General features: G+C 36.2%; 193 protein-coding genes, 8 tRNA genes, 1 other RNA gene and 52 pseudogenes (2 of these 254 running past the window's edge). 124 read left to right on the top strand and 130 right to left on the bottom strand.

What is annotated here, in order from left to right:
* The 3 genes from ABWU71_RS07685 to mnmE form a co-directional block, all read right to left on the bottom strand.
* On the bottom strand, nt 1–636 hold the 5' portion of the coding sequence (locus tag ABWU71_RS07685; protein WP_353284438.1) for an NAD(P)/FAD-dependent oxidoreductase. The gene continues 381 nt to the left of window position 1, outside the view; 636 of the gene's 1,017 nt are visible here — the first part of the coding sequence; its start codon is at nt 634–636; its stop codon lies off the left edge, out of view.
* A 168-nt stretch (nt 637–804) separates the two neighbouring features.
* Nucleotides 805–892 (bottom strand) — tRNA-Ser (locus tag ABWU71_RS07680).
* A gap of 47 nt (nt 893–939) precedes the next feature.
* Entirely contained in the window at nt 940–2,268 is a 1,329-nt protein-coding gene (mnmE, locus tag ABWU71_RS07675) for a tRNA uridine-5-carboxymethylaminomethyl(34) synthesis GTPase MnmE (protein WP_353284437.1), read from the bottom strand.
* 131 nt (nt 2,269–2,399) lie between these two features.
* Here mnmE and nuoI point away from each other — a divergent pair, with 131 nt between their 5' ends.
* The 3 genes from nuoI (at nt 2,400) to infC (ending at nt 5,710) form a co-directional block, all read left to right on the top strand.
* Complete coding sequence (gene nuoI / locus ABWU71_RS07670) at nt 2,400–2,882, top strand: NADH-quinone oxidoreductase subunit NuoI (RefSeq protein WP_353284936.1); 483 nt, start codon at nt 2,400–2,402, stop codon at nt 2,880–2,882.
* Nucleotides 2,883–3,277: 395 nt separating this feature from the next.
* Complete coding sequence (gene thrS, locus ABWU71_RS07665; RefSeq protein ID WP_353284436.1) at nt 3,278–5,179, top strand: threonine--tRNA ligase; 1,902 nt, start codon at nt 3,278–3,280, stop codon at nt 5,177–5,179.
* A 12-nt stretch (nt 5,180–5,191) separates the two neighbouring features.
* Nucleotides 5,192–5,710 carry a translation initiation factor IF-3 gene (gene infC, locus ABWU71_RS07660; RefSeq protein WP_015589305.1) on the top strand — a complete coding sequence of 173 codons (519 nt, stop codon included), beginning with the start codon at nt 5,192–5,194 and terminating at the stop codon, nt 5,708–5,710.
* A gap of 28 nt (nt 5,711–5,738) precedes the next feature.
* On the opposite strand, the gene nuoF is transcribed toward infC, so the two are convergent.
* From nuoF to ABWU71_RS07645, 3 genes are all read right to left on the bottom strand, one after another.
* Entirely contained in the window at nt 5,739–6,992 is a 1,254-nt protein-coding gene (nuoF, locus tag ABWU71_RS07655) for an NADH-quinone oxidoreductase subunit NuoF (protein WP_353284935.1), read from the bottom strand.
* Between the two features lie 19 nt (nt 6,993–7,011).
* Nucleotides 7,012–7,084: transfer RNA gene (locus ABWU71_RS07650), tRNA-Lys, on the bottom strand.
* A gap of 197 nt (nt 7,085–7,281) precedes the next feature.
* Nucleotides 7,282–8,141 (bottom strand): IS630 family transposase gene (locus tag ABWU71_RS07645; RefSeq protein WP_353284435.1). Its coding sequence is split into 2 segments (ribosomal slippage): nt 7,282–7,817 and nt 7,817–8,141, totalling 861 coding nucleotides; the frame shifts between segments, so codons are not numbered across the junction.
* 49 nt (nt 8,142–8,190) lie between these two features.
* Between ABWU71_RS07645 and ABWU71_RS07640 the strand changes: the two genes are divergently transcribed.
* From ABWU71_RS07640 to ABWU71_RS07605, 7 genes and pseudogenes are all read left to right on the top strand, one after another.
* The gene (locus ABWU71_RS07640) at nt 8,191–8,322 is read left to right on the top strand and encodes a hypothetical protein (protein ID WP_353284434.1); all 132 of its coding nucleotides are present in this window, start codon (nt 8,191–8,193) and stop codon (nt 8,320–8,322) included.
* A gap of 53 nt (nt 8,323–8,375) precedes the next feature.
* Nucleotides 8,376–8,451 (top strand) — tRNA-Ala (locus ABWU71_RS07635).
* Nucleotides 8,452–8,833: 382 nt separating this feature from the next.
* Nucleotides 8,834–9,693, top strand: a protein-coding gene (locus ABWU71_RS07630; protein ID WP_353284433.1) for an IS630 family transposase whose coding sequence is annotated in 2 segments (ribosomal slippage) — nt 8,834–9,158 and nt 9,158–9,693 — 861 coding nt in all. Because the reading frame shifts where the segments join, the coding sequence is not laid out codon by codon here.
* Nucleotides 9,690–10,008 (top strand): annotated as a pseudogene (locus ABWU71_RS07625) (transposase). The gene ABWU71_RS07630 and the pseudogene ABWU71_RS07625 overlap by 4 nt, the downstream one beginning before the upstream one ends.
* 436 nt (nt 10,009–10,444) lie before the next feature.
* A complete protein-coding gene (locus tag ABWU71_RS07615; protein WP_353284431.1) occupies nt 10,445–11,551 on the top strand; it encodes a D-alanyl-D-alanine carboxypeptidase family protein in 1,107 nt (368 codons plus the stop codon).
* Between the two features lie 99 nt (nt 11,552–11,650).
* A complete protein-coding gene (locus ABWU71_RS07610; RefSeq protein ID WP_353284430.1) occupies nt 11,651–11,965 on the top strand; it encodes a DMT family transporter in 315 nt (104 codons plus the stop codon).
* 16 nt (nt 11,966–11,981) lie between these two features.
* Nucleotides 11,982–12,326 carry a DMT family transporter gene (locus ABWU71_RS07605; protein WP_265036179.1) on the top strand — a complete coding sequence of 115 codons (345 nt, stop codon included), beginning with the start codon at nt 11,982–11,984 and terminating at the stop codon, nt 12,324–12,326.
* Between the two features lie 66 nt (nt 12,327–12,392).
* Here the strand turns inward: ABWU71_RS07605 and ABWU71_RS07600 are convergent, their stop codons facing one another.
* From ABWU71_RS07600 to ABWU71_RS07585, 4 genes and pseudogenes are all read right to left on the bottom strand, one after another.
* Entirely contained in the window at nt 12,393–12,560 is a 168-nt protein-coding gene (locus ABWU71_RS07600; protein ID WP_353284421.1) for a hypothetical protein, read from the bottom strand.
* A 6-nt stretch (nt 12,561–12,566) separates the two neighbouring features.
* Nucleotides 12,567–12,665, bottom strand: a pseudogene (locus ABWU71_RS07595) (IS110 family transposase); the annotation flags it as partial.
* A gap of 90 nt (nt 12,666–12,755) precedes the next feature.
* Nucleotides 12,756–13,241 (bottom strand): annotated as a pseudogene (locus ABWU71_RS07590) (IS630 family transposase); the annotation flags it as partial.
* 5 nt (nt 13,242–13,246) lie between these two features.
* Nucleotides 13,247–13,570: pseudogene (locus tag ABWU71_RS07585) on the bottom strand (transposase); the annotation flags it as partial.
* Between the two features lie 61 nt (nt 13,571–13,631).
* On the opposite strand from ABWU71_RS07585, the gene ABWU71_RS07580 reads away from it, so the two are divergent.
* Nucleotides 13,632–14,491 (top strand): IS630 family transposase gene (locus ABWU71_RS07580; RefSeq protein WP_410530491.1). Its coding sequence is split into 2 segments (ribosomal slippage): nt 13,632–13,971 and nt 13,971–14,491, totalling 861 coding nucleotides; the frame shifts between segments, so codons are not numbered across the junction.
* A 28-nt stretch (nt 14,492–14,519) separates the two neighbouring features.
* Here ABWU71_RS07580 and ABWU71_RS07575 read toward each other — a convergent pair.
* The 6 genes and pseudogenes from ABWU71_RS07575 to ABWU71_RS07550 form a co-directional block, all read right to left on the bottom strand.
* Nucleotides 14,520–14,991, bottom strand: a pseudogene (locus ABWU71_RS07575) (IS5 family transposase); the annotation flags it as partial.
* Nucleotides 14,992–15,052: 61 nt separating this feature from the next.
* The gene (gene lon / locus ABWU71_RS07570) at nt 15,053–17,506 is read right to left on the bottom strand and encodes an endopeptidase La (protein ID WP_353284429.1); all 2,454 of its coding nucleotides are present in this window, start codon (nt 17,504–17,506) and stop codon (nt 15,053–15,055) included.
* A gap of 15 nt (nt 17,507–17,521) precedes the next feature.
* A complete protein-coding gene (clpX, locus tag ABWU71_RS07565) occupies nt 17,522–18,799 on the bottom strand; it encodes an ATP-dependent Clp protease ATP-binding subunit ClpX (protein ID WP_353284428.1) in 1,278 nt (425 codons plus the stop codon).
* The gene (clpP, locus tag ABWU71_RS07560) at nt 18,799–19,425 is read right to left on the bottom strand and encodes an ATP-dependent Clp endopeptidase proteolytic subunit ClpP (protein ID WP_353284427.1); all 627 of its coding nucleotides are present in this window, start codon (nt 19,423–19,425) and stop codon (nt 18,799–18,801) included. Before clpP ends, clpX begins: the two co-directional genes overlap by 1 nt.
* Before the next feature lie 11 nt (nt 19,426–19,436).
* Entirely contained in the window at nt 19,437–20,771 is a 1,335-nt protein-coding gene (tig, locus tag ABWU71_RS07555) for a trigger factor (protein ID WP_353284934.1), read from the bottom strand.
* A 158-nt stretch (nt 20,772–20,929) separates the two neighbouring features.
* Nucleotides 20,930–21,011: transfer RNA gene (locus tag ABWU71_RS07550), tRNA-Leu, on the bottom strand.
* 140 nt (nt 21,012–21,151) lie between these two features.
* On the opposite strand from ABWU71_RS07550, the gene ABWU71_RS07545 reads away from it, so the two are divergent.
* Together ABWU71_RS07545 and gshB are read left to right on the top strand one after the other, a co-directional pair.
* Nucleotides 21,152–21,736, top strand: coding sequence for a BON domain-containing protein (locus ABWU71_RS07545; RefSeq protein WP_353284426.1), 585 nt, complete (start codon nt 21,152–21,154; stop codon nt 21,734–21,736).
* Between the two features lie 60 nt (nt 21,737–21,796).
* The gene (gshB, locus tag ABWU71_RS07540) at nt 21,797–22,726 is read left to right on the top strand and encodes a glutathione synthase (protein ID WP_353284425.1); all 930 of its coding nucleotides are present in this window, start codon (nt 21,797–21,799) and stop codon (nt 22,724–22,726) included.
* On the opposite strand, the gene murG is transcribed toward gshB, so the two are convergent.
* The gene (murG, locus tag ABWU71_RS07535) at nt 22,711–23,742 is read right to left on the bottom strand and encodes an undecaprenyldiphospho-muramoylpentapeptide beta-N-acetylglucosaminyltransferase (protein ID WP_353284424.1); all 1,032 of its coding nucleotides are present in this window, start codon (nt 23,740–23,742) and stop codon (nt 22,711–22,713) included. The genes gshB and murG overlap by 16 nt on opposite strands.
* A 69-nt stretch (nt 23,743–23,811) precedes the next feature.
* On the opposite strand from murG, the gene ABWU71_RS07530 reads away from it, so the two are divergent.
* Together ABWU71_RS07530 and ABWU71_RS07525 are read left to right on the top strand one after the other, a co-directional pair.
* Nucleotides 23,812–24,204 (top strand): hypothetical protein, encoded by a 393-nt coding sequence (locus ABWU71_RS07530; protein WP_353284423.1) that lies wholly within the window; start codon nt 23,812–23,814, stop codon nt 24,202–24,204.
* A gap of 61 nt (nt 24,205–24,265) precedes the next feature.
* Nucleotides 24,266–25,058, top strand: a protein-coding gene (locus ABWU71_RS07525) for an IS5 family transposase (RefSeq protein ID WP_265023453.1) whose coding sequence is annotated in 2 segments (ribosomal slippage) — nt 24,266–24,529 and nt 24,531–25,058 — 792 coding nt in all. Because the reading frame shifts where the segments join, the coding sequence is not laid out codon by codon here.
* A 17-nt stretch (nt 25,059–25,075) separates the two neighbouring features.
* Here the strand turns inward: ABWU71_RS07525 and lpdA (ABWU71_RS07520) are convergent.
* The 5 genes and pseudogenes from lpdA (ABWU71_RS07520) to ABWU71_RS07500 form a co-directional block, all read right to left on the bottom strand.
* The gene (gene lpdA, locus ABWU71_RS07520; RefSeq protein ID WP_353284422.1) at nt 25,076–26,449 is read right to left on the bottom strand and encodes a dihydrolipoyl dehydrogenase; all 1,374 of its coding nucleotides are present in this window, start codon (nt 26,447–26,449) and stop codon (nt 25,076–25,078) included.
* Between the two features lie 75 nt (nt 26,450–26,524).
* The gene (locus tag ABWU71_RS07515) at nt 26,525–26,692 is read right to left on the bottom strand and encodes a hypothetical protein (RefSeq protein WP_353284421.1); all 168 of its coding nucleotides are present in this window, start codon (nt 26,690–26,692) and stop codon (nt 26,525–26,527) included.
* 6 nt (nt 26,693–26,698) lie between these two features.
* Nucleotides 26,699–26,797: pseudogene (locus ABWU71_RS07510) on the bottom strand (hypothetical protein); the annotation flags it as partial.
* Between the two features lie 998 nt (nt 26,798–27,795).
* Nucleotides 27,796–28,101, bottom strand: a pseudogene (locus ABWU71_RS07505) (transposase); the annotation flags it as partial.
* A 27-nt stretch (nt 28,102–28,128) separates the two neighbouring features.
* Nucleotides 28,129–28,988, bottom strand: a protein-coding gene (locus ABWU71_RS07500) for an IS630 family transposase (RefSeq protein WP_353284076.1) whose coding sequence is annotated in 2 segments (ribosomal slippage) — nt 28,129–28,664 and nt 28,664–28,988 — 861 coding nt in all. Because the reading frame shifts where the segments join, the coding sequence is not laid out codon by codon here.
* A 61-nt stretch (nt 28,989–29,049) separates the two neighbouring features.
* Here ABWU71_RS07500 and ABWU71_RS07495 point away from each other — a divergent pair.
* Nucleotides 29,050–29,373 (top strand): annotated as a pseudogene (locus ABWU71_RS07495) (transposase); the annotation flags it as partial.
* Nucleotides 29,374–30,283: 910 nt separating this feature from the next.
* Here the strand turns inward: ABWU71_RS07495 and ABWU71_RS07485 are convergent.
* Both ABWU71_RS07485 and ABWU71_RS07480 read right to left on the bottom strand, forming a co-directional pair.
* Nucleotides 30,284–31,156 (bottom strand): hypothetical protein, encoded by an 873-nt coding sequence (locus ABWU71_RS07485; RefSeq protein WP_353284420.1) that lies wholly within the window; start codon nt 31,154–31,156, stop codon nt 30,284–30,286.
* Between the two features lie 115 nt (nt 31,157–31,271).
* Nucleotides 31,272–31,628: a glutaredoxin gene (locus ABWU71_RS07480; RefSeq protein ID WP_353284419.1), complete on the bottom strand. Its 357-nt coding sequence runs from the start codon at nt 31,626–31,628 to the stop codon at nt 31,272–31,274.
* Between the two features lie 68 nt (nt 31,629–31,696).
* Between ABWU71_RS07480 and ribF the strand changes: the two genes are divergently transcribed.
* From ribF to ABWU71_RS07460, 4 genes are read left to right on the top strand one after another with little or no spacing between them, the layout of a single operon-like run.
* A complete protein-coding gene (gene ribF, locus ABWU71_RS07475; protein WP_353284418.1) occupies nt 31,697–32,629 on the top strand; it encodes a riboflavin biosynthesis protein RibF in 933 nt (310 codons plus the stop codon).
* Nucleotides 32,626–33,102, top strand: coding sequence for a signal peptidase II (gene lspA / locus ABWU71_RS07470; protein WP_353284417.1), 477 nt, complete (start codon nt 32,626–32,628; stop codon nt 33,100–33,102). The genes ribF and lspA overlap by 4 nt, the downstream gene beginning before the upstream one ends.
* Before the next feature lie 29 nt (nt 33,103–33,131).
* Nucleotides 33,132–34,472 carry a M16 family metallopeptidase gene (locus tag ABWU71_RS07465; RefSeq protein WP_353284416.1) on the top strand — a complete coding sequence of 447 codons (1,341 nt, stop codon included), beginning with the start codon at nt 33,132–33,134 and terminating at the stop codon, nt 34,470–34,472.
* Nucleotides 34,459–35,778, top strand: a complete 1,320-nt coding sequence (locus ABWU71_RS07460) for a M16 family metallopeptidase (RefSeq protein WP_353284415.1) — start codon at nt 34,459–34,461, stop codon at nt 35,776–35,778. The genes ABWU71_RS07465 and ABWU71_RS07460 overlap by 14 nt, the downstream gene beginning before the upstream one ends.
* Here the strand turns inward: ABWU71_RS07460 and purN are convergent.
* Both purN and ABWU71_RS07450 read right to left on the bottom strand, forming a co-directional pair.
* Nucleotides 35,772–36,347, bottom strand: coding sequence for a phosphoribosylglycinamide formyltransferase (purN, locus tag ABWU71_RS07455; RefSeq protein WP_353284414.1), 576 nt, complete (start codon nt 36,345–36,347; stop codon nt 35,772–35,774). The genes ABWU71_RS07460 and purN overlap by 7 nt on opposite strands.
* Before the next feature lie 122 nt (nt 36,348–36,469).
* Nucleotides 36,470–37,329 (bottom strand): IS630 family transposase gene (locus ABWU71_RS07450; protein WP_353284076.1). Its coding sequence is split into 2 segments (ribosomal slippage): nt 36,470–37,005 and nt 37,005–37,329, totalling 861 coding nucleotides; the frame shifts between segments, so codons are not numbered across the junction.
* Nucleotides 37,330–37,597: 268 nt separating this feature from the next.
* Between ABWU71_RS07450 and ABWU71_RS07445 the strand changes: the two genes are divergently transcribed.
* Entirely contained in the window at nt 37,598–38,014 is a 417-nt protein-coding gene (locus tag ABWU71_RS07445; RefSeq protein WP_353284413.1) for a hypothetical protein, read from the top strand.
* Here ABWU71_RS07445 and ABWU71_RS07440 read toward each other — a convergent pair.
* Nucleotides 38,007–38,537: a Na+/H+ antiporter subunit E gene (locus ABWU71_RS07440; RefSeq protein ID WP_353284412.1), complete on the bottom strand. Its 531-nt coding sequence runs from the start codon at nt 38,535–38,537 to the stop codon at nt 38,007–38,009. The genes ABWU71_RS07445 and ABWU71_RS07440 overlap by 8 nt on opposite strands.
* Before the next feature lie 68 nt (nt 38,538–38,605).
* Between ABWU71_RS07440 and ABWU71_RS07435 the strand changes: the two genes are divergently transcribed.
* From ABWU71_RS07435 to dapA, 13 genes are all read left to right on the top strand, one after another.
* On the top strand, nt 38,606–39,337 hold the full coding sequence (locus ABWU71_RS07435; RefSeq protein ID WP_353284933.1) for an ankyrin repeat domain-containing protein: 732 nt from the start codon (nt 38,606–38,608) through the stop codon (nt 39,335–39,337).
* A 326-nt stretch (nt 39,338–39,663) separates the two neighbouring features.
* Nucleotides 39,664–40,523, top strand: a protein-coding gene (locus ABWU71_RS07430) for an IS630 family transposase (RefSeq protein WP_353284076.1) whose coding sequence is annotated in 2 segments (ribosomal slippage) — nt 39,664–39,988 and nt 39,988–40,523 — 861 coding nt in all. Because the reading frame shifts where the segments join, the coding sequence is not laid out codon by codon here.
* Between the two features lie 15 nt (nt 40,524–40,538).
* On the top strand, nt 40,539–40,742 hold the full coding sequence (locus tag ABWU71_RS07425; RefSeq protein WP_353284411.1) for a hypothetical protein: 204 nt from the start codon (nt 40,539–40,541) through the stop codon (nt 40,740–40,742).
* A 120-nt stretch (nt 40,743–40,862) separates the two neighbouring features.
* Entirely contained in the window at nt 40,863–41,312 is a 450-nt protein-coding gene (smpB, locus tag ABWU71_RS07420) for an SsrA-binding protein SmpB (RefSeq protein ID WP_353284410.1), read from the top strand.
* A gap of 6 nt (nt 41,313–41,318) precedes the next feature.
* The gene (gene lgt / locus ABWU71_RS07415) at nt 41,319–42,110 is read left to right on the top strand and encodes a prolipoprotein diacylglyceryl transferase (protein WP_353284409.1); all 792 of its coding nucleotides are present in this window, start codon (nt 41,319–41,321) and stop codon (nt 42,108–42,110) included.
* A gap of 658 nt (nt 42,111–42,768) precedes the next feature.
* Complete coding sequence (locus tag ABWU71_RS07410; protein ID WP_353284932.1) at nt 42,769–43,083, top strand: GIY-YIG nuclease family protein; 315 nt, start codon at nt 42,769–42,771, stop codon at nt 43,081–43,083.
* A 283-nt stretch (nt 43,084–43,366) separates the two neighbouring features.
* Entirely contained in the window at nt 43,367–45,112 is a 1,746-nt protein-coding gene (locus ABWU71_RS07405) for a type I secretion system permease/ATPase (RefSeq protein WP_353284408.1), read from the top strand.
* A gap of 361 nt (nt 45,113–45,473) precedes the next feature.
* The gene (locus tag ABWU71_RS07400; RefSeq protein ID WP_353284407.1) at nt 45,474–46,913 is read left to right on the top strand and encodes a hypothetical protein; all 1,440 of its coding nucleotides are present in this window, start codon (nt 45,474–45,476) and stop codon (nt 46,911–46,913) included.
* 4 nt (nt 46,914–46,917) lie between these two features.
* Nucleotides 46,918–47,526 (top strand): hypothetical protein, encoded by a 609-nt coding sequence (locus tag ABWU71_RS07395; RefSeq protein ID WP_010082450.1) that lies wholly within the window; start codon nt 46,918–46,920, stop codon nt 47,524–47,526.
* Nucleotides 47,527–47,530: 4 nt separating this feature from the next.
* Entirely contained in the window at nt 47,531–48,346 is an 816-nt protein-coding gene (locus ABWU71_RS07390) for a hypothetical protein (RefSeq protein WP_353284931.1), read from the top strand.
* A gap of 140 nt (nt 48,347–48,486) precedes the next feature.
* Nucleotides 48,487–48,560: transfer RNA gene (locus tag ABWU71_RS07385), tRNA-Arg, on the top strand.
* A 67-nt stretch (nt 48,561–48,627) separates the two neighbouring features.
* The gene (gene ssb / locus ABWU71_RS07380) at nt 48,628–49,110 is read left to right on the top strand and encodes a single-stranded DNA-binding protein (protein ID WP_353284406.1); all 483 of its coding nucleotides are present in this window, start codon (nt 48,628–48,630) and stop codon (nt 49,108–49,110) included.
* Between the two features lie 9 nt (nt 49,111–49,119).
* Entirely contained in the window at nt 49,120–50,073 is a 954-nt protein-coding gene (gene dapA / locus ABWU71_RS07375) for a 4-hydroxy-tetrahydrodipicolinate synthase (RefSeq protein ID WP_353284405.1), read from the top strand.
* Here dapA and ABWU71_RS07370 read toward each other — a convergent pair.
* The 3 genes from ABWU71_RS07370 to lysS all read right to left on the bottom strand — a co-directional run bounded on the left by ABWU71_RS07370 (nt 50,066) and on the right by lysS (nt 53,369).
* A complete protein-coding gene (locus tag ABWU71_RS07370; RefSeq protein WP_353284404.1) occupies nt 50,066–50,344 on the bottom strand; it encodes a hypothetical protein in 279 nt (92 codons plus the stop codon). The genes dapA and ABWU71_RS07370 overlap by 8 nt on opposite strands.
* A protein-coding gene (locus ABWU71_RS07365; protein WP_353284147.1) for an IS630 family transposase occupies nt 50,341–51,200 on the bottom strand; the annotation gives its coding sequence in 2 pieces (ribosomal slippage) (nt 50,341–50,876 and nt 50,876–51,200; 861 coding nt in all). The genes ABWU71_RS07370 and ABWU71_RS07365 overlap by 4 nt, the downstream gene beginning before the upstream one ends.
* Nucleotides 51,201–51,695: 495 nt before the next feature.
* The gene (lysS, locus tag ABWU71_RS07360) at nt 51,696–53,369 is read right to left on the bottom strand and encodes a lysine--tRNA ligase (RefSeq protein ID WP_353284403.1); all 1,674 of its coding nucleotides are present in this window, start codon (nt 53,367–53,369) and stop codon (nt 51,696–51,698) included.
* Nucleotides 53,370–53,469: 100 nt separating this feature from the next.
* On the opposite strand from lysS, the gene ABWU71_RS07355 reads away from it, so the two are divergent.
* The 8 genes from ABWU71_RS07355 to rsmD all read left to right on the top strand — a co-directional run bounded on the left by ABWU71_RS07355 (nt 53,470) and on the right by rsmD (nt 69,057).
* Nucleotides 53,470–53,766 carry a type IV secretion system protein VirB3 gene (locus ABWU71_RS07355; RefSeq protein ID WP_007548615.1) on the top strand — a complete coding sequence of 99 codons (297 nt, stop codon included), beginning with the start codon at nt 53,470–53,472 and terminating at the stop codon, nt 53,764–53,766.
* A gap of 9 nt (nt 53,767–53,775) precedes the next feature.
* Entirely contained in the window at nt 53,776–56,181 is a 2,406-nt protein-coding gene (locus ABWU71_RS07350) for a VirB4 family type IV secretion/conjugal transfer ATPase (protein WP_353284402.1), read from the top strand.
* The gene (locus ABWU71_RS07345) at nt 56,174–58,639 is read left to right on the top strand and encodes a type IV secretion system protein (RefSeq protein ID WP_353284401.1); all 2,466 of its coding nucleotides are present in this window, start codon (nt 56,174–56,176) and stop codon (nt 58,637–58,639) included. Before ABWU71_RS07350 ends, ABWU71_RS07345 begins: the two co-directional genes overlap by 8 nt.
* Nucleotides 58,640–58,672: 33 nt before the next feature.
* Nucleotides 58,673–61,087, top strand: a complete 2,415-nt coding sequence (locus ABWU71_RS07340) for a type IV secretion system protein (RefSeq protein ID WP_353284400.1) — start codon at nt 58,673–58,675, stop codon at nt 61,085–61,087.
* A complete protein-coding gene (locus tag ABWU71_RS07335) occupies nt 61,084–64,161 on the top strand; it encodes a type IV secretion system protein (protein ID WP_353284399.1) in 3,078 nt (1,025 codons plus the stop codon). Before ABWU71_RS07340 ends, ABWU71_RS07335 begins: the two co-directional genes overlap by 4 nt.
* Nucleotides 64,162–64,251: 90 nt before the next feature.
* Nucleotides 64,252–67,767, top strand: coding sequence for a type IV secretion system protein (locus tag ABWU71_RS07330; protein ID WP_353284398.1), 3,516 nt, complete (start codon nt 64,252–64,254; stop codon nt 67,765–67,767).
* Nucleotides 67,757–68,389: a hypothetical protein gene (locus tag ABWU71_RS07325; protein WP_353284397.1), complete on the top strand. Its 633-nt coding sequence runs from the start codon at nt 67,757–67,759 to the stop codon at nt 68,387–68,389. Before ABWU71_RS07330 ends, ABWU71_RS07325 begins: the two co-directional genes overlap by 11 nt.
* 119 nt (nt 68,390–68,508) lie before the next feature.
* The gene (rsmD, locus tag ABWU71_RS07320) at nt 68,509–69,057 is read left to right on the top strand and encodes a 16S rRNA (guanine(966)-N(2))-methyltransferase RsmD (protein WP_353284396.1); all 549 of its coding nucleotides are present in this window, start codon (nt 68,509–68,511) and stop codon (nt 69,055–69,057) included.
* Nucleotides 69,058–69,148: 91 nt separating this feature from the next.
* On the opposite strand, the gene ABWU71_RS07315 is transcribed toward rsmD, so the two are convergent.
* A protein-coding gene (locus ABWU71_RS07315) for an IS630 family transposase (RefSeq protein ID WP_353284395.1) occupies nt 69,149–70,008 on the bottom strand; the annotation gives its coding sequence in 2 pieces (ribosomal slippage) (nt 69,149–69,684 and nt 69,684–70,008; 861 coding nt in all).
* A gap of 49 nt (nt 70,009–70,057) precedes the next feature.
* On the opposite strand from ABWU71_RS07315, the gene ABWU71_RS08115 reads away from it, so the two are divergent.
* Entirely contained in the window at nt 70,058–70,228 is a 171-nt protein-coding gene (locus ABWU71_RS08115; protein WP_410530628.1) for a hypothetical protein, read from the top strand.
* 40 nt (nt 70,229–70,268) lie between these two features.
* Here the strand turns inward: ABWU71_RS08115 and ABWU71_RS07305 are convergent.
* Nucleotides 70,269–71,128 (bottom strand): IS630 family transposase gene (locus ABWU71_RS07305; RefSeq protein ID WP_353284179.1). Its coding sequence is split into 2 segments (ribosomal slippage): nt 70,269–70,804 and nt 70,804–71,128, totalling 861 coding nucleotides; the frame shifts between segments, so codons are not numbered across the junction.
* Nucleotides 71,129–71,613: 485 nt separating this feature from the next.
* On the opposite strand from ABWU71_RS07305, the gene ABWU71_RS07300 reads away from it, so the two are divergent.
* Entirely contained in the window at nt 71,614–72,639 is a 1,026-nt protein-coding gene (locus ABWU71_RS07300) for an extracellular solute-binding protein (protein ID WP_353284394.1), read from the top strand.
* A 33-nt stretch (nt 72,640–72,672) separates the two neighbouring features.
* On the opposite strand, the gene ABWU71_RS07295 is transcribed toward ABWU71_RS07300, so the two are convergent.
* The gene (locus tag ABWU71_RS07295) at nt 72,673–73,356 is read right to left on the bottom strand and encodes a hypothetical protein (RefSeq protein WP_353284393.1); all 684 of its coding nucleotides are present in this window, start codon (nt 73,354–73,356) and stop codon (nt 72,673–72,675) included.
* Between the two features lie 91 nt (nt 73,357–73,447).
* A protein-coding gene (locus ABWU71_RS07290; protein WP_353284392.1) for an IS630 family transposase occupies nt 73,448–74,307 on the bottom strand; the annotation gives its coding sequence in 2 pieces (ribosomal slippage) (nt 73,448–73,983 and nt 73,983–74,307; 861 coding nt in all).
* Nucleotides 74,308–74,476: 169 nt separating this feature from the next.
* Between ABWU71_RS07290 and ABWU71_RS07285 the strand changes: the two genes are divergently transcribed.
* Both ABWU71_RS07285 and lepB read left to right on the top strand, forming a co-directional pair.
* Complete coding sequence (locus tag ABWU71_RS07285; protein ID WP_353284391.1) at nt 74,477–75,361, top strand: aspartate carbamoyltransferase catalytic subunit; 885 nt, start codon at nt 74,477–74,479, stop codon at nt 75,359–75,361.
* A gap of 920 nt (nt 75,362–76,281) precedes the next feature.
* Nucleotides 76,282–77,028 (top strand): signal peptidase I, encoded by a 747-nt coding sequence (lepB, locus tag ABWU71_RS07280; RefSeq protein ID WP_353284390.1) that lies wholly within the window; start codon nt 76,282–76,284, stop codon nt 77,026–77,028.
* A 7-nt stretch (nt 77,029–77,035) separates the two neighbouring features.
* Here lepB and ABWU71_RS07275 read toward each other — a convergent pair whose 3' ends face one another.
* From ABWU71_RS07275 to iscU, 4 genes are read right to left on the bottom strand one after another with little or no spacing between them, the layout of a single operon-like run.
* Nucleotides 77,036–79,000: an Hsp70 family protein gene (locus ABWU71_RS07275; protein WP_353284389.1), complete on the bottom strand. Its 1,965-nt coding sequence runs from the start codon at nt 78,998–79,000 to the stop codon at nt 77,036–77,038.
* Nucleotides 78,978–79,436 carry an iron-sulfur cluster co-chaperone HscB C-terminal domain-containing protein gene (locus ABWU71_RS07270; RefSeq protein WP_353284930.1) on the bottom strand — a complete coding sequence of 153 codons (459 nt, stop codon included), beginning with the start codon at nt 79,434–79,436 and terminating at the stop codon, nt 78,978–78,980. Before ABWU71_RS07270 ends, ABWU71_RS07275 begins: the two co-directional genes overlap by 23 nt.
* Nucleotides 79,429–79,842, bottom strand: coding sequence for a HesB/IscA family protein (locus ABWU71_RS07265; RefSeq protein WP_353284388.1), 414 nt, complete (start codon nt 79,840–79,842; stop codon nt 79,429–79,431). The genes ABWU71_RS07270 and ABWU71_RS07265 overlap by 8 nt, the downstream gene beginning before the upstream one ends.
* Nucleotides 79,843–79,852: 10 nt before the next feature.
* Entirely contained in the window at nt 79,853–80,245 is a 393-nt protein-coding gene (iscU, locus tag ABWU71_RS07260; RefSeq protein WP_353284387.1) for a Fe-S cluster assembly scaffold IscU, read from the bottom strand.
* 203 nt (nt 80,246–80,448) lie between these two features.
* Between iscU and ftsY the strand changes: the two genes are divergently transcribed.
* Nucleotides 80,449–81,360: a signal recognition particle-docking protein FtsY gene (gene ftsY / locus ABWU71_RS07255; RefSeq protein ID WP_353284386.1), complete on the top strand. Its 912-nt coding sequence runs from the start codon at nt 80,449–80,451 to the stop codon at nt 81,358–81,360.
* On the opposite strand, the pseudogene ABWU71_RS07250 reads toward ftsY, so the two are convergent.
* A pseudogene (locus ABWU71_RS07250) lies at nt 81,347–81,691 on the bottom strand (magnesium chelatase domain-containing protein); the annotation flags it as partial. The gene ftsY and the pseudogene ABWU71_RS07250 overlap by 14 nt on opposite strands.
* Nucleotides 81,692–81,752: 61 nt before the next feature.
* Here ABWU71_RS07250 and ABWU71_RS07245 point away from each other — a divergent pair.
* The 3 genes and pseudogenes from ABWU71_RS07245 to ABWU71_RS07235 all read left to right on the top strand — a co-directional run.
* Nucleotides 81,753–82,309: pseudogene (locus ABWU71_RS07245) on the top strand (IS630 transposase-related protein); the annotation flags it as partial.
* 62 nt (nt 82,310–82,371) lie between these two features.
* Nucleotides 82,372–83,231, top strand: a protein-coding gene (locus ABWU71_RS07240; RefSeq protein ID WP_353284076.1) for an IS630 family transposase whose coding sequence is annotated in 2 segments (ribosomal slippage) — nt 82,372–82,696 and nt 82,696–83,231 — 861 coding nt in all. Because the reading frame shifts where the segments join, the coding sequence is not laid out codon by codon here.
* 27 nt (nt 83,232–83,258) lie between these two features.
* Nucleotides 83,259–83,564: pseudogene (locus ABWU71_RS07235) on the top strand (transposase); the annotation flags it as partial.
* 28 nt (nt 83,565–83,592) lie between these two features.
* Here ABWU71_RS07235 and ABWU71_RS07230 read toward each other — a convergent pair.
* A pseudogene (locus tag ABWU71_RS07230) lies at nt 83,593–84,108 on the bottom strand (DNA repair protein RadA); the annotation flags it as partial.
* Nucleotides 84,109–84,170: 62 nt separating this feature from the next.
* Between ABWU71_RS07230 and ABWU71_RS07225 the strand changes: the two are divergent.
* Together ABWU71_RS07225 and ABWU71_RS07220 are read left to right on the top strand one after the other, a co-directional pair.
* Nucleotides 84,171–84,918, top strand: a protein-coding gene (locus ABWU71_RS07225) for an IS5 family transposase (RefSeq protein ID WP_353284216.1) whose coding sequence is annotated in 2 segments (ribosomal slippage) — nt 84,171–84,434 and nt 84,436–84,918 — 747 coding nt in all. Because the reading frame shifts where the segments join, the coding sequence is not laid out codon by codon here.
* A 46-nt stretch (nt 84,919–84,964) separates the two neighbouring features.
* A pseudogene (locus ABWU71_RS07220) lies at nt 84,965–85,530 on the top strand (IS630 family transposase); the annotation flags it as partial.
* A gap of 894 nt (nt 85,531–86,424) precedes the next feature.
* Here ABWU71_RS07220 and ABWU71_RS07215 read toward each other — a convergent pair.
* The 9 genes from ABWU71_RS07215 to ABWU71_RS07175 all read right to left on the bottom strand — a co-directional run bounded on the left by ABWU71_RS07215 (nt 86,425) and on the right by ABWU71_RS07175 (nt 92,334).
* A protein-coding gene (locus ABWU71_RS07215; RefSeq protein WP_353284385.1) for an IS630 family transposase occupies nt 86,425–87,284 on the bottom strand; the annotation gives its coding sequence in 2 pieces (ribosomal slippage) (nt 86,425–86,960 and nt 86,960–87,284; 861 coding nt in all).
* Between the two features lie 195 nt (nt 87,285–87,479).
* A complete protein-coding gene (locus tag ABWU71_RS07210; protein WP_353284384.1) occupies nt 87,480–88,208 on the bottom strand; it encodes a putative folate metabolism gamma-glutamate ligase in 729 nt (242 codons plus the stop codon).
* A 1-nt stretch (nt 88,209) separates the two neighbouring features.
* Nucleotides 88,210–88,689: a dihydrofolate reductase gene (locus ABWU71_RS07205; protein WP_353284383.1), complete on the bottom strand. Its 480-nt coding sequence runs from the start codon at nt 88,687–88,689 to the stop codon at nt 88,210–88,212.
* On the bottom strand, nt 88,686–89,966 hold the full coding sequence (gene folP / locus ABWU71_RS07200) for a dihydropteroate synthase (RefSeq protein ID WP_353284382.1): 1,281 nt from the start codon (nt 89,964–89,966) through the stop codon (nt 88,686–88,688). Before folP ends, ABWU71_RS07205 begins: the two co-directional genes overlap by 4 nt.
* A complete protein-coding gene (locus ABWU71_RS07195; protein WP_064125106.1) occupies nt 89,966–90,364 on the bottom strand; it encodes a dihydroneopterin aldolase in 399 nt (132 codons plus the stop codon). Before ABWU71_RS07195 ends, folP begins: the two co-directional genes overlap by 1 nt.
* 47 nt (nt 90,365–90,411) lie before the next feature.
* On the bottom strand, nt 90,412–91,068 hold the full coding sequence (locus ABWU71_RS07190) for a CADD family putative folate metabolism protein (protein WP_353284929.1): 657 nt from the start codon (nt 91,066–91,068) through the stop codon (nt 90,412–90,414).
* 78 nt (nt 91,069–91,146) lie between these two features.
* Nucleotides 91,147–91,223, bottom strand: a tRNA-Ile gene (locus ABWU71_RS07185).
* Between the two features lie 42 nt (nt 91,224–91,265).
* Nucleotides 91,266–91,589, bottom strand: coding sequence for a thioredoxin (trxA, locus tag ABWU71_RS07180; RefSeq protein ID WP_353284381.1), 324 nt, complete (start codon nt 91,587–91,589; stop codon nt 91,266–91,268).
* 124 nt (nt 91,590–91,713) lie between these two features.
* Nucleotides 91,714–92,334: a ribonuclease D gene (locus ABWU71_RS07175; RefSeq protein WP_353284380.1), complete on the bottom strand. Its 621-nt coding sequence runs from the start codon at nt 92,332–92,334 to the stop codon at nt 91,714–91,716.
* Between the two features lie 172 nt (nt 92,335–92,506).
* Here ABWU71_RS07175 and ABWU71_RS07170 point away from each other — a divergent pair.
* A tRNA-Gly gene (locus ABWU71_RS07170) sits at nt 92,507–92,579 on the top strand.
* A 915-nt stretch (nt 92,580–93,494) separates the two neighbouring features.
* On the opposite strand, the gene ABWU71_RS07160 is transcribed toward ABWU71_RS07170, so the two are convergent.
* On the bottom strand, nt 93,495–96,464 hold the full coding sequence (locus ABWU71_RS07160) for a WPE palindromic element domain-containing protein (RefSeq protein WP_353284927.1): 2,970 nt from the start codon (nt 96,462–96,464) through the stop codon (nt 93,495–93,497).
* 99 nt (nt 96,465–96,563) lie between these two features.
* On the opposite strand from ABWU71_RS07160, the gene ABWU71_RS07155 reads away from it, so the two are divergent.
* The 3 genes from ABWU71_RS07155 to ABWU71_RS07145 all read left to right on the top strand — a co-directional run bounded on the left by ABWU71_RS07155 (nt 96,564) and on the right by ABWU71_RS07145 (nt 104,448).
* On the top strand, nt 96,564–99,590 hold the full coding sequence (locus ABWU71_RS07155) for a phosphoribosylformylglycinamidine synthase subunit PurL (RefSeq protein WP_353284379.1): 3,027 nt from the start codon (nt 96,564–96,566) through the stop codon (nt 99,588–99,590).
* A gap of 1,064 nt (nt 99,591–100,654) precedes the next feature.
* Nucleotides 100,655–103,450 carry an excinuclease ABC subunit UvrA gene (uvrA, locus tag ABWU71_RS07150; RefSeq protein ID WP_353284378.1) on the top strand — a complete coding sequence of 932 codons (2,796 nt, stop codon included), beginning with the start codon at nt 100,655–100,657 and terminating at the stop codon, nt 103,448–103,450.
* A gap of 138 nt (nt 103,451–103,588) precedes the next feature.
* Nucleotides 103,589–104,448, top strand: a protein-coding gene (locus tag ABWU71_RS07145; protein ID WP_353284076.1) for an IS630 family transposase whose coding sequence is annotated in 2 segments (ribosomal slippage) — nt 103,589–103,913 and nt 103,913–104,448 — 861 coding nt in all. Because the reading frame shifts where the segments join, the coding sequence is not laid out codon by codon here.
* 180 nt (nt 104,449–104,628) lie between these two features.
* Here the strand turns inward: ABWU71_RS07145 and ABWU71_RS07140 are convergent.
* From ABWU71_RS07140 to ABWU71_RS07120, 5 genes and pseudogenes are all read right to left on the bottom strand, one after another.
* Nucleotides 104,629–106,185 (bottom strand): UDP-N-acetylmuramoyl-L-alanyl-D-glutamate--2,6-diaminopimelate ligase, encoded by a 1,557-nt coding sequence (locus ABWU71_RS07140; protein ID WP_353284377.1) that lies wholly within the window; start codon nt 106,183–106,185, stop codon nt 104,629–104,631.
* Nucleotides 106,160–107,393, bottom strand: a pseudogene (gene metC / locus ABWU71_RS07135) (cystathionine beta-lyase). Before metC ends, ABWU71_RS07140 begins: the two are co-directional and overlap by 26 nt.
* 7 nt (nt 107,394–107,400) lie before the next feature.
* Nucleotides 107,401–107,685 (bottom strand): BolA family protein, encoded by a 285-nt coding sequence (locus tag ABWU71_RS07130; protein ID WP_010962929.1) that lies wholly within the window; start codon nt 107,683–107,685, stop codon nt 107,401–107,403.
* A gap of 70 nt (nt 107,686–107,755) precedes the next feature.
* On the bottom strand, nt 107,756–109,678 hold the full coding sequence (gene dnaK / locus ABWU71_RS07125) for a molecular chaperone DnaK (protein WP_353284376.1): 1,923 nt from the start codon (nt 109,676–109,678) through the stop codon (nt 107,756–107,758).
* Nucleotides 109,679–109,764: 86 nt separating this feature from the next.
* Nucleotides 109,765–111,537 (bottom strand): ribonuclease E/G, encoded by a 1,773-nt coding sequence (locus tag ABWU71_RS07120; protein WP_353284375.1) that lies wholly within the window; start codon nt 111,535–111,537, stop codon nt 109,765–109,767.
* A gap of 149 nt (nt 111,538–111,686) precedes the next feature.
* On the opposite strand from ABWU71_RS07120, the gene rpmG reads away from it, so the two are divergent.
* Both rpmG and ABWU71_RS07110 read left to right on the top strand, forming a co-directional pair.
* Nucleotides 111,687–111,887, top strand: a complete 201-nt coding sequence (gene rpmG, locus ABWU71_RS07115; protein ID WP_015589280.1) for a 50S ribosomal protein L33 — start codon at nt 111,687–111,689, stop codon at nt 111,885–111,887.
* 25 nt (nt 111,888–111,912) lie between these two features.
* Nucleotides 111,913–112,188, top strand: coding sequence for a helix-turn-helix domain-containing protein (locus ABWU71_RS07110; protein WP_353284374.1), 276 nt, complete (start codon nt 111,913–111,915; stop codon nt 112,186–112,188).
* Nucleotides 112,189–112,244: 56 nt separating this feature from the next.
* On the opposite strand, the gene ABWU71_RS07105 is transcribed toward ABWU71_RS07110, so the two are convergent.
* A complete protein-coding gene (locus ABWU71_RS07105) occupies nt 112,245–113,126 on the bottom strand; it encodes a zinc ABC transporter substrate-binding protein (protein WP_353284373.1) in 882 nt (293 codons plus the stop codon).
* Here ABWU71_RS07105 and ABWU71_RS07100 point away from each other — a divergent pair.
* Nucleotides 113,118–113,858: a metal ABC transporter ATP-binding protein gene (locus ABWU71_RS07100; protein WP_265015585.1), complete on the top strand. Its 741-nt coding sequence runs from the start codon at nt 113,118–113,120 to the stop codon at nt 113,856–113,858. The genes ABWU71_RS07105 and ABWU71_RS07100 overlap by 9 nt on opposite strands.
* Nucleotides 113,855–115,285 (top strand): 2-polyprenylphenol 6-hydroxylase, encoded by a 1,431-nt coding sequence (gene ubiB / locus ABWU71_RS07095; RefSeq protein ID WP_353284372.1) that lies wholly within the window; start codon nt 113,855–113,857, stop codon nt 115,283–115,285. The genes ABWU71_RS07100 and ubiB overlap by 4 nt, the downstream gene beginning before the upstream one ends.
* A gap of 416 nt (nt 115,286–115,701) precedes the next feature.
* Here the strand turns inward: ubiB and ABWU71_RS07090 are convergent, their stop codons facing one another.
* Nucleotides 115,702–115,854, bottom strand: coding sequence for a transposase (locus ABWU71_RS07090; RefSeq protein ID WP_353284371.1), 153 nt, complete (start codon nt 115,852–115,854; stop codon nt 115,702–115,704).
* 113 nt (nt 115,855–115,967) lie between these two features.
* On the opposite strand from ABWU71_RS07090, the pseudogene ABWU71_RS07085 reads away from it, so the two are divergent.
* The 3 pseudogenes from ABWU71_RS07085 to ABWU71_RS07075 form a co-directional block, all read left to right on the top strand.
* A pseudogene (locus ABWU71_RS07085) lies at nt 115,968–117,203 on the top strand (IS4 family transposase); the annotation flags it as partial.
* Between the two features lie 51 nt (nt 117,204–117,254).
* Nucleotides 117,255–117,726: pseudogene (locus tag ABWU71_RS07080) on the top strand (IS5 family transposase); the annotation flags it as partial.
* Between the two features lie 62 nt (nt 117,727–117,788).
* Nucleotides 117,789–118,648: pseudogene (locus ABWU71_RS07075) on the top strand (IS630 family transposase).
* A 367-nt stretch (nt 118,649–119,015) separates the two neighbouring features.
* On the opposite strand, the gene ABWU71_RS07070 reads toward ABWU71_RS07075, so the two are convergent.
* The 3 genes and pseudogenes from ABWU71_RS07070 to ABWU71_RS07060 all read right to left on the bottom strand — a co-directional run.
* Nucleotides 119,016–120,311, bottom strand: a complete 1,296-nt coding sequence (locus ABWU71_RS07070; protein ID WP_353284370.1) for a Na+/H+ antiporter NhaC family protein — start codon at nt 120,309–120,311, stop codon at nt 119,016–119,018.
* Nucleotides 120,312–120,709: 398 nt separating this feature from the next.
* Nucleotides 120,710–121,502 (bottom strand): IS5 family transposase gene (locus tag ABWU71_RS07065; protein ID WP_265023453.1). Its coding sequence is split into 2 segments (ribosomal slippage): nt 120,710–121,237 and nt 121,239–121,502, totalling 792 coding nucleotides; the frame shifts between segments, so codons are not numbered across the junction.
* 576 nt (nt 121,503–122,078) lie between these two features.
* Nucleotides 122,079–122,165: pseudogene (locus tag ABWU71_RS07060) on the bottom strand (heme ABC transporter ATP-binding protein CcmA); the annotation flags it as partial.
* 61 nt (nt 122,166–122,226) lie between these two features.
* Between ABWU71_RS07060 and ABWU71_RS07055 the strand changes: the two are divergent.
* Nucleotides 122,227–123,086, top strand: a protein-coding gene (locus ABWU71_RS07055) for an IS630 family transposase (RefSeq protein ID WP_353284076.1) whose coding sequence is annotated in 2 segments (ribosomal slippage) — nt 122,227–122,551 and nt 122,551–123,086 — 861 coding nt in all. Because the reading frame shifts where the segments join, the coding sequence is not laid out codon by codon here.
* Nucleotides 123,087–123,114: 28 nt separating this feature from the next.
* Here the strand turns inward: ABWU71_RS07055 and ccmA are convergent.
* Both ccmA and ABWU71_RS07040 read right to left on the bottom strand, forming a co-directional pair.
* Nucleotides 123,115–123,654: pseudogene (ccmA, locus tag ABWU71_RS07050) on the bottom strand (heme ABC exporter ATP-binding protein CcmA); the annotation flags it as partial.
* A 338-nt stretch (nt 123,655–123,992) separates the two neighbouring features.
* Nucleotides 123,993–124,424 carry a hypothetical protein gene (locus ABWU71_RS07040; RefSeq protein WP_353284369.1) on the bottom strand — a complete coding sequence of 144 codons (432 nt, stop codon included), beginning with the start codon at nt 124,422–124,424 and terminating at the stop codon, nt 123,993–123,995.
* 196 nt (nt 124,425–124,620) lie between these two features.
* On the opposite strand from ABWU71_RS07040, the gene aspS reads away from it, so the two are divergent.
* Together aspS and ABWU71_RS07030 are read left to right on the top strand one after the other, a co-directional pair.
* Nucleotides 124,621–126,417: an aspartate--tRNA ligase gene (gene aspS, locus ABWU71_RS07035; RefSeq protein WP_353284925.1), complete on the top strand. Its 1,797-nt coding sequence runs from the start codon at nt 124,621–124,623 to the stop codon at nt 126,415–126,417.
* Between the two features lie 39 nt (nt 126,418–126,456).
* The gene (locus tag ABWU71_RS07030) at nt 126,457–127,719 is read left to right on the top strand and encodes an MFS transporter (protein WP_353284368.1); all 1,263 of its coding nucleotides are present in this window, start codon (nt 126,457–126,459) and stop codon (nt 127,717–127,719) included.
* Nucleotides 127,720–127,726: 7 nt separating this feature from the next.
* Here ABWU71_RS07030 and ABWU71_RS07025 read toward each other — a convergent pair.
* Nucleotides 127,727–127,936, bottom strand: a pseudogene (locus ABWU71_RS07025) (RluA family pseudouridine synthase); the annotation flags it as partial.
* A gap of 61 nt (nt 127,937–127,997) precedes the next feature.
* Here ABWU71_RS07025 and ABWU71_RS07020 point away from each other — a divergent pair.
* A protein-coding gene (locus ABWU71_RS07020) for an IS630 family transposase (protein WP_353284367.1) occupies nt 127,998–128,857 on the top strand; the annotation gives its coding sequence in 2 pieces (ribosomal slippage) (nt 127,998–128,322 and nt 128,322–128,857; 861 coding nt in all).
* Nucleotides 128,858–128,885: 28 nt separating this feature from the next.
* Here ABWU71_RS07020 and ABWU71_RS07015 read toward each other — a convergent pair.
* Both ABWU71_RS07015 and pdhA read right to left on the bottom strand, forming a co-directional pair.
* Nucleotides 128,886–129,602 (bottom strand): annotated as a pseudogene (locus ABWU71_RS07015) (RluA family pseudouridine synthase); the annotation flags it as partial.
* 396 nt (nt 129,603–129,998) lie between these two features.
* The gene (gene pdhA, locus ABWU71_RS07010; protein WP_353284366.1) at nt 129,999–130,979 is read right to left on the bottom strand and encodes a pyruvate dehydrogenase (acetyl-transferring) E1 component subunit alpha; all 981 of its coding nucleotides are present in this window, start codon (nt 130,977–130,979) and stop codon (nt 129,999–130,001) included.
* A 65-nt stretch (nt 130,980–131,044) separates the two neighbouring features.
* Between pdhA and hemJ the strand changes: the two genes are divergently transcribed.
* Nucleotides 131,045–131,473: a protoporphyrinogen oxidase HemJ gene (hemJ, locus tag ABWU71_RS07005; protein WP_353284365.1), complete on the top strand. Its 429-nt coding sequence runs from the start codon at nt 131,045–131,047 to the stop codon at nt 131,471–131,473.
* A 235-nt stretch (nt 131,474–131,708) separates the two neighbouring features.
* Here the strand turns inward: hemJ and ABWU71_RS07000 are convergent.
* Nucleotides 131,709–132,568, bottom strand: a protein-coding gene (locus tag ABWU71_RS07000; RefSeq protein WP_353284076.1) for an IS630 family transposase whose coding sequence is annotated in 2 segments (ribosomal slippage) — nt 131,709–132,244 and nt 132,244–132,568 — 861 coding nt in all. Because the reading frame shifts where the segments join, the coding sequence is not laid out codon by codon here.
* A 379-nt stretch (nt 132,569–132,947) separates the two neighbouring features.
* Here ABWU71_RS07000 and miaB point away from each other — a divergent pair.
* The 4 genes and pseudogenes from miaB to ABWU71_RS06980 form a co-directional block, all read left to right on the top strand.
* The gene (gene miaB, locus ABWU71_RS06995) at nt 132,948–134,267 is read left to right on the top strand and encodes a tRNA (N6-isopentenyl adenosine(37)-C2)-methylthiotransferase MiaB (protein ID WP_353284364.1); all 1,320 of its coding nucleotides are present in this window, start codon (nt 132,948–132,950) and stop codon (nt 134,265–134,267) included.
* A 146-nt stretch (nt 134,268–134,413) separates the two neighbouring features.
* Nucleotides 134,414–134,970, top strand: a pseudogene (locus ABWU71_RS06990) (IS630 transposase-related protein); the annotation flags it as partial.
* A gap of 62 nt (nt 134,971–135,032) precedes the next feature.
* A protein-coding gene (locus tag ABWU71_RS06985; RefSeq protein WP_353284363.1) for an IS630 family transposase occupies nt 135,033–135,892 on the top strand; the annotation gives its coding sequence in 2 pieces (ribosomal slippage) (nt 135,033–135,357 and nt 135,357–135,892; 861 coding nt in all).
* A gap of 27 nt (nt 135,893–135,919) precedes the next feature.
* Nucleotides 135,920–136,225, top strand: a pseudogene (locus tag ABWU71_RS06980) (transposase); the annotation flags it as partial.
* A 295-nt stretch (nt 136,226–136,520) separates the two neighbouring features.
* Here ABWU71_RS06980 and ABWU71_RS06975 read toward each other — a convergent pair.
* The 3 genes and pseudogenes from ABWU71_RS06975 to ABWU71_RS06965 all read right to left on the bottom strand — a co-directional run.
* Nucleotides 136,521–136,733, bottom strand: coding sequence for an EndoU domain-containing protein (locus tag ABWU71_RS06975; RefSeq protein ID WP_353284362.1), 213 nt, complete (start codon nt 136,731–136,733; stop codon nt 136,521–136,523).
* A 334-nt stretch (nt 136,734–137,067) separates the two neighbouring features.
* Nucleotides 137,068–138,255, bottom strand: coding sequence for a phosphoglycerate kinase (locus ABWU71_RS06970; protein ID WP_353284361.1), 1,188 nt, complete (start codon nt 138,253–138,255; stop codon nt 137,068–137,070).
* Between the two features lie 164 nt (nt 138,256–138,419).
* Nucleotides 138,420–138,743, bottom strand: a pseudogene (locus ABWU71_RS06965) (transposase); the annotation flags it as partial.
* Between the two features lie 61 nt (nt 138,744–138,804).
* On the opposite strand from ABWU71_RS06965, the gene ABWU71_RS06960 reads away from it, so the two are divergent.
* Nucleotides 138,805–139,664 (top strand): IS630 family transposase gene (locus ABWU71_RS06960; protein WP_353284076.1). Its coding sequence is split into 2 segments (ribosomal slippage): nt 138,805–139,129 and nt 139,129–139,664, totalling 861 coding nucleotides; the frame shifts between segments, so codons are not numbered across the junction.
* Between the two features lie 28 nt (nt 139,665–139,692).
* On the opposite strand, the pseudogene ABWU71_RS06955 reads toward ABWU71_RS06960, so the two are convergent.
* The 3 genes and pseudogenes from ABWU71_RS06955 to ABWU71_RS06945 all read right to left on the bottom strand — a co-directional run.
* Nucleotides 139,693–140,164 (bottom strand): annotated as a pseudogene (locus ABWU71_RS06955) (IS5 family transposase); the annotation flags it as partial.
* 73 nt (nt 140,165–140,237) lie between these two features.
* Nucleotides 140,238–141,030 (bottom strand): IS5 family transposase gene (locus tag ABWU71_RS06950; RefSeq protein ID WP_265023453.1). Its coding sequence is split into 2 segments (ribosomal slippage): nt 140,238–140,765 and nt 140,767–141,030, totalling 792 coding nucleotides; the frame shifts between segments, so codons are not numbered across the junction.
* A 60-nt stretch (nt 141,031–141,090) separates the two neighbouring features.
* Nucleotides 141,091–141,396, bottom strand: a pseudogene (locus tag ABWU71_RS06945) (IS630 transposase-related protein); the annotation flags it as partial.
* A 186-nt stretch (nt 141,397–141,582) separates the two neighbouring features.
* On the opposite strand from ABWU71_RS06945, the gene ABWU71_RS06940 reads away from it, so the two are divergent.
* The 4 genes from ABWU71_RS06940 (at nt 141,583) to ABWU71_RS06925 (ending at nt 144,866) form a co-directional block, all read left to right on the top strand.
* Complete coding sequence (locus ABWU71_RS06940) at nt 141,583–142,182, top strand: peroxiredoxin (RefSeq protein ID WP_353284360.1); 600 nt, start codon at nt 141,583–141,585, stop codon at nt 142,180–142,182.
* Entirely contained in the window at nt 142,169–143,113 is a 945-nt protein-coding gene (gene trxB / locus ABWU71_RS06935) for a thioredoxin-disulfide reductase (protein ID WP_353284359.1), read from the top strand. Before ABWU71_RS06940 ends, trxB (ABWU71_RS06935) begins: the two co-directional genes overlap by 14 nt.
* Before the next feature lie 67 nt (nt 143,114–143,180).
* On the top strand, nt 143,181–143,708 hold the full coding sequence (locus tag ABWU71_RS06930; RefSeq protein WP_353284358.1) for a hypothetical protein: 528 nt from the start codon (nt 143,181–143,183) through the stop codon (nt 143,706–143,708).
* 24 nt (nt 143,709–143,732) lie between these two features.
* Nucleotides 143,733–144,866, top strand: coding sequence for an ankyrin repeat domain-containing protein (locus ABWU71_RS06925; RefSeq protein ID WP_353284357.1), 1,134 nt, complete (start codon nt 143,733–143,735; stop codon nt 144,864–144,866).
* Here the strand turns inward: ABWU71_RS06925 and ABWU71_RS06920 are convergent.
* Nucleotides 144,863–145,267, bottom strand: a pseudogene (locus ABWU71_RS06920) (tyrosine-type recombinase/integrase); the annotation flags it as partial. The gene ABWU71_RS06925 and the pseudogene ABWU71_RS06920 sit on opposite strands and share 4 nt — an antisense overlap.
* Nucleotides 145,268–145,328: 61 nt before the next feature.
* Between ABWU71_RS06920 and ABWU71_RS06915 the strand changes: the two are divergent.
* Nucleotides 145,329–146,188, top strand: a protein-coding gene (locus ABWU71_RS06915; RefSeq protein ID WP_353284076.1) for an IS630 family transposase whose coding sequence is annotated in 2 segments (ribosomal slippage) — nt 145,329–145,653 and nt 145,653–146,188 — 861 coding nt in all. Because the reading frame shifts where the segments join, the coding sequence is not laid out codon by codon here.
* Nucleotides 146,189–146,216: 28 nt separating this feature from the next.
* On the opposite strand, the pseudogene ABWU71_RS08110 reads toward ABWU71_RS06915, so the two are convergent.
* The 6 genes and pseudogenes from ABWU71_RS08110 to ABWU71_RS06890 form a co-directional block, all read right to left on the bottom strand.
* Nucleotides 146,217–146,384, bottom strand: a pseudogene (locus ABWU71_RS08110) (tyrosine recombinase XerC); the annotation flags it as partial.
* A 144-nt stretch (nt 146,385–146,528) separates the two neighbouring features.
* A pseudogene (locus ABWU71_RS08105) lies at nt 146,529–146,888 on the bottom strand (site-specific integrase); the annotation flags it as partial.
* 2 nt (nt 146,889–146,890) lie between these two features.
* A complete protein-coding gene (lpdA, locus tag ABWU71_RS06905) occupies nt 146,891–148,279 on the bottom strand; it encodes a dihydrolipoyl dehydrogenase (protein WP_353284356.1) in 1,389 nt (462 codons plus the stop codon).
* Nucleotides 148,272–149,381 carry a PQQ-binding-like beta-propeller repeat protein gene (locus ABWU71_RS06900; RefSeq protein WP_353284355.1) on the bottom strand — a complete coding sequence of 370 codons (1,110 nt, stop codon included), beginning with the start codon at nt 149,379–149,381 and terminating at the stop codon, nt 148,272–148,274. The genes lpdA (ABWU71_RS06905) and ABWU71_RS06900 overlap by 8 nt, the downstream gene beginning before the upstream one ends.
* Nucleotides 149,382–149,524: 143 nt before the next feature.
* Nucleotides 149,525–150,317 (bottom strand): IS5 family transposase gene (locus ABWU71_RS06895; protein WP_265023453.1). Its coding sequence is split into 2 segments (ribosomal slippage): nt 149,525–150,052 and nt 150,054–150,317, totalling 792 coding nucleotides; the frame shifts between segments, so codons are not numbered across the junction.
* Between the two features lie 60 nt (nt 150,318–150,377).
* Nucleotides 150,378–150,683: pseudogene (locus tag ABWU71_RS06890) on the bottom strand (IS630 transposase-related protein); the annotation flags it as partial.
* Between the two features lie 186 nt (nt 150,684–150,869).
* Here ABWU71_RS06890 and ABWU71_RS06885 point away from each other — a divergent pair.
* The 4 genes from ABWU71_RS06885 to ABWU71_RS06870 all read left to right on the top strand — a co-directional run bounded on the left by ABWU71_RS06885 (nt 150,870) and on the right by ABWU71_RS06870 (nt 154,153).
* Nucleotides 150,870–151,469: a peroxiredoxin gene (locus ABWU71_RS06885; protein WP_353284360.1), complete on the top strand. Its 600-nt coding sequence runs from the start codon at nt 150,870–150,872 to the stop codon at nt 151,467–151,469.
* Entirely contained in the window at nt 151,456–152,400 is a 945-nt protein-coding gene (trxB, locus tag ABWU71_RS06880) for a thioredoxin-disulfide reductase (RefSeq protein ID WP_353284359.1), read from the top strand. Before ABWU71_RS06885 ends, trxB (ABWU71_RS06880) begins: the two co-directional genes overlap by 14 nt.
* 67 nt (nt 152,401–152,467) lie before the next feature.
* Complete coding sequence (locus ABWU71_RS06875; RefSeq protein WP_353284358.1) at nt 152,468–152,995, top strand: hypothetical protein; 528 nt, start codon at nt 152,468–152,470, stop codon at nt 152,993–152,995.
* Between the two features lie 24 nt (nt 152,996–153,019).
* Nucleotides 153,020–154,153 (top strand): ankyrin repeat domain-containing protein, encoded by a 1,134-nt coding sequence (locus ABWU71_RS06870; protein WP_353284357.1) that lies wholly within the window; start codon nt 153,020–153,022, stop codon nt 154,151–154,153.
* Here ABWU71_RS06870 and ABWU71_RS06865 read toward each other — a convergent pair.
* Nucleotides 154,150–154,554: pseudogene (locus ABWU71_RS06865) on the bottom strand (tyrosine-type recombinase/integrase); the annotation flags it as partial. The gene ABWU71_RS06870 and the pseudogene ABWU71_RS06865 overlap by 4 nt on opposite strands.
* A gap of 61 nt (nt 154,555–154,615) precedes the next feature.
* Here ABWU71_RS06865 and ABWU71_RS06860 point away from each other — a divergent pair.
* Nucleotides 154,616–155,475, top strand: a protein-coding gene (locus ABWU71_RS06860) for an IS630 family transposase (RefSeq protein ID WP_353284076.1) whose coding sequence is annotated in 2 segments (ribosomal slippage) — nt 154,616–154,940 and nt 154,940–155,475 — 861 coding nt in all. Because the reading frame shifts where the segments join, the coding sequence is not laid out codon by codon here.
* A gap of 28 nt (nt 155,476–155,503) precedes the next feature.
* Here ABWU71_RS06860 and ABWU71_RS08100 read toward each other — a convergent pair.
* The 11 genes and pseudogenes from ABWU71_RS08100 to ABWU71_RS08090 form a co-directional block, all read right to left on the bottom strand.
* Nucleotides 155,504–155,671: pseudogene (locus tag ABWU71_RS08100) on the bottom strand (tyrosine recombinase XerC); the annotation flags it as partial.
* 144 nt (nt 155,672–155,815) lie between these two features.
* Nucleotides 155,816–156,175: pseudogene (locus ABWU71_RS08095) on the bottom strand (site-specific integrase); the annotation flags it as partial.
* A gap of 2 nt (nt 156,176–156,177) precedes the next feature.
* Nucleotides 156,178–157,566, bottom strand: a complete 1,389-nt coding sequence (lpdA, locus tag ABWU71_RS06850; protein ID WP_353284356.1) for a dihydrolipoyl dehydrogenase — start codon at nt 157,564–157,566, stop codon at nt 156,178–156,180.
* Nucleotides 157,559–158,668, bottom strand: coding sequence for a PQQ-binding-like beta-propeller repeat protein (locus ABWU71_RS06845; RefSeq protein ID WP_353284355.1), 1,110 nt, complete (start codon nt 158,666–158,668; stop codon nt 157,559–157,561). The genes lpdA (ABWU71_RS06850) and ABWU71_RS06845 overlap by 8 nt, the downstream gene beginning before the upstream one ends.
* A gap of 143 nt (nt 158,669–158,811) precedes the next feature.
* A protein-coding gene (locus ABWU71_RS06840; protein WP_265023453.1) for an IS5 family transposase occupies nt 158,812–159,604 on the bottom strand; the annotation gives its coding sequence in 2 pieces (ribosomal slippage) (nt 158,812–159,339 and nt 159,341–159,604; 792 coding nt in all).
* Nucleotides 159,605–159,907: 303 nt separating this feature from the next.
* Nucleotides 159,908–159,994 (bottom strand) — tRNA-Ser (locus ABWU71_RS06835).
* 31 nt (nt 159,995–160,025) lie between these two features.
* A pseudogene (locus ABWU71_RS06830) lies at nt 160,026–160,313 on the bottom strand (phage BR0599 family protein); the annotation flags it as partial.
* A gap of 27 nt (nt 160,314–160,340) precedes the next feature.
* Nucleotides 160,341–160,826, bottom strand: a pseudogene (locus ABWU71_RS06825) (IS630 family transposase); the annotation flags it as partial.
* Nucleotides 160,827–160,831: 5 nt separating this feature from the next.
* A protein-coding gene (locus tag ABWU71_RS06820) for an IS5 family transposase (RefSeq protein ID WP_353284354.1) occupies nt 160,832–161,624 on the bottom strand; the annotation gives its coding sequence in 2 pieces (ribosomal slippage) (nt 160,832–161,359 and nt 161,361–161,624; 792 coding nt in all).
* Between the two features lie 73 nt (nt 161,625–161,697).
* Nucleotides 161,698–162,490, bottom strand: a protein-coding gene (locus tag ABWU71_RS06815) for an IS5 family transposase (RefSeq protein ID WP_265023453.1) whose coding sequence is annotated in 2 segments (ribosomal slippage) — nt 161,698–162,225 and nt 162,227–162,490 — 792 coding nt in all. Because the reading frame shifts where the segments join, the coding sequence is not laid out codon by codon here.
* A 59-nt stretch (nt 162,491–162,549) separates the two neighbouring features.
* Nucleotides 162,550–162,638: pseudogene (locus tag ABWU71_RS08090) on the bottom strand (IS630 family transposase); the annotation flags it as partial.
* 55 nt (nt 162,639–162,693) lie between these two features.
* On the opposite strand from ABWU71_RS08090, the pseudogene ABWU71_RS06810 reads away from it, so the two are divergent.
* From ABWU71_RS06810 to ABWU71_RS06790, 5 genes and pseudogenes are all read left to right on the top strand, one after another.
* A pseudogene (locus ABWU71_RS06810) lies at nt 162,694–162,822 on the top strand (IS5/IS1182 family transposase); the annotation flags it as partial.
* A 62-nt stretch (nt 162,823–162,884) separates the two neighbouring features.
* Nucleotides 162,885–163,677, top strand: a protein-coding gene (locus ABWU71_RS06805) for an IS5 family transposase (RefSeq protein ID WP_353284353.1) whose coding sequence is annotated in 2 segments (ribosomal slippage) — nt 162,885–163,148 and nt 163,150–163,677 — 792 coding nt in all. Because the reading frame shifts where the segments join, the coding sequence is not laid out codon by codon here.
* A gap of 5 nt (nt 163,678–163,682) precedes the next feature.
* Nucleotides 163,683–164,010: pseudogene (locus ABWU71_RS06800) on the top strand (transposase); the annotation flags it as partial.
* 347 nt (nt 164,011–164,357) lie between these two features.
* Nucleotides 164,358–165,038: a polysaccharide deacetylase family protein gene (locus ABWU71_RS06795; protein ID WP_353284352.1), complete on the top strand. Its 681-nt coding sequence runs from the start codon at nt 164,358–164,360 to the stop codon at nt 165,036–165,038.
* The gene (locus ABWU71_RS06790; RefSeq protein WP_353284351.1) at nt 165,013–166,590 is read left to right on the top strand and encodes a penicillin-binding transpeptidase domain-containing protein; all 1,578 of its coding nucleotides are present in this window, start codon (nt 165,013–165,015) and stop codon (nt 166,588–166,590) included. Before ABWU71_RS06795 ends, ABWU71_RS06790 begins: the two co-directional genes overlap by 26 nt.
* A 661-nt stretch (nt 166,591–167,251) precedes the next feature.
* Here ABWU71_RS06790 and ABWU71_RS06785 read toward each other — a convergent pair.
* From ABWU71_RS06785 to ABWU71_RS06775, 3 genes are all read right to left on the bottom strand, one after another.
* Nucleotides 167,252–168,111, bottom strand: a protein-coding gene (locus tag ABWU71_RS06785; RefSeq protein WP_353284076.1) for an IS630 family transposase whose coding sequence is annotated in 2 segments (ribosomal slippage) — nt 167,252–167,787 and nt 167,787–168,111 — 861 coding nt in all. Because the reading frame shifts where the segments join, the coding sequence is not laid out codon by codon here.
* A 162-nt stretch (nt 168,112–168,273) separates the two neighbouring features.
* Nucleotides 168,274–169,066, bottom strand: a protein-coding gene (locus tag ABWU71_RS06780) for an IS5 family transposase (RefSeq protein ID WP_353284116.1) whose coding sequence is annotated in 2 segments (ribosomal slippage) — nt 168,274–168,801 and nt 168,803–169,066 — 792 coding nt in all. Because the reading frame shifts where the segments join, the coding sequence is not laid out codon by codon here.
* A 73-nt stretch (nt 169,067–169,139) separates the two neighbouring features.
* A protein-coding gene (locus ABWU71_RS06775) for an IS5 family transposase (protein ID WP_265023453.1) occupies nt 169,140–169,932 on the bottom strand; the annotation gives its coding sequence in 2 pieces (ribosomal slippage) (nt 169,140–169,667 and nt 169,669–169,932; 792 coding nt in all).
* A gap of 1,446 nt (nt 169,933–171,378) precedes the next feature.
* Here ABWU71_RS06775 and ABWU71_RS06770 point away from each other — a divergent pair.
* Together ABWU71_RS06770 and ABWU71_RS06765 are read left to right on the top strand one after the other, a co-directional pair.
* Nucleotides 171,379–171,999, top strand: coding sequence for a superoxide dismutase (locus tag ABWU71_RS06770; RefSeq protein WP_353284350.1), 621 nt, complete (start codon nt 171,379–171,381; stop codon nt 171,997–171,999).
* The gene (locus ABWU71_RS06765) at nt 171,996–173,267 is read left to right on the top strand and encodes a M16 family metallopeptidase (protein WP_353284349.1); all 1,272 of its coding nucleotides are present in this window, start codon (nt 171,996–171,998) and stop codon (nt 173,265–173,267) included. Before ABWU71_RS06770 ends, ABWU71_RS06765 begins: the two co-directional genes overlap by 4 nt.
* 6 nt (nt 173,268–173,273) lie before the next feature.
* Here the strand turns inward: ABWU71_RS06765 and ABWU71_RS06760 are convergent, their stop codons facing one another.
* The 5 genes and pseudogenes from ABWU71_RS06760 to ABWU71_RS06740 form a co-directional block, all read right to left on the bottom strand.
* Nucleotides 173,274–173,591, bottom strand: coding sequence for a hypothetical protein (locus ABWU71_RS06760; RefSeq protein ID WP_353284348.1), 318 nt, complete (start codon nt 173,589–173,591; stop codon nt 173,274–173,276).
* A gap of 186 nt (nt 173,592–173,777) precedes the next feature.
* Nucleotides 173,778–174,992 (bottom strand): tRNA guanosine(34) transglycosylase Tgt, encoded by a 1,215-nt coding sequence (gene tgt / locus ABWU71_RS06755; RefSeq protein WP_353284347.1) that lies wholly within the window; start codon nt 174,990–174,992, stop codon nt 173,778–173,780.
* Nucleotides 174,993–175,493 carry an NADH-quinone oxidoreductase subunit NuoE gene (gene nuoE, locus ABWU71_RS06750; protein WP_353284346.1) on the bottom strand — a complete coding sequence of 167 codons (501 nt, stop codon included), beginning with the start codon at nt 175,491–175,493 and terminating at the stop codon, nt 174,993–174,995.
* Nucleotides 175,494–175,943: 450 nt separating this feature from the next.
* Nucleotides 175,944–176,803 (bottom strand): IS630 family transposase gene (locus ABWU71_RS06745; RefSeq protein WP_353284076.1). Its coding sequence is split into 2 segments (ribosomal slippage): nt 175,944–176,479 and nt 176,479–176,803, totalling 861 coding nucleotides; the frame shifts between segments, so codons are not numbered across the junction.
* 64 nt (nt 176,804–176,867) lie between these two features.
* Nucleotides 176,868–177,318: pseudogene (locus tag ABWU71_RS06740) on the bottom strand (IS5 family transposase); the annotation flags it as partial.
* 59 nt (nt 177,319–177,377) lie between these two features.
* Between ABWU71_RS06740 and ABWU71_RS06735 the strand changes: the two are divergent.
* Nucleotides 177,378–177,863: pseudogene (locus ABWU71_RS06735) on the top strand (IS630 family transposase); the annotation flags it as partial.
* Nucleotides 177,864–177,982: 119 nt separating this feature from the next.
* The gene (locus ABWU71_RS06730; protein WP_353284345.1) at nt 177,983–178,903 is read left to right on the top strand and encodes a hypothetical protein; all 921 of its coding nucleotides are present in this window, start codon (nt 177,983–177,985) and stop codon (nt 178,901–178,903) included.
* Between the two features lie 119 nt (nt 178,904–179,022).
* On the opposite strand, the gene ABWU71_RS06725 is transcribed toward ABWU71_RS06730, so the two are convergent.
* Nucleotides 179,023–179,815, bottom strand: a protein-coding gene (locus tag ABWU71_RS06725; RefSeq protein ID WP_265023453.1) for an IS5 family transposase whose coding sequence is annotated in 2 segments (ribosomal slippage) — nt 179,023–179,550 and nt 179,552–179,815 — 792 coding nt in all. Because the reading frame shifts where the segments join, the coding sequence is not laid out codon by codon here.
* A 111-nt stretch (nt 179,816–179,926) separates the two neighbouring features.
* On the opposite strand from ABWU71_RS06725, the gene rnpB reads away from it, so the two are divergent.
* Nucleotides 179,927–180,276, top strand: an RNA gene (gene rnpB, locus ABWU71_RS06720) — RNase P RNA component class A.
* Nucleotides 180,277–180,327: 51 nt separating this feature from the next.
* Here rnpB and ABWU71_RS06715 read toward each other — a convergent pair.
* Nucleotides 180,328–181,098: a response regulator transcription factor gene (locus ABWU71_RS06715; RefSeq protein ID WP_353284344.1), complete on the bottom strand. Its 771-nt coding sequence runs from the start codon at nt 181,096–181,098 to the stop codon at nt 180,328–180,330.
* Nucleotides 181,099–181,423: 325 nt separating this feature from the next.
* Between ABWU71_RS06715 and ABWU71_RS06710 the strand changes: the two genes are divergently transcribed.
* From ABWU71_RS06710 to ABWU71_RS06695, 4 genes are read left to right on the top strand one after another with little or no spacing between them, the layout of a single operon-like run.
* Entirely contained in the window at nt 181,424–182,407 is a 984-nt protein-coding gene (locus tag ABWU71_RS06710; RefSeq protein ID WP_353284343.1) for an NAD(P)H-dependent glycerol-3-phosphate dehydrogenase, read from the top strand.
* Nucleotides 182,408–182,426: 19 nt separating this feature from the next.
* Complete coding sequence (locus ABWU71_RS06705; protein ID WP_353284342.1) at nt 182,427–182,909, top strand: phosphatidylglycerophosphatase A; 483 nt, start codon at nt 182,427–182,429, stop codon at nt 182,907–182,909.
* Nucleotides 182,899–183,678, top strand: a complete 780-nt coding sequence (locus tag ABWU71_RS06700; protein ID WP_353284341.1) for a GNAT family N-acetyltransferase — start codon at nt 182,899–182,901, stop codon at nt 183,676–183,678. Before ABWU71_RS06705 ends, ABWU71_RS06700 begins: the two co-directional genes overlap by 11 nt.
* A 42-nt stretch (nt 183,679–183,720) precedes the next feature.
* The gene (locus ABWU71_RS06695; RefSeq protein ID WP_010962793.1) at nt 183,721–184,857 is read left to right on the top strand and encodes a hypothetical protein; all 1,137 of its coding nucleotides are present in this window, start codon (nt 183,721–183,723) and stop codon (nt 184,855–184,857) included.
* Nucleotides 184,858–184,860: 3 nt separating this feature from the next.
* Here the strand turns inward: ABWU71_RS06695 and ABWU71_RS06690 are convergent, their stop codons facing one another.
* The 7 genes and pseudogenes from ABWU71_RS06690 to ABWU71_RS06655 all read right to left on the bottom strand — a co-directional run.
* Nucleotides 184,861–185,649 carry a succinate dehydrogenase iron-sulfur subunit gene (locus ABWU71_RS06690; protein ID WP_353284340.1) on the bottom strand — a complete coding sequence of 263 codons (789 nt, stop codon included), beginning with the start codon at nt 185,647–185,649 and terminating at the stop codon, nt 184,861–184,863.
* 86 nt (nt 185,650–185,735) lie between these two features.
* Nucleotides 185,736–186,188 carry an rRNA maturation RNase YbeY gene (gene ybeY, locus ABWU71_RS06685; protein WP_353284339.1) on the bottom strand — a complete coding sequence of 151 codons (453 nt, stop codon included), beginning with the start codon at nt 186,186–186,188 and terminating at the stop codon, nt 185,736–185,738.
* A 384-nt stretch (nt 186,189–186,572) separates the two neighbouring features.
* Nucleotides 186,573–186,971: an EVE domain-containing protein gene (locus ABWU71_RS06675; protein ID WP_353284338.1), complete on the bottom strand. Its 399-nt coding sequence runs from the start codon at nt 186,969–186,971 to the stop codon at nt 186,573–186,575.
* Nucleotides 186,971–188,167 (bottom strand): cell division protein FtsZ, encoded by a 1,197-nt coding sequence (gene ftsZ, locus ABWU71_RS06670; protein ID WP_010962790.1) that lies wholly within the window; start codon nt 188,165–188,167, stop codon nt 186,971–186,973. The genes ABWU71_RS06675 and ftsZ overlap by 1 nt, the downstream gene beginning before the upstream one ends.
* A gap of 248 nt (nt 188,168–188,415) precedes the next feature.
* Nucleotides 188,416–188,871: a hypothetical protein gene (locus ABWU71_RS06665; protein WP_353284337.1), complete on the bottom strand. Its 456-nt coding sequence runs from the start codon at nt 188,869–188,871 to the stop codon at nt 188,416–188,418.
* A gap of 84 nt (nt 188,872–188,955) precedes the next feature.
* A pseudogene (locus ABWU71_RS06660) lies at nt 188,956–189,252 on the bottom strand (ATP-binding protein); the annotation flags it as partial.
* Between the two features lie 6 nt (nt 189,253–189,258).
* A pseudogene (locus ABWU71_RS06655) lies at nt 189,259–189,582 on the bottom strand (transposase); the annotation flags it as partial.
* Between the two features lie 61 nt (nt 189,583–189,643).
* On the opposite strand from ABWU71_RS06655, the gene ABWU71_RS06650 reads away from it, so the two are divergent.
* A protein-coding gene (locus tag ABWU71_RS06650) for an IS630 family transposase (RefSeq protein ID WP_353284076.1) occupies nt 189,644–190,503 on the top strand; the annotation gives its coding sequence in 2 pieces (ribosomal slippage) (nt 189,644–189,968 and nt 189,968–190,503; 861 coding nt in all).
* A 27-nt stretch (nt 190,504–190,530) separates the two neighbouring features.
* Here ABWU71_RS06650 and ABWU71_RS06645 read toward each other — a convergent pair.
* The 3 genes and pseudogenes from ABWU71_RS06645 to ABWU71_RS06635 form a co-directional block, all read right to left on the bottom strand.
* Nucleotides 190,531–190,949: pseudogene (locus ABWU71_RS06645) on the bottom strand (IS630 transposase-related protein); the annotation flags it as partial.
* A 62-nt stretch (nt 190,950–191,011) separates the two neighbouring features.
* Nucleotides 191,012–191,483, bottom strand: a pseudogene (locus ABWU71_RS06640) (IS5 family transposase); the annotation flags it as partial.
* Between the two features lie 470 nt (nt 191,484–191,953).
* Nucleotides 191,954–192,931 (bottom strand): quinone oxidoreductase family protein, encoded by a 978-nt coding sequence (locus tag ABWU71_RS06635; protein WP_353284336.1) that lies wholly within the window; start codon nt 192,929–192,931, stop codon nt 191,954–191,956.
* 115 nt (nt 192,932–193,046) lie between these two features.
* Here ABWU71_RS06635 and ABWU71_RS06630 point away from each other — a divergent pair, with 115 nt between their 5' ends.
* Nucleotides 193,047–193,757, top strand: a complete 711-nt coding sequence (locus ABWU71_RS06630; protein ID WP_353284335.1) for an ankyrin repeat domain-containing protein — start codon at nt 193,047–193,049, stop codon at nt 193,755–193,757.
* Between the two features lie 79 nt (nt 193,758–193,836).
* On the opposite strand, the gene ABWU71_RS06625 is transcribed toward ABWU71_RS06630, so the two are convergent.
* The 3 genes from ABWU71_RS06625 to rlmB all read right to left on the bottom strand — a co-directional run bounded on the left by ABWU71_RS06625 (nt 193,837) and on the right by rlmB (nt 195,937).
* Nucleotides 193,837–194,373 carry a cytochrome c oxidase assembly protein gene (locus ABWU71_RS06625; RefSeq protein WP_353284334.1) on the bottom strand — a complete coding sequence of 179 codons (537 nt, stop codon included), beginning with the start codon at nt 194,371–194,373 and terminating at the stop codon, nt 193,837–193,839.
* Nucleotides 194,374–195,096: a Bax inhibitor-1/YccA family protein gene (locus ABWU71_RS06620; protein ID WP_353284333.1), complete on the bottom strand. Its 723-nt coding sequence runs from the start codon at nt 195,094–195,096 to the stop codon at nt 194,374–194,376.
* Between the two features lie 79 nt (nt 195,097–195,175).
* Entirely contained in the window at nt 195,176–195,937 is a 762-nt protein-coding gene (gene rlmB / locus ABWU71_RS06615; protein WP_353284332.1) for a 23S rRNA (guanosine(2251)-2'-O)-methyltransferase RlmB, read from the bottom strand.
* A gap of 92 nt (nt 195,938–196,029) precedes the next feature.
* Between rlmB and ABWU71_RS06610 the strand changes: the two genes are divergently transcribed.
* Nucleotides 196,030–196,530, top strand: a complete 501-nt coding sequence (locus ABWU71_RS06610; protein ID WP_353284923.1) for a Smr/MutS family protein — start codon at nt 196,030–196,032, stop codon at nt 196,528–196,530.
* Between the two features lie 331 nt (nt 196,531–196,861).
* On the opposite strand, the gene ABWU71_RS06605 is transcribed toward ABWU71_RS06610, so the two are convergent.
* Both ABWU71_RS06605 and ABWU71_RS06600 read right to left on the bottom strand, forming a co-directional pair.
* A protein-coding gene (locus ABWU71_RS06605; protein WP_353284076.1) for an IS630 family transposase occupies nt 196,862–197,721 on the bottom strand; the annotation gives its coding sequence in 2 pieces (ribosomal slippage) (nt 196,862–197,397 and nt 197,397–197,721; 861 coding nt in all).
* A gap of 362 nt (nt 197,722–198,083) precedes the next feature.
* On the bottom strand, nt 198,084–199,118 hold the full coding sequence (locus tag ABWU71_RS06600) for an aspartate-semialdehyde dehydrogenase (protein WP_353284331.1): 1,035 nt from the start codon (nt 199,116–199,118) through the stop codon (nt 198,084–198,086).
* A 150-nt stretch (nt 199,119–199,268) separates the two neighbouring features.
* Here ABWU71_RS06600 and ABWU71_RS06595 point away from each other — a divergent pair, with 150 nt between their 5' ends.
* Complete coding sequence (locus tag ABWU71_RS06595) at nt 199,269–199,721, top strand: hypothetical protein (RefSeq protein ID WP_353284330.1); 453 nt, start codon at nt 199,269–199,271, stop codon at nt 199,719–199,721.
* Nucleotides 199,722–199,770: 49 nt separating this feature from the next.
* Here the strand turns inward: ABWU71_RS06595 and ABWU71_RS06590 are convergent.
* Nucleotides 199,771–200,256 (bottom strand): annotated as a pseudogene (locus ABWU71_RS06590) (IS630 family transposase); the annotation flags it as partial.
* Nucleotides 200,257–200,315: 59 nt separating this feature from the next.
* Here ABWU71_RS06590 and ABWU71_RS06585 point away from each other — a divergent pair.
* Nucleotides 200,316–201,108, top strand: a protein-coding gene (locus ABWU71_RS06585) for an IS5 family transposase (RefSeq protein ID WP_265023453.1) whose coding sequence is annotated in 2 segments (ribosomal slippage) — nt 200,316–200,579 and nt 200,581–201,108 — 792 coding nt in all. Because the reading frame shifts where the segments join, the coding sequence is not laid out codon by codon here.
* A gap of 5 nt (nt 201,109–201,113) precedes the next feature.
* Here ABWU71_RS06585 and ABWU71_RS06580 read toward each other — a convergent pair.
* Nucleotides 201,114–201,496 (bottom strand): annotated as a pseudogene (locus tag ABWU71_RS06580) (IS630 transposase-related protein); the annotation flags it as partial.
* Nucleotides 201,497–201,850: 354 nt separating this feature from the next.
* The gene (locus tag ABWU71_RS06575; protein WP_353284329.1) at nt 201,851–203,125 is read right to left on the bottom strand and encodes an APC family permease; all 1,275 of its coding nucleotides are present in this window, start codon (nt 203,123–203,125) and stop codon (nt 201,851–201,853) included.
* Nucleotides 203,126–203,293: 168 nt separating this feature from the next.
* Here ABWU71_RS06575 and ABWU71_RS06570 point away from each other — a divergent pair, with 168 nt between their 5' ends.
* Nucleotides 203,294–204,691: a hypothetical protein gene (locus tag ABWU71_RS06570; protein ID WP_353284328.1), complete on the top strand. Its 1,398-nt coding sequence runs from the start codon at nt 203,294–203,296 to the stop codon at nt 204,689–204,691.
* A gap of 187 nt (nt 204,692–204,878) precedes the next feature.
* Nucleotides 204,879–206,045, top strand: a complete 1,167-nt coding sequence (locus ABWU71_RS06565; RefSeq protein ID WP_353284327.1) for an aspartate kinase — start codon at nt 204,879–204,881, stop codon at nt 206,043–206,045.
* Between the two features lie 34 nt (nt 206,046–206,079).
* Here ABWU71_RS06565 and ABWU71_RS06560 read toward each other — a convergent pair.
* Nucleotides 206,080–206,403: pseudogene (locus ABWU71_RS06560) on the bottom strand (transposase); the annotation flags it as partial.
* A gap of 61 nt (nt 206,404–206,464) precedes the next feature.
* Here ABWU71_RS06560 and ABWU71_RS06555 point away from each other — a divergent pair.
* From ABWU71_RS06555 to ABWU71_RS06530, 6 genes are all read left to right on the top strand, one after another.
* Nucleotides 206,465–206,845: an IS630 transposase-related protein gene (locus tag ABWU71_RS06555; RefSeq protein WP_410530466.1), complete on the top strand. Its 381-nt coding sequence runs from the start codon at nt 206,465–206,467 to the stop codon at nt 206,843–206,845.
* 99 nt (nt 206,846–206,944) lie between these two features.
* Nucleotides 206,945–207,804, top strand: a protein-coding gene (locus tag ABWU71_RS06550; RefSeq protein WP_353284326.1) for an IS630 family transposase whose coding sequence is annotated in 2 segments (ribosomal slippage) — nt 206,945–207,269 and nt 207,269–207,804 — 861 coding nt in all. Because the reading frame shifts where the segments join, the coding sequence is not laid out codon by codon here.
* A 22-nt stretch (nt 207,805–207,826) separates the two neighbouring features.
* Entirely contained in the window at nt 207,827–207,919 is a 93-nt protein-coding gene (locus tag ABWU71_RS06545; protein ID WP_353284325.1) for a transposase, read from the top strand.
* A gap of 33 nt (nt 207,920–207,952) precedes the next feature.
* On the top strand, nt 207,953–208,081 hold the full coding sequence (locus ABWU71_RS06540) for a hypothetical protein (RefSeq protein ID WP_255317429.1): 129 nt from the start codon (nt 207,953–207,955) through the stop codon (nt 208,079–208,081).
* Nucleotides 208,024–208,515 (top strand): transposase, encoded by a 492-nt coding sequence (locus ABWU71_RS06535; RefSeq protein ID WP_353284922.1) that lies wholly within the window; start codon nt 208,024–208,026, stop codon nt 208,513–208,515. The genes ABWU71_RS06540 and ABWU71_RS06535 overlap by 58 nt, the downstream gene beginning before the upstream one ends.
* Complete coding sequence (locus ABWU71_RS06530; RefSeq protein ID WP_065094389.1) at nt 208,499–208,711, top strand: hypothetical protein; 213 nt, start codon at nt 208,499–208,501, stop codon at nt 208,709–208,711. The genes ABWU71_RS06535 and ABWU71_RS06530 overlap by 17 nt, the downstream gene beginning before the upstream one ends.
* A 154-nt stretch (nt 208,712–208,865) precedes the next feature.
* Here the strand turns inward: ABWU71_RS06530 and ABWU71_RS06525 are convergent, their stop codons facing one another.
* On the bottom strand, nt 208,866–210,779 hold the full coding sequence (locus tag ABWU71_RS06525) for an ATP-dependent helicase (RefSeq protein ID WP_353284324.1): 1,914 nt from the start codon (nt 210,777–210,779) through the stop codon (nt 208,866–208,868).
* A 150-nt stretch (nt 210,780–210,929) separates the two neighbouring features.
* On the opposite strand from ABWU71_RS06525, the gene ABWU71_RS06520 reads away from it, so the two are divergent.
* The 7 genes from ABWU71_RS06520 to ccmE all read left to right on the top strand — a co-directional run bounded on the left by ABWU71_RS06520 (nt 210,930) and on the right by ccmE (nt 218,073).
* Nucleotides 210,930–211,517 carry an NADH-quinone oxidoreductase subunit J gene (locus tag ABWU71_RS06520; RefSeq protein WP_353284323.1) on the top strand — a complete coding sequence of 196 codons (588 nt, stop codon included), beginning with the start codon at nt 210,930–210,932 and terminating at the stop codon, nt 211,515–211,517.
* Nucleotides 211,508–211,816, top strand: coding sequence for an NADH-quinone oxidoreductase subunit NuoK (gene nuoK, locus ABWU71_RS06515; protein ID WP_019236815.1), 309 nt, complete (start codon nt 211,508–211,510; stop codon nt 211,814–211,816). The genes ABWU71_RS06520 and nuoK overlap by 10 nt, the downstream gene beginning before the upstream one ends.
* A gap of 4 nt (nt 211,817–211,820) precedes the next feature.
* Nucleotides 211,821–213,677, top strand: coding sequence for an NADH-quinone oxidoreductase subunit L (nuoL, locus tag ABWU71_RS06510; protein WP_353284322.1), 1,857 nt, complete (start codon nt 211,821–211,823; stop codon nt 213,675–213,677).
* 3 nt (nt 213,678–213,680) lie between these two features.
* Nucleotides 213,681–215,123 carry a NuoM family protein gene (locus ABWU71_RS06505; RefSeq protein WP_353284321.1) on the top strand — a complete coding sequence of 481 codons (1,443 nt, stop codon included), beginning with the start codon at nt 213,681–213,683 and terminating at the stop codon, nt 215,121–215,123.
* Complete coding sequence (locus ABWU71_RS06500; RefSeq protein ID WP_353284320.1) at nt 215,120–216,484, top strand: NADH-quinone oxidoreductase subunit N; 1,365 nt, start codon at nt 215,120–215,122, stop codon at nt 216,482–216,484. The genes ABWU71_RS06505 and ABWU71_RS06500 overlap by 4 nt, the downstream gene beginning before the upstream one ends.
* Nucleotides 216,485–216,501: 17 nt before the next feature.
* Entirely contained in the window at nt 216,502–217,563 is a 1,062-nt protein-coding gene (locus tag ABWU71_RS08085; RefSeq protein ID WP_410530464.1) for a biotin--[acetyl-CoA-carboxylase] ligase, read from the top strand.
* A gap of 117 nt (nt 217,564–217,680) precedes the next feature.
* Entirely contained in the window at nt 217,681–218,073 is a 393-nt protein-coding gene (gene ccmE, locus ABWU71_RS06475; RefSeq protein ID WP_353284319.1) for a cytochrome c maturation protein CcmE, read from the top strand.
* A 71-nt stretch (nt 218,074–218,144) separates the two neighbouring features.
* On the opposite strand, the gene ABWU71_RS06470 is transcribed toward ccmE, so the two are convergent.
* Nucleotides 218,145–218,270, bottom strand: a complete 126-nt coding sequence (locus tag ABWU71_RS06470; RefSeq protein WP_353284318.1) for a hypothetical protein — start codon at nt 218,268–218,270, stop codon at nt 218,145–218,147.
* 49 nt (nt 218,271–218,319) lie between these two features.
* Here ABWU71_RS06470 and ABWU71_RS06465 point away from each other — a divergent pair, with 49 nt between their 5' ends.
* Together ABWU71_RS06465 and ABWU71_RS06460 are read left to right on the top strand one after the other, a co-directional pair.
* Entirely contained in the window at nt 218,320–218,454 is a 135-nt protein-coding gene (locus tag ABWU71_RS06465; RefSeq protein ID WP_410530439.1) for an IS630 transposase-related protein, read from the top strand.
* Nucleotides 218,455–218,487: 33 nt separating this feature from the next.
* Nucleotides 218,488–218,793 (top strand): annotated as a pseudogene (locus tag ABWU71_RS06460) (IS630 transposase-related protein); the annotation flags it as partial.
* Between the two features lie 6 nt (nt 218,794–218,799).
* Here the strand turns inward: ABWU71_RS06460 and ABWU71_RS06455 are convergent.
* From ABWU71_RS06455 to ABWU71_RS06445, 3 genes and pseudogenes are all read right to left on the bottom strand, one after another.
* Nucleotides 218,800–219,592 (bottom strand): IS5 family transposase gene (locus tag ABWU71_RS06455; protein WP_265023453.1). Its coding sequence is split into 2 segments (ribosomal slippage): nt 218,800–219,327 and nt 219,329–219,592, totalling 792 coding nucleotides; the frame shifts between segments, so codons are not numbered across the junction.
* A gap of 71 nt (nt 219,593–219,663) precedes the next feature.
* Nucleotides 219,664–220,671 carry a tRNA (adenosine(37)-N6)-threonylcarbamoyltransferase complex transferase subunit TsaD gene (gene tsaD / locus ABWU71_RS06450; RefSeq protein ID WP_353284317.1) on the bottom strand — a complete coding sequence of 336 codons (1,008 nt, stop codon included), beginning with the start codon at nt 220,669–220,671 and terminating at the stop codon, nt 219,664–219,666.
* A gap of 463 nt (nt 220,672–221,134) precedes the next feature.
* Nucleotides 221,135–221,464: pseudogene (locus ABWU71_RS06445) on the bottom strand (hypothetical protein); the annotation flags it as partial.
* 63 nt (nt 221,465–221,527) lie between these two features.
* On the opposite strand from ABWU71_RS06445, the gene ABWU71_RS06440 reads away from it, so the two are divergent.
* Nucleotides 221,528–222,320 (top strand): IS5 family transposase gene (locus tag ABWU71_RS06440; RefSeq protein ID WP_265023453.1). Its coding sequence is split into 2 segments (ribosomal slippage): nt 221,528–221,791 and nt 221,793–222,320, totalling 792 coding nucleotides; the frame shifts between segments, so codons are not numbered across the junction.
* Nucleotides 222,321–222,652: 332 nt separating this feature from the next.
* Here the strand turns inward: ABWU71_RS06440 and ABWU71_RS06435 are convergent.
* Together ABWU71_RS06435 and ABWU71_RS06430 are read right to left on the bottom strand one after the other, a co-directional pair.
* Nucleotides 222,653–223,448: pseudogene (locus ABWU71_RS06435) on the bottom strand (IS630 family transposase).
* 166 nt (nt 223,449–223,614) lie between these two features.
* Entirely contained in the window at nt 223,615–224,751 is a 1,137-nt protein-coding gene (locus ABWU71_RS06430) for a cysteine desulfurase family protein (protein ID WP_353284316.1), read from the bottom strand.
* Nucleotides 224,752–224,906: 155 nt separating this feature from the next.
* Between ABWU71_RS06430 and ABWU71_RS06425 the strand changes: the two genes are divergently transcribed.
* Nucleotides 224,907–225,605, top strand: a complete 699-nt coding sequence (locus tag ABWU71_RS06425) for an alpha/beta hydrolase (protein ID WP_353284315.1) — start codon at nt 224,907–224,909, stop codon at nt 225,603–225,605.
* A 239-nt stretch (nt 225,606–225,844) separates the two neighbouring features.
* Here the strand turns inward: ABWU71_RS06425 and ABWU71_RS06415 are convergent, their stop codons facing one another.
* Nucleotides 225,845–226,519, bottom strand: coding sequence for an ABC transporter ATP-binding protein (locus ABWU71_RS06415; protein WP_353284313.1), 675 nt, complete (start codon nt 226,517–226,519; stop codon nt 225,845–225,847).
* A 39-nt stretch (nt 226,520–226,558) separates the two neighbouring features.
* The gene (locus ABWU71_RS06410; protein WP_353284920.1) at nt 226,559–227,023 is read right to left on the bottom strand and encodes a HesB/IscA family protein; all 465 of its coding nucleotides are present in this window, start codon (nt 227,021–227,023) and stop codon (nt 226,559–226,561) included.
* 47 nt (nt 227,024–227,070) lie between these two features.
* Here ABWU71_RS06410 and ABWU71_RS06405 point away from each other — a divergent pair, with 47 nt between their 5' ends.
* From ABWU71_RS06405 to ABWU71_RS06395, 3 genes and pseudogenes are all read left to right on the top strand, one after another.
* Nucleotides 227,071–228,270 carry a deoxyguanosinetriphosphate triphosphohydrolase gene (locus tag ABWU71_RS06405; RefSeq protein WP_353284312.1) on the top strand — a complete coding sequence of 400 codons (1,200 nt, stop codon included), beginning with the start codon at nt 227,071–227,073 and terminating at the stop codon, nt 228,268–228,270.
* Nucleotides 228,270–229,529 carry a bifunctional diaminohydroxyphosphoribosylaminopyrimidine deaminase/5-amino-6-(5-phosphoribosylamino)uracil reductase RibD gene (ribD, locus tag ABWU71_RS06400; protein WP_353284311.1) on the top strand — a complete coding sequence of 420 codons (1,260 nt, stop codon included), beginning with the start codon at nt 228,270–228,272 and terminating at the stop codon, nt 229,527–229,529. The genes ABWU71_RS06405 and ribD overlap by 1 nt, the downstream gene beginning before the upstream one ends.
* Nucleotides 229,530–229,641: 112 nt before the next feature.
* Nucleotides 229,642–230,532 (top strand): annotated as a pseudogene (locus ABWU71_RS06395) (IS66 family transposase); the annotation flags it as partial.
* A 28-nt stretch (nt 230,533–230,560) separates the two neighbouring features.
* Here ABWU71_RS06395 and ABWU71_RS06390 read toward each other — a convergent pair.
* Nucleotides 230,561–230,686: pseudogene (locus ABWU71_RS06390) on the bottom strand (IS630 family transposase) (it continues 734 nt past the right edge of the window).

Genomic DNA, 230,686 nt, shown 5'->3' with positions numbered 1-230,686 from the left:
TAATTGATATGGCACTACCAGTTCTATCTTTCCATCATTTTCAAGTGATTCTAATTTATTTCTAGTTTCAGGAGTGCAGCGAAATTCCTTTCTCCTATGTATCACATAAATTTTCTTTGCAACTTTAGAAAGTTCTACAGTCCAATCAGCCGCAGAATCACCCCCCCCTGCAATGACTATAGTTTTGTCCTGAAAATCAGAGATTTTATTTACACTGTAAAATACAGATTTATTTTCATATTCTAATATACCACTTAAGGGTGGACGGTTAGGTTCAAACATTCCGTTACCTGCAGCAATGATAACAGCTTTGCATTTTACCTCTGTACCTATGTTCGTTATGATAGTAAAGTTTTCACCTTCGTTATTTGAAATCTTTTCCACTTTTTGACTTAAATGGTAAACAGGCTCAAATGGTGAAGCTTGCTCCATTAGTCGCTCAATTAATTTTTGGGCAGTAATTACAGGATAACCAGGTATATCACATATTGGCTTTTCTGGGTAAAGAGCTGTGCATTGTCCTCCTGCTTGATCCAAAACATCTATTACATGACATCTCATATCAAGCATTCCCGCTTGAAAAGCAGTGAATATTCCAACAGGCCCTGCACCTATTATTACGATATCGGTTTCCATATTCAGATGGTGATCTATTTATAGATATTAGCTTTCTTTGCTAACAAGGTCAATTTACAAAGGGATGTATTTTTAAAAGATGTGGCTAGATTAGATAAGATTTCCAGCGTTATGAACCACATAGTCCAAATAAGCTCTAAAAATCAGCTAACATAGCGAGATGCTGTGCGGACGGAATGGGATTCGAACCCATGGTACGCTCATCACGTACGTCAGTTTTCAAGACTGGTGCCTTAAACCGCTCGGCCATCCGTCCACTTCTTTTCTATCACAACATTTGATTTTAAGCAATCTATAAAAGCTTTACTTGCCCACGCAAAAGTTGCTAAACACACTATTCAATATTTCCTCAACATCAATAATTCCAATCACCGCACCAAGTTCAAATGCAGCAAGCCTAAAGTCTTCAGATATCAACTCAATTGGATTATCGATATTAAAACGCTGTAAATGTTCCAGTGCTTTCTGCATGTGATTCCTATGTCTTTGCCGAGTAATCACAGGAGTGTCTCTATCATGCCCAAATTTTTCCTTTGCCTTCTCTTTTATGAGAGAGATCAATTTGTTTGTACCTATTCCCTTTAGAATAGAAATGGGTAAAAGATCTATGCCATTAATTTTTATATTGTGATTATTGATAACATCGTCAGCTTTGCTCAATACATAAATAGTATCGCTATTTACAACGTTGCAATTGATATTATAACGCTGTTCAAAAGGAAATAGTTCTATTCTTAAATCAGCTTCAAAAGACCTTTTTTTCGCTCGACTTATACCTTCTGATTCTATTGGATCTGAACTCTCACGAATTCCAGCAGTATCAGAGAGAATGATTGGGTATCCGCCAATGTCAATATGAGCTTCAAGTATATCTCTTGTTGTGCCTGCATATTCAGAAACAATAGCAATATCACGCTTGGCTAAGAAATTAAACAGAGTTGATTTACCGACATTTGGTTCACCAGTTATTACAATATGTAAACCCTCACGCAACCTTTCGCCCCGTCTATTATCATTTAAATGCTCTTGTATCAACTGCACGAGAGATTGCACTTCATTATTAATTTTTTCCAATTCACTTTTTTCTGCCCAAATGTCCTCTGGAAAGTCTATATATGCTTCGATTTTGGATTGTATCGTTATTAATCTTTGCCTCCAATTGCTGTATAGTCTCTCCAATTCTCCTGATATCTGCTTAATCGCTTGTTTAGCTTGCATTTTCGTCTCAGCATCAATTAAGTCTGCAATCCCTTCTATTTGCGTTAAGTCAAATTTACCATTTAGAAAAGCCCTGAGTGAGAATTCTCCAGGCCTGGCCATAACGAAAATTTTTGATAATTCCTCCAAGATGATTTTTATGACGGCCTTACTTCCATGCACTTGTAACTCTATAACATCCTCGCCAGTGAAACTGTTTGGAGCAGGGAAATAGATGATTATTCCATTATCTATCAATTGACTGGAATCATCATATAGATCAACTAAAGTAGCAAATCTTGGTTTAATTTCTTTCTTAATATGAAAATGATTTAAAGCTTTAAGCGCGTAGTTGCCTGAAATTCTGATTACTGCAACTCCTGACTTACCAAATACGGTCGATAAAGCGAAAATAGTTTCATTTGTGTTTGTCATTATTCATGTAAACTACTTAGCAATATTACACTTAAGAAACCAAAATACCTAAAAAGTCACCCAGGTGAAAATATTTATTTTGAAAACTGATAATATGATTTATAATGACTGACACAAGTTTTAAATATTTTATGCTCAAGAAATTAGCTTGGTACTGGTCTTTTGTAGAGTTAATTAAAGGGTTTGTTATTACATTAAAATATATGTTTAAGCCAAAGGTTACTTTGAGGTATCCTATGGAGAGGGGCCCTTTAAGTCCAAGGTTTCGTGGTGAGCATGCGTTGCGTAGGTATCCAAACGGTGAAGAACGATGCATAGCTTGTAAATTATGCGAAGTTATCTGCCCTGCTCAAGCAATAGTTATTGAAGCAGAGGAAAGAGAAGACGGTAGTCGTCGCACCACACGCTATGATATTGACATGACAAAATGCATATACTGCGGGCTTTGCCAAGAGGCATGTCCAATTGATGCAATTGTGGAGGGTCCTAACTTTGAATTTGCTACTGAAACAAGAGAGGAGCTAATGTACAATAAAGAAAGGTTATTGCGTAATGGTGAAGTTTGGGAAGACGCAATTGCACTCAGGTTAAAAAAGAATAGGCCTTATTATTAATGTTCAGAGCTTATAACCCTGTTATCCATTATGATTTAGGGGCAGTGCCCACTAGGGGTGGTGTCATCCAAGTAGCTGATACACAACTGTACGAACATTTGTTTGCGAGGGCAGTATGTTAAATGTTATAGCCTGTTTTGCCTCAAACACAAAGGTGTCATTCCAGTGCTTGACACTGGGATCCAGTAAAATTGATTGTGAACGAGCACACTATACAACATTTTCAATGAAATTACAAAAAAGCTGGATTCCAGTGTCAAGCACTGGAATGACACCATTTGCTGTGCAATTTACCTTCGAAAATGAATGTTCGTATGGCTATGTGCGTGACACTGGGATGACACTGTTGGAAGAAGCAAACTGCCTTCAAGCTACATGTCCATATAGGTTTATTTATGGTTAGGATTACCTTTTCAACCGAACAAAAAGTAAAAGAATACAGTGGTAAAGTCACTGGTTTTGATATACTACAGCCGAATGTTTTAAAGGAAGTAGTTGCATTGAAAGTAAATGGTGAGTTATATGATCTCTCACGTGAAATTGAATCTGATACAGAGATAGAGGTAATACAACTGAGTGACGAAGCGGGTTTAGATATAATAAGGCACGATGCTGCTCATATAATGGCGCAGGCAGTGAAAGAGCTCTTTCCTAATACTCAGATTACTATCGGCCCAACAATTCAGGACGGTTTTTACTATGATTTTGCTATAGATCGTACCTTCACTACGGATGATCTTGCTGCAATAGAAAAGAAAATGAAAGAGATTGTAAAAAGTAACCACAAATTTGTTCGAGAAGTTTGGACTCGCAAGCAGGCAGTTGATTTCTTTAGTGGTATAGGCGAAAAATATAAAGTTGATATTATCTCCTCTATACCAGAGAGTGAAAACCTAACTGTTTATAGACAAGGCGATTTTGTAGACCTATGCCGTGGTCCGCACTCACCATCAACCGGCAGAGTTAAAGCGTTTAAACTTATGAAAGTTGCAGGAGCATACTGGCGTGGTGATGCAAAGGGCCCAATGTTGCAGCGAATATATGGCACAGCATGGAGAAATAAGGATGAATTAAACGCTTATCTTGAGTGTCTCAAAGAAGCAGAGAAACGTGATCACCGCAAAATTGCCAAGGATATGGATTTATTTCACATCCAAGAGGAAGCTGTCGGGCAGGTTTTTTGGCATGAACAAGGATATATTTTATATAATGTTCTTGAGTCTTACATCAGAAAGAAGCTAATAAATAATGGCTATTTTGAGGTAAAAACTCCTATTTTAGTAAGCAAAGAGCTGTGGGAAAAATCTGGACATTGGGATAAGTTTCGTGAAAATATGTTTGTTGTTGATGAATCTGAAAGCAAAAAGCTAGCAATAAAACCCATGAATTGCCCCTGTCATGTGCAGATTTTTAATTCTCACACCAGAAGCTATCGTGATTTACCGATACGTATGGCAGAGTTTGGCACATGCCATAGAAATGAAAGCTCAGGCTCATTGCACGGACTGATGCGAGTGCGTGGTTTTACGCAAGACGATGCACACATTTTTTGTATGGAAGAACAAGTGAATTCTGAGACTATAAAGTTTTGTGACCTTTTAAAAGAAGTATATTCAGAGCTTGGGTTCAATGAAATTTCTGTGAAATTTTCAGACCGTCCAGATGTTAGGGCAGGGGATGATGAAGTGTGGGATAGAGCTGAAAAAGCGCTGCTTGAAGCCGTTAAAGAAGCGGGCTTGAGTTATGAACTGAGCCCTGGTGAAGGTGCGTTTTATGGTCCAAAGTTAGAGTTTGTCTTGAAAGATGCAATAGGTAGAAGCTGGCAATGTGGAACATTACAAGTTGATTTCATTTTACCAGAACGTCTGGGAGCTTTTTATATAGGGGCAGATGGATACAAGCATCACCCTGTCATGTTACATAGGGCAATTCTTGGGACTTTTGAGCGTTTTATAGGAATTTTGATAGAAAATTATGCAGGAAAATTTCCAGTTTGGCTTGCTCCAACGCAACTTGCTATTCTGACCATTACAAATGAGGCTGACGGTTACGCCACAGAAATCAGCAATGTCTTAAAAGAACAAGGTGTGAGAGTCAAGACTGATTTGACCAATGAAAAAATTAGTTATAAGATACGTTTGCATAGTCTAAACAAGGTTCCTATATTGTGGATTGTAGGCAAAAATGAAGTTACAAGTAAAACTGTGTCAGTGAGAAATTTAGGATCGGAAAGACAGGAGTCTTTTTCTTTGGAAAAGGCTACTGAATCGCTGTTAAAAAGTGTTAATTTGAATTAAGGGAGTTAAAGTTTGCAAGTTAAAAAGAACAATAAAAATAGAATTAATGGATTCATCACAGCTAAGGAGGTACGCTTAGTTGATCACAGTGGTGAAATGGTCGGAATCGTGCTAATAGAACGAGCTTTGGAACTTGCACAGGGTGTTGGTTTAGATTTGGTAGAAATTGCACCTGATTCAACCCCTCCAGTATGTAAAATTCTGGATTATAGCAAACAAAAGTATGATATAAAAAAGAAAGCAAGTGAAGCAAAAAAGAAACAAAAAACATTAACTATAAAAGAAATTAAACTAGGTCCCAATATTGGTGATCACGATTACGGAACAAAATTGCGTCAAGCAAGAGACTTACTTGCTCACGGACATAAAATCAAAGTTACAATGAGATTTAAAGGCAGAGAGCTTATAAACACTGAAGTCGGACTGGAAAAATTAGAACGGCTAATTAGAGACACTGAAGATATTGCAAAGGTAGAATTGGCACCTAAAAGAGAAGGGAATCAATATTTTTTAGCTCTGGTTGCTAAGTAGCAAAACGGCTTAAGAAGTATAAGTAGAGTTAAATTATTGCTCTCTCTTTGATAACATGGCGAAAATGTCTTATTAATCCTTGAATCGGCCAAGCTGCAGCATCGCCAAGTGCGCAAATTGTATGTCCTTCTATTTGAGTTGTAAGGTCAAGCAGCTTATCTATTTCATCAGGCTTAATATCTCCTGCTACCATCCTCCTCATAATCCTCCACATCCATCCAGTACCTTCACGGCATGGTGTGCATTGTCCACAGGACTCATGCATGTAAAAGTGTGACAACCTCTCTATTGCAGCTATTATATCAGTTGATTTATCCATCACTATTACAGCAGCAGTACCAAGCCCTGATTGTGCAGTTCTTAATGAATCAAAATCCATTTCAATAGTATCGCATATAGATTTTGGAATTAATGGCACTGAAGACCCACCAGGTATTACAGCAAGTAAATTATCCCAACCCCCTCGCACTCCACCTGCGTATTCTTCAATCAATTCACGTAGTGGAATTCCGAGCTCTTCTTCAACATTACACGGGTTGTTTACGTGCCCTGAAATACAAAAGACCTTGGTACCAGTATTATTTGGTTTACCAAGAGATGCAAACCATTCTCGTCCGCGATTCAGAATATCTGGAACCATGGCTATAGTTTCAACGTTGTTTATTGTAGTTGGGCAGCCAAAAAGTCCAACACCTGCAGGAAATGGAGGTTTCATGCGAGGAAAGCCCTTTTTTCCTTCAATTGATTCAAGTTGAGCTGTTTCTTCTCCACATATGTAAGCTCCTGCACCCCTATGGATAAACACATCAAGATCATAACCTGATTTGCAGGCATTTTTTCCAATTAAGTTTTCTTTATAGGCTTCCTCAAGTGCCTTTTTTAGAACTAAATATTCATTATAAAACTCACCCCTGATATAAATATACGCAACTGATGCGCTGATCGCTCTGCCAGCCAGGAGAATTCCCTCAAGTAACTTATGTGGCTCATATCGCAATATATCTCTATCTTTACACGTACCAGGTTCTGACTCATCTGCATTGACTACTAAATATGCTTTTGGAAGATTTTTAGGCATAAAGCTCCACTTAAGGCCGGTGGAAAATCCTGCACCCCCTCGACCTCTCAAACCAGATTTCTTTACTTCATCAATGATTTTTTCTGATCCTAAATCTAGTAACTCCTTTGTTTTTTGCCAGCTACCACGTTTTTTTGCACCCTCAAGTAGTGGGGTTTCTTTACCATTTAAGTTTGTAAATATTTTGTCCTGCTCTTTTAGCATGTTTTTCAAAATTTGTGAGTGATCCCGACGCGATTCGAACGCGTGACCCACTGATTAAAAGTCAGTTGCTCTACCGGCTGAGCTACGGGATCATTTCATTTTTCAGCTATACTAAACAATAATATAGTTTTTATCCGTTTTAATCAAACTAAAATTTTCATGTGTGGTTAAATAAATTATATAATACACTGCGTTAGTGATAATTTAGTTAAAAAATCTATGGATAATTTAAAAAAATTTTTAAAGGAAAACTTCTTGTTATAGCATTTCTCATAATAGTCCGAACAGGTCATAAGAAGGCAGAATCAACAGCACGACGAAAGGATTCGAATAGAGGAATGTTTTTCCTAGCTCTGTTTTTTATAGCAAACCAATGATGCTCAATTTTGTTGAAATCTGGAGAATACGGCGGCAGATACAAAATTTCTGCACCAACTCCTCTAGCAAGCTCGACAATCTTACCAGACTTATGAAAAGTAGCATTGTCAAGAATGACAGTCTGTCCAGGTTCCAAGATCGGTGTCAAAAATTGCTCAAACCATCCATTAAAAACATCCATATTACAGTGGCCTTCAAAGGTTAATGGAGCAACTATCTTTCTTCTACTTAAGGCTGCAACCATACTGATTCGTTGAGTTTTCTTTCCAGATTTTAGGCCATAAAACCGCTGTCCTTTCTGGCAATACCCATATGGATAGTCCTCTGTGTTATCAATGCCAGACTCATCTATATAAACTAAGTTTTCTGGTTCTTTTGTTGCTATAATTTTTAAGAATTCAGCACGTTTTTCTTCGTTTCTTTCCTTGTATCCATATGTCTTTTTTTGCGCGTAAATCCAATTTTTCTGAGAGCTCGGTGGATCGTTTGGATACTAACGTTGCCCCAAAGTTTAGCCATTTCCGACAGAGTCTTTCCTCCGTTTTCTCTGGCAAATTTAGCAAAGGCATCCCAGTCGGTAATTTTGTGATTGTAACCTCCATTTCCAAGTTTTTTTGATTGAAAGTCTCCTGTTTCTTTTCTTCTTTGCTGCCACTCCCATAAAGTAGTTCGTCCAATTTTAAATCTTGCTGCCACTGTTTCTCTGCTTCCTCCCTCCTCTAGCGCTTCCATTGCTTTTTTCCTTAAGTCATAACTATATGCTGCTGGCACTCAACCTCCTTATCATCGTCTATCCTTATCTTATCACATCCGGACTTCTATGAAAAGAGCTATAATTTTCGGTTCACAGATTTATTTGGGTGGTGTGAAGTATAACGCTAAGGAGACAAGAAAAATAGAAAACTGTATATACCCTGCAGAATTTGTGCGGTATTATAATGCTTCGCAATAGATAAATATTTCTTGCATTTCAGCCTGAGTGATTTATGCTTTAAGAGAATATTTGGGGGCATAGCTCAGCTGGTAGAGCATCTGTTTTGCACACAGAAGGTCAGCGGTTCGATCCCGCTTGCCTCCACCAATCTATATTAGCTCTAGCACGCCACAAAGCCTGTCAAAACAGCTTATTTTAATCTAGGAGTGTTTTATGCTAATTTCCTAAAAATCCCTATTTCTTTTCGTAACTTCTCTCTACACAAGTAATGTTTGTTATTATAATTCTAATATATACTAACTTAACAATAAATTAATCAATGAATGTTAGAATAGCTATAATTAAATTTATTAGGTAATACTTATCTGAGTGGAAAAAAACATGTTTTTAAGATGGTGCCTGGAAAAGAGGCGCTTAACAAGTCTGGATTTAGGATACTTCAAGGTTCCGTAGATGGCGAAGAGTTATAGCTCTTTTCATAGAAGTCCGGATGTGATAAGATAAGGATAGACGATGATAAGGAGGTTGAGTGCCAGCAGCATATAGTTATGACTTAAGGAAAAAAGCAATGGAAGCGCTAGAGGAGGGAGGAAGCAGAGAAACAGTGGCAGCAAGATTTAAAATTGGACGAACTACTTTATGGGAGTGGCAGCAAAGAAGAAAAGAAACAGGAGACTTTCAATCAAAAAAACTTGGAAATGGAGGTTACAATCACAAAATCACCGACTGGGATGCCTTTGCTAAATTTGCCAGAGAAAACGGAGGAAAGACTCTGTCGGAAATGGCTAAACTTTGGGGCAACGTTAGTATCCAAACGATCCACCGAGCTCTCAGAAAAATTGGATTTACGCGCAAAAAAAGACATATGGATACAAGGAAAGAAACGAAGAAAAACGTGCTGAATTCTTAAAAATTATAGCAACAAAAGAACCAGAAAACTTAGTTTATATAGATGAGTCTGGCATTGATAACACAGAGGACTATCCATATGGGTATTGCCAGAAAGGACAGCGGTTTTATGGCCTAAAATCTGGAAAGAAAACTCAACGAATCAGTATGGTTGCAGCCTTAAGTAGAAGAAAGATAGTTGCTCCATTAACCTTTGAAGGCCACTGTAATATGGATGTTTTTAATGGATGGTTTGAGCAATTTTTGACACCGATCTTGGAACCTGGACAGACTGTCATTCTTGACAATGCTACTTTTCATAAGTCTGGTAAGATTATCGAGCTTGCTAGAGGAGTTGGTACAGAAATTTTGTATCTGCCGCAGTATTCTCCAGATTTCAACAAAATTGAGCATCATTGGTTTGCTATAAAAAACAGAGCTAGGAAAAACATTCCTCTATTCGAATCCTTTCGTCGTGCTGTTGATTCTGCCTTCCTATGACCTGTTCGGACTATTATGAGAAATGCTATAACTATCCACATCTAAAAAATATGGTGGAAAACCTTAAGACTATAAAAGGTATAGGATATCTTACTGCTGTTGCTGTTGTTGCAGAAATGCCATCAGTTGATAACTTTGACAATGCTAAACAATTTACAGCTTTTGCTGCCAGGACATTATCAATCGGGATCGTCAGTAAGTAAGAGAAGTTGCATATGCAAAATAGGATCTGAGCGTATTCGAAAAGCTCTTTATATGCCAGCTATAGTAGTAAAAAACCATAATAATCATTTTCAAAAGTTTTGTCAGCGTTAGCAAGTAAAGGCAAATGTCCAAAAGTCATAGTTCTTGCGTTAATGCGAAAATTAATGCATGTATTTTTTGGTATTCTTAAAAATAATCAACCATTTAATTGTAATTTAGTTGGATAATTTGTTTGACAGCAGAGACAGTATCTGGGATCCAGAAAACTTAACTTTAAATAAGTGGCTGCATAATAAAAACTGGATTCCAGCGTCACGCGCTGGAATGACACCATTTTTGGTCTCTTAAATTACTTTAGCTACAAATATTAAGAAATCTACCAAACGAAAAAAAGGCAAAAAAAACCCTAGGGTAGCTAGTTATTCGCTATCCTTATGATAGGGGGGCTGGCGAAATGTGTCAAGGAATTTTTACGTAAGAGATCTATTGAAATGCCCCTGTAAAATTATACTATTAATTAGTACACTGTAAATTTAAAATTATAAATATGTTAAGCAGATTGGTAATTTTGCTGTTAGTTTTTATACTTCCTTTTTCTTCATACTCATACCAGTTTAGAACCAAAGCAAAGCAAGCAGTAGTCTTAGATTTAGCTTCAGATTCATTCATTTTTGACCATAATTCCGATGAAAAAATGGCCCCATCTTCAATGAGCAAGCTAATGACTTTATATATAGCCTTCGATTATCTAAAAGCTGGAATAATACACATGGAGGATAAATTTCGAGTAAGTAGAAAAGCGTGGGAAAGGAGAGGCTCTTCTATGTTTTTGAAAGAAGGTCAATCCGTTACGGTGAGGGAATTACTTGAAGGAATTACAATAGTCTCAGGTAATGATGCCTGCATAACACTAGCCGAGGGCATTGCAGGATCAGAAGAGAATTTTGTGGCTGAAATGAATGAAGTTGCACAAAATTTGAATCTGAATGACAGTCATTTTGTCAACTCAAGCGGGTGGCCAGATGGAGATCATTTTATGAACGCAAAAGACTTGGTAATGCTGGCAAAAAGGATTTTCACTGATTTTCCTGAATATTATGATTTATTTTCCGAACAATATTTGACATATAATGAAATTGTACAAAAGAATAAAAATCTTCTACTTTTTCACGATATTGGGGTTGATGGCTTAAAAACCGGTTATACAAATGCTGGTGGTTACGGCATTGTAGCATCTGCAAAACGAAATGATAGGAGAATTTTTGCTGTCGTAAATGGTTTAAACACTGAGAAAGAGCGAATAGAAGAAGCAAAAAGATTGATACAATACTCCTTAAATCATTTTAATACCAAGAAAATATTCGTTAAAGACAGCGTAGTTGAGGAAGTAAATGTTCTCTATGGAAAAGATAAAAAAGTGCCTATTACAGTTGCAAACGATGTTACCATAACTTACAACCGCAAATTGCATGACCAAATTAAGGTGCGTATTGAATATAAAGATATGATACCTGCACCAATTAAAAAAGGTCAAGAAGTGGGCAAAGTTTTTGTAGAAATACCAGGTATTGAGCAACAAACTACACCTCTTTATGCAGCAAATGACGTGCAGGAATTGAATTTCGTAGAAAAGTTTTTTAGGATGTTATTTTAAGTTTGATATTAAAGCAATTCCGAAAGAGAGATCTATTGCACTTTAGTGTAGTTTTAACTAACAATTTCTGTTACAATACAAGATTGAAATGTTACGAAAATGTGCTGGTTATATTTGTTGCTGTCTAGTATCCTAGAGATACTGTGGGCTGTAACGCTAAAGTTTAGTAACAGTTTTACTAAAGTTGTGCCTTCGATTGCAACATTGGTAATTATGATCATTAGCATTTACTTTTTATCTCTTGCAGCATGCTTTCTACCTATTAGAGTATGCTATGCAGTTTCCTCTGGAATATGCACAATTGGAATAACTATAATTGGTGCAACCGCTTTCACAGAGAATATTAATTTATCTCAAGTTTTATGTATCGTTTTAATTGTAATAGGAACCATAGGGCTAAGGCTCTCTACTTAAACCTGAAAATTTATGCATGAATTGGATATATTTACTCTTATCGTCACTAATTGAAGTGTTCTGGGTCATAACACTTAAGCATAGTTATGGATTTACTCATCTCGTACCATCAATAATTAGCATATTCTCCATGGCTCTTAGTACATATTTACTTTCGCTCGCTACACGTTCTATACCTATTGGAGTATGCTATGCAATTTGGACTGGAGTGGGCGCTATAGGAGCTTCGATACTTGGAGTTTACCTATTTGATGAACCAGTTAATTTATTCGAAGTAATATGCTTTATTTTAGTTACATTCGGGATTATAGGATTAAAATTGTTTGATACTGCAAAACAAACTGTTGATAAAATGGAATAAAAGATCCCAAACTGGGATGACAGAAGCAGATACTCCATATTGTCATGCAAATTGGAATCTACCGTCTTAAGAGTCAAGATAAAAGTTGTTATTTTTTATCATGGCATTTAAACAAACGATAATTTTTCTCATGACAGCAACTAATGCAACCTTAGCAGCTTTGCCAGAATCAACCAAACGCTGATAAAACACTTTCATTTTTCTGTTGTGGCGCATAGCAACAAGAGCTGACATGTATAGTGCTTTCCTTGCATAAAACCTGCCTCCTTTGATTTGAGCTTTGCCAACTTTTCTTCCACTTTCGCTAGTTTTAGGTGCAACTCCAACTAAGCATGCAATTTCTCTATTCTCTAATCTACCAAACCTCTGTCAGTAGAATGCTTGCCGTCTTTGATCCAATATAGCATTTCTCATAATAGTCCGAACAGGTCATAGGAAGGCAGAATCAACAGCACGACGAAAGGATTCGAATAGAGGAATGTTTTTCCTAGCTCTGTTTTTTATAGCAAACCAATGATGCTCAATTTTGTTGAAATCTGGAGAATACGGCGGCAGATACAAAATTTCTGCACCAACTCCTCTAGCAAGCTCGATAATCTTACCAGACTTATGAAAAGTAGCATTGTCAAGAATGACAGTCTGTCCAGGTTCCAAGATCGGTGTCAAAAATTGCTCAAACCATCCATTAAAAACATCCATATTACAGTGGCCTTCAAAGGTTAATGGAGCAACTATCTTTCTTCTACTTAAGGCTGCAACCATACTGATTCGTTGAGTTTTCTTTCCAGATTTTAGGCCATAAAACCGCTGTCCTTTCTGGCAATACCCATATGGATAGTCCTCTGTGTTATCAATGCCAGACTCATCTATATAAACTAAGTTTTCTGGTTCTTTTGTTGCTATAATTTTTAAGAGCCTGTTCATAATCTTTTCAGAAGTAAGGCAGTGAAAGCCAGAACGACCATTTGTAGGCTAGTATTGAGTTTTCGCTCACAATTTTTCCACAATCTTCTACATTTTTCTAACCAAGCAAAAGATCGCTCCACAACCCATCTTTTGGGCAATACAACAAAGGAATGTAATTCATTTCTTTTTATCACTTCAACGGTTGCACCAATAATCGTTTTTATTTGAGTTGCAAAATTCTCTCCAGTATAGCCTGCATCAACCAGTACATTTTTAACTCCCGAGAGGTTTTCTTTTGCATTTTCGACCATTCTCACAGCACTGCTACGGTCAGTTATAGCTCTTTTCATAGAAGTCCGGATGTGATAAGATAAGGATAGACGATGATAAGGAGGTTGAGTGCCAGCAGCATATAGTTATGACTTAAGGAAAAAAGCAATGGAAGCGCTAGAGGAGGGAGGAAGCAGAGAAACAGTGGCAGCAAGATTTAAAATTGGACGAACTACTTTATGGGAGTGGCAGCAAAGAAGAAAAGAAACAGGAGACTTTCAATCAAAAAAACTTGGAAATGGAGGTTACAATCACAAAATTACCGACTGGGATGCCTTTGCTAAATTTGCCAGAGAAAACGGAGGAAAGACTCTGTCGGAAATGGCTAAACTTTGGGGCAACGTTAGTATCCAAACGATCCACCGAGCTCTCAGAAAAATTGGATTTACGCGCAAAAAAAGACATATTGATACAAGGAAAGAAACGAAGAAAAACGTGCTGAATTCTTAAAAATTATAGCAACAAAAGAACCAGAAAACTTAGTTTATATAGATGAGTCTGGCATTGATAACACAGAGGACTATCCATATGGGTATTGCCAGAAAGGACAGCGGTTTTATGGCCTAAAATCTGGAAAGAAAACTCAACGAATCAGTATGGTTGCAGCCTTAAGTAGAAGAAAGATAGTTGCTCCATTAACCTTTGAAGGCCACTGTAATATGGATGTTTTTAATGGATGGTTTGAGCAATTTTTGACACCGATCTTGGAACCTGGACAGACTGTCATTCTTGACAATGCTACTTTTCATAAGTCTGGTAAGATTATCGAGCTTGCTAGAGGAGTTGGTGCAGAAATTTTGTATCTGCCGCAGTATTCTCCAGATTTCAACAAAATTGAGCATCATTGGTTTGCTATAAAAAACAGAGCTAGGAAAAACATTCCTCTATTCGAATCCTTTTGTCGTGCTGTTGATTCTGCCTTCCTATGACCTGTTCGGACTATTATGAGAAATGCTATATCTCTGCTGTTGTTATATAAATTGCATGGGGCAAACCTTGCGTATCTACTGCAATATGGCGTTTTATTCCTGAAATCTTTTTGCCTGCATCATAGCCTTTTTCTTCAGCAGTATCTGCATTTTTTACACTCTGTGCATCAATTATGCAGAAGCTGGTTTTTTCTTTCCGACCATTGTTTTGTCGGACCACGCCAACTATTTTTTTTTAACACCAGCTCCAGAACACTTTCTTTATCTGCATCTGGTTTTTCACTCCACTTCTTAAAATAGTCGTAACAATTGCGCCATTTTGGAAACTCTTTTGGTAGCATTCTCCACTGACAACCGCTTTTCAGAACGTATAACACTCCACAAAATACATCATACAAATCAAGTTTCCTTGGTTTTGTTTTTTTTCTACAGGACTCTAGATCTGGTAACATAATCTCAAATCTTTCCCGACTTATATCACTTGGGTATAAACTCCTCATATATCCTAACTTATATATATTATCTCTTAGTTTATTCCTTTCTTGAGATCATGTACAGGTTCTAATGCTTCAATGTTTCTGACATAGGAAAAGTATCATCTTTATTTTCTATAGAGGAAGGCACACTATTTTGATTATCATCACCATCAATTGGAGTAGTAGGGTGCATTAAAGCAACTTTCATAACTTCATCAATATTCTTAGCAAAAACTACGTTGATCCCCCCTTTGATGCTTGCCGGAATCTCTTGCATATCTTTCTCATTTTCACTTGGTATAATCACAGTTTTGATTGATCCTCTGAGCGCTGCAAGCAATTTTTCTCTCAAGCCCCCAATAGCTAAAACTCTACCGCGCAATGTCACTTCGCCTGTCATAGCAACATTTTTGTTAACTGGTATATTCGTCATAAGAGAAACAATAGACGTACATACCGCGCCGCCAGCAGAAGGGCCATCTTTTGGTACCGCACCCTCAGGTACATGCAAATGTATATCATTATTTTGGAATTTTTCGGGCTTTATACCAAAAAATAAACAATTTGATCGAATATAACTATACGCAGCTTTTATAGATTCTTGCATAACCTCTCCAAGCTTTCCTGTGTATTTTATCTCTCCCTTGCCCGGAATTAGGACTGATTCTATCATCAAAATATCACCACCTGTTTCAGTATAGGCAAGCCCAGTTACTATTCCTACTAAACTCTCATTTTCCGCAATGCCAAAGGTATATTTACGTACCCCTAAATAATCTTGTAAATTGTCAACCCCTACGGATATTTTCTTATTTTTATCAGTCAATATTTCTTTAACTGCCTTTCTCATGAGCTTTGCAAGCTCCCTTTCCATACTTCGCACACCACTTTCACGTGTATATAAACGTATCAACTCGTATAACGCCTCATTAGTTATGTTCCATTCCTTCTGATACAAACCATGCTCCTTCTTTAACTTCGGAATAAGGTGGTGTGTAGCAATACTGATTTTTTCATCTTCAGTATACCCGGACAATTGTATAATTTCCATCCTATCACGCAAAGGATGTGGTAAATTTAAGCTGTTTGCCGTAGCTACAAACATTACACTTGAAAGATCAAACTCAACTTCCAAGTAATGATCCGTAAAGTGTTTATTGTGCTCAGTATCTAAAACCTCAAGTAATGCAGATGCAGGATCGCCACGCGAATCAGAACCCATCTTATCTATTTCATCAAGCAGAAAAAGCGGGTTGCATGAATTAGCTTTTTTCATGTGTTGAATGATTTTACCAGGCATTGAGCCAATATAAGTTTTCCTATGCCCTCGTATCTCAGACTCATCACGCACACCACCAAGAGCTATGCGAACGAAATCTCTTCCTACTGCTCTTGCCATAGACTTAGCTAAAGAAGTTTTACCAACACCTGGCGGTCCAACCAAGCAAAGTATAGGACCTCTTATCTCTTTTACTCTTTTTAATACCGCTAAAAATTCTATTATTCTATCTTTTACTTTCTCTATGCCATAATGATTTTCATCTAAGATTTTTTTAGCTGCATTTAAGTTAATTTTTGCATCTTTGTACTTTCCCCACGGCAAATCAAGTAACCAATGCAAGTAACTAGATATAACTGTAGCCTCAGGAGAAATGGGATTCATTTTCTTGTATCTCTTCAAATCAGTTATAGCTTTCTCTCTTGCTTCCTGAGAAAGCTTTGTTTCATTTATCTTTTTCTCAAATTCATTGAGTATATTCCCTTCATCACCATTCTCAAATTCGCCTAATTCTTTCTGTATAGCTTTCAATTGCTCGTTAAGGTAGTAAACTCTCTGAGTGCTTTCAACTTGCGATTTAATTGTCTTATATAAACGGCTTTGTGCGTTCAAAATACTTATTTCTCTCTCAATAAAAGCAAAAGCTTTTTTTAAACGCTCTTTTGGGTCATAAGCCTCAAGTATGCTTTGTTTATCCGATACTTTTATATTTAAATGTGAAGCTACCGTGTCTACAAGTTGATCAACTTCTTTGATTTGATCAATGGGGTTAATGGCAACTTCAGGCTGATTTTTCTTGTTTAGCTTACACCAGCTATCGAACGCGTCTATAACAGATCGCCTTAAAGCTTCTAAGTCAATATTGTCTTCATCTTCTTTATAATGATTGTCTAACTCTACCCTGGCTTGTAATAAAGTATGAGAGCTAATATATTCTACAACTCTTCCCCTTCTTATCCCCCGGATTATAACTTTTACTGCATTGTCAGGCAATTTGATTAATGGTTGTATAATGTTTGCTAATACACCTACTTCATAAAGATCTTCAGGCTCTGGATTATCAACAGAGCCATCTTTCTGTGCTACAAGAAAAATCTCATTTTGGTGACTACTACTACTTATTGCATACTCTAGTGCATTAACAGATTTTTCTCTGCCTATGAATAAAGGCATCATTATATTTGGAAAAATTACTACATCTCTTAAAGGTAATACTGGCAATGCAGTAAAACTAGAGCTTACAGCACGTTCAATGTTCATAATATATGCCTCAAATTAATCATTAACCGTTATAACATTGCCATTATTATTATGATTAACCGTTGCTTTTCCTAATTCTACCATTTTCTTAGTGATTACTATAGTGCTACCTTCAAAGCCTCCGTTTCCAGCTGTATACATAATGTCAAGCAAAAGTGACTCCAAGATAGCACGTAACATTCTTGCACCTGTTTTGTAGCTTATAGCCTTTTTAGCAATAGCTGATATTGCTTCATCTGAAAACTCAAGGTTTACTTTGCTAAACGCAAGCAATGCTTTGTACTGTTTTATTAGTGCATTCCTTGGCTCTGTCAACACATGTATTAAATCTTCATGATCCAGCTCATCTAAAACAGCAGTTATTGGAACCCGCCCTACAAATTCGGGTATTAAACCGAATTTGATTAAATCTTCAGGTTGAACATCATGTAAAGCATTCTTTTTCTTTTGCTCTTTAGACTGACTTATATCTGCTCCAAAGCCAACTGACGTTCCCTTTTTTCTCGCTTCAATAATTTTATCGAGGCCTTCAAAAGCTCCTCCACAAATAAACAGTATGTTACTAGTATCCACTTGTATAAACTCTTGTTGTGGGTGTTTTCGCCCTCCTTGTGGCGGAACATAAGCAACTGTACCCTCCATAATCTTAAGCAGAGCTTGTTGGACCCCTTCACCTGAAACGTCACGGGTTATTGAAGTGCTTTCAGATTTTCTTGTAATCTTGTCTATTTCATCTATAAACACTATACCACGCTGTGCTTTTACAACTTCATAATTTGCAGCTTGTAATAAACGCGACAACACGCTTTCTACATCATCACCCACATAACCTGCCTCAGTTAAAGTTGTCGCATCAGCCATAGCAAATGGCACATCTGAAACTTTAGCAAGTGTTTTGGCTAGCAAAGTCTTACCAGAACCAGTGGGACCAATAAGCATTATATTTGACTTCTCGATTTCAATATCACTTATAGCATGAAATTGTACCATGGATTGACAATGGTTATACATAGCTACAGATAAAACGTGTTGCGCATGTTCTTGACCTACAACATGCTTGCTGAGAAAATTTTTTATATCCTCAGGTTTCTTTAGTAATAGCTTCATATCAGATATACGATCTGAATTAAAAGATCTATCTTTCTTTTGACTTATTGCTTTATGGGATAATTCTATGCACTCATTACAAATAAACACCTTTAAACCATCCGAAGAGTTAGTAATCAATTTATCTACTTCATCTTGCGCCTTGTTGCAAAAAGAACAGTAGTGTAAATCATTATTGTTATCCATTAACCCACCTTTTGTTTAACTTTAATATTTTCAATTTCAATATCTGTACGCTCAGCTATCACCCTGTCAATTAAGCCAATTTTCCTTGCTTCTTCAGGATCCATGAATTTATCTCTTTCCATCATTCCTTCAATTTTCTTCAGTGAATTTCCAGTATGTTTTTCATAAATTTGATTTAGTTTTTTCTTAACCCGCAAAATTTCATTAGCATGTATTTCTATATCAGTTGCTTGACCATGATAACCACCAGATGGCTGATGTATCATAATTCTTGAATGAGGTAGAGAGTAGCGCTTACCTTTTGTACCAGCTGCAAGCAATAAAGAACCCATAGACGCAGCTTGACCTATACATAAAGTTGAAACGTCTGGGTTTATATATTGCATTGTATCGTAGATCGACAAACCAGCAGTTACAACACCACCTGGTGAGTTGATGTACATACAAATGTCTTTATCGGGACTTTCCGATTCTAAAAATAAAAGCTGTGCTACTATTACACTGGCCATGTTGTCCTCAATAGGACCTGTTACAAAAATTATTCTTTCTTTCACTAGTCTTGAATATATGTCATAAGCGCGCTCACCGCGACTAGTTTGTTCAACTACAATTGGTATAAGAGTCATACCTTTTCCTATTAAATATTATCAAATAATTCCTTTAATTCTTTCACAGAAACAATCTGCTCTTCTTTACTAACTTTTTCTATTATATAATCTGTCACTTTATACTCAAGCGCTTGCCCTCTAACTAATTCTTGAAATTGTTTATTTGATTCAAAATGCTTAAGTACTCTGTCAAATTGCACATCTTTACTGACATATTGATTTACAATAACACTCAAAACATCATTTTGAGTTAATGATATTTTATGTTCTGCACTAAATTTCATAAATAACATAGCAAGCTTTACACGTTTTTCAGCTTCTTTACGAGAATCATTTTGAGCACCCAGTTCTCCTTCCATTCTTTGTTGCTCCTGTTTTACTATGTCTGTGGGTAAATCAAAACTATAATTAGCATCCAAATAATCAAACAGCTCCCTTTTAATTAAGAGATTTCTCATTTCGGTGCACTGATCACCAATCATTTTTTTTGCATGATTTATTAGCAAAGAATAATCTTTAAACCCAATACTCTTAGCTATTTCATCGTCATTTTCAAAATCTTTGGCAATTTGAATCTCATTAACTCGCACAGAAAAATCAGCTTCCTGTCCTGCAAGGGAAATGGCTTGGTAATTTTCAGGAAATTTCAACTTAAAGTTCTTTGTTTCTCCCTTTTTTATACCAGTTAATTGATCTTCAAAACCATTAATAAATGTGCCAGACCCTAAATTAACGGCAAAATTTTTGCTACTTCCACCTTGAAAGAGCTTATTCCTAATCCGCCCTTCAAAATCAATTATCAGTTTATCCCCATCTTTCGCTTGATAAGAAGCATCATCAACAGGGGCGAAATTGGGGAACTTTGTTTTAATAGAATCAATAAATTCTTTTATATCTTCCTCTTCAATCTTTGCTTCAATTTTCTTTAAGTTTATTTTGTCAAGATCTATCACTGGTACTTCAGGCATCGACTCAAAAGATAGCTTGTATACAAAATTGCCCTCCTCATCTTCTTTATCTAGATCTGGTAATGATATAACATCAACCTTAGGATAAATGTGAGACTTGACTTCAATTTTTTTCATCAAATCACTTGAGCAATAATCAATTGTATTATTTATCACATATTCTAAAGCTTCGTTTTTATAATTTGCAACAACAAGGTCATAGGGCATCTTTCCAGCCCTAAATCCAGGTGATTTTGCATTTTCTGCTATCTCTTGCAACCTGGAATTTACCTTTTGTTTTATATAATCACTACTAACTGTGATTTCATACTCATACTTTAGTTTATCTATACTAAGCTCTTTGTAGGTATATACGCTACTTACTTCGACTGTATTTTGAGGTATATTATTAGACATCATAATTCATTTATTAATATTTTAATTCGTATCTTAATAGGGCTATTTTACCAGAATTTAAGTTAAACACAATCCTTAAGAACAGATTTTTATACAAACAAAAGTGTATTTAGTGATTATAAATTTTCCCTTAAAACCTAAGTTACATGACTTTAAAGTGCGGATAGAGGGACTTGAACCCCCACGAGCAAGCTCACCAGGACCTAAACCTGGCACGTCTACCAATTTCGCCATATCCGCAAGAAATTTTCAGTACCCTATTATAGGTATTCCATTAAAAATATTCAAGGTTTAAAGTCTTACTTAATTTATGGTATTTACACAATCAAAAAAGCTTATTAACATTTCTTAATGAAAGCTCTAAACCCTGAAAATCAATAATGAGATTAATAACAAGCTTCTTACTCGCAATTTTTTTGATTACACAAAGTGGTTGCACAACCCTTATAATAGGTGGTGTGGTGGCGACAGCAACAGCAATGCAGGACAAATCCTTGGGAAATATCATTGATGATACGACTATGGTCATCAGAATTAATAAGGGGCTCTTAAAACATGGGCTATTTTCATCCATAAAGGTTAAAGTAAGTGAAGGAAGAGTATTGCTCATTGGAAGTGTTGACACTCCTGAAAAACAACTTACAGCAGAAAAAATAGCTTGGCAGCAAAAAGAAATTAAAGAAGTGATAAATGAAATAAGAGTAATACCAATTCAAATGGCTTCCATGCTAGACACCACTGTAGATGGCATGATAACAGCGGAAATAAGAACAAGACTCCTGGGAAAAAGAAATATTAAGTCAATTAATTATAGCGTTAATACGGTTGATAGAGTTGTTTATTTGATGGGTATAGCCCAAAATAAAGCGGAATTAAAAGCTGTAATAGCAATTGCAAGAAAAGTAAAGGGAGTAAAACAAGTTGTAAGTTATGTACGATATAGGTACAGTAAGTTACGCCATTAGGCAAAAATCGCTTTCAAATTATAACATTTGTACAATTGTGACAATAGGTGGAGAACATAAATGAAAGTTGCCTTTCAGATGGATGAAAATATAAATTTTGAAACTGACACTACATTCGTGCTAATAAAGGAAGCACAAAGGAGGAAGCACGAAGTTTTTGTCTATGCTCCTAACAATTTAGCACTAAAGCTAAACCATCCAATTGCTCTGGCTCAGAAAGTCAGCGTCGATGATTTTAGTTTTATCTCCAAAAAAGATGTAGCTATCAACTTGAATGAAATGGACATCATATTTATCAGACAGGATCCACCCTTTGATATGCGTTACATTACAACAACATATATCTTAGAAAAAACCAGCGCATTGGTAATTAACAATCCAACAGAAATAAGAAATTGTCCTGAAAAATTGATAACTTCATTATTTCCAGAACTAATTCCGCCGACTTTGATCACTGAAAATATATCGATGATTAGAGATTTTTATCACAACTATCAAGATATTATTCTGAAGCCATTGTATAGCTATGGCGGAAATGATGTAATAAGAATACAAGATGAGAATAGTATTCAAGTAGTAGTGGATCTCATGATAGCAAAATACGAATGCCCTGTGATTACACAATCATTTTGTAAAAACATAGATAAAGATAAAAGAATATTGCTACTTTATGGCCAACCAATTGGTGTAATGAAACGAATTCCAAAAATCAGTGGAGAGATCAGAACAAACATGCGACTTGGAGCAAGTTTTGAGCCCGCTCAAATGAACGATAGAAACAATGAAATATGTAACAAAATTGGTCCTGAATTAAAGAAAAGAGGGCTAATATTTGTTGGTATTGATATTATAGATGACTTCCTGCTCGAAATTAACACAACTTCACCCACGGGAGTAGTTCATATCAATAAATTGTATAATATATCGCTAGAAAAGGATCTTTGGGACGTGTTTGAAGAAAAAGCAAGCAGCCATCAACTAAACCTGTGAACAATCACCTTAACAAACTCAGTAGTCCCATTCTTTATCCCTGTTTTTTCTGTACTATTGGTCATATCACGCAATTTTTGAGAATTATTTAATAGATCAAATAGTACCTCTGTTAGATTTTTTTTTGCTTCACTATTCTGCTCAACTATTATAGCTGCTCCCGAGTCTTCAATATATTTTGCGTTATAAAATTGGTGATTATCTTTTGAGTAAGGGTAAGGAATATATATAGCAGAACGCCTAGCAAGAGTGATCTCTGCTATTGAAGTTGCTCCTGCTCTGCTAATTACCAAGTGAGCATTGGCCAACCTACTCTCCATATCATCAAAAAATTCACTCAATTCACAATCGATCTTTTCACTTTTGTATAGACTCTTGACCTTGTTTACATTTTTCTTCGTACATTGCTGCGTCACTCTAATTTTCTTTTTCATTTTAATAGGTAAATCACAAATTACGCTGCTTACTACATCATCAAAAAAATTTGCACCTTGGCTGCCTGCTATGACCAATATATTTAGGACTTTCTCAGTGCTAGAATGGCTCTGTGCTTTTATATCAATAAAATTTCCTGTAAAAATACATTTATTGCCCTCTGCATATTTAGTCTCCGGAAAGCTGGTTGCAATTAATTTTGCACTCTTGAAAAAGAATCTATTTACTCTCCCTAAAACTGTGTTTTGTTCATGTAAAATTATAGGTATAGAAAGAACTCTTGCTGCAAGAAGAGTTGGAAAAGAAGCATAGCTACCAAAACCAATGACCGATTTTGGTTTTAATTTTCTTACTTGATACAGTGCTAACACAGAGCTGTATATCAAGAAAAGGAAAAACTTAAATTTGTTGCTGCTTGGTCTACGTAATGGTAAGGTGTAGCTTTCTATGTCGGTATTTTTATTTGTTTTTTTATCAGTGAATAATATGCAATTGTATCCTTGTGTCTTTAGTGCTTTTGCTAAGGCTATGGCCGGAAAGATATGCCCACCTGTGCCACCTGTTGCTAAAATAATATCCATCTGTAAATAATAAATCCTAGATTGTTAACTGTTATTTAACAATTTGCACGTAGAATTTTATTAAGCTTTATGATAGTTGAGTTAAAAATGCCTAGAAGTAATAGTAAAAAAGAACCTAATGAGAAAAATAAACCTCAAGAACAAAGAGAAGGCAGAAGCGGAGGTTTTTTAGAACTGCTAAAAAATATAATAAAAATTCTTTTCAATTCGGTCGTTGACCTACCTGAGCACGAGCAGAATAATAAAATGAAAAACACTAATCTACAACAAGGTTTGGATACTAAAGGAAAAGGCCCAGAAGATCTTCATCCAAAGGCAAAGCTTAAAGTCAAAGAAGCAGCTAAGGGATTGAAAGAAGAGTTACAGAATTCTGATGCTGGTGGTAATCAATCTATTGAAACTAAAGTGCCTAATCAAACTACTACTCAAGACATTGACAACTCTAAAACAATGGAACGTTAGAACCTGTACATGATCTCAAGAAAGGAATAAACTAAGAGATAATATATATAAGTTAGGATATATGAGGAGTTTATACCCAAGTGATATAAGTCGGGAAAGATTTGAGATTATGTTACCAGATCTAGAGTCCTGTAGAAAAAAAACAAAACCAAGGAAACTTGATTTGTATGATGTATTTTGTGGAGTGTTATACGTTCTGAAAAGCGGTTGTCAGTGGAGAATGCTACCAAAAGAGTTTCCAAAATGGCGCAATTGTTACGACTATTTTAAGAAGTGGAGTGAAAAACCAGATGCAGATAAAGAAAGTGTTCTGGAGCTGGTGTTAAAAAAAAATAGTTGGCGTGGTCCGACAAAACAATGGTCGGAAAGAAAAAACCAGCTTCTGCATAATTGATGCACAGAGTGTAAAAAATGCAGATACTGCTGAAGAAAAAGGCTATGATGCAGGCAAAAAGATTTCAGGAATAAAACGCCATATTGCAGTAGATACGCAAGGTTTGCCCCATGCAATTTATATAACAACAGCAGAGATAACTGACCGTAGCAGTGCTGTGAGAATGGTCGAAAATGCAAAAGAAAACCTCTCGGGAGTTAAAAATGTACTGGTTGATGCAGGCTATACTGGAGAGAATTTTGCAACTCAAATAAAAACGATTATTGGTGCAACCGTTGAAGTGATAAAAAGAAATGAATTACATTCCTTTGTTGTATTGCCCAAAAGATGGGTTGTGGAGCGATCTTTTGCTTGGTTAGAAAAATGTAGAAGATTGTGGAAAAATTGTGAGCGAAAACTCAATACTAGCCTACAAATGGTCGTTCTGGCTTTCACTGCCTTACTTCTGAAAAGATTATGAACAGGCTCTTAGTTCAACTATTTAACATCTGCAGCAAGCACTGATTCGTGTATCATCTCTGAAATGGTTGGATGAGGAAAAATCGTAGATTTTATGTCGAAGTCTGTTCCTTCTAGTTGCTTTGCAAGAGCAAAATTGCTAATTAACTCCGTTACTTCTGCACCTATCATGTGGCTACCCAGAATTTCTCCGGTTTTTTTATCTATAATCGTTTTCACTAACCCTTCAGTTTCACTGAGTGCAACAGACTTACCATTAAAGTTAGAGTGAAATTTTCCTATTTTTATATCATACCCACCTTTTATTGCCTGTTCCTCAGTAAGGCCGATGCTCGCTATTTGTGGATGAGAATAAGTGCAATTTGGTATGCATTCTTTTTTTAACGCATGAGCATTTTTACCAGCAATCTTTTCAATGCAGATCACGGCTTCATGGCTCGCTTTATGTGCTAAACATGGTGGGCCAGCTACATCACCTATTGCATACACATTTGATTCACTAGTTTCATACCATTCATTCGTTTCAATAAAGCCAGAAGGGCTTAATTTAATTTTTGTATTTTCTAAACCTATATTTTCAATATTTGCTTGAATTCCAACCGCAACAATCACCCTATCAAATTCTTTGCTTTCACCACTACTTAGTAGCACTTGAGCAGAGTCTTTATTTTTAGTCAAAGCTTTTACGCTACTATTTGCATATATTTTTATCCCCTGTTTTGTGAATATTTCTTGTGCTAAATCTGAAATGTCTTTATCCTCCAGCGGCAAAATAGTGCTCTTCATCTCTATGATTGTTACATCAACCCCTAAAGTGCTATAAAAACTTGCAAATTCTATTCCAATTGCACCAGACCCTATAATTAGTAGCGATTTTGGTAATCTCTCTGGAGTCATAGCGTGCTGCGCACTCCATATTAAATCTCCATCTGCCTCTATTCCAGGCAGATTCCGTGCCCTCACGCCTGTTGCTAAAATGATATGCTTGGAAACAATTTCTTGTTCTTCCTTATCGCTAACAACTTTTATAGTACCATTGCCTGCAAGTTTACCAAAGCCTTGATGAACTTTGATGTTATTCTTCTTCATCAAATATGCAACACCGCCTGACAATTTATCAACAACGTTTCTTGAGTATTTCACTATTGATTGTATATCAAAACTCGCTCCCTTTACTTCTATACCAAACTCTTTTGATCTTTTTATTAGCCTATAAACCTCAGATGCTCTAAGCAGTGATTTTGTTGGTATACATCCCCAATTTAAGCATATACCGCCTAAATTTTTTTCTTTTTCCACAATTGCAGTTTTAAACCCAAGCTGTGCCGCCCTAATTGCCGCTATATAACCACCAGGACCGCTACCTATAACCGTAATATCATACTCATTCATCAGTTTTCTTCGTATTCAAAAAGATTATATATAACAGATGGAACCCATACAATCAATGGTCTGTCATCTACCGTCTTAAGAGTCAAGATAAAAGTTGTTATTTTTTATCATGGCATTTAAACAAACGATAATTTTTCTCATGACAGCAACTAATGCAACCTTAGCAGCTTTGCCAGAATCAACCAAACGCTGATAAAACACTTTCATTTTTCTGTTGTGGCGCATAGCAACAAGAGCTGACATGTATAGTGCTTTCCTTGCATAAAACCTGCCTCCTTTGATTTGAGCTTTGCCAACTTTTCTTCCACTTTCGCTAGTTTTAGGTGCAACTACAACTAAGCATGCAATTTCTCTATTCTCTAATCTACCAAACCTCTGTCAGTAGAATGCTTGCCGTCTTTGATCCAATACCTTTATAGCTGATTAAAAGCTCATTTTTTCCTTTCAATTCAGGGTCAGAATCTATTGTGTCTTCTATGTCTTGCCTAATTTCTTTCAATTGTTTTTCAGCAAACCCTATCTGTCTTTCTATGTATTCTCTAGCTTTTCCCGTCGCACTTTGCAGGCGACACTTGTTTGCATGAATTGCATCATTTAAATTACGCTCAACTGCCCCCAGCTCCTTTAATTCCTCTTGCTTTTGTGAAATTATACATCCTTTTACTTCACCGTCTTTACTGACAAATTCAGCGTATTTTTCCAGTAATTTAGCATCTAACTTGTCAGTTTTTGCAAAATGATTGCAAGCTTTGGCAAATGCATATACCCGATTCGGGTGAGCTTTATGGACAGTTATCTTGCAACAATTTTATAATGAGCTTTTCATAGCCACCAGTTTACACATAACTTGATGGGTAAATCGACTATATTTGTTTCTATAAACTTAGATATAGCATCACTCACGTTTGCTATGCACTTATGCTTGCCATTAATTGAGATGTCCAATGCTTCCTTGGAAACATCTACTCCCATGAAAATTATTCTAGCTATTTTTGTACCTATAAATATAATCAAACAATAATGCAAAATGCTGTATACAGGATTGTAATTCGATCTTTTAGATCCACCTACCGTTCGTACTAAATTTTGCTTTAAGCCTTACTATTACCCACAAATAAAAACATGGTATTGTATTTACTCAAATAATTTAATTTTATTAACCTGAAAGCTTATTAGATTAAAATTATTAAACTAAGAGTCATAATTTTAGCAACTAAAAGCTGTAAATTGCACCATATAAACAGTTATTTCAAGCAAAAGTTATGCCATTAAGAGCTATGCAACAAACATTTATATTTGTGGGTAATAGTAAGATCTATAGCATTTCTCATAATAGTCCGAACAGGTCATAGGAAGGCAGAATCAACAGCACGACGAAAGGATTCGAATAGAGGAATGTTTTTCCTAGCTCTGTTTTTTATAGCAAACCAATGATGCTCAATTTTGTTGAAATCTGGAGAATACGGCGGCAGATACAAAATTTCTGCACCAACTCCTCTAGCAAGCTCGATAATCTTACCAGACTTATGAAAAGTAGCATTGTCAAGAATGACAGTCTGTCCAGGTTCCAAGATCGGTGTCAAAAATTGCTCAAACCATCCATTAAAAACATCCATATTACAGTGGCCTTCAAAGGTTAATGGAGCAACTATAGCATTTCTCATAATAGTCCGAACAGGTCATAGGAAGGCAGAATCAACAGCACGACGAAAGGATTCGAATAGAGGAATGTTTTTCCTAGCTCTGTTTTTTATAGCAAACCAATGATGCTCAATTTTGTTGAAATCTGGAGAATACGGCGGCAGATACAAAATTTCTGCACCAACTCCTCTAGCAAGCTCGATAATCTTACCAGACTTATGAAAAGTAGCATTGTCAAGAATGACAGTCTGTCCAGGTTCCAAGATCGGTGTCAAAAATTGCTCAAACCATCCATTAAAAACATCCATATTACAGTGGCCTTCAAAGGTTAATGGAGCAACTATCTTTCTTCTACTTAAGGCTGCAACCATACTGATTCGTTGAGTTTTCTTTCCAGATTTTAGGCCATAAAACCGCTGTCCTTTCTGGCAATACCCATATGGATAGTCCTCTGTGTTATCAATGCCAGACTCATCTATATAAACTAAGTTTTCTGGTTCTTTTGTTGCTATAATTTTTAAGAATTCAGCACGTTTTTCTTCGTTTCTTTCCTTGTATCCATATGTCTTTTTTTGCGCGTAAATCCAATTTTTCTGAGAGCTCGGTGGATCGTTTGGATACTAACGTTGCCCCAAAGTTTAGCCATTTCCGACAGAGTCTTTCCTCCGTTTTCTCTGGCAAATTTAGCAAAGGCATCCCAGTCGGTAATTTTGTGATTGTAACCTCCATTTCCAAGTTTTTTTGATTGAAAGTCTCCTGTTTCTTTTCTTCTTTGCTGCCACTCCCATAAAGTAGTTCGTCCAATTTTAAATCTTGCTGCCACTGTTTCTCTGCTTCCTCCCTCCTCTAGCGCTTCCATTGCTTTTTTCCTTAAGTCATAACTATATGCTGCTGGCACTCAACCTCCTTATCATCGTCTATCCTTATCTTATCACATCCGGACTTCTATGAAAAGAGCTATAACTGACCGTAGCAGTGCTGTGAGAATGGTCGAAAATGCAAAAGAAAACCTCTCGGGAGTTAAAAATGTACTGGTTGATGCAGGCTATACTGGAGAGAATTTTGCAACTCAAATAAAAACGATTATTGGTGCAACCGTTGAAGTGATAAAAAGAAATGAATTACATTCCTTTGTTGTATTGCCCAAAAGATGGGTTGTGGAGCGATCTTTTGCTTGGTTAGAAAAATGTAGAAGATTGTGGAAAAATTGTGAGCGAAAACTCAATACTAGCCTACAAATGGTCGTTCTGGCTTTCACTGCCTTACTTCTGAAAAGATTATGAACAGGCTCTTAGCCGCTAACACGTAGCGGGATGACGGTTGTCAGGGCAGTGCCTTCTCCTGTCATCCTAGTGCCCAGACTACTTGGATCCAGGAAAAAGAATGGTGTCATCCAAGTAGCCTCCCTCCCCTGTCATCCCAGTGCCCAGACACTGGGATCCAGGAAACTTAATTGCAAGTAATGCATTGGGTTTGGTGAGTATGGGTTTTGCGTTATAGAATGAAGCACTTTTGGTGAATTTATAAAGAAAGCTGGATCCCAGTGTCAAGCACTGGGATGACACCCTACCAGCGGAAGTTACTCTCAAATGTTTGTTCATGTTAGCTATAAACATTAAGAAATTTACCAAATAAAAAAAAAGGCACACTAAACCCTAGTCATTGTCTATTTTCAGTATTGGCGTTTTTAATTCTTAAACGCTGCAATTTAGCTGCTTTTAAGTGCAACTAACCTTAGCTATAAATATTTAAGAAATTTACCAGGCAGAAAAAAAAGGCATAGAAAACCCGCAGTAGCTAGTTATTCACTCTCTATTTTAAAATTTGACGTTGGGTGATGTCTTGAACGCTTTGTAAGCGCGTTTCAGCTTATATAGGTAAAAACCTAGAAATTTGATAAAGACATAAGGTACACATAGTGCAAAAAATTAAGCATAGTACGCCAAATACAAGTTTTCTTGTCGTTTTAATCTGCACAGATTGCGAAGTTAAATGAAATAGCTTCAGTTTCGTGATAAGGGGGCTGGCGAAGGGTGTCAAGTAAGTTTTTTCGTTCCTGCGGGCTACTTGAATAACGGCTACAATGTTTGTACAGCTATGTACATAGCGCTGGAACCCAAAAAAAGAACCAAGTAGCCTTGGCTACTTGGATGACAAAAGGTAATACAAGAAATCTATTGGCTCTCGTATACCTTAGTGAAACTTAACAAGTTTATCTATAGTTTTAGTGATGATTCTTGGAGTATCCGGAGAAACTGCTGAGCTCAGCCTATTTAACCGCTCTATAGCAAACTCGCTATTCTCATTTGCTATGACATCACATAAAATATTTTCTATATCCTTAGTAACACTTTCATGCTTTCTCAGAGGATGATTATGTGGATACCTACTGATGGTTTTGATACTGGAATACTCAACAAAAGCTTGATCCTTAAAAGCAAGTTGTCTCAATTTCTCTTTGAATTTTCCTTCTTCCTCTTTTGCTAAAAGGCGAGACTTTATCAGTGACTTTATAATCAAATTTATAGCTTGATGTATTTCAGAATGCACTATAACTTTAATGGTATTTTCTTCTACTATACAATCATAAATATTTTTTTCGCTCTGTAACGACTCTATTAATTTCTTGCTACTTTGTGAATTCAATTCCAAATTCTCTTCACTCATGGGAGTTATTATGAAGGTGTTCTTACTCACTCTGATGTTAAATTGTGGAAAGCCTTCAGAAAAGGAAAATGCTACATCCTTAAATTCAAGTGCGTGATTGTATGCAGCAAAAAGGGTGTGTGCTATAACACTGCTGGGCACCTTCATTCCATGTTTACTCAGGTGGTTCAATACATTTTCAACCTCATGATATGTAAAGTCTGTATCTTTTAGCAATTCAACAACTTCTATGCCGTTGTGTTGTTTATACTCTATTCTCACTTCTTCTGTAAAAAGTGTTTTAGCTGCTATATGTTTATCAAGCACTGTGAAAATCTTGATGAAATTCTCTAAATCTTGTTTGTTAACTAATTCGATACTAATTAAGTTTCTGCTAATAATTGAAATATTTTTTGTCATTTTTTCCCACTAAAAAAACTCACTGAATGAATTGTATTTTTAATTCATTAAGAATTGTTTAAAGTGAGCATACTAGTTTTCATTTACGTATTACACGACAAAACAAGATAAAAAGTTACATAAAATCATCATGTGGTATAACACACTCTCCACATTCATCATTGCTGTTTGTGTAGGTTGTGACATCAGTGTGATTGTCATTATTATTTAGCATATCATCCAACTTTCCTTCTTTTTCAAGATCCATCAATTTGTCGCTTCCTGCAATGTGGTCTATATAGTTGCCATTTTCATCAGCAATAAAGATCTGTGGAACTGTTCTAACGTTATACTTTGATTTTATGTCGTTAAATAGATCTGAGTTTTTGAGCACATCGATTTCTTCATATTTCACACCTTTTTTATCTAGTAAATCCTTTGCCCTTATGCAGTATGGACAGCCCTTCTTTATATATATCACAACATTTTTCACAATTTATCTCCGTAGCTTACTAAAATATAGTTATTATATATAAGAAACATGTAAAAACATCAAATTGTATGAAAATTATTTATAATTGTGAGCAAGGGATAGAAAATAATATAGCACTAACCTTCGGAAATTTCGATGGCATTCATTTAGGACATGAATTTGCAATTTCCACTCTAAAGAAGGTAGCACAAGAAAGAGGATTACCCTCTGCAGTTTTAACTTTTGAGCCTCACCCATCAACTGTTTTATTTGGTAGAAACAATTTTAGGTTAATAGACCAAGAACAAAAAAAGGAACTAATCAGCAGTTATGGTATAGATTACTTGTATATTATTAATTTTAGTGGAGGTTTTTCTGAGGTTAGCTGCGATAACTTTATCAGTGAGATTTTAATAGATAAATACGGCGCTAAACACATAATTGTCGGAGAAGATTGCACTTTTGGTCATAAACGATTGGGTAATATATTAACTCTAGAGAAACATTCTGAAACATATGGATACTCTTTGACTAAATTAGAGCCATTAATAATTGACGGCAAAATTTGCTCTTCTTCTTCAATAAGGGAGTATGTACAAAGGGGCGAAATAGAAATTGCTAATAAATTGCTCGGCAGACCTTATCAAGTTTCTGGTGTTGTGACAAAAGGTGCATGTAGAGGTAGAGAAATAGGATTTCCAACCATAAATATTCCTATAGAAGATTGCATGATAAAACCAAAATTTGGTACATATCACGCTAAAGTGATGTTTTCTTATAATAACCCAAATTGGTTATATGGAGTAGTCAATATTGGTATGAGACCTACATTTAAGGATCTGAAAAAGCCCATAATAGAAATGCACATATTCGATTTTGATGAAGACGTATATAATCATAAAGTCAACATACAACTTTTAAAATTCATAAGGTCAGAAAAAAAATTCCATAGTATTGAGGAGTTAACAAAACAGATAAATTATGATATACTTAAAGTTTGTAGGTTAAAGGCAAATTTATGAAAAAGTTATGCTTAATTGTTATATTAATTATAGTATTGATTGACCAAACGAGCAAATTGTACATAAACTCATTGATTGATGAAGGAGAATCAATTGAGATCGCTAGCTTTATAAAGCTAGTTGAAGTTTGGAATTCGGGTATTAGTTTTGGAATGTGTAGCGCTTTACCACATGGCGGTTTCTTTTTTTTAGCATTTTCAATACTAATAATTGGTATACTTGCATACTTGATATACAAGTCTGACGATCAGTCAACTTACCTTGGTTTTTCTCTGATGATTGGTGGAGCAATCGGAAACGTAGTTGATAGGATCTATTGGGGAGCTGTATATGATTTCATATATTTTCATATTGATGATTGGTATTGGCCAGCCTTTAATTTAGCGGATTTATCTATAGTTTGTGGAATGTTTACATTGTTATATAGGTGGTATATATACGATATGCTTATTTCTAAACAAAATGAGGAATAAAATAATTGTTTTTATATTAGGTCGAAATAATGCTTCATAAGTTTTTTAGTTTTCTTATACTACCTGTACTTTTTTTTACTTACCCAATTTCTTCGAATGCTTTAAACATAGAGCACAACATAAAATATACTAAACTCAGTAACGGACTAGATGTTTATGTTGTTCCTAATCATCGGATTCCAGCCGTTTTACATGCAGTAATATACAAAGTTGGGGGAATGGATGATCCAATCGGCAAAGCAGGATTGGCTCACTACTTTGAACATTTAATGTTTGAAACTACAGGAAAGTTCACAGATATAGAAGCCACTATGAGTAGCATTGGGGCTCAATTTAACGCATTCACCACTAAAGAATATACCTGTTATTATGAGTTGGTACCCAAAAAAGATTTACCACTTGCAATGGAAGTTGAAGCAGATAGAATGGGCAGCTTTAATGTTACTCAAGACAAAATAGATAGAGAAAAAAACATCGTATTAGAGGAAAGAAAGATGAGATTTGATAATCATCCTAACAACTTGTTATGGGAAGAAATGAATAGTGCATTTTACCGTACTGGCTATGGCAGGTCTGTTATCGGCTGGGAGAGCGATATCAAAACTTACAATCAGGATGACATAACGAGGTTTCATGATAACTATTATCACTCCGGCAATGCAATATTACTGATTGTAGGTGATGTGGAACTTGATGAAGTAGTGAAATTAGCAGAAGAAAAATATGGAGAAATTAAAGCTAAGCCTGTAATGAGACATTACCCAAATCAGGATCCAGTACATAATGCAGGTTTATCAGTGATTTTAGAGAGCACTGAAGTAAAAGAACCAGTTTTATATTTTCGTTATCGTATTCCCTTATTTGGGCACATAAATGAAGCTTCTGCTGCTCATTTAGCGGTTGACATTTTAGGTGGCGGCAAGTCCAGCAAGTTATACAAAGATTTAGTTCTAGACAAAGACGTAGCGGTGTCTGTATTTGCTGAGTATGACAGCTTAACTTTTAGTGATGGCTACATTGATATTCAGGTCATTCCAAAAAGTGGCGTTAATTTAGATATTGTTGAAAGAGAGTTAGATAATGCTATTAATAACTTCATGTCTAAAGGAATAACGAATGAGGAGTTGCAAAGCTCAAAATATAGGTATAAGGCAGCACAATTTGATAATCTATCTAGCTTAGACAATATAGCATTTTTCTATGGCTCACACTTAGCGCTTGGTATTCCACTTGATGAAATAGATATTACGTACAGCAAAGTAAATGATGTTAATCTAGAGGATGTAAACAACAAAATTCGTACTATCTTTTCTTTCAATAAGTTAATTGGTCGTTTATTACCAAAAGGAGATGATAATGAGAATAAGTAAATTTGTACTTCTATTTTTTTTCTGCCTAAGCTTTAATTTACAAGCAAGTGGTAACTTAAATATAGAAGAGGTTACTACTCGTAAAGGATTTAAGTTTTTATTTGTTGAAAACTGTGATTTACCAAAAGTTTCACTAAATATATCGTTTAAAGATGCAGGTTATGCATATGAAAATGTAGAAAAACAAGGGCTTGCTTGGTTTACTTCTCTTATAGTTCAAGAAGGGGCAGGAAAAAATGATGCCAAAGATTTTGCGAAAAAGCTTGAAGATAAAGGGATTAGTATACGTTTTAGTGCTGGTTTAGAAACGTTTGGAGTTTCGTTGGACACTCTGTCTGAGAATTTAGAAGAAGGTGTTTCACTACTTAGCGACGCTATAACGCGTCCTAAAGTTGACTCTGAAGGGTTGAATAGAGTTTTCGAGAAAGCCAAAGTTGATTTTAATAATCTTGAAAAAAATCCTTTTTTTGTTGCTGGAAAAGAATTGGAAACGTTGTTATTTAAAACGCACCCTTACTCAAAAAGTGAATATGGAACTCTTGATACTATAACAAATATTACTAGAGACGATGTTTTAACATACATAAAGCGCAATTTTGCTAAAGATAACATAGTTATCAGTGTTGTTGGTTGCATAAAAAAAGAAGAAACTATTACATTATTAGATAAATATTTATCTAAATTACCATCAAAAAGATCGAAAGTTAGAAAAATACCTGTAAAAAATAATTTTGGTTCTGCAGAAAGTAAGAACATTTTTATGGATATACCACAGAGTGTGATACTTTTTGCTCAAAAAGGTATAGCTTATGAAGATCTTAATTATTATAACGCTAGTGTCTTGATTAATGCACTTGGTGGCATGGGATTGAATTCAATATTAATGAAAGAATTGAGACAAAATTTGGGTATTACTTATGGTGTTTATGCAAGTATTATTCCCAATAAACATGGGAACGTTATAGCTGGAAATATTAATACTGATAGTTCTACTGCCAGTCAATCAATATCAGCAATAAAAGATACGCTGAGCAAGGTTCGAAAAGAAGGAATTGATGAGCAGTTATTTCTGGATACGAAAATTAGTATGGTAAATTCCTATGTTTTCTCTATGTTTAACAATAACAGCATAGTTGCAAAACTAAATGATATTCAGACAAACAACCGCGATATTAACCATATGAATGATTTTGTAAGCTATATTAATGATGTTAAATTGGAAGAAGTGAACGAGTTAGCAAGTTCTTTACTAGATCCTGAAAATTTATTTTTTGTTGAAGTTGGAAAAAACGCTCAAGGTCAATAATTATTACAGTCATATATCTTCGCTATTGACCTTACTGCTTCTATATAACACTTATGCTCCTCAGCTAGAATGCGTTCTGAGAGGCTTTGAATATCATCATTTGGTAACACTGGCACAGCAACTTGAGCAATTATGGCTCCAGCATCAATTTCAGGAGTGACATAATGTACAGTACAACCTGTAATTTTTACACCTGCTTTTAGAGCTTGCTCTTGAGCGTTTAGGCCCTTAAAGGATGGAAGTAAAGAGGGATGAATATTTATAACCTTGTTATGCCATTTACTCAGAAAATCAGCTTTGAGAATTCTCATAAACCCTGCAAGGCAAATTAAATCAACCTTATGTTGAACAAGTATTTCGTGAATTTTATCAGCATCAAGTGGTTTATTATTAACAACAAACGTTGGAACTCCTGCTTGCTCTGCTGCTTTCAAACCAGTAGCTTCACTATTATTTGTGGTAACACATGCAACTTCTGCGGGAAAATTCTGATCTTGACATGCTTCTACCAAGGCCTGCATATTCGACCCCCTACCTGAAATTAGTATTCCGAGCTTTGTCTTTTTCATTATAGCACAGTTAATTTAAAATTTAGTTAATACTAACAAAACAGCTCAAAAGGAAAACTTATTTTATAGCACAGAAGGCAGACTAAACTCTTTATAGCATTTCTCATAATAGTCCGAACAGGTCATAAGAAGGCAGAATCAACAGCACGACGAAAGGATTCGAATAGAGGAATGTTTTTCCTAGCTCTGTTTTTTATAGCAAACCAATGATGCTCAATTTTGTTGAAATCTGGAGAATACGGCGGCAGATACAAAATTTCTGCACCAACTCCTCTAGCAAGCTCGATAATCTTACCAGACTTATGAAAAGTAGCATTGTCAAGAATGACAGTCTGTCCAGGTTCCAAGATCGGTGTCAAAAATTGCTCAAACCATCCATTAAAAACATCCATATTACAGTGGCCTTCAAAGGTTAATGGAGCAACTATCTTTCTTCTACTTAAGGCTGCAACCATACTGATTCGTTGAGTTTTCTTCCCAGATTTTAGGCCATAAAACCGCTGTCCTTTCTGGCAATACCCATATGGATAGTCCTCTGTGTTATCAATGCCAGACTCATCTATATAAACTAAGTTTTCTGGTTCTTTTGTTGCTATAATTTTTAAGAATTCAGCACGTTTTTCTTCGTTTCTTTCCTTGTATCCATATGTCTTTTTTTGCGCGTAAATCCAATTTTTCTGAGAGCTCGGTGGATCGTTTGGATACTAACGTTGCCCCAAAGTTTAGCCATTTCCGACAGAGTCTTTCCTCCGTTTTCTCTGGCAAATTTAGCAAAGGCATCCCAGTCGGTAATTTTGTGATTGTAACCTCCATTTCCAAGTTTTTTTGATTGAAAGTCTCCTGTTTCTTTTCTTCTTTGCTGCCACTCCCATAAAGTAGTTCGTCCAATTTTAAATCTTGCTGCCACTGTTTCTCTGCTTCCTCCCTCCTCTAGCGCTTCCATTGCTTTTTTCCTTAAGTCATAACTATATGCTGCTGGCACTCAACCTCCTTATCATCGTCTATCCTTATCTTATCACATCCGGACTTCTATGAAAAGAGCTATATATAAGTGGACCTCTAATTTTGGGTTTTGCTGGACAACACAAAAATAACACCCATGCACCAGCTTACACTAGCTTTAATGTTTAGATATTGTACTATTTTTGTACAATATACTACTATAAGTATATATTTTTGTAATCGCGTTATTATTTATTTAACAAAGTATTAGTATAATTTATTACACTGAATTAAATGGAGAAATTTCAATGAGTAAATTACCGAACAATGCAAAAATAGGTAAATCTCAGGTTACTCAGTGGGAGGTAATAAAAAATTGTGAATATGCTGATAATTGCTTGTCAAAAATAGTAACTTTATACGTTATTAGAATAACTCAGCTATCAGATTTTTATACGAGTGACGAACCTGAAATTAACACTGTTTTAGCAAGAATAAGCGTGACAAGTGAAAATGTATTTTTAAACAAGGCTACTACTATTGAAGTTATGGAAGGTATTTTTCCGTATAAATTCAACAGCAAGAAGAGAAATAACATATTAAGGTTAGAAGATTTATATAATTATTTATGTTCTATTGTTAACAATAGCCTTCCAAAAGAAATGCTTGAAAGTCTTGCAAGGGAATATAAGGATGCTGTTAACTTATTTAAAGCAATTACTTAACTGAACGTAGTATTTTTAAGATTTTATTTTCTATTTCAGAAATGCCGCTTTCAAGATCTTTATCTATCAAATACATGGTAGAGAAATATGTTTTCTGCTTACTTTCAACATTGATAGTTAAAGTTCCGGGAGTGATTGTGACTGAATTGGCAAATAACGCAATGCTTTCATCATTATGCCCTTTGCATTTTCTTAGGATAATGATTGGCTCAAGCTTAGATTTGAGTTGTAGCACCTTTTTTGTTACATAAACACTTGATAAAATGATTTGGTACATTAACCATGGTATATAACTTACTAACTTATAAAACGACAGTCTACTCGTACCATTTAAAATCTGGCTAAGAGCTCTTTCAGCGTTTATCAACCTTCTAAAGATAAACAATGTGAATATAGAGGAAAACACTCCACAAAAAATAAAAAACGGCTCAAAATAACCAGACAATACAGTCCATAGAACAAATAAAGTCATAAACGAAAGAGAAAAAAACTTGATTTCCTTCCTAAAGTTGAGGTTTTTCATAGTCTGTAATATAACTTAAATGACTCTTTAAGGAAAGATAATAACGAATATTTAGGTTATTGACTTCTATGTTAAAAGATATAACAACTAAGTTATGTATTTTAAGTGAGGAAGTTATGGAATATAACAAATTTATGGAAATATTAAAAAAAATAAATGACCTTTCAGATTTGAGCAAGGACAATATAGTTGAAAAAATAAAAGCTAAGTTACAAGAAGAAGATCCAGATTTATGTCAAAAGTGGGAAGAGAGTAAATCTGACAACGGCAGTGGATCTGGCATAAATTACATATTCACTATATCTCGTGGTCAAAATTCTAAGGAAGTCAAATTGTTACATCTTGCTTCTTATTGGAACTGTGCAAATGTAGCAAAAGCTCTGACTGAAAACGGGGCAGATATTAATGCAGAATATGATAATAAAATTACTCCTTTACATATTGCTGCTCACTATGGCCACGAAGATGTAGTAACCATTCTAACTGGAAAAGGAGCAAATGTTAATGCAAAAAATAGTGATGGATGGACTCCTTTACATTTTGCTGTTGAAAAGAACCACGAAAATGTAGTAAACACTCTAATTGGAAAAGGAGCAAATGTTAATGCAGAAAATGATAAAGGATGGGCTCCTTTACATCTTGCTATTACAAATGGCTACAAAGAGATAGTACAAGTTCTATCAAAAGCAGAAGGAATCAACGTTGATGCAAAAAATAGTGATGGATGTACTCCTTTACATATTGCTGCTGAAAAGGGCAAGATAGAAGTGGTGAAAGCTCTGCTAGAAGCTGGAGCATAACCTTCATTAAAAGATGTTGATGGAGAAACGCCAAGAGACCTTACTAAAGATCAAGGTATAGTTCAGCTTTTAAAGGAAGCGGAAGAAAAACGGACGTTAAAAAATGAGAATAAAAAAACGCCAAAGGATCTTACTGAAAATAAAGATGTAATGCAGCTTCCAGAGAAAAAGGAAGAAAAACAGGTTGGAAAAAATGCAATTGTGAAAGAAAAAGAACAGTCTGCAAAAAATGCAATTGTAAAAGGTGTTATTGTGTGTTTTGTATAGCTCTTTTCATAGAAGTCCGGATGTGATAAGATAAGGATAGACGATGATAAGGAGGTTGAGTGCCAGCAGCATATAGTTATGACTTAAGGAAAAAAGCAATGGAAGCGCTAGAGGAGGGAGGAAGCAGAGAAACAGTGGCAGCAAGATTTAAAATTGGACGAACTACTTTATGGGAGTGGCAGCAAAGAAGAAAAGAAACAGGAGACTTTCAATCAAAAAAACTTGGAAATGGAGGTTACAATCACAAAATCACCGACTGGGATGCCTTTGCTAAATTTGCCAGAGAAAACGGAGGAAAGACTCTGTCGGAAATGGCTAAACTTTGGGGCAACGTTAGTATCCAAACGATCCACCGAGCTCTCAGAAAAATTGGATTTACGCGCAAAAAAAGACATATGGATATAAGGAAAGAAACGAAGAAAAACGTGCTGAATTCTTAAAAATTATAGCAACAAAAGAACCAGAAAACTTAGTTTATATAGATGAGTCTGGCATTGATAACACAGAGGACTATCCATATGGGTATTGCCAGAAAGGACAGCGGTTTTATGGCCTAAAATCTGGAAAGAAAACTCAACGAATCAGTATGGTTGCAGCCTTAAGTAGAAGAAAGATAGTTGCTCCATTAACCTTTGAAGGCCACTGTAATATGGATGTTTTTAATGGATGGTTTGAGCAATTTTTGACACCGATCTTGGAACCTGGACAGACTGTCATTCTTGACAATGCTACTTTTCATAAGTCTGGTAAGATTATCGAGCTTGCTAGAGGAGTTGGTGCAGAAATTTTGTATCTGCCGCCGTATTCTCCAGATTTCAACAAAATTGAGCATCATTGGTTTGCTATAAAAAACAGAGCTAGGAAAAACATTCCTCTATTCGAATCCTTTCGTCGTGCTGTTGATTCTGCCTTCCTATGACCTGTTCGGACTATTATGAGAAATGCTATAACTGCAGTGATAGTTGGTGTTGCACTTGCATTTGCTACTGCCCTATCTGTACCAGCAATAATTGGGCTAGCTGCAGGATCTGCGCTCATAGTTGGTGCTGGTCAATATATAATGTCAAAGCCTAAAACTAAAATGAAAGGAGTAAAGCAGGAACTTGTGCCTAGAGGGACAGAAAAAGCACTTACTTGATTTTTGTTATCCTGTTGCTATCAGACTAGCCTGGCACCTTATATTTATTGGGATAACTGTTTTATTATGAATTAAGTCAAAAACTCTGTAATATATTGAAGCTTAAAGATCTCTTTAGATATGGAAGTTATTGCAGAAAATAGGAAAGCAAGGTTTGAATATTTCATCTTAGAAGAATTTGAAGCGGGTATGGTCTTATTAAGCAGTGAAGTTAAATCGCTAAGAGAAAGAAAAGTAAATATTTCTGACGCTTACGTTATTGAAAAAAATGGTGAAATATGGCTACATAACATGCACATTGCAGAATATAAAGCTGCGAACAAAAAAAATCATAAGCCAAAAAGGGAACGTAAATTACTCTTGCATAAAAAGGAGATAAACAAACTAATTGGTCAAATCAAGACTGCTGGGATAACTGTTGTGCCGCTTTCGGTCTATTTTAACGATAAAGGATTTGCAAAAACTAAAATTGCCATTGTAAAAGGAAAAAAACTCTACGATAAGAGAGCAACCATAAAACAGAGAGAGTGGGATCGTGAAAAAAGTAGATTGTCTAAGAATAATTTATAGCAAAATATGTCTTTAAATCCAGTAATTTTCAGCATCGGTCCTGTTTCTATATATTGGTATTCCTTAGCTTACGTTTTGGGTATAGTGTTTGCATATTGGTATTTACATAAGCTAGATGACCAAAAAATATTTACTAAGAATTTTTACGATTCGTTATTAACAGCCACTATTGTAGGTATTATCCTTGGAGGCAGACTTGGCTACGTATTGATATATGATCCAGTTCTTTATATAAGCAACCCTATCGAGATATTGAAGACCTGGGAAGGAGGAATGTCATTTCATGGTGGTGCTATAGGAGTTTTGCTTGCAGTAATAATTTCGTGTAAAAGACATAACATTCCTATATTTTATGCACTGGACCTAATTTCTTGCGGAGTTCCCATAGGTTTATTTTTAGGTCGCATAGGCAATTTTATAAACGGAGAGTTATTTGGCAGAGTTACAACTATGCCATGGGGTATGGTATTTCCAGAGAGTGGTGATAATTTGCTGCGTCATCCAAGCCAGCTTTATGAGGCACTTTTTGAAGGACTGCTACTTTTTGCAGTTGCAAATTCACTGTTTTTCTTGACTAGAATAAGACTGTATCACGGTGCGTTAACTGGTATTGCAGTTATGTGGTATGGAATAGCACGTTTTTTCGTTGAGTTTTTTCGCGAACCAGACTATCAAATTGGCTATTTGTGGCTTGATTTAACTATGGGGCAGTTGCTTTCTATACCTATGGTTTTGCTAGGAATGCTTGTATATCTAGGCGCATTAAATTTAAAATTTAATATGAAATCTGTTACATAGAGGAAAGGTAAGTTTAATAGAAAAATGTAGCCAGAAGCCCCACATTATGCACAATTGTACGAATTTTCTGCGTTGCAGTAGAATGAATGTGAGGTCCGGTGTCATTCCAGCGCGTGACGCTAGGCCATAAAAATTCCTTGACACCCTTGGCCAGCCCCCTTACCATGGCAGTGAAGGTATTCATTTATCTTCAATCTGTGCAGATTAAACGACAACAGTATTACGTAATTGGCGTCTTATTTTTAATTTTTTGCACTATGCACACTTTGCGTCTTCACAACATTTCTGGGTTTTTACCTATATAAGCTGAAACGCGCTTATAAAGCGTTTAAGACAGTATAGAAAGCCAATTTGCAGGATTAGAGAGTGACAACTAGCTAATACGGGATTTCTTTTGCCTTTTTTTCTGCTTAGTAAATTTCTTAAACATTCAAACTAAGGTGAGTTGCATTTAAAAGCAGCTAAATTGCAGTGTTTAAGACTTAAAAAACGCCAATGTTCTAAAATAGATATTAGCCGGGGCTTCTTTTGCCTTTTTTTCCATTTGGTAAATTTCTTAATGTTTATGGCTAAAGATTACACGAATGTTGCAATTACAAAAAAGATTTCTACTAGGGTGTCATCCCAGTGCTTGACACTGGGATCCAGGTTACTATATATGAAAAGTTATTATATTTATATACTTACAAGTGAACGAAATGGAACCCTGTATATAGGTATAACATCAAATTTAATTAAACGAATTTGGGAGCATAAAAGCAAAGCCATTTCCGGTTTCACGTCAAAGTACAATGTTGGTAAATTAGTCTACTTTGAGGAGTTTCAAGACATAAATTTAGCAATTAGTAAAGAAAAGCTTCTAAAAAGCTGGCAGAGAAAATGGAAAATAAACTTAATTGAAAAAACAAATCAAGAATGGAAAGATTTATATGATGAAATCGTATCTGGATTCCAGTGTCAAGCACTGGAATGACACCATTTGTTATGCAAATTACCTTTGCACAACAAATGTTCGTACAGCTGTGTGTCACGCACTTTGCTTCAATATTTGCACATTAGCCACTCCCCTGAACAGGTACCTCAATTTTGAATTAGGCAATGAAGGAAATATTAACTATACTTCTTTTTACCATTGTTTATATTTCCTATTCACATATATTAATATTTTACTCACTTAAAGTAAGCTAACTACCGTTATTAATATTTTTGTAATAAAAATTGTATATGGTGCATGTAATCAAATTAAGAGGAAGATTGTGGAAATTACGCCATCAATAAAAAAAGAATTGAAGCAAAGTACTCTATATATTTGCCTAGAAAAATGCAAAAGTGCATTTTGGTTTATCTTTTGGTTTAGTGCGGGAATCAATTTATTAATGTTATTCCTACCACTTTATACCTCTCAAGTGCTTGATCGGGTGATATCGAGCGAAAGTGTATCAACACTAACTATGCTGACAATTATCACTTTATCTGCATTTGCATGTTCTGCAATGCTTGAAACTTGTCGATATTTAGCCATGGCGAAGATAGGTGATTGGATTGATAAAACTGCAACACCAGATCTGATAGTAAGGTCAATTAGATTAACATCAGTGCAGAGCTCAACTTCAAGTGGTGAAGCAATACGAGATCTCGGAGTGATAAAAAATTTCATTACAGGAAATGGCATATTCTCACTGTTTGATACTCCGTGGTCGTTAATTTACCTTGTTGTGATTTTCATGATACATACCTCCACGGGGTTTATAGCTATTACTGGAATCATTATATTAGTCTCTATGGCAATATGGAATGAACTTGCCACTAAACGAATATTACAAGAAACCAACGAAGAAACTATACGGAATATCAATGCTATAGATGTTGCAACAAGAAATGCAGAAGTGGTTGAAGCTATGGGCATGTCAGAATTCATAGTCTCTGATTGGTGTAAACGAAATGATCAGAATCGAGCAATGCAAATTAAAGCACAAAATCGCTCTAATGTAATTACTGGAATCACTAAATTTTTGCGCTCAACTCTGCAAATATCAGTAATTGGAACAGGTGCATTACTTGCAATCACAGCTCATAAGACTGCCGGTAGCATCATCGCTGCTTCAATTTTAATGGGTAGAGTATTAGCACCATTTGATGCTGCGGTTCATACTTGGAAGTTTTTAAATCAGGCTAGAATGTCATATGGAAGGCTACAAAGACTTATATTAACATCGCCAAAAAGAGAGCAAACGATGGCTCTACCAGAACCTGAAGGAAAATTGGAGTTTGATAGAGTATTTTTTACTCCTTATGGAAGCAATAAGCCGACAGTAAAAGGAATATCATTTGTAATAGAACCAGGGGACGTAGTTGGTGTGATTGGTGCAAGTGCTTCTGGTAAATCCACTATCGCAAAATTAACTGTTGGTGTATGGAAGCCAATATCTGGTGTAGTCAGACTAGATGGCGCTGATGTATATACTTGGAATCGAGAAAATTTTGGTAATTATGTTGGCTACTTACCTCAGGATATTGAGTTATTTAACACTAGTGTTAAAGCTAATATTGCTCGCATGAGGCCAGATCCAAATCCTGAAGAAATAATCAAAGCAGCAAAAATTGCAGGGATACATGAACTAATACTAAGCTTACCAAATGGATATGATACAACAATAGGAGGTCCTGGAGGAGTAACGCTCTCTGGCGGCCAAAAACAGCTTCTTGGACTTGCCAGAGCTTTTTACGGTCACACAAAACTTTTAGTACTTGATGAACCAAACGCTAACTTAGATAGCAATGGAGAGGCATGCTTAATTAATGCAATTGGCATTGCAAGAAAACAAAATACTACTACTGTTATCATCACTCACAAGCTACCGTTATTGTCCGTAGTTGATAAGGTGATCCTCATGTCAGATGGTGTCATTTACGCTATGGGACCAAAAGATGAGATTTTGAGCAAATTAGTTGCTCCATCATCAAATACCACAGAAGATGAGCGCTCTTCAGCAAATGGTTAGTTTACTTACACTAAATTCTGTATCTGAAATAACAACTGTTCCAGAAAAATATATATTTCTTTACCATTAGAAATAATATTACAAGAATAGTAAATAGATTAATAACTCTTATTAATTAAAGTTAATCGGCAGATATAGCTAAAGTGGCTTAGGTTTACCTACAATTTGAAAAACAACAAATTCGTCTTAATGAATTTTCTTAATTTATTATCTAAATAGCTTAATATTAGTAGTAATTTTATAAAAAAATTATAATATAAATAATGTTGCTGCGAAAATTTATAACAATATTTCCCTCTAACGTTTAATGAATTTCAATAAATTGCCTTTTTAATTCTAGATAAGTATATGCTTTGTTAATATGTTTAGTTCAAAATCCAAAAGTAAGTTTATGCTTTCTATTGGAGAAGAAGGCATAATGTTACTATATTTTAAAAATAATACTTTAAATAAAAGGTATTTTGCTAAGGGCAAAAACGATAAAGCAGTTTCCGATTTAATTTCATGTCTTTCGTCAGATAAAAAAGCACCTTTATACCTGGTGCTTAATCATGCAGATCAAAATTACTCGCTACAGTTTATTACAAGGGCAAACAAGATTAGTGCCTATCTATCAGCAAAAACAAAGATGGAGCATTTTTCTCGTAATAATGACATAAGTTCAGTTTTTTTGGTTGAGAAGCCAAACAAATTCAATCAAAACTGGTGCTATCTTCTTGTTTCATCAAAAGCAAAGCATTTAGTAGAATATTGGTTGAATGTGTTTATTGAGATAGGCTACAACTTTAAGGGAATATTAATGTTTCCTATAGAAATAAGTAATATAACAAAAAAGATTTTACATAAAGATCTTAATAATTGGAAAATTATAGTTGCTGCAACTAAAACGGGAGGCTATAGACAAGTGGTTCTTAAAGAGAATAAAATGGTATTTACGCGTTTAACATCATTTACTCATGATAATTTACCAGGAATTATCGCTGGTGGAATATATCAGGAAGTGCAAGATACTATTCGATCCTTAACTAAGTTTGGGTTTGAAAAAAATAACCCTATCGACCTTTGCATCATAGTGTCAGAAGATATTAAAGCTAGTTTATCAGTCATAAATTTTTCAGAGAACAGTGTGAACATATTAACTCCATATGAGTTAGGCAAACTATTAGGAGCAGAACTAGCTATAAGTGAAAAAGATAACTTTTGCGATACCATAATTTTGTTTCATAGCTTTAAGAATAAATTAGCAGCTATTTTTAATACAAAGGAAACTAAAGAATTTTATCTATTCAATTACCTTTATTTAAACTCTCCTCGAATTTTTCTATACTTCGCCCTGGTTTTAGTTATAACAAACACCCTTTGTTTGCTAAATTTGTATTTAAACTTCAATGTCGCTGATAATTTATCAGCAAAGCAGAACACCTTAAATAACCAATTAACAAAACTTAGCCAAAGCTATAATGTAAAAAAAATAGATGAAATTTATGATTTTATTAATATCAATAATATTTTATCAAAAATAGAATACTCTCCTCTTACACAAGTTAAGTATGTAGAAAAGTTAAAAGTACCAGGTATAGAGCTTCGATCATTTGAATGGAATTATAATGAGGCAAAAAGTTATATTACCACAACTTTAAAGTTTAATTTTCAATCCGGTAAAAATATTTCTCATCAATACGAGAAACTACGAAAAAATTTAAACGATAATTTTCGTACCTACGACATTAATATTTCTAGCTTACCTGCTGCTAAAGGGCAAAATCTATCTATTGATGTTGAAATAGGAGAGGCAATGTAGATTAATGACTATCTCTCAATTAAAAAGAAAAGCTACAATTCAGTTTATATCGTATTTGTTATTATCTGTTGGATTAATAGGGTTATTAACATATGTTGTTATCTATAACGAAAAGATTTATAATAAAAACCAAATTGCGATTGATAAAATACGTTCTATTAATTTACAGATTACTGGAATTCAAAAAAAGGAAGTTGTTCTAAATAAAAACCTAGATTTATGGAAAAAAATTTCTTCTTCAAATTTACACAGTAGCAGATACATTGCAAATTTAAATTTCGAGCTTAGCAAGTTATATAAAAAGTACTATATATTAGAACCTGAAATATCAATTTCTATACCCGAAGAAGTTGAACTCCACAATAAAAGTGAACGCACAAAAGTAATAAAAAGTGAAGTGATCCTAAATTTAAGCTCAATCAGCGATAAGCATATTTTTTTATTTCTACAGTCTATTCCAAATCTGCCCGGTTATGTTATGATCAAATCTCTTATTTTAAATAAGCAGAGAAATATTGATGCTGCAACTATGAATCAGATTTTGAATGGTAATATGATAGAGATAGTGAGAGCTAATATAGTCTTTGATTGGTATACTATATTAAGTAGATAAGGTGATGAACATAAAGCTGTTTTTTATTTTTACGCTACTCATTTCCAATGTTAATGCATATTGCAGTTGTGAAGATATCATAGAAAGCATAGAAATTTGTAAGGAGTATTCTTGCCGACAATATATTGGCAATGAAGATTTTATTGAGCATAAAATATTAGGATTAAATAGTGGAAATTTATGCGTATATATAGAAAAACAAGGTAATGATGAAATGGTTTGTCATCATTCTCAGTATGGAATGATGATAGAAAAAAGATATTTTGAAAGTATTCTTAAAGTTGGCAATCAAGAAATCGATGATTTTATTGATATAGCAAATTTGCGTGCAAAAGAGTGTTTCTTTATTAACAATCAAAAACTAAGCTATACAGATCGGGACGATATAATAAGAGAAGCAGTGGAAAGTGACTTTGACGTTTTGTCACAATATAGTAACGTAAAAAGCATTTTTTTTGATGAAGAGCCAGTTAATAGAATGGTCAATGAAATGGAAAAGTTCAATTTACGATCTTCAAGAGCTGCAAAAGAGGAGGTATTAGATAATTTCAACGGTAAGGTAGTGAGTTTAGACTCAATTTTATATCTTTCTCCCGATACATGGAAAATATGGGTAAATGGAAAGCTGTTTATAAATACTAAGGATTTAAAAGTGCACTCAGTCACTGAAAATTATGTAACTTTTGTATGGACCGTAGATCAAAAAGCAATAAAAAAGCATGCGAACGATTCTCAAAATGTATATTTTGGATATGGGAGTATTATGTTTACGCTTTATCCAAAACAAAAATTTGACTTGGATAGCTTATCTATTAAATAATTTAGTATATAGCCAAAGTGACTTACGACAATTTGAAAAACCGTCATCCCGCTGCTTGTTAGCTGATGAGATACCGCGGCGGTATATGTGACGGTCCGCTACGTGTTAGCGGGATCTAGAGATACCGCGGGTCTATACATGCGCTTGTAGCTCAGTTGGATAGAGCGTTGCCCTCCGGAGGCAAAGGCCGTGGGTTCGAATCCCTCCAAGCGCACTTTTAATAAAATTTGACAATAGTACTTCCATATAAGATAATAAGGGGATTTATTTAGAACATAATTATGTCTGGTGGTACCATAAACAAAGTCATACTAGTTGGTAATTTAGGAAAAGATCCTGAAATTAGGACTACACAAAATGGAAAAGAAATGGCAAGTTTTTCAATAGCTACATCTGAAAGTTGGGCTGACAAACTTTCCGGTATGCGCTCTGAAAAGACAGAGTGGCATAATATCGTAATTTTTAGTGAAGGATTAGTAAAAATCGTCAAAGATTTTGCACGTAAAGGCAGTAAAGTTTATGTTGAAGGTTCTTTGAAAACTAGAAAATGGACTGACCAAAACGGTGGTGAAAGATACACAACAGAGGTGGTTCTATATAATTTTAATAGCGCTCTTACTCTCTTGGACTCACGAAATAGTGCGCCAAATCCTGATTACAAGCCAAGTGAATACAAACAAGGTGAAACAGAACAAAAAGATAAACACGAAAGTTTTGACAACGATATAAAAGATGAACTACTCGACGATGAAATACCATTTTAACAATTTAAATTGAAATCTACATTTTTATGGACTGCTTGTGTTACTCCATTTAATTGCAATGGAGATAGCATAGATTATAGCGGTTTGCAGCATTTACTGACAATACAAGTTAAAGCTGAAAATGGTGTAGTGTTGCTGGGTAGCACCGGTGAAAGCCTATCGCTTTCTGATTCTGAAAAGCGCACATTAGTTGAATTCGTATGTAAGCTAAAATTAAATACGAAAATTATAATTGGTGTACCAGGGGTGAGTCTATATCAAACTCTTGAATGGCTTGATTTTTGCAAGGGTATGCCTATTCACGGCTATCTAATGACAACTCCCATTTATGCAAAGCCCGGAATTATGGGGCAGACTTTATGGTTTGAAAAGCTACTTGAAAAAGCACATGTGCCAGCTATGCTTTATAATATTCCATCAAGAGCAGGAGTCTGTCTTCACGCTGAAACTGTACGCAACTTATCCAGCCACGAAAAATTTTGGGCTATCAAAGATTCAAGTGGCACTGTTGATACTTTAGCTCAGTATAAGAAAGTTGCACCAAATATTGAGGTCTTTTGCGGAGATGATAATATGATATCTGATATGGCAGCTTATGGTGCGGCTGGCCTGGTTTCCGTTGCTTCCAATGTTTGGCCACGCATAGCGCATGAATATGTTAAGAAATGTCTGAACGACGAACTCTCTTCACTGTCATTCCAGCGCATGACGCTGGAATCCAGAAGGAAACCTGTTCAAATGACAGGAAATGACATGAAAAGTTCAACAGATATCTGGCAACAAGCTTGCAAAGCTCTATTTATTGCCAGCAACCCAATACCCACTAAAGCACTTTTGCATGATATTGGGCTCATAGAACACAAAACTGTCCGCCTACCACTCAGCACAGAAGACTTGCCTTCCGTTGGAATACTAAGGCAAGTGAATGAAATGATTCTTGGATGGAAAGAACTGACTAATTAGTAGGACAAGGATTACGACCTGTACCAGTACCAGCAGCTTTCACATCATCAAACGAGCTACCTGGCTGCTTACTTCCTTCTGGAAAAAAGCACTCAATTGCTTTGTCAATCAATAATTTTAAAGGAATACCAGCAACTGCAATTGCTATAAAGGTTAAAGCACCTATAGCTGCAGGTGATGTGAAACCAAGAGCAACTAAACCTGCTCCGATTCCAAAAGAAATACCAATTGAGATAATATAGCATTTCTCATAATAGTCCGAACAGGTCATAGGAAGGCAGAATCAACAGCACGACGAAAGGATTCGAATAGAGGAATGTTTTTCCTAGCTCTGTTTTTTATAGCAAACCAATGATGCTCAATTTTGTTGAAATCTGGAGAATACGGCGGCAGATACAAAATTTCTGCACCAACTCCTCTAGCAAGCTCGATAATCTTACCAGACTTATGAAAAGTAGCATTGTCAAGAATGACAGTCTGTCCAGGTTCCAAGATCGGTGTCAAAAATTGCTCAAACCATCCATTAAAAACATCCATATTACAGTGGCCTTCAAAGGTTAATGGAGCAACTATCTTTCTTCTACTTAAGGCTGCAACCATACTGATTCGTTGAGTTTTCTTTCCAGATTTTAGGCCATAAAACCGCTGTCCTTTCTGGCAATACCCATATGGATAGTCCTCTGTGTTATCAATGCCAGACTCATCTATATAAACTAAGTTTTCTGGTTCTTTTGTTGCTATAATTTTTAAGAATTCAGCACGTTTTTCTTCGTTTCTTTCCTTGTATCCATATGTCTTTTTTTGCGCGTAAATCCAATTTTTCTGAGAGCTCGGTGGATCGTTCGGATACTAACGTTGCCCCAAAGTTTAGCCATTTCCGACAGAGTCTTTCCTCCGTTCTCTCTGGCAAATTTAGCAAAGGCATCCCAGTCGGTAATTTTGTGATTGTAACCTCCATTTCCAAGTTTTTTTGATTGAAAGTCTCCTGTTTCTTTTCTTCTTTGCTGCCACTCCCATAAAGTAGTTCGTCCAATTTTAAATCTTGCTGCCACTGTTTCTCTGCTTCCTCCCTCCTCTAGCGCTTCCATTGCTTTTTTCCTTAAGTCATAACTATATGCTGCTGGCACTCAACCTCCTTATCATCGTCTATCCTTATCTTATCACATCCGGACTTCTATGAAAAGAGCTATACTATGTACTAAAATATCGGCGTTTTTTTATTCTAAAACGCTTGATCAAGAGCGATTTAGCTGCTTTTAACTTGCAACTAACCTACACCGCAAGTGTTTAAGAAATTTACTAAGCAGGAAAAAAGGCAAAGAAACCCCGTAGTAGCTAGTATTCAAATTCTCCCTTGTCAATTTGACGTTTTTTGCTGTCTTAAACGCTTTGTAAGCGCGTTTCGGCTTATATAGGTAAAAACCTAAAAATTTTTAAAGACATGCGATGCACGTAGTGCGAAAAATTAAACATGAGACGCCAAATACCCTAAGTTTTTTGTCATTAACCTGCACAGATTGCGAAGATAAATAAATAGCTTCAGTTTCATAATAAGGGGGCTGGCAAAGGGTGTCAAGTAAGTTTTATTAAAACTAAAGAGCTCAAATGAAAGAAGGTAAACTCTAAAGTATACATTTAATAGCGCTTTCTATGAGAGAAATCGTATTATCCATTCCATAAAGCTTTATGAAAGATCCCATTCTTGGACCGGTTTTTTGGCCAAGTAACGTTTCATATAATAGCTGAAACCAGTCACGTAAGTTAGTGTAATCATATTTTTTTCCAATAGAAAATACCTGAGATTGAATTTCTTCAGCAGTAGCAGTTATAGATAGAGAATGTAAAGTGTCCTTCAAATCTAGTAATGCTTCTTTCTCTTTTTCATTTGGAGTTTTATATGATTTTGTTGGCTTGATAAAATTGTGGTAATACTTTACTGCAAAGTCTGAAAGTCTATCAAGCATTTTATTATTTTCTGGTGTAACGTTCGGTGCATAAGAGGATATAAAACCCCATAGGATCTCTTTGTTTTCAGCATTACAAGCCGCTGCTAGGTTTAAAAGTAGTGAGAAATTTATGCCTGAAGTTTCTATACTGGGAACATTGCCCTGGTGGATATGCCAAGCAGGGTTACATAACCTTGTTTCTGATGGCAATTTTGTCGTTAAAGCTTGCTTGCGCTCCTCAAATACATTCGAGTATTCTGCGGTGCTCACCTGCGCTTCTCCTAAAAATTTCTCATCATAATCAGGTTCTGTATGAAATTTACTATTTGTGTTTTCCCCGTTATTCTCATTATAACGCTTAACAAACTCTAGATACTCATCAGTTGATTTTGGTATCACATCAAAATATAAACGTTTAGCTTTTTTAGGACTCTGAAAAATGTACAATGCTAAGCTCTCTGTTGGTGCGTAAGTTAACCACTCTTCAATTGAAATGCCATTTCCTTTTGATTTTGATATTTTCTTTCCTTCTTTATCAAGGAAAAGCTCGTAGCAAAACAGAAGTGGTGGTTTTTCTCCAAGTATTTCACATATTTGACTTGAAAGCACAGCAGATGGAGTTAAATCTTTTCCGTGAGCTTCATAATTTACTCCAAATGCGGCCCACCTCATTCCCCAATCAGGTTTCCACTGCAGTTTACATTTTCCTTTTGTCACTGGAACTTCTATTTTTTCCCCGTTTGGGTTTTCATATGTGATTGTTCCTTTCTCTGTATTTGTTTCAATTACTGGAACTTGTAAAACTTGAGAAGTTTTTGGGCATATTGGCAATAATGGACTATAAGTCTGCTGTCTTTCTTCCCGAAATGATGGAAGCATTACGTCCATCACTTTATCATAATTTTTCAGCAAGAGTAAAAGTTTTTCATCGTAAACGCCAGATTTATAACACTCTGTTGCACTCCTGAACTCGTATTCAAATTCAAACATATCAAGAAATTTACACAACAATGAATTCATATGATGGCCATAACTCTGATGAGTGCCAAATGGATCAGGTATCATAGTCAATGGTTTATTTAAGTGCTCTCTTAGCATCTCTTGATTTGGCACATTATCCGGTATTTTTCGCAAACCATCCATATCATCTGAAACTGCAATGATTTTGGTTTTTATACCAGGAGCTATTTTTTTTAATGCATTTACAATAACTGTAGTGCGGAAAACCTCTCCAAAGGTTCCTATGTGGGGTAAACCAGAGGGTCCATAACCAGTTTCAAATATTATTTCTTTTTTATTAGGAAACTCTTGCAATATTTTTTCTGCTTCTTGAAATGGCCAACTTGTCATTATCGGGATTAAACGATGTATCCTAACTTAAAGTGCTACTAGTTTCAATGGATTTTTAATATAATGATATAGTATTAGTTATTATTAGAAGGTTAAAGATATGTCCACAGGTAGTATACAAACAGATCAATTATTTAAAGGTCTTACAAGACCTGCAATGCTCTTTGGTGTGAGTTATATGTTTGCAATATTAAACGTCCTGATTTGCATGCTAATTTTCATTAATTCAAATGATTTAAGAGTGATTCTCTTAATGTTACCAGGTATACATGGACTTGGTTATATAGCTTCTGCAAAAGAACCGTTGTTTATTGAATTATTTATGGTAAAATTGGGAAAGTGCTCGAAATGTTTAAATCGTTTTTACCATGGAGCTAATTCTTATGATATTGCTTAACGTTGTGTGATGCTGAGGTTTAGGGCTATTCAATCAAAAAATAAATCTACTCTGAACAGGGAAGTTCACGCTGCTGAATTTATTCCTTATTCTTGCTATTGGAATAGCACAACCTTGATGACAAAAGAAAATTGGTTGGTTAAGGTTATAAAATTAAGTGGTTTTGCATTTGAAACCGCCGATGACGAGGATTTAGTCATACAGAACAACATCAGGAATCAGATGCTAAGAAGCATTTCATCTCCGGCATTTAGTTTGTATTTTCATACTATCAGACGTAAGAAAAATATTTTTTCTGATGAATTTGCAAGTCAAGGTTTGCCGAATTTTTTCGCTAATCACGTAAATCTAAAATGGAGAGAAAAACACGCAACAAGGCAATCATTTATTAATGACCTATACATTACGATTATCCGTAGAGCGGACACAAAAGGAGTAGAATTTTTGTCACATCTACTAAAAAAATTCGGACATGTAACTTCAAAACATGCTTGGGAAAGTGATATACGTGCCACGTATGAAGATTTAGAGGAAACGACAAATCGTGTAGTGACAAGCCTTAGAAATTATTCGCCTAAAATTCTTGGAGTAAAAGAAACTCCAGATGGTTTGTTCTGCGAAATAATGGAGTTTCTATCTAGAATCGTAAATTGTGGCTTCGTTACAAATACGCTTTTTCCGCTAAGAACTGAAATATCAAGGTACTTACCAGTACATAGGTTATTCTTTGGCCGTAAGATGATACAGGTTGTGACTCATAATGAGAGTAAATATGCTGGAATAATTAGTATCAAAGAATATGGAAATCATACTTCTGCAGGAATGCTTGATTCGTTTTTACAACTTCCTTACGAGTTTATAATTACGCAATCTTTTCAATTTATAAACAGGCAAATGGCGATTGGAAAAATGCAGATACAGCAAAATCGAATGATACAGTCTGCAGATAAAGCTATTTCTCAAATAGCAGAAATTTCTCAAGCGCTTGATGACGCAATGAGTGGTAAGATTGCGTTTGGTCAACATCACCTGACTATTTTATGTATAGAAAAAAGTCCTAAATCATTGGATAACGCTCTGTCGTTGGTAGAATCAGAGCTTTCTAATTGCGGTGTTTACCCTATACGTGAGAGAGTTAACCTTGAACCAGCATTTTGGGCGCAAATTCCTGGTAATTTCGATTATATAGTGAGAAAAGCTACAATAAGTAGTCTTAATTTGGCTGGATTTGCATCTCAACATAATTATCCTACTGGTAATAAATTCAATAACCACTGGGGAGATGCCGTTACAGTTTTTGACACGACATCTGGTACTCCATTTTTTTTCAACTTTCATATAAGGGATGTTGGACACACTATGATAATTGGCCCAACTGGTGCTGGTAAAACTGTTTTAATGAATTTCCTGTGTGCCCAAGCGATGAAGTTTGCTCCAAGGATATTCTTTTTTGATAAAGATCGCGGTGCAGAGATTTTCTTAAGAGCACTTGGTGGTATCTATACTGTAATAGAACCAAGAACTAAAACAAATTTTAATCCTTTACAACTTGATGACACCTCTGATAATAGAACATTTTTAATGGAGTGGATAAAGTCTTTAATTTCGGTATATAATGATAAATTTACTTCAGAAGATATTGCACGAATTAATGATGCAATTGAAGGAAATTTTAAATTAAGAAAAGAAGACAGATTCTTGAGAAACCTCGTACCGTTTTTAGGGCTTGCAGGTCCTGATACTCTAGCTGGGGCAATATCTATGTGGCATGATAATGGTTCTCATGCTGCAATATTTGACAATAAAGAAGATTTGCTAGATTTTTCACGAGCAAGAGTATTTGGTTTTGAGATGGCTAGCTTGCTCAAAGATCCTGTTGCTCTTGGGCCAGTATTGATTTATCTATTCCATAGAATTAGTATATCTCTTGATGGCACTCCATCTATTATCGTTCTTGATGAGGCATGGGCGTTAATAGATAATCCAGTTTTTGCACCCAAGATAAAAGACTGGTTGAAGGTACTGAGAAAACTAAATGCTTTTGTGATTTTTGCTACTCAGAGTGTTGAGGATGCAAGTAAAAGTACTATTAGCGATACGCTTGTACAACAAACAGCGACACAGATTTTTTTACCAAATCTGAAAGCTACTAGTGTCTATCGGGATGTTTTTATGTTAACTGAACGTGAATATATATTAATTAAGCACACAGATCCAAGTACTAGATTCTTTTTGGTGAAACAGGGAGTTAATGCTGTAGTAGCTAGAATAGACTTAAAAGATCTAGATGATATAATCAACGTATTATCCGGACGTGCAGAAAGTGTTCTATTGTTACACGATATATTAAATGAAGTTGGGGACAACCCAAAAGTATGGTTGCCTATATTTTATCAGAAGGTAAAAAATGTTTAAGACTAAGCTGTCATTGCTATTAATTGCGATATTTTTACTAAATATAGACTTTTTACTCTCATATCCAGTGCTTGCAGATGGAGTAAGTGGTACTGACAAGACGGAATTTGTTAGTAGATTTAATTCTACTGGCAACTTTAGCCGTGCCTCTAACCCTGATTGTGGAGCGTTTAAAACAGCTGCAGCACTTGCTGGAATAGCGATTGCTGTTGGCGCAATATTTACTGGCATTGTCTTAATCATCTCTTCTGCTGGTTTGTTTACCGCTCTTGTTATTGTTGGAATGATAGCTGCAATTGTTGGAGTCTGGAAAGCTATAGGAGGACTTGTTGTTTGTGAACATAGTTTTGTTAAACACCCAGTTGCACGTGACCATGATGGAAAATATAAAAACTTTAAATTAAAAGATACAGATTATAGTGTCTACACAGATAAAAATTATCAAAAAGAAGACGAATATTTTTCTGCATTACAAGGAAAATCAGGAAAAGATGGAAAACAAACAGAAAAAGAGATTTTAGACTCTAACAACTCGGATACTATAAATAACGAATATAAGAATTATTTTTGGCCAAAAAACGGTGTGCAATACAGTGAATATATAGAAGTATGCCATAGAAATCCTTTAACTTTTGGTAATATTTTTGGTGATATAGACTTTGATGTTAGAGAGAAGGACACTGGGTATGTAGATGGGTCATGGTCACCAAGAGTTGATGGTAAGCTAGAGTGTAAAGTTCTCAAAGCAGGACAGAGCGAACCCATACATGGAGCTACATTCAAAGCAGTGAGAAAAACGGGCAGATTATGTGTGGAGTTAGCCAGTGTTAGCATGCTTGGTATCGAAATGACTCCTTGGCCGCAAGGGGTTGATATGGGGTGCACGGAATTGCCACCTGACCCACTTGCTCCTATGTGTGAAAAATCTGTGATGATGTTCAAAGATGGTACAAGGATTGATCTTAACAGCGATGAAAATAAAGATAAAGATTACAAAACGATTATAAGGGAAAAGGAGAAAGAAGGAAAAATTTTTGTAGGTTATAATAATGCTGGCTGTTTTAGCTCGTATGTCTCTGAAGCTTGTTATAACCAGGCAGGGAGTAAATCATTAGCTCCTATTCCCGTAACTTCTATGATAGTGCAATGCATTAAGGAATCGTTAGATAATTTAGTTGCAGGTAAAGGTGCACCAAATGGTGAGAGTTTTATATCTGTAGCACAGAAAAGGCTGAAGAACACTGTAACTGCTGTTTTGGTTCTAGCTTTAGTATTGTTCTCTATAAAAGCCATGTCTGGTGGAGTTCAAAGACCTCAAGAAATGTATATGTTGATCATTAAGTTTGCTTTAGTGATTTACTTCACAACAGGTAGTACCATGTCTCATTATTATGGAGAATTAACTCGTCTCTCAAATGGTTTGTCAGAGATAGTGCTAAAAGCATCATCTGAAAGTAAAGGCATATGTAATTATAAAGCAGGTACAGATTATGAATATACTCGCGCAGGACAGAAGGTATCTTACAGTTATCTTGCACCTTGGGATAGGCTTGATTGTAGAATTTTATTTTATTTAGGTGCCCCTTTAGATGGAATTGGTGGCAAAATTGGTACTGGAGGTGTTGCAACGTTAGCAGTCTTGCTTGGTGCTGCTCCTGTCTTATTAGTTGCAGGTTCGGTAATCGGTATTATTTTTGCTGGTGGACAGATTTTAATAGCTCTTGTTGCTATATTTATGGCCATTTTGCTAATGATGGTTATTTTGTGGCTGTGCTATGTATTTATTTTATCTCTAGTTGCTTTGAGTGTAATCATCATTTTATCACCTTTGTTCATTCCTATGGTTTTATTCCAACACACCAAAGGATATTTTGACGGCTGGGTAAGAGAATTGATCACCTATAGCTTATACCAGGTTATCCTTTTTGCGTTTTTGTCTTTTATGTTTATAGCATGTGATAAAATCTATTATAAAAATTTAAATTTTGAACCGGATAAGTCATATGAAAATAACCAAACAAAACCCTCAGCTAGTAAGAAAAAACAGTGGTTTAAATTGAGAGATGGGGAATGTGATAACAATAAAACTACTCTAGCTTGTATGATGCAAAACTACAGCTTTAAAAAGAGCACTATACTTGGTCTATTTGATTTTACATACATGGAATTTGGCAGCTCTCTCATCGTAGAATTATTAAAATTGTGTCTAGTGTTATTCCTCTTTTACCACTTTTTAAACATTCTTCCTAACATGGCTGCTGAACTTGCTGGTAACCATAGAGCAGCACTTGGCTCAGGTCAGACACCTGGACAAATGGTGGGCAAAGCTTTATCTGCTGCCAAAGCTGCTGCTGGGGGCGTTGCTGGAGTCGCTGCTGCGGCTGTCAAGAAGGCAAGAGGTGGTGCTGGTGGAGGAGGTGGAGATAGTGGTAAAGGTTCCAGCGAAGCTATTAAATAAGGTGGCGGTGATGCTAGTTAAGGTAAGTAACAGATGCTTAAACGTTTAAGTAACCAAAACTTGGGTAAGCTATGCATGAGTTTTGTGGTGCTCTTTTTATTGTCTGGGTGCGGGGAACATCACTGTATTAAGCCAGAAAATTTATCAGGTTTGCGTGGAAAACTAGATATAGTGTCAACAGAGCAAAAATGGGTTGATTCCGGTGTTAATATCTCAGATAGAATAAGAGTAACAGAGATTGATATAGTGCCTAGCAATATTAATTTTTGTCCTAAGCAATATGCAGATTTTGCAATTAGGCCTGGGGGAAATGACGTTACATTACCATTTGCACTTAAGAAAGGCGATACGATAAGCTTTAGTGTTATTGGAAGTAAAATGTGTGAGGGTAAAGGAAATGATACAAAAGTTAGGTATGTGAAAATTGATGAAAAGTGCAGTGAAAAAGAAACGGAATATTTTGCTCATGTTTTAAATCGAGAAGGATGTCAGGGTGAAATATGTCCTAATAAATATATAATAGGCGATGCGCAATGGTTGAATGGAAAAGAGTACTGGGATTCAGATTTTTCAAAGTCAGATCAAGATGAAAAAAGAAAGGGGATTGAAAAGATTGTCAAATCTATAAAACAACAAGGGGAAAACATAGACTGTAGCGGGCTTTCAAGTGATCGGAAAAGCAAAATAGATACGTACCTTTTAAACCTTGCATGTAAAAATACATGTTATTATTCTGGTCAAAATTGTGTTCAGATTGGGTCTAATACTATAGATGGTGGCAGTGTGGCCAGAGACCTTGCTAACGCTTTAGCTGTTGGTAACGATGAAGCAAGTAAAGGAAAAGCTATCGAGGAAGCTGTGGATGGTATAAGAGAAAAGGGAGTAAGTACTTACATTCCATCATTAGTAGTGTCAATGCAGGGAGAAGATTTTGAACGTGTGAGAAACGATGGTATACGCACTAACTATGATCATGAAGTGAAGGGCAATCATCACCAAGGTGAGAATTTAACTTTCACCCTTGGTACTGGAGGCAAAGGTGGTTTCAACATAAGAGTGACGAAGAACCATAGTCTAGAAAATAGCTTGTATATAAGCGTCTCTGACAAACTCCCTGAGCATAAGCCTGGTGAAAATCAAGCGGATATATCTGTAGATATCAGCAAAGTTCATGACATGGAAAACTTGAAAGGAAAATTAAAAGACAAAACAGGCACCATATATTACGGAATAAGAGACCATGGCTGCGATTACAAAAATGAAGGTCAGTTTAGCATTAACCTAACAACTCAAGAGCCACCTACAAGAACTTTTAGTGCAATATATAATTTCTTTGATGAAAAAGTGAAAACTGCATTTTTCGGCTCTAGCTACAAAGATCCTAACGCAATTCACTCTGATACTAGTCCTGTAAAGTCTCTTTACGAAAGTTTTATAAAATCAAGCAGAACAAATACCATTAGATCCACGATAATATCGCTGTTAGTATTATACATAACCTTATATACCCTTTACTACTTTTTTGGTTTAACTCATATTTCTATATATGAGTTTTTAATTATATGCGTAAAGATAGGAATCATCGTCCAGTTGTTGCAGGATAATAGCTGGAACTTTTTTTATAACAACGCATTCTCTATATTTATTAACACTCCAAAACAACTAATAGAAATAGCAAATTTTAGAGGCACTACTTCAAATGTTTTTGAGTTTCTTGATTTACCGCTCAATAGGTTCTTGTCATCGCATTCAGTATTGTTAATAGTATCTCTTATATTTTCTGGTCCTTTGGGCATTGTATCTTTTTGCTTGGTGATTTGGGGTTTAATCACAGTGAGCTTATCTATTTTTAACGCCTTATTTTCTTTTATTACATCTATAGCAATAGTTGCGTTATTACTTTCTTTAACACCTATTTTTATTATTTGTCTTTTATTTGCGTATACTGGGCAGATGTTTCACAACTGGGTTAAAAATTTAGCAAGATTTGCGATTCATCCAGTAGTGCTTTTAATTTTTATATCACTGATAAGCCAGGCTATGGATTATATTGTGTATTCAGTATTTGATTTTGAAGTCTGCTCTACGTGTATACTGAGTATTAACCTAAAGATTTTTAACCCTTGTATCTTCTATGGTTATGCTTCCAAATATACACCTAATATTACCGCTATGATGGCTTTTGTTATTTTGGGACACGCTATGAAAGCTTTAGTTGAAGCTTCTTCGACAATATCTGACTCGTTGTTTGGTGTTTATGTGCAAAACGAACCTGGGAGACAATATCAACAAAGCTTAATGGGAACAGTAGGGTTAGATAAGGAAAGCGTTCAAAACAGAGAAAGAGGAGGTGTTTCTCAACAGTCAGGTACGTCAAGCCGAAGACCTCAAATACCGCAGCAAAGGACTGAGCAAGCAGCTCAAGGGCCTAGAGGAGGCCCATTATGATAAGTAAAAGATCACTATTATTGATACTGTGTCTTGCAATCACTGGTTGTAACATGGATTGTGTCGAACCTGGGTTGCAGAGCAGAAACACCAGCGTTAATGTGGATGTTCCAGTTCATAAAGCCGATAAAATTCATTGGGTTGATTCTGGTCAGGTAATTAGTAAGGGTGAGGAAATCAAATTCACCCTCGATGGATCAGTAAATTTTTGCCCTCTTAAAGAAGACAAAAATCCAAGGGAAGTACTTGTGCCTGCTGTATTTTGTACTGATGGCTCAGAACCAAATTATAGTAAAGCTGCAAATATTAACGATGTGCCTAATAATTATGGCGTTGATGAAAAAGGCGTAAATGAAAACGAATTGTGCGATGGTAAAGGATTTGGCAGCAATAGACGTTATGTGGATACTGGAATTAAAGTAAATCTTGGTGATAAGTTAAGCTTCAGCTTAGTTCCCAGAGAAATAAAAATTGATTACGACAACCCAGAAGGAAAGGGCATCAGCTTTGATGAAAATTGTTATAAAGCTGTAGAAAATGACCGTAAGGAAACTGTATATAAGAAAGCTACAGTGAGTGAAGTACATCAGGGGGGAGAGTTTTTTTGTGATGGTAAAGATGGTACAAAAAATAAAATGCAATTTTTACCTCCTGATAAAACAAAAGCGCAGGAAAGAAAAGCTCTAGTTGGTGAAGTGCTAGTTGGCAATGGGTACACTCCATATGATAATAAGGTACATTTTAATAAAGGTTACATTAAAGACAACGAACCATGGGTATATGGTTCGCTACTTGGTTTACGCCGCGCTAAAATAGGATTGAACGAATTATGTGATGGAAAAAGCTGCGATTTTAACGAGGTGAAAAAGTATAGCTCTTATGAGCTTAACTGTTACTATCAGAACATATGCTATACCGAGAAGGGTATATGGAACTATGGTTCAGGTCAAGCAGGAGAACGGAACTGTGTCTCCTCTATAAGGCATGATAAGTATGATAAAAAAGATAAAGAAAAAAAAAGAGAAAATAAATGTGATATGTATTCTCACCTTAAAGAGGTTGAAGATAGACTTGAGAAGAGTAAGGAAAATAAAGGGGATCCCAAGCAGAGTAACATTATTGATTTTACATCAAACACCAAAGAAAGCACAGCGGATATTTCCTGGGCTGAGGCTCTTGTTGCAAAAATTGGTGACCTTAATAATCAAGATGCTGCTGAAGGTACTCAGTGCCTTCCAAAGGAAAAGGGTGCAAAAGGGGATAATGTGTGTTCACAAATTAAAGATGAATTTGGAGATTTTTCTCTGAGGTTAAATCATGACTATCCAATAGGAAGTGTAACACTTGGTAGTAATGTGATGCTTGCTATTGCAGATTATGGTCACTATGAAGCTAATAGGGGTGGGTACCATGTTAAGGTAACTAGATCATGTGATTTTGACGGTGGTGAAAAATTGTATATGTACTTGGGTGATAACCCGCCAGGTGATCCATCTGCTTCAGAGACTAATGATTTCAAAAAAGTAGAGAACTTAGGTAAAATAACAGAGGATAATGTAAATTATTATATAATAGATGGAGGTCTTTCAACAGATGAATGCAAAGACAAAAGACCTATAACAGATGAATGCAAACCTAAGAAGATATATTTCGGTATCGATGTAAGCAATGTAGAGAAAGGTGACATTACAGACAAGGAGGGCAAATATTACGAAAACAATAAGTATAGTGTAACTTTATTTGTCAAAAGAAAAATTAATGATTTTATTTCATCAACTATAAACAAGGTATTTGGTTTGGCAACAGGAGGATTTAAAAACAGTGTTAGCGATTCATATGAAGGATATAGAAAGGGGCTTCTACAAGGAGTAAGAGCTTTACTTACTCTATACGTTATATTTACTGTCGTTGGCTATATGCTTGGAACAATACAGCTAAGTAAATTTGATTTCATTGTAAGGATGTTCAAGATAGCATTTATAGCTTTTGCCTTTAGCGATAGAAGTTGGGAAATTTTTGGTACAACTTTATCCAGACTTTTTGTAGATGGTAGCACTTATTTAGTTGATAGCTTTTCTGGCTATATAGAGGAAGGGGGGAGAAAATTTGCATTCTTAGACTTAACAGCAGGAGTATTATTCACAACAGAAACTTGGTTAAAGTTTTTATCGTTGATGCTCTCTGGTCCTTTTGGCTTTATTGCATTTTTGGCAATACTCTACGCTACTTTTATGTTCTTAAAATGCATTATTAGCGCTACATTGAAATATGTAATATCTACTGTTTTAGTAGCGTTTTTATTGTCGTTAACACCTTTGTTTATTGTATTTATTCTATTCCAACAGACTAAATCCTTGTTTGATAACTGGATAAAAACGCTGGCTCACGTTGCAGTACAACCAGTCATTTTATTTTCATCTTTATCTCTTTTAAATCAGTTGATGTATTCAGTTCTATACAATCTCACAAATTTTTCTGCATGCTATCAATGTTTAATTAGCGTAAATTTCTTATCGTATGATCTATGCCTGATGAAATCAATACTGCCTCTTGGATACAGTCCTGGCACTAATGTTGATGTTGCATTAAGTACCGGAGAAAGAGCTGGTGGGCACTTTGCAGCGTTGCCCGTAGATCTGATCCAAGCATTTATGTACTTAATTATTGCCGGTGCAATGGAAGCTTTTGTTTCTATATCGGAAACTATGGCACAAGCACTATTCAGCTCTGGTTTTGGGGTTGCTGCCAGTGTTGGTCAAGTTGCTAAGAGCGCATCGCAAGCTATGCTGTCCACCGTTGGCCTTGATGATAAGACCCAAGGTATGATACAGAGTATCAAGCAGAAAATGGGTAAAGATCGGACAGAAGTTGAAGGTACATTGCCTAAAACGCAATCTGAAGTACCAAAGCAATCAGGTAAGCAAGAAAGTTCTGATAAAGAAACGGGGAATAATTCCTGGAGTCCTAAACCTGAAACACTAAAACAATCAGGTCAGCAAAAAGATTTTGATGAAACAATAAGAAGTGGTTCTAGTACTAAAGCTAAAAACAAGGAAGAAAATGGAGAGGAGTAAGATATAAATGATATTATGGAGTAACTAATTAAAAAGATATTTTAAGTAAAGTTTTAGAAATTTATTTCTATATTTGGAAAAAGTTTAGATATGCAATCACGCTTAGGCAAATGTTGGTTTAGGGTATTACTTCTTGCAGCTTATGTGCTGATCACAGGTTGTAGTAGGAACGATATGCCTTTTCCAAGGTGCATATCTGCTGACTATTTTGGTCCTAAACCTATTGCAGTAAGCGCTCATTTTTCAAGCGACCACGATGCGTTTATTCCAGGAGATGGAGAAGTTATTGATCCTGAAACTGGTGAAATTAATTCTGGTTTTCACCATAACCAAGTGGTGAAGTGGGAGGATACCGGACTCGAAACCAATGGAGATAGTTTGGAAGTGCGAGTTAATGGTGCATGGACATCTTGGAGTAATAATAACAAGAAAGAATCTAAAGGCAGTTATGACTTACAAAGCTTGGAGCAGTTAAAATATGCAACTAAATTTGAAGGCAAGTCAGGTGATAATAGTCTACCTGACTTTCACTTAATTTGTAATGATTACAAACCTAGTGCGCCACAGAAAATTTCAAGTAAGTCTAATACAAGTTGCACTGTAAATTGCAAGTGCATTAATGAAGATGATAGCGCAAATACAGTATCACGTGGTGCTCCATGTTGGTTTACCAATGGTCATGGTGCTTATCTTTTGTTTAAAACGGGGAAAGATGATCCTAACGAAAATCTAAAGTTAATGCGCGATCCTCAATATCCTACTGTACATCTAGGTTACAACTCCGTGGCAGAAAATGGGAGCGGTATTTTTACTTTAGACAAAGATAGCACTAAATTAAAGGACAGAAATTGTAACTCGGTAAAATTAGAAAAAGGATGGAAAATATATGTAAAAATATTAGATAGATATTACTTAGATAATGCAGGTGGCTACTCTTTTGAGTTCTCAAATGGAGTGCAGCAGCCAAGTAGTTTTGGGTTTTTTGATTACATTTATAACTATCTAAAATGTGTATTATTGATTAACGAAAATTGCAAAGAACATTTTAATAGCAATGATCCTGCAGTTGCACAAGCTATGTTCGAAAATATAGCTGAAAAAAGTACGAGCTTTCACAATTTTGTTCTTTCCTTGCTTGTTCTATTTGTAATGATTTCATCGCTTCTTTATCTTTTTGGCATGATACGAGAAACTAAGCATGATATGCTCATCAGAATGATGAAAATCACTCTAGTAATAGTGCTTATATCTCCTGGAAGTTTTAGATTTTTCTATGATCATTTTCTTGTTTTATTCGTTAAAGGTCTTGAACAATTGATAAGTGTAATTACTAACTTTGCTCCCAACATGAACACCGGAAGTATTGCTCAAGGAGATGAAGCTAAGTTGTTTAGCTTCATGGAGGACATGTTCAATAAGTTTTTTGCTTATTCTGTTTGGAAAAAGTTTGCAGCGTTTTTACATTACCAAATGTGGGCAAGCCTTCTTATGATACCGGCAATTTTCATAGGGATTGTGCTATACTTCTTGTTGTGCTTGTATGCTTACATAATATTTCTCTCTGGCTTTATGGGTATAGCTTTTCTTATAGCTATTATGCCACTGTTTCTAATTTCTATTTTATTTTCACCGCTGAAAAGTCTATTTGAAGGTTGGATAAAATTCTGCATCAGTTTTTGTTTACAATCGATTATGATATTTACTCTCTTGTCATTGTTGGCTTCAATGATAATGAACACCTTTTATAGGCAGTTAGGTTTTACTGTATGCTACAATAAATGGTTCGAGGTAAAGTTATGTGCTCCAAAATGGGTGTTTGGCGGTTTTTGTATTGTTGATAAGCAGTACTTTGGTTGGACCCCAGGGCAAATTTTCGTACCTTACACTCTTGGAGAAGCTTCTCCGCTGAACGTAGATAAAAACATAGAAGGTATAGAAAAGATAAGCAGAGAAGGTGGTACAATAAAATTTACTGGAGGCGCTGGATATATTCCGCTTCCACCGGATTACCCTAAAGATAAAAATGGTGAACATATAAAAGGGTTTCGTTATATAGATTATCCTTTCTTTAATCCAATGCCTGGAACTAAAGATAATCCAGCAGACCACTATATTGCAGAAAGTGATATGGTAGTTAGTAATGGCTGTAGTGAAAAAGATCTAGTGCGCTTAACAAATAGTTTATCTCATGCGTCAGAGAGGGCTGACATTATATTACTGATCAACAATATAGAGAAAAGGATAGGTGATGTTAGTGAAATAATAAAACGCTACTGTCAAGATATAAATAAATGCAATAGTTATAGGGAAATAATTAATGAAATAAGATCTTTAGTGCGGAGTGCGGTAGAAAAACAAGGTTGTAGAATACTTAAACTTCATGATTTATATAAGGATCCCAACAGTGAATACTGTCAGAAATGTAAAGATTGTGAGGATTGCAAAAATTATCAAGAAAATAGTGATTACCAAAGGGTGCAAGACATACAGAGAGGTTATTTAATCAATGCAGGGGAAATCTTTGTGTTATTCTTGCTTTCATTTTTAATGTTCTCTTTACGCGAGTTCGTACAACAAATGGGCTCAAGTATCGCTGGTGGTGGATTCAGCGTTTACAATATATCTAGTATGTATGGAGCATCGCCTTTGGTTAGCATAATGGAAGGATTCAAACAGCAGTGGCAAAATTTTGCTGGTGGAAAACTAGAGTCTTTAGGCAGTTGGGCTACTCATTTACCGGATAGATTAGCCGGAGGTACAGCTAATCTACTGGGCAGGATACCAAGAGTTGGAGGAGTGCTGAAATACGCTATTGATGTGCCACGTAAATTTGTAGATGCTACTATTGAAGCAACAAAATTTGTGACATCGCCTGAAAATGATGTTGATAAGCTCGAGGAAAAAATCTACAGGGCGTTTGGAGTTGGTAAAGAAGATATTACGCACAGAAGGATCGGTAAATATTTAGATTATTATAAAGGATATGTAGGATCACATTTGGGCTACACAATAGAAGATGCTATGAAGTTTACTTGGGAACATGGCCTTGATTCTATAGGAGTTAGCCGCCGTACAGAAGAAAAAGATGGTTACCAAGGTAATCTGCTCTGTAGAGCAAAATCGCATAGGCAAGATTTCTTGGATAAGCTTCATGATGACACCATAGGACGCAAGAGAGAACCAGAAAAAGACAAGCTTGATCAACCACTAGAAAAAGATAAGCTTGATCAGCCAACAGAAGAAGATAAGCCTGATCAATCAAATAAAGTGACACGAAATTTAGGCACGGAACCAAAAGGCCCAGATGAAATTGATGATTTTGGATCTGCTTTTGAAGGTATGGAAAAACGTGCTGAAAGAGAAGGCAGAAGAAGTCAAAATAAAGTTTACAACCTCTCACCACTTTTTGAAATGAACACTCCAGAAGCTGTAGAAAAGCGTGCTGAAAGAGCTAGAAGAAAAAAAGAAAGAGAAGATCGAGAAGGTGAAGTTTATAATCTTAAGCCTTCATTTAAAGAACCAAAAAATCCAGAAAGGAAATTACCGGAACCAATGAGGAAACCAGATGCAAAAGGAGATGAGAAGAGGATTGAAGATGAAGACTAATAAAAATTTCAAAGGCCTTGATTATTATAAATTGCAGCAAGACGATGATGGCAATATAAAATTAGATAATTATGATGACGTTTTAAATGTGCGTAGGGCGAGAGTAGATCTACTATTAGACAACACACCAGACAACAATATCAACCTCACTAGGTTAAATAAAGCTTTGAGTGAGAAATTTGTAGATAAGCATAGTTTATTGTCTGAATTTGATAAGGAAGACAAAGAGATTGCACAAGAAAGGCTTAAGGTGTTTAGTATTTTAGAAAGCCTTGAAGACCTTGAAAACGTGAAAAGTGAAGATTTATTAGAGGTTAGCTTATTACTATCGGATCTTAGCTTTATAGAGAGAAACGTTGTACTGAATACCGATCAGAATTCTGATCTCACAAAGTTTAAAAGTCTATTTATTGAAAAAAAATCATCTGGTGAAGAGTATAGTGAAGAAGAATGTAGAGGCTTTCTTGATAATATAGATAAAATCAATACTATAATTAAGTTAGAGTTAGAAAGCAGAATTGAAGGGCTAAATCATGATGAAAAAAATGATCATGATGATTTACAAGATGAGATTGGTCAAGCAATTAATGCAGCAGGCAAATCAGAAAAAGATAACGGATGAGTTTTGTGTTTGTGTTTTTCTTACAAGCGATTCGATAGCTTCTCCCTATTAAACTGCTAAAGCCATATTGACATTAATCATATAGTATAAATAATTAATTATTTTGGAGCTTATTTAATATGCTACGCATCATTGCAGGCAAATATCGCGGAAGAAAAATAACTACAGGTAAGCATTTAGCTGCACGGCCAACTATGAGTATTGTCCGAGAAGCAATATTTAATATGCTTTCCTCAAGGAAACCTATTTATAACTTGAATGTACTTGATTTATTTTGCGGAAGAGGCTCTTTTTCATTTGAAGCGCTTTCTCGCGGCGCTAAACATGCATTCATGGTGGATTCAGATTATTACAATTTGCAACTGCCTAAAAAAACAGCAGAAGATTTTGGAATTACGAACAATGTCACGCTAATTTGTTGCAGTGCTAACAAATTGCCACAACCTATTTCAAAATGCGACATAGTTTTTATAGACCCGCCTTACAATAGCAATCTGGTTGAATCAACTTTAGATGGATTAGCTCACTCAGGCTGGTTAAGTGATGATGCATTGATAATTCTAGAGATTAGGAAAAACGAAGATTTTGAGTGCAATAAAAACTTCAGTATAATCTTGGAACGTACCTACGGTATAGCAAGAATAATTTTTCTTTCTCTATTAACTTAAACTTGCATATACTTTTCATTGATGGGTTTCAGTTCTATTTTTGTCAAGCTTCCGGAGAAATTATAGCATTTCTCATAATAGTCCGAACAGGTCATAGGAAGGCAGAATCAACAGCACGACGAAAGGATTCGAATAGAGGAATGTTTTTCCTAGCTCTGTTTTTTATAGCAAACCAATGATGCTCAATTTTGTTGAAATCTGGAGAATACGGCGGCAGATACAAAATTTCTGCACCAACTCCTCTAGCAAGCTCGATAATCTTACCAGACTTATGAAAAGTAGCATTGTCAAGAATGACAGTCTGTCCAGGTTCCAAGATCGGTGTCAAAAATTGCTCAAACCATCCATTAAAAACATCTATATTACAGTGGCCTTCAAAGGTTAATGGAGCAACTATCTTTCTTCTACTTAAGGCTGCAACCATACTGATTCGTTGAGTTTTCTTTCCAGATTTTAGGCCATAAAACCGCTGTCCTTTCTGGCAATACCCATATGGATAGTCCTCTGTGTTATCAATGCCAGACTCATCTATATAAACTAAGTTTTCTGGTTCTTTTGTTGCTATAATTTTTAAGAATTCAGCACGTTTTTCTTCGTTTCTTTCCTTGTATCCATATGTCTTTTTTTGCGCGTAAATCCAATTTTTCTGAGAGCTCGGTGGATCGTTTGGATACTAACGTTGCCCCAAAGTTTAGCCATTTCCGACAGAGTCTTTCCTCCGTTTTCTCTGGCAAATTTAGCAAAGGCATCCCAGTCGGTGATTTTGTGATTGTAACCTCCATTTCCAAGTTTTTTTGATTGAAAGTCTCCTGTTTCTTTTCTTCTTTGCTGCCACTCCCATAAAGTAGCTCGTCCAATTTTAAATCTTGCTGCCACTGTTTCTCTGCTTCCTCCCTCCTCTAGCGCTTCCATTGCTTTTTTCCTTAAGTCATAACTATATGCTGCTGGCACTCAACCTCCTTATCATCGTCTATCCTTATCTTATCACATCCGGACTTCTATGAAAAGAGCTATAAACCGAGCCTTTCCTTTAATTCAGCGTTCTCTATCTTTAAAGCTTTATTTTCTGCTTTTAAGTTTTCTATCTCTGCTTCCAGTTTTTCTATTTTTTGCTGTAAATTTTTGCAAAGTTCTAAAAGGTTTACCACATTACCTCACTTTTGCTCTATGATTATCTTTATTATAGCATTTCTCATAATAGTCCGAACAGGTCATAGGAAGGCAGAATCAACAGCACGACGAAAGGATTCGAATAGAGGAATGTTTTTCCTAGCTCTGTTTTTTATAGCAAACCAATGATGCTCAATTTTGTTGAAATCTGGAGAATACGGCGGCAGATACAAAATTTCTGCACCAACTCCTCTAGCAAGCTCGATAATCTTACCAGACTTATGAAAAGTAGCATTGTCAAGAATGACAGTCTGTCCAGGTTCCAAGATCGGTGTCAAAAATTGCTCAAACCATCCATTAAAAACATCCATATTACAGTGGCCTTCAAAGGTTAATGGAGCAACTATCTTTCTTCTACTTAAGGCTGCAACCATACTGATTCGTTGAGTTTTCTTCCCAGATTTTAGGCCATAAAACCGCTGTCCTTTCTGGCAATACCCATATGGATAGTCCTCTGTGTTATCAATGCCAGACTCATCTATATAAACTAAGTTTTCTGGTTCTTTTGTTGCTATAATTTTTAAGAATTCAGCACGTTTTTCTTTGTTTCTTTCCTTGTATCCATATGTCTTTTTTTGCGCGTAAATCCAATTTTTCTGAGAGCTCGGTGGATCGTTTGGATACTAACGTTGCCCCAAAGTTTAGCCATTTCCGACAGAGTCTTTCCTCCGTTTTCTCTGGCAAATTTAGCAAAGGCATCCCAGTCGGTGATTTTGTGATTGTAACCTCCATTTCCAAGTTTTTTTGATTGAAAGTCTCCTGTTTCTTTTCTTCTTTGCTGCCACTCCCATAAAGTAGTTCGTCCAATTTTAAATCTTGCTGCCACTGTTTCTCTGCTTCCTCCCTCCTCTAGCGCTTCCATTGCTTTTTTCCTTAAGTCATAACTATATGCTGCTGGCACTCAACCTCCTTATCATCGTCTATCCTTATCTTATCACATCCGGACTTCTATGAAAAGAGCTATATCTTGCTTTGTCTACCTTATTCTACCACTCCGCTGAACGGATACAATTTACTAAACAGAAAAAAAGGCAAAAGAAACCCTAGGGTAGCTAGTTATTCACTATCCATTTTTTAAGTTGGCGTTTTTTAATGTTTTAAATATCGCATTTCAGCTTATATCAGGTAAAAACCTAGAAATTTTATAAAGACATAAGGTGCACATAGTGCAAAAAATTAAGCATGATTTACGCCAAATACATTAAGTTTTTTGTCATTAATCCACTGCAGAGATTGCGAAGTTAAATGAAATAGCTCCACTGTCATGATAAGGGGGCTGGCGAAGGGTTTCAAGTAAGTTTTTATGACTTATCTAACGAATTTTACACTTGCTAAAGTTGCACCATCTTGGTATCTCTAGCTGAAAGAAGTTATTTTTTATCCAATATGAAAAAAGCTTTTATATTCACATCCTTAATAGCAGTTGTATTAATAGTCATTACTTATTTATACAGAAACGACGGAACTAATGACTCACAAGTGGTAAATGTCTATTCATCGCGCAAAGAAGAATTAGTACGTACTTTATTTGATGAATTCACGGAAAATACAGGCATTAAAGTACGTTACATCATTGATGATTATTCTCAGCTACTTTCACGAATAGAAAACGGTGGTGAAGCTGACTTATTTTTGACTGCTGATGCAGTGAACTTAATTCTAGCAAAAAAAAGAGGGCTTTTATCTCAAGTAGATTCAGAGGTTTTAAAAAGTGTTATACCTGCAAGATTTAGAGACAGTGAAGATTATTGGTTTGGTCTTACAAAAAGAACTAGGATATTGGTTTACAATAAAGAGTCAGTAGACCCTAAGGACTTAAGTACTTATGAAGATTTAGCAAATGAAAAATGGAAAGGAAAAATATTAGTGCGTTCTTCTACAAGTCCATATAACAGATCGTTAATTGCTTTTATGATTGCAAATAATGGTTTTGAAAAGACGAAAGAATGGGTAAGCGGAATTGTGAGCAATATGGCAAGAAAACCAAGTGGTGGTGATACTGACCAAATTTACGCCGTAGCAGCTGGTGAGGGAGATGTTGCAATAGTAAACAGCTACTACTTTGCGAGAATTCTTTCATCAGAAAATAAAAAGAATGTTGCAGACAAGCTAGGGGCTTTTTTTCCTAATCGCAACGATCACGGTGTAATGGTAAACATCAGTGGTGCAGCAGTAACAAAAAACGCAAAAAACAGGGAAAATGCTATAGTCTTATTGGAATTTTTAGTAAGCAAGCAGGCTCAAGAGTTATACGCTAAAAAAAACCAAGAATATCCTATTATTGAAGGCGTTGAAACTTCCGATATACTAAAATCTTGGGGAAATTATTCACAAAGTGATTTGCCTCTAAGTGAACTTGAGAAGCATCTTTTTGAGGCTGTTATGATAGCGGATGAGTGTAAGTGGAAATAATCCCCAGTGCCACTAAACATTGGGATGAAAGATTTATGCTAACTTTTTACAGCATTTTGCCCTTGACTCGCTGAATCTTTTCTGTTTTGCAGTTTGTTCACCAACAATTAGTTTTGAGCTGCTTGGAGAAGAATTTCTTTTTTCTGCTTTGGTTGTACTATCAACTTCAGGAGAATAGACAGGATTATCAAATTCATGTGTTGGCCCGTCTTTTTTTTCCTCAACTCCTTTCTCAGAGCCTCTCACCTTATCTACTACCGATTTTCCTGCATCTAGGGTTTTATCTTTTGCCCAACTTAGTGCATCATAACCTGCATCTAACACCTTTTCTGCCCCTTGAATAAGCTTACCATTTGACACAGCGTCAACAGCTACAAGACCTCCAGCAATTGCAGCACCAATTGGTCCACCAAACAAAAAGCCAATTGCAATAGCACAAACTCTAAACAAGAATTTCTTTAAACGACCTGGTTTTGCACTCTCTTTTTTACTTTCCTTATCATTAGATTTATCAGGTCCATTATCGAATTTGGAAGCAGGATTTTCAGTTCTATTATTCTGTCTATAATTACCATACGCTAGAGCTCCAACAACTGTACCAACAATGGGACCAGCAATTGGAATAGCAAAAGCAGCAGCTGTGAGCGCTATTCTCCATGGCACATAATTTAGTATTTTGCTCCCCAAGCTAGTTTTCTCATCTTTTTTTGCAACCATTTTCAACCTCACTTACTATTAATATACTAGCCATAATAAAAGCAGAGTACTAATTATCAGTTATAGCATTTCTCATAATAGTCCGAACAGGTCATAGGAAGGCAGAATCAACAGCACGACGAAAGGATTCGAATAGAGGAATGTTTTTCCTAGCTCTGTTTTTTATAGCAAACCAATGATGCTCAATTTTGTTGAAATCTGGAGAATACGGCGGCAGATACAAAATTTCTGCACCAACTCCTCTAGCAAGCTCGATAATCTTACCAGACTTATGAAAAGTAGCATTGTCAAGAATGACAGTCTGTCCAGGTTCCAAGATCGGTGTCAAAAATTGCTCAAACCATCCATTAAAAACATCCATATTACAGTGGCCTTCAAAGGTTAATGGAGCAACTATCTTTCTTCTACTTAAGGCTGCAACCATACTGATTCGTTGAGTTTTCTTTCCAGATTTTAGGCCATAAAACCGCTGTCCTTTCTGGCAATACCCATATGGATAGTCCTCTGTGTTATCAATGCCAGACTCATCTATATAAACTAAGTTTTCTGGTTCTTTTGTTGCTATAATTTTTAAGAATTCAGCACGTTTTTCTTCGTTTCTTTCCTTGTATCCATATGTCTTTTTTTGCGCGTAAATCCAATTTTTCTGAGAGCTCGGTGGATCGTTTGGATACTAACGTTGCCCCAAAGTTTAGCCATTTCCGACAGAGTCTTTCCTCCGTTTTCTCTGGCAAATCTAGCAAAGGCATCCCAGTCGGTAATTTTGTGATTGTAACCTCCATTTCCAAGTTTTTTTGATTGAAAGTCTCCTGTTTCTTTTCTTCTTTGCTGCCACTCCCATAAAGTAGTTCGTCCAATTTTAAATCTTGCTGCCACTGTTTCTCTGCTTCCTCCCTCCTCTAGCGCTTCCATTGCTTTTTTCCTTAAGTCATAACTATATGCTGCTGGCACTCAACCTCCTTATCATCGTCTATCCTTATCTTATCACATCCGGACTTCTATGAAAAGAGCTATAATACCAGTTTTTATTTTATGCAATGTTGTTGCAAATAGGTTCATTGAAAAAAGGTAATAAGAAAGTAGAATAGGTTGGACAACAATTGCATGTTAAAAGGAAATTATGAATAACAGAAGGAATTTGTTAAACATCTCAGACCTTACAGTCGATGATGTAGAAAATATAACTAAGTTGGCCAACCAGTACCTTAAAAAAGAAGCTGCAAATAGTCATATCTTGGAAAATAAGACAGTAATAAATTTATTCTTTGAAGATTCAACGCGTACACTTGCGTCTTTTGAAATAGCAGCAAAAAGCCTTGGAGCAAATGTTGTAACTTTGCCAATAAGATCTTCTTCTATTAACAAGGGAGAAAATCTAAAAGACATGATCAAAACATTAAATGCAATGAATCCTGATTACATAATAATCAGGCATAAAAGTAGTGGTATCATTAATACACTGGCAAAGTATGTTAGCTGCTCGCTAATCAATGCAGGCGATGGAAGCAGTGAACATCCAACTCAAGCTCTTGCAGATTATCTTGTAATCATCAATCATAAAAAGCAAATAAAGGACCTTAAAGTTGTAATATGTGGAGATATTCTGCACAGTAGAGTTGCAAGATCAAATATAAGATTGCTAAAAATGTTTGGAGCAGAGATAAACTTGGTTGCACCACCAACTTTGATTTGTAAGCATTTTCCTGAAGTAGATTCAGTCCATTATTCATTAATTGAAGGTATAAAGGATGCTGACGTAATTATACTTTTGAGGCTGCAGAAAGAGCGCATGAATAATAGTTCTTCAGAGAAAGAATATTTTTATTTGTATGGACTTGATTCACAAAAGCTATCATACGCAAAACCAGATGCGATTGTTATGCACCCAGGGCCAATAAATAGAGGGATTGAGATTAGCAGTGATGTAGCAGATTGTGTTATTTTACAGCAAGTAGAATTCGGATTGGCAATACGTAAGGCAGTGCTGCACTATTATAGATATTAAAAAATGCTACACAACTAATGCGAAAGAAGGGTTTTTTCATGAAATGACGAGAATGGCCACTAAGATGTTAAGGCTGAGGATATGATGTGGAATTTTTTACGAAAGCCTGAAGTCAATCAACAACCTTGCAGAACGGCAAATTAGACGGCTATCGTAAAAACAGCTTTTTCACCTGGTCAGAATGTGGGGAAAGGTTCGTGAAAAGAATGTTGTCGATATTTTTGACATCACGTCTCAATGGCCAAAATCCCTTCCAAAAGTTACGACTGCTTAGTTCTTTATTCATTCTCACAATCCGTGAACGGTTACAACCTGGATTCCAGTGGGCTTTGTTGCATCGCTAGCTATGATGGATTAAAGATAAAAAAGATAGCGAATATCAGTAGCTTATTATTCTGGTATTTATAACAAGAACGGTCAATGAATACCTAAATTTGAGTAAAAGAAATTTCACTACCATTTACCAATCCGGCTAAAATTCAAGAATTTCAATGCTTTAGCTATTTTCAATAGAATTAAATTTATTAATATAAATAACAAATTACTATTCTTAAATTTGATCAGATTGATTGCAAAAAAACAAGATTTTCAATAGGTTGCTTATAATCCTAACTATAGTTAGCCTTTCATAAGTAGCGATGCAACAAAGCCATTCCAGTGTCAGCTACTTTCATAACACCACATTACCTTAACAAAAGCAAATGTTCGTACAGATGTGCATCAGCTACTTTCATCTGCCACCTGCAAATTGCAATGTTCGTACAGTTATGTGTCACGCTACTTGGATGACACCGTTGAAAGAAATGAACCGCCTTTTCAAAATTGTTTTGAATAGAGGAATAACATTCACAAGTAAAATTTCATATTACCATTTTTTAATTTACGTATTATAATAAGCTTAATTTATAAGAAAAACAAAGTTGGAAGAACTAAGCAAAAACTGGGTGACAAGAACGGGAAGATTTTTATCTTCATTGTTTTTTTTACTGTTGATTGCGCTATCAATACGTAGTTTTTTATTCGAGCCATTTCATATACCTTCTGGTTCAATGAAAAGCACCTTACTTGAAGGGGACTACGTTTTTACTAGTAAATATTCATACGGTTACAGTAAACACTCCTTTCCATTTTCTCCAAACATTTTTAGCGGCAGGATTTTTTATACCCCTCCAAAGCGTGGTGAAATAATAGTTTTCAAACCTACGAGAAACGACAGTATCAGGTTTGTTAAGCGAGTAATAGGAACACCGGGCGACAAAGTGCAAATGATAGAGGGGGAATTGTATCTCAATGATCAGAAAGTAGAGCGAAGGCAAATTGAAAGTTTTTTTGATTATGAGTCAAATCGTAACATACCAAGATATATAGAAACGCTTTTAAGTGGCAAGGAACATGAGATTTTGGTAGATAACATTTCTAATAAGCTATCATATAACACTCCAGTTTATTATGTACCTAACGATCAATTTTTTGTTATGGGAGACAATAGAAATAATTCTTTGGATAGCAGGTTTCCTGAAGTTGGTTTTGTACCAATGGAAAATATCATTGGGCGTGTAAGCATAGTTGGTTTATCATTTAAATTAGGAAAGGTCGATTGGTTACCATTTAATTTCAGGTTACCTGTTGCTTTGAGGTTAAATAGGGTATTGCACAAGGTTGTGTAAGCTTTTTCTACCTATTTGTTAATTCACACAACTCTAAAGAGGAATTTTCTAACTCGGCAATAGCGTTGTTAATTTCATTCAAGTCATTGCCTTGTAAAGCGTTTTTTGCATTTTGTAATAGGTTTTTCAACTTTTGATCAGTGGAAAAGTTATTATTGTTTTCAACCAAGTGTATGAGTTTATTTCCATTAATTTTAGCACCTGCAAGGGAACGAGCCTTCATATCTTCATCAAAGCTGTTTATTGACTGGTTAACCATATTTTGAACATCAGCTTCACTCAAGCCAAAACTTGAATTTACTTCAACTGTCTGCTCGATTCTGGTAGTTTTTTCTCTTGCAGTAACAGTCAAGATTCCGTCAACATTAACTGTGAATTCTATTTCAATTCTTGCAGAACCTGCAGGCAGTGGCGGTATACCTTTTAGTTCAAACTGCGCTAGAGATTTGTTATCCTCTATCATTTCACGTTCTCCCTGACAAACGTGAATTTTCATTGCTGTTTGCCTATCAACATAAGTTGTAAACTCTTTTATCTCTGAAACTGGTAGTGGCGTATTTCTTGGTATGATTTTTTCAACTATGCCTCCCATAGTTTCTATGCCAAGTGATAAAGGTAGAACATCCAGGAGAATATTCCTATCTTTTGAGCTCGAAGTTAAATCATGAGCCTGCAGAGCTGCCCCAATGGCAACTGCTTTATCTGGATCCACGTCATTTAGTACTTTATTTCCAAAGAGTTTGACTAGTGAATTTTGAACCAATGGTGTTCTAGTTGCACCACCAACTAAAATTACTCCTTTTATATCATCAATTTTAAGGTCTATATCGCTTATAGTACGAGTGACTATATTGATAGTTTTACTAACCAAAGGACTGATTGCCTGTTCGAACTCTTCTCTGGTAATTTCGCATTCAAATAATTCACCACTAACAACTCGGTTAGATGTCATTTCAGCGCGTGACGCTGAAATCCACATATTTTTTTCTTCCTGGATCCCAGTGTCACGCACTGGGATGACAGGGTAAGGTCTAATGTTGAATTCAAAAGTACCTACAGTGTTGTCGCTCAGATATTCTTTTACAATACGTGATTCAATAAGTGTTGTCATGCAAGTAGCTGACACTGGAATCCAGTTCTTACTATACAATTGCCTGGTGTGTTCATTTGTAATTAAACTTTCTGGATCCCAGTGTCGGAGCACTGGGATGACACTAGAGCATTCTTTGTTTAAACCTACCTTTTCTCTATACTTATCAATCACAATTGAACTCAGCAAATGATCAAAATCATCACCACCAAGTTCGGTATCACCACCAACCGCAAGAACTTGAAACACTCCTTGATGCAATTTCAATATCGAAATATCAAATGTTCCACCACCAAGGTCATAAACTGCATATATTCCACTGTTATTGTTCTTTTCAATGGAGTAAGAAAGCGCTGCAGCGGTTGGCTCGTTAACGAGGCGAAGAACTTCTATGCCAGCTAATCTTGCTGCATATTTGGTTGCGTTACGTGCTGAATCGTCAAAGTAAGCTGGCACAGTAATCACTGCTTTTTTTACTTCCAGCCCCTTAGACTTTTTTACCCTCTCACATAAAGCTTTTAATATCTCAGCAGAAATCTCAACAGGAGTAAGATATTTTTCCTCTGCGCATTTTATTCTAATAACTTTTTCGCTTTCATGATCTATTTCAAAATTGACGCCTTCTTTATTTAATTCTTCAACACTTTTACCCATTAAACGCTTTATTGAGTAGATTGCATTTTGACCGACATCGTAGCCAGTTTTCAATGTATTATTTTCATATGAAAGAGCAGAAGGCAGCAGTTCTCTTCCTTGTTCATCTTTAAATATCTTCACGTTACCAGCTTTATCCACCATAGCAATCAAAGAATTGGTAGTACCAAGATCTATACCAAAAACTACTTCATTTGAATTTGGTTCAGAAATTTGAATTGGTTGCATTCTTTTTCACCTCCTCAAATGACTTATATAAATATTTCAATCTTAAGACTTGTGTAGCAGCTCCATCAAAATTCTTTACAGCAAAAGTGTTAATTAGGTTTTTAACGCAATCTTTTATTTTTTCATCAATCATCCTGCTTGCAAATTGTAGATCGTCGCATTCCAGCAAATATTCTCTTATTTCCATTGATTCATTTAATATTTCAGAATTTAGATGATCCTTTTGGCTTTTCATACCAAAAAGATTCAACAAATGCTCGGCACGTTCTAATGGTGACTTTAGCACTTGATAAGCTTTGTTGATATTTTCCATGTTTTTGGACTGTCTTTCATTTATATCAGTCTTGCTTAGCTCAATATATTTTTTCTCTAGCCCATCAAAGCTGATATTGAAAGTTGGTTCAATTTCAAACAATGCAAAATAGTTGCTAGACATGAAAACTCTCTCCACAACCACATTTTCCTTTCTCATTAGGATTTTTGAAAACAAAACCCGATGAAAATTTTTCTTCTACATAATCCATTTCAGAGCCAAGAATAAACATGACGGATTTTGGATCAATCAATACTTTAACTTTTTGGCCATCACTACAGTTTTCCTCAATTATCGACTCTAAAGGACGAGTATCATATGCATATTCAACATCATATTTTAAACCAGAACATCCTTTTTGCTTAATTAGCACTCTTATTCCTATTGCTTCTTCTGATTTCTCAAGGTTAGCATGCTTTTTTTGATCCAATAAATACCTGATCCTTTCTACTGCTTCCGCAGTTATAGTGATAAGTTTTTTATTCTTTTTTACAGTTTCACCTCCGCCTACTTCTTGATATTCATTCATGCTTTAGTTCTCAATGTCCACCTTTATTTTGTTTACTTTGATAATCATGAATAGCAGCCTTAATAGCGTCTTCAGCAAGCACCGAACAGTGTATCTTCACTGGAGGTAAAGACAACTCTTCCACTATTTGAGTATTCTTTATCTGTGTTACATCTTCAATAGCTTTTCCTTTAATCATCTCTGTTAACAAGGAACTTGAAGCAATGGCAGAACCACAACCAAAAGTTTTAAATTTTGCATCTTCAATAACACCTTTGTCATTGACCTTTATCTGCAATTTCATTACATCACCGCACGACGGTACACCAACTAAACCAGTACCAACATTTGGATCATTTTTATCCAGAGAGCCAACATTTCTTGGATTTTCGTAATGATCTAAAATTTTCTCATTATAACTCATAAAATTACCTATAAACTGCTATTTTACGTTATAACACATTTAGGTTGAAAACTAAAGTAAATACAACGTTTTACGTGTATTTTACTTTCAGAATGCATGTAAAACGAGTGTTTAACTTTACAAATACACATAATACGTGTATTTCTTTACAACCAGCGTCTCTATGTTGTCATTAAGTTTATAATTTTAAAAGGAGCATTCCCTTGAGTTTATTTGGTAACCTTTATGAAGGCCTGTTAAAAACTTCTTCTCGCTTTAGCGACGGGGTGAAAAGTATTTTTTCTGGCAAAAAAAAATTAGATCAGTCGCTTTTGGATGAGCTAGAAGAATTGCTAATTAGCATGGACATTGGTCATAAAACTTCCAAATTAATTATTGACAGGCTCACAAGCATCAAATTTGACAAGGAAGTTGAGTATAATATTATCACGCAGCAATTAGTGAATGAAATAGAAGCTATATTAAATCCAGTCGTGCAGCCGTTAATTTTGGATAAAAAACCACATATAATAATGGTATGCGGAGTAAACGGTAACGGTAAAACCACGACTATAGGTAAGCTCGCATATAAATATAAGGAAATGGGAAAATCCGTTATGCTTGTTGCATGCGACACATTTAGAGCTGCTGCTAGTGAACAATTAAACATTTGGGCAGAACGTTCTGATTGCTTGATTGTTACTGGAGAGTATGGTAGCGACTCTGCAAGTGTGGCATATAGAGCTGTAAGTCAAGCTATAAAAGATAACGTTGATGTTGTTCTAATTGACACAGCAGGAAGGCTGCAAAATAATGTGAACCTTATGGAGGAGTTATCAAAAATATATAGAACGATAAAGAAATTGGATGAAACTGCCCCTCATGACGTTATTTTAGTTCTTGATGCAACTACCGGCCAAAATGCTTATAGCCAATTAGAGGCATTTAGTAAGATGGTTAATGTTACCGGGCTAATCGTAACAAAGCTAGATGGCACCGCTAAGGGCGGAGTGGTAATTGGACTTGCAGAAGCTTATAAGATAAAGTTACATGCTATAGGAATTGGCGAAAATATAGAGGACTTGAGGGAGTTTACTAGTAAAGAATTTGCTGAAGCACTATTTAATTGTAATTAAAAATTTCTCTTAATTCCCTTACGTGACCAAGCTTGATTATTTCAATATCATGAGAAGAATAGTTACCATTTTTAGGCATAATTGCTTTTTTGAATCCTAACTTTTGTGCTTCTTTTAGTCTGAGATCAGCATGCGAGATGTTCCTAATTTCTCCTGAAAGTGCAACTTCACCGCAGATTATTGAAGAAGTTGGCAGCGGTAAATTTACTACACTTGAAATAAGGGAAGCAGCAACAGCAAGATCAGCCGATGGTTCCTGTATTTTGAGTCCCCCTGCAATGTTTAGGTATACTTCTTTATCATGCAAAAACATTTTGCAACGAGCATTTATAGCTCTTTTCATAGAAGTCCGGATGTGATAAGATAAGGATAGACGATGATAAGGAGGTTGAGTGCCAGCAGCATATAGTTATGACTTAAGGAAAAAAGCAATGGAAGCGCTAGAGGAGGGAGGAAGCAGAGAAACAGTGGCAGCAAGATTTAAAATTGGACGAACTACTTTATGGGAGTGGCAGCAAAGAAGAAAAGAAACAGGAGACTTTCAATCAAAAAAACTTGGAAATGGAGGTTACAATCACAAAATTACCGACTGGGATGCCTTTGCTAAATTTGCCAGAGAAAACGGAGGAAAGACTCTGTCGGAAATGGCTAAACTTTGGGGCAACGTTAGTATCCAAACGATCCACCGAGCTCTCAGAAAAATTGGATTTACGCGCAAAAAAAGACATATGGATACAAGGAAAGAAACGAAGAAAAACGTGCTGAATTCTTAAAAATTATAGCAACAAAAGAACCAGAAAACTTAGTTTATATAGATGAGTCTGGCATTGATAACACAGAGGACTATCCATATGGGTATTGCCAGAAAGGACAGCGGTTTTATGGCCTAAAATCTGGAAAGAAAACTCAACGAATCAGTATGGTTGCAGCCTTAAGTAGAAGAAAGATATAGCTCTTTTCATAGAAGTCCGGATGTGATAAGATAAGGATAGACGATGATAAGGAGGTTGAGTGCCAGCAGCATATAGTTATGACTTAAGGAAAAAAGCAATGGAAGCGCTAGAGGAGGGAGGAAGCAGAGAAACAGTGGCAGCGAGATTTAAAATTGGACGAACTACTTTATGGGAGTGGCAGCAAAGAAGAAAAGAAACAGGAGACTTTCAATCAAAAAAACTTGGAAATGGAGGTTACAATCACAAAATTACCGACTGGGATGCCTTTGCTAAATTTGCCAGAGAAAACGGAGGAAAGACTCTGTCGGAAATGGCTAAACTTTGGGGCAACGTTAGTATCCAAACGATCCACCGAGCTCTCAGAAAAATTGGATTTACGCGCAAAAAAAGACATATGGATACAAGGAAAGAAACGAAGAAAAACGTGCTGAATTCTTAAAAATTATAGCAACAAAAGAACCAGAAAACTTAGTTTATATAGATGAGTCTGGCATTGATAACACAGAGGACTATCCATATGGGTATTGCCAGAAAGGACAGCGGTTTTATGGCCTAAAATCTGGAAAGAAAACTCAACGAATCAGTATGGTTGCAGCCTTAAGTAGAAGAAAGATAGTTGCTCCATTAACCTTTGAAGGCCACTGTAATATGGATGTTTTTAATGGATGGTTTGAGCAATTTTTGACACCGATCTTGGAACCTGGACAGACTGTCATTCTTGACAATGCTACTTTTCATAAGTCTGGTAAGATTATCGAGCTTGCTAGAGGAGTTGGTGCAGAAATTTTGTATCTGCCGCCGTATTCTCCAGATTTCAACAAAATTGAGCATCATTGGTTTGCTATAAAAAACAGAGCTAGGAAAAACATTCCTCTATTCGAATCCTTTCGTCGTGCTGTTGATTCTGCCTTCCTATGACCTGTTCGGACTATTATGAGAAATGCTATAGTTGCTCCATTAACCTTTGAAGGCCACTGTAATATGGATGTTTTTAATGGATGGTTTGAGCAATTTTTGACACCGATCTTGGAACCTGGACAGACTGTCATTCTTGACAATGCTACTTTTCATAAGTCTGGTAAGATTATCGAGCTTGCTAGAGGAGTTGGTGCAGAAATTTTGTATCTGCCGCCGTATTCTCCAGATTTCAACAAAATTGAGCATCATTGGTTTGCTATAAAAAACAGAGCTAGGAAAAACATTCCTCTATTCGAATCCTTTCGTCGTGCTGTTGATTCTGCCTTCCTATGACCTGTTCGGACTATTATGAGAAATGCTATAGCACCGCGATGATCATAGCCAATCTATTAATATCCCACCCAACTACTGCCCTTCTTGGGGTTGCCATATTAGTTCCTGCTATTAATGCTTGCACTTCCATTAAAATTGGTCTTGAACCTTCAATTCCTGCAAATACGGCGCTGCCAACTACTTCTCTGTCATGGGCCATCAGAAACAATGATGATGGGTTATCAACAGGCACAAGTCCTGCTTCAGACATCTCAAAAACACCAATTTCATTTGCAGGGCCAAATCTATTTTTAATAGTGCGTAAAATGCGATATTGATTACTATTTTCACCTTCAAAATATAATACCGTATCTACCATATGCTCCAAAGTTTTAGGTCCAGCTATTTGTCCATCCTTAGTTATATGACCAACTATTAAGAGAGAAATACCATATTGTTTCGCAAGAATGGTTAATTCATGAGCGCAAGTGCGTACCTGAGTTACAGTTCCTGGTGCTGATGTAATTCTGCTATCATACATTGTTTGTATAGAGTCGATTACTAAGAACCTGTACATGATCTCAAGAAAGGAATAAACTAAGAGATAATATATATAAGTTAGGATATATGAGGAGTTTATACCCAAGTGATATAAGTCGGGAAAGATTTGAGATTATGTTACCAGATCTAGAGTCCTGTAGAAAAAAAACAAAACCAAGGAAACTTGATTTGTATGATGTATTTTGTGGAGTGTTATACGTTCTGAAAAGCGGTTGTCAGTGGAGAATGCTACCAAAAGAGTTTCCAAAATGGCGCAATTGTTACGACTATTTTAAGAAGTGGAGTGAAAAACCAGATGCAGATAAAGAAAGTGTTCTGGAGCTGGTGTTAAAAAAAAATAGTTGGCGTGGTCCGACAAAACAATGGTCGGAAAGAAAAAACCAGCTTCTGCATAATTGATGCACAGAGTGTAAAAAATGCAGATACTGCTGAAGAAAAAGGCTATGATGCAGGCAAAAAGATTTCAGGAATAAAACGCCATATTGCAGTAGATACGCAAGGTTTGCCCCATGCAATTTATATAACAACAGCAGAGATAACTGACCGTAGCAGTGCTGTGAGAATGGTCGAAAATGCAAAAGAAAACCTCTCGGGAGTTAAAAATGTACTGGTTGATGCAGGCTATACTGGAGAGAATTTTGCAACTCAAATAAAAACGATTATTGGTGCAACCGTTGAAGTGATAAAAAGAAATGAATTACATTCCTTTGTTGTATTGCCCAAAAGATGGGTTGTGGAGCGATCTTTTGCTTGGTTAGAAAAATGTAGAAGATTGTGGAAAAATTGTGAGCGAAAACTCAATACTAGCCTATAAATGGTCGTTCTGGCTTTCACTGCCTTACTTCTGAAAAGATTATGAACAGGCTCTCAGAAAAATTGGATTTACGCGCAAAAAAAGACATATGGATACAAGGAAAGAAACGAAGAAAAACGTGCTGAATTCTTAAAAATTATAGCAACAAAAGAACCAGAAAACTTAGTTTATATAGATGAGTCTGGCATTGATAACACAGAGGACTATCCATATTGGTATTGCCAGAAAGGACAGTGGTTTTATGGCCTAAAATCTGGAAAGAAAACTCAACGAATCAGTATGGTTGCAGCCTTAAGTAGAAGAAAGATAGTTGCTCCATTAACCTTTGAAGGCCACTGTAATATGGATGTTTTTAATGGATGGTTTGAGCAATTTTTGACACCGATCTTGGAACCTGGACAGACTGTCATTCTTGACAATGCTACTTTTCATAAGTCTGGTAAGATTATCGAGCTTGCTAGAGGAGTTGGTGCAGAAATTTTGTATCTGCCGCCGTATTCTCCAGATTTCAACAAAATTGAGCATCATTGGTTTGCTATAAAAAACAGAGCTAGGAAAAACATTCCTCTATTCGAATCCTTTCGTCGTGCTGTTGATTCTGCCTTCCTATGACCTGTTCGGACTATTATGAGAAATGCTATAAATCTAAACACTGAGTCTCACAAACGTTTTGGTGCGAAGATAATTGTCATAAGTTGTGCCATTTAAATTCATGCACAATAATTGCACCCTCCAGGATCAAAGTAGCCCCTTCTCCCGTCATTTAAGTAACCCCTTCTCCTGTCATCCGAGTAGCTTGACTACTTGGATCCAGAAAAAAGAATGGTGTCATCCAAGTAGCCTCCCCCCCTGTCATCCCAGTGCCCAGACACTGGTTCCTTTATGACGGTGTCATTCCAGTGCTTGACACTGGAATCCAGACTTTAATTGTTATACTTGTAAATAAGTCTGGTGAGAATAAACGTTCATCTCAAAATGCAGTATTTTTGTTGAAATAGCTCAACTGGATCCCAGTGTCAAGCACTGGGATGACACCATAGGAGGCTACTTGGATGACAAAAAAAGGAGCACTGACCTCTCTTGGGCTCTTTTAGCCATAAACATTAAGAAATTTACCAAATGAAAAAAAAGGCACACGAAGCCCTAGTCATTGTCTATTTTCAGTATTGGCGTTTTTAAGTCTTAAACGCTGCAATTTAGCTGCTTTTAAATGCAACTAACCTTAGCTATAAATGTTTAAGAAATTTACCAGGCAGAAAAAAAGGCATAGAAAACCCGCAGTAGCTAGTTATTCACTCTCTATTTTAAAATTTGACGTTGGGTGATGTCTTGAACGCTTTATAAGCGCGTTTCAGCTTATATAGGTAAAAACCTAGAAATTTGATAAAGACATAAGGTACACATAGTGCAAAAATTTAAGCATAGTACGCCAAATACAAGTTTTCTTGTCGTTTTAATCTGCACAGATTGCGAAGTTATAGCATTTCTCATAATAGTCCGAACAGGTCATAGGAAGGCAGAATCAACAGCACGACGAAAGGATTCGAATGGAGGAATGTTTTTCCTAGCTCTGTTTTTTATAGCAAACCAATGATGCTCAATTTTGTTGAAATCTGGAGAATACGGCGGCAGATACAAAATTTCTGCACCAACTCCTCTAGCAAGCTCGATAATCTTACCAGACTTATGAAAAGTAGCATTGTCAAGAATGACAGTCTGTCCAGGTTCCAAGATCGGTGTCAAAAATTGCTCAAACCATCCATTAAAAACATCCATATTACAGTGGCCTTCAAAGGTTAATGGAGCAACTATCTCTCTTCTACTTAAGGCTGCAACCATACTGATTCGTTGAGTTTTCTTTCCAGATTTTAGGCCATAAAACCGCTGTCCTTTCTGGCAATACCCATATGGACAGTCCTCTGTGTTATCAATGCCAGACTCATCTATATAAACTAAGTTTTCTGGTTCTTTTGTTGCTATAATTTTTAAGAATTCAGCACGTTTTTCTTCGTTTCTTTCCTTGTATCCATATGTCTTTTTTTGCGCGTAAATCCAATTTTTCTGAGAGCTCGGTGGATCGTTTGGATACTAACATTGCCCCAAAGTTTAGCCATTTCCGACAGAGTCTTTCCTCCGTTTTCTCTGGCAAATTTAGCAAAGGCATCCCAGTCGGTGATTTTGTGATTGTAACCTCCATTTCCAAGTTTTTTTGATTGAAAGTCTCCTGTTTCTTTTCTTCTTTGCTGCCACTCCCATAAAGTAGTTCGTCCAATTTTAAATCTTGCTGCCACTGTTTCTCTGCTTCCTCCCTCCTCTAGCGCTTCCATTGCTTTTTTCCTTAAGTCATAAATATATGCTGCTGGCACTCAACCTCCTTATCATCGTCTATCCTTATCTTATCACATCCGGACTTCTATGAAAAGAGCTATAAATGAAATAGCTTCACTGTCATGATAAGGGGGCTGGCGAAGGGTGTCAAGTAAGTTTTTTGTTTCTATTCCCAATAAAAGTGTGTTATATGGTTATGCAAGAAGTCTAATAGCAAATTTTTAAGTTTCTCTTTAACTCTTTAACCAACGGGCTCCCATGAGGAGAGGAGAGTAAAGGTCTTTTTCCATAGATATTTTCACACTTTTTTCTTCTTCTGTAGTTGGCGGATGAGTAAGAAAGTGAACCTTTGGTGCACCACTAATTATTGCCATCGGTGTTTGCTCTGCCCCTTCTCCCATAACTAAAACAGCAGATGTTGCCAGTGCATCAAGAAGATTGACTTGTGTTACTTGCAGTGGTTGATTATAAAGATCTGGCTTGCCTATATAGGAATAAAGTGGTTCAAATCCACACCAACCAAGAGCAACGCCCGTAACCCCAAGGCGCATAGGTGTTATGTTACTATCTGTAATCAAAATACCAAGATGTTTTATGCAGTGTTTTGTCTTGAGATAGTTCCATATTGATAGAGCTGTTTTCTGAACATTCTTTGGGTATAAAATATACATTTCATTACCATTTGATTCATCAATACCAGCAGATGGAATTAAGATATTATCCTTAATCGTTAAACAGATACTATGAGCCACATCAACAATTGCATCAGCTTCTCTTTTGATTAGCTCTTCTTTAGAACAAGCAGTTTTGCAAACCACTTGTTTTTGACAAACGGAAATGATTTTTGATGTGATAGCAAGAACAACTTCCTCTCTTAGCAGCTCTGAAACATAGCGATCAAGAACCTGCTCTAATACTTCTCCACATTCAATGCGGTGGGTGTAAATTGCTTCAACATGCATATTAACGTGTTAGCCTGCATATAGTGTAGTCTTTCGTTTTGGTGAGAATAGTTTTATTCCATCCATCAAGAAGTGTTAAGTTGAAATATACATCACCTTTATAAAGTCTGTGAATTTCAGTCATAATAAACTCTGAGATTAGATCATACTCCAAAAAAAGGTGTGCTATTTGTGCTCCACCAATCATGAAGACTTTAGAACTACTTTGGATTGACAAAAACTCTTGCATAGAAGAAATAATAGTGCACTTTATACCTCTACTAAAACAAGAACTTAACTTGTTACGAGAAAAAACAACAGGGATACGATCCTTTAATATGTTTTGGGGTATTATCTCAAACGTTTTTCTTCCCATAACAATAACTTGTTTGTCAGTCACCTGACGAAAATGATCTAACTCGCTTGGATAATGCCAGGGCAATCCATTATTTATTCCAATTACCCCCTTGGGATCAACAGCCATAATTCCGATAACTATCATCCCTGTAAAGCAGCTTGAGCTACAAAAAATCGCATGTGATCACGCACATTATGCACTCGAAGGAAATCAACCTTGTTGTGCAATGCAGATGATAAAGCAATTGTTTCTAAATCTCGGTTAAAGACAGGTTCTGTAGAAAAAGAAGAAATAAATGACTTTCTAGAATGACCAACCAGAACTTTGCAGCCAAAACTTTGTAATGCTTCTATATTGCGTAAAAGCAAGATATTCTGATATAGAGATTTGCCAAAACCAATACCAGGATCAATAATGATCGAGCTTTGATCAAAACCTAGAGCTAGTAATCTATTAATGTTCCTTTCTGCCCAATTATTTATGATATCAATTGGGTCAGTGTCGTCTGGAATAATGTTGTCTCTATGTGGTGGTATGGAGAGCGAATGCATAATAACGATGCTACATCCACTGCTAGCAATTGCTTTTAAGGTATTATCATCTAGATCTCCCTTCTGATCGTTTACCCAGGCAATGTTGTAGTGCTCCAAAACATTCAAAATAACATCTGGCCAGAAACTATCAATGCTGACTTTAATGTCACCAACTTTCATATATTGATTAAGATCATCAAGCACTGGTTTTAAGCGTGCATATTCTGCTTTTGGAGTTTGTATTGAGGAGCCAGGTCTTGTTGATTGAGCACCAAGTTCAACTATGCTTGCACCATCTGATAACAGCCGCAGTGCCTGCTTGGTTGCTTGATCTGCATCATAATAAAGACCACCATCTGAAAATGAATCAGGAGTAATATTGACAATACCTATAAGCTCTGGTGAAAGCGTAAAACTCCTTAAAAAGCAATCCTTAATGTTAAGGTTAACAGTACCAAACGTTTTATTAACTACTGCCATGGGGCTCAGCATTGCCATCAAGTGAAGCAAAAATGGTCTGTTTATCAATTCTGGGTGAGGAATCTTAAGGTAGGATGTATCAAGTGTCAGGTCATCCCATAACAAAATATCCAAATCAATAACGCGAGGTGCCCATTTTTCATAGACCTGCAGGCGGCCAATGTCACATTCAATTTGTTTAAGGCCCTTTAACAGCTCTTCAGGAGAAGAAGAACAACTTCCATACACAACCATATTTAGAAATGGCTTATTCCACTGAGGTGGAGCATCATTTGGTAAAATAGCCTTAGTCTCCAGAATAATTGAAGATTTTAAATTTTTAAAATAGCGCTCCTTTAGTAACTGAGCAGCTTTTTGTAAATGGGAAAAGCGATTCCCCATATTTGAGCCAATAGAAATATAGATCATTAGTTATCTTCCTGTTCTTGCAGTGCATTACAATAGGTAAAAAAGACGCCTCCATGCGCATTAGGAACGGGTGGTGCAACTTTGTGAGTAGTCACTCTTATGGAAGAAATAGTATGTTTTTTTTGCACCAAAAGATTATTAATGGCTCTGTATATATCATGGGTTAAGTGCTCGATTAAATTGAATTGCTTGCTCTGAACAAGAGATTGAATATTTTGTACTATCTCTAGATAGCAGACAGTATCTTCAAGCCGGTCAGTCATAAGCCCTAAAGGAGGAGATTTAAAAATAAAATCAACATCAATACTAACTAATTGAGAATGATACTTCTCTTCTGCACTATAGCCTAAATGAACCCAAAGCCGTAAGTCAGATATAAGGAGATTACATGCAGACATTGCATCCCAACATCACTGAGTTTTAATTCTTAAGCTACTTACAACTACTAACACACGCTAGCATTCATCATTCCATCAAGAAAAACCCACAAGAGCTTTGCTCCCTTTTGAGCACCCTGCATAACTTTATCTTGCTCTTCTTCATCTAGATCTTCAATAAGATTTGCACACTCCTCAGAATGCCATTCATCAGCATGCATATGAACCGTAAAAAATTGAAGAGAACGCTCATCACTTATTGAATAGTGTTTTTTTAAACCTTCAACTTTAGACTTAGAAACCTCTGGAGTTTGACGTTCATAAGCATAAAGTGCACCCAAACCGGAAGCAAAATCTGATCTTACAATGTCAAAATAACCATCAACTAATTCTTGTGTCTCCTTAACCTGTGCATCTTCAAGAAGATCAGACCTTGCTACTCCCAGTCCCTCAGCAAAACGCTTCCATAATTCTGGATGGTTTTCATCACCTTGTTCTTCTTCTATTAAATTACCAAGCAAAACCTGTCGCATTTTTAGATCTGGGCACAAAAAATGTATACCACTGATATAACGAGGAAACGCAGCAACATGGTGATAATATTCTTTAGCATAGGTTTGTAAAGCTTGCAAGCTTAAGCTTCCTGTATTCCATGATTGGTAGAATGGATGATTTAGTAAGTGCAATTCATCTAACTTGTTATTTAGAGACTTAGTAAATTCCATCATTTCCCCCATTACATTAATATATAGTTCATATACTATAGCTTTCTCATTGTTAAGATCATGCTAAGATCAATACAATGGTGGGATCGGTAGGACTCGAACCTACGACCAATTCGTTATGAGCGAACTGCTCTAACCGACTGAGCTACAATCCCTTTTATCAATATTTATAATACACACAAAAGCAAATTTGTCTATTAGCTTATTTCACTATCAACCCAACTTGGCAAATCATTTGTTGCACCAATTTTACGTGCAATTTCCTTACCATCTTGAAATATGATTAAAGTGGGTATAGATTGCACTCCATACTTACTTGGCACTTCAGTCCCTTCATCTATGTTGAACTTGCAGATCTTAATCTTGCCTTTTTTGTCTTTAGCCAACTGTTCAATACGCGGCATTAGACTTTTACATGGCCCGCACCATTCTGCCCAAAAGTCTATCAGAACAAACCCTTTATAGTCAGTGACTTCAGATTTGAAATTTTGATCATTTACCGATGTAATACCATCACTCATAAAATACCTAAATTTTTGTAAAATATAGCGCATCAATTAGCAACTAATCAACTAAATTCTTACCGCAGAGCTTGAAAAATTGCCCTAAAGTGTTTTGCACAAACAAAAAACTTCCCACAAATGATTACATCTGGTGGTTAAAGATATCCGCGTTTTCCCAACCCATTAAGTCCAACTCAATACGAGTAGGAAGAAATTCAAAGCACTTTTGGGCCAATTCTTTTCTATTTTCACGCTCCAGCATTAAGTCTAGCTTTTCCTTTATCCTATGGAGATACAAAACATCAGATGCAGCATAACTTTTTTGTTTGTCTGTTAAATTTTCATTTCCCCAATCAGAAGATTGCTGCTGCTTATTTAGTTTGGTATCAAGCAGCTCTAAGCACAACTCTTTTAAGCTATGATTATCTGTGTAAGTGCGAACTAAACGTGAAGCTATCTTTGTGCAATAGCACGGAAGTGCCCAATTTTCCAAGTAATGACGTATTATGCTTACATCAAATCGCGCGAAGTGAAATATTTTAGTTATATTTTTATCCTCTAATATTTTTCTCAAATTTGGCGCTGTATAATCGTTCTTGAGTTGAACTAAGTGAGCGTTGCCATCATTAAAAGAGAGCTGCACAAGGCATAATCTATCTCTGCTATGAAGTAGCCCCATTGCCTCGGTATCAACAGCTATAGACCTTACATCATCTGGTATTGAACTAGCTGGCAAGTCGTCTTTATATAAAAATATTCCCATAAAGCTTTGTGGAATAATTAAAAACTTATGATAATCAAAAATGAGCCTTAAGTATACGAAAAGATCATAGAAGGAACCACGCAAACTTATGGGCTCTCACATTTTTCATGTACACAGGGTTTACAAATCGCTGTATATGCCTATAATTAAGTAAATTTAGGTTAATTTAATTGCGGGAGTAGCTCAGTTGGTAGAGCGCAACCTTGCCAAGGTTGAGGTCGAGGGTTCGAACCCCTTCTCCCGCTCTTTACTTTCAAAATCATTTCGTCAAAAACTTGCTTGACACCTTTCGCCAGCCCCCTTATCATGAAACTGAAGCTATTTGTTTATCTTCGCAATCTGTGCAGGTTAATGACAAAAAACTTAGGGTATTTGGCGTCTCATGTTTAATTTTTCGCACTACGTGCATCGCATGTCTTTAAAAATTTTTAGGTTTTTACCTATATAAGCCGAAACGCGCTTACAAAGCGTTTAAGACAGCAAAAAACGTCAAATTGACAAGGGAGAATTTGAATGCTAGCTACCACGGGGTTTTTTTGCCTTTTTTCCTGCTTAGTAAATTTCTTAAACACTTGCGGTGTAGGTTAGTTGCAAGTTAAAAGCAGCTAAATCGCTCTTAATCAAGCGTTTTAGAATAAAAAAAACGCCGATATTTTAGTACATAGTAAATAGCCAACCACCACGGGGCTTCTTTTGCCTTTTTTTTCGTTTGGTAAATTTCTTAATATTTATGGCTAAACGACAATCGTCATCCCGCTGCTTGTTAGCGGGATCTAGAGATACCGTGACGGTATGACGCAGGATTGCTGTCATTCCAGTGCCCCTATGATGTCATCCCAGTGCGTGACACTGGGATCCAGTTTTCCATATAATCTCATCGAAAATGTTGTAACCACTTTCTGTGCTAGTTTGCTTGCTCACAAGCAAACTTTCCTGGATACCAGTGTCAAGCACTGGGATCCAGGAATTTTATTAAGTTGGTAAGCATAAAAGTAGCCGTTTTATGTTAAAATACAACATTTTGATGATTATGAAAAGGCTGGATTCCAGTGTCTGGGCACTGGAATGACACCATCATAAGGTGAATCTGGATCCCAGTATCTGGGCACTGGGATGATACCATTATAGAGTGAACCAGTGTCAGCTACTTACATGACACTTTACAACCACTCCCCTACCCTTTCTAGCTGTTTATAGCTGTTAAATCTCAGGAATTTATCAAAATATGGAGAGGCAATAAAGGGTGTGGAATTACTTAAATAATTAGATAAAAAACCAGGCAGATCATTTTTTAATTCTTGCATTTTGTATCTATAATTTTGTATAGAAATAACTTTTATTTTATCATAATCAAGTTTCCAATAAGCAAGTTCTGAGACTTCTCTTTTTGTTATATGTTCTACCGCTAAGGCTTGTAAAATTAATTGCGGAAAAAATCCCGACATTACTTCTTCATTGGAAGGTGGTGAACCAAGTTTATAGTCTATAATTGCTACTTGCCCACTTGGTAGATACTCAACTCTATCACATCTTGCTGTCAGTAAGATTTCTTGAGGGATAAGATCTCTATTTGTCATCCAAGCAGTTTCTTTTGTCATTCCAGTGCTTGACACTGGAATCCAGTTTCCATTATACAATTGTTTGAAGTTTTCTGGATCCCAGTGTCGGGGCACTGGGATGACACCCTTCTTAGTGGAGGTTGTACAGCATCCGTACAGTTGTGTGTCATGCGCTGAAACGGGAGATACCGGACAGGTAAAACTCTTTTCTAGCTCAATATGGTTGCTTCGAGTCTCATCAAATTCGACAAAAGATTGAATTATCTTTTGTAGTCTTACCCACCACATATTTGAAAAATTAAACTGACTAGTCGAGAATGCTTCTCGTGCAATGCTCATTGGCGATTTTTTGTTGCGTAAATATCTTGAAAGAATGTTGTGTACCATAGTGCCAAATTCCAATATCGATGGCTTAAAATTCAAGTCTCTTAATTGTTTAAGACCCAGTATATATTCAACGTAAAATGAATAAGGATTACGAATTAGCTTTTCTATTGCACTGCAAGACATCACCTGCATTTTTTCTTTTCTAACTTCGGTTTGAGGTTTTGGCATAGGCTGAGTACATGGAACAGTACATTCAGGCGTATTTAATATCCTCAGCCAATCACGATACGGCTGTTTCCCCTCCTTGAGTAGAATTTCCAAACGCTGCAATAGAATTGGTTTTCTATGGCTTAGCGATCTTGTAATATAAACCTTACTTGCACAAAACAAATTGTGTAAAGTATAAAAAAAATACCCCTGCTCTTCTTGCACGGAAGGAAGGTTAAATTTTTCTCTCGTAAGTGCATTCAAAAGCGGACTTTGAAAGCTTGGCGCTTCATTAAATCCAGCAAGTATTACAACTTTGTTGTGATATAAGCTGAATTTATTCAAGTAGCTTGCTACAGAGAAAAACTCTTTCTCTAAAAATAAGGTCAGAATTTGGCTATATAACTCTAAGGAGCATTTAATTCCTACACCCTCACATGCATTTGAGAAATTACAGGTAAAATTACCTATTTCACTATTTAGCTCTGAAAAATTTATACCAGATAATATATTAATACACTGCAAATGAGTTGCTACCACATCAAAAATAGAGCAATTTATAGAACGAAGCAAAGGATTAAATATAATCTCTAACTTACTGATAATAAGCAATATATCTTCTTTGTATTTTAGCTTTTTATGGGCATTGATAGCATTTATAATATCGCTCAGGCCATTTGTACTAAAGTTGCGTAATACCTCTATTTCAAATTCAGATAAAATCCGAGTGTACTCTTCTTGAGTGTAACCAAAAGTCACTAGCCTATGCTTAAGGAGCGAAAGTAATGACACACTGCTCCAATTTGAGGTCAAAACTTCGATACTATAAAGCAGAAGCGTTATATAAGGGTAATTTTCCGGTATGGCACTGTGTTGCCTTGATAAACATGCTATACGAGTTGCAAGTAATTTATCAAAGACGACCAAAGAAACGTTTTCATAACCTTCATTTTCTATAATCAATGATGTCACTTGTGCTTCTTCCTCTCTGGAATCACAAGTGATGACTTCAATATTGCCAACATGTCCACTACTAACTTTGCTTAGATCGGCAGTTGTATCAAAGACGTAATCTAGATACTCCTCAGGACTTCCTGTTATCCCAGCCCTCTGATTTTTAGTGTACGAACATTGTAATTTGCAGGTAATTTGAGTAGTAGATGGTGTCATTCCAGTGCTTGACACTGGAATCCAGTTTCTATTGTACAGCCACCTGGTGCGCTCATTTAAAGTTAAGTTTTCTGGATCCCAGTGTCGAGCTACTCGGATGACACCAGAACACGCTTCTGGCAGAAAACTCACATCCCTTCTATCCACTTTTAAATAATCGAGCAGATCTTTCAGACAATATTGATAGTGTTTTTTATCAAGCAATTTCCAGTCTTTTTCTTTAATTTTCAAATTCAGGTTAGGCAAAATTATTTTTCCAAATGGCAGATCATATATAGCCTTAATTAACGACTTATCCTTTCCAATTCCAACAAAGATTATATGTTGGTCTTTTTGTAAAGAGGTTATCATATTGTTTATGTAATCACTCTTATGTTCTAATATATCCACTACTCCTAAATCTTTTAAAATTTTACTCCATGTTTCAATAAGTAAATTTATGAAACTTTCTATTTTTTTTGAATGTTCATCGGACTCTGCCATTTGGGTATACTGAATTTTATCAAGCAGTGATGGCAGGCTATAAGCTAAATCAATTGGAAAATTATCATTATTTTTTCTATTCCACTCCAATATGAATTGAATGAGTAGCAGTGTCCTTTTTGTTGGCTTGATAACTTTAACTCTATCAAGATTTAATATTAAATCCTCCTCATCGATGTTCTCTAGCGAAACTATCTCTGGCAAAATTATGCATTTTTTAGCGTTATGATTCTTGAATGCACTCAGCAGCGCTATCACATCCCTCTTGCAAGGAAGTATGATCTTTACTTCAGGAATTTTTTCTCTTTCATATTCAGAAAATATGTGCTGAACCAGCACATCAAAAAGGGATTCATCCACATTAACGGTAAAAACTCTTCCCACTAACAGTAACAATTAATACAATATTTTATTGTATAGAAATTATTCAAAATATAAACGTGCTTGTATGCTATTATATATTAAAATCTTTTATAACATTACATGACAAACATCAGAATAGAAGTTTTAAATAAATGTGAGCAAGTTGGCCGCAGATGGTTAGTTAACGTTTACTCGATTTATATACACAAAGAATTACCACCAAAATTATATGAAGAAATTTGTGGGCTATTTTATAATAAAGTCATACAAGATTGCCGTTATTATTCCTACAACGAAAACCTTGAAGAAGTTCAATATGACTTCATAGAACCACAAGCAAAGTGGGGCTTGGAGATAAGCTTTTTACCTGGCATGACCGACAATGTAGGCAACACAGCGAAACAAATTGTTAGAGAGTATTTAATAAACAAAGGCTATATCGATGAGGATGTTCATATAAAAGCAAGAAGTTCAAAATTGATTTTGGGTAAAGGAAGCATGCCAACCGAAGATTATATAAAGCAAGAATTCAACCCTATCACTGAGTATTGCACGCTTGTTTATAAAGAAAACGGCAATTGCTATTGGAGGCATTACGGTAAATATAAAAAGTTTACTCAGTATCAGTCCGTGAAAAAGGATGCTAAGCCTGTTAACCTAAATGTAAGTGACCAAGAGCTTGAAAAAATCAGCAGAGATGGAATCGATGGTAATGGCACTTTAGGGCTCTCGCTGGCAGCAATGAAAGCTATAAAGGATTACTTTAAAAAACTTAATAGAAATCCATATGATATTGAACTTGAGTCCCTAGCACAAACTTGGTCTGAACATTGTAAGCACAATATCTTTTGCTCTCCTATTGATGAAATAAAAGATGGCCTATACGCACATTATATTAAGCGTGCAACGCGTGAGATAAATTCTGACATATGTGTGTCAGTTTTCTCCGACAATGCCGGAGGAATAATTTTTGATGATGATTACTTGATTGTCGATAAAGTTGAAACTCACAATAGCCCTTCAGCTCTTGATCCATTTGGTGGAGCAATGACCGGAGTGCTTGGAGTTAATCGTGATATAGTGGGTTTCGGGAAAGGCGCAGAGCCTATAATGAATACCTATTACTTTTGCTTTGCCAAAGAAGCAAAAGGCAAATTTTATAGGGATAAAGAGCGCACTGATGAGATCTTACCGCCAAAATATATAATGAAAGAAGTGATTCACGGTGTTAATGTTGCTGGTAATTGCTCTGGTATTCCAACACAACTTGGATCGGTATATTGCGACGATAGATTTTGTGGAAAGCCGCTGGTCTTTGTTGGCAGTGTCGGAATTATTCCGCGCAGTATAAATAATGTACCTTCACACATCAAAGGGCCTAAAAACGGCGATAAAATCGTAATTATTGGTGGAAGAGTTGGAAGGGACGGAATTCACGGTGCAACGTTTTCCTCAGAGGCTTTGTCGGAAAACAGCCCTTCAACAATTGTGCAAATTGGTGACCCTATAACACAAAAAAAATTATCCAATGCCGCCTTGGAAGCAAGAGATCTTGGTCTTTATAATGCAATAACGGATAACGGAGCAGGCGGTCTATCATCGTCTATTGGTGAAATGGGAAAAGATGGATTTGAAGTTGATTTGAGCAGGGTTCTCCTTAAAAACGATGGTATGGCTCCGTGGGAAATATGGATATCAGAATCACAAGAGAGAATGACCTTAGCAGTGCCAGAAGAAAATCTCCCTATGTTTAAGCAAATCATGAAAAAACATGATGTGGAGGTTTGTGTGATTGGAGAGTTCAATGAGAGTGGTAAAGCTGTTGTTAAATGTCCTAAAGGGAAAGTAATAATGGATATCGGAACTGAATTTCTGCATGATGGTAATCCTAAAATGCATTTACAGACAAAGCCGTGGTCTAAGGAGTCTGCTGTATCCTTTCCTGTCATCCCAGTGCTTGACACTGGGATCCAGCAGGTAAAGCCTGCAAACATTTTACGCCAAAACTCATCTAATGGTGGAATTGAATGTGAAATGGATTCCAGTGTCAAGCACTGGAATGACACCCTTTGCATGTCAGCTACTTGCATGACATCAAGCCAAGAAACTGAACTAAAAGAAATGCTGAGCAGACCAAACATACGCAGTAAAGAGTTCATAGTGGTGCAATATGACCATGAAGTTCAAGGGTCGTCAGTGCTGAAACCACTGCAGGGCAAGGGAAGAGTGTGCAGTGAAGCTGTTGTCTCAAGGCCAATCCTTTCTTCAAATAAAGGTGTTGTGAAATCACAGGGGTTTGGCTCAAGTTATGGAGAAATTGACACTTACCATATGGCAGCATGTGCGATTGACACTGCCATACGCAACTACGTAGCTGCAGGAGGAAATATAAATCATCTAGCGTTGCTCGACAATTTTTGTTGGTGTGATGCTTATAATCCAGAAAGGTTGTGGCAACTAAAGAGAGCTGCAGAGGCTTGTTACAACTTTGCAACTGCATTTAAAACACCATTTATATCCGGAAAAGATAGTATGTTTAACGACTTTAAGGGATATGACGAAAATGGCGAGAAAGTGATGATCTCTGCACCACCTTCATTACTCATTTCAGCAATTGGAGTTATAGAAAATATTGAAAATGCGGTATCGCTTGATGTGAAAATGCCGGGGGACTTAATATACGTGCTTGGAGAAACACTCGATGAACTTGGTAGATCTGAATATCAATTATACAGTGGAATAGATAATAACAATGTACCAAAAGTTGATGCAAAGAGCGCTAGGAAGTTGTATGAGCGTTACAACCAGGCAATAAAAGATGGCATAATTGCCTCTGCAATTGCACCAAACTTAGGCGGATTAGTTATTGCTCTGGCAAAATCGCTAATTGCAGGAGACCTTGGTGCTGAAATCGATCTTTCACTAGTGCCAATAGGAAAAATACAAAATACAGACATAATAAACAAGATAATAATGTTTTCTGAATCGCAAAGTAGAATTTTGGTTACTATTGCCCCACAAAATCAGAAGAGGTTTGAAGAATTGTTTGAAGGTGCAGTTTATTCATGTATTGGCAAAGTAACAGAGAAAAAGGTGCTAAACACAAAGGATGTTTTAAAAGTAGATCTGAAAGATGTGGCATGCTAATATAAAATATTTTTCTTATTATGCTAAGTAACTCTTTTACTATATGTAATGTTTATTTAGAATGAATGTATGTTATTAATTTTGGGTAGGTAATTATGTCTATTTTATCGATACTCCTGTTTATCAGTCTTTCTTTACTCAACACTTCAAATAAATTGATGATATGTGCTGCCTTATTTGTGGGAGCTGCTTTAGTTATAAATTCAATGGTTGAATTTTATGGCAAAAGTAAAGCTAAGTACAGTTTAATAGTGTGTACAGTGCTATGTTGTGTTTTTAAATTGCAAAGTTTTAGTTTGATGATATTGATTTCATATACTGCAATTTTAGTCTCTCTTCTCTCAAGCATAATTATTTTTGAAAAATTGAGGTCCAAGTTGAATTTTCATATGGCAAATTTCATTACTTTAATTATAGCATCAGTGGTTGATAGTGCCGTTGTATGTGTTGGATTACTATACAAATTTTCTGCAGGTAAATGCTTATCAATATATATTAGAGATTTAATTTTTAAGTTTTCTTATGTGTCAGTGTTGAGCATCTGTTTGTTTGTAGGAATGTATTTATTTTGCTTGGCGAACAAGAAGCATTTTAAGATTTCCACATAACCTGTTTTCTGATATAGCTAAACTGACTTTGGGTCCTGGGGGTGTATTTGGTGCGTAACAACAGTTTAGAATTTATAGGTAGCCTAAACCCACAACTGTACAAACATTGTGATTTGAGCCTATCAGGGGGGTGTCATCCCAGTGCTTGACACTGGGATCCAGACTTTCCGTAAAAACGTTATATTTTAACATAACACTTTATATGCTCACCAACTTAGTGCTAATCAAAATCCTGGATCCCAGTGTCTGGGCACTGGGATGACATCATAGGGGCACTGGCCTACTTAACCGTCATACCGCTGCGGATAGATTCTGCTAACAAGTAGCGGAATGACGATTTATCAAACACTGCCTAATTTTCCGTAATAGTTGAAAAAATCAATAGAAAATCAATATATCACTATAAATTCACGTATTTTGAGGCTATAATGGTTAAAATACGCTATATGGTATAATATGGACGATTTTATCAGAGTTAAGGGTGCAAGGGAACATAATCTTCAAGGTGTAGATGTCAATATACCGAAAAATAAGCTAGTTGTTATAACTGGGCTAAGTGGTTCTGGCAAGTCTAGCCTCGCTTTTGATACAATTTATGCGGAAGGCCAACGCCGGTACGTTGAAAGCCTGTCAGCTTACGCGCGTCAATTTCTCAACATTCAGGATAAACCAGATGTTGAGTCGATTACAGGTCTCTCTCCTGCAATATCTATCAACCAGAAATCGATCTCAAAAAATCCAAGGTCAACAGTTGGAACTGTTACCGAAATTTACGATTACTTGCGCTTAGTATATGCACGAATAGGAGTTCCTTATTCACCTGCAACTGGATTACCAATAACAAAACAAACGGTGTCTCAAATTGTAGATACTATAATTGCGTTACCTTTAGAAACTAAGATATATATACTTGCCCCTGTTGTGCGTGGTAGAAAGGGAGAACATCTTAAAGAGATATTGGAAATTAAAAGACAAGGTTACGTAAGGTTCAAAATAGATGGTGAAGTGTACAATGTAGATGACTTGCCTAAACTCGATAAGGACAAGAAACACGACGTTTTTGTGGTTGCAGATAGAATATCAATATTGGGCGATATAGGAAATCGACTGCCAAGTAGTATAGAATCCGCACTAAAACTTGGTAATGGTCTAATGTATGTAGAAATAGTAAACCTACCTGACAACCATAATTCCGAGTATAAAAATGGTCAAATTCTGACTTTTTCAGAGAATTTTGCATGCCCCGAGTCTGGTTTCACTCTTGAGGAAATAGAACCAAGATTATTTTCTTTTAACAGCCCTTACGGTGCATGTGGTGCGTGTAATGGGCTTGGTAAAAAGCTAAGTGTTGATGTAAAGCTAATAGTACCAGATGAAACTCTTTCAATATCTGAGGGTGCTTTAAAGCCAGTGGGATCAATGTTCCGTCAAGTGAACACAGGTTATGGATTTCTAAAAAGTGCAATTCTATCACTGGCTGAAAACTACAAATTTAACCTTGATATTCCGTGGAAGAACATAGATCAAGAAGTAAAAGATATGATACTCTTTGGCTCTAATAAATTTCAAGGTTTGATCAGTATCTTGGAGAACCAGATGGATTATGATGAAACGCTTGTTGAGCGATATTGCTCTGTTACTTATTGTAAAGAATGTACTGGCTATAGATTGAGAAAAGAAGCACTTACAGTGAAAATTGATAGCAAACATATAGGTGAAATATCAAGGCTCAGCATCGATGAATCCCTTGAATGGTTTGAAAATTTGCCAGACAAGCTCACAGAACAACAGAAGCAAATCTCAAGTAAAATATTAAATGAAATAATCAAGAGGCTAGCATTTTTAAAGAATGTAGGGTTGAATTACCTAACGCTTGATCGAGAATCTAGCACTCTCTCTGGCGGTGAGAGTCAGAGGATCAGACTTGCTTCACAAATTGGCTCTGGTTTAACAGGAGTGCTGTACGTGCTTGATGAACCCTCGATAGGCCTTCATCAATGCGATAATGATCGGTTAATTGCTACACTGAAAAACTTGAGAGACATGGGTAACACTGTAATCGTTGTTGAGCATGATGAAGATACAATAATGGCTGCTGATTATGCGATTGATATTGGTCCTGGAGCTGGTGTAAATGGTGGAAAAGTTGTTGCAGAAGGAACACCAGACCAGGTGCAAAGAAATTCAGGGAGCATAACAGGGCAATATTTGAGTGGAGAGAAAAAAATTTTAATTCCAAGGAGAAGAAAGCAAGCAACTCAGTTCATAAAAGTAATAAATGCATGTGAAAATAACTTAAAAAATGTGAACGTTAAATTTCCTATAGGGAATCTTATTTGTGTTACTGGAATATCAGGAGGGGGAAAATCAAGTTTAGTCATAGAAACGTTATATAAATATTCAGCACATAAGATACATCATTCGTCTGCAAGGTATGGCCAATGCGATAAGATAGAAGGCCTTGAATATATAGATAAAGTTATAGAAGTTGATCAGTCGCCAATTGGTAGAACTCCTGCGTCAAATCCAGCAACATATGTCGGTATGTTTACTCATATAAGAAATTGGTTTGCAGGTCTTTCGGAGTCAAAAGCAAGGGGATATAATATAGGCCGGTTTTCATTTAATACTAGAGGGGGAAGGTGTGAGGCTTGTAAAGGTGATGGGCACTTAAAGATAGAGATGCATTTTCTACCGGACGTTTATGTGAAGTGTGAGCAATGTAAAGGGCGAAGGTATAATCGGGAAACATTGGAAGTTACTTATAAAGAAAAATCAATCTCTGATGTGCTTGATATGACGATAGATCAAGCTTGTGATTTTTTTGAAAACCTTCCAATGGTAAAAGAAAAGTTGGTTTCTTTGCAGGAAGTGGGGCTTGGCTATATAAAACTCGGACAGTCGTCAACAACGTTGTCTGGGGGTGAAGCACAACGAATAAAGCTGTCCAAAGAGCTATCAAAACGATTTACCGGAAGAACATTGTATATTCTTGATGAGCCAACAACTGGATTACACTTTGAAGATATAAATAACTTACTAAAAATACTCCATAGATTAGTCGATCTGGGAAACACTGTTATAGTTATCGAGCACAATTTGCACGTTATAAAAACTGCAGATTATATAATAGACATCGGACCAGAGGGCGGAATAAAAGGCGGAGAAGTGATTGCTACTGGAACTCCAGAAGAAGTGGCAAAAATTCCAGAAAGTGTTACAGGCAGGTACCTTAAAACGTATTTGTTATAAACTATTTCTTAATTATATTAGGCTAGGTTACATATTCATGATTTGGAGATAAGAATGTCAGTATATCGATACTTTATAGCTCTTTTCATAGAAGTCCGGATGTGATAAGATAAGGATAGACGATGATAAGGAGGTTGAGTGCCAGCAGCATATAGTTATGACTTAAGGAAAAAAGCAATGGAAGCGCTAGAGGAGGGAGGAAGCAGAGAAACAGTGGCAGCAAGATTTAAAATTGGACGAACTACTTTATGGGAGTGGCAGCAAAGAAGAAAAGAAACAGGAGACTTTCAATCAAAAAAACTTGGAAATGGAGGTTACAATCACAAAATCACCGACTGGGATGCCTTTGCTAAATTTGCCAGAGAAAACGGAGGAAAGACTCTGTCGGAAATGGCTAAACTTTGGGGCAACGTTAGTATCCAAACGATCCACCGAGCTCTCAGAAAAATTGGATTTACGCGCAAAAAAAGACATATGGATACAAGGAAAGAAACGAAGAAAAACGTGCTGAATTCTTAAAAATTATAGCAACAAAAGAACCAGAAAACTTAGTTTATATAGATGAGTCTGGCATTGATAACACAGAGGACTATCCATATGGGTATTGCCAGAAAGGACAGCGGTTTTATGGCCTAAAATCTGGAAAGAAAACTCAACGAATCAGTATGGTTGCAGCCTTAAGTAGAAGAAAGATAGTTGCTCCATTAACCTTTGAAGGCCACTGTAATATGGATGTTTTTAATGGATGGTTTGAGCAATTTTTGACACCGATCTTGGAACCTGGACAGACTGTCATTCTTGACAATGCTACTTTTCATAAGTCTGGTAAGATTATCGAGCTTGCTAGAGGAGTTGGTGCAGAAATTTTGTATCTGCCGCCGTATTCTCCAGATTTCAACAAAATTGAGCATCATTGGTTTGCTATAAAAAACAGAGCTAGGAAAAACATTCCTCTATTCGAATCCTTTCGTCGTGCTGTTGATTCTGCCTTCCTATGACCTGTTCGGACTATTATGAGAAATGCTATAAATTCCAGCATCAGCTACTTTCATGACACCAATTCCTGCCATCCACTGGATCTATGCTCTTTTTTTCCTGGATCCCAGTGTCAAGCACTGGGATGACATCACTTTTGCTTCAATATTCGCACATTAGCGGAGGTAAGCCCATTGCGAAAATCAGTATGTTAAGGCATGATTTTTAATAACCTCAACATCGCTAAATTCAAAAGTTTGGTTGCCTATAATTTGAAATTTCTCATTTCCCTTTCCTGCAACTAGCAGAATCATACCCTCGTTATAGGCAATATCTACGCCTTTCTCTATAGCTTCTCTCCTACCCCCTATCTCCAGTGCATCAGGGCAATGTAGCAAAATATCGTGGCGAATTTTTGCCGGATCTTCATCACGCGGATTATCATCTGTAATTATTACTTTGTCTGCATACATTTGTGCTATTTTGCCCATTTCTGAACGTTTCGTCTGATCGCGATTTCCACCGCATCCAAAAACTAGGACTATTTTCTTGTTGAAATGCCATTTTAAAGACAATAGGGCTTGTTTAAGCGCACTTGGAGTATGAGCGTAATCTACAAATGCAAAAGGTTTCACTTTTTCCATTCTTCCTGCTGGAAAAATGAGTTTATCCACACATATTTCTCTGTAATTCAGTCCAGACAAGGTAACTATACCCATTGCACACAACAGATTATATGCTTGAAATTTTCCTAAAACTGGGAAAAATATATTGTAAATTTGGTTATCAATTTTTACTGTAAGATGTTGACCATTAGGGGTTGGTGTTTGCTCCAATAAAGTAATATCAGAGCCTGTTTTTCCATAGGTGATAATTTTGTTGCTGCGTTTTTCAGCTATTTTAAGCAATGCGCAGTATTCATCTATATCCGCATTTAAAATCGCTGTTTTTCCTTCTGGTAATACCTCGTAAAATAACCTTTTTTTAGTTTCTAAATATCCACCAAGATTTTTATGGTAATCTAAATGATCTTGCGAGAAATTAGTAAAAGCTGCAGCACTCAACTTTAATCCATGGATTCTGTATTGATCAATTCCATGACTTGATGATTCCAACACTAAGTGTTCTACACTTATACCACGCAATGTTGCGTAAAGGTCATCTGCACCTGGAGTGGTAAGGCTGTTGCTATTACCTTTTCTGCCATTATTGATGCATGTTCCAAGTGTTCCAATAGAAGCAGCATTGTAGCCAGAGTTTTGCCAGATCTGGCGGCAAAATTCTACTACTGAAGTTTTACCATTTGTACCAGTTACAGCAGCAACATATTTGGGCTGTTTGAATTGATAAAACCTGCTGACTATTTCGCTGTATATTTCTTGAGGGTTTGGGTGTTCAAGCACTGCAAAGCTCGAAGTATCTGTCATTCCAGTGCGTGACACTGGAATCCAGTTTTTATTATACAATTGCCTAGTGTGCTCATTTGCAATTAAATTTTCTGGATCCAAGTAGTCAAGCACTGGGATGACATCTTTCTTGGCCCCTTGTATCACAACGTCTACACAGTTGTGTACGTAACACTGTGATTCAGTAGGAAGGATATGGATTCCAGTATCGCATGTTGCGTATTCTTTACTCCTTTCTGACACACAAACAAAAAGATAACCTTCCTTGACTCTCTTGGGATTACATGTAACACCCTTGATTTCAACATCAAAGTCAACATCAATAATGTTATGCAGTAATTCTCTCAGTTTCATCTGCCAGCTTTGATATTCAAACATGGCAACCTTGCTAGTGCAGCATTTAAATCAGAGATTAAATCTTCAGGATCTTCTAGTCCACAAAATATTCGCACGAAACTTCCACCATAATCTGAATTCATTACAGATCTTGACATAGATCTACGATCTATTGGTAATATCAAACTGTCGCACCCTCCCCAAGAAGCACCGATACCAAAAATTTTCATGTGATCAACCATGCAGCTTAGTTCTTCACATGAATATTCTCTACCCAATACTATACTGAATACGCCGCTTGCTCCTTTAAAGTAACTTTTCCATAATTCGTGTTGAGGATGGGAGGGAAGTGCTGGATATAAAACCTTTCTAACTTTTTGCTGTGCTTCTAGCCACTTTGCCACTTCCATTGCTGTATTTTGGTACTTTTTCATACGTGTGTGCAGTGTTCTTAGTCCCCTATGTGCAAGATAACAGTCGTGCGATTGAATGGTTACTCCATAATTTTTATAGCTCTCATAAAGCAATTTAAAAATTTCACCTTCAGCAATCATAGTCCCCATCAATAAATCTGAGTGACCGGCTAGATACTTTGTTACCGCATATAGTGCAACATCAATTCCATAATCAAGCGGCCTAAATAACAAAGGAGTGGCCCATGAATTGTCACAAACGGTCACAATTTTATGTTCCTTAGCAATTTTTACTATATGCTCTATATTCGAAATCTCAAACGTTACAGAACCAGGAGTCTCGATCATTATCAATGAAGTATTACTCTGAATTAAATCAGTTATATCCTGTGTTGGATCATAAAAAGTTACTTCTGTTCCTCTTTTTGGTAGCTCATTTTCTGCAAACCTCCTAAGCCTATAATAACTATTATCTTGAATTAAAACGTGCGAGCCTGCTTTAGTGAAAGTTAGAATAGCAAAAGTAAGTGCAAATAGTCCGGAAGGATAAATAAGCGCTTGTCCACTCCCTTCAATTTCAGCCAGTGCATTTGAAAGATAATGAACAGTGGGAGTACCAACATTACTATAGCTGTAATCTCTTGCAACACCATCGTTGATTACATCGTATATACTTTCTCCATTTGCAGCATTTAAGTAGTCTTTGTAAGTAGGAAATAATATGGTAGAAGAATGATAAACTGGCGGGTTCATGGAACCTTTATAGTCATTAAATTTTCTTCCTGCTTTAACTAATATAGACTCTTCCTTCACATTTTTATTATTTGTTTTTTAAATTGTACTCATCTTGCGTATACAAGTGAAGAGAAATTGCATGTATTAGCTCTATCTCACCCTTCAATAACTCATAAATCAACTTGTGTCTTTTTAGAACGCTCATTCCAATAAAGCCGTCAGATATTAATATTAATTTAATGTGCGAAGGTAATGTTGAAGATGAAGCAAAATAATGATCAGCATGCTTTGCTGATTCATCGATAATGTTGATATCAATTACATCTATCGAATCGCGTATCTTTTCTTCTATTGCCTTAATAATGTCCATAATGGTTTCTTTAAGCAACAATATGCTCCTCTTGTCATTCCAGTATCAGCTACTTGGATGACAATCGCAATTACTTATTCTCTTCTTTATTATCTATGTCTTGATAATCAGAATCTACTACTTTTTCCTCTTTATCATTTGGATTCCCTTCTGATGAAAAGCCATTTTCAGCACTATTTTGTTGAGATGCTTGATACATAGCTTCTCCAAGTTTCATAGATAATTGAGAAAGATTAGTAACTTTCTGCTGTATTGAATCAGCGTCATCAATGTTATCAGATTTACTAACTTCTTTTAATTCGTTAACTGCATTTTCAATAGCAGATTTATCTTCTGGTGAAACTTTATCACCATACTCTGTCAGAGACTTTTCTGTAGAATGGACTAAGCTATCCGCTTGATTCTTCACTTCAATGAATTTTTTACGCTTTTCATCTTCTTGCGCTTTTTCTTCAGCTTCTTTTACCATGCGATTTATTTCATCATCAGATAGACCACCTGAAGATTGAATGCGTATTTTTTGCTCTTTTCCAGTAGCTTTATCTTTTGCAGAAACGTGCGCTATTCCATTTGCATCTATGTCGAATGTTACTTCAATTTGTGGCCTTCCGCGCGGAGCAGGAGGTATCCCTTCCAAACTAAACTGGCCAAGTAACTTATTATCAACTGCCAATTTTCTTTCACCCTGATGTACCTTAATTGTAACGGCTGTTTGGTTATCTTCTGCAGTTGAAAACACTTGAGATTTTTTAGTGGGAATAGTAGTATTACGTTCAATAAGTGGAGTGAATACTCCTCCTAGAGTTTCAATACCAAGAGAAAGTGGAGTCACATCAAGTAGTAACACATCTCTTACATCACCTTGAATGATCCCCGCCTGTATTGCAGCTCCAATTGCTACAACTTCATCAGGGTTAACTCCTCTATGTGGATCTTTGCCAAAGAATTCTTTAACTTTCTCTATGACTTTTGGCATACGAGTCATGCCGCCAACAAGAACCACTTCGCCAATTTGACTAGCAGATAAACCAGCATCCTCAAGAGCTTTTTTACAAGGAGCCATAGTTCTTTCGATTAAATCATTCACTAAGTTTTCAAGTTTTGCTCTCGTTAATTTCATATTTAAGTGTTTTGGACCACTTGCATCAGCTGTAATAAACGGTAGATTTATTTCCGTTTCCATTGCACTTGATAATTCAATTTTCGCTTTTTCAGCAGCTTCTTTGATTCTTTGCATAGCCATTGGATCATTTTTCAAATCAATGCCATTACTTTTCTTGAATTCATCTAGTAAATAACTCACTACTCCATTATCAAAGTCTTCACCTCCAAGATGGGTATCACCATTTGTAGCCTTTACTTCAAAAACCCCTTCACCTATTTCAAGTATTGAAACATCAAATGTACCACCACCAAGATCATACACCACTATTGTGTGTCCATGTTTTTTATCAAGACCATAAGCAAGCGCTGCAGCAGTTGGTTCATTTACTATTCTGAGCACATTTAATCCAGCGATTTTTCCTGCATCTTTTGTTGCTTGACGTTGAGAGTCATTGAAGTATGCTGGCACTGTTATCACAGCATCTTTTACTTCCTCTCCAAGATAAGCTTCTGCTGCTTCTTTCATGTTTTGTAGTATAAATGCACCAATTTGACTAGGAGAGTATTCTTTATTATCAGTGGTTTTAATCCATGCGTCACCATTTTTTGCCGCAAACACTTTATACGGCACGTTTAGATTTTTCATTTCAGAATCACCGTATTGACGGCCTATTAATCTCTTAGTAGCAAAAAAGGTATTACTTGCATTAGTGGTTGCTTGCCTTTTTGCTGGAGCACCAATCAATTTTTCTCCTGATGAAGTAAATGCAACTATAGATGGAGTAGTTCTTGCTCCTTCTTTATTCTCTATTACCTTTGTGTCTTTGCCCTGCATTATTGCAACACAAGAATTTGTTGTTCCGAGATCTATACCTATTGCTCTTCCCATAATGAGTACCCCATTGTAAATATTATCTGATATAAGAATATATAAGTATAGGACTCATTAATTACAAGCCCAATTTAGGTTTCTAGTTAGTTATTAGAACTTAAAAGGCGCGAAAGCCACTTAGTCAGCCAAAAATTGCCTCGTAGTTTATTTGAATTATCAGCTTCTTCATTGCTGCTATCCCCAATTTGGTATCCAGAGTTCTGTAATGGCTTATAATCGTTTAAATCAACATCATCTCCTTGTTTTAAAACAAATGCATTTACATCTAAACTGTTATCAATATTAACGTTCAATGTAATATTAAACTCTTTTTCGATTGTAGAAACTGTATTGCGTCTGTTATTAAAAATGTACGCTATAACTGCACTGTGTGCTACTAAATCAAAAGACTTATTTCGATTCTTGTTAGCAATATGTTGTAAATCCCTTAGTATTGATGAAACAATTACTTCGTTTGATTTTATTCTTCCAGTGCCTTTGCAGTGTAAACATTCTGTAGTATTAATTTCTTGTACGTTTGGTTTAATTCTTTGTCTTGAAAATACCATTAAACCAAAGTCATTTATGTAGCTAAATTGAACTTTAGCTTTATCATCTTTAAACGCTTGCTTTATAGCAGACTCAACAGCTCTGCAATACTGATATTTCAACATATCAATAAAATCGACTACTATTAATCCTGATAGGCCCCTAAGATTCACCTGTCTTGATATTTCAGGTACTGCTTCCATGTTGGTTCTATAAGCTGTTTCTTCTATGCTATCTTCTCCTGTCATCTTTCCTGAATTCACGTCTATCGAAACAAACGCCTCAGTTAAAGTTATTATCAAAGACCCACCAGATGGCAATTCTACTCTATTGCTATATAACTCAGAAATTTGATCTTCGATTCCGTAGTAAGTAAAGATCGGAGCATAACCTCTATACAATCTATAGCGCAACTTACTACCTTTTAGTGCATTGTTAGCATATTGCCTAACTGCTTCAAAAGCTTCCTTTCCAGACACTATAACTTCTATACCATCGCTACAAAAATCACGAACAGATCTCATAATTACATCTGCTTCATTGTAAATTAATGATGGAGCGTTTACAGAGAGGGCATTTTTTTGAATGCTCTGCCATAATGAGGATAAGTAATTGTAATCCTGCTCAATTTCTTTCTTATTTTTTCCTGAACCAACAGTTCTTACTATTAAACCTGATCTTTTTTGCAAGTTTATTGAACTCAGTATCTCCTTTAACTGCTTTCTGACATTAGCATCTTCAATTCTGCGAGACACTCCACCTTTACTCATGGAATTTGGCATGAAAACACAGTATCTACCCACTAAAGTTATGTATGTTGTAAATGAAGCTCCTTTATTGCCTCGTTCATCCTTAGTTAGCTGAACCAATACTTTTTGATTTACTGAAATAACATCTTGTAATTTGTATTTTTTATATAAAGGTACCTCTCTTACAAAACCACTACCTGACTCGTTAACATTCTTACTAGCTGCAGAATCTGAAGAGACATTTGCTATGGTATCGTTCCCTTTTTCTGTATAATCGTCATTTGAGTAGCTCTCAAAGATAGTTTCCTTTTCTTTTTCTGGAATATTGAAGTAATCTAGAGATATCTCGGAAAAAGACAAAAAACCTTGCTTATTTTTTCCATATTCGATAAATACGGCTTGCAAAGAAGGCTCTATACGCTTTATATAAGCAACGTATATATTACCTCTTAATTGTTTTTTTTCCTTGAATTCTTGTTCAAATTCTACAACCTTATTATTAACTGACAAGGCAACTCTTACCTCATTAGAACAGGTGGAATTTTCTATCAATAATAACTTTTTACCACTATTTGCCACTTATTTACCGTTTGCTTTTCATTCTGAAGTTAACTTCATGCTACTTAATGCACTGTTGATTGTCAAGAATTTTACGATCTGCATTATTCGGTTGACTTTTAGTGTTTTGCGTAATAAACTCGCATAGAATTTATTATATCATTATAAGTATGGCGAAAAAAAATGCTTCTTTGCTCGTTAAGTTAGTTAGCACTGCAATCAAGACAACAAAAACTGGTGAAGAAAAATCAACAGGTTATTTTTATGTAAAAAAGCGTAATCCAAAAAAGCTCACCAAAAAACTGGAGTTTAGGAAGTATGACCCAGTAGTCAGAAGGCATGTGTTATTTAAAGAAGAAAAACTAAAGTAATTTTTTTATAAGGGATTTTATTATTATGCAAAATTTACAATTAAGTTATCCTATAATAGTAGAGTTGGGGGATGTAAAAGATACAAAACTGAAATTAATAAAGATCATTGCACAATTAATAAGTAAGAAGTACACAACACAGAAAAAAGCAGCAAACGCTCTAAAGGTTGATCAACCTAAAGTATCTCAAATCAATAGGTCAAAAATCGAAGGGTTTTCCTTAGAATACTTGCTTAACTTATTGATTGTATTGGGCCAAGACATAAATGTAAGAATAAAGCATAATTCTAAACCTGCATAATATGTAAAGGACAAATAAATGCAGAACAATAAAACAGTAAGCTAAAAGGGAACTTATTACTCAACAAAACAAGACTTAAAATTTTGTGCAATGCTATTGATTATGGCTAGATATGCATCTTTTCCAGGCTCTATGTCTGATCCAATAGGATCAAGAACTACCATTTTTGCGTCATTAGAAAGAGCATTAGGCTTTATGCTATCTTCTTGTGAATGAGCAAATATACATTTAACGTTTTCTTCCTTCATTATCTTTTTTAGCTTCATTACACTCCTCATACCTATGTAAGAATCCTCTTCTATGGAAAGAATGGCACTTGGGTGATTTAAACCAAAATATTTTTCAAAATATTGATAAGCATCATGAGTGACGATATATTTTTGATTTTTAAAATCATTCAGTTCTTTCATGATTTCTTTTACTTCTTGGTCTATTTTTTTTATAGTTTTCATTGCATTAGAGTTGTATCGGTAGGAATTTTCTTTATCTATGTTAGACAATGTTGCACTTACAGAAAGTATCATGCTCTTTGCATTTTCGGGACTCAGCCAAATGTGTAAATCTTTTTCATCTTGAATGTGAGTGATTTTTCTAGAAAATGAATGTGGCCGAGTAGGAAGTAGGTTGATTGCCTTTGACAATTGCACTAGTTCTTTATTATTTTTGGCGAAAGTTTGAACAAACGTCTCTAAGTTATCGTCAACATAAAATATAACGTCACTTGATTCTAAATTACTCGCATCAGATGGCTTTAATATATAATTATGCGCAGATGTTGCATAGCCAAGCAATTCCGGTTCTAAAATCCCTTCTGTAACAGAAGCTACAAGTGAGTGAATAGGTTTGATTGTAGCTACAACTTTTAAATTGGATGAAAAGGCGATATTATAGTATAGTGTAAATGAAAGTAATAAAAAAAAAGTCAGTAAATGTCTCATATAAACGTTGAGAAGAAGTTAAATTTTGTCAATAAATTGAATAATGTCAATAATCGTGTTCTAAAAATAGAAAATCTTGCTCTCACATATGATGGTAAAAGAATCCTTGACAATATCAATATGTTCATGGAAAGAGGAGACGTAATTACAATACTTGGTCCAAATGGTGGAGGTAAAACCTCTTTAGTGAAAGCAATTGCTGGCATAAATAAAAGCTGTACCGGTAATATCGTATTTGCTGACAACATAAAAATTGGCTATATGCCGCAAAATTTTAGTATTAGTAATTTGATGCCAATAACAGTTGAATATTTCCTTTTAAATAGCTCCTTGAAAAGACTAAAGAAAAATCAATCCATTATTACAGAAGCGATAGAGTTGGTTGGTATCGGTAACATTTTGAAGAATCAAGTGTTAGAAATTTCTGCAGGGCAAACACAATTATTGCTACTTGCACGTTGTTTAATTGCAGAGCCTGACTTGATCATTCTAGATGAACCAGTTAGTGCAATGGATATTAACGCGCGGGCTAAATTTTATGATATTATAAATAAAATAGCAAAAAAACGATTGGTATCGATTCTTATGACTTCTCATGATCTTAACTCTGCTCTACCATCCTCAGATTACGTAATTTGTATAAATAATACTATCTATTGCCAAGGCAAGCCTGATGAGATTATGAAAAATAGAACCCTAAATGAAATATTTAGCAGTTACGCAGCGAAATGATTCAAAATATTTTGCGTCTTCTGCACATAACTACGGTGCTGACGCGTTACAATATATTACCTTATTTACTTCCACCATCAAAAAAATCAATAAATAGAATACAAGGCCACAAGCTAAAGTGTGCTCTTGAAAAATTAGGTCCGGTGTTCATTAAGTTTGGGCAGTCTATCTCATCACGTACTGATGTTTTAAATGAGGATATAACAAATAACTTGTTATTGATATGTGATAGATTGCCATCATTTTCACATAAAATAGCAGTTAAAACTATAGAAAGTGAGTTTAATTGTAAATTGAGCGACATTTTTTCAAGCTTTTCTGAAAAGCCAATTGCAGCAGCATCGATTTCTCAGGTGCATAGAGCGGTTACAACTGAGGGTAAGGAAGTTGCTGTGAAGGTTTTAAGGCCAAATATTGAGAAAACATTCTCAAGGGATATAAAAATGCTTTCTTGGCTTGCAGAAATTGCAGAAAAATTTAGCGAACAATCAAAAAGGCTGAGGCCAATTGAATTAGTCAAAACTTTTGCTGAAATTTGCCGATTAGAGTTAGATCTACGTTTTGAAGCTGCTCACTCTTCGGAACTAAAGGAAAACACAAAAAATGACAGAGGTTTTTATTTACCTGAAATAGATTGGAATAGAACTGCAAAAAAGGTTTTAACATTAGAATGGATAGAAGCAACGCCAATATACGAAGTTGAAAAACTGAATAATCATAAGCAAATAGCTATCAATCTTATAGAATCGTTTTGTAATCAGGTATACAGGGATTGTTTTTTTCATGCTGATATGCATCCTGGAAATCTAATGGTTGATAGTAATAACAATATTATTGCTCTGGATTGTGGAATCATGGGTAGAATAGATCGTGAGACATGCTATTACGTTATAGAGATACTCAAAGGCTTTTTAAATCGGGATTATGATCACGTTGCAAAAATTCACTTTAAAGCTGGTTATGTTTCATCACAGCATAGAAATTTTGTCACAGCTTGCAGGGCAATAGGTGAACCCATTATTGGGCAGCCTATACAGAAGATTTCATTTGCTAGTTTACTTGCTCAGCTATTAAAAATAACTGGTGATTTTGATATGAAAGTTCAAACACAATTGTTATTGCTGCAGAAAACTATAATTTTACTGGAAGGGACATGTAGAAAGATCTACCCAGAAATCAATATGTGGAAAGTAGTTGAAGCGTGGATAAGCAGTCAACATGAAAGTAAAATAGGGTATAGGGAAAAAATTAGAAGTTCTTATCCTGTAAAAACAATCCAAGGGATATTTAGCCTTATAGAAAAATTAAACCTAATAGCTGATAAAAAATTAGAAAACATCCAAATTAAAAATAAATCAAATGGAAAAGTCTATTTTTTACTGTGGTCTGTAATTATAATTCTAATCGTTAAATTTTTAATTTCTTAAACTATGGGAAAAAACTGCGTCAAACCCAATTTTTATTCAACTTAATTTTTAATCTGCAGGAGTCGAGTTGAGAATATCCAATTTTCCACTTTCTTTATGTATCTGTTCAGCAGAGTGGCAAAATAAGGTAGACGAGAAAAGACAACTATAGGAACAAATGGGTGTCATGCCAGTGCGTGACACTGGCCTCTTGTTTCAATGTTAAACAAAATACCATAGAATTCAAAAAGACAATTCCTAGAAAATTTCTACATCCAAAAAAGGCATAAGTTATGTTAATGCTGTTTGAATGAGATGATATAAAGATAAGCCAAATTTTTACAAAGAAAACATTTCAAGCAGCAAGACACCTTTGATTGAAAGAGAGCACCAAATTTATGGGGTGAGTAACTGCGCTATTTCAACTATAGTATTTTCTAAAACGAATGATAAACGTCTAAAATGGTATTACCAACTAAAAGGTGTAAGTCTGTACATTGATGCATTAGAGGTCTGAGGCGACTTTTGATGGTGTGCCAACAATGCTCTATCGGATTTAGATCAGGTGAATATGTTGGAAGATAAAGCAAATGACGGGAGTGTTAAATAAACCATACGCGTCAAGTTAAGGAAAAAGACATGAAGGAGATAGAATAATAAGATATAAGTTCTTTCAGATATACTTTTAGTGAGAGAGCTAACGATGAATAAAATAACTTGCCTATCAAACAACCTCAACAAATTTTTCAATGAAATGGCAAATGAGGTATCAATTGAAACATGATTTGTAAAAAGGAAGAGAAAGCTGAGCGGTTCATCATTCATAAAAGCTATAATTTGGGGTAATATAGGAATTGAAAACTGCAGCATAGATGCAATGCGCCAATTATTAAACGAAGAATCTGTGGTAATGACGAAACAGGGTTTAGATTTCAGGTTTACTAAAGAAGCAGTAGAATTTATGAAGAGAATGTACAATGAATCTATGGCTTTATTTAAAAATATCCTGCAAATTGATTGTAGAATCTTGCAGCAATTTAAAGGCGTCAAGTTATTGGATAGTAGCTATATTAGCCTGCCTAACAGTATGAAAAATCTGTATAAAGGGTATGGTACTAGTTACAAAGGTTATGAGAGTAACACTAAGTCTGGGATAAAGTTACAATTAGTTTTTGATTACTTAAATCAGACATTGGATCAACTTAACATAACGGAGGGAGTAAGGTCAGACCAAGGTTATAGAGAGCATTTGATCGATATATCAAGTAACGATTTGCTAATATCTGACCTTGGTTATTTTGTCCCAAGTTCTTTTAAACAGATCAATGAAACGGGAGCTTATTTTATTAGTCGTTATAAATCTGATACCAATATATATGCTATAGAAACAAATCAAAAAATGGAATTATTGGAATGTTTAGGAGACAAGCTATTTTTAGAAACTGAGGTATTATTGGGAAAAGAAGCAAAGATTAGAGTAAGAATGATATGTCATAAACTAACTGAAGAGCAGTCTCTAGCCAGAAGAAGAAAAGCTAATAAATTGGCAAAATCACATGGATATACATCTTCCAAAAGGAATCAAAAATTGTTGAACTGGTCAATATTCATAACTAATATTCCAGAGGATAAAATTAGTGCTGAGCAAGTATTAACAATCTACAGAGTAAGGTGGCAAATTGAGTTGTTATTTAAACTATACAAGAGCTACATAAGACTTGATGAACTAAAAGGGAAGCCATACAGAGTATTGTGTGAATTATATGCTAAATTATGTGCAATTCTCATATTTCATGGAATGGTCAGTTGTACAAAACTAAAAAAGAATACAGAACTCAGTTTAACAAAGGCATTTATTGAGCTAAAAAGGCGGATTAGAGAGTTATTTTTAGTATTAACTAAAATTAATAGCTTAAAAGCATTTCTTAGAACCTGTACATGATCTCAAGAAAGGAATAAACTAAGAGATAATATATATAAGTTAGGATATATGAGGAGTTTATACCCAAGTGATATAAGTCGGGAAAGATTTGAGATTATGTTACCAGATCTAGAGTCCTGTAGAAAAAAAACAAAACCAAGGAAACTTGATTTGTATGATGTATTTTGTGGAGTGTTATACGTTCTGAAAAGCGGTTGTCAGTGGAGAATGCTACCAAAAGAGTTTCCAAAATGGCGCAATTGTTACGACTATTTTAAGAAGTGGAGTGAAAAACCAGATGCAGATAAAGAAAGTGTTCTGGAGCTGGTGTTAAAAAAAAATAGTTGGCGTGGTCCGACAAAACAATGGTCGGAAAGAAAAAACCAGCTTCTGCATAATTGATGCACAGAGTGTAAAAAATGCAGATACTGCTGAAGAAAAAGGCTATGATGCAGGCAAAAAGATTTCAGGAATAAAACGCCATATTGCAGTAGATACGCAAGGTTTGCCCCATGCAATTTATATAACAACAGCAGAGATATAGCTCTTTTCATAGAAGTCCGGATGTGATAAGATAAGGATAGACGATGATAAGGAGGTTGAGTGCCAGCAGCATATAGTTATGACTTAAGGAAAAAAGCAATGGAAGCGCTAGAGGAGGGAGGAAGCAGAGAAACAGTGGCAGCAAGATTTAAAATTGGACGAACTACTTTATGGGAGTGGCAGCAAAGAAGAAAAGAAACAGGAGACTTTCAATCAAAAAAACTTGGAAATGGAGGTTACAATCACAAAATTACCGACTGGGATGCCTTTGCTAAATTTGCCAGAGAAAACGGAGGAAAGACTCTGTCGGAAATGGCTAAACTTTAGGGCAACGTTAGTATCCAAACGATCCACCGAGCTCTCAGAAAAATTGGATTTACGCGCAAAAAAAGACATATGGATACAAGGAAAGAAACGAAGAAAAACGTGCTGAATTCTTAAAAATTATAGCAACAAAAGAACCAGAAAACTTAGTTTATATAGATGAGTCTGGCATTGATAACACAGAGGACTATCCATATGGGTATTGCCAGAAAGGACAGCGGTTTTATGGCCTAAAATCTGGAAAGAAAACTCAACGAATCAGTATGGTTGCAGCCTTAAGTAGAAGAAAGATAGTTGCTCCATTAACCTTTGAAGGCCACTGTAATATGGATGTTTTTAATGGATGGTTTGAGCAATTTTTGACACCGATCTTGGAACCTGGACAGACTGTCATTCTTGACAATGCTACTTTTCATAAGTCTGGTAAGATTATCGAGCTTGCTAGAGGAGTTGGTGCAGAAATTTTGTATCTGCCGCCGTATTCTCCAGATTTCAACAAAATTGAGCATCATTGGTTTGCTATAAAAAACAGAGCTAGGAAAAACATTCCTCTATTCGAATCCTTTCGTCGTGCTGTTGATTCTGCCTTCCTATGACCTGTTCGGACTATTATGAGAAATGCTATAACTTGCAACTAACCTACACCGCAAGTGTTTAAGAAATTTACTAAGCAGGGAAAAAGGCAAAGAATCCCCAGGGTAGCCAGTATTCAAATTCTCCCTTGTTCTATTTGACGTCTTTTGATGTCTTGAACAGCGCGTTTCGGCTTGTATAGCTAGAAGTTTTATAAAGACATGAGGCGCACATAGTGCAAAAAACTAAACATGAGACGCCAAATACATTGAGTTTTTTTGTCATTTAATCTGCACAGAGAAGATAAATAAATAGCTTCAGTTTCATGATAAGGGGGTTGGCGAAGGGTGTCAAGTAATTCCGTTCCTTATGGGTAAAAAAAGAGAAACTCTAAGCTGCAGCCGCACAACGTTTCTCTTTTCTGCTGTTGATGATTATTTCGCCTATTGTAACTGCCGCTAGAATAAAGCAGTAATATACCTGTGTTAATAAAGAAATAGGTGATACAGAGGCGATGCTCCCTGCTAGCAGTAGTTGGGAACCATAAGGTAAGATACCTTTTGTAGCACAAGCAAAAACATCTAATAAGTATGCGCTGCGATGTGGCGCAATACTGTGTTTTTGTGCAAGCCTTTTTGCAATGCCACCACTTAGTAAAATAGCAATGGTATTATTGGCAACTAAGGTAGTAAACATAGACGCAATTCCTGCTATCACAAATTCAGCTTTAGTTTTTGTGATATTGCTTTCATCGATGAGTTTATGCAACGCTTTTTGACCTTGTTTGTACATTATATGGCTCAATCCACCGATAAATAGAGCAAATATCACTATTTCGTTTACTTTTTTGAAACCGTCATACACGTCATGAGGAAATTGAATGATAGCATAGTCAAAAAAAGTTATTCCTAGCACACCAGCAATAATTATGTTTATAGTTATTGTTACTAAAGTGGCAACTTCAAGCAGCCCCATGATTATTAAAGAAATGTAAGGAATAATTTTTATTATAGAATAATAATCTAAATTTGATATAGAAATAATTTTTGTACTATTTGAGGCAACTGCTAGGTAGATGAGTGTTATAATGCTGGCAATAAGTGCAACTTTAGAGTTCATTTTAAGTTTATCTTTTGCTGAAGCTTCCTGTGAAGAAACAGATGCAATGGTGGTATCAGATATCATCGAAAGGTTATCGCCAAACACGGCACCACCTACTACAGTTGCAGTTCCTATTTCGAGACCAAAAGCTCCACTTTTTGCCAGATTAACAGCTGTAGGTACCATCAGCGCAACAACTCCCATAGATGTACCAATTGCAGTTGAAATAAAAGCAGAAGCCAAAAATACTCCAGGCAGCAGTAATCTTGCTGGAAGGAAATTAAGAATTAAATTAGCGACAGTGTCTGCGCTACCAATTGATTGAGTAACTGCAGAAAATGCTCCAGAAAATAAAAAAATTAAACACATAGTAAGGGTATTTTTGTCACCCATGCCCTCGATAACAGTATCGATGTTATGCTGAATTTTATTTGTACCACGTGAGACAGCAAAAAATAGTGCTGGTAATAAGCAGATTACTGGTGAAACCTGATGAAGTGGATTATCAGTTCCGATAAAAGAAAAATAAGCACCACTTCCAAGATACAAGATTAAAAAAATAATCAAGGGGACAAAAGCTGTCATTTTACTGTGCCTAAACTTATAACTATAACTAATTAAGTGGTTTTAAGCAAGTTTGGTTTTCACTAGTTCTACAGGAAGTCAATAGCAGAGTTTTAAACTTCATATTTAATCTACTAAATAAATAGCACATGTAGCTTATTGCTTGACAATAGGATCTAATTGTTGTCTAGATTCCAGCATCACGCGCACAACTGTACGAACATTTGTTTGCGAAGAAATGTTATAGCTGGTTTTGCCTCAAACACAAAGATGTCATCCGAGTAGCTGACTACTTGGATCCAGATTGGATACTGAGTTGGTGAGTATAAAAGTATAGCTAACGCGAGCTCTACGTCATACCGCCGCAGAATAATTAACCGTCATACCGCGATTCATTCGCAGTATCCCTTAGAGCCTGTTCATAATCTTTTCAGAAGTAAGGCAGTGAAAGCCAGAACGACCATTTGTAGGCTAGTATTGAGTTTTCGCTCACAATTTTTCCACAATCTTCTACATTTTTCTAACCAAGCAAAAGATCGCTCCACAACCCATCTTTTGGGCAATACAACAAAGGAATGTAATTCATTTCTTTTTATCACTTCAACGGTTGCACCAATAATCGTTTTTATTTGAGTTGCAAAATTCTCTCCAGTATAGCCTGCATCAACCAGTACATTTTTAACTCCCGAGAGGTTTTCTTTTGCATTTTCGACCATTCTCACAGCACTGCTACGGTCAGTTATCTCTGCTGTTGTTATATAAATTGCATGGGGCAAACCTTGCGTATCTACTGCAATATGGCGTTTTATTCCTGAAATCTTTTTGCCTGCATCATAGCCTTTTTCTTCAGCAGTATCTGCATTTTTTACACTCTGTGCATCAATTATGCAGAAGCTGGTTTTTTCTTTCCGACCATTGTTTTGTCGGACCACGCCAACTATTTTTTTTTAACACCAGCTCCAGAACACTTTCTTTATCTGCATCTGGTTTTTCACTCCACTTCTTAAAATAGTCGTAACAATTGCGCCATTTTGGAAACTCTTTTGGTAGCATTCTCCACTGACAACCGCTTTTCAGAACGTATAACACTCCACAAAATACATCATACAAATCAAGTTTCCTTGGTTTTGTTTTTTTTCTACAGGACTCTAGATCTGGTAACATAATCTCAAATCTTTCCCGACTTATATCACTTGGGTATAAACTCCTCATATATCCTAACTTATATATATTATCTCTTAGTTTATTCCTTTCTTGAGATCATGTACAGGTTCTTAGCCGCTAACAAGCAGCGGGATGACGGTTGTCGTTTAGCCATAAATATTTAAGAAATTTACCAAATAAAAAAAAGGCACACGAAGCCCTAGTCATTGTCTATTTTCAGTATTGGCGTTTTTTAAGTCTTAAACACTGCAATTTAGCTGCTTTTGAATGCAACTCACCTTAGTTTGAATGTTTAAGAAATTTACTAAGCAGAAAAAAAGGCAAAAGATATCCCGTGTTAGCTAGTTGTCACTCTCTAATCCTGCAAATTGGCGTTCTATACTGTCTTAAACGCTTTATAAGCGCGTTTCAGCTTATATAGGTAAAAACCCAGAAATGTTGTGAAGACATAAGGTGCACATAGTGCAAAAAATTAAAAATAAGACGCCAATTACGTAATACTGTTGTCGTTTAATCTGCACAGATTGAAGATAAACGAATACCTCCAGTACCATGATAAGGGGGCTGGCGGAGTTTGTCAAGGAAGTTTTTCGTTTCTAACGGTTGTTAACGCGCTGCCAAAAACTATGCAAGAAATCTATTGAAATCGCGTATATCAATCGTTGTAAAATCACACAATTGCTCTGTAGAGCTATGCCCTGTAATAATTATAGCTCTTTTCATAGAAGTCCGGATGTGATAAGGTAAGGATAGACGATGATAAGGAGGTTGAGTGCCAGCAGCATATAGTTATGACTTAAGGAAAAAAGCAATGGAAGCGCTAGAGGAGGGAGGAAGCAGAGAAACAGTGGCAGCAAGATTTAAAATTGGACGAACTACTTTATGGGAGTGGCAGCAAAGAAGAAAAGAAACAGGAGACTTTCAATCAAAAAAACTTGGAAATGGAGGTTACAATCACAAAATTACCGACTGGGATGCCTTTGCTAAATTTGCCAGAGAAAACGGAGGAAAGACTCTGTCGGAAATGGCTAAACTTTGGGGCAACGTTAGTATCCAAACGATCCACCGAGCTCTCAGAAAAATTGGATTTACGCGCAAAAAAAGACATATGGATACAAGGAAAGAAACGAAGAAAAACGTGCTGAATTCTTAAAAATTATAGCAACAAAAGAACCAGAAAACTTAGTTTATATAGATGAGTCTGGCATTGATAACACAGAGGACTATCCATATGGGTATTGCCAGAAAGGACAGCGGTTTTATGGCCTAAAATCTGGAAAGAAAACTCAACGAATCAGTATGGTTGCAGCCTTAAGTAGAAGAAAGATAGTTGCTCCATTAACCTTTGAAGGCCACTGTAATATGGATGTTTTTAATGGATGGTTTGAGCAATTTTTGACACCGATCTTGGAACCTGGACAGACTGTCATTCTTGACAATGCTACTTTTCATAAGTCTGGTAAGATTATCGAGCTTGCTAGAGGAGTTGGTGCAGAAATTTTGTATCTGCCGCCGTATTCTCCAGATTTCAACAAAATTGAGCATCATTGGTTTGCTATAAAAAACAGAGCTAGGAAAAACATTCCTCTATTCGAATCCTTTCGTCGTGCTGTTGATTCTGCCTTCCTATGACCTGTTCGGACTATTATAAGAAATGCTATACTATACCATTTTGCTCAGAGCGTATTGAGATTAGGTTCAGCACTAATTCACACGTTGCGCTATCAAGATTACAAAATGGTTCATCTATCAGCCAAACGTTTGCATTAGAAATCAAGAGGCGAGCAAGCGCAACTCTCCTTTTCCAGCCTGCAGAAAGTTCGCCATATCTAATATTAAGTACAGGTTGCAACTGCAAGCAACAAATAGCTGCCACAATCAATTCCCTAGTATTTCGTATTCCTGCCCAGAATTCTACGTTTTGAGCAACAGTTAAGCTATCTTTACAGGCATTCTTATGGCCTATATAGACCATGGAAGGTATATAGGATTTTGGATCATCATATATGTCTTTTCCGCAGTGCCTTATATTGCCTGATACCGGCGGTAAAAGTCCAGATAAACTTCTAATTAAGATGGTTTTACCACTACCATTTGGACCAGTGATTAGAATCTTTGATTTTGGCTCAGCTTTAAAACTGAGATTTTTAAATAGTACCTTATTATTACGCGCGCAGGATAAATTTTCACATTCAAGCATTTACTGGACCTCCAAAGAGGATCCAGAACCCAGATACTTTAGGTTGCAATTTGTAGGTAGTTTGCACAACGAATGATGTCATGCAAGTAGCTGACACTGGAATCCAGTTTTTTTTATACAATTGCTTGGTTGCAATTGACTCTTCTGAATCCCAGACAGGGATGGCATGGGATAATGCAAGAAGTCTAATGTTTGTTAAGCACATTTGCAAGCAAAGCTTGCTGGATCCCAGTGTCACGCACTGGGATGACACCCTTGTGTTTGAGGCAAAACTGGCTATAACATTCAACACAATACAAGAAATTTAATATCAGAAAGCAGGTTATATAATGGATACATCATCTGCCCTTCCCCTTATGTTTACCTTGAGTTGAAGCCTGAGCTTTTACAAACAGCTCCCAAAATCCTTTCTGGCCGCCTTCTCTATGTATCAATTGTGCAAAACGCTGCATTAAACCATTACCCATCATAACCATCTTTGTCCATTTACCTACCGGTTTTGCTATGTCAACTATTTCTGGATCTTCTTTATAAACTTGCACATCTTTTTGTTTCTCGCGTAACGTTTCTTGTTGTTTTAGCAACTCTTTTTGCTTATTTTTTTGATATAATTCATTGAATTTTCTGTCTTCTTCCCACTCTTCTTTAAAAACTTTTCTAGGAAATATGATTTTTCTAATGCGATTTTTGTATATTTTTCTCAAAAAGAGAAATACTGCAGCTACAGCAAGTAATGTTACGCTATATGTTATGATCTGTGCAAATGGCATTTCTTGTATCTAATTCACTAAAAATACCCTTATCATTATACCATAATTATAGAAATTGTGCAATTTCTTTGCGGGTAAAGACAGTATAAAAGCAACACTGCTCTATTTCGTAAATTGGACAAATATCTGACGAATGGGCTTGTATGTAATAAGGTTTATTTCTATACTTTTTAAAGAATTTAGAAGTGAAACAAATATGAACTGCTACAAGACTCACACGTGTGAAGAATTAAGGAAGAATGATGTAGAAAAGGAAGTTACCCTTTCTGGATGGTTATACCGTAAGCGCGATCACGGTAACCTAATTTTTGTTGATTTAAGAGACTTCTATGGAATCACTCAACTAGTATTTAATAATGACAAAGACTTTTTTGATGAGATATCAAATTTAAAATTGGAGAGTGTAATTACTGTTACAGGAATAGTTGAAGCTAGAACTGAAGATACGGTAAACACCTCTATCGCAACTGGGGAAATTGAGGTTGTAGTTAGCAATTTGCACGTTGAATCGGAAGTCGAGTTCCACCGTGATGAAGAAATAGCGAAAGAAGAAAGAAGTATATTAGCGAGCATTGCTGGCGAACAAGAATATCCGGAAAATATGAGATTTAAATATCGTTTTCTTGATTTAAGGCGTGAAAAAGCCCGTAACAATATTATTCTGCGCTCACAAATTATTGCAGAACTCCGCAAGCTCATGATAGAGCAAGGGTTTTTGGAAATTCAGACTCCAATACTTACTGCTTCGTCCCCTGAAGGTGCACGTGATTATTTAGTACCGAGTAGGCTAAATCCTGGTAAATTCTATGCATTGCCGCAAGCTCCGCAGATTTTTAAGCAATTGCTCATGGTCTCAGGGTTTGATAAATATTTTCAAATTGCACCGTGTTTTCGTGATGAAGACGCAAGGGCTGACCGTTCTCCGGGAGAGTTTTATCAGCTAGATCTTGAAATGTCTTTTATAACTCAAGAAGACATCTTTCAGATTATTGAGTCTACCTTATATAAAGTGTTTGCTAAATTTTCTCGTAAGTCTGTTGATAAAGATTTTCCACGTATTACATATAAAGAGGCAATGCTCAAATATGGTTCTGATAAGCCAGATCTGCGTAATCCACTATTAATCAACGATGTTACAGAAATTTTCCGTGATTCAGGGTTCAATATTTTCAAAAGCAATATTGAGCGTGGTATGGTAGTGAGAGCCATCCCTGCACCTAAGACAGCAGAGGAACCACGCAGCTTCTTTGATAAAAAAATAGAACATGCGCAAAAAGAATTCGGTGCTAAGGGTCTTGGATATATAACGTTTGATAAAGATGGAACTGCGAAAGGCCCAATTGCTAAATTCCTCGATGACAATAGGCTAAACTACATAAGAGAAGTAACGAATGTAGGGACTGGAGATAGTGTGTTTTTTGCTTCTGACAAAGAGAATGAGGCAGCAACAATTGCAGGGAAAGTGCGCACTCTTTTAGGGTCAGAACTCAGTCTTATAGATGACAATATCTTCAAGTTTTGTTGGATCATTGATTTTCCCTATTTTGTATATGACGATAAAAGTAAAAAAATCGATTTCTTCCATAACCCATTCTCCATGCCACACGGTGGTCTGAAAGATTTAGAGGAAAAGAATCCACTGAATATCCTTGCTTACCAATATGATCTCGTTTGTAATGGAATAGAACTGTCAAGCGGGGCAATTCGTAATAATAAGCTGGATGTAATGTACAAAGCTTTTGCCATTGCAGGTTATAGCCAGGGAGAAGTTGATACAAAATTCGGCGCACTTGTACGTGCATTCAGATTTGGTGTTCCCCCTCATGGTGGAATAGCACCAGGGATTGATAGAATGGTTATGCTACTTGCCGATGAACCAAACATTCGTGAAGTAATCTGTTTTCCTATGAACCAGCAAGGTGAAGATGTTCTAATGGGTGCTCCTTCTAAGGTAGATAGTAAACATTTACGTGAATTATCCTTGAAGGTTTGAATAAAAATTTTTATAGCGGGGTGTGGTAAACCGGAAGTCATGAACAATATTCAAAAAGCAATACTATCAAGCATAATCTGTAACATGATTATATGGTATGAGTTAACTCTATTTGGAGTGTTAACACACATAATAAGTGACGTTTTTTTTTCATCAGAAAGTGATTACATAAAAAAAATCAAATTTCTTGGCAGTTTTGCAATTGGATTTGGATTTAGACCACTTGGTGCATTTATTTTTGGTTACATTGGAGATAAATACGGCAGAAGGAAAATTTTGCTGACTTCTGTAATATTAGCTTCGATATCGTCTACTGCAATTGCGGTTATACCAAGCTTTAAAGAAATTGGAATATTTTCTCCTATACTGCTTCTGCTTTGTAGAATAACACAAGGAATGGCAGCAGGTGGAGAAACGAGTATCAACTCGGCTTTTTTAATAGAGCATTCAAGCGATAAAAAAAATCTAGGCTTTCTAGGGAGTATGAAGCCTTTTAGCGGTGCGCTTGGTTCTCTTACATGCTTTGTAATGATAGCTATTTGTAAAAAACTCACAGGTGAAAATTATGAAATTTGGGGCTGGAGGCTGCCCTTCTATTTCTGCTTCATTATGGGCATAATAGGCTTTTTAACAAGATATATAATGGAAGAGAGCTTAGCATATAAAACACACGATAAAAATAAAAGCTTATCTCATTCTCCATTTTTAGAATTAACCAGGGACTATAAAAAAGTATTTATGATAGCAATTGGGCTTGGTATCGCTCAAAATGCAATCGTTTATTCGGTAATAATGTTTTATAACATATCTGTAAAAGCGCTTACTCTGTCAGGTATTGATATTAAAAATGTAGTAAGGATTATAGTTGAAATTACATTTGGAGCGTCTGCAGTGCTGTTTGCAATACTGTCTGATAAAGTTGGAAGAAAAAATGTAATGATTCCTACATTAGTAGCTCTAGCTTGCGCCGGTTTGCCGGCGCTTTCGCTATTATCATATGATAACCACTATATTGTAACGCTCACTTTTCTATTGATAAGCGTACCGATAGGTGCATCTTTTGGAATATACAATTCTCTTGTCTGCGAGTTATTTCCAACGAAAGTTAGGTGCACGGGCTTTAGCCTCGCACATAACATATCTGCAGGAATATTTGGTGGCCTTTCTCCATCCATATGTATGTGGCTTATAGAAAAAACCGAAATAAAACTTGCAGCAGGCATTTATCTTACTACCTGCGCATTAATTAGCCTAATATCTGTGCTTCAAATTAAAGCCAAAGACAGAAAAGTTGATTGGTGAAATCGTTTCAGTCGAAAAATAGCGCTTCAATGGATTTTTCGATGTGTTTAGTGATAGGAGCGGTGATAGTGATTTCTTTATTGTTTGGCAGTTTTAAAGATAAAGAATGCGAATGAAGGTGAATTTTATTTGCTATCCCATCAATAAAAGCTTTTTTACCACCATATTTACCGTCACCAAGAATAGGGCAATTTATATGAGCTAAATGTGCACGTATAGCTCTTTTTATAGAAGTCCGGATGTGATAAGGTAAGGATAGACGATGATAAGGAGGTTGAGTGCCAGCAGCATATAGTTATGACTTAAGGAAAAAAGCAATGGAAGCGCTAGAGGAGGGAGGAAGCAGAGAAACAGTGGCAGCAAGATTTAAAATTGGACGAACTACTTTATGGGAGTGGCAGCAAAGAAGAAAAGAAACAGGAGACTTTCAATCAAAAAAACTTGGAAATGGAGGTTACAATCACAAAATTACCGACTGGGATGCCTTTGCTAAATTTGCCAGAGAAAACGGAGGAAAGACTCTGTCGGAAATGGCTAAACTTTGGGGCAACGTTAGTATCCAAACGATCCACCGAGCTCTCAGAAAAATTGGATTTACGCGCAAAAAAAGACATATGGATACAAGGAAAGAAACGAAGAAAAACGTGCTGAATTCTTAAAAATTATAGCAACAAAAGAACCAGAAAACTTAGTTTATATAGATGAGTCTGGCATTGATAACACAGAGGACTATCCATATGGGTATTGCCAGAAAGGACAGCGGTTTTATGGCCTAAAATCTGGAAAGAAAACTCAACGAATCAGTATGGTTGCAGCCTTAAGTAGAAGAAAGATAGTTGCTCCATTAACCTTTGAAGGCCAATGTAATATGGATGTTTTTAATGGATGGTTTGAGCAATTTTTGACACCGATCTTGGAACCTGGACAGACTGTCATTCTTGACAATGCTACTTTTCATAAGTCTGGTAAGATTATCGAGCTTGCTAGAGGAGTTGGTGCAGAAATTTTGTATCTGCCGCCGTATTCTCCAGATTTCAACAAAATTGAGCATCATTGGTTTGCTATAAAAAACAGAGCTAGGAAAAACATTCCTCTATTCGAATCCTTTCGTCGTGCTGTTGATTCTGCCTTCCTATGACCTGTTCGGACTATTATAAGAAATGCTATAACTGGTGGGTTCTGCCGGTAATTGGTTGTAATTTTAAATAAGCAACATTGTGTTTGGATTTTGCTATAATTGAAAAATGCGTAGTGGCATTCTGAGGTGAATTTTCATCAACGACCACTTTTTCTTGACCTGAAACATATTTTTTCACCAATGGATAGTCTATTGTTCCACTATCCTTGCTCGGTATGCCAGAAGTTAATGCTAAATAAGTTTTTTTTACTCTTCGTCCTTTAAATTCTTCCATAAGGTATCTGGCAACATTAGCGTTGCGTGCGAATATTATCACTCCACTCGTATCTCTATCTAGCCTATGGACAATTTTAAATGTTTCTCCCTCTCTTATTTGGTCAAGCAAATCACTCATGCTAATCTTTACTTTTACGCCACCTTGAACGATGACCCCTGCGGGTTTGTTTATAGCTAGTATATATTCGTCTTCATATAATATGTTCTCTCTTAGTAGATTCACTAACTTTTCATTATATTTGCGATCAGAATTAGCGTTTTCAATATAATTCAAGTGCTTCAGCGTTATAGTTTGCCCAGAATTTACTCTATCACTGGACTTTGCTTTGCAATCATCAACTTTGATTAATCCTTTCCTTAAAGATTTTTCAATTACAGATTGCTTTAGATCAGGAAAGATTCTTCTGATGTACCTATCCAGCCTAACGTTATCGTCTTCTATTAATATGGTTTTTATACTTTGTAGCATTCCATTATTTATAATGAATATCTAGTGAAATGTCAATTATTGGTGTCATTCCAGTGTCAAGCACTGGAATGACACCGAAGGGGCTACTGCCGTCATAAAGGAACCAGTGTCAGCTACTCGGATGACAGGAGAAGAAGACTACTGAGATGACAGCTAGCCTGACAACCGTCATCCCGCTACTTGTTAGCGGCCGAGATACCGCGAATGAATCGCGGTATGACGGTTCACGGCGGCATGACGTAGAGCTTGCGTTAGCTATACTTTTATACTCACCAACTCAGCTGGATCCAAGTAGTCAGAGCACTGGAATGACAAGAAGAGGAGGTTACTTGGATGACAGGAGAATTGGATGACATCGTTTACTATACAATGTTTGTACAGTTCTGGATAAAAAAATTAGCTAACAAATTTATAAACATCAGTATACAGCTCATCAACGCTTGGTTCTTTACTATTTTTGGCAAAATCTTCCGACTTTTTTACTAAATCACGTATTTCCTTATCAATTACTTTGCACTCTTCTTCTGAAGCAATTTTATTATCTGTTATGTATTTCTTTAAAGTGCCTATAGGGTCATGATTTTGCTTCATATCTTCAACTTCTTCTTTTAAGCGATAAGTAGCAGGGTCTGACATTGAGTGACCGCGATATCGATATGTCTTCATTTCAAGCAGGATAGGCCATTTTCCGCTGCGTGTGTGTTCCGCTGCTTCGCTTGTAGCCGCATAAACAGAGAAAAAATCCATTCCATCAACTTGTTTTCCAGGAATACCAAAACTTTCTCCTCTTTTATATAACTCTGTTACTAAAGTTGATCTTTGCACGGAGGTTCCCATTGCGTATTCATTATTTTCTATGATGTAAACCACAGGCAACTCCCACAAAGATGCCATATTAAATGATTCATATACTTGTCCTTGATTTGCAGCACCGTCGCCAAAATATGTAAATACCACGTTATCTTTTTTCTTATATTTATTAGCAAATGCTATTCCTGTGCCAATTGGAACTTGTGCTCCCACTATTCCATGCCCGCCGAAGAATTTTTTTTCAACGTCAAATACGTGCATCGAACCACCTTTACCTTTCGAGCATCCAGTTTCTTTGCCGGTAAGCTCTGCCATTACAACATTTGGATCAGAATCACATGCGAGCATTAAGCCATGGTCTCTATAACTTGTGATAAAAGCGTCACCTAATTTTGATGCAGCTTGAGTTCCAACTGCAACTGCTTCTTGTCCTATTGATAGGTGACAGAACCCGCCTATTAATCCCATCCCATATAATTGTCCTGCTTTTTCCTCAAATCTGCGTATGAGTAGCATTTTCTTGTAGAATTCAATCACCTGTTCTTTAGTGAAATTTTCTGCTTTCATATTGGTTTCTTTTTTATTAAACTAAGATAATATCAGAAATTTTTAACATTTTATAATAAATCTCAATGGATTACTACCACTGGCTTGAGGCTTTTCACGTTATCTCCGCCATTATGTGGATGGTAGGTATGCTTTATTTACCCAGGCTTTATGTCTACCATGCAACTGTAAAACCGGGATCGGAAAATGATAGCTTGCTTCAAACAATGGAAAAGAGGCTACTTAGATATATCATAAACCCTGCAATGCTTTTCTCACTTGGTCTTGGAATCACACTAATGGTTATTAGGGAAGCATATCGTGAAGGATGGTTTCATGTAAAAGCATTTGCAATACTTTTGATGTTAATTATTCATATGCTACTTGCAAAATATAGGAAAAATTTTGCAATGGGTTCGAATAAGAAGTCACATATTTATTTTCGTGTTTTAAATGAAGCAGTGACAGTATTGATAATAGTTATAGTTATTATGGTTGTTGTAAAACCTTTTTGACTGACCTTACCAAAAAAAAGCAGAAAGCTCGTATCTGTTCAGATGCATGGCTAATGTACAATACTGAAATAAAAATTCCAGTGCTCCCTTTCTTGTCATCCCAGTGCTTGACACTGTGATCCAGCTTTCTTTACAAATTCACCAAAAGTGCTTCATTCTATAACGCAAAACCCATACTCACCAAACTCAATGCATTACTTGCAATTATAGCATTTCTCATAATAGTCCGAACAGGTCATAAGAAGGCAGAATCAACAGCACGACGAAAGGATTCGAATAGAGGAATGTTTTTCCTAGCTCTGTTTTTTATAGCAAACCAATGATGCTCAATTTTGTTGAAATCTGGAGAATACGGCGGCAGATACAAAATTTCTGCACCAACTCCTCTAGCAAGCTCGATAATCTTACCAGACTTATGAAAAGTAGCATTGTCAAGAATGACAGTCTGTCCAGGTTCCAAGATCGGTGTCAAAAATTGCTCAAACCATCCATTAAAAACATCCATATTACAGTGGCCTTCAAAGGTTAATGGAGCAACTATCTTTCTTCTACTTAAGGCTGCAACCATACTGATTCGTTGAGTTTTCTTCCCAGATTTTAGGCCATAAAACCGCTGTCCTTTCTGGCAATACCCATATGGATAGTCCTCTGTGTTATCAATGCCAGACTCATCTATATAAACTAAGTTTTCTGGTTCTTTTGTTGCTATAATTTTTAAGAATTCAGCACGTTTTTCTTCGTTTCTTTCCTTGTATCCATATGTCTTTTTTTGCGCGTAAATCCAATTTTTCTGAGAGCTCGGTGGATCGTTTGGATACTAACGTTGCCCCAAAGTTTAGCCATTTCCGACAGAGTCTTTCCTCCGTTTTCTCTGGCAAATTTAGCAAAGGCATCCCAGTCGGTAATTTTGTGATTGTAACCTCCATTTCCAAGTTTTTTTGATTGAAAGTCTCCTGTTTCTTTTCTTCTTTGCTGCCACTCCCATAAAGTAGTTCGTCCAATTTTAAATCTTGCTGCCACTGTTTCTCTGCTTCCTCCCTCCTCTAGCGCTTCCATTGCTTTTTTCCTTAAGTCATAACTATATGCTGCTGGCACTCAACCTCCTTATCATCGTCTATCCTTATCTTATCACATCCGGACTTCTATGAAAAGAGCTATAAGTTTCCTGGATGCCAGTGTCAAGCTACTCGGATGACACCATTCTTTTTCCTGGATCCCAGTGTTAGCTACTTTCATGACACCCTGACAACCGTCATCCCGCTACGTGTTAGCGGGATCTAGAGATACCGTGATGGTATGACGTAGGGGTTGCCGAGAACTTGTCATCCCAGTGCTTGACACTGGGATCCAATTTTCCGTACAATCTTATCAAAATCTATTGTGCTTATTTGTGAACAAGTTCACTAGCGTCACGCGCTGGTCTGTTAGACATTTACGTGTAGGGTGAAGAAATTTTGAAAAAAACATACCAAATATGAAAGGCCTATATATTAAAACTTACGGCTGTCAGATGAACGTTTATGACTCCGTTTTAATGGAAAATATAATTAAACCTTTGGGGTTCAACGTTGTTAGTGATGCAGGAAAAGCTGATTTGGTGATGCTGAACACTTGCCATATTAGAGAGAAGGCAGCAGAAAAACTTTACTCAGAGCTTGGGAAGATTCATTCGTTACGAAAAGAAATGACTATAGTGGTGGCTGGGTGTGTAGCGCAAGCAGAGGGAGAAGAAGTATTCAGAAGGGCTCCTTTTGTTGATATTGTTGTTGGTCCGCAGAGTATCGCTACTTTACCGGAGCTGATAGTCAAAGCAAGCAGAAGTAAAGGTCACATAATAAACACTGATTTTCCTGAAGTTGCAAAGTTTGATAAATTGCCAGATGAATGCTATGGCAATAGCCAGGGGTCCTCTGCGTTTCTTGCCATACAAGAAGGTTGTGATAAATTTTGTACGTTTTGTGTAGTGCCCTATACTCGTGGAGCTGAGTATTCACGGCCAGTAAATGAAATATTTTGTGAAGCATTGAAATTAGTTGCAAATGGGGCAAATGAGATCAATTTGCTTGGTCAGAATGTCAATGCTTACCATGGGGAGTGCGAAGGGGAAGTGTGGGATTTAGGCAAATTAATTAGTCATATTGCTAAAATTGAAAAGCTAGAGAGGATTCGTTATACAACTTCTCATCCAAGAGATATGCATGAATCTCTTTACTTGGCACATGCGGAAGAGCCAAAACTCATGCCGTTTGTTCACCTGCCTGTGCAGTCTGGTTCGAATAAAATATTGCGCGTGATGAACAGGAAACACACTGCAGAGGAGTATTTGGAAATAATAGACAGATTTCGCAAATTGAAACCTAAAATCGAATTTTCTTCTGATTTTATCGTTGGTTTTCCTGGAGAAACCGAAAAAGATTTTGAAGAAACTATGAAATTAGTAGAAAAAGTTAGATATGCTCAGGCTTATAGTTTTAAATACAGCCCAAGACCAGGCACACCGGGAGCGGAAAGAAAAGATCAAGTACCAGAAGAGGTTAAAACAAAGCGCCTTCTTCGTTTACAGAAATTAATTAGTAAGCAACAACTTGAGTTTAACCAGAGTATGGTAGGCAAAACTATACCTGTTCTATTTAGCGATAAAAAAGGTAAACACCAAAACCAAATTATTGGTAAAAGCCCATATATGCAATCAGTGTGCATTGATGACCCTGAAGATAAATACAGGGACAAAATAGTAAACGTGAAAGTGTTGGAAGCTCGGCAGAATAGTTTGCTGGGGTGTGCCTTTCACTGATTTTAAGCAGCGTTAAATATAAGTCTTAAGCAAAGAGTATTGAAAAAATGCAATCATAATCTTTTTCAAAAGTTACAAAGTTTATAGCTCTTTTCATAGAAGTCCGGATGTGATAAGATAAGGATAGACGATGATAAGGAGGTTGAGTGCCAGCAGCATATAGTTATGACTTAAGGAAAAAAGCAATGGAAGCGCTAGAGGAGGGAGGAAGCAGAGAAACAGTGGCAGCAAGATTTAAAATTGGACGAACTACTTTATGGGAGTGGCAGCAAAGAAGAAAAGAAACAGGAGACTTTCAATCAAAAAAACTTGGAAATGGGGGTTACAATCACAAAATCACCGACTGGGATGCCTTTGCTAAATTTGCCAGAGAAAACGGAGGAAAGACTCTGTCGGAAATGGCTAAACTTTGGGGCAACGTTAGTATCCAAACGATCCACCGAGCTCTCAGAAAAATTGGATTTACGCGCAAAAAAAGACATATGGATACAAGGAAAGAAACGAAGAAAAACGTGCTGAATTCTTAAAAATTATAGCAACAAAAGAACCAGAAAACTTAGTTTATATAGATGAGTCTGGCATTGATAACACAGAGGACTATCCATATGGGTATTGCCAGAAAGGACAGCGGTTTTATGGCCTAAAATCTGGAAAGAAAACTCAACGAATCAGTATGGTTGCAGCCTTAAGTAGAAGAAAGATATAGCTCTTTTCATAGAAGTCCGGATGTGATAAGATAAGGATAGACGATGATAAGGAGGTTGAGTGCCAGCAGCATATAGTTATGACTTAAGGAAAAAAGCAATGGAAGCGCTAGAGGAGGGAGGAAGCAGAGAAACAGTGGCAGCAAGATTTAAAATTGGACGAACTACTTTATGGGAGTGGCAGCAAAGAAGAAAAGAAACAGGAGACTTTCAATCAAAAAAACTTGGAAATGGAGGTTACAATCACAAAATTACCGACTGGGATGCCTTTGCTAAATTTGCCAGAGAAAATGGAGGAAAGACTCTGTCGGAAATGGCTAAACTTTGGGGCAACGTTAGTATCCAAACGATCCACCGAGCTCTCAGAAAAATTGGATTTACGCGCAAAAAAAGACATATGGATACAAGGAAAGAAACGAAGAAAAACGTGCTGAATTCTTAAAAATTATAGCAACAAAAGAACCAGAAAACTTAGTTTATATAGATGAGTCTGGCATTGATAACACAGAGGAGTATCCATATGGGTATTGCCAGAAAGGACAGCGGTTTTATGGCCTAAAATCTGGAAAGAAAACTCAACGAATCAGTATGGTTGCAGCCTTAAGTAGAAGAAAGATAGTTGCTCCATTAACCTTTGAAGGCCACTGTAATATGGATGTTTTTAATGGATGGTTTGAGCAATTTTTGACACCGATCTTGGAACCTGGACAGACTGTCATTCTTGACAATGCTACTTTTCATAAGTCTGGTAAGATTATCGAGCTTGCTAGAGGAGTTGGTGCAGAAATTTTGTATCTGCCGCCGTATTCTCCAGATTTCAACAAAATTGAGCATCATTGGTTTGCTATAAAAAACAGAGCTAGGAAAAACATTCCTCTATTCGAATCCTTTCGTCGTGCTGTTGATTCTGCCTTCCTATGACCTGTTCGGACTATTATGAGAAATGCTATAGTTGCTCCATTAACCTTTGAAGGCCACTGTAATATGGATGTTTTTAATGGATGGTTTGAGCAATTTTTGACACCGATCTTGGAACCTGGACAGACTGTCATTCTTGACAATGCTACTTTTCATAAGTCTGGTAAGATTATCGAGCTTGCTAGAGGAGTTGGTGCAGAAATTTTGTATCTGCCGCCGTATTCTCCAGATTTCAACAAAATTGAGCATCATTGGTTTGCTATAAAAAACAGAGCTAGGAAAAACATTCCTCTATTCGAATCCTTTCGTCGTGCTGTTGATTCTGCCTTCCTATGACCTGTTCGGACTATTATGAGAAATGCTATAGTACTCTTATCATCACATTTTGGTGTTAAGTCAGGATAGAACGTGAGTATAGCATCATTCTTTCTTACAAACACTGATTGATAATTGTCATCCTCCATTTTATACAGGCACATTCCATCTTTTCCTAATTCCTTAAACGCCTTGGTTGCAGAAATTATCGGCATGAAGGTTATATGCATATCCATTTGGACACTTAACTTTTACTTCTCCATCCTTGCCCAAATATTTCATTCCAAATGTATAAACTGGCGGCTTAATATCTGATTTATTGCACAGGATTCCAAATCGCACCTGCCCATTTATCCTCTTGAGCTTCAACATATCTACCTACAAAATGCATACCACCTAGTTTATCGTTTGGCTCACCACAAAAAATATGTCCAAACCCTATAGTTTCTTTTTCACTTCCACTATTTGTAAACCAAATGTTAGCCAGTTCATCTTTAAATAACTCCAAATCCGCATCTGGCGTAATCACTTATATATTCCTTTCACTACTTCTTGATGTTGCGAACAACTAAGTAAAATTTTGAAATCTTCTTTCTCTGGATGTGCTCCCCAATCTCCACAAATTTTCAACACTCCTCTATCAAAGTCAGTTAATTCTGGAAACGGTGGCTGGTTGTGAACTGAAAAATGGTTCAAAATTATTTTCTTCTACATAGCCGGTGTGAAAATAATGATCCTTAATATAAAAAATAAATCCTATTATTGGTATTATTAAACACAAAATTAGTTTAACTGTCTTCGACATAATCACGTTCACAAAAAAGCTAGCTTACAAGAAACAATTTAAAAAAGTTTTAATCTAATCATTTTTGCAGAGCAGCAACTCCCGGCATTTCATCACCACTTAACCAATCTAAAAATGCTCCTCCACCAGTGGAAACATATGTAAAATCCTTATCGGTAAGGCCTGCAGCGCTTATTGCAGATAGACTATCACCTCCCCCTATTATGCTGGTTAACTTTCCTTTGTGCGTTGAGTCACTTACGACTTTCATTACCCCTATTGTACCACTTGCAAAAGCTGAATGTTCAAAAACACCAATAGGCCCATTCCACAGCAGAGTCTTACTGCTTGCTATTATACTGCTTATTGTACTCAAAGTTTGTGGTCCGATATCCAAAATTATATCACCGTCCAAAATGGACTCAGTTTTTCTTGAAATACTAGTGCTGTAATCAGAGTTTACTGCAACCAGAACGTCTTCTGGCACAACTATTTTGCAATTGTTTTTATTTGCTGTTTCAACAATATTATGTAGAAGGTCGTCAACACCATTTTGAAAAAAAGATTTCCCTATACTTACTTTGCTAAATAACAAAAAATTATTGGCTATTGCACCACCGAGAACTAGGTAATCAACCTTTTCTGTTAGCCTCATAAGCACTTTTATTTTAGTTGATATTTTAGCTCCCCCAACTATCGCAGTAATAGGTTTAGCTTTAAACGATATAGCTTTTTCAAGATACTTTAGCTCATCTTGCAAGCAAAATCCTGCATAGGAAGGTAAAAATTCTGTAATGCGTGAAATAGAAGCGTGAGCTCTGTGAGAGCAAGAAAATGCATCATTTACATATATATCCGCTAGAGATGCCAGTTGTTTGGCAAAATTTGAGTCACTTTGCTCTTCCTCTTTATAAAATCTTAGATTCTCTAGTAATATTATATCTCTTGCATCCATAGCACTCACTGCTTTTTGCACTTTTTCACCAACGCAATCATCAATGAATTTTACTTTTTTATTTAGTAACTGCGATAAAGTGTCAATTACATTTTTTAGCGACAGATTATTGTCTCTGGCCTTTGGGCGTCCGAAATGCGATATGATAATAATCTTTGCACTCGCATTCACTAAATACTGAATAGTAGGCAATGCTCTCAAAATACGAGTGACATCACGAATTTCTCCATCTTTTATAGGAACATTGAAATCAACTCTGAGTAAGACGGTTTTATTGTAAAGATCACAATTTTCTATACTAGGTATGTTCATTACAAAATTGAAGCTATAAAGTCACTATACAGCAGTTTGATCTAAAGTAAAGTTTTAAGCTTACGAACGTTTAAGGAAATTTGCATGCCAAACGCTTGACACTGGAACCTTATCGTCATACCACCACGAACCGTCATACCGCCCGGGTATCTCTTAGAGCCTGTTCATAATCTTTTCAGAAGTAAGGCAGTGAAAGCCAGAACGACCATTTGTAGGCTAGTATTGAGTTTTCGCTCACAATTTTTCCACAATCTTCTACACTTTTCTAACCAAGCAAAAGATCGCTCCACAACCCATCTTTTGGGCAATACAACAAAGGAATGTAATTCATTTCTTTTTATCACTTCAACGGTTGCACCAATAATCGTTTTTATTTGAGTTGCAAAATTCTCTCCAGTATAGCCTGCATCAACCAGTACATTTTTAACTCCCGAGAGGTTTTCTTTTGCATTTTCGACCATTCTCACAGCACTGCTACGGTCAGTTATAGCTCTTTTCATAGAAGTCCGGATGTGATAAGATAAGGATAGACGATGATAAGGAGGTTGAGTGCCAGCAGCATATAGTTATGACTTAAGGAAAAAAGCAATGGAAGCGCTAGAGGAGGGAGGAAGCAGAGAAACAGTGGCAGCAAGATTTAAAATTGGACGAACTACTTTATGGGAGTGGCAGCAAAGAAGAAAAGAAACAGGAGACTTTCAATCAAAAAAACTTGGAAATGGAGGTTACAATCACAAAATTACCGACTGGGATGCCTTTGCTAAATTTGCCAGAGAAAACGGAGGAAAGACTCTGTCGGAAATGGCTAAACTTTGGGGCAACGTTAGTATCCAAACGATCCACCGAGCTCTCAGAAAAATTGGATTTACGCGCAAAAAAAGACATATGGATACAAGGAAAGAAACGAAGAAAAACGTGCTGAATTCTTAAAAATTATAGCAACAAAAGAACCAGAAAACTTAGTTTATATAGATGAGTCTGGCATTGATAACACAGAGGACTATCCATATGGGTATTGCCAGAAAGGACAGCGGTTTTATGGCCTAAAATCTGGAAAGAAAACTCAACGAATCAGTATGGTTGCAGCCTTAAGTAGAAGAAAGATAGTTGCTCCATTAACCTTTGAAGGCCACTGTAATATGGATGTTTTTAATGGATGGTTTGAGCAATTTTTGACACCGATCTTGGAACCTGGACAGACTGTCATTCTTGACAATGCTACTTTTCATAAGTCTGGTAAGATTATCGAGCTTGCTAGAGGAGTTGGTGCAGAAATTTTGTATCTGCCGCCGTATTCTCCAGATTTCAACAAAATTGAGCATCATTGGTTTGCTATAAAAAACAGAGCTAGGAAAAACATTCCTCTATTCGAATCCTTTCGTCGTGCTGTTGATTCTGCCTTCCTATGACCTGTTCGGACTATTATGAGAAATGCTATATCTCTGCTGTTGTTATATAAATTGCATGGGGCAAACCTTGCGTATCTACTGCAATATGGCGTTTTATTCCTGAAATCTTTTTGCCTGCATCATAGCCTTTTTCTTCAGCAGTATCTGCATTTTTTACACTCTGTGCATCAATTATGCAGAAGCTGGTTTTTTCTTTCCGACCATTGTTTTGTCGGACCACGCCAACTATTTTTTTTTAACACCAGCTCCAGAACACTTTCTTTATCTGCATCTGGTTTTTCACTCCACTTCTTAAAATAGTCGTAACAATTGCGCCATTTTGGAAACTCTTTTGGTAGCATTCTCCACTGACAACCGCTTTTCAGAACGTATAACACTCCACAAAATACATCATACAAATCAAGTTTTCTTGGTTTTGTTTTTTTCCTACAGGACTCTAGATCTGGTAACATAATCTCAAATCTTTCCCGACTTATATCACTTGGGTATAAACTCCTCATATATCCTAACTTATATATATTATCTCTTAGTTTATTCCTTTCTTGAGATCATGTACAGGTTCTTAGAGCCTGTTCATAATCTTTTCAGAAGTAAGGCAGTGAAAGCCAGAACGACCATTTGTAGGCTAGTATTGAGTTTTCGCTCACAATTTTTCCACAATCTTCTACATTTTTCTAACCAAGCAAAAGATCGCTCCACAACCCATCTTTTGGGCAATACAACAAAGGAATGTAATTCATTTCTTTTTATCACTTCAACGGTTGCACCAATAATCGTTTTTATTTGAGTTGCAAAATTCTCTCCAGTATAGCCTGCATCAACCAGTACATTTTTAACTCCCGAGAGGTTTTCTTTTGCATTTTCGACCATTCTCACAGCACTGCTACGGTCAGTTATCTCTGCTGTTGTTATATAAATTGCATGGGGCAAACCTTGCGTATCTACTGCAATATGGCGTTTTATTCCTGAAATCTTTTTGCCTGCATCATAGCCTTTTTCTTCAGCAGTATCTGCATTTTTTACACTCTGTGCATCAATTATGCAGAAGCTGGTTTTTTCTTTCCGACCATTGTTTTGTCGGACCACGCCAACTATTTTTTTTTAACACCAGCTCCAGAACACTTTCTTTATCTGCATCTGGTTTTTCACTCCACTTCTTAAAATAGTCGTAACAATTGCGCCATTTTGGAAACTCTTTTGGTAGCATTCTCCACTGACAACCGCTTTTCAGAACGTATAACACTCCACAAAATACATCATACAAATCAAGTTTCCTTGGTTTTGTTTTTTTTCTACAGGACTCTAGATCTGGTAACATAATCTCAAATCTTTCCCGACTTATATCACTTGGGTATAAACTCCTCATATATCCTAACTTATATATATTATCTCTTAGTTTATTCCTTTCTTGAGATCATGTACAGGTTCTGAGAGCTCGGTGGATCGTTTGGATACTAACGTTGCCCCAAAGTTTAGCCATTTCCGAAAGAGTCTTTCCTCCGTTTTCTCTGGCAAATTTAGCAAAGGCATCCCAGTCGGTAATTTTGTGATTGTAACCTCCATTTCCAAGTTTTTTTGATTGAAAGTCTCCTGTTTCTTTTCTTCTTTGCTGCCACTCCCATAAAGTAGTTCGTCCAATTTTAAATCTTGCTGCCACTGTTTCTCTGCTTCCTCCCTCCTCTAGCGCTTCCATTGCTTTTTTCCTTAAGTCATAACTATATGCTGCTGGCACTCAACCTCCTTATCATCGTCTATCCTTATCTTATCACATCCGGACTTCTATGAAAAGAGCTATATCTTATCGGTAAAAAAAGAAGAGCTATTTTAGGAAGTTTTTATAGGGCTAGAACTAAAGAAAACTTGCATATAAGTTCATCAAGATGTAAAATTAGAGTTGTTTTAAAAGAATAGGTCAATTATGAATCTTGTAACAAAATCTGCTATCGATTTTACTGCTTCAGCTGTTCTCTCTGGCGGAGAAATTGTTGATGATTTCTGTCTGAGTAAGCGCATAAAAAATAAGTATGCTGTCCTTTTTTTCTATCCACTTGATTTTACCTTTGTTTGTCCAACTGAGTTGATATCATTTAGTAATAAAATAGAGGATTTTTCAAAACGTGGTGTTGAAGTTATAGGAGTAAGTGTAGATTCAAAGTTCTCACATTGTAAGTGGCGAAAAACTCCAGTTAATGATGGTGGTATTGGAGAGGTTAGCTACACTTTAGTGTCTGATATCAAAAAGTCTATATCAAGAGACTATGGGGTCTTGTATGATGACTCAATTGCGCTGAGAGCAACTTTCGTTATTGATGATAAATTTATTGTACGTCATCAATCGATAAATGATTTGCCTTTAGGGCGTAATATCGATGAGTTCGTTAGAATCGTTGATGCAATTAAACATAATGAGGAGCATGGTGAGGTGTGTCCAGCAGGGTGGAAAAAAGGTAAGCCAGCAATGCAGGCAAGCGATGAAGGAGTAGCTGATTATCTAAACTCATACAGTGAAGAATTATAAATTTAGTACAAAAGTTCTTATTATTGGATCTGGGGCAGCGGGTTATGCTGCTGCTATATATGCAGCACGTGCAAACTTAGATCCAATTGTAGTAACGGGAATGCAGCCTGGTGGTCAGCTTACAATTACTACAGATGTTGAAAACTATCCTGGTTTTGTTTCAATACGGGGTCCAGAACTAATGGAGCAAATGAGATTGCATGCAGAAAAGGTTGGAGCAAAAATAATAGATGATGAGATAAAAAGCGTTGAACAACTTGAGGATTCTAATGAGTATAGGTTTAGATCTTCTGGTAATACTAATGACTACTATTCAGGTGCAATTATAATTGCATCTGGTGCGCAAGCAAAATGGCTTGGTTTAGAAAGTGAAAAGAAATTTCAAGGTTACGGAGTTTCAGCATGTGCAACTTGTGATGGTGCATTTTTTAGGAATAAAGTTGTAGCTGTGGTCGGTGGTGGAAACACTGCTGTTGAAGAAGCAATATTTTTAACTCGATTTGCCAAAGAAGTGATATTAATACACAGACGTGATAAATTGAGAGCGGAAAAAGTAATGCAAGATAGGCTCTTTAAAAATGATAAAATAAAAGTAATGTGGAACCATATCGTGGAGCAGATTCTTGGAGAAGAAAATCCGAAAAAAGTTACTGGTATTATAGTTAAATCAACAGAATTAAAAGTGGATGGAGTGTTTATTGCAGTCGGACACGCACCAAATACGGGTATTTTTAAAGGCTTTGTTGAAATGGATGAACAGGGTTATATAATTACAAAACCTGGAATAACTTTAACTAGTAGGGCAGGGGTGTTTGCTGCAGGTGATGTTCAAGATAAGGTATATCGTCAGGCAGTAGTTGCAGCAGGAACAGGGTGCATGGCTGCACTTGATGCAGAGAAGTTTTTAGAGTCGTCTGAGGTTTTTAGATAAATTGCTTGCAATTTTCCTTTTCTTTTACATAATTATATTAGTAAATCATTAATAAAGAGGGTTTAGTATGCCTTATAGAAACAGTGTAGCATATTATGGAGCTTATGGAGGTGGTGATAACACGGCATCGCAAGCTCGAAATCCGACAACTTCAAGACAGCTAAGTGAATCAACAAAACAGTTATTTAAGGCTATTGATGACGAAAATCTAGAAGATTTTAGACAGGCTATAGAAGGAGGTGCGGATGTTAATGCGTTTGATGAGGAGGGCATGACACCTTTGATGTCTATTGCTAGGGCCTGTGATGCCAGCTATGATAAACAACCTGTGCTAGAGAAAATGGCTAAATTACTCATACAGAACAATAATATCAAAATTAACGTTCAAGGTAAGCAACCTGTTTATAAGGAAAGGCAAAAGAAAGACAGCCAAAATCGTAAAGTTTTTCTGTACCTTGGAAAAGAAATAGGACGTGATGATTCTTCGGGTTCCAAGCACTTTACACTAAGAGATGGATGGAGATCAATAAATGCTAATAAATTCAAGTACATTGACAGTAATAAGATAGTAACGAAAGATGATGATGATAATTAACCTATATGGTTTACTACTGATGATGTGGTAGGACGTCATGATGAAAATGCTGGTTTCAAGATTTTGAAAGAGTACTATGATGGGGTGAAGGAGCAGATAAGAACATCCGAGATACAAAGAAATACTGCCTTACATATTGCTTGCCAAGTTGGAGCTAAAGATATAGTAAAAATATTGCTCACGCACCCAGATATAAAAACTGATGTTAGAAATTGTGAAGATAAAGATCCTAAAGATTGTATTGCAAGAGGATTTGAGGATACAATAAAACTAGAATTAGAAAGAACACAAAAAGGAAAACAGTTGTTAAATGTTCTTTCTAGCGGAAATATTTACCAAGCGAAAGGACTATTAAATCAAGAACTTAACCCTAATTGCTGGAAAAGAAACCAAAATGGAGAAATAGAAACACCACTTAGCTTAATTATCAAATCATGTTTACAAGGAATAACACAAGATAACGAAGAAGTATTGACTAAACTTTTAGAACATAAAGACCTAGATTTTAGTCAAATAAAGCCAATACAAGCTATAGAGCGAAATCCATGGGTGAAGCAAATAATTGAACAAGCTATTAAAGAGCGATTAACTGATACTATTAATAGAAAAGATCTAGATGATGTAAAAGAATTGGTAGATGATAATTGCTTCATGAATTATACAATTGTTACTGCTGCATTGAGGAATGTTAATAATCCAATTGAATCTATTACAAATTATTTAAATGAGAAATTTCCTGCAAATACGAATAATATACCAAAAGGTTTTGAGGGGTTTAAAGAGCAAGAGCTAACGAATAAAACTGGCAAAATTTCACAATTAGAAAGAGATTTGAAACAAGTAAGGGAAGAAAGAGATAGGCTTTTATCAGAAAATAGACTGCTCCGTACTAAAAGTCTGAGTAATAAAAACGAAAAATCCTCACGAGCAATTTCTTCTGGTAGAAAACTAAGCAACTACGCTTCTGCACGTTTTATATTGCTTGGAGTATGTGCTGTTGATTCATGTTTAGTAATAGAAGATTATCCAGTAATAGGTGCTTGTCTTGCAGCACTTGCACTGGTTCTTCTTGTAGTAGGATGTTGTAGTTTATATAAAGCAAACACAATACTTAGTGATGTTGAAAGCACTCAGCTTGGTGGTTTAGAACGAAGTTAAAGTTTTGATTTCTTCTCCAAACTCTGTTGGAAATTCTTATACATATTAAAAACATCTTGATAATTGAGGTGAGTATAAATTTGAGTGGTTTCAAGGCTTGAATGGCCAAGCAGTTGTTGTATTGATCTTATGTCAATATCTTCCTGAAGCAAATGAGTAGCAAAACTATGACGAAATGCATGTGGAGATAAAATTTCTGGTAAATTTAACATTCTCCTTATTTTCTGCAAACGATTAGCCACATAAGTTCTTCCCAATTTTTTTCCTCTTACTCCCACAAAAAGATGTTGTGCTTCATCATTAATGCCAAGATAAGGACAGGCTTTTACATATTCCTGTATACATTTTTTTACTACCGGAAGAATGAATACCTGCCTTTGTTTATCTCCCTTACCTGTTATAGCTCTTTTCATAGAAGTCCGGATGTGATAAGATAAGGATAGACGATGATAAGGAGGTTGAGTGCCAGCAGCATATAGTTATGACTTAAGGAAAAAAGCAATGGAAGCGCTAGAGGAGGGAGGAAGCAGAGAAACAGTGGCAGCAAGATTTAAAATTGGACGAACTACTTTATGGGAGTGGCAGCAAAGAAGAAAAGAAACAGGAGACTTTCAATCAAAAAAACTTGGAAATGGAGGTTACAATCACAAAATTACCGACTGGGATGCCTTTGCTAAATTTGCCAGAGAAAACGGAGGAAAGACTCTGTCGGAAATGGCTAAACTTTGGGGCAACGTTAGTATCCAAACGATCCACCGAGCTCTCAGAAAAATTGGATTTACGCGCAAAAAAAGACATATGGATACAAGGAAAGAAACGAAGAAAAACGTGCTGAATTCTTAAAAATTATAGCAACAAAAGAACCAGAAAACTTAGTTTATATAGATGAGTCTGGCATTGATAACACAGAGGACTATCCATATGGGTATTGCCAGAAAGGACAGCGGTTTTATGGCCTAAAATCTGGAAAGAAAACTCAACGAATCAGTATGGTTGCAGCCTTAAGTAGAAGAAAGATAGTTGCTCCATTAACCTTTGAAGGCCACTGTAATATGGATGTTTTTAATGGATGGTTTGAGCAATTTTTGACACCGATCTTGGAACCTGGACAGACTGTCATTCTTGACAATGCTACTTTTCATAAGTCTGGTAAGATTATCGAGCTTGCTAGAGGAGTTGGTGCAGAAATTTTGTATCTGCCGCCGTATTCTCCAGATTTCAACAAAATTGAGCATCATTGGTTTGCTATAAAAAACAGAGCTAGGAAAAACATTCCTCTATTCGAATCCTTTCGTCGTGCTGTTGATTCTGCCTTCCTATGACCTGTTCGGACTATTATAAGAAATGCTATACTATTACACTTTCATTGTTAATATCACTAACCCTAAGGTTCAACGCTTCACTGATTCTTAGGCCTGCACCATATAGCAGGACAATAATCGCAATTTCTCTTTTTACCACCCAAGGTTCGCTCAAGTCAGATGATTTCATTTCTTTCACCAAAGTTTTTGCGTTGCCTCCTGTCATCCCAGTGCTTGACACTGGGATCCATTCTTCTTTTTTTCTGGATTCCAGTGTCAAGCACTGGAATGACAAAGAAGAGTGAGCCCCGTGTAAATAGTGGTTATGTAAGAAAAAGTCTACTAAAGTTTTTATATCAGGTATTGATAATGCTTTGGGCAGAGTTCTTCTCTGAATTGGCCTTGATAAGGAAAATACAGCTTCATTGTCTATATTGTGGTTGTTTTTTATGTACTTGAAGAAATTTCTGATTACTGATAATGCACGAGCGTTAGATCTTGCATTCACACCTCTTGCGTAACGAGAGGTAAGCCAACTTCTTAACTCAGGTATGCTTAAATTTTTCAGAGTACCAACATTTACTTCTCCGCCAATGTGAGTATTTAGGAAACTTATAAGATCCTTCAAGTCCCTCATGTATGACTCTAAAGTGTTTGGTGAATAAGATCTGTTGCACCTCAGCCACTCATACCATTTTTCAATGATTGAACCGAGGTCCACAATTATTTTTTAAAGAAAGCATCGATGCACGCATCTCGAAAGGCTTCATTTATATCAGGATGAGAGTGACAAATTCTGTATATATCCTCTGCTGCTGCGCCATATGCCATTGCAACTGCTGCTTCGTTGATTAGCGTATCAGCGTATGCCCCTATGATATGCACACCTAGTATTGTATCTGCTCTGCTACAAGTCAGCACTTTCACGAATCCTTCAGCATCATCAGTTATTTTTGCTCTGCCGTTTGCAGCAAATTGACATTTACCAACTTTGTACTTATGGCCAGCATTTTTGAGTTCCTCTTCGGCTTTACCGATCGAAGAAACCGCAGGGTGAGTGTAAATGACAGATGGTATGATTTCATAATCAATGTGAGGTGACTGTCCTGCTATTATCTCTGCAACTGCCACTCCTTCTTCCTCTGCTTTATGAGCAAGCATTGCTCCACCAATCACATCACCAATAGCAAATATTCCTTTTACATTAGTTTCATATCTGTTGTTAACTTGAACGAAACCGCGATTATCTTTTTCTATTTTTTCATCAATACCAAAACCCTCAGTGCATGGTTTGCGCCCTGCTGCCACCAATACCTTATCCGCCTCTATAGTGTTTGTTTGATTATCTTTTACAGAGCAAACTTTCACACTCAAAGAATTACTACTTTGTTTTATCTCCTCAACTTTAGTGCTAAGTAAAAATTTTATTCCTTGTTTTTGTAGACTAGAAAGTAGAGACTTACTTAATTCTCCATCCATTGCTGCAGCGATTCTATCAAAAAATTCTACTACAGTGACTTCAGACCCTAGCCTCCTCCATACAGAAGACATTTCAAGCCCTATTGCCCCGGCTCCGATTACGACAAGTTTTTTTGGTACTTCAGTTAAAGATAATGCACCAGTTGATGAAATAATACTTTTCTCATCGATATTAATTCCTGGCAAAGAAATAACGTCAGAACCGGTTGCAATTACTATATTTTTTGTCTTCAGCACCTTACCTTCAACTGAAACTTCAAGATTACCTTGGTCAAAAGAAGTAATTTTCCCAGGCCCATTGATTTTAGTGATTTTGTGAAGGTTAAACAGATATTCTATACCTTTTCCAAGTTCCTGAACTCTGGCATCCTTATAGCCTAGCATTTCTTTTAAGTCGAAACTTGCGTCCTTAATTTTTATGCCAAGCTTTGACAGATCATTTTTCGTGTGAGCATACTGATAGGAAGAATGGAGCAATGCTTTGGAGGGTATGCACCCAACCCGCAGGCACGTACCACCAAAAATGCTATTTTTATCTATGCAGGCAACTTTCAATCCAAGTTTTGCAGCAGCGATAGCACACTTATAACCACCTGGACCACCACCTATAACAATCAGGTCATAATCAGTCATAAAGAACAAACCTATTTTCTAAAGAATAAACACCTTTTCCCTCAGTTGTTACATATATTTTATCGTGAGTAAACACTGGAGTGTGAAACACATTACCAGGTACTTTGACTACCTTTCCTGCACTTTCAGATCCCGGAAAAGCAAACATTGAACTTTTATTGCTTGTCACCCACAGTGTATGGGCATGCATAATTGGAGCAAACAATTGCGTATTTTCTATTAAATCAGATGCCCAGACTGTTTCTCCATTTTTTATATCCAGGCCAATTATTTTATCGTCTTTAGTAACTATAAAAATTCTTCCGCCTTCTTTTTGCTCCTTTGGAGGAATAAGAGGACTGTAATATGATTCAATGTCTGATACACTTTTTACTTGCAGTGACTTTGACCATAAAATATTTCCTGATTTTACGTCAATACCATAAATATAAGAATTGTTTGTAGCTATTAAAGTATCGCCAAGCACTCTCGGTGTAGTAGTTACATCTGTGAGCTGTGTATCCAAAAAGTTTGTAGCCAATTTTTGGCTCCACAATTTTTTACCGTCTTCATTAAAAGCTATTAACTCACCATTTGAAAATGGCGCTATTATTTTATCGTTAGAAATTGCTGGCGATATGGAATACAAACCTCGAACCTCATTGATACCGTTTTGATAAGTCCAAACGGAGCTGCCATCTTTTATATCAAACACGTACAGATAATTATCAATAGTCAATACTACCAATTTATTATTTATTACTGCTGCTTTCCCTCTTACTGGAGCTCTCAATTCTTTTTCCCACTCAATCTTGCCAGTTTTTGCGTCTATTGCGTGTAAAGTGTTATCCACTATAAAGAAAACATTTTTTTCATAATGTGATAGGCTCATGTTACCAATTTTTTTCCTATGTGAGAGGTGTAATTTCCAATTCATAGCCTTTGAGTTATCAATATCAAAGGAATATAAAGCACTGTGCTTGTCTGATAAAATAACGCTATTTTCTGTAAGCACTGGAGCTACATACCCTTGAGATAGTTTTTTATCCACTAGACTTATTCTCTCGCTTGCCATTGTGTAACTGCTACACAATAACATTATCATGACAATTATTACTTTCATTATTTATTGAAAACAAGATTCATTAATGTACATCTTAAGAACCTTAATTACAACGGAAATGTTCTTGCTGCATGTTAAAAACGTTGATTTATGAACGAAATATTATATTATTATGTGAGATAATGTATATTCTTAGAGCCTGTTCATAATCTTTTCAGAAGTAAGGCAGTGAAAGCCAGAACGACCATTTGTAGGCTAGTATTGAGTTTTCGCTCACAATTTTTCCACAATCTTCTACATTTTTCTAACCAAGCAAAAGATCGCTCCACAACCCATCTTTTGGGCAATACAACAAAGGAATGTAATTCATTTCTTTTTATCACTTCAACGGTTGCACCAATAATCGTTTTTATTTGAGTTGCAAAATTCTCTCCAGTATAGCCTGCATCAACCAGTACATTTTTAACTCCCGAGAGGTTTTCTTTTGCATTTTCGACCATTCTCACAGCACTGCTACGGTCAGTTATCTCTGCTGTTGTTATATAAATTGCATGGGGCAAACCTTGCGTATCTACTGCAATATGGCGTTTTATTCCTGAAATCTTTTTGCCTGCATCATAGCCTTTTTCTTCAGCAGTATCTGCATTTTTTACACTCTGTGCATCAATTATGCAGAAGCTGGTTTTTTCTTTCCGACCATTGTTTTGTCGGACCACGCCAACTATTTTTTTTTAACACCAGCTCCAGAACACTTTCTTTATCTGCATCTGGTTTTTCACTCCACTTCTTAAAATAGTCGTAACAATTGCGCCATTTTGGAAACTCTTTTGGTAGCATTCTCCACTGACAACCGCTTTTCAGAACGTATAACACTCCACAAAATACATCATACAAATCAAGTTTCCTTGGTTTTGTTTTTTTTCTACAGGACTCTAGATCTGGTAACATAATCTCAAATCTTTCCCGACTTATATCACTTGGGTATAAACTCCTCATATATCCTAACTTATATATATTATCTCTTAGTTTATTCCTTTCTTGAGATCATGTACAGGTTCTGAGAGCTCGGTGGATCGTTTGGATACTAACGTTGCCCCAAAGTTTAGCCATTTCCGAAAGAGTCTTTCCTCCGTTTTCTCTGGCAAATTTAGCAAAGGCATCCCAGTCGGTAATTTTGTGATTGTAACCTCCATTTCCAAGTTTTTTTGATTGAAAGTCTCCTGTTTCTTTTCTTCTTTGCTGCCACTCCCATAAAGTAGTTCGTCCAATTTTAAATCTTGCTGCCACTGTTTCTCTGCTTCCTCCCTCCTCTAGCGCTTCCATTGCTTTTTTCCTTAAGTCATAACTATATGCTGCTGGCACTCAACCTCCTTATCATCGTCTATCCTTATCTTATCACATCCGGACTTCTATGAAAAGAGCTATATCTTATCGGTAAAAAAAGAAGAGCTATTTTAGGAAGTTTTTATAGGGCTAGAACTAAAGAAAACTTGCATATAAGTTCATCAAGATGTAAAATTAGAGTTGTTTTAAAAGAATAGGTCAATTATGAATCTTGTAACAAAATCTGCTATCGATTTTACTGCTTCAGCTGTTCTCTCTGGCGGAGAAATTGTTGATGATTTCTGTCTGAGTAAGCGCATAAAAAATAAGTATGCTGTCCTTTTTTTCTATCCACTTGATTTTACCTTTGTTTGTCCAACTGAGTTGATATCATTTAGTAATAAAATAGAGGATTTTTCAAAACGTGGTGTTGAAGTTATAGGAGTAAGTGTAGATTCAAAGTTCTCACATTGTAAGTGGCGAAAAACTCCAGTTAATGATGGTGGTATTGGAGAGGTTAGCTACACTTTAGTGTCTGATATCAAAAAGTCTATATCAAGAGACTATGGGGTCTTGTATGATGACTCAATTGCGCTGAGAGCAACTTTCGTTATTGATGATAAATTTATTGTACGTCATCAATCGATAAATGATTTGCCTTTAGGGCGTAATATCGATGAGTTCGTTAGAATCGTTGATGCAATTAAACATAATGAGGAGCATGGTGAGGTGTGTCCAGCAGGGTGGAAAAAAGGTAAGCCAGCAATGCAGGCAAGCGATGAAGGAGTAGCTGATTATCTAAACTCATACAGTGAAGAATTATAAATTTAGTACAAAAGTTCTTATTATTGGATCTGGGGCAGCGGGTTATGCTGCTGCTATATATGCAGCACGTGCAAACTTAGATCCAATTGTAGTAACGGGAATGCAGCCTGGTGGTCAGCTTACAATTACTACAGATGTTGAAAACTATCCTGGTTTTGTTTCAATACGGGGTCCAGAACTAATGGAGCAAATGAGATTGCATGCAGAAAAGGTTGGAGCAAAAATAATAGATGATGAGATAAAAAGCGTTGAACAACTTGAGGATTCTAATGAGTATAGGTTTAGATCTTCTGGTAATACTAATGACTACTATTCAGGTGCAATTATAATTGCATCTGGTGCGCAAGCAAAATGGCTTGGTTTAGAAAGTGAAAAGAAATTTCAAGGTTACGGAGTTTCAGCATGTGCAACTTGTGATGGTGCATTTTTTAGGAATAAAGTTGTAGCTGTGGTCGGTGGTGGAAACACTGCTGTTGAAGAAGCAATATTTTTAACTCGATTTGCCAAAGAAGTGATATTAATACACAGACGTGATAAATTGAGAGCGGAAAAAGTAATGCAAGATAGGCTCTTTAAAAATGATAAAATAAAAGTAATGTGGAACCATATCGTGGAGCAGATTCTTGGAGAAGAAAATCCGAAAAAAGTTACTGGTATTATAGTTAAATCAACAGAATTAAAAGTGGATGGAGTGTTTATTGCAGTCGGACACGCACCAAATACGGGTATTTTTAAAGGCTTTGTTGAAATGGATGAACAGGGTTATATAATTACAAAACCTGGAATAACTTTAACTAGTAGGGCAGGGGTGTTTGCTGCAGGTGATGTTCAAGATAAGGTATATCGTCAGGCAGTAGTTGCAGCAGGAACAGGGTGCATGGCTGCACTTGATGCAGAGAAGTTTTTAGAGTCGTCTGAGGTTTTTAGATAAATTGCTTGCAATTTTCCTTTTCTTTTACATAATTATATTAGTAAATCATTAATAAAGAGGGTTTAGTATGCCTTATAGAAACAGTGTAGCATATTATGGAGCTTATGGAGGTGGTGATAACACGGCATCGCAAGCTCGAAATCCGACAACTTCAAGACAGCTAAGTGAATCAACAAAACAGTTATTTAAGGCTATTGATGACGAAAATCTAGAAGATTTTAGACAGGCTATAGAAGGAGGTGCGGATGTTAATGCGTTTGATGAGGAGGGCATGACACCTTTGATGTCTATTGCTAGGGCCTGTGATGCCAGCTATGATAAACAACCTGTGCTAGAGAAAATGGCTAAATTACTCATACAGAACAATAATATCAAAATTAACGTTCAAGGTAAGCAACCTGTTTATAAGGAAAGGCAAAAGAAAGACAGCCAAAATCGTAAAGTTTTTCTGTACCTTGGAAAAGAAATAGGACGTGATGATTCTTCGGGTTCCAAGCACTTTACACTAAGAGATGGATGGAGATCAATAAATGCTAATAAATTCAAGTACATTGACAGTAATAAGATAGTAACGAAAGATGATGATGATAATTAACCTATATGGTTTACTACTGATGATGTGGTAGGACGTCATGATGAAAATGCTGGTTTCAAGATTTTGAAAGAGTACTATGATGGGGTGAAGGAGCAGATAAGAACATCCGAGATACAAAGAAATACTGCCTTACATATTGCTTGCCAAGTTGGAGCTAAAGATATAGTAAAAATATTGCTCACGCACCCAGATATAAAAACTGATGTTAGAAATTGTGAAGATAAAGATCCTAAAGATTGTATTGCAAGAGGATTTGAGGATACAATAAAACTAGAATTAGAAAGAACACAAAAAGGAAAACAGTTGTTAAATGTTCTTTCTAGCGGAAATATTTACCAAGCGAAAGGACTATTAAATCAAGAACTTAACCCTAATTGCTGGAAAAGAAACCAAAATGGAGAAATAGAAACACCACTTAGCTTAATTATCAAATCATGTTTACAAGGAATAACACAAGATAACGAAGAAGTATTGACTAAACTTTTAGAACATAAAGACCTAGATTTTAGTCAAATAAAGCCAATACAAGCTATAGAGCGAAATCCATGGGTGAAGCAAATAATTGAACAAGCTATTAAAGAGCGATTAACTGATACTATTAATAGAAAAGATCTAGATGATGTAAAAGAATTGGTAGATGATAATTGCTTCATGAATTATACAATTGTTACTGCTGCATTGAGGAATGTTAATAATCCAATTGAATCTATTACAAATTATTTAAATGAGAAATTTCCTGCAAATACGAATAATATACCAAAAGGTTTTGAGGGGTTTAAAGAGCAAGAGCTAACGAATAAAACTGGCAAAATTTCACAATTAGAAAGAGATTTGAAACAAGTAAGGGAAGAAAGAGATAGGCTTTTATCAGAAAATAGACTGCTCCGTACTAAAAGTCTGAGTAATAAAAACGAAAAATCCTCACGAGCAATTTCTTCTGGTAGAAAACTAAGCAACTACGCTTCTGCACGTTTTATATTGCTTGGAGTATGTGCTGTTGATTCATGTTTAGTAATAGAAGATTATCCAGTAATAGGTGCTTGTCTTGCAGCACTTGCACTGGTTCTTCTTGTAGTAGGATGTTGTAGTTTATATAAAGCAAACACAATACTTAGTGATGTTGAAAGCACTCAGCTTGGTGGTTTAGAACGAAGTTAAAGTTTTGATTTCTTCTCCAAACTCTGTTGGAAATTCTTATACATATTAAAAACATCTTGATAATTGAGGTGAGTATAAATTTGAGTGGTTTCAAGGCTTGAATGGCCAAGCAGTTGTTGTATTGATCTTATGTCAATATCTTCCTGAAGCAAATGAGTAGCAAAACTATGACGAAATGCATGTGGAGATAAAATTTCTGGTAAATTTAACATTCTCCTTATTTTCTGCAAACGATTAGCCACATAAGTTCTTCCCAATTTTTTTCCTCTTACTCCCACAAAAAGATGTTGTGCTTCATCATTAATGCCAAGATAAGGACAGGCTTTTACATATTCCTGTATACATTTTTTTACTACCGGAAGAATGAATACCTGCCTTTGTTTATCTCCCTTACCTGTTATAGCTCTTTTCATAGAAGTCCGGATGTGATAAGATAAGGATAGACGATGATAAGGAGGTTGAGTGCCAGCAGCATATAGTTATGACTTAAGGAAAAAAGCAATGGAAGCGCTAGAGGAGGGAGGAAGCAGAGAAACAGTGGCAGCAAGATTTAAAATTGGACGAACTACTTTATGGGAGTGGCAGCAAAGAAGAAAAGAAACAGGAGACTTTCAATCAAAAAAACTTGGAAATGGAGGTTACAATCACAAAATTACCGACTGGGATGCCTTTGCTAAATTTGCCAGAGAAAACGGAGGAAAGACTCTGTCGGAAATGGCTAAACTTTGGGGCAACGTTAGTATCCAAACGATCCACCGAGCTCTCAGAAAAATTGGATTTACGCGCAAAAAAAGACATATGGATACAAGGAAAGAAACGAAGAAAAACGTGCTGAATTCTTAAAAATTATAGCAACAAAAGAACCAGAAAACTTAGTTTATATAGATGAGTCTGGCATTGATAACACAGAGGACTATCCATATGGGTATTGCCAGAAAGGACAGCGGTTTTATGGCCTAAAATCTGGAAAGAAAACTCAACGAATCAGTATGGTTGCAGCCTTAAGTAGAAGAAAGATAGTTGCTCCATTAACCTTTGAAGGCCACTGTAATATGGATGTTTTTAATGGATGGTTTGAGCAATTTTTGACACCGATCTTGGAACCTGGACAGACTGTCATTCTTGACAATGCTACTTTTCATAAGTCTGGTAAGATTATCGAGCTTGCTAGAGGAGTTGGTGCAGAAATTTTGTATCTGCCGCCGTATTCTCCAGATTTCAACAAAATTGAGCATCATTGGTTTGCTATAAAAAACAGAGCTAGGAAAAACATTCCTCTATTCGAATCCTTTCGTCGTGCTGTTGATTCTGCCTTCCTATGACCTGTTCGGACTATTATAAGAAATGCTATACTATTACACTTTCATTGTTAATATCACTAACCCTAAGGTTCAACGCTTCACTGATTCTTAGGCCTGCACCATATAGCAGGACAATAATCGCAATTTCTCTTTTTACCACCCAAGGTTCGCTCAAGTCAGATGATTTCATTTCTTTCACCAAAGTTTTTGCGTTGCCTCCTGTCATCCCAGTGCTTGACACTGGGATCCATTCTTCTTTTTTTCTGGATTCCAGTGTCAAGCACTGGAATGACAAAGAAGAGTGAGCCCCGTGTAAATAGTGGTTATGTAAGAAAAAGTCTACTAAAGTTTTTATATCAGGTATTGATAATGCTTTGGGCAGAGTTCTTCTCTGAATTGGCCTTGATAAGGAAAATACAGCTTCATTGTCTATATTGTGGTTGTTTTTTATGTACTTGAAGAAATTTCTGATTACTGATAATGCACGAGCGTTAGATCTTGCATTCACACCTCTTGCGTAACGAGAGGTAAGCCAACTTCTTAACTCAGGTATGCTTAAATTTTTCAGAGTACCAACATTTACTTCTCCGCCAATGTGAGTATTTAGGAAACTTATAAGATCCTTCAAGTCCCTCATGTATGACTCTAAAGTGTTTGGTGAATAAGATCTGTTGCACCTCAGCCACTCATACCATTTTTCAATGATTGAACCGAGGTCCACAATTATTTTTTAAAGAAAGCATCGATGCACGCATCTCGAAAGGCTTCATTTATATCAGGATGAGAGTGACAAATTCTGTATATATCCTCTGCTGCTGCGCCATATGCCATTGCAACTGCTGCTTCGTTGATTAGCGTATCAGCGTATGCCCCTATGATATGCACACCTAGTATTGTATCTGCTCTGCTACAAGTCAGCACTTTCACGAATCCTTCAGCATCATCAGTTATTTTTGCTCTGCCGTTTGCAGCAAATTGACATTTACCAACTTTGTACTTATGGCCAGCATTTTTGAGTTCCTCTTCGGCTTTACCGATCGAAGAAACCGCAGGGTGAGTGTAAATGACAGATGGTATGATTTCATAATCAATGTGAGGTGACTGTCCTGCTATTATCTCTGCAACTGCCACTCCTTCTTCCTCTGCTTTATGAGCAAGCATTGCTCCACCAATCACATCACCAATAGCAAATATTCCTTTTACATTAGTTTCATATCTGTTGTTAACTTGAACGAAACCGCGATTATCTTTTTCTATTTTTTCATCAATACCAAAACCCTCAGTGCATGGTTTGCGCCCTGCTGCCACCAATACCTTATCCGCCTCTATAGTGTTTGTTTGATTATCTTTTACAGAGCAAACTTTCACACTCAAAGAATTACTACTTTGTTTTATCTCCTCAACTTTAGTGCTAAGTAAAAATTTTATTCCTTGTTTTTGTAGACTAGAAAGTAGAGACTTACTTAATTCTCCATCCATTGCTGCAGCGATTCTATCAAAAAATTCTACTACAGTGACTTCAGACCCTAGCCTCCTCCATACAGAAGACATTTCAAGCCCTATTGCCCCGGCTCCGATTACGACAAGTTTTTTTGGTACTTCAGTTAAAGATAATGCACCAGTTGATGAAATAATACTTTTCTCATCGATATTAATTCCTGGCAAAGAAATAACGTCAGAACCGGTTGCAATTACTATATTTTTTGTCTTCAGCACCTTACCTTCAACTGAAACTTCAAGATTACCTTGGTCAAAAGAAGTAATTTTCCCAGGCCCATTGATTTTAGTGATTTTGTGAAGGTTAAACAGATATTCTATACCTTTTCCAAGTTCCTGAACTCTGGCATCCTTATAGCCTAGCATTTCTTTTAAGTCGAAACTTGCGTCCTTAATTTTTATGCCAAGCTTTGACAGATCATTTTTCGTGTGAGCATACTGATAGGAAGAATGGAGCAATGCTTTGGAGGGTATGCACCCAACCCGCAGGCACGTACCACCAAAAATGCTATTTTTATCTATGCAGGCAACTTTCAATCCAAGTTTTGCAGCAGCGATAGCACACTTATAACCACCTGGACCACCACCTATAACAATCAGGTCATAATCAGTCATAAAGAACAAACCTATTTTCTAAAGAATAAACACCTTTTCCCTCAGTTGTTACATATATTTTATCGTGAGTAAACACTGGAGTGTGAAACACATTACCAGGTACTTTGACTACCTTTCCTGCACTTTCAGATCCCGGAAAAGCAAACATTGAACTTTTATTGCTTGTCACCCACAGTGTATGGGCATGCATAATTGGAGCAAACAATTGCGTATTTTCTATTAAATCAGATGCCCAGACTGTTTCTCCATTTTTTATATCCAGGCCAATTATTTTATCGTCTTTAGTAACTATAAAAATTCTTCCGCCTTCTTTTTGCTCCTTTGGAGGAATAAGAGGACTGTAATATGATTCAATGTCTGATACACTTTTTACTTGCAGTGACTTTGACCATAAAATATTTCCTGATTTTACGTCAATACCATAAATATAAGAATTGTTTGTAGCTATTAAAGTATCGCCAAGCACTCTCGGTGTAGTAGTTACATCTGTGAGCTGTGTATCCAAAAAGTTTGTAGCCAATTTTTGGCTCCACAATTTTTTACCGTCTTCATTAAAAGCTATTAACTCACCATTTGAAAATGGCGCTATTATTTTATCGTTAGAAATTGCTGGCGATATGGAATACAAACCTCGAACCTCATTGATACCGTTTTGATAAGTCCAAACGGAGCTGCCATCTTTTATATCAAACACGTACAGATAATTATCAATAGTCAATACTACCAATTTATTATTTATTACTGCTGCTTTCCCTCTTACTGGAGCTCTCAATTCTTTTTCCCACTCAATCTTGCCAGTTTTTGCGTCTATTGCGTGTAAAGTGTTATCCACTATAAAGAAAACATTTTTTTCATAATGTGATAGGCTCATGTTACCAATTTTTTTCCTATGTGAGAGGTGTAATTTCCAATTCATAGCCTTTGAGTTATCAATATCAAAGGAATATAAAGCACTGTGCTTGTCTGATAAAATAACGCTATTTTCTGTAAGCACTGGAGCTACATACCCTTGAGATAGTTTTTTATCCACTAGACTTATTCTCTCGCTTGCCATTGTGTAACTGCTACACAATAACATTATCATGACAATTATTACTTTCATTATTTATTGAAAACAAGATTCATTAATGTACATCTTAAGAACCTTAATTACAACGGAAATGTTCTTGCTGCATGTTAAAAACGTTGATTTATGAACGAAATATTATATTATTATGTGAGATAATGTATATTCTTAGAGCCTGTTCATAATCTTTTCAGAAGTAAGGCAGTGAAAGCCAGAACGACCATTTGTAGGCTAGTATTGAGTTTTCGCTCACAATTTTTCCACAATCTTCTACATTTTTCTAACCAAGCAAAAGATCGCTCCACAACCCATCTTTTGGGCAATACAACAAAGGAATGTAATTCATTTCTTTTTATCACTTCAACGGTTGCACCAATAATCGTTTTTATTTGAGTTGCAAAATTCTCTCCAGTATAGCCTGCATCAACCAGTACATTTTTAACTCCCGAGAGGTTTTCTTTTGCATTTTCGACCATTCTCACAGCACTGCTACGGTCAGTTATCTCTGCTGTTGTTATATAAATTGCATGGGGCAAACCTTGCGTATCTACTGCAATATGGCGTTTTATTCCTGAAATCTTTTTGCCTGCATCATAGCCTTTTTCTTCAGCAGTATCTGCATTTTTTACACTCTGTGCATCAATTATGCAGAAGCTGGTTTTTTCTTTCCGACCATTGTTTTGTCGGACCACGCCAACTATTTTTTTTTAACACCAGCTCCAGAACACTTTCTTTATCTGCATCTGGTTTTTCACTCCACTTCTTAAAATAGTCGTAACAATTGCGCCATTTTGGAAACTCTTTTGGTAGCATTCTCCACTGACAACCGCTTTTCAGAACGTATAACACTCCACAAAATACATCATACAAATCAAGTTTCCTTGGTTTTGTTTTTTTTCTACAGGACTCTAGATCTGGTAACATAATCTCAAATCTTTCCCGACTTATATCACTTGGGTATAAACTCCTCATATATCCTAACTTATATATATTATCTCTTAGTTTATTCCTTTCTTGAGATCATGTACAGGTTCTGAGATAAATCGAGAAAAAGAACTGCTAATCAAATGCTATTTGCTCAATAAATTCACTGATATTGGTATGGCTAAATTCGAAATGGCTACATGAATTTATCGTAAATTACTACTGCATAAGGTGCGATGCAACAAAGCCATCCCAGAATGGAATGACATCGTTGTAACATTGTACCATATTACAATGTTTGTACAGTTGTGTGCGCGACCGGGGGTTTTATACTATTCTAGAAGTAACATACGGAAAAGGGGGGATTCGAACCCCCGACATATTTTCATATGTGCACGCTTTCCAAGCGTGTGCTTTAGACCACTCAGCCACCTTTCCATGCTTATTCATAATATTGAAAATTGTACTGCTAAACAATATAAAAACCTGGTATATAGGGTTCACCACGAAAATTTACAGTATTGTTAAACTTACTTCTGCAAGTTGGAAATGTTTTATCGCAACCTGCGAGTATTGAATATTTATCTCCAGCAGAAATTTGGTATGGAGGCGAAGTAAACAACGTAACTACTTTATTTTTATATTCTTTTACTACACCTTCAAACGCTGTTGAGCCAAAGAATTTCACTACTCCGTGCTTATAATATTCATCACTCTCAGTTAAATTCGTGTCTTCAAATCTTCTTTCATCTATTATAGCATTTCTCATAATAGTCCGAACAGGTCATAGGAAGGCAGAATCAACAGCACGACGAAAGGATTCGAATAGAGGAATGTTTTTCCTAGCTCTGTTTTTTATAGCAAACCAATGATGCTCAATTTTGTTGAAATCTGGAGAATACGGCGGCAGATACAAAATTTCTGCACCAACTCCTCTAGCAAGCTCGATAATCTTACCAGACTTATGAAAAGTAGCATTGTCAAGAATGACAGTCTGTCCAGGTTCCAAGATCGGTGTCAAAAATTGCTCAAACCATCCATTAAAAACATCCATATTACAGTGGCCTTCAAAGGTTAATGGAGCAACTATCTTTCTTCTACTTAAGGCTGCAACCATACTGATTCGTTGAGTTTTCTTTCCAGATTTTAGGCCATAAAACCGCTGTCCTTTCTGGCAATACCCATATGGATAGTCCTCTGTGTTATCAATGCCAGACTCATCTATATAAACTAAGTTTTCTGGTTCTTTTGTTGCTATAATTTTTAAGAGCCTGTTCATAATCTTTTCAGAAGTAAGGCAGTGAAAGCCAGAACGACCATTTGTAGGCTAGTATTGAGTTTTCGCTCACAATTTTTCCACAATCTTCTACATTTTTCTAACCAAGCAAAAGATCGCTCCACAACCCATCTTTTGGGCAATACAACAAAGGAATGTAATTCATTTCTTTTTATCACTTCAACGGTTGCACCAATAATCGTTTTTATTTGAGTTGCAAAATTCTCTCCAGTATAGCCTGCATCAACCAGTACATTTTTAACTCCCGAGAGGTTTTCTTTTGCATTTTCGACCATTCTCACAGCACTGCTACGGTCAGTTATCTCTGCTGTTGTTATATAAATTGCATGGGGCAAACCTTGCGTATCTAATGCAATATGGCGTTTTATTCCTGAAATCTTTTTGCCTGCATCATAGCCTTTTTCTTCAGCAGTATCTGCATTTTTTACACTCTGTGCATCAATTATGCAGAAGCTGGTTTTTTCTTTCCGACCATTGTTTTGTCGGACCACGCCAACTATTTTTTTTTAACACCAGCTCCAGAACACTTTCTTTATCTGCATCTGGTTTTTCACTCCACTTCTTAAAATAGTCGTAACAATTGCGCCATTTTGGAAACTCTTTTGGTAGCATTCTCCACTGACAACCGCTTTTCAGAACGTATAACACTCCACAAAATACATCATACAAATCAAGTTTTCTTGGTTTTGTTTTTTTTCTACAGGACTCTAGATCTGGTAACATAATCTCAAATCTTTCCCGACTTATATCACTTGGGTATAAACTCCTCATATATCCTAACTTATATATATTATCTCTTAGTTTATTCCTTTCTTGAGATCATGTACAGGTTCTAAGAGCCTGTTCATAATCTTTTCAGAAGTAAGGCAGTGAAAGCCAGAACGACCATTTGTAGGCTAGTATTGAGTTTTCGCTCACAATTTTTCCACAATCTTCTACATTTTTCTAACCAAGCAAAAGATCGCTCCACAACCCATCTTTTGGGCAATACAACAAAGGAATGTAATTCATTTCTTTTTATCACTTCAACGGTTGCACCAATAATCGTTTTTATTTGAGTTGCAAAATTCTCTCCAGTATAGCCTGCATCAACCAGTACATTTTTAACTCCCGAGAGGTTTTCTTTTGCATTTTCGACCATTCTCACAGCACTGCTACGGTCAGTTATCTCTGCTGTTGTTATATAAATTGCATGGGGCAAACCTTGCGTATCTACTGCAATATGGCGTTTTATTCCTGAAATCTTTTTGCCTGCATCATAGCCTTTTTCTTCAGCAGTATCTGCATTTTTTACACTCTGTGCATCAATTATGCAGAAGCTGGTTTTTTCTTTCCGACCATTGTTTTGTCGGACCACGCCAACTATTTTTTTTTAACACCAGCTCCAGAACACTTTCTTTATCTGCATCTGGTTTTTCACTCCACTTCTTAAAATAGTCGTAACAATTGCGCCATTTTGGAAACTCTTTTGGTAGCATTCTCCACTGACAACCGCTTTTCAGAACGTATAACACTCCACAAAATACATCATACAAATCAAGTTTCCTTGGTTTTGTTTTTTTTCTACAGGACTCTAGATCTGGTAACATAATCTCAAATCTTTCCCGACTTATATCACTTGGGTATAAACTCCTCATATATCCTAACTTATATATATTATCTCTTAGTTTATTCCTTTCTTGAGATCATGTACAGGTTCTAAGAATTCAGCACGTTTTTCTTCGTTTCTTTCCTTGTATCCATATGTCTTTTTTTGCGCGTAAATCCAATTTTTCTGAGAACCTGTACATGATCTCAAGAAAGGAATAAACTAAGAGATAATATATATAAGTTAGGATATATGAGGAGTTTATACCCAAGTGATATAAGTCGGGAAAGATTTGAGATTATGTTACCAGATCTAGAGTCCTGTAGAAAAAAAACAAAACCAAGAAAACTTGATTTGTATGATGTATTTTGTGGAGTGTTAGAACCTGTACATGATCTCAAGAAAGGAATAAACTAAGAGATAATATATATAAGTTAGGATATATGAGGAGTTTATACCCAAGTGATATAAGTCGGGAAAGATTTGAGATTATGTTACCAGATCTAGAGTACTGTAGAAAAAAAACAAAACCAAGGAAACTTGATTTGTATGATGTATTTTGTGGAGTGTTATACGTTCTGAAAAGCGGTTGTCAGTGGAGAATGCTACCAAAAGAGTTTCCAAAATGGCGCAATTGTTACGACTATTTTAAGAAGTGGAGTGAAAAACCAGATGCAGATAAAGAAAGTGTTCTGGAGCTGGTGTTAAAAAAAAATAGTTGGCGTGGTCCGACAAAACAATGGTCGGAAAGAAAAAACCAGCTTCTGCATAATTGATGCACAGAGTGTAAAAAATGCAGATACTGCTGAAGAAAAAGGCTATGATGCAGGCAAAAAGATTTCAGGAATAAAACGCCATATTGCAGTAGATACGCAAGGTTTGCCCCATGCAATTTATATAACAACAGCAGAGATAACTGACCGTAGCAGTGCTGTGAGAATGGTCGAAAATGCAAAAGAAAACCTCTCGGGAGTTAAAAATGTGCTGGTTGATGCAGGCTATACTGGAGAGAATTTTGCAACTCAAATAAAAACGATTATTGGTGCAACCGTTGAAGTGATAAAAAGAAATGAATTACATTCCTTTGTTGTATTGCCCAAAAGATGGTTTGTGGAGCGATCTTTTGCTTGGTTAGAAAAATGTAGAAGATTGTGGAAAAATTGTGAGCGAAAACTCAATACTAGCCTACAAATGGTCGTTCTGGCTTTCACTGCCTTACTTCTGAAAAGATTATGAACAGGCTCTTATACGTTCTGAAAAGCGGTTGTCAGTGGAGAATGCTACCAAAAGAGTTTCCAAAATGGCGCAATTGTTACGACTATTTTAAGAAGTGGAGTGAAAAACCAGATGCAGATAAAGAAAGTGTTCTGGAGCTGGTGTTAAAAAAAAATAGTTGGCGTGGTCCGACAAAACAATGGTCGGAAAGAAAAAACCAGCTTCTGCATAATTGATGCACAGAGTGTAAAAAATGCAGATACTGCTGAAGAAAAAGGCTATGATGCAGGCAAAAAGATTTCAGGAATAAAACGCCATATTGCATTAGATACGCAAGGTTTGCCCCATGCAATTTATACCATTTGCCATATGAATTTGTGCATTGACATTTACTGTGCTAATTCCCTGAAGCGCAACGGTGTTTATATTTGCAATCATAATATATTATATAAAATTGTTAATACAATATATTAAAGAAGCGATGAAGTAAAGGCTACAGCAATTAAAGATGGCTTAACTTAGCAAAAAAGTGCATAGTATCCTATCGCTTTGCTGATTACAAAATGTTTATAAGGATAATCACTTTTTTCTTACTATATTCAAGTACGGCTTTTTGTAGTGATTGTAATTTTAATTTACCATACTGTGGGCTCAGTTGTAATCTGGATCTATCATATAGAAATTTAAGTAATATAAAAAAATTGTTGAATAACGACGATAAGTTTGTTGCGCTTACGTTTGATGATGGGCCTTCCAACAATAGAATAAACGATATTATTAATGTTCTGGAAAGCTATGAAGCAAAAGCAACATTTTTTGTGCTTGGTGAACGTATAAATGAAAAAACGTCTGAAATAGTAAAGAAAATTCATGAATCAGGTCATGAGTTAGGCAATCACTCTTGGTCGCATAGGAAGTTGACATCACTTTCAAGTGAGGAACAATTGCAAGAATTGGAAAAGACAAATACAGCAATTAAAAATGCAATAAAACAAGATGTAAAATGGTTTCGTCCGCCATATGGATGTTATGACGATAATCTGATTGAAAATGCTGATCAATTAAATATGTATTCAATATTATGGACAGTTGATTCGCTAGATTGGCAAGGTGATAAGCCAGAAACTTTAGTTGAAAGAGTTTTAAGTAATGTACATAATGGAGCAGTTATACTGTTTCATGATCACAATAACAGGTCAAACACAATTGAAGCTTTACCTCATATTATTAAAATACTAAAAAAATCAGGTTATAAGTTTGTGACCTTAAGTGAGTGGGAAAAAAGGGTTTGTAATACGGTAAAAGCCAGAAGTGTAACAATAAAAGAGGGGAAAAAGTGCGTTTTGAAGGAATGTTATGTGGACAAAAAACAAAGTCTTTAACCGCAGAGCATTCATATTAGGTGGTATTCAGCTTACCATTTCCGCGGTTTTTAGTTGCAGGTTATATAATTTACAAATACGAAACAGACAAAAGTACGAAGCACTATCTAATAGTAATAGAATAAGAGTTGCTACTATTATGCCTAAGCGGGGCAAAATTTTAGATAGGAATAGCGTTGAACTTGCGATAAACAAAATTTCGTATGTTGTTTTGTTTGATGGTTCTGGTAAGGAAGTTGATTTGCAGACATTATCAGAAGTTGAGTCTAAAATAGCAAAATCGTCAGAAACAAAAGTAACTGCTCTTTATAAACGTTATTACCCGTTTGGTTCAATGTGTTCTCATGTAATCGGATATACAAAAAGACAGCAAGGCATAAGCGAAGTAGGAATCAGCGGTATTGAATATACATATGATCATATATTGAAAGGCAAGTCAGGAAAATCTGAGCAGGAAATAAATTCTAAAAAACGCGTCATAAAAGAATTATCAAGCATACCACAACAAGACGGACAAGATGTACAACTGACAATTGATATTAATCTGCAAGAGAAAACCGCAGAGGTATTTAAAGATCACCAAGGCTCCGCAGTGGTAATTGATGTAAGTAACGGAGAAATTTTAGCACTATATAATTCACCTTCTTACGATAATAATCTTTTTGCAAGCAGACTATCAAATGAGACTTGGGAGAGCTTGAATGCTCCTTCATTGCCGCTCGTGAATCGCGCGTTATCATATCAAATTCCACCTGGTTCAATATTTAAAGTAATAGTTGCGCTTGCAGGTTTAAAAGACGGAATAATCACACCAGAAGAAAAATTCTCGTGTAAGGGCTATATGAAAATAGGTGAGCGGAAATTTCGTTGCCTGAAAAGCAAAGTCCATGGATCTGTATCTTTAAATGAAGCAATGGCATTATCATGCAACACTTACTTTTATAATATAGGGAAAAAAATAAGTGTAGACTCTCTAGTAGAAATGGCCAGAAAATTTGGTATTGGAAGTGGGCCACTGATTGGAACGTTTAAAGAAGAAGCTCCAGGGTTGTTGCCAGATAGAGATTGGCGTACACGAAAGCTGTATTCAGAGTGGTATTTAGGTGACACTATCAACTTAGTTATAGGACAAGGGTATATGCTTACAACACCACTACAGCTTGCAGTTCTTTCAGCGAGGATTGCAACAGGAAAAGAGGTAATTCCCTGCATTAAGATGAATGAAACAATACAAGATTTTCCCGATATTGATGTGGATTGTGAGCATCTTAGCATAGTTCGAAAAGCTATGTTTGACGTGGTGAATTCTAAAACTGGAACCTATAAAAAAGGGTTAAGCGGTATACAAATTGCCGGCAAAACCGGTACACCAGAAATAAACTCTAAGGGCGAAAGTCATAAGTTATTTATCGCCTATGGCCCTTACCATAACCCGCGCTATGCAATCTCTGTGTTTATAGAACACGGCAAAGCCCCACGCCAAGATGTTGCAATTGCTAATGAGATATTTCAGTATATGCTTGAAACTATGAGTATTAAACTTCTTGCATAACCATATAACGAACTTTTATTGGGAATAGAAACGAAAAAACTTACTTGACACCCTTCGCCAGCCCACTTATCATGAAACTGAAGCTATTTATTTATCTTCGCAATCTGTGCAGGTTAATGACAAAAAACTTAGGGTATTTGGCGTCTCATGTTTAATTTTTCGCACTACGTGCATCGCATGTCTTTAAAAATTTTTAGGTTTTTACCTATATAAGCCGAAACGCGCTTACAAAGCGTTTAAGACAGCAAAAAACGTCAAATTGACAAGGGAGAATTTGAATGCTAGCTACTACGGGGTTTCTTTGCCTTTTTTCCTGCTTAGTAAATTTCTTAAACACTTGCGGTGTAGGTTAGTTGCAAGTTAAAAGCAGCTAAATCGCTCTTAATCAAGCGTTTTAGAATAAAAAAAACGCCGATATTTTAGTACATAGTAAATAGCCAACCACCACGGGGCTTCTTTTGCCTTTTTTTTCATTTGGTAAATTTCTTAATGTTTGTGGCTAAAGCAATTTAAGAGACCGAAAATGGTGTCATTCCAGTGCTCCTGTGATGTCATTCCAGCGCCCCTATGATGTCATCCCAGTGCGTGACACTGGGATCTAGCCTTTATTATGCAGCCACTTGGTTGAAATTATAGCATTTCTCATAATAGTCCGAACAGGTCATAGGAAGGCAGAATCAACAGCACGACGAAAGGATTCGAATAGAGGAATGTTTTTCCTAGCTCTGTTTTTTATAGCAAACCAATGATGCTCAATTTTGTTGAAATCTGGAGAATACGGCGGCAGATACAAAATTTCTGCACCAACTCCTCTAGCAAGCTCGATAATCTTACCAGACTTATGAAAAGTAGCATTGTCAAGAATGACAGTCTGTCCAGGTTCCAAGATCGGTGTCAAAAATTGCTCAAACCATCCATTAAAAACATCCATATTACAGTGGCCTTCAAAGGTTAATGGAGCAACTATCTTTCTTCTACTTAAGGCTGCAACCATACTGATTCGTTGAGTTTTCTTTCCAGATTTTAGGCCATAAAACCGCTGTCCTTTCTGGCAATACCCATATGGATAGTCCTCTGTGTTATCAATGCCAGACTCATCTATATAAACTAAGTTTTCTGGTTCTTTTGTTGCTATAATTTTTAAGAATTCAGCACGTTTTTCTTCGTTTCTTTCCTTGTATCCATATGTCTTTTTTTGCGCGTAAATCCAATTTTTCTGAGAGCTCGGTGGATCGTTTGGATACTAACGTTGCCCCAAAGTTTAGCCATTTCCGACAGAGTCTTTCCTCCGTTTTCTCTGGCAAATTTAGCAAAGGCATCCCAGTCGGTAATTTTGTGATTGTAACCTCCATTTCCAAGTTTTTTTGATTGAAAGTCTCCTGTTTCTTTTCTTCTTTGCTGCCACTCCCATAAAGTAGTTCGTCCAATTTTAAATCTCGCTGCCACTGTTTCTCTGCTTCCTCCCTCCTCTAGCGCTTCCATTGCTTTTTTCCTTAAGTCATAACTATATGCTGCTGGCACTCAACCTCCTTATCATCGTCTATCCTTATCTTATCACATCCGGACTTCTATGAAAAGAGCTATAAGTTTCCTGGATCCCAGTGTCTGGGCACTGGGATGACATCATAGGGGCGCTGGCCTGACAACCGTCATCCTGCTACGTGTTAGCGGCTAAGAGCCTGTTCATAATCTTTTCAGAAGTAAGGCAGTGAAAGCCAGAACGACCATTTGTAGGCTAGTATTGAGTTTTCGCTCACAATTTTTCCACAATCTTCTACATTTTTCTAACCAAGCAAAAGATCGCTCCACAACCCATCTTTTGGGCAATACAACAAAGGAATGTAATTCATTTCTTTTTATCACTTCAACGGTTGCACCAATAATCGTTTTTATTTGAGTTGCAAAATTCTCTCCATTATAGCCTGCATCAACCAGTACATTTTTAACTCCCGAGAGGTTTTCTTTTGCATTTTCGACCATTCTCACAGCACTGCTACGGTCAGTTATCTCTGCTGTTGTTATATAAATTGCATGGGGCAAACCTTGCGTATCTACTGCAATATGGCGTTTTATTCCTGAAATCTTTTTGCCTGCATCATAGCCTTTTTCTTCAGCAGTATCTGCATTTTTTACACTCTGTGCATCAATTATGTAGAAGCTGGTTTTTTCTTTCCGACCATTGTTTTGTCGGACCACGCCAACTATTTTTTTTTAACACCAGCTCCAGAACACTTTCTTTATCTGCATCTGGTTTTTCACTCCACTTCTTAAAATAGTCGTAACAATTGCGCCATTTTGGAAACTCTTTTGGTAGCATTCTCCACTGACAACCGCTTTTCAGAACGTATAACACTCCACAAAATACATCATACAAATCAAGTTTCCTTGGTTTTGTTTTTTTTCTACAGGACTCTAGATCTGGTAACATAATCTCAAATCTTTCCCGACTTATATCACTTGGGTATAAACTCCTCATATATCCTAACTTATATATATTATCTCTTAGTTTATTCCTTTCTTGAGATCATGTACAGGTTCTAAGAGCCTGTTCATAATCTTTTCAGAAGTAAGGCAGTGAAAGCCAGAACGACCATTTGTAGGCTAGTATTGAGTTTTCGCTCACAATTTTTCCACAATCTTCTACATTTTTCTAACCAAGCAAAAGATCGCTCCACAACCCATCTTTTGGGCAATACAACAAAGGAATGTAATTCATTTCTTTTTATCACTTCAACGGTTGCACCAATAATCGTTTTTATTTGAGTTGCAAAATTCTCTCCAGTATAGCCTGCATCAACCAGTACATTTTTAACTCCCGAGAGGTTTTCTTTTGCATTTTCGACCATTCTCACAGCACTGCTACGGTCAGTTATCTCTGCTGTTGTTATATAAATTGCATGGGGCAAACCTTGCGTATCTACTGCAATATGGCGTTTTATTCCTGAAATCTTTTTGCCTGCATCATAGCCTTTTTCTTCAGCAGTATCTGCATTTTTTACACTCTGTGCATCAATTATGCAGAAGCTGGTTTTTTCTTTCCGACCATTGTTTTGTCGGACCACGCCAACTATTTTTTTTTAACACCAGCTCCAGAACACTTTCTTTATCTGCATCTGGTTTTTCACTCCACTTCTTAAAATAGTCGTAACAATTGCGCCATTTTGGAAACTCTTTTGGTAGCATTCTCCACTGACAACCGCTTTTCAGAACGTATAACACTCCACAAAATACATCATACAAATCAAGTTTCCTTGGTTTTGTTTTTTTTCTACAGGACTCTAGATCTGGTAACATAATCTCAAATCTTTCCCGACTTATATCACTTGGGTATAAACTCCTCATATATCCTAACTTATATATATTATCTCTTAGTTTATTCCTTTCTTGAGATCATGTACAGGTTCTTACAAATAATAGCCAAATCTACCTATAATTCAATCCATTTTTTCAAAAAATATTTTAACAAGATACCATGTCAATTAGTGACCTTGCCCAGAAAAAGTAGAGAGAAAGTTAAGACGTTTTTGTCATGAGAATAAATTGTGCAGGAATGCAACTGTTCTCCCTTGTCATACCGCCGCGGTATCTCTAGATCCCGCTAACAAGCAGCGGGATGACGGTTGTTAGGCTAGCTGTCATCCAAGTAGCTGACACTGGTTCCTTTATGACGGCAGTGCCCCTATGGTGTCATTCCAGTGTTCCTATGATGTCATCCCAGTGCTTGACACTGGGATCCAGGAATTTTATTAAGTTGGTAAGCATAAAAGTAGCCGTTTTATGTTAAAACACAACGTTCTTGATGAGATTACGGCAAGGCTGGATCCCAGTGTCAAGCACTGGGATGACACCCTTTTTGGGTCCTCTAAGTAGCCTATATAGTGTCATCCAAGTAGCCTCCTTCCCCTGTCATCCCAGTGCCCTCTTCTTGTCATCCCAGTGCCCAGACACTGGGATCCAGGAAAGTTTGCTTGTGGGCAAGCAAACTAGCACAGAAAGTGGTTACAACATTTTCGATGAGATTATATGGAAAACTGGATCCCAGTGTCAAGCACTGGGATGACAAGGTATAAACCTTATCGTCATGCCGCCGCGAACCGTCATACCGCGATTCATTCGCGGTATCTCTAGATCCCGCTAACAAGTAGCGGGATGACGATTGTCGTTTAGCCATAAACATTAAGAAATTTACCAAATGAAAAAAAAGGCAAAAAAAGCCCCGTGGTGGTTGGCTATTTACTATGTACTAAAATATCGGCGTTTTTTTTATTCTAAAACGCTTGATTAAGAGCGATTTAGCTGCTTTTAACTTGCAACTAACCTACACCGCAAGTGTTTAAGAAATTTACTAAGCAGGAAAAAAGGCAAAGAAACCCCGTAGTAGCTAGCATTCAAATTCTCCCTTATCAATTTGACGTTTTTTGCTGTCTTAAACGCTTTGTAAGCGCGTTTCGGCTTATATAGGTAAAAACCTAAAAATTTTTAAAGACATGCGACGCACGTAGTGCGAAAAATTAAACATGAGACGCCAAATACCCTAAGTTTTTTGTCATTAACCTGCACAGATTGCGAAGATAAATAAATAGCTTCACTGTCATGATAAGGGAGCTGGCGAAGGGTGTCAAGTAAGTTTTGCATTTAATCCGTTTCTATGGCTTATATAATAATCGTTATTGTAGTATAATTTAGAATAATGCAATAGATACCTAAATGTTTTAGCTATTAATTATATGTTGCACAAAAGCATATATTGCCCTACCATCCAAGTAGGTTAGAAATAAAGAGGTTTTTATGAGTTTTGCTTTACCTGAATTACCATACGATAAAACAGCTTTGGAGCCTTATATATCTGCAAAAACCTTAGATTTTCATTATGATAAGCACCATAAAGGATATTTAAATAAACTCAACGAGCTAGTTGAAAATACGGATTATCAACATGTAAAAATTGAGGAATTAATAACAAAAGTGCATGGTAATAGCGGCAACTTGCCTATATTTAATAACGCAGCACAAGTTTGGAATCACACTTTTTATTGGAATTCAATGAAAAAAAATGGTGGTGGTAAGCCTAAAGATGGCAGTCTTCTAGCAAAAAAAATTCAAGACGATATCGGTGGCTTTGATAAATTTTATGAAGAATTTTCGAGTCATGGAGTAAGCCAGTTTGGCAGTGGATGGGTATGGTTAGTGCTCGAAAAAGGTAGGTTAGGGAAGCTCAAAATCACCAAAACTCCAAATGCAGATTTGCCAATAATTTATGGCCAAGTGCCACTACTCACTATGGATGTGTGGGAGCACGCCTATTATTTAGATTGTCAAAACCGTAGAATTGACTACATAAAAGTTTTCCTTGATCATTTGATTAATTGGGATTTTGCAGAAGAGAACTTAGAAGAATATATGAGATGAATATACCCCAGGTAACAAAATTAGATAATGGTCTGCGCATAATAACTGAGCAGGTGCGTGATGTTGATTCCGTAGCTTTAAGCATACGAGTTGGTGTTGGCAGCAGAGCAGAAAGTGCAAAGCAAAATGGAATATCCCATTTTTTAGAACACATGGCTTTCAAAGGGACGAAGACAAGAACTGCCTTTGAAATTGCAAAAGCTTTTGATGACATAGGTGGAGTTTTCAACGCTAGCACCGGTAGGGAAAGCACCACCTATTATGCAAAAGTCCTCAAGAAAGACATAAAAACTGGTATTGATATATTAATAGATATATTGATGAATTCTACGTTTCCAGAAGATGAATTGGAACGTGAGAAGGGTGTTGTAATACAAGAGATTTTTCAAACTAATGATTCACCAAGTGACATTATTTTCGACAAATATTTTGAGGCAGCTTATAAAGACCAACCTTTCGGCAGGTCAATCTTAGGCACGCAAGATACTGTAAAATCTTTTACTCGAGGAGATCTAGATAATTACATAAATGAGCATTACTTTGGTGAGAATATGCTATTTGCCGTTGCAGGAAATGTTGAACATGAAGAAGTTGTTGCATTAACCAAAGATTTTTTCTCAAAGATTCATTCTAAAAAGCTGAAAAAAAGCCAAAATGCGAGCTGTACTGGTGGTGAGTATTTAGAACATCGTAAATTAGATCAGGTACACTTGCTAATTGGTCTACCTAGTGTTTCTCGCCATGACGATAAATATCACACGTTTCAAGTGCTTGATTCTATATTAGGGAGCGGAATGTCATCACGTTTATTCCAGGAAGTAAGGGAAAAGCAGGGATTAGCTTACTCTGCTTATTCATTTAATTCCAGCTATACTAATACAGGAATGTTTTCCATTTTTGCTGGTACAGACAGTAGTAACTTAGATAAGCTTTTAAAATCTATAACGACAGAGTTGAAGAAGTTGTCTACAGATGATCTGAAGGAAGAAGAAGTAAATAGAGTGAAAGAGCGAGTAAAATCCCAAATTTTAATGTCACGCGAAAGTGTTAGCTCACGTGCTGAAACATTGGGACACTACTACGGTAACTATAATAGGTACATCAGTAAAAATGAATTAATAGAAAAAATTAGTGCAGTTACCACTGCTAACGTAAAAAAAGCAGCAAAAGAATTGTTATCTCAGCATGAAAGAACCACTCTAGCTGCAATTGGAGAAATTGAATCATTGCCAAGTTACGATAAAGTGGTTTCTATGCTTAAAGCTTAGTGTACTTTAATTATGTTGCTTAGGCTCACTAAAAAGTTCAATGAATGGTTGCAAAATCCTTTCTATAAAAAGTTTGCTTTCTGGTTCATCGCGTATATTACTCATCAGTTTATTCAAAGTTTTCTCGCTGTTTCGTAAAAATAAATAGCTTTCTACTGCTTGCACACCAGACAAGACAGTCAAAATTCCTCCTATCACTGGACAAGTAGCTATAGCAGGTACGGTACCCACTGCAATTGCAGTTGCGATTAATGATAACCCAGCTAAGAATGTAACGGCTGAAATGCAAAACGCTATTTGATGTTTTTCTTTATTGTTAACCATAAATACCTCACAAAAACTATATTTCTAACATACCAGTGTTGTCATGTATTGTCAAGTTTTTAAAGAAGATTAAAAAATGCAACGCACATGTGCAAAAGACGCTAACTATGGATTAGCCAAGGAAGAAGGAGTAGGAAGGCTTTTTCTGTTTTAGGGAATATAAAATAAGCGTAGAAAAAATATGAACTAGGTGTATAATTCACAGTGTAATGGTATCTCACTAATCCAATTATTTTTCTCCCGATCTAGCCTATCATCTAATATAGCTTGTCTTATAGATTCCATCAGCTTATTCATAAAGAAAACATTGTGAATGGTAACGAGCGTGTAAGCCAGAAGCTCTTTAGCTTTCAGTAAATGGTGTATATAAGCTCTTGAATGTTTTCTGCAGGTAAAACATAGACAGTCACTTTCAATTGGGTTATCATCTAATTCAAATCGTTGATTTCGCAAATTAATATGTTCTTTGCACTTTGAAGAAATAGAATTTCTGTTTTTTACTTTAACAAGCGCGCCACCATGCCTTGCTAAGCGGGTTGGATGCACGCAATCAAACGTGTCAATTCCAAGCTCTACTCCGCGAAAGATGTCCACAATTCCACCAATACCAAGCAAATGAGTAGGCCTGTCTTTTTTCAGGTGGTCCATAGTGAAAGAAACTACATCATGCATCTGCTCTTTACTTTGACCAAGTGATCCACCTATTGCTTGACCAAAAAATGGCAAATCGTTGATAAAATCACAACTTTCTCTACGTAAATCTTGATACACTCCGCCTTGACTAATTCCATACAGTGCCTGCTTGCCATTATTGTTTTTTTCGAATTCATTTAAAGAACGTTCAGCCCATCTGTGACTCATGAGCATTGATTTTGCTGTGTATTCTTTGCTTACGTGAAATGGAGTGCATTCATCTAAAACTAGGATTAAATCTGCACCTAATTTCTGTTGAATTTGTATAGATTTTTCAGGAGTTAAGCAATAAGTTTTACCATTAATGTAAGAACGGAAAATTGCCCCATCCTCATTAATTTTGATCAAAGTTTTTTGTTTTTTTCTTATTCCTTTTATCTCTTCTGAAACTGATCCGTGGCCTAAGCTAAATATCTGATATCCACCTGAGTCAGTTAGCATTGGCCCATTCCATCCCATCATCTTGTGCAAACCACCAAGTTTTGCAACAGTATTCTCTCCTGGTTGAAGCATTAGGTGATAGGTGTTGGAAAGTATGATTTGGGTACCAGCTTCACTTATTCTTTCAATATCTGCAGCTTTAATTGCAGCTTTTGTTGCACAGAATATAAAAGCGGGGGTTTCTATGCTTCCATTTGGAGTTTTAATTGTTCCAACTCTTGCAGAACCTGATTGCTTGATTATCTTGAATGAAAATTCTTCTTTCATCTATTTGCCTGAAAGTTCTGTTATGATGTTTTCTACTTTCTCAGGAGTAAGATTTTCATAGAAGTCATTATTGATCTGCACAACGGGAGCATTAACGCATGCACCTAGGCATTCAACTTCTTTTAAAGTGAACAAATTATCTTTAGTAGTCTCACCGATATTGATTCCAAGTTTCTTTTTAAAGGTATTTAAAACTTCTTCACTATTGCACAACCAGCAAGGAGTTGTTCTACAAATTTGTATTAGATATTTGCCTACTGGTTTTAAATTATACATGGTGTAAAAATTTGCCACTTCATATACACGAATATGTGGAATATGCAGCATATCAGCAACATAACGCATAGCAGATTCAGAAATCCATCCGCATTGCTCTTGAACCAGATATAGTAAAGGCATGACAGCACTACCTTCTCTGCCTTTAGGATACATCTCTATAAACTTTCCTGCTTTCTTGAGGTTTTCTGATGTAAAACTAAACTGCTCTTCTTTTTCTATCATTCATGAGACTCGTGTAAACTTTAACAGATTATACCTGTAGAACCAATGATTGCAATTGTTGGTTTTTTGAGAAATAGCGTTTTGCAGTATCATACTACCCATACTGCCCAACTTGTAAATTCTTTTGGCTTGGCTATAGGGTCCAGTTAAACAAAATCTGGTCATGCGCTAGCTTCAATTGTTTCATAAGTTTGTTTTAGTAAATCTCAATTATTTTAGCTACAGCTAACTACTTTAAAAAAGATGCTTAAGAAATTATAGTATATTATTTATAAATATACCATTCTTGACATTTATTATAAATGTTGTGTATAATAAACTATATTTATTAATATGAGGTTAAACTATGAGTAAACAATTAAACTTATGGATACAGGAAACTGGTGAAGAGAAATTTAAAAATTTTCTCACATCACTAGGTATAGTATTTCTCATAATAGTCCGAACAGGTCATAGGAAGGCAGAATCAACAGCACGACGAAAGGATTCGAATAGAGGAATGTTTTTCCTAGCTCTGTTTTTTATAGCAAACCAATGATGCTCAATTTTGTTGAAATCTGGAGAATACGGCGGCAGATACAAAATTTCTGCACCAACTCCTCTAGCAAGCTCGATAATCTTACCAGACTTATGAAAAGTAGCATTGTCAAGAATGACAGTCTGTCCAGGTTCCAAGATCGGTGTCAAAAATTGCTCAAACCATCCATTAAAAACATCCATATTACAGTGGCCTTCAAAGGTTAATGGAGCAACTATCTTTCTTCTACTTAAGGCTGCAACCATACTGATTCGTTGAGTTTTCTTTCCAGATTTTAGGCCATAAAACCGCTGTCCTTTCTGGCAATACCCATATGGATAGTCCTCTGTGTTATCAATGCCAGACTCATCTATATAAACTAAGTTTTCTGGTTCTTTTGTTGCTATAATTTTTAAGAATTCAGCACGTTTTTCTTCGTTTCTTTCCTTGTATCCATATGTCTTTTTTTGCGCGTAAATCCAATTTTTCTGAGAGCTCGGTGGATCGTTTGGATACTAACGTTGCCCCAAAGTTTAGCCATTTCCGACAGAGTCTTTCCTCCGTTTTCTCTGGCAAATTTAGCAAAGGCATCCCAGTCGGTAATTTTGTGATTGTAACCTCCATTTCCAAGTTTTTTTGATTGAAAGTCTCCTGTTTCTTTTCTTCTTTGCTGCCACTCCCATAAAGTAGTTCGTCCAATTTTAAATCTTGCTGCCACTGTTTCTCTGCTTCCTCCCTCCTCTAGCGCTTCCATTGCTTTTTTCCTTAAGTCATAACTATATGCTGCTGGCACTCAACCTCCTTATCATCGTCTATCCTTATCTTATCACATCCGGACTTCTATGAAAAGAGCTATAAATTGCATGGGGCAAACCTTGCGTATCTACTGCAATATGGCGTTTTATTCCTGAAATCTTTTTGCCTGCATCATAGCCTTTTTCTTCAGCAGTATCTGCATTTTTTACACTCTGTGCATCAATTATGCAGAAGCTGGTTTTTTCTTTCCGACCATTGTTTTGTCGGACCACGCCAACTATTTTTTTTTAACACCAGCTCCAGAACACTTTCTTTATCTGCATCTGGTTTTTCACTCCACTTCTTAAAATAGTCGTAACAATTGCGCCATTTTGGAAACTCTTTTGGTAGCATTCTCCACTGACAACCGCTTTTCAGAACGTATAACACTCCACAAAATACATCATACAAATCAAGTTTTCTTGGTTTTGTTTTTTTTCTACAGGACTCTAGATCTGGTAACATAATCTCAAATCTTTCCCGACTTATATCACTTGGGTATAAACTCCTCATATATCCTAACTTATATATATTATCTCTTAGTTTATTCCTTTCTTGAGATCATGTACAGGTTCTTAAAAATTATAGCAACAAAAGAACCAGAAAACTTAGTTTATATAGATGAGTCTGGCATTGATAACACAGAGGACTATCCATATGGGTATTGCCAGAAAGGACAGCGGTTTTATGGCCTAAAATCTGGAAAGAAAACTCAACGAATCAGTATGGTTGCAGCCTTAAGTAGAAGAAAGATAGTTGCTCCATTAACCTTTGAAGGCCACTGTAATATGGATGTTTTTAATGGATGGTTTGAGCAATTTTTGACACCGATCTTGGAACCTGGACAGACTGTCATTCTTGACAATGCTACTTTTCATAAGTCTGGTAAGATTATCGAGCTTGCTAGAGGAGTTGGTGCAGAAATTTTGTATCTGCCGCCGTATTCTCCAGATTTCAACAAAATTGAGCATCATTGGTTTGCTATAAAAAACAGAGCTAGGAAAAACATTCCTCTATTCGAATCCTTTCGTCGTGCTGTTGATTCTGCCTTCCTATGACCTGTTCGGACTATTATGAGAAATGCTATATCTCTTAGTTTATTCCTTTCTTGAGATCATGTACAGGTTCTAAGAAAACGCCGACTGCTGCAATTGCTAGTACAGCAGAAACCGACACTGTGAAGACTACCAAATTAACAACAGAAGCATCAACTACCGTTGCACCTACTTCTACAATGAGTAAACCTTCAACGACTCAAACAAGTACAGTAACAGTAAAGCCAACAACAGTAGCAAAAACAACTACTACTTCACAAGCGACCACGGTTGCTACAATGTCAACCAGTGTGCCTTCGGAAACTGAAACAAGTACTGTAAAACCCACAGCAGCGACTGTTGCGTCGACTTCTACGATGAGTAAACCTTCAACGGAATCAACGACTCAAACAAGTACAGTAACAGTGAAGCCAACAACGGAAGCCGTTGCACCTACTTCTACAATGAATAAACCTTCAACGGAGTCAACGACTCAAACAAGTACAGTAACAGTGAAGCCAACAACAATAGCAAAAACAACAATAACTACTTCACAAGCGACCACGGTTGCTACAACGTCAACTAGTGTGCCAATAATAAACTCAGAGAAAACTATACAAACAGTATTTAGTATACCAAGTACTAGAACAAAAGAGTCAACAACTCCTATATTTACCAAGACTTTACTTCCTCAACCTACTTCTTCACCACAGCCTACTCAACTTGCTATAGAGTCTAATAGGGCAGGAGTGATAGGGGGGTCTTTGGTTGGAGCAATAATAAGTATTGCTGGAATTGTAGGATTCATAGCATACAAATATGTTAAGGGTCGTAATGCTGCTACTGTGTTGGAACTAACAGATTTCAATGATAGAAGGCGATCATCTTCAAGTGGCGATAGCGATGAAGAAATTTTTATCACTAGTAACAGAATGAGCAGTAATAGCAGTATATCTATGCGAACTATGGATCAATCTGAAACAGTGCTAGACAGTATATTAATAGAAAGTAGTAGTCGATCAAGAAGTAGCTCATCGTCTTCAAGCGGTGGACCAGGCTCTTGACTAACTGAAGCGGAGTCTAAAAGTGAAAAAAGCTTATCTTGGGATAGTGATGATGTGCCGGAATATCACCTTTAGCTATTTGTCTAAATGTTTTTAATATGTAGACTGTTAGAGCCTGTTCATAATCTTTTCAGAAGTAAGGCAGTGAAAGCCAGAACGACCATTTGTAGGCTAGTATTGAGTTTTCGCTCACAATTTTTCCACAATCTTCTACATTTTTCTAACCAAGCAAAAGATCGCTCCACAACCCATCTTTTGGGCAATACAACAAAGGAATGTAATTCATTTCTTTTTATCACTTCAACGGTTGCACCAATAATCGTTTTTATTTGAGTTGCAAAATTCTCTCCAGTATAGCCTGCATCAACCAGTACATTTTTAACTCCCGAGAGGTTTTCTTTTGCATTTTCGACCATTCTCACAGCACTGCTACGGTCAGTTATCTCTGCTGTTGTTATATAAATTGCATGGGGCAAACCTTGCGTATCTACTGCAATATGGCGTTTTATTCCTGAAATCTTTTTGCCTGCATCATAGCCTTTTTCTTCAGCAGTATCTGCATTTTTTACACTCTGTGCATCAATTATGCAGAAGCTGGTTTTTTCTTTCCGACCATTGTTTTGTCGGACCACGCCAACTATTTTTTTTTAACACCAGCTCCAGAACACTTTCTTTATCTGCATCTGGTTTTTCACTCCACTTCTTAAAATAGTCGTAACAATTGCGCCATTTTGGAAACTCTTTTGGTAGCATTCTCCACTGACAACCGCTTTTCAGAACGTATAACACTCCACAAAATACATCATACAAATCAAGTTTCCTTGGTTTTGTTTTTTTTCTACAGGACTCTAGATCTGGTAACATAATCTCAAATCTTTCCCGACTTATATCACTTGGGTATAAACTCCTCATATATCCTAACTTATATATATTATCTCTTAGTTTATTCCTTTCTTGAGATCATGTACAGGTTCTTAGGAAATTGTCTTTTGCTTTTGTGATTTTCATGTTAAAGTATAATTCCTGGGTGAAATAAGTAGCTGCTGTTGTGTGATAAACATAGCAGAGGAAAGTCCGGACTCCAAGGAAAAATAGTGACGGGTAATGCCCGCCGGAGGTAACTCCAGTTATAGGGCTACAGAAAATTACCGCCTAAAATATTTTTAGGTAAGGGTGAAAAGGTGTGGTAAGAGCACACCATGGCAATGGCAACATTGGTAGTCGAGTAACCAACACTAGGAGCAAGATTAAATAGAAGTAGATTTTATGTTTTCCTCATATCTACTCGGGTAAATCGCATGCGGTAAATGGTAACATTTACTCCAGATAAATAGCTACATAAACAGAACTCGGCTTATATTTCACCTAGGCGTTCACATGATACGTGCGACATAAGCCATGCTATATTTAAATGTGTAGGCATTTCATGCGTTGTCCTTCACTTGTTCTGCTTGATAGCCATCACTACTTTCGCCTACATTAACATTAGAATATTCTTCATCATCAACATACTCTTTCAGAACATACCCTCTGCCCCAAACGGTTTCTATGTGGCTTTTTCCATCATTTGCACTTTCAAGTTTCTTACGTAATTTACACATAAAAACATCAACTATCTTGTTATCTGAAGGTTCATCTAAGCCATTGTAAAGATGATTTAAGAACATTTCTTTTGTTAGTACTGTTCCTTTACGCAATGCTAACAATTCTATCATAGAATACTCTTTATTAGTAAGGTGAACCGTTTTACCTTTCACCTCAACAATCCTGTGATCAAAATTGATATTTATATTACCAATCTTTATCACCGATTCAGGATGGCCTTTAGTACGACGCACTATGGCCTTAATTCGAGCTAATAACTCGCTTTTATGAAATGGTTTGGTTAAGTAATCATCGGCACCATACCCGAGTCCTTTAGCTTTGTGATTAACAGCAGATATACATGAAAGTATTAGGACAGGAACTTTGATTTTTGCACTTCTTAATCTTAACAATATATCATATCCGTCAATATCACCAGGCAAGTGTATATCTAAAATAACTAGGTCATAGTAATCTCCGTTTGAGGAAACCATATTATTGTTATAATCTTGTGCAGAAGTAACAACTTCACAGAAGTGTCCATCAGAAGTTAAGGCATTAACCACAGTCTTTGCACTTACTTGATCATCTTCAATTAATAATATACGCATATTTTACACCCCATAAATAATTTATAATTTTAGTAATATATATAACTAAGGAAAGTAATAAATCAAATTTTTATTAACAAATGATCAAAATTACACTTATTAATTAATAGTAAATATATTGTTCCAAAGTTATATAAATAGATCTAAAATATAATAGACATACCATGATAGTAATAATATTTTTAGTAAATATTGAATTAAAGTTACTATTATTAAAAGAATACTTCGGTTAATAAATATTTAACTATTCTATATGTTTGTGTTATATTTTTAATTTACTTATCCTACTATTTTAAAGTATAAGTAATATTTTCAGGAATATTGTGTGGCAATATCAATTTTAGGTGCTGGTGCATGGGGTACAGCAATCGCAATTTCATTAGGTAGTAAGAAAGATGTGATTTTGTGGACTCACAATGAAACTACATTTGAATCAATCAACGGAAAAAGAGAAAGTGACAAGCTACCCGGTTGTCGAATTTCTGATAGTGTGTCAGTAAAATTGGCTATTGAAGACACAATTAATGCTTCAGTAACAATCCTCACTGTTCCCACTCAGTCTCTGAGGAAGGTATGTCAGCAATTGCATGATTGTAATCTGAAAAAAGATGTAGCAATAATTTTAGCTTGTAAGGGAATAGAAAAGTCTACATTAAAATTACCTAGTGAAATAGTAAATGAAGTTTTACCTAACAATCCTATTGCTATTTTTTCAGGTCCTAGCTTTGCTGTAGAAGTTGCAAGAAAATTACCCTATTCAATGGTTCTTGCATGCCAAAATAACACATTAGGTTCAAAGCTAATATCAGAACTACAGCAAGAAAATGCTAAATTGGAGTTTAGTAACGACATTATAGGAGTACAGATTTGTGCAGCGTTAAAGAACGTTTTTGCTATAGCGTGTGGGATTGTTCTAGGTAGTAAACTTGGGTTTAATGCTCATGCAGCATTGATTACGAAAAGTATGAGCGAAATTAAGGCTTTATACTCAGCAAAAGTTGGTGACGGTAGTGTGGATATAAATACACTACTTGGGCCAGCATGTCTGGGTGACCTAATTATGACATGCACATCCTTGAATTCAAGAAACCTATCTTTTGGGTTTAAAATAGGTAATAGTGACAATGGCTTTAATGTTCAGCAGATTTTGTCAGAAGGCAAGTCAGTGATTGAAGGTTTTAGCACTGCTGAGTCCGCATTTAATTTAGCAGGAAAGCTAAAGATAAAAATGCCTATATGTGAAGCGGTCTATAGATTATTGTATGAAAGCGCCTCTATAGAGGATACTATTTCTGTTCTTATAAGTTAATTTTGTATTTGGATATATTGTGAAATTTTTATATAAATTAATATCAACGTGGTGGCTATCTGGAACAGTAAAAAAAATGCCAGGTACTGTGGGTAGTTTGGCTTCTTTTCCGCTTGTTCCTGTAATCCTGAGCAACAAAATTTTAGGTGCAGCAATTATTTCTTTTTTATTCTTAATTGGATTATGGTCTACAGGTCATTATATAAAACATTACAAGACTTCATGTGATCCAAAAGAGGTAGTAATTGACGAAGTGGTTGGTCAATTGCTGACGATACTTTTAGTTTCGATATTGTTAAGCCAAGAGATGAATTGCTCTTCATTGTTGTTGTGCTTTTTTTCTTTTAGGTTTTTTGATATAATAAAAACGTGGCCTATAAATTTGATCGATAAAAATACCAAAGGTCCTTTAGGTATTATGCTAGATGACGTTATAGCTGCAATTTTAGCCTGTGTTCTTATAGGAGCCTTTTATTGTTTATTGTTGGTGTATGCAGGATAAAAAAATTTATTATTCAAGCTTAATTGTTCAAAATCTAAAGGATTATATACTGTACACAGCGAATTTATCTGAGTGGGAAGTACACGATGAATTTGATAACATCATATTTACAATAAATGGTACCAGGGAGTCATTATTTAATTTTGTGTTCTGTGGAGATCAATGTACCGAGCTTTCTATACAAAAAACTCTAGATTATCTCAGAACAAGAGATATAGAAGCAACATGGGTAATAAATTCACATATAAAAATAAGAGATATTTTAGAAAAGTGTGAAATAAAACACGTTAGCACACCAAAAAAAGCTTTACTTAATATGAAAAATTACTTTTTACCTGCTGATGTTATTCCAAACTTGAGGTTAAATGCTGTAAATGGTAGCGACCTCTTAGAACAGTTAGATTTACACACTTCTAAAATTTTTTATCATGGCGTTGGAATTGTCAGCACATTTTTTCGCGGATTATCAAATTATGATGATAAGAACTCAAGATTAAGATTTTTTCTTGTAACACTAAATAGTGAAATTATTGGGACATGCGGTCTTTATGTTCAAAACAGCGTAGCTGGTTTTTATAGTGTTGGTGTTTTACCAATGTACAGAAATCGTGGAATAGGTACCCAAATGGTTTTAGAAAGAATAAAGATAGCTAAACAGCTTGAATGCAAATATATAGTAGCACATTGTATGAAATCTTCTGTGAACCTTTATAAGAGATTGGGCTTTCAAATGTTAGGCAATCTTTACTTATATACCTCTTCAGCATAATTCTGAGCGGTTACAAATTTTTACATTTGTTTTAAAAGTGCTATGTTTTTTTTGTATGAAGTGGTTTTAATATTGATTCTAATATTATTCTTTCTCTCTTATTCTAAATTAAAAATTAGTAATAAGATTAAGAACTTACAGCATCAAAATGTTATCATAAATAATTTAATTGATACTGTGAATGATGGGTTTTATATTTGGGATGCAAAAAAACGTATAGAAAAGTTCTCTCCCAATTTACTAATTTTGCTTAATACTGTTTTTTACTCATTTAATGAGTTTGTGAATTTTTTTGAGCAATCAGAAAGCTTAATTAAAAATTTTGTTGAGGCAAAGGAAATAAATAAATCTTTTACTCTAGATTTAAAGTCAAAAGACAGTGAGGTTTATTGCATATGTTACGGTAGAAGCATAATAGATGATTCTAACAATGTAATAGGTGTGCTGTTATGGATAAGGAATGTCTCAGACTGTAAGATAAAGGCTAACGGACTTGAGTTAGAAAATAGTAAGCTTACACAGGAAGTGGAGAGCTATAAAAACGTTTTCAACTCTTTACCATTTCCAATACTAAGATATAACAAGAGTAGAAAGGTGGAATTTTATAACTTGTTTTATGATAAATATGTAGATGGTTCTAAGAAATTTGCTATTACCGGTAGCGCTCATAGCACAAAACCAGGAAGACATGTCATAACTTATAAGAACGAACCTAAGGTTTTCGATTTTGTTAAAATTCCAATACAAGGTTCTGGTAGCATAGTAATGTATGGAAAAGATGTTAGTGATGCAGAGAAATTATATACTGAATTAAACAGTTATTTAGCTACACAGAAAAATTTGCTTGAGAGGTTACCGGTTGCTATAGTGATATATAGTAAGAATCAAAAGCTAAAATTTTATAATAATGCTTTTATAAAAACCTTTCAATTTGACCCAAAATTTTTGGCATCTTACCCAACTTATCATGAAGTTATGCTGTACCTCTTCGAATCTAAAAAGCTTTTAGAAAAAGAGGATTTTCAAACTATTAGTAACCAAAGACATGAGTTGTTCAAAAAATTATTTGAATCGTATGATGATACGATGCATTTCACGAATGGAAAAGCGTTCAGGGTATTAACAATACCCTACGCTTCGGAAGGTTTGCTGTTCTCTTACGAAGAATGCAAAAGATGATACTTAAACTCCTTCTCTCTCTACCATGAGCTGTTTTACTTTCGCTATTGCTCTTGCTGGATTAAGTCCTTTAGGACAAGTTTTTGTGCAATTCATTATTGTATGACAACGATACAACTTGAATGGGTCGTTTAAAACATCAAGTCTTTCACCTGTCTTATTATCACGGCTGTCAGCAATCCATCTGTAGGCTTGTAATAGTATTGCTGGTCCTAAAAATTTATCACTATTCCACCAGTAGCTTGGACAACCAGTTGAACAGCAAGCACATAATATACAGTCGGACAAGCCATCTAATTTTTTTCTATCTTCAGGAGATTGAGAGTATTCTTTATTTGGTAGGGCAGGCTTATCTGCTTGTAACCAAGGTTTAATTGATTTGTATTGCTCATAAAATTGGCTCAAGTCCGAGACTAGGTCCTTTATCACATACATGTGAGGTAATGGATATATTTTTACGTCACCTTTTATATCGTGTATAGATCTAGTACATGCAAGAGTATTGGCTCCATCAATATTCATGGCACAAGATCCACATATGCCTTCTCTACAAGAACGTCTGAAAGTTAAAGTCGAATCTATTTCATCCTTTATTTTTATTAATGCATCAAGTACCATAGGGCCACAACTATCCATATCAATAAAAAATGTGTCTATTCTAGGGTTTTTCTCGTCATCAGCAGACCAACGGTAAATTTGAAATCTTCTGATGTTTTTTGCTCTAGCAGGAATAGGATAAATTTTGCCCTTTTGATTAATTTTAGAATTCTTTGGCAAAGAAAACTGAACCATATCACTTACCTTTTATTGTTTATAGCTAAAACCCTTTGTAGATAACATATTTTATTATCATCTACTATATTTTTATTAAATTCCTTTTAAATCGCGCACATATTGTAGCCAAGCGAAGCTAAAATCTCTCTTTCTAGATTTTTCATTATAATTTCTTCATCTTTTTTTTGGTGATCATAACCAAGTAAATGCAGTAATCCATGCACTAACATATGTGCAATGTGAGCAAGAATGGGTATACAATACTTATGCGATTCTCTTTTTATTGTGTCTATTGAAATTGCTATATCTCCTAAATCGCACTCATTAGACAATTGTTCATACGGAAATGATAGCACATTAGTTGGCTTATCCATTTCTCTAAATTTTAAATTGAGTTGATGTAGCAAGTCATCATCAGCCAGAGCTATTGATATATTTGGTTTATAGTGGTCTATTTTTAATTCTTTTAGAGAAGCATTGATGACACCTAATACAAAATTTTTAGGATTTTCTATAATGCTGCACCATTTCTTGTCAAGAACATTTACTTCTAACATGAGTAACGCACCAGTAAGGGTGTCATGCAATTAGCTGACACTGGAATCCAAAAAAGAAGAGCTATAGACCCCTGTGTCATGTACACAACTGTACGAATATTGTACACTAGAAGGATGTCATCCCAGTGCCTAGACACTGGGATCCAGGAATTTTGATTAGACATCAAGTTAGTGAATATAAAAGTAGTTAATCTTATATTAAAACACAACGGCTTTAATGTGGTTGCATTAAGGCTGGATTCCAGTGTCAAGCACTGGAATGACACCTTTGTGTTTGATGCAAAATCGGCTATAACGTTTAATGCACTGCCTTCGAGACAAATATTCATACAGCTGTGCGTTGCGTGCTGAGATGACATCATTTAGGAACTGAAATGACAGGTATTACACATCACTCATCCTTATTATTTCATTCCATTCAATTTCCGAAACTGGGGCAATTGATAAACGTGGTTGTTTTAATATAGCCATATTTTTCAAAAGTGGGTTTTGTTTTATATTACTTAACGTTACTTGGTTATTTAAAGGTTTCAAAAACTTTACATTCACTAATCCGAACTTGGGATCATTAACATGATAATACTCTTTAAATACTTCAACGATTCCAAGTATTGCTTTCTCTTTACCTGTGTGATAAAAAAACGCAAGATCGCTTACTTTCATAATTTTCATGTAATTTTGAGCCTGATAATTGCGCACACCATCCCACTCAACTACCTGCTCCTTTTCCATTTTTTGCCATGAGTATTCACTTGGTTCTGACTTGAGTAGCCAAAATTGCATTATTTTTTTCTTCTTAAGTAAGCTGGTATATCATAGATATTGCTGCCCCACTTAGCTCCTTCGCTTACCTGTTCAGCTGGTTTTGTTTCCAGTGTTTTGTCTTGCGTACTTTCACTTTGACTATATGGCCACTTAAATTTCTCTTTCTCTGAGTCTTCGCTCTGACTTATAGGTGAAGTTTCTGATTTATTATTGCGACCATCAATGCCAGTTGCAAGAACAGAAACTCTAACTCTTCCCTCCATCGCTTGATCAAAAGTAGCACCAAATATTATATTTGCATTTTCATCTACTTCTTCACGCACTCTATTGGCTGCAGCATCAACTTCAAACAGAGTCATATCTCCGCCACCAGTAATGTTAATTAATATTCCTTGCGCACCTTTCATTGATACATTATCAAGCAATGGATTGGATATTGCAGCTTCCGCAGCACTAATTGCTCTATCTTCTCCTTCTGCCTCTCCGGTGCCGATCATCGCTTTGCCCATCTCGCTCATTACTGTTTCTATATCAGCAAAATCAAGATTAATAAGCCCTGGCATGACCATCAAGTCAGTTACTCCTCTGATGCCAATGTGCAGAACATTATCAGCAAGTTTAAATGCATCAGAAAATGTAGTTTTTTCATTTGCAATTCTAAATAAATTCTGATTTGGAATGACAATAAGTGTATCCACGTATTTTTGCAATTCTTCAAGTCCAAGCTCTGCAATGCGCATGCGGCGCACACCTTCAAAACCGAACGGTTTAGTTACAACTCCAACAGTCAATATCTTTTTTTCTTTTGGCGCTCTATCCTTAACTGCGGCTCTTGCTTCTCTGGCTGCTTTTGCAATTACCGGTGCTGCACCGGTTCCAGTACCACCGCCCATTCCTGCTGTGATGAAAAGCATATGACTATCTTTTATATGCTCCATAATCTCATCAATTGATTCTTCTGCTGCACCTTTGCCAACATCAGGCAAAGCACCAGCACCAAGACCCTTAGTTAAATTAATGCCAAGCTGAATTTTTTTATCACATAACGACTTTTCTAGTGCTTGAGCATCGGTATTTGCGACAACAAAATTCACTCCTTGCAAATTAGATTGGATCATGTTATTCACAGCATTTCCGCCAGCACCACCCACTCCCACAACGGTAATCCTTGGGTGTAATATAGGTAACTCCGGCAGACTAAGATCAATAGACATTTAAATTACTCAAATTTAGCGAATTCACTTGATAATAAGTTACCGCTTTTTTAATAATATGTAAATACTTTTCACTTCCATAGGCGTAAACAGCAAACGGGATTTACTTATTCTTAACATTTATATTAATAAGTGCTGTTAATTATAATAACTAAATTCTTAGATGATATCACTTAACCGATGCAAAAAATAGAAAACGTTTATAAAAAGGGACAGAAACCTATCCCTTTTTGTTTTGTTGAAGATTATTATGTTGTCTTCTCTTTCTCTTCCCCTTTCCATGCTTCAACCGCAACATCTTTTAATGTTGAGGCAATTTGACATATTCCATAAACAGCAGCAGCTGCAGCAATTATCATTATGGCACCTGCAACTATCTGACCAGCAACACCTGTTCCGATAAATCCAGGTAATGAAGCAGCTATTGCTTGATTTGTCCCAACAAAGTAGCTGGCAGTCTTAGCAAGAAACCCAGAAGCTTCTGCTGCACTCACAAAGCCTGCTTTCATATGCATTGCTGTAAAGACAATACTTGGAACTGCAACCAGAAATGATGCTATTCTCCATTTATTATGCATAGCGTACTGACCAGCTCCACCAGCAGCACCTGGAACTCCCCAATAATCATCAACTTGTTTATATCCTCCTAAAATAGCACGAAAAACGCTATCCCCTTCTCGATACTTATAACCTGTTCGTGTCATAACTCTACTCCTTAAATAGAATATTAAAACTTCATTAAGGGCAGTATACAGTGAAACAAATTATCTGTCAAATAAACTAATCTTTTAATATACCCTTATTCTGTAATTCAGCGCTTCAGCAATGTGTGCTCTTTTTACTTTTTCAGTTTTTGCAAGATCTGCAATAGTTCTTGCAACTTTTAATACGCGTGTTTAGCCTCGATTGGAGATGTAATTTTCTTTCAGTACGTATTTTAGCAATTCTAACCCTGCCTGATCTGGTTCAGTAAATTTATTAAATGCTTCACCGCTTACTTCTGAATTGCAACGAATATTTAATTCACTATAACGCTCAGTTTGAATTTTTCTTGCTGCTATCACTCTTTCTCTTATGATCTTAGAGCCTGTTCATAATCTTTTCAGAAGTAAGGCAGTGAAAGCCAGAACGACCATTTGTAGGCTAGTATTGAGTTTTCGCTCACAATTTTTCCACAATCTTCTACATTTTTCTAACCAAGCAAAAGATCGCTCCACAACCCATCTTTTGGGCAATACAACAAAGGAATGTAATTCATTTCTTTTTATCACTTCAACGGTTGCACCAATAATCGTTTTTATTTGAGTTGCAAAATTCTCTCCAGTATAGCCTGCATCAACCAGTACATTTTTAACTCCCGAGAGGTTTTCTTTTGCATTTTCGACCATTCTCACAGCACTGCTACGGTCAGTTATAGCTCTTTTCATAGAAGTCCGGATGTGATAAGATAAGGATAGACGATGATAAGGAGGTTGAGTGCCAGCAGCATATAGTTATGACTTAAGGAAAAAAGCAATGGAAGCGCTAGAGGAGGGAGGAAGCAGAGAAACAGTGGCAGCAAGATTTAAAATTGGACGAACTACTTTATGGGAGTGGCAGCAAAGAAGAAAAGAAACAGGAGACTTTCAATCAAAAAAACTTGGAAATGGAGGTTACAATCACAAAATTACCGACTGGGATGCCTTTGCTAAATTTGCCAGAGAAAACGGAGGAAAGACTCTGTCGGAAATGGCTAAACTTTGGGGCAACGTTAGTATCCAAACGATCCACCGAGCTCTCAGAAAAATTGGATTTACGCGCAAAAAAAGACATATGGATACAAGGAAAGAAACGAAGAAAAACGTGCTGAATTCTTAAAAATTATAGCAACAAAAGAACCAGAAAACTTAGTTTATATAGATGAGTCTGGCATTGATAACACAGAGGACTATCCATATGGGTATTGCCAGAAAGGACAGCGGTTTTATGGCCTAAAATCTGGAAAGAAAACTCAACGAATCAGTATGGTTGCAGCCTTAAGTAGAAGAAAGATAGTTGCTCCATTAACCTTTGAAGGCCACTGTAATATGGATGTTTTTAATGGATGGTTTGAGCAATTTTTGACACCGATCTTGGAACCTGGACAGACTGTCATTCTTGACAATGCTACTTTTCATAAGTCTGGTAAGATTATCGAGCTTGCTAGAGGAGTTGGTGCAGAAATTTTGTATCTGCCGCCGTATTCTCCAGATTTCAACAAAATTGAGCATCATTGGTTTGCTATAAAAAACAGAGCTAGGAAAAACATTCCTCTATTCGAATCCTTTCGTCGTGCTGTTGATTCTGCCTTCCTATGACCTGTTCGGACTATTATGAGAAATGCTATAAACTAAGTTTTCTGGTTCTTTTGTTGCTATAATTTTTAAGAATTCAGCACGTTTTTCTTCGTTTCTTTCCTTGTATCCATATGTCTTTTTTTGCGCGTAAATCCAATTTTTCTGAGAGCTCGGTGGATCGTTTGGATACTAACGTTGCCCCAAAGTTTAGCCATTTCCGACAGAGTCTTTCCTCCGTTTTCTCTGGCAAATTTAGCAAAGGCATCCCAGTCGGTAATTTTGTGATTGTAACCTCCATTTCCAAGTTTTTTTGATTGAAAGTCTCCTGTTTCTTTTCTTCTTTGCTGCCACTCCCATAAAGTAGTTCGTCCAATTTTAAATCTTGCTGCCACTGTTTCTCTGCTTCCTCCCTCCTCTAGCGCTTCCATTGCTTTTTTCCTTAAGTCATAACTATATGCTGCTGGCACTCAACCTCCTTATCATCGTCTATCCTTATCTTATCACATCCGGACTTCTATGAAAAGAGCTATATCTCTGCTGTTGTTATATAAATTGCATGGGGCAAACCTTGCGTATCTACTGCAATATGGCGTTTTATTCCTGAAATCTTTTTGCCTGCATCATAGCCTTTTTCTTCAGCAGTATCTGCATTTTTTACACTCTGTGCATCAATTATGCAGAAGCTGGTTTTTTCTTTCCGACCATTGTTTTGTCGGACCACGCCAACTATTTTTTTTTAACACCAGCTCCAGAACACTTTCTTTATCTGCATCTGGTTTTTCACTCCACTTCTTAAAATAGTCGTAACAATTGCGCCATTTTGGAAACTCTTTTGGTAGCATTCTCCACTGACAACCGCTTTTCAGAACGTATAACACTCCACAAAATACATCATACAAATCAAGTTTTCTTGGTTTTGTTTTTTTTCTACAGGACTCTAGATCTGGTAACATAATCTCAAATCTTTCCCGACTTATATCACTTGGGTATAAACTCCTCATATATCCTAACTTATATATATTATCTCTTAGTTTATTCCTTTCTTGAGATCATGTACAGGTTCTTAGTTTATTCCTTTCTTGAGATCATGTACAGGTTCTAAGGAATGACACCGTCTTGGATGGAAACCAGTGTCAGCTACTTTCATGACACCATCATAAGGTGAATCTGGATCCCAGTGTCAGCTACTCGGATGACAAGAAGAGGGCACTGGGATGACAGGAGAAGGGGCTACTGCCGTCATAAAGGAACCAGTGTCAGCTACTTGGATGATACCTTTTTCTACTTAATTTGGGTTATGCAAGAAGTCTATTCGCGGTATAGATTCCGCTAACACGTAGCGGGATGACGGTTGTCGGTAAATCTAAGTCAGTTTAGCTATATGCTTTTAATTCCTCCAAAAGGAGAATTAAATATATGAAATTCTAGTTGATATGATTTAATGAATGGTTAATTTAAATTACTAATTTACTTAAGAGATTTTAATAATATTTAACCCACTTGCTTTTCTATTTTCCATATCGCGATGGGCTTGAATTATTTCATCAAATTTATATTTTTTATTGATCCGTACAGTTAAAAGTTTTTTTCTTATCATCTCGAAGATTTCCATTGTGGTAAGCACTAATGTGAATCTATCATGCTTATAATGGTATATTGAGGTTCCAGTTGCAAATAACGAACGTGAACTAAGTAAAGAAAAACTAATAGGAGCGTTACCTGATATCTGCCCATAGGAAACGTATATGCCGAACCTGCCTAAAGATTCAAAAGAGAGCTTGCTTGTAGCGTAACCTATAGGATCATACACTGCACCTACTCCTCTGTTTTGCGTAATCTCCATAATTTTAGAAACGAAGTCTTTATCATTGTAGTTTATTGCGTATGTGCAGCCACTTTGTAAAGCTATCTTCATTTTTTCATCAGAGCTTACAGAACCTATTACTACACCTTTTTTATCCTTTGCCCATTGACATATTATTTGTCCTAAGCCACCATTAGCTCCATGAACTAGCACGAAAGCACCAGGCCTGATTTTGTAAGATTGATTAACTAAATAGTGAGCTGTCATACCTTTAAACAGCACTGCAGCAGCAACTTCATCAGATATGTCATCTGGGATTTTTATCAGATATTTCTGGTGTATAATGCGCTTTTCACAATATGCCCCTGGAGGAGCTGTGCAATATCCAACTCTGTCTCCAACCTTCAATCCATCACTGATTTTTTTACCAAGCTTTTCAATAACTCCCACTGCTTCTATCCCAAGCACTGATGGTAAATTTTTAATTTTGCGCGTACCTTTTCTGTGCTCCAAGTCATAACGATTTAAGCCGATAGTTGTATGACGTACTAAAACTTCCTCGCCTTTTGGCTCACCTATATTCTTATCTACAAATTCTAATACTTCTGGTCCCCCAGTTTTTTTTATTTGTATAGCTCTAACCATGATGAATGTAAGATAAAAACTTTGATTATGTTATCTAACAATTAATATTTTGCAAAATGTTATTTAGAGTTTATATACTATATAAGCGTATATTAATAGTTTTAAGGTATAAATTATGATGGATAGAGAAAATTCGCTTTATAGTGCTTTGTATAATGTGTTGTACAAAGTGGATGAAGATAACGATTTAGATACTAGTAATGTAATAAAAAAAATAAAAGAAAGGCTAGAAAGTGGAATGCGAACCTCAAGCAGAGAAAACTATTATAAAGATTTATACACTTCTTGGGAAAAAAAAGGTTTTAATATTGATCACAAATTTGATTTGAAAGACTATGATGGCTTTCCAGTAGATAGTCTCTTTTCTATTGCTATTAATTGCAAACCTTGCGTTTTACCAAATCTAGCGCAAGTTTTAATAAAAGCAGGGGCTAACGTGCAAAGCGAAAAAGGATATTTACATGCCTGCGCTTTGACGCGTTCTCCAGACATGTTAAAGGCTCTCATAGAAGTTGGGGTAAGTGATAGCCCACATGAACACTACGGTGGAAATACCGCTTTAGATTGCGTTACTAAATTATATGGTACAGATAAGTCAATTAACTGCGAAGATTGCTGTAAGATTCTAATTAAGCATACATTAGAAAAAAATCCTGACAAAGAAATGCCAGATTCTGTAAAAAATAATAAGGAATTGGCTCAATGTTGGAATGCTTGTGAAGCAAATAATGAAGGATGGGAATTGATTGGTTTAGAAATACCAAGCACTGAGACACAAGTAGTCAGTGCGCAAAAAGCAAATAAGAGCTCCTGCTCAATTCAATAGATCTGTTGCATAACTATTATTTAAATAACAACGCACTTCTTCTAGCTCACGCTGCTTGGATAACATAGGAAAAAGTTTGTTACTTAAGCTTAAAGAACGTGTATGATAGTGTTATTTCGCTCAAATCTTTTGTATTACTATTAAGCATTATCTCAGGATCTATATAGAAAGATACGGGCATAGCTGCTTTTTGTTTTGGTAGCAACATTTGCTCTTCAAAACAAAAGCATGCAACTTTATTGAAATACTTACCTGCTTTGAAAGGCGTAACGTTATATACTGCCATACCAAATGAAGGCTGATCAGATAGATTTTTTGCGTAATAAAACGCTAAACTTTGTTCTCCTATGTTTACGTCAACATAGTTAGTTTCTGATTTAAATTCCCAAGGTAGATCGGACATTATATCAGCATTGAAGTGAACCCTGATTTTTTGGTCAGTTGCACTTATTGTTGCATTAGTTACTTTTCTTGTTGTGCCACCATATCCAGTAGCTTTACAAAAAATGCTATATAGTGGCACCGATGCATATGCAAGACACAACATCAATACAACTAGAGATATTAAAAAGAAAACTATAGAATTCTTACTACCTTTCCTTAAAAAGGAAAACATCTAATCTCTACTATTAAATAAATTAAGTAACCTGAGTAGATTGAGAAATATGTTAATAAAGTCAAAGTAAAGATTAGTTGCACCGAGTATTGCCAATTTAGTAGTAGCGACTTCTGATCCGTCGTTATATTTATAATAAACGTCCTTGATTCTTTGAGCATCATACGCAGTCATTAAAGTAAACACTATTACTGATATAAACGATATTGCAAAGTAGAGAGGACTACTTCCAAGGAATAAATTTACTATAGACGCAATGATTAACCCCCAGATTCCCATAATCAAGAAAGAGCCCATACTTGTAAGATCTCTTTTTGTAGTATTACCATATAAAGCCATAGAGCCAAACATGATCGATGTAATGAAAAACGCCCTTGCTATATTTTCTGCAGTATAAACTATGAAAACATAAGATAAGGAAAGCCCCATCAACACTGAGAACGAGAAAAATATAGTAACGGCAGACTGAGCACTTAGGTGTTGAATTCTATAAGACATGTAGAACACCAATGCAACCGGAGATAACATTACCACAAGCGATAGGACGGGATTAGAATAAATCACCTGAAAAAGACCAGAAAACACCGTTAAAAATGCAACAAGTCCTGTAACACCTAAAGCTAAAGCCATGTAATTATATACTTTAGTCAGATAACTTCTGAGCCCAGCACTATAATAAGCGCCTTGAGAGCGAATATCCTGTTCATTTCTCATGTAAGACATAGTATAACTCCTTTTGTCCATTATTTAACGCATTATAATATAAAACCACATTTTTATCAAGTATTTTTATTATAAACAGCTATGCGCTGGCATTTGTTTTAATATAAATAGAATATAGGCCTATTGCTGCTGCATTTGAAACATTTAAGCTGTCAATTACGTTTGATATTGGGATCTTTAAAAGATAATCACAATTTTCTTTAACTAACCTCCGCATTCCTTTCTCTTCTGAACCAAAAATGATCACTCTTTTTTTTCCAAAACTCTTTATTTCCTCTATATCCTCCCCAGCATTGCAATCAAACCCGTAACACCAGTAGCCGACCTTCTTCAAATGCCCCATAGTTTTCACTATATTTGTAACGTATATTAGCGGAACAATATCCAATGCTCCACTTGCTGCTTTTGCAATAGATGCATTTTCGCTAGGTGAATGATTATGTGGTAAAACCACTGCATCAACATTAAAACAAGCTGATGTTCTAAGAATTGATCCTATATTGTGTGTGTCAGTGACTTGATCTAAAATGACTATAGTAGAGCTGTCGCTTGAGTTTGCTATTTCTTCAATGCTTAAGTTATAAAGAATAGGGGCAACATTTAAAGCAATTCCCTGATGGTTAGCACCTTTGGGTAAAACGTCATTAAGTATTTTGTTTTCTACTAATCGAACTTTAATGCCCTTACTGTCTACACATTGCCTAATTTCTTTTTCGTGTTCTCTATGGAAATTTTCTGTTGCTAACAGTTCTATACACCGCCTATTTTTATTCTTCAGTGCTGACATGCAGGTGTGCTTTCCATACAGCCAAAAATTCTCATTAGTTTTTGACGATTTCATCGTATTATTGAAAATCGGGTTTTTATAGAATAAGCAACATTTTACTATGTTTGGATATTGTTGTAAAATTATACAATTCGATTAATGCGTTTATGTCGGACGATGAGTTGGATTGGCAAAAAAATGTTAAGCCAATAGAATGTGGAAAAGTTACTTTGAAAGTTGATCATAAAGTAAATATAAAGTCTATGGTTGATAAAGGTACCTCCGACTTACAAGGGAATTTTCTTAATACCAATAATAGTAACTCATCATTTTGTCTTGACCAAAACACAAAATCAAAAGTTGATAGAGGTAAATATTTTATAAGCGATAAGCTCGATTTGCATGGCTATAATATGGAGGATGCTTACTGTAAATTGATAGATTTTATTATCAAAAATTATCGAGCAGGAAATAGATGTTTATTGGTAATTACGGGATACGGCAGTGCAACAGGTAAAACAGACACTATAAAGAGTAACTTAAATAAATGGTTAAATGATACTAAAATCCAGCATATGGTTCTATACTACCAACAAGCTACGAAAAAACATGGTGGTAAAGGGGCTTTTTATGTTTTATTAAGAAGGAATAAAAACCTTGAGTCCTGATACTTAAAATTCCTTTTAAGCCTTAATTTTTCTTGTATAACCATACAGTGTTCAGCAGCGCGTGACGCACAACTGTGCGAACATTGTGATTTGGGTCACCAGGAAGGATGTCTCCCAGTACCTCTTTTCCCGTCATCCCGCTACGTGTTAGCGGGATCTCATTTCACTTTATGAGGGTGTCATCCGAATAGCTTGACTACTTGGATCCAGATTGGATACTGAGTTGGTGAGTATAAAAGTATAGCTTCTACGTCATACCGCCGCGGTATCTCAGCCGCTAGCAAGTAGCGGGGTGACGAGTTATAGCATTTCTCATAATAGTCCGAACAGGTCATAGGAAGGCAGAATCAACAGCACGACGAAAGGATTCGAATAGAGGAATGTTTTTCCTAGCTCTGTTTTTTATAGCAAACCAATGATGCTCAATTTTGTTGAAATCTGGAGAATACGGCGGCAGATACAAAATTTCTGCACCAACTCCTCTAGCAAGCTCGATAATCTTACCAGACTTATGAAAAGTAGCATTGTCAAGAATGACAGTCTGTCCAGGTTCCAAGATCGGTGTCAAAAATTGCTCAAACCATCCATTAAAAACATCCATATTACAGTGGCCTTCAAAGGTTAATGGAGCAACTATCTTTCTTCTACTTAAGGCTGCAACCATACTGATTCGTTGAGTTTTCTTCCCAGATTTTAGGCCATAAAACCGCTGTCCTTTCTGGCAATACCCATATGGATAGTCCTCTGTGTTATCAATGCCAGACTCATCTATATAAACTAAGTTTTCTGGTTCTTTTGTTGCTATAATTTTTAAGAATTCAGCACGTTTTTCTTCGTTTCTTTCCTTGTATCCATATGTCTTTTTTTGCGCGTAAATCCAATTTTTCTGAGAGCTCGGTGGATCGTTTGGATACTAACGTTGCCCCAAAGTTTAGCCATTTCCGACAGAGTCTTTCCTCCGTTTTCTCTGGCAAATTTAGCAAAGGCATCCCAGTCGGTAATTTTGTGATTGTAACCTCCATTTCCAAGTTTTTTTGATTGAAAGTCTCCTGTTTCTTTTCTTCTTTGCTGCCACTCCCATAAAGTAGTTCGTCCAATTTTAAATCTTGCTGCCACTGTTTCTCTGCTTCCTCCCTCCTCTAGCGCTTCCATTGCTTTTTTCCTTAAGTCATAACTATATGCTGCTGGCACTCAACCTCCTTATCATCGTCTATCCTTATCTTATCACATCCGGACTTCTATGAAAAGAGCTATACTATACCGCTGCGAACCGTCATACCGCGATTTATTCCATAGCTGTACGAACATTCATTTTTGAAGGTAAACTGCACAGCAAATGGTGTCATCCCAGTGCCCAGACACCGGGATCCAGACTTTAATTGTTATACTTGTAAATAAGTCTGGTAAAAATAAACGTTCATCTCAAAATGCAGTATTTTTGTTGAAATAGCTCAACTGGATCCCAGTGTCAAGCACTGGGATGACACCATAGGGGCACTGGAATGACACCATTTGGTAAGCGAATTTCCTTCGAATTACAACGTACGTGCACTCTATATGCACTTGATTGACAAATGCTCTCTTATCAAAATCTCAAGAATCTGCACTATATTTAATGCTGCGCCTTTGCGCAGGTTATCAGCCACTATCCACATATTTAATCCGTGTTCAACAGTATTGTCTCTTCTAATACGCGATACATATACAGCATTCTCCTGTACAACATCAATTTGAGTTATGTATTCACTGTCTTCACGCCTGTTGTACACTAAAACTCCACTATCTTCGGCTTCACTTAGCACTTCACGAGCTTGTTCTTCAGTGATATGTTGATCAAATTCCACATTTACTGCCATAGCGTGACCGATAAAGACGGGTACCCTTACACAAGTTGCAGTAACTTTTATATCTTCCTCTAAAATTTTTTTTGTCTCCTCTTGCATTTTCCATTCCTCTTCTGTAGAACCATTTTCCATGAATTCTCCTACATGGGGAATGCAATTAAACGCTATTTGCTTAGAGAATATCTCGGGTTTTTTAGCTTCGTTCATGAAGATTTTTTTTGTCTGATTATAAAGTTCATCCATTGCTGCTTTGCCTGCACCAGAAGTTGATTGATAAGTTGAAGCAACGATTCTCTTTATTTTTGCTTTCTGGTGTAATAGATGTAGTACCAGCAGCATCTGTATTGTAGTACAGTTTGGATTAGATATTATGTTGTGGTTTTTATATTCCATAATTTTTTCTTTATTAATCTCTGGAATAATGAGTGGCACACCTTCTTTCATTCTAAAATGGGAAGTGTTATCTATCACGATGCATCCAGCCTTAATTGCAGTCGGTACGTGTTTCTCAGAAACATGAGATCCGGCACAGAAAATGGCTACATTAGTTCCAACGAAGTCATAATCCTCAAGGCATAAAACTGTTAACTCTTTGTCACCAAAACTCACCTTCTTCCCTTCTGATTTCTTCGATGCAAGTGCAATAACGCAATCTATCGCCTCATCTTGAAACTCAGCAAGCGTGCTTAATACCTCACGCCCTACTCTTCCGGTTGCTCCAATAACAGCAATTTTGTATCCCATATAGATGAACCTCTAACTTTAAAATTATATTATATTATATTATATTTTTACTGATAAAATTTACAATTGTTTTAATATTTTTACCTTGCAATTAATTGTAATTTAGCTATTATTATGCAATATTAGTAATATTACATAATGAAATGAAAGATGAGTAAGGAATACGATGAAACTAAGGTTAAACCTGCAATGTCTACACCTCAAGAGCCTGAAGGAACCAATGGATCAAAGGCCCAAAGTGTTCTTTCGAATAAAAGAAAGCCTACAATAAATTTTGATGATAAAAAGTATGGTGTAAAAAACCCTAAAATAGACCAACAGTCTCTAAACAAAAGACAAGAATCTTCAAAGCTAAGAGATTTCTTAAGGTCAATACCAATAATAGGGAGATTTTTAGCAAGGATTTTCACACCTGAAAAAATAGAAATCATCAGTAACCCTATGTATGACAACATGGAAGCATATAAAAAATCGCAGGAAGATTACCCTAGTAAGATAAAAGATGAAACTAGTATAGATGATGAACACACAAAAGAAGTAGATAGTAAACTTGAGAAGGGTAATGTTGAACAAGTGGACAACAAGAAAAGTCGTGGTTCATAAATATCAATCATTTAAAAATTATAGCATTTCTTATAATAGTCCGAACAGGTCATAGGAAGGCAGAATCAACAGCACGACGAAAGGATTCGAATAGAGGAATGTTTTTCCTAGCTCTGTTTTTTATAGCAAACCAATGATGCTCAATTTTGTTGAAATCTGGAGAATACGGCGGCAGATACAAAATTTCTGCACCAACTCCTCTAGCAAGCTCGATAATCTTACCAGACTTATGAAAAGTAGCATTGTCAAGAATGACAGTCTGTCCAGGTTCCAAGATCGGTGTCAAAAATTGCTCAAACCATCCATTAAAAACATCCATATTACAGTGGCCTTCAAAGGTTAATGGAGCAACTATCTTTCTTCTACTTAAGGCTGCAACCATACTGATTCGTTGAGTTTTCTTTCCAGATTTTAGGCCATAAAACCGCTGTCCTTTCTGGCAATACCCATATGGATAGTCCTCTGTGTTATCAATGCCAGACTCATCTATATAAACTAAGTTTTCTGGTTCTTTTGTTGCTATAATTTTTAAGAACCTGTACATGATCTCAAGAAAGGAATAAACTAAGAGATAATATATATAAGTTAGGATATATGAGGAGTTTATACCCAAGTGATATAAGTCGGGAAAGATTTGAGATTATGTTACCAGATCTAGAGTCCTGTAGAAAAAAAACAAAACCAAGGAAACTTGATTTGTATGATGTATTTTGTGGAGTGTTATACGTTCTGAAAAGCGGTTGTCAGTGGAGAATGCTACCAAAAGAGTTTCCAAAATGGCGCAATTGTTACGACTATTTTAAGAAGTGGAGTGAAAAACCAGATGCAGATAAAGAAAGTGTTCTGGAGCTGGTGTTAAAAAAAAATAGTTGGCGTGGTCCGACAAAACAATGGTCGGAAAGAAAAAACCAGCTTCTGCATAATTGATGCACAGAGTGTAAAAAATGCAGATACTGCTGAAGAAAAAGGCTATGATGCAGGCAAAAAGATTTCAGGAATAAAACGCCATATTGCAGTAGATACGCAAGGTTTGCCCCATGCAATTTATATAACAACAGCAGAGATAACTGACCGTAGCAGTGCTGTGAGAATGGTCGAAAATGCAAAAGAAAACCTCTCGGGAGTTAAAAATGTACTGGTTGATGCAGGCTATACTGGAGAGAATTTTGCAACTCAAATAAAAACGATTATTGGTGCAACCGTTGAAGTGATAAAAAGAAATGAATTACATTCCTTTGTTGTATTGCCCAAAAGATGGGTTGTGGAGCGATCTTTTGCTTGGTTAGAAAAATGTAGAAGATTGTGGAAAAATTGTGAGCGAAAACTCAATACTAGCCTACAAATGGTCGTTCTGGCTTTCACTGCCTTACTTCTGAAAAGATTATGAACAGGCTCTAAGAATTCAGCACGTTTTTCTTCGTTTCTTTCCTTGTATCCATATGTCTTTTTTTGCGCGTAAATCCAATTTTTCTGAGAGCTCGGTGGATCGTTTGGATACTAACGTTGCCCCAAAGTTTAGCCATTTCCGACAGAGTCTTTCCTCCGTTTTCTCTGGCAAATTTAGCAAAGGCATCCCAGTCGGTAATTTTGTGATTGTAACCTCCATTTCCAAGTTTTTTTGATTGAAAGTCTCCTGTTTCTTTTCTTCTTTGCTGCCACTCCCATAAAGTAGTTCGTCCAATTTTAAATCTTGCTGCCACTGTTTCTCTGCTTCCTCCCTCCTCTAGCGCTTCCATTGCTTTTTTCCTTAAGTCATAACTATATGCTGCTGGCACTCAACCTCCTTATCATCGTCTATCCTTATCTTATCACATCCGGACTTCTATGAAAAGAGCTATATCTCTAGCTATAACATTGTATCTGTTCAGATGCATGGCTCATGTACAAATATTGAAACAAAAATTCCAGTGCTCCCTTTCTTGTCATCCCAGTGCTTGACACTGGGATCCAGATTGGGCACTAAGTTGGTAAACACGAAAGCGGTTAATCCTTTACAACGTTTTTGATGGAACTGCGCGAAAGAACTGGATGCCAGTGTCACGCACTGGCATGACACCCATTTGTTCCTATAGTTATCTTTTCTCGTCTACCTTATTTTGCCACTCTGCTGAACAGATACATAACATTTGCTATACAGAAACTCTGCGATACCAAAATAAATAAAGAGGTATGCCACTTGCGGTGAATAAGCTTGCGATCAGCAAGGTATTCACAGAAGTTTCAAATATTACCCAGCAGCAAAAGGTTGTTGCTATACTGCCAATTAAAAATTTGTAACAACTCTTTTCTTGGACAATAACTTTGAGAAAAGCAAGACTGCATGCAAGGTAAACAAATAAAAATGAAACTACAGAAAAGTCGATAATTGATGTGATCTGCTTAGCAAAATTGTTGCTTGAAGTGAGGATTAGTAAAGTTGCAGTTCCAACTGAGCTAGTTGTTATGCCCCAGAAAGGAGAACCGTGCTTGTTTCTTTTAGCAAAGAACTGTGGCATCAGTTTATCTTCTGCAAGGCCAAGGGCCACTTGTCCACTAGCTAGTACCCAAGCATTTAAACTGCCAACACAAACAATAAAAGCAACAATAGAAATGATCAAATGCCAATTACCAGGAAACATAATTTTTATTGCGTCAACATACGGCGCTTTTGAATTAACTAGATCATTGCCGTTTATCAATCCCATGATTGAAAGGCTATTAATGAAATATATAACTGCAACAGAGATTGTGCCAAGCACTATGGCTCTTGGTATAGTCTTTGCTGGATCGTTGACTGATCCTGCAGGTGCTGTCGCTGATTCAAGTCCAATAAAACACCATAGAGTGAGTAGTGTAGAGCGAGCAAGGACTTGAGACATCGTGGGGCTTGATATTTCCTCACTTATGATAAAATTATTCCTATCAAAGAAAAACAACGCTGTTACTGGTATAGCAAGCAGTGCGGTAATTTTGACAGTCATCAATAAAAGCTCAACACATCCAGCAGCAGTGACACCTCTTAAATTTATTAGTGTAATGATCGTAAATAATAGTATTTCTAAAAATAAGCGTATATTTTGAATATCTCCATGAAAAAGCGAAGTAAGATAGCCAATACTTGCAACGATTACTGCTGTCGTGCTAACCCATGAAATCACCCAATATGTCCAACCAACAAAGAAAGCTGCAGCAGGGCCAAAAGCATGTTTTACATAAACGTGAGGGCCACCCGTTTCTGGAAATTTTGCACAGAGTAAGGCAAAAACCAAAGCAAGAGATATAGCACCAAGCCCTGATATCACCCAGCTTATAAGGCTATACATGCCATATGGAGCAAGGCTAATTGGAAGCATAAAAATTCCAGAGCCAATTTGGCTGCTAATCACTAAGGCAAAAATAGCCCAAAAACCTATTTTGTTTGACACAATAACTTTCAATTCTTATCTGAATAAATTAACAATATAACTGAAGCTCAGAAATTTCAATCAATTTTTAAAAAACTTGCATTTTTCTCGATTTATTTCTAAAATAGATTATGTTAACAGATTATTAAGAAGGAGTATGAATCCGAGGTTAAAAACATTTTTGGTTGTTTGTGGGATGCTTTATTATTTGTTGCTTGTATCGCAGCATGGGTTCTGTTTTTATATTTAGCCAATATGTTTCTTCAATTCTTTTTTCCTCAAGTCTCAAGTGAACCAACCATCAAATTAATTCTTAATATACTCTCTTTGGTCATGCTTGCTGTTTTCTTCGGTATATATATACTTTGCTCTATTTTTACAGAAAAGGTTACAAGTAGCTATCGATCTTTCAAAAATGAAAACGGTGATTATGATGCCTTTTCTGAAGTGTATCATGATCCAACAATAAGTGTAAGAGATAAAATCTTGCTTTTTTCTATACATTTAATATATTGGATACAGTTGCCATTTCTGTATTGTACTTTGAAGATACTTGCCGTTAATAGCTTACTGCAAGGATGGAAAGATAAAGGATTTTCACAACCTCTTCAAGCGTGTTTCATACTTATAAATGCTATATTATTAATTCCAGTAGCACTTCTTGAGTTAATAAAGTATCCATTGATAAAGCTCTTCTCACCTTTGGGTTTGAATGTAAAGCAATTAAGCTTTTTGTTTAATGTAAGTGATGTGGGCACTGGCAGTCAAAGTGTTCACACGAGTAGTTTTGAACATAGTATTTTCCAATGCGCTCAAGATTTAAAACATAAATTTGGAACTCAACCAAATGTACTCAATAAAGAGCTTGAAGACTATATAAATAATTCAGATGAGCTTACAACTGAGCAAAAAGAGCAATTAAAACTTTATCTTAATTTTAATGGCTCCAACCGGGCAATTTGGCAAGAATCAAGAACTAGTCTGACACTTACACAAGCTGCAAATTTAGTTTTTACTGCAGCTAAGGATCAAAAATCAGATGTAAATTCACTATTACTAATGAATTTACAGGATGGACTTGGTTTATGTACTCTGGGAATGTTCAATCGTATTATTTATTCGCTTGGTTGTTTTAAAGCGGAAAATAATTTTGCAGCTCAACTAGGGCCTCAACTGATAGGGGAGTTAGCTGATAATGCTACTAAAAGATTTCTTGAGAAATATGTGGATAAGCACTACCATAAAATAAAAGTTTTGAAAGAAAATTTTGATAATTTGTATTCACCAAGTTCTGAGGTGGATTTGAGCAACATGAGTGATGAAGTAAAGGATGGCATTTCCTATACAAGAGATGCTATAAAAGAATTTATGTTTAAGGAATTATATGTGAAGTTTTATAACGACTATGGAGAACATGTTCGGAGAGGGCAGATAAAACAAAGGTTAAGGGAGTTAATAACGGATGAAGTCGTAGACGTGGCAATATATTCTAAAATAGATGAAATAGAAATCCCTGCAGAACCACCTACTTATCTTGAAAGAGTAAAAGCATTTTTTGGAGGTCATTCAAGGTCTTCTGCTGCTTAGTGGTTTAATTCGTGCTATATAGCTAAAGTGGCTTAGATTTACCGACAATTTGAAAAACCGTCATTCCGCTATTAGTTAACGCCGCGGCGGTATAGTTATAGCTTTGTCCTCCCTTTTCTGAATGGCTTGCAAGCTGCTATCTCTACAAAAACTATATTTTTCTTCAGAAGAGAGTTATATTGTAACTATGGACAAAATAATCATAAAAAAATTTGGTGGGACTTCGCTAACTGATTTAAACCGAGTTGCAAATTTGATAAAAAACGATATTGAGAAAGGTTGTAATGTAATCGTTGTTGTATCTGCTGTTGCAGGATTTACTGACCAAATGGCTTTTCAGGCTAGGCAAATCTCAAATTTAAGTTGCAGACAAGAGTTATCAGAGTATGACGTTATGCTTTCAGCAGGAGAACAAATCTCTTGCGGTCTATTAGCTATCACTCTCCAATCGATCGGAGTTAATGCTAAATCGTGGCTTGCCTGGCAGTTACCAATTGTAACTGATGATTTTTATTCTGAGTCTAAAATAAAAACAATAAAGATTGACCGTGTGAAAAGATCTTTTGCTGAGGGTTATACTGCTGCGATCATCGCTGGTTTTCAGGGTATAAATGATGATAGAATCACTACTTTTGGAAGAGGAGGCTCTGATATATCAGCAGTTGTCTTCGCGATAGCCTTTGGTGTTAGAGCTTGCGAAATTTTTACTGATATTGATGGAATATATACAGCAGACCCGAAAATTGTTCCAAAGGCACGCAAGCTCAAATTTATCTCTTACGATGAAATGTTGGAAATGTCGTCATCTGGTGCTAAAATACTGCATAATCGTTCAGTACAACTTGCAATGAAACATAACATTAAAGTGCAAGTGCTATCCACTTTTAAGGAAGTAGAAGGCACCACAGTACTACACAAAAGGGATGTACTAGAGAGATACTTAATTACTGGAATAACTTATAGCACTAATGAAGCTCTTGTAACTTTCACTAACCTTGCAAATAACTTGCGTACTTTAAGAGATATAGTAGGGGCAAACGTTAAAATTGATATGATACATGGGTCAAGTTTTGTTATCTCCAAATTTGATATTGATTTAATGGAAAAGTTACTGAATAAGAATGAAAATTATGCTATAAACGATAATGTAGCTAAAATTTCAATAATTGGTATTGGTGTTATGTCTAATACTGAAGTGATGCACCGCACACTCAAGGTTTTAAGCGAAAAAAAGATAGAAATACTTGCTATCACAACATCTGAAATCAAAATCAGTGTAATTGTTCAAAAAGAATACGTTGTAGCTTTGGTCAAAGATTTACATACTGAGTATGAGTTTGATATGCAGCACTAGGATAGGCTTGACGTCCAGTTGTCTAAGAGCCTGTTCATAATCTTTTCAGAAGTAAGGCAGTGAAAGCCAGAACGACCATTTGTAGGCTAGTATTGAGTTTTCGCTCACAATTTTTCCACAATCTTCTACATTTTTCTAACCAAGCAAAAGATCGCTCCACAACCCATCTTTTGGGCAATACAACAAAGGAATGTAATTCATTTCTTTTTATCACTTCAACGGTTGCACCAATAATCGTTTTTATTTGAGTTGCAAAATTCTCTCCAGTATAGCCTGCATCAACCAGTACATTTTTAACTCCCGAGAGGTTTTCTTTTGCATTTTCGACCATTCTCACAGCACTGCTACGGTCAGTTATAGCTCTTTTCATAGAAGTCCGGATGTGACAAGATAAGGATAGACGATGATAAGGAGGTTGAGTGCCAGCAGCATATAGTTATGACTTAAGGAAAAAAGCAATGGAAGCGCTAGAGGAGGGAGGAAGCAGAGAAACAGTGGCAGCAAGATTTAAAATTGGACGAACTACTTTATGGGAGTGGCAGCAAAGAAGAAAAGAAACAGGAGACTTTCAATCAAAAAAACTTGGAAATGGAGGTTACAATCACAAAATTACCGACTGGGATGCCTTTGCTAAATTTGCCAGAGAAAACGGAGGAAAGACTCTGTCGGAAATGGCTAAACTTTGGGGCAACGTTAGTATCCAAACGATCCACCGAGCTCTCAGAAAAATTGGATTTACGCGCAAAAAAAGACATATGGATACAAGGAAAGAAACGAAGAAAAACGTGCTGAATTCTTAAAAATTATAGCAACAAAAGAACCAGAAAACTTAGTTTATAGCTCTTTTCATAGAAGTCCGGATGTGATAAGATAAGGATAGACGATGATAAGGAGGTTGAGTGCCAGCAGCATATAGTTATGACTTAAGGAAAAAAGCAATGGAAGCGCTAGAGGAGGGAGGAAGCAGAGAAACAGTGGCAGCAAGATTTAAAATTGGACGAACTACTTTATGGGAGTGGCAGCAAATAAGAAAAGAAACAGGAGACTTTCAATCAAAAAAACTTGGAAATGGAGGTTACAATCACAAAATTACCGACTGGGATGCCTTTGCTAAATTTGCCAGAGAAAACGGAGGAAAGACTCTGTCGGAAATGGCTAAACTTTGGGGCAACGTTAGTATCCAAACGATCCACCGAGCTCTCAGAAAAATTGGATTTACGCGCAAAAAAAGACATATGGATACAAGGAAAGAAACGAAGAAAAACGTGCTGAATTCTTAAAAATTATAGCAACAAAAGAACCAGAAAACTTAGTTTATATAGATGAGTCTGGCATTGATAACACAGAGGACTATCCATATGGGTATTGCCAGAAAGGACAGCGGTTTTATGGCCTAAAATCTGGAAAGAAAACTCAACGAATCAGTATGGTTGCAGCCTTAAGTAGAAGAAAGATAGTTGCTCCATTAACCTTTGAAGGCCACTGTAATATGGATGTTTTTAATGGATGGTTTGAGCAATTTTTGACACCGATCTTGGAACCTGGACAGACTGTCATTCTTGACAATGCTACTTTTCATAAGTCTGGTAAGATTATCGAGCTTGCTAGAGGAGTTGGTGCAGAAATTTTGTATCTGCCGCCGTATTCTCCAGATTTCAACAAAATTGAGCATCATTGGTTTGCTATAAAAAACAGAGCTAGGAAAAACATTCCTCTATTCGAATCCTTTCGTCGTGCTGTTGATTCTGCCTTCCTATGACCTGTTCGGACTATTATGAGAAATGCTATATACAATGAGAGGTGGTTGTCAGTGGAGAATGCTGCCGAAAGATTTTCCTCCATGGAAGACGGTGTATGACTATTTTCTCAGGTGACGTAGTAATAGCAAATTGGAAAAAATACATAATATGCTAGTAAAAGAGGTAAGAAAAATGTTTGGTAAAAATGAAACACCTTCAGTAGGAATAATTGACAGTCAATCAGTAAAAACCACTCAAAAAGGGGATCCAGAGGATATGATGCTGAAAAAAAAATAAAGGGTAGAAAACGTCATATTGTTGTAGATACAGTGGGCTTAATTATTGCGGCTGATGTTCATAGTGCAAGTGTTCAAGATCGTGATGGTGCTCTAAATCTTTTCACTCAAGCTAAATACAAGGCTCCAACTTTACGTAAGTTTTTTGCTGATCAAGGATACATAGCAAAACCGCTGTTTATTGGAGACAGGATACGATTACCAAGAAAGCTGTTGATGTTACAGGATTATTTCGACAATCTGGACCACAATTTAGCACTGCAGGCTATCAAGAAGCACACAGACTGCAAATGGGTCATACTGTATGTTGAAAGGTGGATGAAATCCCCTATTCAGCAAGCAGATGGCAGTAAGGTAGTTAGGGAAAAAAGGAGTTCCGCAAGGAGATTCAATAAGCCCAATCATTTCAAACATATTTATGCACCATGCATTTGATATATGGATGAAACAAAATCACCCAACAGTACCATTTGAAAGATATGTGGATGATGCGATAGTGCACTGCAGAACTAAAAGACAGGCAGAATTTATGCGAGCAGCAATCGAAGAAAGATTGGCACAATGTAAGCTAAAATTGCAACCTGATACCAATGCCATTCCAAAACTCCATCATTATACTGCCTTAGTATAACCTTCTCACTTCTATTGTCTATTTGTTTGTTATGTAATAGGAATTGGTATGAGATTGAAGAATTAAGTGTGAACGGTTACAGAATTTTTGCCAGGAGAAACATATAGTTGAAGTAATTCAGGTTTGCAAGATGTGTTTGTCTGCAGCTATAGCTTCAACAGTAGGCGTTACTCTTGATTACCTCAACATTTTCTCTTGGCAATTCTTTAATGAACCGAGAAGTGCGCATCGGTTGCCACTGGTTGTTAATTTCCCTCCTATCTGCACATGAAATGATTAACCTTTCCTTTGCCCTGGTTATGCCAACATATGCAAGTCTTCTTTCTTCTTCTAAAGCTTTACCACTTTTGTCATCAAAAGATCTCTGATGAGGAAATAATCCCTCTTCCCAACCAGGTAGAAACACGCACGGGAATTCAAGTCCTTTGGCTGCATGAAGAGTCATAACATATACGGTGTCATCGTTATTCATATTATCCACTTCCATCACCAGACTTATATGCTCCAAGAAAGTTGTGGCATTATCGAAATTTTTTAAAGATGAGATGAGCTCTTTGACATTTTCTATTCGTGCTAAGCCTGTTACCTCCTCATTTTCAAGCATTTCAATATACCCTGATTGGTTTGCTACGATTTTAACGAATTCATGCAGTGGTTTTACGCTTACTATTTCTTCCCAAGCTTTAATTTTATTTAAAAAATCATTTAGTGAGAGTTTAATTCTTTCGGTTACTTGATTACTATTAACTAATATTTTTGCTGCCTCAAAAAAAGAAATTTTGTTATCCTGAGCAGTCGTGTATATTTTCTTTAGAGTTGTAGCTCCTATGCTTCTTTTTGGCCGATTTACTATCCTTTCGAAAGCTAAGTCATCGTTATTGTTTGTAACAAGTCTTAAATATGCAATTATATCCCTGACTTCCTGGCGTTCATAGAATTTTACGCCACTTATAATCTTGTAGGGAATTGAATATTTTATAAAATACTCTTCCAGAACTCTAGTCTGAAAAGTGGCCCTTACCAGCACTGCAATGTCACTAAATCTGTATTTATTGAGCTTTAATATCTGTTCGCTTATGAACCTTGCTTCAGCTTTTCCGTCCCATAACTTTATTACGTTTACCTTTTCTCCTTCAATGTTTGTTGTCCACAATTTTTTTTCTAAGCGAGTCTTATTGTGATTGATAACATATGACGCAGTTGCAAGTATGTGGGATGTTGACCTGTAGTTACACTCTAGTTTAACGGTTTTTGCATTTTTAAAATCATCAGAAAACTTCAAAATATTTTCAACTTCTGCACCACGCCAACTATATATCGACTGGTCATCATCTCCCACACAGCAAATATTTGAGTGCTCTTTTGCAAGGTATTTTAGCCAAAGATATTGTATCGCATTTGTATCTTGATATTCATCTACCATGACATATTTAAACTTGTTTTGGTAGTAGGACAGAACTTCGGTCTTTTGATTGAAGAGTTGTATGTTATATAGCAATAAGTCACCAAAATCGACAGAATTAAGGAATTTCAACCTTTCCTGATACTGGTGATAGACTTTGAGTGCAGTTACATATACTGGCCCAAATGATTGAATATCTTCCACTTCAGATGGCAATAAGCACTTTTCTTTCCATTGCTGAATAATATTCATAATGGTCTTACATTTTTCTGATAGGTAATCAGGGCTTATTTCATTCATGACGTTTTTTATTACCTGTAATTGGTCATCCACACCAATGATTGTAAAATTGGGGTTTAAGCCCACAATTTCTGCGTGCAGGCGTAAAATTTTTGCTGCAATTGCATGGAAAGTGCCAAGCCATGGTATGTTTGTGCCCGTTAGCTCAAGTACCCTTGATACCATCTCATTTGCTGCTTTATTTGTAAATGTAACTGCTAATATCTCATCAGAATAAGCGTGACCGTTTCTAATTATGTGCGCTATTCTTGAAGTAATCGTTCTTGTTTTCCCGGTTCCGGCTCCTGCCAATATCAAAACCGGCCCATCTATGTTAGTTACAGCTGATTGTTGTTCTGGATTTAGCAGTGAGAGATAATCGTTCATCGTAGCCCTACAGATTATAACTTCGTAAAGTTAAACCTATGATCGAAATATTGTAAAGGTTTTATTGAATAGAACAGTTGTTTAATATAATATTGACTTTACCACGATAGTTACTTTAAATTAGTAACTATTGTTGCAGTTAAAGTGTCGATGCCTTTTTTCTTTTATTTTTTTTCGATTCTTAGCATTTTATCTGCTGTATGCGTAATTAGTGTAAGAAATCCTGTGCATGCAGTATTATTTTTAATTTTCACCTTCGTTAACTCTGCAGTTCTTTTCATTCTCCTTGGAGCTGAATTCATTGCTATGATGGTGCTGATAGTATACATCGGTGCAGTTGCAGTGTTGTTTCTCTTTGTAGTTATGATGCTCGATATTGACTACATAAGGTTGCGCCAGGGTTTTGCAAAGCATTGCACTCTTGGTGCTATGTTGTGTGTTGTGTTTTTTCTAGTCATCAGCTTTGTAATCCGCAGCTCAGCACCGAATATAAGCAATGTTATAAACTATAATACCAATAACGTGAAAGCTATTGGTAATTTGCTGTATACCGACTACATGTACGCTTTTCATCTTTCTGGTATTCTGCTGCTTGTTGCAATTGTCGGTGCAATTGCTCTTACTTTGCAGGACAAGAAAAAAGGAGTTAAAAAACAGAATGTATTAAAGCAATTGACACAATCTTCATCTGTAAAATTGATTAAGGCTAAATTTGGAAAAGGAGTAGAATGGAAATAGGATTAAATCACTTTTTGATAGTTGCTGCTATTTTGTTCACTATTGGAGTGTGCGGTATTTTCATTAACCGTAAGAGCATAATCAATATATTGTTATCAATAGAAATATTATTGCTGGCAATTAATATCAACTTAGTTGCTTTTTCTGCCTTTATGAATGATATAGTTGGGCAAATTTTTGTGATGTTTGTGTTGACTGTTGCAGCAGCAGAGTCAGGAGTTGGGCTTGCAATATTGGTTGTATATTATAGAAGCCGTGGCAATATAGATGTTGAACAAGCGAACTTAATGAAAGAATAAAAGTATGACGTATATACTGAAATTAATAGTATTTTTGCCACTTTTTGGTTCACTATTTGCAGCACTTTTTAGAAAGGATGTTTTTGGTCAGTTAATTACAACGGCAGGGATCGGAATATCTGCAGTTTTATCTTGGTATGTTTTTCTCACCTTCTCTGAAAACTATCATTTAGTTTTATTTCCTCTATTTTCATTAAGTGTATTAAAAGTAAATTGGGCAATTAGTGTGGATGCTCTCTCATCCTTAATGCTGATTGTTATTACCACCGTTTCACTGGTAGTACATCTCTACTCTATCGGTTATATGGAGCATGATAAGGGGAAGTCGAGGTTTTTTTCTTACCTATCGCTATTTACGTTTTGCATGATTGTGCTGGTTGTAAGCGATAATTTCGTGCAGCTTTTTTTTGGCTGGGAAGGGGTTGGCCTATGTTCTTATTTACTCATAGGATTTTGGTTCCAAAAATATTCTGCAAATAATGCAGCAATTAAAGCATTTGTTGTGAATAGGGTAGGAGACTTTGCACTATTGATTGGAATCTTTCTTATTTATTATACATTTCACTCTTTGAATTTTACTGAAGTTTTTGACACAACTGATCTTCTTGGCACGCAGAACATTAGGGCATTCTGCTGTGAATTCAAAGTAACTCATATAATATGCATATTACTTTTTATTGGCTGTATGGGTAAATCTGCACAGCTTGGTTTACATGTTTGGTTGCCGGATGCAATGGAAGGGCCAACTCCTGTTTCTGCACTTATTCACGCAGCAACGATGGTAACAGCAGGTATATTTTTAGTAGCAAAGTGTTCTCCATTGTTTGAGTTATCAAATGTGGCACGAGAATTAATAGTTATCGTTGGAGCACTCACTGCTTTTTTTGCAGCCACCGTTGCAATTACTCAGAACGATATAAAGAAAATAATTGCTTATTCAACCTGCAGTCAACTTGGTTATATGTTCATGGCATGTGGGCTTTCTGCTTACAATGTTGCTATTTTTCATTTAATGACACACGCTTTTTTTAAAGCTCTACTATTTCTTGGTGCTGGCAATGTGATTCATGCAATGCATCATGAGCAAAACATTCAGAAAATGGGAAATTGCTGGAAGAAAATCCCTTGCACTTACACTCTCATGTGGATTGGATCTCTTGCACTTTCTGGAATATTTCCATTTGCAGGTTTTTACTCAAAGGATTTGATAATTGAACATGCTTATAGCACGGATAGCTTTGCTTTTGTAATAAGCTTAGTTGTTGCATTCTTCACAGCGTTTTACTCTTGGAGGTTATTGCTTCTTGTGTTCCACAGCCAAAAACAAAGTAAAATTAATATACATGAGGCACCAAAGATTATGCTTATACCATTACTGATACTCGCTTTTGGATCAGTATTTTCTGGAGCGTGGGGAGCAAATATTTTGAACATAACTAGTAATGCGTTTTGGAAATCAAGTTTAGTGATGATTGATGAGCATGGAGTTCATAATTTCTTTATAAAACTACTGCCAACCTTAGCGAGCCTAAGTGGAATAGCACTTGCATACCTAATTTACCAATATCAAGTAATTAGGCAAATTAAGAGTAAATTTTTACTTAAGTTTTTGCAGAATAAATGGTACTTTGATGAGGTATATGAGTTTGTTATCATTGCACCGATAAGGTTTATATCTAAGCTTCTATGGAAGTTTGATGTTGAGGCTATTGATTCATTTGGGCCAAATGGTGTTGTAAGATTAGTTAATGAATGTTCAAAAAGTTCTGTAAAGTTGCAAACTGGTTATATATTTGATTATGCATTTATTATGTTTGTTACTCTAATAATCGGTGCTTTATATATTATTGGAATTAAATAGAAGGTGTTGTTACTTAGTATATTCTTGCTTCCACTGATAGGAGCGTTGATTTTACCCTTAATCAGGATTAATCATCAATCTATACACTTAAGATTCCTTGCCCTATTTTTTGCTGTACTTCCATTTTTGCTTAGCATTGTAGCTTGTATAGAATTTGATTATAACAATGCGGACTTTCAGTTTGTCAGCTATCCAATCAAGAATGTAGGAATAGGGATAGATGGTATATCGTTGCTTTTCCTTCTGCTTACAACTTTCTTGTTTGTAATTTGTATACTCTACAACTGCAAAATGAGTTATACGACCCTCAGTCCATATATGGCATTGTTTCTACTGCTTGAGAGTTTTGTAGTCGGTTTTTTCGTTTCACTGAATGCTATAAGCTTTTATGTGTTTTTTGAAGCTGTTTTAATACCAATGTTCTTTATTATTGGCATCTGGGGAGGAAAACACAGGGTATATGCAACGTTTAAGTTGTTTCTTTATACATTAACTGGCTCATTATTATTCCTACTTGGATTGGTGTACATCTATAGCATTTTTGGAACGTTTAATATACAAAAATTAGCTACATTAGTGCCAAGCCTTGATCTTGAAGTACAGTCATTGCTGTGGATTGCATTTTTTATTTCTTTTGCAATAAAAGTACCTATGTTTCCATTTCACACTTGGCTTCCTGATGCGCATGTGCAATCACCAACTTCTGGATCTGTGATTTTAGCTGGCTTGCTTATTAAAATGGGGGGATATGGATTTTTAAGGTTTTCTATTCCAATGCTTCCTCAGGCAAGTTTGTATTTTTCAAATTTCGTTGTTGTGCTGAGCATTATTGCGGTGATATATGCTTCTCTAGTTGCGTTTGCTCAAGATGATATAAAGAAGTTAATAGCTTATTCTTCAATAGCACATATGGGGATCGTTACTGCTGGCCTCTTTTCATTTTGTGAGGAAGGAGTACTGGGTAGCATATTTCAAATGATTAGTCATGGCCTTATTTCTGCTGCTTTATTTTTATGTGTTGGAATGCTATATACTCGAACTGGAACTTTGGAGATTGCAAAATATTTTGGCATAGTAAACACAATGCCAAAATTTGGTTTTATGTTCATTTTGTTTTCAATGGCTTCAATAGGGCTACCTGGAACATCTGGGTTCGCAGGTGAGTTTTTGGCTATGATTGGGGTGTTTAAGAGCATAGGGTTTTTTACAGGATTTATCGCACTTGGCACTATTTTAAGCACAGTTTATATGCTGAATTTATGTAAGCAAATAATATGGGGGGTTAGCTATTCTAAATTATTAAATAATCGCTTGGATAGCATAGAATTTTCTGTCTTAATTCTGCTTGCAGTGTTTGTTATTTTGCTTGGATTCTACCCAACCCTTGCACTGAATTATTTGAAGCCATGTATGGCAAATTTGTTAGTCAAATATAATGCGCTATGAATTATATACAGATATTGCCGGAAACGTTCTCTATTATCTCCTCGTTAGTGTTGCTGCTGCTTGGGATCATGTTTAACCGCCGAACTATCAACTTATTAGCACTTGGCTGCACAGTGGTAACTTTGATTATTTTAATTCTTTCGGCAGAAAACAATGAAATTTTTCTCTTTAATTCGTTGTTAAAACTCAATTTATATATCAGGTCAGCCCAAGGGTTAATTCTCAGCACAGGAATTTTAATACTTTTGATGCTGAATTTATCAAAATATGACTATAAATATGAATTTTCAATACTGATTCTTTTTGCGCTATTTGGCATGATAACTTTAGTTTCAGCAAATAGTCTGATTTCTTTTTACTTAGCTTTTGAGTTGATGAGCATATCTTTATATGTTCTTGCGAGCTTTAATAAAGATTCAGCTTATTCATGTGAAGCAGGAGTGAAATATTTTACACTCAGTGCATTATCTTCCTGCATTATGCTGTATGGTATGTCATTGCTTTATGGATATACAGGGCAGACCAATTTTTCTGAGCTCAGTTCATTCTTGCAAAACCACCAGATAACTTATGGAATAGTTTTTGGGTTAGTCTTTGTCCTAATTGGTTTGTGTTTCAAGCTTGCTATTGCTCCTTTTCATATGTGGGCTCCAGATGTCTATCAAGGTGCACCTACCATAGTAACTGCGTTTTTTTCTACGGCTCCAAAAGCTGCACTTGTAACATTTTTAATTCGATTGATGAATGAAGAGTTAGTAAATGTAAAAAGTTATGTTCAGCCTATTTTCTTATACGTTTCAGCATTGTCTGTGCTTATCTCAGCTTTTGGGGCCTTGCGTCAGCAAAACTTAAAAAGGCTGCTTGCTTACAGTTCAATTGGTCACATTGGTTTTATATTTGCTTCACTTTCTGTTTTTACACAAGCAGGAACAGATAGTGCCTTAATGTATCTGGTGATATATATCATCACAAGCACAGGGCTATTCTCATATCTCGTACAAATTGACGATGACGATTGTGATATTGCAAACTTGTCTGGTATAGGGAAGAAACGCCCAATTGTAGCATTTCATCTTTCTGTGCTGTTACTCTCGATGTCGGGAATACCTCCACTTGCGGGTTTTATCGCTAAATTTTTTATATTCAAAAGTTTAATAAATTCTGGCTTTATTGGCCTGTCCTTGATTCTTGTAATAGCAAGTGTGATATCATGCTACTATTATTTAAATATCATGAAAGTTATGTATTTTGATAAAGCTAGTGGTAATAAGGTTGCTTATTCTAAGGGTCTATTCATTATCACTTCAGTGGCTTCACTGATCAACCTCGTTCTTTTCTTGTACGTTTTACTCACTCATTGAACTAAAGGGCTGAAAAGGTGATCCCTGAAACATTTGAGAGCTTTCGTATTCATCATTACAAAGAAGTTTCAAGCACTAATAGAGAAGCGTTGGATTTAATTGGAAGAGGAATATCAAATGAAACCGTTATTGTTGCTGATAAACAAACAGAGGGTAGAGGGCGCACTGGAAAAAACTGGATTTCTCCAGAGGGTAATTTCTGTGCGAGTTTGGTGATAAACCTCTTTAACGATTATCTGAATGAAAGCCAGCTTTCGGTGTCATTCCAGCGCGTGACGATGGAATCTAGAAAAAAAGAAGAATGGTCAAGCACACAACTGTACAAACGTTGTGGTATTCCCACCAAGGATGATGTCATCCCAGTGCCCAGACACTGGGATCCAGAAAACTTAATTACAAATGGGCACATCAGGCAACTGTGTAATAAGAACTGGATTCCAGTGTCACGCACTGGAATGACACCACATACCACCTGCAAATTGCAATGTTCGCATAGTTATGTGTCAAGCACTGGGGAAAATACTGGGATGACAGAGAAGGGTTTGGTGAATAAAATTGCGGATGTTAGCAAATTAACGGAATTGACCTTTGTTACTGCTCTTGCTGTTGGAAATACTATACTGTCATTCATAAATGGTCTAAATCTCCAGTACAAGTGGCCAAATGATGTCCTTATTGATGGCAAGAAAATAAGTGGAATATTGCTTGAAAAAAGATCCAATTCAAATTGGCTCATTATAGGAATTGGAATTAACATTAATCATGCACCACTTCCAGGAACAACGTGCATTAGCAATTACGGTGAGTCTGTGTCTAACATAGATCTGTTAAAGAAATTGATAATAAATTTTAATAAGCTAAGAAAGCAATGGCTATTTGATGGGTTTTATGCTATAAGAGAAATGTGGTTAAAAAAAGCATTCAAAATGAATGAGCAAATCAGTGTAAAGTTAGCTGACAAATTGTGTGAGGGAATTTTTGCTGATATAGATAAAGGTGGTAAATTGGTGTTGCAGCAAAAGGATGGAAGCTTAATTTATTTTGATGCAGGTGAGTTATTTATTGATAATGCATTATGAATACATATGTAATTTTTGCTTACCTTATTAGTTTCACGCTGATTGCTGGAGAGCTAATTTTTACCATTTCTTGCTATACTAAAAGTAAAAAAATTCTAGAAAGCCTTAAAAGTAATAATGAAGAAGAAACATAAGCGATTACTTATAACTTCAGGAATTTTCTGCTTTTTAAGCTGCATAGTCTTTTTTATTTTAACAACGCTCAAAGAAAATATCTCATTTTTCTATACAGTAAGTGAAGCCATAGTCTTGCCAAATAATCAAAAGCCAATCCGTGTTGGTGGAATGGTTGTTGAAAATAGCGTGATACGGAGCGAAAGTGAAGTGATTTTTCAAATGACAGATTTTAACAAAAGCGTTATGGTGAAATATCAAGGGATACTTCCACCAATGTTTTCAGAAAAAAGTGGTGTTATTGTGCAAGGTAAAATGTTTGATAATAGTACTTTTCTTGCAGATACAGTGTTTGCAAAACATGATGAGAACTATATGCCGAAAGTTTTAAAATAGATTCCTTGATTCAGCTATATTGAAATGGTATGTGGAAAAAGTAATAGCCCAGTGGGCTATTACTTTTTTTCTTATATGAATTCAGGAGCATCCATTGGTGGCGGTTCTAGCGAAGATTTTAAATCGTTAATTTCCTTTATTAGCTCGTCAAGCTTATTCCTTTCCTCTGTTAGCATGTCATTTATAGCTCTTTTCATAGAAGTCCGGATGTGATAAGATAAGGATAGACGATGGTAAGGAGGTTGAGTGCCAGCAGCATATAGTTATGACTTAAGGAAAAAAGCAATGGAAGCGCTAGAGGAGGGAGGAAGCAGAGAAACAGTGGCAGCAAGATTTAAAATTGGACGAACTATAGCTCTTTTCATAGAAGTCCGGATGTGATAAGATAAGGATAGACGATGATAAGGAGGTTGAGTGCCAGCAGCATATAGTTATGACTTAAGGAAAAAAGCAATGGAAGCGCTAGAGGAGGGAGGAAGCAGAGAAACAGTGGCAGCAAGATTTAAAATTGGACGAACTACTTTATGGGAGTGGCAGCAAAGAAGAAAAGAAACAGGAGACTTTCAATCAAAAAAACTTGGAAATGGAGGTTACAATCACAAAATTACCGACTGGGATGCCTTTGCTAAATTTGCCAGAGAAAACGGAGGAAAGACTCTGTCGGAAATGGCTAAACTTTGGGGCAAAGTTAGTATCCAAACGATCCACCGAGCTCTCAGAGCCTGTTCATAATCTTTTCAGAAGTAAGGCAGTGAAAGCCAGAACGACCATTTGTAGGCTAGTATTGAGTTTTCGCTCACAATTTTTCCACAATCTTCTACATTTTTCTAACCAAGCAAAAGATCGCTCCACAACCCATCTTTTGGGCAATACAACAAAGGAATGTAATTCATTTCTTTTTATCACTTCAACGGTTGCACCAATAATCGTTTTTATTTGAGTTGCAAAATTCTCTCCAGTATAGCCTGCATCAACCAGTACATTTTTAACTCCCGAGAGGTTTTCTTTTGCATTTTCGACCATTCTCACAGCACTGCTACGGTCAGTTATCTCTGCTGTTGTTATATAAATTGCATGGGGCAAACCTTGCGTATCTACTGCAATATGGCGTTTTATTCCTGAAATCTTTTTGCCTGCATCATAGCCTTTTTCTTCAGCAGTATCTGCATTTTTTACACTCTGTGCATCAATTATGCAGAAGCTGGTTTTTTCTTTCCGACCATTGTTTTGTCGGACCACGCCAACTATTTTTTTTTAACACCAGCTCCAGAACACTTTCTTTATCTGCATCTGGTTTTTCACTCCACTTCTTAAAATAGTCGTAACAATTGCGCCATTTTGGAAACTCTTTTGGTAGCATTCTCCACTGACAACCGCTTTTCAGAACGTATAACACTCCACAAAATACATCATACAAATCAAGTTTCCTTGGTTTTGTTTTTTTTCTACAGGACTCTAGATCTGGTAACATAATCTCAAATCTTTCCCGACTTATATCACTTGGGTATAAACTCCTCATATATCCTAACTTATATATATTATCTCTTAGTTTATTCCTTTCTTGAGATCATGTACAGGTTCTGAGAGCTTTTAATAACTTTCTAATTCCCACTTAGGTCTTGGTGCAAAATTAAGTGGATCTATATAATTCTTCTGTAACCTTTCAATTCCTGTCCATCCAACCATTATTGCATTATCTGTACATAGGTTGTTGGGAGGAAAAAATATGTTTAAGTTTATGTGTTGTTTTAATTTTTCTCTCAAGAAATTATTTGCTGCAACTCCGCCGGTAATCACAAAGTCATTGATTTTGATATTTAAAGATTCGGCCATAATAATCGCATTACTAACCCTGTCCAGCAGTATGTCACTAATGCACTCTTGAAACGAAGCGCATACATCACACACATCTTGCTCGCTCATTTTAAGTTCTTGCACTAAGTTTTTTACTGCTGTTTTAATTCCAGAAAACGAAAAATTACATCCATAACGTTTTATCATTGCCCTTGGCAATTTAAATCTTGCACCATTGCCTTTTTTAGCTAACTTTTCAATTAATGGCCCTCCGGGATAGCTTAAACCCAGCATCTTAGCAACTTTATCAAATGCTTCTCCTAGTGAATCATCGAGCGTTTCTCCAAGTTTAATGTATTTACCTACATCCTGTGCAATTAAAAATTGACAGTGACCACCTGATATTAGTAGGACTAAAAATGGAAATTTCACCTCATGCAGTAACCTAATAACCAATGCATGCGCTTCTAAGTGATTCACTGCAATGAATGGTTTTTGTGCTACATGCACAATTGCTCTAGCCATCATTGTACCAACTATTAATCCACCTATGAGTCCTGGTCCTGATGTTGCTGCAATTGCATCCAGATCGCAAAAGTTAAGGTTAGATTTTTCCACGGCGCTTTTTATTAGACCACTTAAATGCTCCATATGAGCACGTGAAGCTATTTCAGGGATCACCCCACCACGTTTTTTGTGTTCTGCTTGGGAGAGAATTTCGTGAGCAAGGACTTGCTTGTCACTATTTACAATCGCTACTGCAGTTTCGTCGCAGCTTGTTTCAACAGCTAAAATGGTTTTCATGTATATTCGAGCACTTTATTATCAAAACTATATCTTGAAACGCTGTAGAAGTTAAGAAAAGATTACACCCTTATAGAACGAACTGCTATAACTAAAATGAGTAAGATCTGCTGAATTTCAGCGCCAAGCGCACAACTATACGAACATTGTAGTTTTAGAGCAATTCCCACCGGAAGGGTGTCATGAAAGTAGCTGACACTGGAATCCAGCTTTCCATCCAAGACGGCAGTGCTTGACACTGGGATCCAGCTTTTTCATAATCATCAAAATGTTGTATTTTTACATAAAATGGCTACTTTTATGCTTACCAACTTAATAAAATTCCTGGATTCCAGTGTCAAGCACTGGAATGACATCCTCCCTTGTGGAAATTGCTCTCAAATCACAATGTTCGTACAGTTGTGGAATGAATCGCGGTATGACGGTTCGCAGCGGTATGACGTAGGAAAACCTGTACTATAAGCTAATCATCATCTCCAAATATGGAGCTAATTTTTTTGCCCCCAGGAGAAAATTTATTAGTCCAACTGCTTTGCACTTTGGTTACGTCTTTAGTGGCAGTTTTATTGCTGTATTCCTTGATTTCCTTATCTATTCTCTCCATCATTTGTGGATCCAGGTAGCTCTTTTTCCATTGGTCAGTAGCAAGGAACACTTTGTTTAAGTCTTGAGTGCGGATTAAGTATTCTTTGTCTTTAGGGTAAACCTCCTGCGCCCAAGCAAATAGCTCAAAATATCGTGCAAATAATTCAGATGCACGTGATTTTGCAGTTTGATAAGCCTGTATCTCCTTAGAACCTGTACATGATCTCAAGAAAGGAATAAACTAAGAGATAATATATATAAGTTAGGATATATGAGGAGTTTATACCCAAGTGATATAAGTCGGGAAAGATTTGAGATTATGTTACCAGATCTAGAGTCCTGTAGAAAAAAAACAAAACCAAGGAAACTTGATTTGTATGATGTATTTTGTGGAGTGTTATACGTTCTGAAAAGCGGTTGTCAGTGGAGAATGCTACCAAAAGAGTTTCCAAAATGGCGCAATTGTTACGACTATTTTAAGAAGTGGAGTGAAAAACCAGATGCAGATAAAGAAAGTGTTCTGGAGCTGGTGTTAAAAAAAAATAGTTGGCGTGGTCCGACAAAACAATGGTCGGAAAGAAAAAACCAGCTTCTGCATAATTGATGCACAGAGTGTAAAAAATGCAGATACTGCTGAAGAAAAAGGCTATGATGCAGGCAAAAAGATTTCAGGAATAAAACGCCATATTGCAGTAGATACGCAAGGTTTGCCCCATGCAATTTATATAACAACAGCAGAGATAACTGACCGTAGCAGTGCTGTGAGAATGGTCGAAAATGCAAAAGAAAACCTCTCGGGAGTTAAAAATGTACTGGTTGATGCAGGCTATACTGGAGAGAATTTTGCAACTCAAATAAAAACGATTATTGGTGCAACCGTTGAAGTGATAAAAAGAAATGAATTACATTCCTTTGTTGTATTGCCCAAAAGATGGGTTGTGGAGCGATCTTTTGCTTGGTTAGAAAAATGTAGAAGATTGTGGAAAAATTGTGAGCGAAAACTCAATACTAGCCTACAAATGGTCGTTCTGGCTTTCACTGCCTTACTTCTGAAAAGATTATGAACAGGCTCTTAAACACTGCAATTTAGCTGCTTTTAAATGCAACTAACCTTAGCTTTAATATTTAAGAAATTTACCAGGCAGAAAAAAAAGGCATAGAAAACCCGCAGTAGCTAGTTATTCACTCTCTATTTTAAAATTTGACGTTGGGTGATGTCTTGAACGCTTTGTAAGCGCGTTTCAGCTTATATAGGTAAAAACCTAGAAATTTGATAAAGACATAAGGTACACATAGTGCAAAAAATTAAGCATAGTACGCCAAATACAAGTTTTCTTGTCGTTTTAATCTGCACAGATTGGGAAGTTATAGCATTTCTCATAATAGTCCGAACAGGTCATAGGAAGGCAGAATCAACAGCACGACGAAAGGATTCGAATAGAGGAATGTTTTTCCTAGCTCTGTTTTTTATAGCAAACCAATGATGCTCAATTTTGTTGAAATCTGGAGAATACGGCGGCAGATACAAAATTTCTGTACCAACTCCTCTAGCAAGCTCGATAATCTTACCAGACTTATGAAAAGTAGCATTGTCAAGAATGACAGTCTGTCCAGGTTCCAAGATCGGTGTCAAAAATTGCTCAAACCATCCATTAAAAACATCCATATTACAGTGGCCTTCAAAGGTTAATGGAGCAACTATCTTTCTTCTACTTAAGGCTGCAACCATACTGATTCGTTGAGTTTTCTTTCCAGATTTTAGGCCATAAAACCGCTGTCCTTTCTGGCAATACCCATATGGATAGTCCTCTGTGTTATCAATGCCAGACTCATCTATATAAACTAAGTTTTCTGGTTCTTTTGTCGCTATAATTTTTAAGAATTCAGCACGTTTTTCTTCGTTTCTTTCCTTGTATCCATATGTCTTTTTTTGCGCGTAAATCCAATTTTTCTGAGAGCTCGGTGGATCGTTTGGATACTAACGTTGCCCCAAAGTTTAGCCATTTCCGACAGAGTCTTTCATTTCCAAGTTTTTTTGATTGAAAGTCTCCTGTTTCTTTTCTTCTTTGCTGCCACTCCCATAAAGTAGTTCGTCCAATTTTAAATCTTGCTGCCACTGTTTCTCTGCTTCCTCCCTCCTCTAGCGCTTCCATTGCTTTTTTCCTTAAGTCATAACTATATGCTGCTGGCACTCAACCTCCTTATTATCGTCTATCCTTATCTTATCACATCCGGACTTCTATGAAAAGAGCTATAAATAATATAGCTTCAGTTTCATGATAAGGGGGCTGGCGGAGTTTGTAAAGTAATTTTTTACATCTAATGCTCGGCCAGTGACTGCATGATATCACATATTATCTATACCAAGGAGTTCTGCTTGTAGATATTATACCAACAATCCACTATTTTTTTTATGTCTTGTGGTTTAGTTTCTGGACCTATACTGATTCTAATTGAACACTCTGCTTGCTCTTTTGTTGCCCCCATTGCAAGCAAAACATGGGAAGGCTCAACTTTTCCAGAAGAACATGCGGAGCCATTACTAACTGCAATATAATTCAAGTCAAAATGCATGAGCTGCACATCACTCTTTACTCCTGGCATATAAATAAAACTTGTGTTTGGCAGCCTCTTTGAGTTTTTACCGAAGATTCTTATGTCACTGGCAAGATTTAATAATTCACACTCTAATTGATCGCGTAGCTCCTTTACTTCATCCATTTTTGATAGAAGATCTGGAATATTTTGCAGTGCAGCAGAAAGGCCTGCAATTGCAACAATATTTTCCGTACCACCACGAAATCCCTTCTCTTGTCCACCACCTATTATAATAGGTTCTATCGCAAGTTCTTTATTGAATATTAAAACTCCACTGCCTGCTACACCGCCAAATTTATGGGCGGATAAAGTGAGTAAATCCACTCCTAAATCCTCCATATTAACTTTAATTTTCCCAACACTTTGAGCAGTGTCAGTGTGGCAAATTGCTCCAAATTTGTGTACTATTTTAGCTATTTCCTCAATAGGTTGAATAACTCCGGTTTCGTTATTTGCCATCATAACTGAAACTATTGCTTTGTTTCCTTTAAGTTCGCTTAGAATTTTTTCTAGCTCTAAAAAGTCAACAATGCCCTCCTGATTAACGGGTATTATATATGGATTACATGCAGAATTAAGAATTGAAGGATGCTCTATAGCTGAAATTATATGCAGGTAGCCTTTCATTCCTCTCATAACAAGGTTATTCGCTTCAGTTGCACCAGACGTAAAAACTATTTCTTTATCACTTGAGACGCCAATAGCACCGCGTACGTTATCTCTTGCATCCTGAAGAATTTTCCTCGCTTCTTGTCCTCTTTTATGTAGTGATGATGGATTGAGCGTTTGTTTTAACAAGACCTCAAATATACTTTTTTTTACATTTTCACTAATTGGAGCAGTTGCATTGTAATCAGCATATACGCAACCACTATTCTCTAAAGAGAATGGACTCATCTGTCACTTAAATAAGTTTACCATCAACTATAGCCATAACTATGTACATTAGCTTTAACACGATAAAAAATTTATTGCAAAAACAGCGAAATTAATACATAATTAATAACTCACGTCATTAATGCCTGTCAAGCGGGTTCTTATTAGGGGTTACCATGGTTGAAGTTTTTTTGAATAATGCAACAAGAAAGATAGAAGGTGAATACCACCAAAGCAAAGATGTCAACGCGCCGGTTGTGCTGGTTTTACATCATCACCCTCAATATGGTGGTAATATGGATAGTAAAATTGTACATAGTACATATACGTCTTTTATCGATAACAATTTTTCTGCATTGAAGATTAACTTTCGTGGTGTGGGAAAATCTACCGGAACTTTTGATAAGGGTATAGGAGAATTAACTGATGCTGCGGTAGCTATTGATTGGCTTCAGGAACATAATCCTAGCAACGTTCCAATTTGGATCGCTGGTTTTTCTTTTGGAGCATGGGTGGCTATGCAGCTAACAATGCGCCGCCCTGAGATAGTGGGTTTTATTGCTCTTTCTCTTCCGGTAACTAAGTACGATTTTTCTTTTCTTTCTCCCTGTCCAGTTTCTGGGCTTATAATACAAAGCAGTAATGATACAATCTCAGAAGAAAGCGATGTAACAGAATTAGCAAAAAGGTTGATAAATTCAGTAAGAAGTGATCACATGAAATACCATATAATAGATGATACTAATCACTTTCTAAAGGATAAAGAAGAGGAAGTGACTCAAATCGTGGACAATTATATAAAACTGCGCTTGAATAGTGCAACTATTTCTTCTCAAAAGGTCAAAAAAGAGGTAAGGGTAAAAGAATATGCCTAATCTTTACAAACAAGAGAAATGAGTGTAGTAATATAAATGAAAAGGTTTTGTTATGTTTAAAAAGCTATTATTTTTTGTTTTAGCTGTGTTTATGTTATCGGGGTGTTCCCTAAGTAAACAGCGTAAGTTAAAAAGTCCGTGTATAAAAAGCAATGAAAGCATTTCATGCGAGTTGTACTCTGTTAATGATCATTGGTTAGATAAGTATAGGTAGTTTTAAATTGTGCTATTTTTCCTATTCACAACTTCACTAATGATCGATCTCTCAATTGTAAAATGCAGTCTGCCTTTTCTGCAAGGAGATGATTGTGTGTTACTATAAGCATAGAGCTGTTATTTTCCTTTACGTATGAATGTAGCAGTAAAAACACGTTAAAAGAATTTGTTGGATCTAAGTTTCCTGTTGGCTCATCTGCAAGTAAAAGCTTTGGAGAATTTACAATGCTTCTTGCAATTGCAACTCTCTGCCTTTCCCCACCCGAAACTTCAGATACCATACTACTTGCTTTGTTTTCCAGACCAAATTTTTCCAACATTGCTTGCGAATTTTTTTTTGCTTCAGCTTTGCTTTTTCCTGCAATGAGTTGAGGAAGCATAATATTTTCCAACACCGATAACTCTTGTAACAAATAGTGAAATTGATAAACAAAACTAAGAAAATTTCTTCTTACATGAGTTTTATGCTTATTACTGGCTTGTGTGCAATTTATTCCATCTATCGTAACTATACCTGAAGTTGGCTCGTCCAACAAGCCTGCGATTTGCAATATAGTTGTTTTCCCTGCACCTGAATCGCCAATCAGCGCTACTACTTGCCCTCTCGTGACACTTAGATTGATGTCTTTTACAACAGCAGAATTGTCCTTGAAGCTTTTATCTACAGAAGTTAGTTCTAGTGCTACATTACCACCCATGTTTAAAAGACCCAGAAGGCATCTAAGTTTTGGTGATAATTAAACCGAAAAACTGTTACCACAACCACATTGAGACTTAGCAAAGGCATTCTTTATTTGAAAACCAGAACCACTGAGATCCTCAGTATAATCTATAACTGAGTTATTTAAAAATTTTGCTGAACAATTATCAACCATTAATACAGGATTGCCATTTTCATCATTAATTACTATATCTTTACCTTTTTCGCTAAAACTGGAGTGGCTTCTATAGTCCTCGCTTTCTTCATCATCATCTTCATCTTCGTCTTCGTCATCAAACTCATCATCGTAATCATCGTCTTCATCATCCAAAGATAGATTTTTATTCATTTGATCCATAAGAAAATTGTATTTGAAGCCAGAACATCCACCACCTGAAACTGCAACCCGCAAAACGGAACTCTTATCCCCTTCCTGCTCTGCAAGAAAGTGGATTTTTTTTAGTGCATTATCAGTTAAGTTGATGTTGTAATTTGTTGACATAGTAACCATCGTTTATTATTGATAACTTATTATAGTAGAAATTTTACATGTCAAACAATAATTTTCTATTAAATTGTGCATGCTTTCCAAGCAAAACAAAAGGGAGATACTTCAAAGAGCCAGAAGATGAAAATCGCAGCTGCTTTCAGCGTGATAGGGACCGTATCATTCACTCTAATGCGTTTAGAAAATTGGAGTACAAAACACAAGTTTTTATCAATTATGAGCACGACTACTATCGCACTCGGCTTACTCATAGCCTTGAAGTTGCACAAATTGCAAGGTCCATTGCGCGTAGACTTGGCTTAAATGAGGATATCACTGAATGCATAGCGCTCGCACATGATCTTGGTCATCCTCCATTTGGTCATGCAGGTGAAGATGCTCTAAAGAAATCAATTCAAGATTTGAATCTTGATAACGAGAAGTATGAGTTTGATCATAATGTTCAAGCTATAAGGATTTTAACTTACCTCGAACAAAAATACGCTGACTTTGATGGTATGAATCTAAGTTGGGAGGTGATTGAAGGGGTTGCAAAACATAACGGTCCCTTACTTGGTCAGAATGCAGTATCTCACACAAATAATCAGCTATTGCTAGAATACAACAAAAAATATGATCTAAAACTTGAAGAATTTTCAAGCATTGAAGCGCAAGTTGCTTCAATTGCCGATGATATTGCTTACAGTGTTCACGATCTTGATGATGCACTCAGGGCGAATTTAGTAACCATCGAAGATTTGCTGAATGTTCCTTTAATTGAAAAAATGTTTAAAGACGTAAGGAGCAGATATTCAGAATTGCCTCAGAGCAAACTCATACATGAATCACTGAGTGGAACTATAGGAACTATGATAAGTGATGTTGTTTCTCAGACTGAAAGAAATATTGAAGATCATAAAATAAAAAGCGTAGAAGAAGTAAGGAGTCTAAATAAAATGCTAGTCACATTTTCACTAGAAGTTGCGAATGCTACAAAAGAAATGAAAAGATTCAACATGGAGAAAATATACAGAAGCTATAAACTGAGTAGAACGATGAACAAAGCAAAACGCATAATACAGGAACTCTTTCAATGTTTTTATGAAAACCCAGGATTACTTCCCACAGAGTGGAGTAAACTCGCTTGTGAATCTCAGCGTTCAGTAATAATATGTGACTATATCTCGGGTATGACAGATAGATTTGCTATACACGAGCACAGAAGAATTTTTGATACCTCATACGAAATGACTTCTTTCTAATGACTGATGATCATTTCATGTCAATTGCATTAAGGCTTGCAGAAAAAAATCTTGGAAATGTTGCACCAAATCCTGCTGTCGGGTGTGTTATTGTAAAGGATGGTACAATTGTTAGTGAGGGATATACAGGAATTGGTGGGCGTCCGCATGCGGAGGTAGTCGCTTTGCAAAACGCTAAAGGTTCAACTCATGGTGCAACTATATATATCACTCTTGAGCCATGTTGTCATCATGGAGTCACTGGGCCTTGCACTGCAAAAATCATAAAAGCTGGAATAAAAAGGGTAGTAATTGCAACTATTGACCCAGATAGTAGAGTTTCAGGTGGAGGCATTAAAGCTCTGAAAGAAGCAGGAATTGAAGTTGAGCAAGGTATTGTGCAAAAAGAGGCAGAAGAACTGAATGTCGGTTTTTTCACCACTAAAGAATTACATAGACCATTTATAGCTTGCAAAGTCGCAACAACTCTTGACGGAAAAATCGCAACATTTACAGGCGATAGCAAATGGATAACAAGTGAAGATACGAGAAATTGGGTGCATGAGCTTAGAGCAAAATATGATGCAATTATGATTGGCAGCAATACTCTTATTAATGATGATCCACTCTTAACTTGCAGATTACCAGGACTTGGAAGTAGATCGCCAATAAGGCTAATTATAGATAGCCAAGGGAAATTAAAGGAAGAGCATAATATTGTAAAGACTGCAGATAAAGTAACAACTTGGGTGATTACAAACAGAGAAATAGAGAAAAAAATAAAAAACATTAATTATTTGATAGTCAATTCAAACCACAAACCTCCTGTCATTCCAGCTCACTCTTCCGTTACCCCAACACACTCTCCTGTCATTCCAATGCCTTCTCCTGTCATCCCAGTGCCCAGACACTGGGATCCAGAAAACTTCAAGCAATTGCATAATGAAAGCTGGATTCCAGCGTCACGCGCTGGAATGACATCGGAACCTGATGTTATCAGCAAAGTCTGCCTAAAAGACATGGCATCAAAACTTGTTTCAGAAATTGGTATAACAAGGTTATTAGTTGAAGGTGGGGGAATGTTAATTACAGAACTATTAAAGTGTAATTTAATCGATAGGTTGATAATATGCCGAAGTGGTAAGATTTTAGGTAATGATGCCACTCCTTTTGTAGGAGATTTAGGGATTCAATTCATTAACAACTGTTATCAGTTTAAAAAAACAAAGATAATAGAGTTTAGTGAGGATGTAGTTGAGGTTTGGGATAGGTCGTCATAATCCTTACATACTCAAACAGTAAAAAAAAGGTATCCGTTCAGCGGAACGGTAAAATAAAAAGTAGACAAGGAGTGCTAAAAACATAATATCACAAGTAGTATGTGCGGTAAATATGTCTGATCTACTAGCTAGTCTTCTCAAGCTCTGTGAAAGCTTTAAAATAGAGATAGAGCAACTAAAAGCAGAGATAAAGAGGTTAGAGATAGAAAACGAAAATTTTAGATCTGAGAATAAGGCGCTAAGAATCGAAAATGCTGAATTGAAAGAAAGACTAGGTCTGAATTCACAAAATTCATCGATACCGAGCTCAAAAGAGTTATACAAGCTAAAGAAGAAAAAGAAAAAAAGTGACAGGAAAATAGGGGCACAGATAGGGCATGAAGGAAAGTATCGCCCTAAAATGGAAGCAGATGAAGTGGTGAAAATAGAGTTCTTGCGAGTGCGGAGGAGAAATTGCGATATCGAAAGAGCCATACATTCATCAAAAAGTTGATTTGCCAGCTTATGTTGTGGAATACCAATGGCCGCTGTTGCAAGTGTGGAAAAAGAAAAAGTAGCAGGCTACCAGAAGGTGTTACTGCGGATACATTTGGTCCAAAAGGTAAGTCAACAATCGCGGGGCTGAGCGGATTTTACAAGAACTCGAAAAGAGAAGTAGCAAATATTATAAAAAATATTTTCAACCTGGACATCAGTGTTGGTAGCGTGTCAAATAGCGAGGCTAGAGTTGCAGAAAAATGCCAAGAAGCATATGAGCAAATCGAGCAAGAAGTAAGTAAAAGTAAAGTTTTACATATTGATGAAACGAGCCATTATAACAAAGGTAAACTCGCTTGGTGTTGGATGTTTGCAAGCAATACGGCAAGTTTTGTAAAATTGACAGAATCAAGAGGAATGAAGGTTTTACAAAATAGCAAGTTCTGCAATCGCAATAGCTTACGACAGGTATGCAGCATACAACTACTTTGCCGATAAAAACAGGCAAATCTGTTGGGCACATTTATAGCATTTCTCATAATAGTCCGAACAGGTCATAGGAAGGCAGAATCAACAGCACGACGAAAGGATTCGAATAGAGGAATGTTTTTCCTAGCTCTGTTTTTTATAGCAAACCAATGATGCTCAATTTTGTTGAAATCTGGAGAATACGGCGGCAG

The sequence above is a fragment of the Wolbachia endosymbiont (group A) of Lasioglossum fulvicorne genome, assembly GCF_964028605.1.
Lineage (GTDB): Bacteria > Pseudomonadota > Alphaproteobacteria > Rickettsiales > Anaplasmataceae > Wolbachia.
This window is presented reverse-complemented; position numbering and strand designations above follow the sequence as displayed.

Excerpts from the sequence above, each read along its gene's own strand:
- mnmE (WP_353284437.1), bottom strand. The coding sequence starts at position 2,268 with ATGACAAACACAAATGAAACTATTTTCGCTTTATCGACCGTATTTGGT.
- nuoI (WP_353284936.1), top strand. The coding sequence starts at position 2,400 with ATGCTCAAGAAATTAGCTTGGTACTGGTCTTTTGTAGAGTTAATTAAA.
- thrS (WP_353284436.1), top strand. The coding sequence starts at position 3,278 with ATGGTTAGGATTACCTTTTCAACCGAACAAAAAGTAAAAGAATACAGT.
- nuoF (WP_353284935.1), bottom strand. The coding sequence starts at position 6,992 with ATGCTAAAAGAGCAGGACAAAATATTTACAAACTTAAATGGTAAAGAA.
- ABWU71_RS07640 (WP_353284434.1), top strand. The coding sequence starts at position 8,191 with ATGAAAAGAGCTATAATTTTCGGTTCACAGATTTATTTGGGTGGTGTG.
- ABWU71_RS07615 (WP_353284431.1), top strand. The coding sequence starts at position 10,445 with ATGTTAAGCAGATTGGTAATTTTGCTGTTAGTTTTTATACTTCCTTTT.
- ABWU71_RS07610 (WP_353284430.1), top strand. The coding sequence starts at position 11,651 with ATGTGCTGGTTATATTTGTTGCTGTCTAGTATCCTAGAGATACTGTGG.
- ABWU71_RS07605 (WP_265036179.1), top strand. The coding sequence starts at position 11,982 with ATGAATTGGATATATTTACTCTTATCGTCACTAATTGAAGTGTTCTGG.
- ABWU71_RS07600 (WP_353284421.1), bottom strand. The coding sequence starts at position 12,560 with ATGTCAGCTCTTGTTGCTATGCGCCACAACAGAAAAATGAAAGTGTTT.
- lon (WP_353284429.1), bottom strand. The coding sequence starts at position 17,506 with ATGAACATTGAACGTGCTGTAAGCTCTAGTTTTACTGCATTGCCAGTA.
- clpX (WP_353284428.1), bottom strand. The coding sequence starts at position 18,799 with ATGGATAACAATAATGATTTACACTACTGTTCTTTTTGCAACAAGGCG.
- clpP (WP_353284427.1), bottom strand. The coding sequence starts at position 19,425 with ATGACTCTTATACCAATTGTAGTTGAACAAACTAGTCGCGGTGAGCGC.
- tig (WP_353284934.1), bottom strand. The coding sequence starts at position 20,771 with ATGTCTAATAATATACCTCAAAATACAGTCGAAGTAAGTAGCGTATAT.
- ABWU71_RS07545 (WP_353284426.1), top strand. The coding sequence starts at position 21,152 with ATGAGATTAATAACAAGCTTCTTACTCGCAATTTTTTTGATTACACAA.
- gshB (WP_353284425.1), top strand. The coding sequence starts at position 21,797 with ATGAAAGTTGCCTTTCAGATGGATGAAAATATAAATTTTGAAACTGAC.
- murG (WP_353284424.1), bottom strand. The coding sequence starts at position 23,742 with ATGGATATTATTTTAGCAACAGGTGGCACAGGTGGGCATATCTTTCCG.
- ABWU71_RS07530 (WP_353284423.1), top strand. The coding sequence starts at position 23,812 with ATGATAGTTGAGTTAAAAATGCCTAGAAGTAATAGTAAAAAAGAACCT.
- lpdA (WP_353284422.1), bottom strand. The coding sequence starts at position 26,449 with ATGAATGAGTATGATATTACGGTTATAGGTAGCGGTCCTGGTGGTTAT.
- ABWU71_RS07515 (WP_353284421.1), bottom strand. The coding sequence starts at position 26,692 with ATGTCAGCTCTTGTTGCTATGCGCCACAACAGAAAAATGAAAGTGTTT.
- ABWU71_RS07485 (WP_353284420.1), bottom strand. The coding sequence starts at position 31,156 with ATGACAAAAAATATTTCAATTATTAGCAGAAACTTAATTAGTATCGAA.
- ribF (WP_353284418.1), top strand. The coding sequence starts at position 31,697 with ATGAAAATTATTTATAATTGTGAGCAAGGGATAGAAAATAATATAGCA.
- lspA (WP_353284417.1), top strand. The coding sequence starts at position 32,626 with ATGAAAAAGTTATGCTTAATTGTTATATTAATTATAGTATTGATTGAC.
- ABWU71_RS07465 (WP_353284416.1), top strand. The coding sequence starts at position 33,132 with ATGCTTCATAAGTTTTTTAGTTTTCTTATACTACCTGTACTTTTTTTT.
- ABWU71_RS07460 (WP_353284415.1), top strand. The coding sequence starts at position 34,459 with ATGAGAATAAGTAAATTTGTACTTCTATTTTTTTTCTGCCTAAGCTTT.
- purN (WP_353284414.1), bottom strand. The coding sequence starts at position 36,347 with ATGAAAAAGACAAAGCTCGGAATACTAATTTCAGGTAGGGGGTCGAAT.
- ABWU71_RS07445 (WP_353284413.1), top strand. The coding sequence starts at position 37,598 with ATGAGTAAATTACCGAACAATGCAAAAATAGGTAAATCTCAGGTTACT.
- ABWU71_RS07440 (WP_353284412.1), bottom strand. The coding sequence starts at position 38,537 with ATGAAAAACCTCAACTTTAGGAAGGAAATCAAGTTTTTTTCTCTTTCG.
- ABWU71_RS07435 (WP_353284933.1), top strand. The coding sequence starts at position 38,606 with ATGTTAAAAGATATAACAACTAAGTTATGTATTTTAAGTGAGGAAGTT.
- ABWU71_RS07425 (WP_353284411.1), top strand. The coding sequence starts at position 40,539 with ATGAGAAATGCTATAACTGCAGTGATAGTTGGTGTTGCACTTGCATTT.
- smpB (WP_353284410.1), top strand. The coding sequence starts at position 40,863 with ATGGAAGTTATTGCAGAAAATAGGAAAGCAAGGTTTGAATATTTCATC.
- lgt (WP_353284409.1), top strand. The coding sequence starts at position 41,319 with ATGTCTTTAAATCCAGTAATTTTCAGCATCGGTCCTGTTTCTATATAT.
- ABWU71_RS07410 (WP_353284932.1), top strand. The coding sequence starts at position 42,769 with ATGAAAAGTTATTATATTTATATACTTACAAGTGAACGAAATGGAACC.
- ABWU71_RS07400 (WP_353284407.1), top strand. The coding sequence starts at position 45,474 with ATGTTTAGTTCAAAATCCAAAAGTAAGTTTATGCTTTCTATTGGAGAA.
- ABWU71_RS07395 (WP_010082450.1), top strand. The coding sequence starts at position 46,918 with ATGACTATCTCTCAATTAAAAAGAAAAGCTACAATTCAGTTTATATCG.
- ABWU71_RS07390 (WP_353284931.1), top strand. The coding sequence starts at position 47,531 with ATGAACATAAAGCTGTTTTTTATTTTTACGCTACTCATTTCCAATGTT.
- ssb (WP_353284406.1), top strand. The coding sequence starts at position 48,628 with ATGTCTGGTGGTACCATAAACAAAGTCATACTAGTTGGTAATTTAGGA.
- ABWU71_RS07370 (WP_353284404.1), bottom strand. The coding sequence starts at position 50,344 with ATGACCTGTTCGGACTATTATGAGAAATGCTATATTATCTCAATTGGT.
- lysS (WP_353284403.1), bottom strand. The coding sequence starts at position 53,369 with ATGACAAGTTGGCCATTTCAAGAAGCAGAAAAAATATTGCAAGAGTTT.
- ABWU71_RS07355 (WP_007548615.1), top strand. The coding sequence starts at position 53,470 with ATGTCCACAGGTAGTATACAAACAGATCAATTATTTAAAGGTCTTACA.
- ABWU71_RS07350 (WP_353284402.1), top strand. The coding sequence starts at position 53,776 with ATGCTGAGGTTTAGGGCTATTCAATCAAAAAATAAATCTACTCTGAAC.
- ABWU71_RS07345 (WP_353284401.1), top strand. The coding sequence starts at position 56,174 with ATGTTTAAGACTAAGCTGTCATTGCTATTAATTGCGATATTTTTACTA.
- ABWU71_RS07340 (WP_353284400.1), top strand. The coding sequence starts at position 58,673 with ATGCTTAAACGTTTAAGTAACCAAAACTTGGGTAAGCTATGCATGAGT.
- ABWU71_RS07335 (WP_353284399.1), top strand. The coding sequence starts at position 61,084 with ATGATAAGTAAAAGATCACTATTATTGATACTGTGTCTTGCAATCACT.
- ABWU71_RS07330 (WP_353284398.1), top strand. The coding sequence starts at position 64,252 with ATGCAATCACGCTTAGGCAAATGTTGGTTTAGGGTATTACTTCTTGCA.
- ABWU71_RS07325 (WP_353284397.1), top strand. The coding sequence starts at position 67,757 with ATGAAGACTAATAAAAATTTCAAAGGCCTTGATTATTATAAATTGCAG.
- rsmD (WP_353284396.1), top strand. The coding sequence starts at position 68,509 with ATGCTACGCATCATTGCAGGCAAATATCGCGGAAGAAAAATAACTACA.
- ABWU71_RS08115 (WP_410530628.1), top strand. The coding sequence starts at position 70,058 with ATGAAAAGAGCTATAAACCGAGCCTTTCCTTTAATTCAGCGTTCTCTA.
- ABWU71_RS07300 (WP_353284394.1), top strand. The coding sequence starts at position 71,614 with ATGAAAAAAGCTTTTATATTCACATCCTTAATAGCAGTTGTATTAATA.
- ABWU71_RS07295 (WP_353284393.1), bottom strand. The coding sequence starts at position 73,356 with ATGGTTGCAAAAAAAGATGAGAAAACTAGCTTGGGGAGCAAAATACTA.
- ABWU71_RS07285 (WP_353284391.1), top strand. The coding sequence starts at position 74,477 with ATGAATAACAGAAGGAATTTGTTAAACATCTCAGACCTTACAGTCGAT.
- ABWU71_RS07275 (WP_353284389.1), bottom strand. The coding sequence starts at position 79,000 with ATGCAACCAATTCAAATTTCTGAACCAAATTCAAATGAAGTAGTTTTT.
- ABWU71_RS07270 (WP_353284930.1), bottom strand. The coding sequence starts at position 79,436 with ATGTCTAGCAACTATTTTGCATTGTTTGAAATTGAACCAACTTTCAAT.
- ABWU71_RS07265 (WP_353284388.1), bottom strand. The coding sequence starts at position 79,842 with ATGAATGAATATCAAGAAGTAGGCGGAGGTGAAACTGTAAAAAAGAAT.
- iscU (WP_353284387.1), bottom strand. The coding sequence starts at position 80,245 with ATGAGTTATAATGAGAAAATTTTAGATCATTACGAAAATCCAAGAAAT.
- ABWU71_RS07210 (WP_353284384.1), bottom strand. The coding sequence starts at position 88,208 with ATGCATGTTGAAGCAATTTACACCCACCGCATTGAATGTGGAGAAGTA.
- ABWU71_RS07205 (WP_353284383.1), bottom strand. The coding sequence starts at position 88,689 with ATGATAGTTATCGGAATTATGGCTGTTGATCCCAAGGGGGTAATTGGA.
- folP (WP_353284382.1), bottom strand. The coding sequence starts at position 89,966 with ATGATCTATATTTCTATTGGCTCAAATATGGGGAATCGCTTTTCCCAT.
- ABWU71_RS07195 (WP_064125106.1), bottom strand. The coding sequence starts at position 90,364 with ATGTCTGCATGTAATCTCCTTATATCTGACTTACGGCTTTGGGTTCAT.
- ABWU71_RS07190 (WP_353284929.1), bottom strand. The coding sequence starts at position 91,068 with ATGGAATTTACTAAGTCTCTAAATAACAAGTTAGATGAATTGCACTTA.
- trxA (WP_353284381.1), bottom strand. The coding sequence starts at position 91,589 with ATGAGTGATGGTATTACATCGGTAAATGATCAAAATTTCAAATCTGAA.
- ABWU71_RS07175 (WP_353284380.1), bottom strand. The coding sequence starts at position 92,334 with ATGGGAATATTTTTATATAAAGACGACTTGCCAGCTAGTTCAATACCA.
- ABWU71_RS07155 (WP_353284379.1), top strand. The coding sequence starts at position 96,564 with ATGACAAACATCAGAATAGAAGTTTTAAATAAATGTGAGCAAGTTGGC.
- uvrA (WP_353284378.1), top strand. The coding sequence starts at position 100,655 with ATGGACGATTTTATCAGAGTTAAGGGTGCAAGGGAACATAATCTTCAA.
- ABWU71_RS07140 (WP_353284377.1), bottom strand. The coding sequence starts at position 106,185 with ATGAAACTGAGAGAATTACTGCATAACATTATTGATGTTGACTTTGAT.
- ABWU71_RS07130 (WP_010962929.1), bottom strand. The coding sequence starts at position 107,685 with ATGGACATTATTAAGGCAATAGAAGAAAAGATACGCGATTCGATAGAT.
- dnaK (WP_353284376.1), bottom strand. The coding sequence starts at position 109,678 with ATGGGAAGAGCAATAGGTATAGATCTCGGAACAACAAATTCTTGTGTT.
- rpmG (WP_015589280.1), top strand. The coding sequence starts at position 111,687 with ATGGCGAAAAAAAATGCTTCTTTGCTCGTTAAGTTAGTTAGCACTGCA.
- ABWU71_RS07110 (WP_353284374.1), top strand. The coding sequence starts at position 111,913 with ATGCAAAATTTACAATTAAGTTATCCTATAATAGTAGAGTTGGGGGAT.
- ABWU71_RS07100 (WP_265015585.1), top strand. The coding sequence starts at position 113,118 with ATGTCTCATATAAACGTTGAGAAGAAGTTAAATTTTGTCAATAAATTG.
- ABWU71_RS07105 (WP_353284373.1), bottom strand. The coding sequence starts at position 113,126 with ATGAGACATTTACTGACTTTTTTTTTATTACTTTCATTTACACTATAC.
- ubiB (WP_353284372.1), top strand. The coding sequence starts at position 113,855 with ATGATTCAAAATATTTTGCGTCTTCTGCACATAACTACGGTGCTGACG.
- ABWU71_RS07070 (WP_353284370.1), bottom strand. The coding sequence starts at position 120,311 with ATGACAGCTTTTGTCCCCTTGATTATTTTTTTAATCTTGTATCTTGGA.
- ABWU71_RS07040 (WP_353284369.1), bottom strand. The coding sequence starts at position 124,424 with ATGCCATTTGCACAGATCATAACATATAGCGTAACATTACTTGCTGTA.
- aspS (WP_353284925.1), top strand. The coding sequence starts at position 124,621 with ATGAACTGCTACAAGACTCACACGTGTGAAGAATTAAGGAAGAATGAT.
- ABWU71_RS07030 (WP_353284368.1), top strand. The coding sequence starts at position 126,457 with ATGAACAATATTCAAAAAGCAATACTATCAAGCATAATCTGTAACATG.
- pdhA (WP_353284366.1), bottom strand. The coding sequence starts at position 130,979 with ATGAAAGCAGAAAATTTCACTAAAGAACAGGTGATTGAATTCTACAAG.
- hemJ (WP_353284365.1), top strand. The coding sequence starts at position 131,045 with ATGGATTACTACCACTGGCTTGAGGCTTTTCACGTTATCTCCGCCATT.
- miaB (WP_353284364.1), top strand. The coding sequence starts at position 132,948 with ATGAAAGGCCTATATATTAAAACTTACGGCTGTCAGATGAACGTTTAT.
- ABWU71_RS06970 (WP_353284361.1), bottom strand. The coding sequence starts at position 138,255 with ATGAACATACCTAGTATAGAAAATTGTGATCTTTACAATAAAACCGTC.
- ABWU71_RS06940 (WP_353284360.1), top strand. The coding sequence starts at position 141,583 with ATGAATCTTGTAACAAAATCTGCTATCGATTTTACTGCTTCAGCTGTT.
- ABWU71_RS06930 (WP_353284358.1), top strand. The coding sequence starts at position 143,181 with ATGCCTTATAGAAACAGTGTAGCATATTATGGAGCTTATGGAGGTGGT.
- lpdA (WP_353284356.1), bottom strand. The coding sequence starts at position 148,279 with ATGACTGATTATGACCTGATTGTTATAGGTGGTGGTCCAGGTGGTTAT.
- ABWU71_RS06900 (WP_353284355.1), bottom strand. The coding sequence starts at position 149,381 with ATGAAAGTAATAATTGTCATGATAATGTTATTGTGTAGCAGTTACACA.
- ABWU71_RS06885 (WP_353284360.1), top strand. The coding sequence starts at position 150,870 with ATGAATCTTGTAACAAAATCTGCTATCGATTTTACTGCTTCAGCTGTT.
- ABWU71_RS06875 (WP_353284358.1), top strand. The coding sequence starts at position 152,468 with ATGCCTTATAGAAACAGTGTAGCATATTATGGAGCTTATGGAGGTGGT.
- lpdA (WP_353284356.1), bottom strand. The coding sequence starts at position 157,566 with ATGACTGATTATGACCTGATTGTTATAGGTGGTGGTCCAGGTGGTTAT.
- ABWU71_RS06845 (WP_353284355.1), bottom strand. The coding sequence starts at position 158,668 with ATGAAAGTAATAATTGTCATGATAATGTTATTGTGTAGCAGTTACACA.
- ABWU71_RS06790 (WP_353284351.1), top strand. The coding sequence starts at position 165,013 with ATGTGGACAAAAAACAAAGTCTTTAACCGCAGAGCATTCATATTAGGT.
- ABWU71_RS06770 (WP_353284350.1), top strand. The coding sequence starts at position 171,379 with ATGAGTTTTGCTTTACCTGAATTACCATACGATAAAACAGCTTTGGAG.
- ABWU71_RS06765 (WP_353284349.1), top strand. The coding sequence starts at position 171,996 with ATGAATATACCCCAGGTAACAAAATTAGATAATGGTCTGCGCATAATA.
- ABWU71_RS06760 (WP_353284348.1), bottom strand. The coding sequence starts at position 173,591 with ATGGTTAACAATAAAGAAAAACATCAAATAGCGTTTTGCATTTCAGCC.
- tgt (WP_353284347.1), bottom strand. The coding sequence starts at position 174,992 with ATGAAAGAAGAATTTTCATTCAAGATAATCAAGCAATCAGGTTCTGCA.
- nuoE (WP_353284346.1), bottom strand. The coding sequence starts at position 175,493 with ATGATAGAAAAAGAAGAGCAGTTTAGTTTTACATCAGAAAACCTCAAG.
- ABWU71_RS06715 (WP_353284344.1), bottom strand. The coding sequence starts at position 181,098 with ATGCGTATATTATTAATTGAAGATGATCAAGTAAGTGCAAAGACTGTG.
- ABWU71_RS06700 (WP_353284341.1), top strand. The coding sequence starts at position 182,899 with ATGCAGGATAAAAAAATTTATTATTCAAGCTTAATTGTTCAAAATCTA.
- ABWU71_RS06695 (WP_010962793.1), top strand. The coding sequence starts at position 183,721 with ATGTTTTTTTTGTATGAAGTGGTTTTAATATTGATTCTAATATTATTC.
- ABWU71_RS06690 (WP_353284340.1), bottom strand. The coding sequence starts at position 185,649 with ATGGTTCAGTTTTCTTTGCCAAAGAATTCTAAAATTAATCAAAAGGGC.
- ybeY (WP_353284339.1), bottom strand. The coding sequence starts at position 186,188 with ATGTTAGAAGTAAATGTTCTTGACAAGAAATGGTGCAGCATTATAGAA.
- ABWU71_RS06675 (WP_353284338.1), bottom strand. The coding sequence starts at position 186,971 with ATGCAATTTTGGCTACTCAAGTCAGAACCAAGTGAATACTCATGGCAA.
- ftsZ (WP_010962790.1), bottom strand. The coding sequence starts at position 188,167 with ATGTCTATTGATCTTAGTCTGCCGGAGTTACCTATATTACACCCAAGG.
- ABWU71_RS06665 (WP_353284337.1), bottom strand. The coding sequence starts at position 188,871 with ATGACACGAACAGGTTATAAGTATCGAGAAGGGGATAGCGTTTTTCGT.
- ABWU71_RS06635 (WP_353284336.1), bottom strand. The coding sequence starts at position 192,931 with ATGGTTAGAGCTATACAAATAAAAAAAACTGGGGGACCAGAAGTATTA.
- ABWU71_RS06630 (WP_353284335.1), top strand. The coding sequence starts at position 193,047 with ATGATGGATAGAGAAAATTCGCTTTATAGTGCTTTGTATAATGTGTTG.
- ABWU71_RS06625 (WP_353284334.1), bottom strand. The coding sequence starts at position 194,373 with ATGTTTTCCTTTTTAAGGAAAGGTAGTAAGAATTCTATAGTTTTCTTT.
- ABWU71_RS06620 (WP_353284333.1), bottom strand. The coding sequence starts at position 195,096 with ATGTCTTACATGAGAAATGAACAGGATATTCGCTCTCAAGGCGCTTAT.
- rlmB (WP_353284332.1), bottom strand. The coding sequence starts at position 195,937 with ATGAAATCGTCAAAAACTAATGAGAATTTTTGGCTGTATGGAAAGCAC.
- ABWU71_RS06610 (WP_353284923.1), top strand. The coding sequence starts at position 196,030 with ATGTCGGACGATGAGTTGGATTGGCAAAAAAATGTTAAGCCAATAGAA.
- ABWU71_RS06600 (WP_353284331.1), bottom strand. The coding sequence starts at position 199,118 with ATGGGATACAAAATTGCTGTTATTGGAGCAACCGGAAGAGTAGGGCGT.
- ABWU71_RS06595 (WP_353284330.1), top strand. The coding sequence starts at position 199,269 with ATGAGTAAGGAATACGATGAAACTAAGGTTAAACCTGCAATGTCTACA.
- ABWU71_RS06565 (WP_353284327.1), top strand. The coding sequence starts at position 204,879 with ATGGACAAAATAATCATAAAAAAATTTGGTGGGACTTCGCTAACTGAT.
- ABWU71_RS06545 (WP_353284325.1), top strand. The coding sequence starts at position 207,827 with ATGCTATATACAATGAGAGGTGGTTGTCAGTGGAGAATGCTGCCGAAA.
- ABWU71_RS06540 (WP_255317429.1), top strand. The coding sequence starts at position 207,953 with ATGCTAGTAAAAGAGGTAAGAAAAATGTTTGGTAAAAATGAAACACCT.
- ABWU71_RS06530 (WP_065094389.1), top strand. The coding sequence starts at position 208,499 with ATGCACCATGCATTTGATATATGGATGAAACAAAATCACCCAACAGTA.
- ABWU71_RS06525 (WP_353284324.1), bottom strand. The coding sequence starts at position 210,779 with ATGAACGATTATCTCTCACTGCTAAATCCAGAACAACAATCAGCTGTA.
- ABWU71_RS06520 (WP_353284323.1), top strand. The coding sequence starts at position 210,930 with ATGCCTTTTTTCTTTTATTTTTTTTCGATTCTTAGCATTTTATCTGCT.
- nuoK (WP_019236815.1), top strand. The coding sequence starts at position 211,508 with ATGGAAATAGGATTAAATCACTTTTTGATAGTTGCTGCTATTTTGTTC.
- nuoL (WP_353284322.1), top strand. The coding sequence starts at position 211,821 with ATGACGTATATACTGAAATTAATAGTATTTTTGCCACTTTTTGGTTCA.
- ABWU71_RS06500 (WP_353284320.1), top strand. The coding sequence starts at position 215,120 with ATGAATTATATACAGATATTGCCGGAAACGTTCTCTATTATCTCCTCG.
- ccmE (WP_353284319.1), top strand. The coding sequence starts at position 217,681 with ATGAAGAAGAAACATAAGCGATTACTTATAACTTCAGGAATTTTCTGC.
- ABWU71_RS06470 (WP_353284318.1), bottom strand. The coding sequence starts at position 218,270 with ATGAAAAGAGCTATAAATGACATGCTAACAGAGGAAAGGAATAAGCTT.
- tsaD (WP_353284317.1), bottom strand. The coding sequence starts at position 220,671 with ATGAAAACCATTTTAGCTGTTGAAACAAGCTGCGACGAAACTGCAGTA.
- ABWU71_RS06430 (WP_353284316.1), bottom strand. The coding sequence starts at position 224,751 with ATGAGTCCATTCTCTTTAGAGAATAGTGGTTGCGTATATGCTGATTAC.
- ABWU71_RS06425 (WP_353284315.1), top strand. The coding sequence starts at position 224,907 with ATGGTTGAAGTTTTTTTGAATAATGCAACAAGAAAGATAGAAGGTGAA.
- ABWU71_RS06415 (WP_353284313.1), bottom strand. The coding sequence starts at position 226,519 with ATGGGTGGTAATGTAGCACTAGAACTAACTTCTGTAGATAAAAGCTTC.
- ABWU71_RS06410 (WP_353284920.1), bottom strand. The coding sequence starts at position 227,023 with ATGTCAACAAATTACAACATCAACTTAACTGATAATGCACTAAAAAAA.
- ABWU71_RS06405 (WP_353284312.1), top strand. The coding sequence starts at position 227,071 with ATGTCAAACAATAATTTTCTATTAAATTGTGCATGCTTTCCAAGCAAA.
- ribD (WP_353284311.1), top strand. The coding sequence starts at position 228,270 with ATGACTGATGATCATTTCATGTCAATTGCATTAAGGCTTGCAGAAAAA.